General features: G+C 54.0%; 201 protein-coding genes, 6 tRNA genes and 2 pseudogenes (2 of these 209 running past the window's edge). 81 read left to right on the top strand and 128 right to left on the bottom strand.

What is annotated here, in order from left to right:
- The 19 genes from fliO to DOQ08_RS02565 all read right to left on the bottom strand — a co-directional run.
- A protein-coding gene (gene fliO, locus DOQ08_RS02655) for a flagellar biosynthetic protein FliO (RefSeq protein ID WP_264756345.1) crosses the window boundary here: on the bottom strand, window positions 1–293 show its 5' portion. Its footprint begins 112 nt before the window's first position; only the first 293 of its 405 coding nucleotides appear in the window; its start codon is at window positions 291–293; its stop codon lies off the left edge, out of view.
- Window positions 294–336: 43 nt separating this feature from the next.
- Window positions 337–843, bottom strand: a complete 507-nt coding sequence (gene fliN, locus DOQ08_RS02650; RefSeq protein WP_114333340.1) for a flagellar motor switch protein FliN — start codon at window positions 841–843, stop codon at window positions 337–339.
- Window positions 836–1,834: a flagellar motor switch protein FliM gene (gene fliM, locus DOQ08_RS02645; RefSeq protein WP_114333339.1), complete on the bottom strand. Its 999-nt coding sequence runs from the start codon at window positions 1,832–1,834 to the stop codon at window positions 836–838. Before fliM ends, fliN begins: the two co-directional genes overlap by 8 nt.
- A 24-nt stretch (window positions 1,835–1,858) precedes the next feature.
- On the bottom strand, window positions 1,859–2,359 hold the full coding sequence (locus DOQ08_RS02640) for a flagellar basal body-associated FliL family protein (protein ID WP_114333338.1): 501 nt from the start codon (window positions 2,357–2,359) through the stop codon (window positions 1,859–1,861).
- 180 nt (window positions 2,360–2,539) lie between these two features.
- Window positions 2,540–3,706 (bottom strand): flagellar hook-length control protein FliK, encoded by a 1,167-nt coding sequence (locus tag DOQ08_RS02635; protein WP_114333337.1) that lies wholly within the window; start codon window positions 3,704–3,706, stop codon window positions 2,540–2,542.
- 95 nt (window positions 3,707–3,801) lie between these two features.
- Window positions 3,802–4,146 (bottom strand): Hpt domain-containing protein, encoded by a 345-nt coding sequence (locus DOQ08_RS02630; RefSeq protein WP_114333336.1) that lies wholly within the window; start codon window positions 4,144–4,146, stop codon window positions 3,802–3,804.
- 34 nt (window positions 4,147–4,180) lie between these two features.
- Complete coding sequence (locus DOQ08_RS02625; protein ID WP_227537457.1) at window positions 4,181–5,896, bottom strand: ATP-binding SpoIIE family protein phosphatase; 1,716 nt, start codon at window positions 5,894–5,896, stop codon at window positions 4,181–4,183.
- Window positions 5,897–5,906: 10 nt separating this feature from the next.
- On the bottom strand, window positions 5,907–6,212 hold the full coding sequence (locus DOQ08_RS02620) for an STAS domain-containing protein (RefSeq protein ID WP_114333334.1): 306 nt from the start codon (window positions 6,210–6,212) through the stop codon (window positions 5,907–5,909).
- Window positions 6,213–6,351: 139 nt separating this feature from the next.
- The gene (gene fliJ, locus DOQ08_RS02615) at window positions 6,352–6,795 is read right to left on the bottom strand and encodes a flagellar export protein FliJ (RefSeq protein WP_114333333.1); all 444 of its coding nucleotides are present in this window, start codon (window positions 6,793–6,795) and stop codon (window positions 6,352–6,354) included.
- Entirely contained in the window at window positions 6,795–8,186 is a 1,392-nt protein-coding gene (gene fliI, locus DOQ08_RS02610; protein WP_114333332.1) for a flagellar protein export ATPase FliI, read from the bottom strand. Before fliI ends, fliJ begins: the two co-directional genes overlap by 1 nt.
- Complete coding sequence (locus DOQ08_RS02605; RefSeq protein ID WP_114333331.1) at window positions 8,167–9,048, bottom strand: flagellar assembly protein FliH; 882 nt, start codon at window positions 9,046–9,048, stop codon at window positions 8,167–8,169. Before DOQ08_RS02605 ends, fliI begins: the two co-directional genes overlap by 20 nt.
- Window positions 9,048–10,079 carry a flagellar motor switch protein FliG gene (gene fliG, locus DOQ08_RS02600; RefSeq protein ID WP_114333330.1) on the bottom strand — a complete coding sequence of 344 codons (1,032 nt, stop codon included), beginning with the start codon at window positions 10,077–10,079 and terminating at the stop codon, window positions 9,048–9,050. Before fliG ends, DOQ08_RS02605 begins: the two co-directional genes overlap by 1 nt.
- On the bottom strand, window positions 10,072–11,787 hold the full coding sequence (gene fliF, locus DOQ08_RS02595; RefSeq protein WP_114333329.1) for a flagellar basal-body MS-ring/collar protein FliF: 1,716 nt from the start codon (window positions 11,785–11,787) through the stop codon (window positions 10,072–10,074). The genes fliG and fliF overlap by 8 nt, the downstream gene beginning before the upstream one ends.
- A 15-nt stretch (window positions 11,788–11,802) precedes the next feature.
- Window positions 11,803–12,171: a flagellar hook-basal body complex protein FliE gene (gene fliE / locus DOQ08_RS02590; RefSeq protein ID WP_114333328.1), complete on the bottom strand. Its 369-nt coding sequence runs from the start codon at window positions 12,169–12,171 to the stop codon at window positions 11,803–11,805.
- A gap of 242 nt (window positions 12,172–12,413) precedes the next feature.
- A complete protein-coding gene (locus DOQ08_RS02585; RefSeq protein ID WP_114333327.1) occupies window positions 12,414–13,841 on the bottom strand; it encodes a sigma-54-dependent transcriptional regulator in 1,428 nt (475 codons plus the stop codon).
- A 22-nt stretch (window positions 13,842–13,863) separates the two neighbouring features.
- Complete coding sequence (locus tag DOQ08_RS02580) at window positions 13,864–15,102, bottom strand: sensor histidine kinase (RefSeq protein ID WP_114333326.1); 1,239 nt, start codon at window positions 15,100–15,102, stop codon at window positions 13,864–13,866.
- Window positions 15,103–15,309: 207 nt separating this feature from the next.
- On the bottom strand, window positions 15,310–16,758 hold the full coding sequence (locus tag DOQ08_RS02575) for a sigma-54 dependent transcriptional regulator (protein ID WP_114333325.1): 1,449 nt from the start codon (window positions 16,756–16,758) through the stop codon (window positions 15,310–15,312).
- Between the two features lie 106 nt (window positions 16,759–16,864).
- Window positions 16,865–17,194 (bottom strand): SOS cell division inhibitor, encoded by a 330-nt coding sequence (locus DOQ08_RS02570; protein WP_114333884.1) that lies wholly within the window; start codon window positions 17,192–17,194, stop codon window positions 16,865–16,867.
- A 93-nt stretch (window positions 17,195–17,287) separates the two neighbouring features.
- Window positions 17,288–18,646, bottom strand: coding sequence for a DUF1329 domain-containing protein (locus DOQ08_RS02565; protein ID WP_114333324.1), 1,359 nt, complete (start codon window positions 18,644–18,646; stop codon window positions 17,288–17,290).
- Between the two features lie 204 nt (window positions 18,647–18,850).
- Between DOQ08_RS02565 and DOQ08_RS02560 the strand changes: the two genes are divergently transcribed.
- Both DOQ08_RS02560 and DOQ08_RS02555 read left to right on the top strand, forming a co-directional pair.
- Window positions 18,851–19,351 carry a DUF6586 family protein gene (locus tag DOQ08_RS02560; RefSeq protein WP_114333323.1) on the top strand — a complete coding sequence of 167 codons (501 nt, stop codon included), beginning with the start codon at window positions 18,851–18,853 and terminating at the stop codon, window positions 19,349–19,351.
- Between the two features lie 62 nt (window positions 19,352–19,413).
- Window positions 19,414–19,674 carry a hypothetical protein gene (locus DOQ08_RS02555; protein WP_114333322.1) on the top strand — a complete coding sequence of 87 codons (261 nt, stop codon included), beginning with the start codon at window positions 19,414–19,416 and terminating at the stop codon, window positions 19,672–19,674.
- An 8-nt stretch (window positions 19,675–19,682) separates the two neighbouring features.
- On the opposite strand, the gene DOQ08_RS02550 is transcribed toward DOQ08_RS02555, so the two are convergent.
- Window positions 19,683–20,162, bottom strand: a complete 480-nt coding sequence (locus tag DOQ08_RS02550; RefSeq protein ID WP_114333321.1) for a cell division inhibitor SulA — start codon at window positions 20,160–20,162, stop codon at window positions 19,683–19,685.
- A 42-nt stretch (window positions 20,163–20,204) separates the two neighbouring features.
- Complete coding sequence (lexA, locus tag DOQ08_RS02545; protein ID WP_114333320.1) at window positions 20,205–20,813, bottom strand: transcriptional repressor LexA; 609 nt, start codon at window positions 20,811–20,813, stop codon at window positions 20,205–20,207.
- A 170-nt stretch (window positions 20,814–20,983) separates the two neighbouring features.
- Here lexA and DOQ08_RS02540 point away from each other — a divergent pair, with 170 nt between their 5' ends.
- On the top strand, window positions 20,984–21,985 hold the full coding sequence (locus DOQ08_RS02540; protein WP_114333319.1) for an amidoligase family protein: 1,002 nt from the start codon (window positions 20,984–20,986) through the stop codon (window positions 21,983–21,985).
- Window positions 21,978–22,763, top strand: coding sequence for a gamma-glutamyl-gamma-aminobutyrate hydrolase family protein (locus DOQ08_RS02535; protein ID WP_114333318.1), 786 nt, complete (start codon window positions 21,978–21,980; stop codon window positions 22,761–22,763). Before DOQ08_RS02540 ends, DOQ08_RS02535 begins: the two co-directional genes overlap by 8 nt.
- Here DOQ08_RS02535 and DOQ08_RS02530 read toward each other — a convergent pair.
- Window positions 22,745–26,515 carry a translocation/assembly module TamB domain-containing protein gene (locus DOQ08_RS02530; protein ID WP_227537456.1) on the bottom strand — a complete coding sequence of 1,257 codons (3,771 nt, stop codon included), beginning with the start codon at window positions 26,513–26,515 and terminating at the stop codon, window positions 22,745–22,747. The genes DOQ08_RS02535 and DOQ08_RS02530 overlap by 19 nt on opposite strands.
- Window positions 26,512–28,260, bottom strand: a complete 1,749-nt coding sequence (locus DOQ08_RS02525; protein ID WP_114333317.1) for an autotransporter assembly complex protein TamA — start codon at window positions 28,258–28,260, stop codon at window positions 26,512–26,514. The genes DOQ08_RS02530 and DOQ08_RS02525 overlap by 4 nt, the downstream gene beginning before the upstream one ends.
- A 226-nt stretch (window positions 28,261–28,486) precedes the next feature.
- On the opposite strand from DOQ08_RS02525, the gene DOQ08_RS02520 reads away from it, so the two are divergent.
- Entirely contained in the window at window positions 28,487–29,494 is a 1,008-nt protein-coding gene (locus DOQ08_RS02520; RefSeq protein WP_114333316.1) for a hypothetical protein, read from the top strand.
- A gap of 42 nt (window positions 29,495–29,536) precedes the next feature.
- Here DOQ08_RS02520 and DOQ08_RS02515 read toward each other — a convergent pair whose 3' ends face one another.
- Together DOQ08_RS02515 and DOQ08_RS02510 are read right to left on the bottom strand one after the other, a co-directional pair.
- On the bottom strand, window positions 29,537–30,193 hold the full coding sequence (locus DOQ08_RS02515) for a 3-oxoacid CoA-transferase subunit B (protein WP_114333315.1): 657 nt from the start codon (window positions 30,191–30,193) through the stop codon (window positions 29,537–29,539).
- Between the two features lie 37 nt (window positions 30,194–30,230).
- Window positions 30,231–30,929: a CoA transferase subunit A gene (locus DOQ08_RS02510; protein ID WP_114333314.1), complete on the bottom strand. Its 699-nt coding sequence runs from the start codon at window positions 30,927–30,929 to the stop codon at window positions 30,231–30,233.
- Window positions 30,930–31,075: 146 nt separating this feature from the next.
- On the opposite strand from DOQ08_RS02510, the gene DOQ08_RS02505 reads away from it, so the two are divergent.
- From DOQ08_RS02505 to DOQ08_RS02485, 4 genes are all read left to right on the top strand, one after another.
- A complete protein-coding gene (locus DOQ08_RS02505) occupies window positions 31,076–31,972 on the top strand; it encodes a LysR family transcriptional regulator (protein WP_114333313.1) in 897 nt (298 codons plus the stop codon).
- A gap of 338 nt (window positions 31,973–32,310) precedes the next feature.
- Complete coding sequence (locus DOQ08_RS02500; protein ID WP_114333312.1) at window positions 32,311–32,916, top strand: 3'-5' exonuclease; 606 nt, start codon at window positions 32,311–32,313, stop codon at window positions 32,914–32,916.
- Window positions 32,913–33,545 (top strand): metallophosphatase domain-containing protein, encoded by a 633-nt coding sequence (locus DOQ08_RS02495; RefSeq protein ID WP_114333311.1) that lies wholly within the window; start codon window positions 32,913–32,915, stop codon window positions 33,543–33,545. Before DOQ08_RS02500 ends, DOQ08_RS02495 begins: the two co-directional genes overlap by 4 nt.
- A 267-nt stretch (window positions 33,546–33,812) precedes the next feature.
- Window positions 33,813–34,280, top strand: coding sequence for a nucleotidyltransferase domain-containing protein (locus tag DOQ08_RS02485; RefSeq protein ID WP_114333310.1), 468 nt, complete (start codon window positions 33,813–33,815; stop codon window positions 34,278–34,280).
- Window positions 34,281–34,286: 6 nt separating this feature from the next.
- On the opposite strand, the gene DOQ08_RS02480 is transcribed toward DOQ08_RS02485, so the two are convergent.
- Window positions 34,287–34,742, bottom strand: a complete 456-nt coding sequence (locus DOQ08_RS02480; RefSeq protein ID WP_165823591.1) for an antitoxin Xre/MbcA/ParS toxin-binding domain-containing protein — start codon at window positions 34,740–34,742, stop codon at window positions 34,287–34,289.
- Window positions 34,743–34,860: 118 nt separating this feature from the next.
- Complete coding sequence (locus tag DOQ08_RS02475; protein ID WP_114333308.1) at window positions 34,861–35,103, bottom strand: AbrB/MazE/SpoVT family DNA-binding domain-containing protein; 243 nt, start codon at window positions 35,101–35,103, stop codon at window positions 34,861–34,863.
- A 383-nt stretch (window positions 35,104–35,486) separates the two neighbouring features.
- On the opposite strand from DOQ08_RS02475, the gene DOQ08_RS02470 reads away from it, so the two are divergent.
- The 8 genes from DOQ08_RS02470 to DOQ08_RS02435 all read left to right on the top strand — a co-directional run bounded on the left by DOQ08_RS02470 (window position 35,487) and on the right by DOQ08_RS02435 (window position 43,121).
- Complete coding sequence (locus DOQ08_RS02470; RefSeq protein ID WP_114333307.1) at window positions 35,487–35,894, top strand: MbcA/ParS/Xre antitoxin family protein; 408 nt, start codon at window positions 35,487–35,489, stop codon at window positions 35,892–35,894.
- Entirely contained in the window at window positions 35,894–36,595 is a 702-nt protein-coding gene (locus DOQ08_RS02465) for an RES family NAD+ phosphorylase (RefSeq protein WP_114333306.1), read from the top strand. The genes DOQ08_RS02470 and DOQ08_RS02465 overlap by 1 nt, the downstream gene beginning before the upstream one ends.
- 333 nt (window positions 36,596–36,928) lie before the next feature.
- A complete protein-coding gene (locus DOQ08_RS02460; protein ID WP_114333305.1) occupies window positions 36,929–38,032 on the top strand; it encodes a carboxyl transferase domain-containing protein in 1,104 nt (367 codons plus the stop codon).
- The gene (locus tag DOQ08_RS02455) at window positions 38,032–39,546 is read left to right on the top strand and encodes an AMP-binding protein (protein WP_114333304.1); all 1,515 of its coding nucleotides are present in this window, start codon (window positions 38,032–38,034) and stop codon (window positions 39,544–39,546) included. The genes DOQ08_RS02460 and DOQ08_RS02455 overlap by 1 nt, the downstream gene beginning before the upstream one ends.
- A gap of 36 nt (window positions 39,547–39,582) precedes the next feature.
- Entirely contained in the window at window positions 39,583–40,098 is a 516-nt protein-coding gene (locus DOQ08_RS02450) for a TRAP transporter small permease subunit (protein ID WP_114333303.1), read from the top strand.
- A complete protein-coding gene (locus DOQ08_RS02445; protein ID WP_114333302.1) occupies window positions 40,095–41,384 on the top strand; it encodes a TRAP transporter large permease in 1,290 nt (429 codons plus the stop codon). Before DOQ08_RS02450 ends, DOQ08_RS02445 begins: the two co-directional genes overlap by 4 nt.
- A 34-nt stretch (window positions 41,385–41,418) precedes the next feature.
- Window positions 41,419–42,405, top strand: coding sequence for a TRAP transporter substrate-binding protein (locus DOQ08_RS02440; RefSeq protein WP_114333301.1), 987 nt, complete (start codon window positions 41,419–41,421; stop codon window positions 42,403–42,405).
- Between the two features lie 71 nt (window positions 42,406–42,476).
- Entirely contained in the window at window positions 42,477–43,121 is a 645-nt protein-coding gene (locus DOQ08_RS02435; protein ID WP_114333300.1) for a GntR family transcriptional regulator, read from the top strand.
- Between the two features lie 116 nt (window positions 43,122–43,237).
- Here the strand turns inward: DOQ08_RS02435 and DOQ08_RS02430 are convergent, their stop codons facing one another.
- The 18 genes from DOQ08_RS02430 to DOQ08_RS02345 form a co-directional block, all read right to left on the bottom strand.
- Window positions 43,238–44,185 carry a ketopantoate reductase family protein gene (locus DOQ08_RS02430; protein WP_227537455.1) on the bottom strand — a complete coding sequence of 316 codons (948 nt, stop codon included), beginning with the start codon at window positions 44,183–44,185 and terminating at the stop codon, window positions 43,238–43,240.
- Between the two features lie 113 nt (window positions 44,186–44,298).
- Window positions 44,299–44,739 carry a GlcG/HbpS family heme-binding protein gene (locus DOQ08_RS02425; RefSeq protein ID WP_165823588.1) on the bottom strand — a complete coding sequence of 147 codons (441 nt, stop codon included), beginning with the start codon at window positions 44,737–44,739 and terminating at the stop codon, window positions 44,299–44,301.
- Window positions 44,740–44,781: 42 nt separating this feature from the next.
- Complete coding sequence (locus tag DOQ08_RS02420; protein ID WP_114333298.1) at window positions 44,782–45,468, bottom strand: helix-turn-helix transcriptional regulator; 687 nt, start codon at window positions 45,466–45,468, stop codon at window positions 44,782–44,784.
- A gap of 37 nt (window positions 45,469–45,505) precedes the next feature.
- Window positions 45,506–45,697 carry a 4-oxalocrotonate tautomerase gene (locus DOQ08_RS02415; protein ID WP_114333297.1) on the bottom strand — a complete coding sequence of 64 codons (192 nt, stop codon included), beginning with the start codon at window positions 45,695–45,697 and terminating at the stop codon, window positions 45,506–45,508.
- Window positions 45,698–45,706: 9 nt separating this feature from the next.
- Window positions 45,707–46,501 carry a 2-oxo-3-hexenedioate decarboxylase gene (dmpH, locus tag DOQ08_RS02410; protein ID WP_114333296.1) on the bottom strand — a complete coding sequence of 265 codons (795 nt, stop codon included), beginning with the start codon at window positions 46,499–46,501 and terminating at the stop codon, window positions 45,707–45,709.
- Entirely contained in the window at window positions 46,498–47,535 is a 1,038-nt protein-coding gene (gene dmpG, locus DOQ08_RS02405) for a 4-hydroxy-2-oxovalerate aldolase (RefSeq protein ID WP_114333295.1), read from the bottom strand. Before dmpG ends, dmpH begins: the two co-directional genes overlap by 4 nt.
- 13 nt (window positions 47,536–47,548) lie before the next feature.
- Window positions 47,549–48,484, bottom strand: a complete 936-nt coding sequence (locus tag DOQ08_RS02400; RefSeq protein WP_114333294.1) for an acetaldehyde dehydrogenase (acetylating) — start codon at window positions 48,482–48,484, stop codon at window positions 47,549–47,551.
- Between the two features lie 24 nt (window positions 48,485–48,508).
- Window positions 48,509–49,294, bottom strand: a complete 786-nt coding sequence (dmpE, locus tag DOQ08_RS02395) for a 2-oxopent-4-enoate hydratase (RefSeq protein ID WP_114333293.1) — start codon at window positions 49,292–49,294, stop codon at window positions 48,509–48,511.
- Entirely contained in the window at window positions 49,294–50,154 is an 861-nt protein-coding gene (locus DOQ08_RS02390; RefSeq protein ID WP_114333292.1) for an alpha/beta fold hydrolase, read from the bottom strand. The genes dmpE and DOQ08_RS02390 overlap by 1 nt, the downstream gene beginning before the upstream one ends.
- Window positions 50,155–50,161: 7 nt before the next feature.
- Entirely contained in the window at window positions 50,162–51,619 is a 1,458-nt protein-coding gene (locus DOQ08_RS02385) for a 2-hydroxymuconic semialdehyde dehydrogenase (protein ID WP_036202313.1), read from the bottom strand.
- Window positions 51,620–51,665: 46 nt separating this feature from the next.
- Window positions 51,666–52,589, bottom strand: coding sequence for a catechol 2,3-dioxygenase (locus tag DOQ08_RS02380; protein ID WP_094624503.1), 924 nt, complete (start codon window positions 52,587–52,589; stop codon window positions 51,666–51,668).
- 5 nt (window positions 52,590–52,594) lie between these two features.
- Window positions 52,595–52,924, bottom strand: a complete 330-nt coding sequence (locus tag DOQ08_RS02375) for a 2Fe-2S iron-sulfur cluster binding domain-containing protein (RefSeq protein WP_114333291.1) — start codon at window positions 52,922–52,924, stop codon at window positions 52,595–52,597.
- 12 nt (window positions 52,925–52,936) lie between these two features.
- Entirely contained in the window at window positions 52,937–53,998 is a 1,062-nt protein-coding gene (locus DOQ08_RS02370) for an NADH:ubiquinone reductase (Na(+)-transporting) subunit F (RefSeq protein WP_114333290.1), read from the bottom strand.
- A gap of 10 nt (window positions 53,999–54,008) precedes the next feature.
- Window positions 54,009–54,368 (bottom strand): phenol hydroxylase subunit P4, encoded by a 360-nt coding sequence (locus DOQ08_RS02365; protein WP_114333289.1) that lies wholly within the window; start codon window positions 54,366–54,368, stop codon window positions 54,009–54,011.
- 72 nt (window positions 54,369–54,440) lie between these two features.
- Entirely contained in the window at window positions 54,441–55,976 is a 1,536-nt protein-coding gene (locus DOQ08_RS02360) for an aromatic/alkene/methane monooxygenase hydroxylase/oxygenase subunit alpha (protein WP_114333288.1), read from the bottom strand.
- Between the two features lie 14 nt (window positions 55,977–55,990).
- Window positions 55,991–56,260 carry an MmoB/DmpM family protein gene (locus DOQ08_RS02355; protein ID WP_114333287.1) on the bottom strand — a complete coding sequence of 90 codons (270 nt, stop codon included), beginning with the start codon at window positions 56,258–56,260 and terminating at the stop codon, window positions 55,991–55,993.
- Window positions 56,257–57,258, bottom strand: coding sequence for an aromatic/alkene monooxygenase hydroxylase subunit beta (locus DOQ08_RS02350; protein WP_114333286.1), 1,002 nt, complete (start codon window positions 57,256–57,258; stop codon window positions 56,257–56,259). The genes DOQ08_RS02355 and DOQ08_RS02350 overlap by 4 nt, the downstream gene beginning before the upstream one ends.
- Before the next feature lie 52 nt (window positions 57,259–57,310).
- A complete protein-coding gene (locus DOQ08_RS02345) occupies window positions 57,311–57,571 on the bottom strand; it encodes a phenol hydroxylase subunit (protein ID WP_114333285.1) in 261 nt (86 codons plus the stop codon).
- 363 nt (window positions 57,572–57,934) lie between these two features.
- On the opposite strand from DOQ08_RS02345, the gene DOQ08_RS02340 reads away from it, so the two are divergent.
- The 7 genes from DOQ08_RS02340 (at window position 57,935) to DOQ08_RS02310 (ending at window position 68,826) form a co-directional block, all read left to right on the top strand.
- On the top strand, window positions 57,935–59,638 hold the full coding sequence (locus DOQ08_RS02340; RefSeq protein ID WP_114333284.1) for a sigma-54-dependent Fis family transcriptional regulator: 1,704 nt from the start codon (window positions 57,935–57,937) through the stop codon (window positions 59,636–59,638).
- 261 nt (window positions 59,639–59,899) lie between these two features.
- Window positions 59,900–60,892: a WD40/YVTN/BNR-like repeat-containing protein gene (locus DOQ08_RS02335; protein ID WP_114333283.1), complete on the top strand. Its 993-nt coding sequence runs from the start codon at window positions 59,900–59,902 to the stop codon at window positions 60,890–60,892.
- A gap of 11 nt (window positions 60,893–60,903) precedes the next feature.
- Entirely contained in the window at window positions 60,904–63,369 is a 2,466-nt protein-coding gene (locus DOQ08_RS02330) for an efflux RND transporter permease subunit (protein ID WP_114333282.1), read from the top strand.
- Between the two features lie 42 nt (window positions 63,370–63,411).
- Window positions 63,412–65,355 carry a DUF1302 family protein gene (locus DOQ08_RS02325; RefSeq protein WP_114333281.1) on the top strand — a complete coding sequence of 648 codons (1,944 nt, stop codon included), beginning with the start codon at window positions 63,412–63,414 and terminating at the stop codon, window positions 65,353–65,355.
- Between the two features lie 18 nt (window positions 65,356–65,373).
- On the top strand, window positions 65,374–66,705 hold the full coding sequence (locus tag DOQ08_RS02320) for a DUF1329 domain-containing protein (protein WP_114333280.1): 1,332 nt from the start codon (window positions 65,374–65,376) through the stop codon (window positions 66,703–66,705).
- 123 nt (window positions 66,706–66,828) lie between these two features.
- The gene (locus DOQ08_RS02315; RefSeq protein ID WP_114333279.1) at window positions 66,829–67,413 is read left to right on the top strand and encodes an antibiotic biosynthesis monooxygenase; all 585 of its coding nucleotides are present in this window, start codon (window positions 66,829–66,831) and stop codon (window positions 67,411–67,413) included.
- A 24-nt stretch (window positions 67,414–67,437) separates the two neighbouring features.
- Window positions 67,438–68,826 carry an SLC13 family permease gene (locus tag DOQ08_RS02310; protein ID WP_114333278.1) on the top strand — a complete coding sequence of 463 codons (1,389 nt, stop codon included), beginning with the start codon at window positions 67,438–67,440 and terminating at the stop codon, window positions 68,824–68,826.
- A gap of 33 nt (window positions 68,827–68,859) precedes the next feature.
- Here DOQ08_RS02310 and DOQ08_RS02305 read toward each other — a convergent pair whose 3' ends face one another.
- Window positions 68,860–70,794: a tetratricopeptide repeat protein gene (locus DOQ08_RS02305; RefSeq protein ID WP_165823586.1), complete on the bottom strand. Its 1,935-nt coding sequence runs from the start codon at window positions 70,792–70,794 to the stop codon at window positions 68,860–68,862.
- Between the two features lie 343 nt (window positions 70,795–71,137).
- Between DOQ08_RS02305 and DOQ08_RS02300 the strand changes: the two genes are divergently transcribed.
- Complete coding sequence (locus DOQ08_RS02300) at window positions 71,138–72,127, top strand: AraC family transcriptional regulator (RefSeq protein ID WP_114333276.1); 990 nt, start codon at window positions 71,138–71,140, stop codon at window positions 72,125–72,127.
- 33 nt (window positions 72,128–72,160) lie between these two features.
- On the opposite strand, the gene DOQ08_RS02295 is transcribed toward DOQ08_RS02300, so the two are convergent.
- The 7 genes and pseudogenes from DOQ08_RS02295 to DOQ08_RS02270 all read right to left on the bottom strand — a co-directional run bounded on the left by DOQ08_RS02295 (window position 72,161) and on the right by DOQ08_RS02270 (window position 78,117).
- Entirely contained in the window at window positions 72,161–73,159 is a 999-nt protein-coding gene (locus tag DOQ08_RS02295) for a porin (RefSeq protein ID WP_165823584.1), read from the bottom strand.
- A gap of 33 nt (window positions 73,160–73,192) precedes the next feature.
- On the bottom strand, window positions 73,193–74,881 hold the full coding sequence (locus tag DOQ08_RS02290) for an arylsulfatase (protein ID WP_114333274.1): 1,689 nt from the start codon (window positions 74,879–74,881) through the stop codon (window positions 73,193–73,195).
- A gap of 132 nt (window positions 74,882–75,013) precedes the next feature.
- Window positions 75,014–75,320, bottom strand: a pseudogene (locus DOQ08_RS16020) (transposase); the annotation flags it as partial.
- A 27-nt stretch (window positions 75,321–75,347) separates the two neighbouring features.
- Window positions 75,348–76,178, bottom strand: coding sequence for a DODA-type extradiol aromatic ring-opening family dioxygenase (locus DOQ08_RS02285; RefSeq protein ID WP_114333881.1), 831 nt, complete (start codon window positions 76,176–76,178; stop codon window positions 75,348–75,350).
- Entirely contained in the window at window positions 76,175–76,717 is a 543-nt protein-coding gene (locus DOQ08_RS02280) for an NADPH-dependent FMN reductase (RefSeq protein ID WP_114333273.1), read from the bottom strand. Before DOQ08_RS02280 ends, DOQ08_RS02285 begins: the two co-directional genes overlap by 4 nt.
- Window positions 76,718–76,857: 140 nt before the next feature.
- Window positions 76,858–77,652, bottom strand: a complete 795-nt coding sequence (locus DOQ08_RS02275; protein ID WP_114333272.1) for an SDR family NAD(P)-dependent oxidoreductase — start codon at window positions 77,650–77,652, stop codon at window positions 76,858–76,860.
- A gap of 18 nt (window positions 77,653–77,670) precedes the next feature.
- The gene (locus tag DOQ08_RS02270; RefSeq protein ID WP_114333880.1) at window positions 77,671–78,117 is read right to left on the bottom strand and encodes a DoxX family protein; all 447 of its coding nucleotides are present in this window, start codon (window positions 78,115–78,117) and stop codon (window positions 77,671–77,673) included.
- 160 nt (window positions 78,118–78,277) lie between these two features.
- On the opposite strand from DOQ08_RS02270, the gene DOQ08_RS02265 reads away from it, so the two are divergent.
- Window positions 78,278–79,177 (top strand): LysR family transcriptional regulator, encoded by a 900-nt coding sequence (locus DOQ08_RS02265; RefSeq protein WP_114333271.1) that lies wholly within the window; start codon window positions 78,278–78,280, stop codon window positions 79,175–79,177.
- A 51-nt stretch (window positions 79,178–79,228) separates the two neighbouring features.
- Window positions 79,229–79,600, top strand: a pseudogene (locus tag DOQ08_RS02260) (fumarylacetoacetate hydrolase family protein); the annotation flags it as partial.
- A gap of 68 nt (window positions 79,601–79,668) precedes the next feature.
- Here the strand turns inward: DOQ08_RS02260 and DOQ08_RS02255 are convergent.
- Entirely contained in the window at window positions 79,669–80,466 is a 798-nt protein-coding gene (locus DOQ08_RS02255) for an IclR family transcriptional regulator (RefSeq protein ID WP_114333269.1), read from the bottom strand.
- Between the two features lie 224 nt (window positions 80,467–80,690).
- On the opposite strand from DOQ08_RS02255, the gene DOQ08_RS02250 reads away from it, so the two are divergent.
- The 4 genes from DOQ08_RS02250 (at window position 80,691) to DOQ08_RS15925 (ending at window position 87,306) form a co-directional block, all read left to right on the top strand.
- A complete protein-coding gene (locus tag DOQ08_RS02250) occupies window positions 80,691–81,797 on the top strand; it encodes an efflux RND transporter periplasmic adaptor subunit (RefSeq protein WP_165823615.1) in 1,107 nt (368 codons plus the stop codon).
- 12 nt (window positions 81,798–81,809) lie between these two features.
- Window positions 81,810–84,938: an efflux RND transporter permease subunit gene (locus DOQ08_RS02245; protein WP_114333267.1), complete on the top strand. Its 3,129-nt coding sequence runs from the start codon at window positions 81,810–81,812 to the stop codon at window positions 84,936–84,938.
- Entirely contained in the window at window positions 84,935–86,365 is a 1,431-nt protein-coding gene (locus tag DOQ08_RS02240) for an efflux transporter outer membrane subunit (RefSeq protein ID WP_165823582.1), read from the top strand. The genes DOQ08_RS02245 and DOQ08_RS02240 overlap by 4 nt, the downstream gene beginning before the upstream one ends.
- Window positions 86,366–86,577: 212 nt before the next feature.
- Entirely contained in the window at window positions 86,578–87,306 is a 729-nt protein-coding gene (locus tag DOQ08_RS15925) for an RIO2 family protein (RefSeq protein ID WP_133297154.1), read from the top strand.
- A 53-nt stretch (window positions 87,307–87,359) separates the two neighbouring features.
- Here DOQ08_RS15925 and DOQ08_RS02220 read toward each other — a convergent pair whose 3' ends face one another.
- The 4 genes from DOQ08_RS02220 to DOQ08_RS02205 all read right to left on the bottom strand — a co-directional run bounded on the left by DOQ08_RS02220 (window position 87,360) and on the right by DOQ08_RS02205 (window position 90,493).
- Window positions 87,360–87,965: a hypothetical protein gene (locus DOQ08_RS02220; protein ID WP_227537454.1), complete on the bottom strand. Its 606-nt coding sequence runs from the start codon at window positions 87,963–87,965 to the stop codon at window positions 87,360–87,362.
- Window positions 87,952–88,680, bottom strand: a complete 729-nt coding sequence (locus DOQ08_RS02215) for a site-specific integrase (protein ID WP_227537453.1) — start codon at window positions 88,678–88,680, stop codon at window positions 87,952–87,954. Before DOQ08_RS02215 ends, DOQ08_RS02220 begins: the two co-directional genes overlap by 14 nt.
- A gap of 319 nt (window positions 88,681–88,999) precedes the next feature.
- A tRNA-Met gene (locus tag DOQ08_RS02210) sits at window positions 89,000–89,076 on the bottom strand.
- 97 nt (window positions 89,077–89,173) lie between these two features.
- Window positions 89,174–90,493 (bottom strand): acetyl-CoA C-acetyltransferase, encoded by a 1,320-nt coding sequence (locus DOQ08_RS02205; RefSeq protein WP_114333264.1) that lies wholly within the window; start codon window positions 90,491–90,493, stop codon window positions 89,174–89,176.
- A 185-nt stretch (window positions 90,494–90,678) separates the two neighbouring features.
- Between DOQ08_RS02205 and DOQ08_RS02200 the strand changes: the two genes are divergently transcribed.
- Window positions 90,679–92,085: a 3-oxoacyl-ACP reductase gene (locus DOQ08_RS02200; RefSeq protein WP_114333263.1), complete on the top strand. Its 1,407-nt coding sequence runs from the start codon at window positions 90,679–90,681 to the stop codon at window positions 92,083–92,085.
- A gap of 120 nt (window positions 92,086–92,205) precedes the next feature.
- Here DOQ08_RS02200 and DOQ08_RS02195 read toward each other — a convergent pair.
- The 5 genes from DOQ08_RS02195 to DOQ08_RS02175 all read right to left on the bottom strand — a co-directional run bounded on the left by DOQ08_RS02195 (window position 92,206) and on the right by DOQ08_RS02175 (window position 94,700).
- Window positions 92,206–92,281: transfer RNA gene (locus tag DOQ08_RS02195), tRNA-Val, on the bottom strand.
- Between the two features lie 7 nt (window positions 92,282–92,288).
- Window positions 92,289–92,365, bottom strand: a tRNA-Asp gene (locus DOQ08_RS02190).
- 63 nt (window positions 92,366–92,428) lie between these two features.
- A tRNA-Val gene (locus tag DOQ08_RS02185) sits at window positions 92,429–92,504 on the bottom strand.
- A gap of 256 nt (window positions 92,505–92,760) precedes the next feature.
- Entirely contained in the window at window positions 92,761–93,621 is an 861-nt protein-coding gene (locus DOQ08_RS02180) for a DUF2846 domain-containing protein (protein WP_114333262.1), read from the bottom strand.
- A 131-nt stretch (window positions 93,622–93,752) separates the two neighbouring features.
- Window positions 93,753–94,700, bottom strand: a complete 948-nt coding sequence (locus DOQ08_RS02175) for a coiled-coil domain-containing protein (RefSeq protein ID WP_114333261.1) — start codon at window positions 94,698–94,700, stop codon at window positions 93,753–93,755.
- Between the two features lie 175 nt (window positions 94,701–94,875).
- On the opposite strand from DOQ08_RS02175, the gene purE reads away from it, so the two are divergent.
- The 6 genes from purE to DOQ08_RS02145 all read left to right on the top strand — a co-directional run bounded on the left by purE (window position 94,876) and on the right by DOQ08_RS02145 (window position 102,095).
- Window positions 94,876–95,367, top strand: a complete 492-nt coding sequence (gene purE, locus DOQ08_RS02170; RefSeq protein ID WP_114333260.1) for a 5-(carboxyamino)imidazole ribonucleotide mutase — start codon at window positions 94,876–94,878, stop codon at window positions 95,365–95,367.
- Window positions 95,368–95,404: 37 nt separating this feature from the next.
- Entirely contained in the window at window positions 95,405–96,523 is a 1,119-nt protein-coding gene (locus DOQ08_RS02165; RefSeq protein ID WP_114333259.1) for a 5-(carboxyamino)imidazole ribonucleotide synthase, read from the top strand.
- A gap of 71 nt (window positions 96,524–96,594) precedes the next feature.
- Window positions 96,595–97,173 (top strand): superoxide dismutase, encoded by a 579-nt coding sequence (locus DOQ08_RS02160; RefSeq protein ID WP_114333258.1) that lies wholly within the window; start codon window positions 96,595–96,597, stop codon window positions 97,171–97,173.
- Between the two features lie 248 nt (window positions 97,174–97,421).
- Window positions 97,422–99,491, top strand: coding sequence for a putative bifunctional diguanylate cyclase/phosphodiesterase (locus tag DOQ08_RS02155; RefSeq protein WP_114333257.1), 2,070 nt, complete (start codon window positions 97,422–97,424; stop codon window positions 99,489–99,491).
- A 26-nt stretch (window positions 99,492–99,517) separates the two neighbouring features.
- Complete coding sequence (locus DOQ08_RS02150; RefSeq protein WP_406565339.1) at window positions 99,518–100,102, top strand: LemA family protein; 585 nt, start codon at window positions 99,518–99,520, stop codon at window positions 100,100–100,102.
- Between the two features lie 10 nt (window positions 100,103–100,112).
- Window positions 100,113–102,095 (top strand): M48 family metallopeptidase, encoded by a 1,983-nt coding sequence (locus DOQ08_RS02145; protein ID WP_114333255.1) that lies wholly within the window; start codon window positions 100,113–100,115, stop codon window positions 102,093–102,095.
- A gap of 206 nt (window positions 102,096–102,301) precedes the next feature.
- Here the strand turns inward: DOQ08_RS02145 and DOQ08_RS02140 are convergent, their stop codons facing one another.
- The 3 genes from DOQ08_RS02140 to DOQ08_RS02130 are packed head-to-tail and all read right to left on the bottom strand — an operon-like array spanning window position 102,302 to window position 103,699.
- Window positions 102,302–102,703, bottom strand: a complete 402-nt coding sequence (locus DOQ08_RS02140) for a GFA family protein (protein ID WP_114333254.1) — start codon at window positions 102,701–102,703, stop codon at window positions 102,302–102,304.
- 10 nt (window positions 102,704–102,713) lie between these two features.
- Window positions 102,714–103,094 carry a cupin domain-containing protein gene (locus DOQ08_RS02135; protein ID WP_114333253.1) on the bottom strand — a complete coding sequence of 127 codons (381 nt, stop codon included), beginning with the start codon at window positions 103,092–103,094 and terminating at the stop codon, window positions 102,714–102,716.
- A 14-nt stretch (window positions 103,095–103,108) separates the two neighbouring features.
- Window positions 103,109–103,699, bottom strand: a complete 591-nt coding sequence (locus DOQ08_RS02130) for an NAD(P)H-dependent oxidoreductase (RefSeq protein WP_114333252.1) — start codon at window positions 103,697–103,699, stop codon at window positions 103,109–103,111.
- A 120-nt stretch (window positions 103,700–103,819) separates the two neighbouring features.
- Here DOQ08_RS02130 and DOQ08_RS02125 point away from each other — a divergent pair, with 120 nt between their 5' ends.
- Window positions 103,820–104,179 carry a winged helix-turn-helix transcriptional regulator gene (locus DOQ08_RS02125; RefSeq protein ID WP_114333251.1) on the top strand — a complete coding sequence of 120 codons (360 nt, stop codon included), beginning with the start codon at window positions 103,820–103,822 and terminating at the stop codon, window positions 104,177–104,179.
- A 173-nt stretch (window positions 104,180–104,352) separates the two neighbouring features.
- On the opposite strand, the gene gspD is transcribed toward DOQ08_RS02125, so the two are convergent.
- The 4 genes from gspD to DOQ08_RS02105 form a co-directional block, all read right to left on the bottom strand.
- Window positions 104,353–106,302 (bottom strand): type II secretion system secretin GspD, encoded by a 1,950-nt coding sequence (gene gspD / locus DOQ08_RS02120; protein WP_114333250.1) that lies wholly within the window; start codon window positions 106,300–106,302, stop codon window positions 104,353–104,355.
- 32 nt (window positions 106,303–106,334) lie between these two features.
- On the bottom strand, window positions 106,335–107,201 hold the full coding sequence (locus DOQ08_RS02115; RefSeq protein WP_114333249.1) for a type II secretion system protein N: 867 nt from the start codon (window positions 107,199–107,201) through the stop codon (window positions 106,335–106,337).
- A gap of 1 nt (window position 107,202) precedes the next feature.
- Complete coding sequence (gene gspN / locus DOQ08_RS02110) at window positions 107,203–107,994, bottom strand: type II secretion system protein N (RefSeq protein ID WP_114333878.1); 792 nt, start codon at window positions 107,992–107,994, stop codon at window positions 107,203–107,205.
- A gap of 195 nt (window positions 107,995–108,189) precedes the next feature.
- Window positions 108,190–109,698, bottom strand: coding sequence for a flavin-containing monooxygenase (locus DOQ08_RS02105; protein WP_114333248.1), 1,509 nt, complete (start codon window positions 109,696–109,698; stop codon window positions 108,190–108,192).
- A 160-nt stretch (window positions 109,699–109,858) separates the two neighbouring features.
- Here DOQ08_RS02105 and DOQ08_RS02100 point away from each other — a divergent pair, with 160 nt between their 5' ends.
- Window positions 109,859–110,716, top strand: coding sequence for a metal-dependent hydrolase (locus DOQ08_RS02100; RefSeq protein ID WP_206074761.1), 858 nt, complete (start codon window positions 109,859–109,861; stop codon window positions 110,714–110,716).
- Between the two features lie 59 nt (window positions 110,717–110,775).
- On the opposite strand, the gene DOQ08_RS02095 is transcribed toward DOQ08_RS02100, so the two are convergent.
- Window positions 110,776–111,618, bottom strand: a complete 843-nt coding sequence (locus DOQ08_RS02095) for an SDR family NAD(P)-dependent oxidoreductase (protein WP_114333247.1) — start codon at window positions 111,616–111,618, stop codon at window positions 110,776–110,778.
- Window positions 111,619–111,949: 331 nt separating this feature from the next.
- On the opposite strand from DOQ08_RS02095, the gene DOQ08_RS02090 reads away from it, so the two are divergent.
- Complete coding sequence (locus DOQ08_RS02090) at window positions 111,950–113,704, top strand: SDR family oxidoreductase (RefSeq protein WP_114333246.1); 1,755 nt, start codon at window positions 111,950–111,952, stop codon at window positions 113,702–113,704.
- A gap of 19 nt (window positions 113,705–113,723) precedes the next feature.
- Window positions 113,724–114,716 (top strand): metal-dependent hydrolase, encoded by a 993-nt coding sequence (locus DOQ08_RS02085; RefSeq protein ID WP_206074760.1) that lies wholly within the window; start codon window positions 113,724–113,726, stop codon window positions 114,714–114,716.
- An 8-nt stretch (window positions 114,717–114,724) separates the two neighbouring features.
- Here DOQ08_RS02085 and DOQ08_RS02080 read toward each other — a convergent pair whose 3' ends face one another.
- The 4 genes from DOQ08_RS02080 to DOQ08_RS02065 form a co-directional block, all read right to left on the bottom strand.
- Entirely contained in the window at window positions 114,725–115,528 is an 804-nt protein-coding gene (locus DOQ08_RS02080; RefSeq protein ID WP_165823581.1) for a MerR family transcriptional regulator, read from the bottom strand.
- Window positions 115,529–115,716: 188 nt separating this feature from the next.
- Entirely contained in the window at window positions 115,717–117,369 is a 1,653-nt protein-coding gene (gene groL, locus DOQ08_RS02075; protein WP_114333244.1) for a chaperonin GroEL, read from the bottom strand.
- 75 nt (window positions 117,370–117,444) lie between these two features.
- Window positions 117,445–117,732, bottom strand: coding sequence for a co-chaperone GroES (gene groES / locus DOQ08_RS02070; RefSeq protein WP_114333243.1), 288 nt, complete (start codon window positions 117,730–117,732; stop codon window positions 117,445–117,447).
- A gap of 196 nt (window positions 117,733–117,928) precedes the next feature.
- The gene (locus DOQ08_RS02065; protein WP_114333242.1) at window positions 117,929–118,438 is read right to left on the bottom strand and encodes an FxsA family protein; all 510 of its coding nucleotides are present in this window, start codon (window positions 118,436–118,438) and stop codon (window positions 117,929–117,931) included.
- A gap of 129 nt (window positions 118,439–118,567) precedes the next feature.
- Between DOQ08_RS02065 and DOQ08_RS02060 the strand changes: the two genes are divergently transcribed.
- Window positions 118,568–119,329, top strand: coding sequence for an SDR family oxidoreductase (locus tag DOQ08_RS02060; protein ID WP_114333241.1), 762 nt, complete (start codon window positions 118,568–118,570; stop codon window positions 119,327–119,329).
- Window positions 119,330–119,352: 23 nt separating this feature from the next.
- Window positions 119,353–119,676, top strand: coding sequence for an MGMT family protein (locus DOQ08_RS02055; protein ID WP_114333240.1), 324 nt, complete (start codon window positions 119,353–119,355; stop codon window positions 119,674–119,676).
- A gap of 42 nt (window positions 119,677–119,718) precedes the next feature.
- On the opposite strand, the gene DOQ08_RS02050 is transcribed toward DOQ08_RS02055, so the two are convergent.
- Window positions 119,719–121,233 (bottom strand): fumarate hydratase, encoded by a 1,515-nt coding sequence (locus DOQ08_RS02050; protein WP_114333239.1) that lies wholly within the window; start codon window positions 121,231–121,233, stop codon window positions 119,719–119,721.
- Between the two features lie 472 nt (window positions 121,234–121,705).
- On the opposite strand from DOQ08_RS02050, the gene DOQ08_RS02045 reads away from it, so the two are divergent.
- Window positions 121,706–124,471 (top strand): dienelactone hydrolase family protein, encoded by a 2,766-nt coding sequence (locus tag DOQ08_RS02045; protein WP_114333238.1) that lies wholly within the window; start codon window positions 121,706–121,708, stop codon window positions 124,469–124,471.
- 70 nt (window positions 124,472–124,541) lie between these two features.
- Here DOQ08_RS02045 and DOQ08_RS02040 read toward each other — a convergent pair whose 3' ends face one another.
- Window positions 124,542–125,600 (bottom strand): CaiB/BaiF CoA transferase family protein, encoded by a 1,059-nt coding sequence (locus DOQ08_RS02040; protein ID WP_114333237.1) that lies wholly within the window; start codon window positions 125,598–125,600, stop codon window positions 124,542–124,544.
- A 187-nt stretch (window positions 125,601–125,787) separates the two neighbouring features.
- On the opposite strand from DOQ08_RS02040, the gene DOQ08_RS02035 reads away from it, so the two are divergent.
- Complete coding sequence (locus DOQ08_RS02035; protein WP_114333236.1) at window positions 125,788–126,810, top strand: AraC family transcriptional regulator; 1,023 nt, start codon at window positions 125,788–125,790, stop codon at window positions 126,808–126,810.
- A 4-nt stretch (window positions 126,811–126,814) separates the two neighbouring features.
- Here DOQ08_RS02035 and DOQ08_RS02030 read toward each other — a convergent pair whose 3' ends face one another.
- Together DOQ08_RS02030 and rmuC are read right to left on the bottom strand one after the other, a co-directional pair.
- Window positions 126,815–127,693, bottom strand: coding sequence for a hypothetical protein (locus tag DOQ08_RS02030; RefSeq protein ID WP_114333235.1), 879 nt, complete (start codon window positions 127,691–127,693; stop codon window positions 126,815–126,817).
- A gap of 1 nt (window position 127,694) precedes the next feature.
- Entirely contained in the window at window positions 127,695–129,173 is a 1,479-nt protein-coding gene (gene rmuC, locus DOQ08_RS02025) for a DNA recombination protein RmuC (RefSeq protein WP_227537451.1), read from the bottom strand.
- 233 nt (window positions 129,174–129,406) lie between these two features.
- On the opposite strand from rmuC, the gene DOQ08_RS02020 reads away from it, so the two are divergent.
- The 4 genes from DOQ08_RS02020 (at window position 129,407) to DOQ08_RS02005 (ending at window position 133,189) form a co-directional block, all read left to right on the top strand.
- Window positions 129,407–129,784 (top strand): hypothetical protein, encoded by a 378-nt coding sequence (locus DOQ08_RS02020; protein WP_114333234.1) that lies wholly within the window; start codon window positions 129,407–129,409, stop codon window positions 129,782–129,784.
- A gap of 138 nt (window positions 129,785–129,922) precedes the next feature.
- Entirely contained in the window at window positions 129,923–130,726 is an 804-nt protein-coding gene (locus tag DOQ08_RS02015) for an ATP-dependent zinc protease family protein (RefSeq protein WP_114333233.1), read from the top strand.
- Window positions 130,723–132,240, top strand: coding sequence for an inactive transglutaminase family protein (locus DOQ08_RS02010; protein WP_114333232.1), 1,518 nt, complete (start codon window positions 130,723–130,725; stop codon window positions 132,238–132,240). Before DOQ08_RS02015 ends, DOQ08_RS02010 begins: the two co-directional genes overlap by 4 nt.
- 1 nt (window position 132,241) lies before the next feature.
- On the top strand, window positions 132,242–133,189 hold the full coding sequence (locus DOQ08_RS02005) for an alpha-L-glutamate ligase-like protein (RefSeq protein WP_114333231.1): 948 nt from the start codon (window positions 132,242–132,244) through the stop codon (window positions 133,187–133,189).
- A gap of 68 nt (window positions 133,190–133,257) precedes the next feature.
- Here DOQ08_RS02005 and DOQ08_RS02000 read toward each other — a convergent pair whose 3' ends face one another.
- Window positions 133,258–134,850: a BCCT family transporter gene (locus DOQ08_RS02000; RefSeq protein ID WP_114333230.1), complete on the bottom strand. Its 1,593-nt coding sequence runs from the start codon at window positions 134,848–134,850 to the stop codon at window positions 133,258–133,260.
- A 267-nt stretch (window positions 134,851–135,117) separates the two neighbouring features.
- Here DOQ08_RS02000 and DOQ08_RS01995 point away from each other — a divergent pair, with 267 nt between their 5' ends.
- Both DOQ08_RS01995 and DOQ08_RS01990 read left to right on the top strand, forming a co-directional pair.
- Entirely contained in the window at window positions 135,118–136,761 is a 1,644-nt protein-coding gene (locus DOQ08_RS01995) for an FMN-binding glutamate synthase family protein (RefSeq protein ID WP_114333229.1), read from the top strand.
- A gap of 112 nt (window positions 136,762–136,873) precedes the next feature.
- Window positions 136,874–136,950: transfer RNA gene (locus DOQ08_RS01990), tRNA-Pro, on the top strand.
- 55 nt (window positions 136,951–137,005) lie between these two features.
- Here DOQ08_RS01990 and DOQ08_RS01985 read toward each other — a convergent pair.
- Window positions 137,006–137,692: a response regulator gene (locus DOQ08_RS01985; protein WP_114333228.1), complete on the bottom strand. Its 687-nt coding sequence runs from the start codon at window positions 137,690–137,692 to the stop codon at window positions 137,006–137,008.
- Window positions 137,689–139,314 carry a sensor histidine kinase gene (locus DOQ08_RS01980; RefSeq protein ID WP_227537450.1) on the bottom strand — a complete coding sequence of 542 codons (1,626 nt, stop codon included), beginning with the start codon at window positions 139,312–139,314 and terminating at the stop codon, window positions 137,689–137,691. The genes DOQ08_RS01985 and DOQ08_RS01980 overlap by 4 nt, the downstream gene beginning before the upstream one ends.
- 201 nt (window positions 139,315–139,515) lie before the next feature.
- On the opposite strand from DOQ08_RS01980, the gene DOQ08_RS01975 reads away from it, so the two are divergent.
- Genes DOQ08_RS01975 through DOQ08_RS01965 form a run of 3 tightly spaced genes read left to right on the top strand, consistent with a single transcriptional unit; the run spans window position 139,516 to window position 142,462 of the window.
- Entirely contained in the window at window positions 139,516–140,493 is a 978-nt protein-coding gene (locus DOQ08_RS01975) for a Bug family tripartite tricarboxylate transporter substrate binding protein (protein WP_114333226.1), read from the top strand.
- Window positions 140,490–140,936, top strand: a complete 447-nt coding sequence (locus DOQ08_RS01970; RefSeq protein WP_114333225.1) for a tripartite tricarboxylate transporter TctB family protein — start codon at window positions 140,490–140,492, stop codon at window positions 140,934–140,936. The genes DOQ08_RS01975 and DOQ08_RS01970 overlap by 4 nt, the downstream gene beginning before the upstream one ends.
- The gene (locus tag DOQ08_RS01965) at window positions 140,936–142,462 is read left to right on the top strand and encodes a tripartite tricarboxylate transporter permease (protein ID WP_114333224.1); all 1,527 of its coding nucleotides are present in this window, start codon (window positions 140,936–140,938) and stop codon (window positions 142,460–142,462) included. Before DOQ08_RS01970 ends, DOQ08_RS01965 begins: the two co-directional genes overlap by 1 nt.
- Window positions 142,463–142,535: 73 nt before the next feature.
- Here DOQ08_RS01965 and DOQ08_RS01960 read toward each other — a convergent pair whose 3' ends face one another.
- Both DOQ08_RS01960 and putA read right to left on the bottom strand, forming a co-directional pair.
- Window positions 142,536–143,099, bottom strand: a complete 564-nt coding sequence (locus DOQ08_RS01960) for an NADPH-dependent FMN reductase (RefSeq protein WP_114333223.1) — start codon at window positions 143,097–143,099, stop codon at window positions 142,536–142,538.
- Window positions 143,100–143,245: 146 nt separating this feature from the next.
- The gene (gene putA, locus DOQ08_RS01955; RefSeq protein WP_114333222.1) at window positions 143,246–146,872 is read right to left on the bottom strand and encodes a bifunctional proline dehydrogenase/L-glutamate gamma-semialdehyde dehydrogenase PutA; all 3,627 of its coding nucleotides are present in this window, start codon (window positions 146,870–146,872) and stop codon (window positions 143,246–143,248) included.
- A gap of 200 nt (window positions 146,873–147,072) precedes the next feature.
- Here putA and DOQ08_RS01950 point away from each other — a divergent pair, with 200 nt between their 5' ends.
- The 4 genes from DOQ08_RS01950 to DOQ08_RS01935 all read left to right on the top strand — a co-directional run bounded on the left by DOQ08_RS01950 (window position 147,073) and on the right by DOQ08_RS01935 (window position 151,252).
- Entirely contained in the window at window positions 147,073–147,525 is a 453-nt protein-coding gene (locus DOQ08_RS01950; RefSeq protein ID WP_114333221.1) for a winged helix-turn-helix transcriptional regulator, read from the top strand.
- Window positions 147,525–148,655: a CdaR family transcriptional regulator gene (locus tag DOQ08_RS01945; RefSeq protein WP_114333220.1), complete on the top strand. Its 1,131-nt coding sequence runs from the start codon at window positions 147,525–147,527 to the stop codon at window positions 148,653–148,655. The genes DOQ08_RS01950 and DOQ08_RS01945 overlap by 1 nt, the downstream gene beginning before the upstream one ends.
- A gap of 112 nt (window positions 148,656–148,767) precedes the next feature.
- The gene (locus DOQ08_RS01940; protein WP_114333219.1) at window positions 148,768–150,111 is read left to right on the top strand and encodes a GntP family permease; all 1,344 of its coding nucleotides are present in this window, start codon (window positions 148,768–148,770) and stop codon (window positions 150,109–150,111) included.
- Between the two features lies 1 nt (window position 150,112).
- Window positions 150,113–151,252, top strand: coding sequence for a glycerate kinase family protein (locus tag DOQ08_RS01935; protein ID WP_114333218.1), 1,140 nt, complete (start codon window positions 150,113–150,115; stop codon window positions 151,250–151,252).
- A gap of 78 nt (window positions 151,253–151,330) precedes the next feature.
- On the opposite strand, the gene DOQ08_RS01930 is transcribed toward DOQ08_RS01935, so the two are convergent.
- The 21 genes from DOQ08_RS01930 to DOQ08_RS01830 form a co-directional block, all read right to left on the bottom strand.
- Window positions 151,331–151,696: a MerR family transcriptional regulator gene (locus DOQ08_RS01930; protein ID WP_114333217.1), complete on the bottom strand. Its 366-nt coding sequence runs from the start codon at window positions 151,694–151,696 to the stop codon at window positions 151,331–151,333.
- Window positions 151,677–151,979, bottom strand: a complete 303-nt coding sequence (ihfA, locus tag DOQ08_RS01925; protein WP_022989370.1) for an integration host factor subunit alpha — start codon at window positions 151,977–151,979, stop codon at window positions 151,677–151,679. The genes DOQ08_RS01930 and ihfA overlap by 20 nt, the downstream gene beginning before the upstream one ends.
- A gap of 3 nt (window positions 151,980–151,982) precedes the next feature.
- Window positions 151,983–154,355 (bottom strand): phenylalanine--tRNA ligase subunit beta, encoded by a 2,373-nt coding sequence (pheT, locus tag DOQ08_RS01920; protein ID WP_114333216.1) that lies wholly within the window; start codon window positions 154,353–154,355, stop codon window positions 151,983–151,985.
- 72 nt (window positions 154,356–154,427) lie between these two features.
- On the bottom strand, window positions 154,428–155,426 hold the full coding sequence (gene pheS, locus DOQ08_RS01915) for a phenylalanine--tRNA ligase subunit alpha (protein WP_114333215.1): 999 nt from the start codon (window positions 155,424–155,426) through the stop codon (window positions 154,428–154,430).
- A 139-nt stretch (window positions 155,427–155,565) separates the two neighbouring features.
- Window positions 155,566–155,919: a 50S ribosomal protein L20 gene (gene rplT, locus DOQ08_RS01910; RefSeq protein ID WP_114333214.1), complete on the bottom strand. Its 354-nt coding sequence runs from the start codon at window positions 155,917–155,919 to the stop codon at window positions 155,566–155,568.
- 50 nt (window positions 155,920–155,969) lie between these two features.
- Complete coding sequence (gene rpmI, locus DOQ08_RS01905) at window positions 155,970–156,161, bottom strand: 50S ribosomal protein L35 (RefSeq protein WP_007151842.1); 192 nt, start codon at window positions 156,159–156,161, stop codon at window positions 155,970–155,972.
- Between the two features lie 94 nt (window positions 156,162–156,255).
- Window positions 156,256–156,792, bottom strand: a complete 537-nt coding sequence (gene infC, locus DOQ08_RS01900) for a translation initiation factor IF-3 (RefSeq protein WP_114333213.1) — start codon at window positions 156,790–156,792, stop codon at window positions 156,256–156,258.
- Between the two features lie 2 nt (window positions 156,793–156,794).
- Window positions 156,795–158,720 (bottom strand): threonine--tRNA ligase, encoded by a 1,926-nt coding sequence (gene thrS, locus DOQ08_RS01895; RefSeq protein ID WP_114333212.1) that lies wholly within the window; start codon window positions 158,718–158,720, stop codon window positions 156,795–156,797.
- 158 nt (window positions 158,721–158,878) lie between these two features.
- Window positions 158,879–161,479 carry a TRAP transporter permease gene (locus DOQ08_RS01890; protein WP_114333211.1) on the bottom strand — a complete coding sequence of 867 codons (2,601 nt, stop codon included), beginning with the start codon at window positions 161,477–161,479 and terminating at the stop codon, window positions 158,879–158,881.
- A 79-nt stretch (window positions 161,480–161,558) separates the two neighbouring features.
- Window positions 161,559–162,542 carry a TAXI family TRAP transporter solute-binding subunit gene (locus DOQ08_RS01885; RefSeq protein WP_114333210.1) on the bottom strand — a complete coding sequence of 328 codons (984 nt, stop codon included), beginning with the start codon at window positions 162,540–162,542 and terminating at the stop codon, window positions 161,559–161,561.
- A 186-nt stretch (window positions 162,543–162,728) separates the two neighbouring features.
- Window positions 162,729–165,119 (bottom strand): efflux RND transporter permease subunit, encoded by a 2,391-nt coding sequence (locus DOQ08_RS01880; protein ID WP_114333209.1) that lies wholly within the window; start codon window positions 165,117–165,119, stop codon window positions 162,729–162,731.
- A 45-nt stretch (window positions 165,120–165,164) separates the two neighbouring features.
- Window positions 165,165–166,313: a WD40/YVTN/BNR-like repeat-containing protein gene (locus tag DOQ08_RS01875; protein ID WP_114333208.1), complete on the bottom strand. Its 1,149-nt coding sequence runs from the start codon at window positions 166,311–166,313 to the stop codon at window positions 165,165–165,167.
- A gap of 131 nt (window positions 166,314–166,444) precedes the next feature.
- Window positions 166,445–167,833, bottom strand: a complete 1,389-nt coding sequence (locus DOQ08_RS01870) for a DUF1329 domain-containing protein (RefSeq protein ID WP_114333207.1) — start codon at window positions 167,831–167,833, stop codon at window positions 166,445–166,447.
- Window positions 167,834–168,035: 202 nt separating this feature from the next.
- Window positions 168,036–170,678 carry an aminopeptidase N gene (gene pepN, locus DOQ08_RS01865; RefSeq protein WP_114333206.1) on the bottom strand — a complete coding sequence of 881 codons (2,643 nt, stop codon included), beginning with the start codon at window positions 170,676–170,678 and terminating at the stop codon, window positions 168,036–168,038.
- Between the two features lie 31 nt (window positions 170,679–170,709).
- The gene (locus DOQ08_RS01860) at window positions 170,710–171,546 is read right to left on the bottom strand and encodes a DUF2797 domain-containing protein (RefSeq protein ID WP_114333205.1); all 837 of its coding nucleotides are present in this window, start codon (window positions 171,544–171,546) and stop codon (window positions 170,710–170,712) included.
- Complete coding sequence (locus tag DOQ08_RS01855; RefSeq protein ID WP_114333204.1) at window positions 171,543–171,845, bottom strand: YeaC family protein; 303 nt, start codon at window positions 171,843–171,845, stop codon at window positions 171,543–171,545. The genes DOQ08_RS01860 and DOQ08_RS01855 overlap by 4 nt, the downstream gene beginning before the upstream one ends.
- A gap of 145 nt (window positions 171,846–171,990) precedes the next feature.
- A complete protein-coding gene (locus tag DOQ08_RS01850) occupies window positions 171,991–172,680 on the bottom strand; it encodes a rhomboid family intramembrane serine protease (protein WP_406565333.1) in 690 nt (229 codons plus the stop codon).
- Window positions 172,681–172,691: 11 nt separating this feature from the next.
- Window positions 172,692–173,705, bottom strand: coding sequence for a metallophosphoesterase (locus DOQ08_RS01845; protein WP_114333202.1), 1,014 nt, complete (start codon window positions 173,703–173,705; stop codon window positions 172,692–172,694).
- A gap of 2 nt (window positions 173,706–173,707) precedes the next feature.
- Window positions 173,708–174,592 (bottom strand): NAD(+) kinase, encoded by an 885-nt coding sequence (locus tag DOQ08_RS01840; protein WP_114333201.1) that lies wholly within the window; start codon window positions 174,590–174,592, stop codon window positions 173,708–173,710.
- Window positions 174,593–174,705: 113 nt separating this feature from the next.
- On the bottom strand, window positions 174,706–175,926 hold the full coding sequence (locus DOQ08_RS01835) for a DNA repair protein (RefSeq protein WP_114333200.1): 1,221 nt from the start codon (window positions 175,924–175,926) through the stop codon (window positions 174,706–174,708).
- Between the two features lie 133 nt (window positions 175,927–176,059).
- A complete protein-coding gene (locus DOQ08_RS01830) occupies window positions 176,060–178,123 on the bottom strand; it encodes an NADPH-dependent 2,4-dienoyl-CoA reductase (protein ID WP_114333199.1) in 2,064 nt (687 codons plus the stop codon).
- Window positions 178,124–178,267: 144 nt separating this feature from the next.
- Here DOQ08_RS01830 and DOQ08_RS01825 point away from each other — a divergent pair, with 144 nt between their 5' ends.
- Window positions 178,268–179,314 (top strand): AraC family transcriptional regulator, encoded by a 1,047-nt coding sequence (locus tag DOQ08_RS01825; protein WP_114333198.1) that lies wholly within the window; start codon window positions 178,268–178,270, stop codon window positions 179,312–179,314.
- A 28-nt stretch (window positions 179,315–179,342) separates the two neighbouring features.
- Here DOQ08_RS01825 and DOQ08_RS01820 read toward each other — a convergent pair.
- Window positions 179,343–179,419: transfer RNA gene (locus DOQ08_RS01820), tRNA-Asp, on the bottom strand.
- 118 nt (window positions 179,420–179,537) lie between these two features.
- Complete coding sequence (locus DOQ08_RS01815) at window positions 179,538–180,569, bottom strand: AraC family transcriptional regulator (protein WP_114333197.1); 1,032 nt, start codon at window positions 180,567–180,569, stop codon at window positions 179,538–179,540.
- Window positions 180,570–180,823: 254 nt separating this feature from the next.
- Here DOQ08_RS01815 and DOQ08_RS01810 point away from each other — a divergent pair, with 254 nt between their 5' ends.
- On the top strand, window positions 180,824–181,702 hold the full coding sequence (locus DOQ08_RS01810; RefSeq protein ID WP_114333196.1) for a MaoC/PaaZ C-terminal domain-containing protein: 879 nt from the start codon (window positions 180,824–180,826) through the stop codon (window positions 181,700–181,702).
- A gap of 50 nt (window positions 181,703–181,752) precedes the next feature.
- Here DOQ08_RS01810 and DOQ08_RS01805 read toward each other — a convergent pair whose 3' ends face one another.
- The 7 genes from DOQ08_RS01805 to DOQ08_RS01775 all read right to left on the bottom strand — a co-directional run bounded on the left by DOQ08_RS01805 (window position 181,753) and on the right by DOQ08_RS01775 (window position 189,851).
- A complete protein-coding gene (locus DOQ08_RS01805; RefSeq protein WP_114333195.1) occupies window positions 181,753–183,318 on the bottom strand; it encodes an ATP-binding response regulator in 1,566 nt (521 codons plus the stop codon).
- Between the two features lie 52 nt (window positions 183,319–183,370).
- On the bottom strand, window positions 183,371–183,991 hold the full coding sequence (fixJ, locus tag DOQ08_RS01800; RefSeq protein WP_114333194.1) for a response regulator FixJ: 621 nt from the start codon (window positions 183,989–183,991) through the stop codon (window positions 183,371–183,373).
- A gap of 38 nt (window positions 183,992–184,029) precedes the next feature.
- Complete coding sequence (locus tag DOQ08_RS01795; protein ID WP_114333193.1) at window positions 184,030–186,438, bottom strand: Lon protease family protein; 2,409 nt, start codon at window positions 186,436–186,438, stop codon at window positions 184,030–184,032.
- A 104-nt stretch (window positions 186,439–186,542) separates the two neighbouring features.
- A complete protein-coding gene (locus DOQ08_RS01790) occupies window positions 186,543–187,004 on the bottom strand; it encodes a flavodoxin family protein (protein WP_114333192.1) in 462 nt (153 codons plus the stop codon).
- Between the two features lie 22 nt (window positions 187,005–187,026).
- Window positions 187,027–188,076, bottom strand: a complete 1,050-nt coding sequence (recA, locus tag DOQ08_RS01785; protein WP_114333191.1) for a recombinase RecA — start codon at window positions 188,074–188,076, stop codon at window positions 187,027–187,029.
- 165 nt (window positions 188,077–188,241) lie between these two features.
- Complete coding sequence (locus DOQ08_RS01780; protein ID WP_114333190.1) at window positions 188,242–188,742, bottom strand: nicotinamide-nucleotide amidohydrolase family protein; 501 nt, start codon at window positions 188,740–188,742, stop codon at window positions 188,242–188,244.
- A gap of 14 nt (window positions 188,743–188,756) precedes the next feature.
- The gene (locus DOQ08_RS01775) at window positions 188,757–189,851 is read right to left on the bottom strand and encodes an FAD-dependent oxidoreductase (RefSeq protein ID WP_114333189.1); all 1,095 of its coding nucleotides are present in this window, start codon (window positions 189,849–189,851) and stop codon (window positions 188,757–188,759) included.
- Between the two features lie 131 nt (window positions 189,852–189,982).
- Here DOQ08_RS01775 and DOQ08_RS01770 point away from each other — a divergent pair, with 131 nt between their 5' ends.
- The 4 genes from DOQ08_RS01770 (at window position 189,983) to fdxA (ending at window position 194,537) form a co-directional block, all read left to right on the top strand.
- On the top strand, window positions 189,983–190,681 hold the full coding sequence (locus DOQ08_RS01770; RefSeq protein ID WP_227537449.1) for a TIGR04283 family arsenosugar biosynthesis glycosyltransferase: 699 nt from the start codon (window positions 189,983–189,985) through the stop codon (window positions 190,679–190,681).
- Window positions 190,678–191,307: a TIGR04282 family arsenosugar biosynthesis glycosyltransferase gene (locus DOQ08_RS01765; protein ID WP_114333187.1), complete on the top strand. Its 630-nt coding sequence runs from the start codon at window positions 190,678–190,680 to the stop codon at window positions 191,305–191,307. Before DOQ08_RS01770 ends, DOQ08_RS01765 begins: the two co-directional genes overlap by 4 nt.
- Before the next feature lie 102 nt (window positions 191,308–191,409).
- Window positions 191,410–194,052, top strand: coding sequence for a DNA mismatch repair protein MutS (mutS, locus tag DOQ08_RS01760; protein ID WP_114333186.1), 2,643 nt, complete (start codon window positions 191,410–191,412; stop codon window positions 194,050–194,052).
- 161 nt (window positions 194,053–194,213) lie between these two features.
- Window positions 194,214–194,537: a ferredoxin FdxA gene (gene fdxA, locus DOQ08_RS01755; RefSeq protein ID WP_114333185.1), complete on the top strand. Its 324-nt coding sequence runs from the start codon at window positions 194,214–194,216 to the stop codon at window positions 194,535–194,537.
- Between the two features lie 84 nt (window positions 194,538–194,621).
- On the opposite strand, the gene DOQ08_RS01750 is transcribed toward fdxA, so the two are convergent.
- From DOQ08_RS01750 to DOQ08_RS01735, 4 genes are all read right to left on the bottom strand, one after another.
- Window positions 194,622–195,650, bottom strand: a complete 1,029-nt coding sequence (locus DOQ08_RS01750) for a hypothetical protein (protein ID WP_114333874.1) — start codon at window positions 195,648–195,650, stop codon at window positions 194,622–194,624.
- Between the two features lie 17 nt (window positions 195,651–195,667).
- Window positions 195,668–196,618 (bottom strand): DegV family protein, encoded by a 951-nt coding sequence (locus DOQ08_RS01745; RefSeq protein ID WP_114333184.1) that lies wholly within the window; start codon window positions 196,616–196,618, stop codon window positions 195,668–195,670.
- Between the two features lie 192 nt (window positions 196,619–196,810).
- Window positions 196,811–198,187, bottom strand: a complete 1,377-nt coding sequence (locus DOQ08_RS01740; RefSeq protein ID WP_114333183.1) for a solute carrier family 23 protein — start codon at window positions 198,185–198,187, stop codon at window positions 196,811–196,813.
- Window positions 198,188–198,280: 93 nt separating this feature from the next.
- Window positions 198,281–199,909: an acyl-CoA synthetase gene (locus tag DOQ08_RS01735; RefSeq protein WP_114333182.1), complete on the bottom strand. Its 1,629-nt coding sequence runs from the start codon at window positions 199,907–199,909 to the stop codon at window positions 198,281–198,283.
- Between the two features lie 146 nt (window positions 199,910–200,055).
- Between DOQ08_RS01735 and DOQ08_RS01730 the strand changes: the two genes are divergently transcribed.
- Together DOQ08_RS01730 and DOQ08_RS01725 are read left to right on the top strand one after the other, a co-directional pair.
- Window positions 200,056–201,552 carry a sensor histidine kinase gene (locus DOQ08_RS01730; protein WP_114333181.1) on the top strand — a complete coding sequence of 499 codons (1,497 nt, stop codon included), beginning with the start codon at window positions 200,056–200,058 and terminating at the stop codon, window positions 201,550–201,552.
- A complete protein-coding gene (locus DOQ08_RS01725) occupies window positions 201,545–202,195 on the top strand; it encodes a response regulator transcription factor (protein WP_114333180.1) in 651 nt (216 codons plus the stop codon). Before DOQ08_RS01730 ends, DOQ08_RS01725 begins: the two co-directional genes overlap by 8 nt.
- Here DOQ08_RS01725 and DOQ08_RS01720 read toward each other — a convergent pair.
- Entirely contained in the window at window positions 202,188–203,645 is a 1,458-nt protein-coding gene (locus DOQ08_RS01720; protein ID WP_227537448.1) for an aminotransferase-like domain-containing protein, read from the bottom strand. The two genes, DOQ08_RS01725 and DOQ08_RS01720, sit on opposite strands and share 8 nt — an antisense overlap.
- A gap of 168 nt (window positions 203,646–203,813) precedes the next feature.
- Here DOQ08_RS01720 and DOQ08_RS01715 point away from each other — a divergent pair, with 168 nt between their 5' ends.
- Genes DOQ08_RS01715 through DOQ08_RS01705 form a run of 3 tightly spaced genes read left to right on the top strand, consistent with a single transcriptional unit; the run spans window position 203,814 to window position 206,158 of the window.
- Window positions 203,814–204,083: a hypothetical protein gene (locus DOQ08_RS01715; RefSeq protein ID WP_114333178.1), complete on the top strand. Its 270-nt coding sequence runs from the start codon at window positions 203,814–203,816 to the stop codon at window positions 204,081–204,083.
- 32 nt (window positions 204,084–204,115) lie between these two features.
- Window positions 204,116–204,928, top strand: coding sequence for a PhzF family phenazine biosynthesis protein (locus DOQ08_RS01710; RefSeq protein WP_114333873.1), 813 nt, complete (start codon window positions 204,116–204,118; stop codon window positions 204,926–204,928).
- A 39-nt stretch (window positions 204,929–204,967) separates the two neighbouring features.
- On the top strand, window positions 204,968–206,158 hold the full coding sequence (locus DOQ08_RS01705) for a BaiN/RdsA family NAD(P)/FAD-dependent oxidoreductase (protein WP_114333177.1): 1,191 nt from the start codon (window positions 204,968–204,970) through the stop codon (window positions 206,156–206,158).
- Between the two features lie 5 nt (window positions 206,159–206,163).
- On the opposite strand, the gene DOQ08_RS01700 is transcribed toward DOQ08_RS01705, so the two are convergent.
- The 3 genes from DOQ08_RS01700 to DOQ08_RS01690 are packed head-to-tail and all read right to left on the bottom strand — an operon-like array spanning window position 206,164 to window position 210,106.
- Window positions 206,164–207,723 (bottom strand): phospholipase D family protein, encoded by a 1,560-nt coding sequence (locus DOQ08_RS01700; protein ID WP_114333176.1) that lies wholly within the window; start codon window positions 207,721–207,723, stop codon window positions 206,164–206,166.
- A gap of 15 nt (window positions 207,724–207,738) precedes the next feature.
- The gene (locus tag DOQ08_RS01695; protein ID WP_114333175.1) at window positions 207,739–208,590 is read right to left on the bottom strand and encodes a universal stress protein; all 852 of its coding nucleotides are present in this window, start codon (window positions 208,588–208,590) and stop codon (window positions 207,739–207,741) included.
- Between the two features lie 28 nt (window positions 208,591–208,618).
- Complete coding sequence (locus DOQ08_RS01690) at window positions 208,619–210,106, bottom strand: SulP family inorganic anion transporter (protein ID WP_114333174.1); 1,488 nt, start codon at window positions 210,104–210,106, stop codon at window positions 208,619–208,621.
- A 229-nt stretch (window positions 210,107–210,335) separates the two neighbouring features.
- Here DOQ08_RS01690 and DOQ08_RS01685 point away from each other — a divergent pair, with 229 nt between their 5' ends.
- The 3 genes from DOQ08_RS01685 to DOQ08_RS01675 all read left to right on the top strand — a co-directional run bounded on the left by DOQ08_RS01685 (window position 210,336) and on the right by DOQ08_RS01675 (window position 214,102).
- Entirely contained in the window at window positions 210,336–211,616 is a 1,281-nt protein-coding gene (locus tag DOQ08_RS01685) for an MgtC/SapB family protein (protein ID WP_114333173.1), read from the top strand.
- 149 nt (window positions 211,617–211,765) lie between these two features.
- Entirely contained in the window at window positions 211,766–212,548 is a 783-nt protein-coding gene (gene djlA / locus DOQ08_RS01680) for a co-chaperone DjlA (protein ID WP_114333172.1), read from the top strand.
- A 132-nt stretch (window positions 212,549–212,680) separates the two neighbouring features.
- On the top strand, window positions 212,681–214,102 hold the full coding sequence (locus DOQ08_RS01675; protein WP_114333171.1) for an amidase: 1,422 nt from the start codon (window positions 212,681–212,683) through the stop codon (window positions 214,100–214,102).
- Here DOQ08_RS01675 and DOQ08_RS01670 read toward each other — a convergent pair.
- The 3 genes from DOQ08_RS01670 to DOQ08_RS01660 are packed head-to-tail and all read right to left on the bottom strand — an operon-like array spanning window position 214,099 to window position 218,989.
- Window positions 214,099–214,821, bottom strand: a complete 723-nt coding sequence (locus DOQ08_RS01670; RefSeq protein WP_114333170.1) for a pseudouridine synthase — start codon at window positions 214,819–214,821, stop codon at window positions 214,099–214,101. The genes DOQ08_RS01675 and DOQ08_RS01670 overlap by 4 nt on opposite strands.
- Window positions 214,821–217,901, bottom strand: a complete 3,081-nt coding sequence (locus tag DOQ08_RS01665; RefSeq protein ID WP_114333169.1) for an efflux RND transporter permease subunit — start codon at window positions 217,899–217,901, stop codon at window positions 214,821–214,823. The genes DOQ08_RS01670 and DOQ08_RS01665 overlap by 1 nt, the downstream gene beginning before the upstream one ends.
- Window positions 217,902–217,906: 5 nt before the next feature.
- Window positions 217,907–218,989, bottom strand: coding sequence for an efflux RND transporter periplasmic adaptor subunit (locus DOQ08_RS01660; protein ID WP_114333168.1), 1,083 nt, complete (start codon window positions 218,987–218,989; stop codon window positions 217,907–217,909).
- Window positions 218,990–219,321: 332 nt separating this feature from the next.
- Between DOQ08_RS01660 and ilvG the strand changes: the two genes are divergently transcribed.
- The 3 genes from ilvG (at window position 219,322) to ilvD (ending at window position 223,220) form a co-directional block, all read left to right on the top strand.
- Window positions 219,322–221,022: an acetolactate synthase 2 catalytic subunit gene (ilvG, locus tag DOQ08_RS01655; protein ID WP_114333872.1), complete on the top strand. Its 1,701-nt coding sequence runs from the start codon at window positions 219,322–219,324 to the stop codon at window positions 221,020–221,022.
- Window positions 221,019–221,297 carry an ACT domain-containing protein gene (locus DOQ08_RS01650; protein WP_114333167.1) on the top strand — a complete coding sequence of 93 codons (279 nt, stop codon included), beginning with the start codon at window positions 221,019–221,021 and terminating at the stop codon, window positions 221,295–221,297. The genes ilvG and DOQ08_RS01650 overlap by 4 nt, the downstream gene beginning before the upstream one ends.
- Window positions 221,298–221,543: 246 nt before the next feature.
- Window positions 221,544–223,220 (top strand): dihydroxy-acid dehydratase, encoded by a 1,677-nt coding sequence (gene ilvD / locus DOQ08_RS01645; protein WP_114333166.1) that lies wholly within the window; start codon window positions 221,544–221,546, stop codon window positions 223,218–223,220.
- Window positions 223,221–223,269: 49 nt separating this feature from the next.
- On the opposite strand, the gene DOQ08_RS01640 is transcribed toward ilvD, so the two are convergent.
- The 3 genes from DOQ08_RS01640 to DOQ08_RS01630 form a co-directional block, all read right to left on the bottom strand.
- Window positions 223,270–224,448 (bottom strand): thiolase family protein, encoded by a 1,179-nt coding sequence (locus tag DOQ08_RS01640; RefSeq protein ID WP_114333165.1) that lies wholly within the window; start codon window positions 224,446–224,448, stop codon window positions 223,270–223,272.
- Window positions 224,449–224,859: 411 nt separating this feature from the next.
- On the bottom strand, window positions 224,860–226,008 hold the full coding sequence (locus DOQ08_RS01635; protein ID WP_114333164.1) for an acyl-CoA dehydrogenase family protein: 1,149 nt from the start codon (window positions 226,006–226,008) through the stop codon (window positions 224,860–224,862).
- 23 nt (window positions 226,009–226,031) lie between these two features.
- Complete coding sequence (locus tag DOQ08_RS01630) at window positions 226,032–226,793, bottom strand: SDR family NAD(P)-dependent oxidoreductase (RefSeq protein WP_114333163.1); 762 nt, start codon at window positions 226,791–226,793, stop codon at window positions 226,032–226,034.
- A gap of 212 nt (window positions 226,794–227,005) precedes the next feature.
- On the opposite strand from DOQ08_RS01630, the gene DOQ08_RS16135 reads away from it, so the two are divergent.
- The 5 genes from DOQ08_RS16135 to DOQ08_RS01610 form a co-directional block, all read left to right on the top strand.
- Window positions 227,006–227,128, top strand: coding sequence for a hypothetical protein (locus DOQ08_RS16135; protein WP_264756342.1), 123 nt, complete (start codon window positions 227,006–227,008; stop codon window positions 227,126–227,128).
- A 53-nt stretch (window positions 227,129–227,181) separates the two neighbouring features.
- Window positions 227,182–227,838 carry an AMP-binding enzyme gene (locus DOQ08_RS01625; protein WP_227537446.1) on the top strand — a complete coding sequence of 219 codons (657 nt, stop codon included), beginning with the start codon at window positions 227,182–227,184 and terminating at the stop codon, window positions 227,836–227,838.
- 171 nt (window positions 227,839–228,009) lie between these two features.
- Complete coding sequence (locus DOQ08_RS01620) at window positions 228,010–228,462, top strand: MerR family transcriptional regulator (protein WP_114333161.1); 453 nt, start codon at window positions 228,010–228,012, stop codon at window positions 228,460–228,462.
- A gap of 36 nt (window positions 228,463–228,498) precedes the next feature.
- Window positions 228,499–229,665, top strand: coding sequence for an isovaleryl-CoA dehydrogenase (locus DOQ08_RS01615; RefSeq protein WP_114333160.1), 1,167 nt, complete (start codon window positions 228,499–228,501; stop codon window positions 229,663–229,665).
- Window positions 229,666–229,833: 168 nt separating this feature from the next.
- Window positions 229,834–230,686 carry the 5' portion of a carboxyl transferase domain-containing protein gene (locus DOQ08_RS01610; protein WP_114333159.1) on the top strand. The gene runs 755 nt beyond the window's last position, so 853 of the gene's 1,608 nt are visible here — the first part of the coding sequence; its start codon is at window positions 229,834–229,836; its stop codon lies off the right edge, out of view.

The raw sequence follows: 230,686 nt of genomic DNA, 5'->3' as shown, positions 1-230,686 counted from the left end.
TGCAGGGTGCGGATACTGCCCGGGGTAATACCCAGCAAGATCTGTTGTCCGCCGACTTCCACTAACGCTATGCGCTCCCGCGTGCCAATGGCGAGAACGGAAACCACGCGAATCGCGTTATTGTTCATACCCGCCATGCCGGTCATACGCCGAATCAGCCAGGCACACCCATATATGACGGCAATGACAGCAACCAGCCCCAGGCCAAGACTGACAATCATGCCTACGGTATCCGGCGTATTACGTGTGACTTCCTGAACGGGTTCTACGGCCTGTTCGGCCACGGCGGGCACACTGAACAGCACCGGCAGCAGACAACGTAACCAATAAATCACGTTACTTCTGCAACCGTTTGATGCGTTCGCCCGGGCTGATAACGTCAGTCAGCCGGATACCGAACTTTTCGTTTACCATAACCACTTCGCCATGAGCGATGAGGGTGCCGTTCACCAGAACATCCAACGGCTCGCCGGCTAAACGGTCCAACTCGATGACAGAGCCTTGGTTCAGCTGCAACAGGTTGCGAATAGGTATTTGGGTGTTACCCACTTCCATCGAGATGGTGACAGGGATATCGAGAATAACGTCCATATCCGGAGCCCCCGCACCTCCTGAGGAGCCGCCGTCTTCCGAAAACTCTTCCATTGGGGCGGTGCGAACCTGCTGTTCAGCTTCGCCTTCAGACGCACTACCCCCAGCCTCGGCCATAGCCTCCGCCCATGCATCCTCGGTAGATTCCTCGGCTTTCGCATCGCCGGATTCACCCATAGCTGCTTCCCATTCGGCCGCCAGCTTTTCGTCTTCCGTGAGCTCTTTATCGTCTTTTTTGTCGTCGTCAGCCATTGCGTCCCACCTTCAGTTGTTTCTTCACCTTGGGCAACGTCGCCCTTTCATGAATTCGTAGCGCCAACTTACCGTCACGAGTTCCCATGGTTGCTTTGTAAACGGGAACACCGTTGGCCGTTACCGTGAGATGGTCAGCAAGCTCAACAGGAATTACATCACCCGCTTTCAGCTTGGCGAGATCCCGAAGCGAAATTCTGCGCTGACAAACCGTGGTATTAATCGGCACGCTGATGTCTTTGATATCTTCCTGCAAGGCGTTGACCCAACGCTCATCCACATCATCGATATCGCTCTGAACCCCTGCATCCAGTACATCACGAATGGGCTCAATCATGGCGTAAGGCATCGCAAGATGAAGTTCGCCCCCGCCCCCATCCAGTTCGATGTGGAAGGTGCTGACAACCACCACCTCACTGGGGCTGACAATATTGGCCATTGATGGGTTTACTTCAGAACTCATGTAATCGAAGTCAATGTTCAAGACGGCTTGCCAGGCTTCCTTCATATCCGCAAAAACCTGATTCAATACCATCTGCACAATCCGGTTTTCAGTCGGTGTAAACTCCCGCCCTTCTATCTTGGCGTGACGCCCCTCTCCACCGAAGAAGTTATCAACCAGCTTGAACACCAGTTTGGCATCTAATACAAACAATGAGGTGCCACGTAGCGGTCGGACTTTACAGAGGTTGAGACTGGTCGGCACGTACAGCGTATGAACGTATTCACCGAACTTCATGATCTGCACACCGCCGGTTGAAACATCCGCATTACGGCGCAACAAATTGAACAGGCTGATTCGGGTGTATCGGGCAAAACGCTCGTTGATCATTTCGAGCGTTGGCATACGGCCACGGACGATACGATCCTGACTGGCAAGATCGTAATTCTTTACGCCGGTGTCGTCGCTTTCATCATAGGTATCGATATCGCCATCATCCACACCGTGAAGGAGCGCATCGATTTCTTCCTGTGATAATAAATCCTGCATATCTGGTCCTGCCCTGACAATGGCCTACTGCACAACAAAGTTCCGGAACAACACCCGAGCAATAGCAGGTTCGCCCTCTTGCTCCAGCATTTTGTTGACCGCTTCCAGCATTTTCTTAGACAGCGCAACCCGACCTTCCGGCGTCTGCAAATCTGCAAATTGAGTGCTACCCAGCAACATGTTCAATTGATTCAGAATCAACGGCATGTGCTTTTCAGCCCCCTCCAGTGCAGCGGCATCTTTTGCCTCGAACGACAAGTAAATCTGGGCATAGCGCTGTCGGCCTTGCGCTTGCACCGTGGTCCTCAAAGGTTTCTGAATATCGCTGTAAACGCTGGGCTGAAACTCTGGCTCGGCTGGTTCTGATGAACTTTCCTCGACCGCGCTGGCTGTGTCGTCTTTCAGAAACCAGAAGGTGCCGGCGACAGACAGACCAATTGCCAGCAGCGTAATCACCACCACAGTGATGATAAGTTTCATCTTGCCCTTTTTCTCGGGCGCTTGTGCGGTATTGTTTTCTGCCATGATGTCCGCTTTGTCAGATTATCGTCACCCCGAGGTATTCAGGGTGCGTTTTCCAAGATTAATGCAAGGCGCGGGCCAAACAGGCCCTCCTACGTATTCAAACCAGCAGTTTAGCGCCGCGGAGGGGGATGGGCAAAAACGTTTTGAAGGGATCGACTCTCCGGCCTCGGTCAGCGGACGTCAGGCAAAGATATCGACCTCGCCTTTCCAGGCCAGATCGAGATGACCCGATGCAGCGTCCTGCCCCTCAAGCTCAGCGGTGCTCACCCCGCCAGCCCCTTGACGGGAACCATCGCCCTGGTCAGAACTTGCTCCTTGTTCATTCGCCTGGCCACCTGGCTGGTCAGAAACATCGAATTCACTCAAGGCAACGCCCTGCTCCGCCAGCATGTCTCGCAATCGGTTGGAATGAAGTTCCAGCTGTTCACGCACCACCGGGTTCGCTGCGTGCACAGTGACCGCCGCCTGATCATTCTGAACCCTCACCTTGACCTCCATGGGGCCCATATCGGGAGGCGTGAGGTGAATTTCCGCAACTTGCAGGTTTTTAGCGGTAAGCCAACTTAACTTACCCATCACCTTATCACCCCATTCAGCCTGCCCCACCGGGACATCGACCGTCGTGGAATAGCCCCGCAGCGGCACGTTGGCGTCTCCTGCCAGTTTGCCCTGCATCGCCTGCTGAGCCGCACTATCAAGGGCGCCCTGGAATCGGGGCGACGAAAGCATACCGGCCGGATCAACCGGCCGTGCTGTCTCGGTCGTGACATTGGCCGCGAGCAAATCCGAAAATTGATGACTAGAGGTTAATCCACCGGCGCTTGCCCCCTGGCCATTCAGTCCACTCGAAACGAGCGGTTTGCCTGGCAGGGCACCGTTCACCATGGCTAGGTTAACGGTGCCCTCGGTGCTTGTGGTGCTCCCATTGGCCGGCATCAAAGATTGAAGACTGGCAAAGGTAAGAGTTGTAGCAGAGTCTACCTGAACGTGAGACTCAATCAGTGTCGGAGTGTCTGCCGCTTCGTCAGCAGATTGGGGGTCGGGCTTCGTGTTATCACCCGAGGTATTTTTACCTGTTTCGGCCGAAGCTTTGTTGCTGTCGGTTCGATCGTCGGGACGGGTATCTTGAGCCCGTGAGCTATCTTGAGTGCCCTCCGAAGCCTCTTTGCGATCTGCACGCTTTTGCTCCAAACGACGCTTTTCGAGGCGATCTTGTTCGGCACGTGAGACTTGCTCAAAAGGGCTGTCGCCTTTTTCCGAACGTCGACTGTTTGCGACAGTCTTCGGCCCTACAGCATCTTGCTGTGTGCCGGAGGATGGCATTTGGGAAAGAATTGTCTGCTGCATGGCAACCTCTTGCCGCTTTATGTCTCAGGAGCACCCCCGATGGGGCTCACCCTGTAACGTAGCAAAAGCGATGCCAAACCATGGCGTTTCCGATTTTACCGATTGAAGCTCTCAAGCTCCCGGGCCACTTCTTCAAATTCCTGCTCGACCGAAGCCAGCAAATGTTCTGCCCCTTCCAGCCGCCCTTCTTTACCCAATACCTCCAACTCAAAACACAAGTTGCCGAGTTTAGGCGCACCAATATTGATACAGCTGCCTTTCAAGCTATGGGCCGCTTTTCTGAGACGTTCCGAATCACCGGCACTCACCGCCTCTTTCAAGCCGGATATGCGAGTACGCGAATCCGCCAGATACGTTTCGATGAGCACGCCAAACTCATCTTCCATCACGTCTTGCAGTTCCGCCAAGGCCTCTTCATCCAAACGGGGTATGTCGCTCATTATGTGTCCTCGCGGTTGCGTTCAGCATCGTTCATCACTGGCTTGTAATAACACCTTGCGCCGGGAACTCCCAATCATAGACGATTTCAACACAGTTACCCGAACCACAGATGCTGACTTCTTTGGCCAAACGCTTCAAGATTCCCATCCCTCGCCCCGAATACTCATGACCGGAATTCGTTGGGGCGTTCATTGCTTTCTCCTTTGGCTCAAACCCCTGACCGCTGTCTTCGCAGCGAATCCTCAACCTGCCTGCCCTGCCCAAGGGCTCATGATCCAGTGTAAACCGGATGTGGTGCCCTTGCGTCTCTGACAACCGCCGCATTCGCTCTTCATAGTAAAGGCTAAAACCTTCTGCGGATTTTTTCCATTCCGAGGAGAGTTTCAGAACGCCGTGTTCCAACGCGTTACTGTATAACTCCGACAAGAGTGTAAAGACTTCACCGCTGCGTCGCCGCAATCCAGGCACTTCCATACAAATGTGCAAGAGCAACGGCAATGGGTTGAAATCCGCCAAAGCCCGATCGCGAACTTCATAAACACAATGCCAACTGCCCGGACCCGACAGCGCCGATTCGGGAGCCGATTCCGTCACCTCCGAAACAGCACCTTGAGCAATAACTTCCAAACAACACAAGGTCATATCGTCGGCAGGATCCGGATGCCCGGTAAAGGCCTGCAGCCGGGCCATCAAAGCATCAAACGGGTGATCATCAGGGCCAATTTCCGCAAGCACCTGACGGACAGCATTCTCGCCGAGACAATCGCCCTGAGCATCACAAGACTCAGGGAAGCCATCGGTCATCAAAACCACGTAATCTCCGGGTGCCGAAGTAAACAGTTCCATGGTGGAATCGAACCGCTCGGGAGGCTGAACACCCAAGGGCAGGTGCAGGGAGGGAATGGCAAGACGCTCGCCATTCTTGCGAACCAACCAGCCATCCGGCAATCCACCATTCCAGACACGTATTGTCCCCTGCTTGCCATCGGCCTCAAACAACGCCCCACAGCAGAACATGCCTACTGGCAAAATATTGCGCAACTTCTGATTTATTTCCGTAACGAGATCAGCCGCTCCAAATCCCTTTGCTGCCATACCATAAAACACTTCTGCGACAGGCATAGCACCAATGGCGGCAGGCAAACCATGACCGGTGAAATCCCCCAGAAAAATCAACGTACCGCCACCGGGACGTTCGGCAGCAAACAAAACATCGCCGTTAAAAATAGAAAGCGGTGAAGCATGGTAACGAATATTTGGCGCATCCAGGCAGCCAGTGTGCGCAACGTTGTCGAAGACCCGTCGCGCCATACGCTGCTCTGCGAGCATCTGTTCGTTTTGCGTTCGAATTTGATCACGCTGCTGCATTACCGAACGGTGCAGATTGAGCATCCGGCTGTAAGCATTGATTTTGGCTTCGAGAATCACGCGGCTGTAGGGTTTGAGTAAAAAATCGTCGCCCCCGGCTTCCAGACAGTGTGCTTGTTCGCGTTCGCTGGCCAACGAGGTAATGAAAATAACAGGAACAAAGCGTGTGCCCGCCAGTGCTTTAATTCTTCGTGCTGCGTCCATACCGTCCATCGTTGGCATCAACGCATCCAGAAGCACGATGTCAGGCTCGAACTTGATGAATACTGCGACCGCCTCGAGTCCGTCGGAGGCCTCATACACCTGATGGCCCAAACGACGAAGCAGCGTGGCGAGAATCATCCGGTCGCCGTCGCTGTCTTCCGCGATTAAAAGATTCACAATGAAAGCCTCAGCGAATGCTGAAAAGCTGCTCGAAGTTAGAGATAGAAAGGATGCGCCGCACATCGGCATTACAGTTTTCAATCACGACACTGGCAACGTCACCGCCAGCGTGATCTCTCAACAACAGCAACATGCCCAATGCAGAGCTATCTAGGTAGGTCGTGTGTGTCAGATCAACGACGTATTCTTTTACCGGCGCATCACTATGCTCATACGCATCCCGGAACGCCTGATGAGTGCTGAAGTCAAACCGACCCTGCACTTGAATCACTAACACCTGACCGTCATCACTTCGCCGCGTACTTACCGTCATACGCCGTCCTCTGAGAGCTTTCGCTTAACGATCATCGCTACTCCTTATCCGCAACGGGGGGGGGTTATCAGACTAAGAATAGACAAAATTAGTGGAAATGCACTGACGAGTGCGGGCCGAAAAGAGGATTCCCATTGCGTCAGCGCTGACGTCGGGCAAACGCTCGGCCAGCAGCCTCATCAGCCAGCTTTTGTTCTTTTGCGTCCCGGGCCTGATGTTCCTGCTGACGACAGGTTTCGATATACCGCTCCATGCCCCGTTTTCGCTCCCACGCTTGCAACCACTCCAGCCGTCGGGCCTCGAACACCTGCTCCGCTTGCTGGAGCTGACGCTGCTGCTGGGCAATAACCTGATCGAGTTGGCCGATAAAGGCCTGCCACGCCTGCAAGCGTGCCACCGCAACAACGCCTTGCTGGCTCGCCCGGATCTGGTCACGATACTCCTGCTGGTAGCGCTCCAGATTCTCTACTTGCTCTTTGTGTGCTTCGACCTGTTTCCGGGCTTCACCCAAGCGTTCCAGAGCCTCGCTCTCTTTACGCTCTTCCAGTGTGAGCACAACTTCCAGTCGTTTTGACCGCAACATTAGCCATTACCCCGGTCAGCCGCCGCGCCCGGAGCCGGGCTCCTGACTCTGTCTGGCGAGCGCCGCTCTGGCACAACGGCTAAAAGCTGTTCAATGCTTTCAGCCAAAGGCGCGCTTTCGTTGAGCTCCTGCTGGAGAAACTGCCGCATGTTGGCAATGTGCTGGATAGCAAAATCGGTTTCAGGGTCAGAGCCTTTCACGTAGGCGCCAACACTGATGAGGTCTCGGGCTTGCTGGTATCGAGAATAGACCTGTTTGAAACGCTGAGCCCGGGAGAAATGGTCCGGCTGCGTAACTTGCGGCATGACCCGGCTGATGGAGGCCTCAACATCAATGGCTGGATAGTGCCCCTCTTCCGCCAGCCGGCGGGACAAGACAATGTGGCCGTCGAGTATCGCTCTTGCAGCATCGGCAATCGGGTCTTGCTGATCATCGCCCTCGGTCAGTACCGTATAGAAGGCGGTGATGGATCCACCGCCCGGGCGGCCATTACCCGTCCGTTCAACCAATTGGGGCAGTTTCGCGAATACCGACGGCGGGTAGCCTTTGGTCGCCGGAGGCTCGCCCACTGCCAGGGCGATTTCTCGCTGAGCCTGCGCGTACCGGGTTAACGAGTCCATCAGCAGCAATACCCGCTTGCCTTGATCTCGATAATATTCGGCTATTCGAGTGGTCAACATGGCCGCACGCAAGCGCATCAACGGCGAGTCGTCGGCCGGCGACGCCACCACAACGGAGCGCGCCAAGCCTTCCTCGCCCAGAATATCCTCAATAAATTCTTTAACTTCGCGGCCCCGCTCACCAATCAAGCCGACAATCGTGATATCCGCATCCGTAAACCGGGTCATCATGCCCAGCAACATACTTTTACCCACACCGCTACCGGCGAACAGCCCCAATCGCTGGCCTTGGCCGACGGTCAGCAGCGAGTTAATCGCACGAATGCCCACGTCCATCGATTCGCGAACGGGCGCTCGGTGTAATGGGTTAATAATATCTCCGCTCAAAGGCACGCGGGCTTCCGCCTGAAGCGGCCCTTTGCCGTCCAGCGCTTCGCCGGCACCGTTCAGTACCCGGCCCAACATCTGTGGACCTACCGGCACCCGGCTCGCGGAAGAGAGAGGAATCACCCGGGCACCGGGCTTCAGGCCTTCAATAGCGGCAAGGGGCATAAGGTAGACTTTATCTTCTTCGAACCCCACCACCTCGGCTTCAACGCTGCCAGTACCTTCGCCTTCGATCAGACAGCGGTCACCGACGACCATCGGACAGCCGACGCACTCAAGCGTCAGGCCCACCATTCGAGTCAACCGACCGGAAAGCTCTGGCTCGGGTTCTTGCCCGATAGCAGCTTGAAGTTGGTTCAGGCGATCAGCCAGTCGGGAGGTCATCATTATCACCCTGAGCGCCGTGATCAGACTCGGCCTCTGCGGAATCCCCGGTATCACTCAGAAGATCCCTGTGAAAATCGGTCAATTCGCCCATAGAAGCTCCCTCTTGGCTACCCTCCGGTTCGCCCTCGCCGGCCATTTGCTCTTCCAGCATATTCTGAACCGCCCGTTGAAAGCGCTTCTCAACGGTGTAATCAACCAAACTATTTCGGGTTTCCACGCGGCAACCACCAGGCATCAGGCTGTCATCCTGAATGATGGATGGTTTGGCTTCCAGACGTTCAGCAACTTCAGAGACCGGCTCAAAATCGTCCGGATGGATGAACACGCGCACATTATCAGCCGTTGATGGCAGCGATTTGAGTGCTTTTCGGACAACGTTGCGAATCTGGGAGGTGTCGATACTGAGTTCTCGATGAACCACTGCTCTGGCCAATACTGTGGCCAGATTCACCAACGCCGATTCCAGCTCGGCCTCGTGTCGTTCTATCGGGAGCAATAACTCGCCCAGAATCTCATCGAGACGGGCCATCCGGGATTCGTTTTCCTGCTTAATGGCTTCAGTTGCTTGCTGAAGGCCCTGCTCCCGGCCTTCAGTTTCACCGGCCGCCATACCCTCTTGGTGGCCTTCGGTGCGCCCCTGCGCGAAACCTTCCTGATAACCGGCGTCGCGCCCTTCCTGATAACCGTCTGCACGGGCTGCTTCCCGAATCTCCTGAAGATTGGCAGCCGTCAGCGGTTTCACGTCTTCTTCACGGGCAACCTGATTGCCCTGCTCATCCAGCAAAGGCAATTCCCAACGCTCCCAAGCCGTCAGGTTTTCTTTCGGGATAAGCTTGTCGTCCTGATCGGAGTCTTTCATCACATCATTTCTTCACCGGCACCGCCTAGCGATATTTCGCCGGCTTCTGCCATTCTGCGAGCCACAGTGATGATGTCTTTTTGCGCTGCTTCGACTTCACTGACCTTAACCGGCCCTTTGGCCTCAAGGTCATCTTGCAGCAGTTCCGCTGCCCGCTTCGACATATTCGAGAAGATTTTGTCTTTAACAGCGTCATCGGAGCCTTTAAGCGCAACCACCAACACTTCGGATGAAACTTCCCTGAGCAGAGCTTGAATACCCCGGTCGTCCACGTCTTTGAGGTTATCGAACACGAACATAAGATCTTCAATGGTGGTCGCCAGATCAGGATCCATATCTTTTATGGAATCCAGCAAGCTGCCTTCGATCGAGCGATCCATGAAGTTCATGATGTCGGCGGCACGCTTCACGCCACCAATGCGGCTGGCCTGACCGGCTGCACCGCCAGAGAACTGCTTCTCAAGAATGTTATTGAGCTCTTGCAAAGCTTGGGGCTGAATTGTTTCCAGCGACGCTACACGCATCACAACATCCAGCCGTACTTTGGGGTCCAGAGTCGCCAGAATTTCGGCGGACTGATCCGGATCAAGGTAGGAGATAACGATGGCCTGAATCTGCGGGTGCTCATAACGGATGATGTCACCAACAGCTCGAGGCTCCATCCACTTGAGAGTATCCAGCCCGGTGGTGTTGCCTCCAACCAATATCCGGTCAATCAGACTGGCCGCTTTATCTTCGCCCAGCGCCTGAGTCAACATGACTCTGATGTAGTCATCATTGCCCACGCCAAGCCCTGTCTGTCCGCCAACAGCATCGACAAACTGGTTCAACACGAAGGACACTTCGTCTTTCGTGACGTCCTTCATTTGGGCCATAGCCACACCGACACGCTGGACCTCTTTCGGGCCCATGTGTTTAAGGACTTCCGCTGCGTCACTTTCACCCAGCGACATCAGCAAAATCGCAGCTTGCTCAACACGAGAGATTTTACGTTGCGGGGCTTGCCCCTGTGCGGCATTTTGTTCAGTCATCGACGTTCACCCACTGGCGCATAACCTGTGCAACCCGACTGGGATCTTCTGCAATCAGGCCTTTGAGTGCATTCAACTGTCTATCATAACTGTCTGTCGCGCCCGGCAACAGCAGATCATCTTGCGAAGACATGGCGTTTTGCAAAGCCTTGTCACCGTCTAAACCGCCGTAGGAGTCATAACCTTCACTATCCGAACCGAGCCCGCGGTCACGCTGACCACCGCCCGACAACGCTTTCAAGGTTGGCCGCAGCAATCCGAGCACCAAAATCAAGATGACCAGGCCGGCCAAGACTTGCTTCATCAAATCCCAAAACCATGGCTGCTCCCAGAAGCCGGGCTGCTCGAAGGTTACCGTTTCCTCTGGCGCAAACGGGGTATTCATGACCGTCACACTATCGCCCCGCTCTGCGGAGTAACCTACCGCATCACGTACCAGCATGGCCAATCGCTGAAGCTCAGCCTCTGGCCAGGGCTCATAGGTGACTTCTCCGGTTTGGGGGTCAATGACTTTCATATCATCAACCGCTAATGCGACGGTGACCCGCTTCACGGCACCCAGCTCTTGGCGGGTGTAGCTTACGGTACGGTCAATTTCGTAATTCCGAGTAGCCTCTTTACGCACATTAACCGGCGGTGCAATGGGATCACCGTTTTCATCCACTGCAGCGCCCGCCACCTCTGGCACTGTCGCCTCACCCGGCGGCTGGTTCGACAGCGCACCCGGCACGCCAGACATCAGATTACCCGCGCCACGCTGCTCCGTCAGTTCTCGCTCACTGCGGATGGCTTGCTGTTCCGGATTATAAAGCTCTTCTGCCCGCTCGACCGCCGAGAAATCCAGATCTGCTGAAACCTCTGCTCGGTAGCGGCCATCACCCACAATGGGCGAGATCAAAGATGCCACACGACGAGACAAGCGCTCTTCAACGCGGCTGGTGTACTCGTACTGATCTTTCATGCGGTCAGTATCGGCTTTGAGATTGGATTCTTCGCCGGTCAGCAGGTTACCGTTCTGATCAACCACGGTTACTTGATCACGGTTCATCATCGGGATGCTACCCGCAACCAAGTTCACGATGGCGCGGATTTGCTCCTGCTCCGGGCGGCGACCCGCAAAAACTTCGAGGAAGATCGACGCGCTTGGCTCACGAGCATCGCGAATAAACACGGAGCGCTCCGGGATAGCCAGATGGACTCGGGCATTTCGAACCCCACGCATGCTGGCGATGGTTCGGGCCAGCTCGCCTTCCAAACCCCGTCGGTAGCTAATGGTTTCCATAAACTGGGAGGTACCCAGCCCACGCTCTTGGTCGAGCAACTCATAGCCGATGGTTTTCCGGTCGGTGACACCTTCTGCAGCCAACTTGAGCCGGGCGTCGTAAACCTGTTCGGAAGGCACCAGCAATGCGCCGGTGCGAGTGTCCATTTTGTAGTCAATCCCGTTGCTATCCAGAATACTGGTAACATCCTGCGGGTTATAGGCCGACAAATCCCCCACAACCGGCTGATAGTTAGGCTCCTGTGCCCAAAGCACCACGGCAACGCCCAGTGCCACGCTGGCCGCCAGACCAACCATCAGACCAACCTGCCGCAACAGGTTCAGACGATTGAACCCCAGCAGCATGTCGCTGCGGGTTTCAGTTGTACCGGAATCCTGAGAGGCCGGCAGATCGGAGGCGTTGGTTTCTGCAGGTAGGGTTGCCATGCTAGTGCTCCGTTATCAGATCGGCATATTCATGATGTCTTCGTAGGCCCGTACCACCCGGTTTCGCACCTGGGTAAGAGCCTCAAAAGACACAGTCGATTTCTGGGCCGCAATCATCACCCGGGTAATATCGACATTGGGATCGCCCATTTCATAGGCAGTACGCAGTTCATTAGCCTGGCTCTGCACTTCGTTCACGCCGTTGACCGCTTTACCCAGCATATCGTTAAAGCTGGGCACCTCTTTGGTTTCCTGAACCGATCGGGGGCCATCCACCCGGCCACGCACAGACTGATCCTGATCGATACGCTGATTCTGCACCATTTGGGACCGCAGATTCCGAATCTCGGACAGAACATTGTTTATATCGGCACGTTGAACCATTTGACTCTCCCGGCTACCCCGCTGGGGTATCAGTTATTCGCTATATACCGGCTTCAAAGCAAACAGCAGGCCAAGATCAATTTTTGCATGTATTTCATCATGTTAAAGAAAGAAAGAAACAGAGAAGGCGATAACTCGACGGAATTTTGACTATGAGCAGTATCAACGACAAGGGGCAGGCAAAAAAGCGGCACCCGGAAGGGGTGCCTTAAGGAGTCAACACAAAGGAAAGAAAGGCATACTCAGGCCAAGGCAAGCTCAGCATCAAGATCGATACCGGCATCGCGCATCTGGGCTAATTTGTATCGCAAAGTGCGAGGACTGATGCCCAATTGTTCCGCTGCACGATTACGTCGCCCCCCTTCATGCTTGAGAGCCTGAATAATCATTCGAAACTCCTGCTGGCGCAGATCGTCTCCCAGAGAACCAACAGTATCTCCGGCCTCACCCGCCACCTCATGCGAGGAAGCAGACAACTCCGCCGCGGGCACTGATTCGCCCGGATAAACGGCGGTTTGCGACATGTCGGACGCACCGCTTATGCCCATTTCAAGACACAGATCGCCCGCATGAATCACGTTGCCCTGGTGCAGCACCAACGCACGCTGAAGCGCATTGTCCAGCTCCCGGACATTTCCCGGCCAACTGTATGCTGTCATGGCTTTACGAGCATCTTCAGCAAAACTAATGCCCGTCAGCTTCATTTTTCGACAATGCTTTTTCAGAATCGACTTCGCCAACGGCATAATATCCAGCGGCCGCTCACGCAGCGGCTGCCAACGCATCGGGAATACCGTCAAGCGGTAGTACAAATCTTCACGGAATTTGCCTTCACGGACATAGTCACCCAGATCGCGGTTGGTGGTCGCCAGTACGCGCACATCCAAAGGAATGGTCTTACGGCCACCAACGCGCTCTACTTCACGCTCCTGCAGAACCCGCAGCAACTTGGATTGCAGGCCGAGTTCCATTTCCGAAATTTCGTCGAGCAGAAGGGTGCCACCGTTCGCCTGCTCGAACTTACCCGGTGATGTTGCCACCGCGCCAGTAAAGGCACCCTTTTCGTGGCCGAATAAGATCGCTTCCAGCATATTCTCAGGAATGGCCGCACAGTTGATGGCCACAAACGGTTTGTCGGCGCGGGGAGACTGCTCGTGAATAAAGCGCGCCAGCACTTCTTTACCGGTGCCACTTTCACCCGAGATCATCACCGTTGAATCACTGGCCGCGACTTTTGTGGCAAGCTGAAACATGCGCTTACTGACCGGGTCTTCTGCTATCGGCTGGTCACCAGAGGTTTGGCGCACACCACCCACAACTTTGCTTACAGCTTCTACCAACACGTGTGGCTCAAAGGGCTTCACAAGGTAATCAATCGCACCAGACTGCATAGCGGAAACCGCATGGCTTATCTGGCCATATGCGGTAATCAACATCATTGGCAAGCCCGGGTACTGACGCTGCACTTCCCCCAACAGCTCGTGGCCGGACATACCCGGCATATTGACATCGCTGATCACCATATCCACCGGTGTGCGCGCCAAACTTGCGAGCGCCTCTTCTGCATTGGCGGCCTCACAAACCCGATAACGGGCCAGCTCCAGGGTTGTGACCAACGCTTCCCTGAGATCACGGTCATCTTCAACAATAAGAATATGAGCCTTTGCCATGATTGACGCCTCCACCTGTTCTTTAAACCCGGCCGGTCAGTGTTGGTAGCTGCATGCGTGCAACCGCTCCACTTTGACCCGCAGATTGAATCGAAAACTCGCCTCGATGAGCCTTAATCACCGCCTGAACCACCGCCAGCCCCAAGCCCGTACCGTGGGATTTGGTAGTGTAGAACGCTTCCATCATTTTGCGCGCCTGCTCCTGTTCAAAGCCCGGCCCATTATCTTGCACACGAATATTCAGACCGTTGGCCGACGTTGAAAGGTGCAACGTGACCTCGGTAGCACCCGCTTCCAAGCTGTTGTTAACCAGGTTGGTACAGGCACCAACCAACGCGTCTCGGTTGCACATCAGGCTGCGGGCTTCACTAACTTTGTTGATAACCGACACCGACACCCCCGGCTCCAGGCTTAGGCCCTCAACAGCGGCTTCCATGGCGCCAATCAAAATATCAACCGGCAGCTCTTCGGCAAGCCGGGTTTCGCCTCTCGCAAAAATCAACATATCCCTGACTTGATGCTCAAGGTGACTGAGGCGCGACATGAGTTTGCTAGCACAACGTTGACGCATGTCTTCATCAAGATCCGGTTGCCCTAAATGACCACCGTAAAGAATCGCTGCGGAAAGTGGTGTACGAATCTGGTGAGCCAGGGACGCCACCATCTTCCCCATCGCCGACAAGCGCTGAGCGTGGGCCAATTGGGACTGAAGCTGACGGGTTTCGGTGAGATCAGTGAGCAGAATGAGCTGGCCGGGTTGATTCTCCATGGTTCGAATCTCGATACTGACCCGACGACCATCTTTTAATGACACCTCGTGACCATCGTCACTCCGAGGGGCAAAACACCGGTTGATCACATCAATCCAGCGCTCTCCGTCCAGGGGCTCCCCCAAAAGCGCCAGTGCGGCAGGATTGCACTGGCTGACAACACCCCGTGCGTCCAAAACCACCACGCCGGCCGGCAAGGCTTTTAACAGGGTAGACAGACGATCGGCCAACTGCTCTTTCTCTTCCAGCTCTTGCTGGCGCTGTTGCGATTCCTGAGTAAGCTCGCCCGACAATTGATTCACTCGGGATTCGAGCGTTCGATAGGAGTCAGTGATTTGTCGGGACATCTGATTAAACAGTTCCAGCGCCGAACCCACGGCCTCATTGTCCTGCTGAGGAAACAGCGATGTGACTTTATCGTTCGCATCAGCAGCCGCATTCGGAGCTGCTTCAGACTGCGCTGATTCGACGACAAACTGTACCTGACTCATAACTTCCCCCTGAGACCAGCCCCACGGCCAGAACACTCGGATGCATCATTTAGAGTCAGTTAAGCGAAGACTGTGCCAAAACCTTTTTTCTTATATATTTCAGTGAGAAAGGAAAAGCGATAAACAAGATGTGACGGTTTTACGTCATGCCAAGGATACGGCGGCGCCAACGGCATTCAAACCTTTGACGCCCAAAGGAAGGGAGTATCAGGACTCTGCGGCGTCGTCCCGCAGGCCATATTTACGAACTTTTTCAACCAGCGTTGTGCGCCGAATGCGCAATTTCTCTGCGGCCCTGGCCACCACACCCGAGGCTTCATCCAACGCTTGCTGTATAAGCTGACGCTCCAGGCTCGACAGATAATCTTTGAGATCGATGCCGTTAACCGGAAGCAGTGCCGGGGAGTCGAGCCCTACAAGCCCCGGAATGGCAGAAGGCATTCCCGTATCTTCTACCGGGCGATTCTCGTCGTAATCGTCTACGTAACGGAATTTCTTCGGCAGCTCTTGTACCCCGATCACGCCATAAGGATGCATAATCGCAAGCCGCTCTACCAGATTAGCCAATTCCCTGACGTTACCCGGCCAGTCGTGCCGACACAGGCTCATGATCGCCGCTGAGTTCATTCGAAGGGAGCCGCGTTTTTCTTTTTCCATTCTGGAAATCAACTCGTTGATCAACAACGGAAGATCCTCAACGCGATCTCTCAACGCAGGCATTTCGATGGGGAATACATTCAGGCGATAGTACAGGTCTTCCCGGAAGTCGCCAGATTCGATCATATCCTCAAGATTTTTGTGAGTCGCGGCGATGATGCGAACATCAGCCGATTGGGTGCGGTTACTACCGACTCGCTCAAACGTGCGCTCCTGCAGCACCCGTAGAATCTTGACCTGCATATTGAGCGGCATATCGCCGATCTCGTCCAGAAACAGGGTTCCGCCCTCTGCAAGCTCAAAGCGCCCAACACGAGACGTGATCGCACCGGTAAAGGCACCCTTTTCATGACCAAAAAGTTCGCTTTCCAACAATTCGGCGGGAATGGCACCGCAGTTGACCGGAACGAACGGCTTATCCCTGCGCAAGGAGTGATAATGCAGGTTACGGGCAACCACTTCTTTGCCCGTACCTGATTCACCCGTAATCAGAACACTGACGTCTTTATCCGCCACCTGCTCCATCAGCTGCCGAACCTGTTGCACACGCCGGCTGGTACCGACCAAACTGCGGAACAGCTGAACGCCTCGCTGCATGCCCCGGTCCGGAGCTCGGCTATACTGGTCGCGGTAGATCTGAGCGCGATAGAGAGAATCAACGAATTTGGTGTAATTGAGCGGCCATTCCATGTGGGCGATCAAGCGCGATGCATGATCTTCAGGCAATTGTTCCGCATCGAGATCCCCTACCAGCAGAATGGGCAGCCCTCGTGTGGCTTCACATACCGAGGCAATCGCCGCTTTGGCGTTGTGGTCTTCGCCATGAACAAGCGCCACGGATGCCTGGTCTATCTGATCCGCTTCGCCACTTTGCAAAAGCGCCATCGCCTCGTCACCGGCAACAATCTGCTCTTCACCCACAAACTCCAGAATCGTGATCAAATCACGCTGTCTGGCTTCGTCGTTGCTGAGCACCAGCACTTTATTATTTTGAGGCATTCACGAAGATCTCTGTCGAAGGATTTGAGCCGTATTTAAGACTGTCTTCGGCCCGGAGTCAATTTTATGACACTTGTTCCGATTCTTATCGGAACGCAACCAGAAGTCACTTGGAGCGGTTGGTGGAAATGTTGGCGTAAGTAGCCGCTGCATTCCGATTTTGATTCACCCCCTGCAACGATTCCCGAGCCTCATCTCTCGCCTTGGTAGCACCTTGCCCCGCCACCTCGACAAACCGGTTAAGCGCTTCCAATCGCTGTTTGACCGGCGCAGGCGATATGAGGCCTTGCTCCATTGCTTCCATTAACGGAGCAACAGCGGGTTTCACCTGCTGGTTAAGAACAACCAACGCCTCCCAATCTTCCGCGTTTAGTGCCGCTTCAAGCTGTTCTTGCAAAGAATCAAGATCTGCCAGGAGAACATCTGGATTAGCCACCACCGGGTCACCTCTTAGAGTTGATGCAAATGAGATCTGGCGAAGCCAGTGACACAGCCGCTACCCGACCGGGTAACGGCTTGGGGTAACAACTTACCGGCGGGCCGCGCGACGGGCAGCAGAAGCCGTAAATTCGTTTCGACGATACCCTGGTGAAAAATCGTAAGCCGGGTAGCCATCATCCAGACCATCAATGTAATAACGTTGAGCTTTAAGATCGTACGTCATTTCCATAGTAGTCCAGAACACGGGCTGACTGTAATAGCTAATGTTGTGGGCCTCAGAAACCCGCCACAGCTCCCCTTTGTCGTCGTATTCCTCTGAAGCCAGAATCTGCCAGCTATCCTCGTCGATGTAGAACACGCGGCGAGCGTAGATGTGCTGGATACCGGTGCGCCGCTTCGCTTCGACCACCCACACCCGATGCAACTCATAGCGGGCTAACTGCTGGTTAATATGGTTTGCGCGAATCACATCATCCGGGCGAACATCGTCATCGTGCAATTTGTAGGCGTTATAGGGCACGAACAGTTCTCGCTTGCCCTTCAGCTCCCAGTCGTACTGATTCGGGGCACCGTTATACATGTCTTTCTGATCCACTGACCGCAACGACGAAGAGTTGGGCAGGTCTGTTTCATACGCCAGATTTGGCGATCGACGCAAACGGCGAGAACCGGAATCATAGCGCCACGCCAAACGAGGTGAGCGCACCTGATCAAGCGTCTCGTGCACGAGAGTAATGGTGCCGGCTAACGTACTGGGTGCGAGGGTGTCGGTTTTAAGAAAGAAGATTTTGTTGTCGATATCGGCAAGATCCGCTCCGGGACGACTGTACGCAAAATAATAATCGTACTGGTTAACCACCGGGTTGAACGAGCCGTCTTTCTGCGGCGTGGCGGAGCCACTTCGGAATGAAACTTCTTCTCCCCGATAACGGAGGATGTGATTCCAAATCACTTCCAAACCGTTTTTCGGAATCGGGAAGGGACTGGTCATAATGGTATTTCGGACACCATTGCCGTTATCAAGCAGTTCGGCACTCAAAGCATTTTCGTAAGATTTTTGATAAACCTCTTCCGGAAATGCTGCCGTTCGGCGCGTCTCATAGACCGGCATAAAAAAATTCGGGCCATACTGCTCAAGCATTTTGATATGGCCATCCGTGAGCTTATCCCGGTACAAATCCAGATTATCCCGGGTCACGACGAATAACGGTTCATCCCCGGGAAAAGGATTTACTTCAACGTCACCCTTTTTCCAATTTGCTGGAGGTGTTGCCAAACCGCCCTGCCAGGCCGGAATAGTGCCGGCATCGTTAGCAGCTCTGACTGCGCCTACGGGTGTTAACTCACTCTTTAAACGCTTCGCTTCCTCTGGGGCCACCTTGGCCCACGCGGAACCAGACATACTTAACGCAGCTATAGTGACCGCTGCTAACAATCGGTTGCGCATTCCTTATTCTCCAACAATGATCTTTTGAGCATCTGCACGCTGCTCCAAGTGGCCCTTTTTGCCAAATTCAAACGATCGTTTCAAGAAGTTCTTTGTAGTTTCTTGTGTCTAAGCACAAACCACGAATGGAAGAAATGCCTGCTTAAAAATGATACACTGGGCGGCTAACTTTGAAGGATCGGCTTAATCCAGCACGGGTCAACTATGGCATCTCAATGGTACTCACTGACTTCCCAGAAACTGTATTTGGCGAAGATTTTACTTGAACAGCTGGAGCAACCCATTGAGCAAGCTCAAATTAACCCCAAAAGCACGATATTGAATGAAGCAGTGATTCAGGGCGTTATTGAGCTAATGCTGCGAGCCCGAGGCACCTTGGTGGTGATGATTGCACAGCACCATCAACAAAAAATCTCGGAACCTCTGCCTCTTGAAGAGCTAAAAACCAGAATCCCCTACGAAACTCAAGATCTCGAGGATCTGGACATGCTACAGAGCTCTCCGACCAGCTGGTGGAATCATCTTGCAGAACTTGAGAAAACGCTGAAACAGCCGCCAACACCCAAAAAAACCGTGTCTGCTGACAACATCATTGCGGTTTCGGTAGAGGATGTTGCGGATCGCTCAGCCAAGGGCCTGCAAAACACCCTGACCGCCATGACTAATTTTGCCCGAGCCGTAGAAGACAGACATAACGAGTGGTAATCACCTCCCCTGAACCACTACCACGACACACGAACAAATTGCACCAAGCAAAGGTCTGAAGAATGTCACCATCGTTTTTTGAAATCGTTGAATTACCTAACGGCGACTATGCTTTACGCCGCGTTGATGACGATGCCGCACCGCTGGTTCGCATTTCTTTCTCCCCCGAAGCGAAGGAAATGATGGCGGACCGAGACATGAGCATCGCAAAAGCGATGATTGCGGCAGGCATCGAAGCCACCGGAACTATCTCTGAAGAAGTTGACTGGGGCGACGAGGAAGGCGACTTTGGAGACGCCCAGCCTAACTACACACTCCACTAACGGTTACATCACCGCTGGCGCAGCACCACTCCGTGGCTATTACCTTTCGCAGAAGCTTTCTGAAGCGACTCAAAGGCAGAACGCGCCAGCTTGTTAGTCCACAGTACAACCGCATGGCAAGTACCCGCGCCAAGAGCCAACTCCGCTAACTGTTGCGCCGGGATTTCAGGCGTTGAACGCAGCACCAGAATCTCACCTGTCACAATGCCATGCGTGTTTTGCCATTTCCCTACCAATGAGTGAGGCGGGTCTATCCAGGCCAACCAACGCTTTTCCTGATTCAGTTGGGTCAGCATCGGCAACAGCAACTGAAAGTTCTCGACCTGACCTTCCGGCAGTATGATCTCGGTAACGTTTCCCCCAAAATCGACCTGCCCGGAGGTCGAGCGCCGCGTTTCAGGTCGGCGGTAGCGCGATGAAGCTGCCTGCGCAGAAATCATAGCCGCGGGTTGAAACGCCATATTATGATTGAAGCTCAACTGTTCCATCACTCACCTACCTGCGTTGTTCGCATATCTAATTGTCGGCTATCAGTGCAATTCCGAGCGCCGGATGACACCAACACCCAGCCCTTCAATGAAGAGCTCCTGCTCTGCCAGATCCACCTCAATAGGGCTGAACTCTTCGTTTTCTGCAATCAACCACACTTTATTGCCTTCCTTACGGAACCGCTTAACGGTGACCTCGTCGCCCACTCGAGCGATAACGATCTGACCATTTTGAACATCCTGAGTCCGGTGGACCGCCAGCAAGTCACCGTCCAGAATACCGATATCTTTCATACTCATTCCTCGCACACGCAGCAGATAATCCGCCTTCGGTGAAAAGAAGTTCGGCTGCAGCGCGCAATGATCTTCCACATGTTCCTGGGCCAGTATCGGACTACCTGCCGCAACCTGACCGATAACCGGCAACCCCAAATCCGGCTCGGCTTCTGGCAGCCGTATACCGCGGCTGGCCCCGGGCACCATTTCGATCGCACCCTTCCGCGCCAAAGCTCTCAAATGCTCTTCAGCGGCATTCGCGGAACGAAAACCCAGCTCAGCCGCAATCTCGGCGCGGGTTGGCGGATAGCCAGTCTCATCAAGATAACGCCGGATAATATCCAGTACTTGGGACTGCCTGGCGGTTAATTTCATGTTGGAAGACTCCAGATAATGATGACTGGTTGTTTATACAGTGATTCGACTATATACAGTGTTTTATCCAGTGTAAAGTCTGTTACCTATCATTTGTGGCCAGTAACGCGAAACGACATACGGCTGTGTTATGGTGACCTCCAAAGTCTTCAAAGGAACCTCGACATACTATGAGCTCTTCAAAACTTGGCAATATGCCCGTTAACACACGCACTACTGATGGAAACGAACGTAAGGTCGGTGTGGAAATCGAGCTATCCGGGCTCAGTTATGATGCACTTATAGAACATGCCAGTCGGTTGCTTGGCGGTAAGCCCGAACTCCAGTCCCGATATGTCACAAGCATCAAAACCGACGATGGTGATTACACGATCGAGCTGGATTCCGACCCGATCAAAGATCTGAATCTGGCTGACGAAGGGCTACCCAGCTCTATTCGCGAGCTGGCCTCTCATGCGATGGATGCAATCGATTTCGCTGCCGAGAAAATTGTACCCCTGGAAATTGTTGGCCCGCCCCTACCGTTGTCCAAGCTGCACATCATGGAAACACTCGTGGATGAACTCCGCGACCTGGGCGCCCTAGGAAGCCGTGAAGCGCTCTACTTTGCCTTTGGCCTGCAGCTAAATCCGGAATTGCCAGACCTGGAACCCGGCACCATTGTGCGCTACCTGCAGGCATTCGCCGCATTGTATGAGTGGCTGAAATCGCGACACCAAATCGATATTAGTCGTAAGTTCACCACCTATATCGAACCCTGGAGCACGAAGTACACAGAGAAGCTGATGCAGGATACCTACGCGCCTGACCTTCGCGGTTTGATGACAGACTATCTTGACAGCAACCCGACCCGTAACCGCGCTCTGGATCTACTGCCGCTGTTTGCACATCTCGACGCGGACTACCTTGCCGAATTTGTACAAGACCCCCGCATCAAGAGCCGTCCTACCCTGCATTACCGGTTGCCCGACTGTGACATCGACAACCCGAACTGGCATTTCTCCAGCGTTTGGAACGATTGGGTGGTACTTGAGAAGTTAGCCAACAACGCACAGGATCTGGCGGAACTGCGCAAGAAATACCGGGAAGCTCAAGAGTTGAGTTTTCACAACCTGACCCATTCCTGGACCGACACCACTCAGCAATGGCTCCAAGAACACGGTTATGTCTAACACGGAAACTGAAACAGACATTCCGGGGCTAACGATTGGTATCAGCGGCCCCGCCCGACGAAGTCTAGCCCAAAGGCTTATCAGCCTTGGCTTGCGGCTGTCGGGCGCACGCACCCACTACATTCGCCCCGGCTCACGGATCAACGTTGCGCTGCTGGACGGGTTGGTGCTTTCCGGCGGCACCCACGTTCACCCGGAACGGTACGGCCAACAGCCTCAGGTAACGGCCAGATACAACCCGAAAAGAGATGACACCGACTATCGATTACTGGAACAGGCCGAGGCTATCGGCATTCCGGTGCTCGGTATTTGCCGGGGTGCGCAGTTCATCAATATTTTCCACGGTGGGTCCCTGTGCCAAAACGTAACGCCTCTTCGGGTGAATACCCGGCACCGACCTTTGCTGCTCCCACTGCAAACCGTGAGACTCGTATCGGGGAGCCGGCTAGCGGAATTGATGCCGAGCCGGAGAATAGGCGCCAATCGCATTCACAGCCAAGCCATCAAGCAACTCGGCCGAGGCCTTCGGGTTACAGCGGTGGACAATGACTTGTTTGTTCAAGCCATCGAAAGTACCGGCAAACAATGGCTAATGGGCGTGCAATGGCACCCGGAATATTTGCTCTATCATGCCGGTCACCGGCGTATTTTTCGTCGATTTGTTCAAGCAGCTTGCGAACGAAAACTCCAGCGCCTTGACAACGAGAGTGCCCACTGGAACGACGAGGCGCAGCGTCTCATTAAACGGGACAATGATCATCAAAAATCCCGGGTGTAGAAAATGTCTAATGAAGCGGCCAACCCACTGGCCGCTTCCAAATAGAAGTACCGACCAAGATCGTAGCGCAAAGCAACGGTGGTAATGGGCTCGAAAATACCAACGCCGTAGCGAATACTCAGCTCATCGGTGATGTAGCCGCTCGCGACCACAGATGCCGTTTCCCCGGACCCTTCCGCTTCAAGCATCAGGTTTTTAATCCCCAACTCATCGCCGATACTTTGCGTCAGCTCGTTGGTCTGGGTCAGGCCCAGAGAAATAGCCGCCGCACTCATCTGGCCTTCATCTCCCCGCCCTTGCGGTGGCCGGCCTAAGATCACATACGACAAAGCATCGCTTTGGGGCATGGAGGGTTCGGAAAACACTTCTGTTTCCGGCTCGCTGATCGGCCCGCTGAGCCGTATTCCGGCAACCACCGTATCGACCTCTCGCACGGCCTCGATATCCAGATAGGGCTCCGTCAGCGCACCTACGAATACAACTCGCGCCCTGCGCAAATTGAGATCCTGACCGTAAGCTTCGTAACGGCCATTGACCAATCGCAGAGCGCCGCGGGTATCCATGTCGTTGCCGATGCGCAGCGTTCCTTTCAGATTCCCGGTCAAACCAAATGCGTCTAATGTCACTTCGTCTTCACCGACCACCACGACCACGTCCATGAGCATCTTGCGAATTGCGGGTTCTTCCGCCTCTACACCGACAATCACTTCATCGCTTGATACCGATACGGCCGATTCAGGCAATGCCTGAACTTCAATTCGCCCGCGAGGCACTTCGACGCGCCCCGATACCGACAACTCACCAGTCCGAAAACGAATATCAATATCCGGCCCCACTTCCACCGACGCATAAGGTTCGAAATGTACCGGCAGCCTTTCACCTTTTACATTCAAGTTCAGCTCGGGCTCACCTCGCCAATCCAGAGTGCCAGAGAGCTGACCCTCGCTGCGGTCATTACTCTGCCAACGCCCGCTAATGTTCGCGTTGTAGCCTAAAAGTTCCAGCGCCAGAACCACATCCTCCATGGGAAGCGGCAGATCCGGGTCCTGGAAGCGTCCACCGGTGAGCGCAAGTTCCCCGGTAACGGCAGGTTTCAGCAAGGGGCCTTGTAACCTGCCTTCACCATTAACCTGCCCCGCTACCTCGTCGATATCCGAAAACGCCGAAATAAAGGCAAGGTCGAGTTCCTTCAGAGAAAAGGTCCCTTCGACTGAGCGGTCTTCCGATAGGGGGTCTACAGACAACTTCGTTGAGAACTGGCCCAGTTCGGGGCCTTTCAATGCCATCGACAGCGCGGCCAGTTCGGGTTTAAGTGTCGCGTTCAAAGTCAGCTGTTGATGCCCCAGCTTTTCCCAATCATCCAAAACCAGAAACTCAAAGGTGCCCTCACCCGCATCAACCTCAACCCGACCGTCTGGCCCCGCATCGGTCATTGCGACTTCGATATTAGCGTTCAAAAGCGCCTTCCATCGGAAGGTATCCGGTAACAGGGGCCCTAAGGCAAGCGCTGGGAATTGGTTGATTCGGTAGGCAATGGCCGGGTTCGGCCAAAGCTGCTGATCCTCGGCACACACCGAGCTGTCCTGCCATCGCCAGCAGTGCTGCCCAAGCTTCAGCACCCCTTGTTTGCTGTAAGAGAGGTCTGTTCTTTGATCCAGCGCCCAGAGATGCCCTGGCGCAGGAACGTTTATTTCGCCGCGCGTTATGGCCCCGCTCCAACTGGTAAAGGCTTCCCCCAATCCTCCGGCTAGTTCCATCAACAACGATACGTCTGGGTGTTTTGCCTCAAACGAAAGCTGATGCTTGTCCCTCGTGCCTTGGGCGGAGATATTCACTTCGTCCAAAACCTGGTCAGCCGCTTTAATTGCCCGTGCAACGATGTTCGCATCCAGCACCTCACCGGCACCCAGACTGGCCAGAATGTCTAACCGGCCAATCTGTGCGTCGTCCTGCCACGCCAACTGTTCTCCATTCAGGCGTATTTGTCCTTGAGGATCCTCCAGGGAACCCCGCGCGCTCAATGTACCGGACAAGTCTCCCCGAAGGCCGGGCACAATCAGCTCAGGCTTGGGGAGTGCAACGGTTAAGTCTGCCCCTATTCCTGTGCCGTAATGACCACTGCCTGTAACCTCGTTTTCGGCAACCGATACCAACAAATCCCGTAGCGTCCAGTTAGAGCCGTCGCTACTCAACTTACCTTTGGCTTTTGCTGGCTGCTGTTGCCATTTACCAGCAAGATCCCAATCGGCCGACATCAAGGGCAACCCGCTATCTTGCAGCTGGCCCTGACTGTTCACTTTGCCATTCAGGTTCGCTTCCAAAACAGGCAGCCAGTATCCCGGGTTGAAAGCGTTTAACTCAAGCGCAGCCTGCCAGGACAGCGGCCCGGAAAAGCCCAGGTTTGCCTGCCCCGTCAGCCCCCCAGCGCCTGTTGTCATTTCCAGATGGTGGACCGTTAATTCGTCGGTATCGCCTTCCATACTGGCCACCAGATCCGCTGAACCTTGAGGACCTTTCACGCTTGCCTCTAGATCGGCTTGATAGCTTCCTCCACGATAACTGGCTTGCCCCTGCAGGGTTTGCAAGACCACGGGAGGCGCAGCGACATCGGGCAATAAACCAAACCAAGGAAAAGCATCCAGATTAATGTCGGCGTTGGCCTGTAATCCGTCTTTCCAAGAGACATTACCGGACGCATTAAAGGTGCCGGGCTCCTGTCTCTCTGTAACGGCGGGCCCGGTAAGAGAAAGTTCCAGATCGGAAGCGGCCTCTGTGGTTACCAATCCACCCAAGCCAACCTGAATATCGCCGGTTGTACCGGGAACCACAGCCCGGGCCTCGGTCTGGAAACCATTCGCCAAGGAGCCCGCCAAACTCAACGCAAGATCTTTTAATAACAGGGTGGGCGGAAGTGTGTGATGGGCCATGAAGGCCGGCGAAGTAATTTTTAGTTGTGCCGGTAAGCGCTCGTCGAGTGGCTCTGTGCTGCCTTGTAATTTGGCTTCCAGATAACCGGCACTTTGGCCATCGATTCTCAACTCGCGCACACTGCCGGTGAGATTCAAATCAATCAACCAGTTCTCACCCGACGGCGGCGGCAAATCTACCGTTACATTGAGATCCAACGGCCAATCTCTGCGCATTTCCGCCCAACCACTTGCGTTGACGCGAAGATCACCAAGAACATAGGAGGCTTGATCGATATTCAGGCTAGCCCCGGAACCACTCGTTTTTAACTCAACACGGTCCCAGATTCGGCTATCGTTAACCGTCAATTCACCCAACGCCACATCTTTGACCTCCACCGCCAATGGCAGAGTGATGTCCGGAAGGCTTATGCCGTCGCTGGCTTGTTTTTCCGAGTCTGCCGGTTGCACAGTGACATCGATACGACTGGCCTTCAGAGTCTCCAGACACACCGTCAACTCGAACAGACAGCTTGGCGACCAGTCCACTTCCGGTGATTGAACAACCACCCCCACGCCATAGCCTTGCCATTCAAGGCGCTCCGCCTGCCATTGCCCCAACAGCGAACCGTAAGCCGCTTCCGTTTTCAGGCCTGGAATTTTCTCCAGCGTCCAGGCGGTTCCTTTGGCGGTATTGAGGGCTACCAGAACAAGGCCAAACAAAATCAACGGCAACAGTACAATCGCCGCAAGAACAATCAACAGCCAGAACCACCACCGGCGCCGAGGTGTTTCTTTGGCCATTTCATGCTTCGAGTTATCGGTTGTTTCCGGCTGATCACTCACAATTCAGGCCCCATTGAAAAGTGAATCCGCCATTCGCCACCAAGGGATTCGTTCAACCCTTCCGCAATATCGAGACGTAAAGGCCCAACCGGGCTAACCCACCGAATCCCTACCCCCACACCCGTGGCTAACGGATCAAAGACATCGTCCACCGCGTTACCTTCATCGATGAAGGCGGCAAGCCGCCAGTTCTTCGTGAATTCATACTGGTATTCGGCGCTCCCGACTATCAGGTAACGCCCACCCACCACATCACCGTCACTATTTTTTGGTGACAACGACTCGTAAGCGTAGCCACGAACCGATTGGTCACCACCGGCAAAGAAGCGCAAAGACGGCGGAACGTCATCAAAGTTATTCGTCGCTACGCCACCAAAATTAAACCGGGCCAAAAAACGGTGCTTGTCCGCTAAGGTATATAGGCCGCGGGCCAGAAAATTTACGTGCAAAATATCGGCATCCGACAGCGCTGCCCGATGCGCCCCGGTCACATCTACTTGCAAGCGGTAACCTTGGGACGGGTCCAGAGGAGAATTGGAGTGCAACTTCGAATAACCGACACTGGGCAGCAACAAACTCGACGTATTCTGTGTTTCCTCGCCTATGGTGTATCGCTCACCTTCCCATCGTAAGCCCAGAATTTGCATCCAACCGGTATCAAGCTGATGTCGCCACTGTTGGCCCAGAGTTAATCGTTCGGAGGCAACGTCTTCAATTTCTTCGCGTTGGTAACCGGTGCTCAAACGAATGGAGTCTGTCATCGGTGGATCCAGCGGTAGTTCATACCAACCGGAAATGCTCTGACGCAATTCCGACACTTCGGTATCCATCCCGCGCCGATGCCCCATGGGATTTATATAATGTTCACGCCAGCTACCGCGGAACCGCGGCCCCACGTCGGTTGAAAAGCCCACACCGGCTGAAATTGAACGCGGATCTCGCGGCGTCAGCCCGATATTGATAGGAATAACCCGATCTTTCGCATCACTGGGCGAAGCGTCCAAATCCACCCCTGAAAAATAACCACTGTTAGAGAGATCTGCGCTCAGTTTGGCAACCTTGCCGGCATGAAATGGCTCGCCGGGCTCAAACGTCACAAACTGCTCAAGCAGCCTCTGCTCGAAACCATGCCCTTCCAGAAAGGTGACTTCGCCAAGACGGTAACGCTCGCCGGACTCAAAACTTAGATTGATATCTGCAATCTTTTCCGCCGGATCGACCCTTAGCTCCCGAGCCTCATACTTACCATCAAAGTACCCCAAGCGCCGGGCTCTGTTATTGATACTGCTTCGAAGATTGTCGTATTCCCCATGATTCAGCACATCGCCCACCCTAGGCCGCTCGGGCAGTTCGTCTACAAACTCGGCATCGTTCGCCCCGGGCCCGTGGATATCGACATTGCGCTGGCGAACCCTAACCGGCGTTCCAGGTTCTACGGTGAGCTTCAGCTCCGCCAGCCCGACATCCCCGTCGGTCACTTCCCAGGTGATTTGCGGGTTGTAGTATCCCAGTGCCCGGAGGGCTTCTTTGATCTGACCTTTCGCTGTGGGTGCATACCGGCGCAGACCATCCGCTGTGCGCCCTTCAACCTCTCCCAAAAAAATACGCGCATTGTCTTCCAGAGCGTCGTGATCGCCCTTTACCTGCACCTCAACCTGATTTGCAAACACCAGTGAGGGCATGCATAGCATGAGCAACGCTGTCGTTTTTATAGCCGTCTCTTTTGATAAGAAAGGTGGCAACATACGGTGTACCGGCATCCCAACCAGATTGTTTTATGAAACGTGGAGTTAGACCTCGGAGTTTACCGGTCCCCCCACTCACGTGCTATGCCTGTTCCACCAAATAAACCGAGTTTACGCCGGCATTTGAGCTTTGCCAGGCGCTGTCATAAAGTCGTGCCTGAGGTGAAAATAGGCTACCCTGTCATAGACTTATGACTGGTTCCCGCTTCACCCACAGGTAACGAGAATGCTCAGGATCAACCGTGAAAACCTGAAATCCAGCCATCAGATGATCTGGCTCCTCATTGACTTTGCCATGCTGGGACTGCTGATCGTCAACCTGGCATTCATTATCTGGGATTCCATCTATGACTTCGTTGCCGTGCAGAACCTGCTGAAAGATTACCTGCCGGCCGTACAGTCTGCCTACCACCCTATTCATGAACGGTTCATCTTCTACGATATGATCTTCGTGTCGATCTTCCTGAGTGAATTCGTCATCCGGTGGGGCTACTCCATTAAAGCGAAGATCTACGACCGCTGGTACTTCTACCCGTTCATTCACTGGTACGACCTGCTGGGCTGTATCCCGATTGGCAGCTTTCGTTTTCTGCGGGTGCTACGGATTATTTCCATCGCCTACCGGCTTCAGCAATACAAGATCATTGATTTCACCAATACCCGCATCTATACGTTCTTTGCGTTTTATTTCGACGCGTTTATGGAAGAGCTCTCGGACCGAATTGTTATCAAGGTGCTGACCGGCGTCCAGCACGAGATTCAACAAGGCTCGCCGCTATTCGACCGAATCCAGAACGACATTCTATACCCTCGAAAAGCCATGCTCGCAGACTGGTTGTCTGACCGAGTCGCGAATGCCGCGGAGCAAGGCTATATGCCAAACCGGGGCGCATTGCGCGCCTATCTGGAAGACCGGGTTGACCATGCGTTAAAACAAAATCTTGAGCTGTCCCGGCTCAAATATCTGCCAGTGGTCGGGCCGACCATTCAGGACACGTTGGAAAATGCTGTAGGGGATATCGTCGCCAATGTCATCCACCAGATACTTGAAGATCTGGCGTCGTCTTCCAATCACGCTTTTATTGAGGACATCGTAAACGCCCTGCTACCTGATCCGAGCTCGACGGAAGAAGAAGACAGCGATCAAGAGGCTTTGATTTCGCTGATCAATGAAATAATCGATGCGATAAAGGGGCAGGTTCGTGTGAAGCATTGGCGGAAGAACCTGCCGTAGGAGCAGGTTCAAACCGACCATGAAAAGCTAGCTTACGGCAGCTTATACTGCCATTTCTGGAACATAATCAGGAATAACAAGCGGCCCGGCGGTCTTTTCTGCTATTTCTTCAACAGAAACGCCCGGTGCCCGCTCTTTCAATATAAAGGTACCGTTTTCGATTTCCAGGTACGCCAAATCAGTCAGAACTCTTTTAATGCAGCCCGCCCCTGTCAAAGGCAGCTCGCACTTGCTCAACAGTTTGGATTCGCCGGTTTTCGAGGCATGCGTCATTGTGACAATGATGTTTTCTGCGCCTGCAACCAGATCCATCGCACCGCCCATTCCTTTGACCAATTTACCCGGTACCATCCACGATGCGATGTTGCCTTGCGCATCCACTTCAAAAGCACCCAGCACCGTCAAATCAATGTGCCCACCGCGGATCATTGCAAAGGATTCTGCCGAATCGACAATCGATGCCCCAGTACGCGCGGTTACGGTTTGCTTGCCGGCATTGATCATATCGGCATCGATCTCTTCTTCGGTAGGAAATGCGCCCATGCCAAGCAGTCCATTCTCCGACTGCAGCATCACCGATATATCGTCTGGCACATAGTTGGCCACCAGGGTAGGAATACCGATGCCAAGATTGACATAGAAACCATCTTTCAGTTCGCAGGCAACACGCTTTGCCATCTGCTCTCGTGATAAAGCCATGTGATTCTCCCGAATTTGAATTAGTTGTTTTCCGTTATCAGGCCCTGATGGTGCGCTGCTCAATTCGTTTCTCAAAAGTGCCGCAAATCAGGCGATCAACATATATGCCTGGCGTATGTATCTCTGCCGGATCCAGCTCGCCCGCCTCTACGATCTCTTCCACTTCAACAACGGTGATCTTTCCGGCCGTGGCCATCAGCGGATTGAAGTTCTTGGCCGTATGTCGATAGATGACGTTGCCATAGGTGTCCGCTTTCCAGCCTTTCACGATGGCAATATCGCCGGTGATCGCCTGCTCCAGAACGTAGTTTCGGCCATCGAATTCACGCACTTCTTTGCCTTCTGCGACTTGCGTGCCATATCCGGTTGCTGTGTAAAAGGCAGGAATACCTGCACCACCAGCGCGCACACGCTCCGCGAGATTGCCTTGGGGAGTCAATTCAACCTCTAACTCGCCGTTTAATAGCTGCTGCTCGAACAGTTTGTTCTCGCCCACGTAAGACGCAATCATTCGGCTAATCTGGCGGTCTTCCAACAACAAGCCCAAACCGAAACCATCCACGCCACAGTTATTGGAGACCACGGTCAGGTCGCGATTACCTCGGCGCTTGATCTCGGCGATCAAATTTTCCGGGATGCCACACAAACCAAAGCCACCGGCCAGAATGGTCATGCCATCTGCCAAGCCTTCCAAAGCCTCCTCGTAAGAAGACACGCGCTTATCGAATCCAGCCATTTGAACCTCGTTGTTTCTTGTTGATGAAAAACCATTATTGCGAACAGGGTTTATTTATTTAATCGAATTTTTCGAAGCAATTATTTCGAAATCCGAAACAATCCTGCAGTAGAATGCTGTCTACACATACCACATAGTAGAGCCCGATGAACGTTAAACAACTTCGATCATTTCTTGCGGTGGCCGAAACCCTCAGTTTCGTCATCGCCAGTGAAAGGCTGCATACATCACAGTCGGCTTTGAGCATGGCCATCAAAGGCCTTGAGGAAAGTTTGGGCGGAAAGGTGTTCGTAAGAACCACTCGCTCGGTGCAGTTGACACCCGAAGGCGAGTCGTTACTGCCGCTAGCAAGGAAGCTACTTGCTGACTGGGATTCCGTTCACCACGAACTGCAGCAGCGCTTTTCTCTTGGAATTGGCAAAGTGAGCGTTGCCGCTATGCCATCCTTTGCGATTAATGTGCTACCAAATGCCCTGAAGCAGTTTCGGGCCTTACATCCGAAGATTTCAGTGCAGGTGCACGATGTCATTAATGAAGACGTGATCGATATGGTTCAGATCGGTCAAGTAGAGCTTGGAATTGGCTTCAAGCCCTACCCTGCATCGCTGGCATTCGAACCACTTTTTAATGATCAATTTGTGGCAATTGTCCCGCCCGGAACCCTATCTGAACGCGAAGATCGCGTAGAGTGGGAAGCACTTCTGGAACATGCGTTTATCTCTCTGCAGAAACCATCGGCGGTGCAAGCCTACCTTGAAGACAGCCTACGAGACCGCAATCTGGTTCTGAAAACGGAACTTGAAGCGCATCAACTATCCACGGTAGGCAAGATGGTCGCCACCGGCTTGGGGGTTAGCGTTGTGCCAGCGCTATGCGCCCCACAAATGAAAGCTTTGGGGGCGAAGATTTTGAAGTTGCAAGACTTCCCTATTGAGAAACCGGTAGGGCTCATCTGGCATCGTGAACGTGAACAGTCAGCGGCCACTCGTGCGCTTTACGATGTTCTGAGAACAGTTCGACCGCTGGATAATCAGCACGATTGACAAAGCACAAAGTGGAAACTAATTTCAAACTAGAATTTTAACGGGATGCTGAAGCCTTAGTTGCAATGGGAACAACGTGGCCATCAATGTTACTGCCGCCGAACTTTGCTCACCGCTGTTCCCGAGTACACTTGCGAGGCTGCTAGAAGAATACGGTGTACCGGGCAACTGTTGGAGTTGGAGCTGGAGCTGGAGCTGGAGCTGGAGCTATTGGAGGATGGCATCGTCGGAAACCTCGAACGCTGCCTGCACAACCCCGGACACAATGATTGTAACCACCCCCTACAATCGGTACATCCGCTTTTTGAGATTCCAAACCGAGTACCCGGACAAGAAAAATGCGTGATAAATCGATCCTAGTAGTCGACCTCGAGGCAACCTGCTGGGGAAGCCAAACAACCCCTGATGGCGAGGGCCAAGGTATCCACAACATGGAGATCATCGAACTCGGTTGTGCTCTTGCGACTCGACAAGGGGAGCTCCTGGACACCCAATCGTTTCTCGTTAGGCCAATCCGGAATCCTGCACTGAGCAGCTTTTGCACCGAGTTGACCGGCATCACCCAGTCAATGGCTGATGCTTCGCCCACACTGCCCGAGGCGGTTAAAGCCATGAATAGCTGGCTAGGTGATTTATCAGACGATTTCATCTGGTGCAGCTGGGGTAACTATGACCGCTTGCACCTGGAAGCCCAAAGCCTGCTGGACGGGGCGCAGCCCGCTATTCTGGCTCGCCCTCACCTGAACCTGAAACGAATTTGGCGACGCACCACCGGCCAAAAGAAAAAGAACGGTCTGGCCAGCGCTTTGGCTTTTCATGATCTCGCCTTTGAGGGCAGCCACCATCGGGGCGTGGATGATGCTCGGAACATTGTTCGTTTGCTGCCGTATATGGAATGGTCATTAGAGTCCGAGTTACTGACATCACCGGAGAGGACGGTATGAAATTAGTCTGTATTTCAGATACCCATAGCCTACACCGTCGTATTCCGGATATTCCCGATGGAGACGTGCTGATCCATGCCGGTGACAGCCTAGGCCAGGGCACACTGGAAAATATCGAAGACCTCAATGACTGGCTCGGAACGCTGCCGCACCGGCACAAAATTGTAATTGCCGGCAACCACGACTGGGCTTTCCAGGAAACTCCGGAATTAGCACATCAGGCACTGACGAATGCCATTTACCTGGAAGACAGCGGCGTCGAGATTCAGGGTGTTCGATTCTGGGGGTCGCCCTGGACACCCACCTTTATGGATTGGGCGTTTATGCTGGAGCGTGGACAGCAGTTGCATCAGAAATGGCGACTCATTCCGGACAATACTGATGTGCTGATCACCCACGGACCACCAAAAGGCATTGGTGATGAGGCAAACCTCGGATTCAAATGCCAGAATGTTGGCTGCATTGATTTGCTTGATCGAATTCAGAAACTCTCACTCAAAGCGCACATTTTCGGCCATATCCATGAAGGCTACGGGGAATACCTGCGGGGGCAAACGAAGCTGGTTAACGCCAGTACCTGCACCGCACGGTATGAGCCGCGGAACGCGCCGATTGTGGTGGAAATTTGAGGTGGTCAAATTTGACCGGAGAGCCGGAATGACAGTAGAAGACTTGATAACTGAAAGCCCTACCGCCTGAGATGCCCGTGCTAGTCGAGGGCTACGAAACCGGGTTTGATGATATTGTTGACCTCACACACGAACAAGTGGTCCGGTATCGGCATGCTCAGGAGTGGGATGGCGAATACCAGGCGCCAGATAGGTTCTCCAATCCAGAAACCGTAGCGCTGAAGGCCGCTGTGATCCGGGGGCGTAGAGGCTCCCGAAGGTAAAGTGATGAAGGAAAAAAAATCTTACAGCTTGAGTGACTTGGTGGCCCAGTGTGACCCCAACGCGCCCATGCCAGAAGAGCTTCGAGACTGGGATCAAGCTACGCCGGTTGGCCTCGAACGAGTTGTTATGGGTGACCAAGTGGATATTCGGGAGGCGGTACTCGTCTTTCGCGAAAAACTGTTGGGCAGATTTGATGCGGTTGAACTGATTCTGTTTGGTAGCCGGGCCCGTGGTGATTATCACGACGAAAGCGATGCCGATGTCGCGGTGATTTTGGCCGGACAGTCCGGAGATCTCGTGGACACTAAGCTGGCGATGGCAAGGCTAGCTTTTGATGTGCTCGCTGAAACCGGCGTTTTGATTCAGGCCTTGCCGGTCTGGGAGCGTGAATGGGTCAACCCGAAGGTTTACTCCAATCCGGAGCTGCTTCATAACGTCGCTCAAGACGGTATTGTGCTTTGGCGCGCTTGATTGCTGTCACGATGGAATGCCGTGCTGTATCCGCCCGATTAAGGTCTCAACTTCGTGAGCCCCCCTTTCAGTTTCAGCGTGCTGGAGCGGAGTTTTACTTCCGAGTACATAAACCGGTTTATTCAACCACTCAAGTGCAGAATCAGCATCACCGTGAAACAGGGTGTGGATGAGTGCATAGAGCCGCACGTATCGGTAAACCCGATAAGCCTCGTCGCTATTCAGAACCCCTGACCGCTTGCGTCGATAGAAGGTAGAGCGCGATATTTTCAGAAGTTTTAACGTGTCTTTACAGTCGGTTTTGAGACAGCCTGCAAGCCCATAAACAACACCAGCGGGCACTTGGCCAGACTCAATCAATTCCGCAGTAGAGAAAGCTTTAAGCTCTACTCCCCCCGTAGAACCCATCAGTTCATAGAAAGCCAGGTCGGCATTCCGCGAGAGAGTGTCTTCGTTTGTCATCACCATGGTCCTCAGGATATAACAAGAGCTTGTGCATTTATCTCGGTACCTCTACCCAAGGATCTCCGGATTTCAGCCAGCCCCACATGGCCTTTGGCTTTTTCGTCATCGAGGACCATTATTCCCGGCCTTTCCTTGGTTGTTCTCGGTCCTCCATAAAGTCTTCTGTCACACCCTCGTCGGAGTTAAAAAAAACATCCCAGACTTGATCCGTCGGCCGAGCATAATCCTGAACGGAACCTTCTTGGCGCTCCAGCGGGTTTAGTTCTTGGGGCAGTGGCTGCGCCAGTTCATCAGCGTGAGACGCATGAGCATCCAGGCCTTCCAAGAGTTCTTTTTCTGTTGGGCGGTTAATTGTCATGGTGGCGCGCTCCGTATTTAGTTCCAAGCAATACAGATACGTTCAATAGTACTCCCAGAACGGCGTTAGGAGCTAACACCGGACCGGTTGGGTTGGGTTGGGTTGGGTTGGGTGTTATCGCCCAGAGCCACATTATAAAATCATCATCTGGTAGATGATGGTTTAAATAAATTAGGACGAATTGAGACTAGCAATCAATTATGACCGTGCCGAGAATCGCCGAGACGATGCTGTCTCAATGCTCAGACAAGTCCAGACAGAGATCTAGTTAAGACAGATGCCTCTCGGAAAGGAACAGCCCTTCCTCGTCTCTTTGTAGACATTTCGATGAATTTTGTCCACAATGAGACAGATTGAAATATTTATCTCTACGGAGATCGAGCATGAATACATCTGATTTCAGCACACACAAGCACGCCGACCTGAAGCGCATGGGTTCTGCGGGTCTGAAAGCGGTTTTGAATATCCTTGAAAAATGGGGATGCTCCGCAGAACAGTCCATGGCTATTCTTCGCTTGCCCAAGGCGACGTTCTACAAGTATCGGAATGATCCTTCCCAGGCTCGCCTTGATCGTGACCAGCTGACCCGCTTGAGCTATCTACTGAACATGCACCAGGCGCTACGGATCGTGTTTGAGAACCGAGATAACGTTTATGGTTTCATGAACAAAAAAAACCATAACCCCTATTTCCACGGCCGCACTCCACTGGAAGTGATCGAGAGTGGAGATTTTGGAGCGCTGTACGAGACGTATAAGCGGATTGATACCCTTCGAGGAGGGCTCTGGTAATGGGGGGCAGCCTGCCAGTTACATCGTTGACTCATCAAAAGGCGTACAGGCTGATCAATTCTAAATTGCCAACCATCGATCTTTTTGAGGATGTCGCCAGCGCCGAGGATTTCGAGGATCTGTACGAACTGCAGGCCCTTACCAACCCTCGCCTGTCATCCGAAGTCGGCAATCTGGATTATCTGGATGTTGCGGAAGTTCCGTGGGGCATTCCGGGCTGTTCCTATGCCGTGGCTGCGTTTACACATATTGCGCCGGACGGAAGCCGTTTCAGCGATGGTGAATACGGCGTGCTGTATATGGCCGACGAAATGGAAACGGCCATTCAAGAAGTTGCTTACCACCAAGGGAAGTATATCGCCAATATTGAAGATCTGGCCTTTGACCGACTCGTGTTCCGTGGGCTGGCCTGCACATTTTCAAGCTCAACCATTCACGATGCGACCACCCTGCCCCTGTCCGATGGCATATACGACTCGGATAACTATGCAGAATCACACATGCTGGGTAGAAAGCTTCGGAAAGACGGCTCCGATGGACTGGTCTATTGGTCAGTAAGAGCCCCGGGCAAAACCTGCTGGGGACTATTCACGCCAAGAGGTGTCGAATCCATTGTACAGACGGCTCACTACGAGTTCGTGATCGATGGTCGCAAGATTATCGACATCTGTAAAATCACTTCTCGGGAAACCCAGTTTTAGCGTTAGAAGCTAACACCTGATTGGTCAGACTTGACGGTCATCGCGGATATCGGCTTACTTCCCATCAGCCTTAGCTAACTTTTCTCTGCCAGCCTTCGTCCCTTTACGATCTCATTGTTGGTTTGAATGGGCACAATCTTAAGTGCGCTGTTCAACTAATCTCCGGCGGCCTTTTAAGGCTTTCCTCATCCACAAAAGACAGAAAAATCTGATCATTTATCCCCCCTACTTCCGCAGCCCAGCTGCACCCACCAACTTAGACTAAAGTCCAATATAAACAGATGGGGCACCAGTGGTCTCATTTGGTATACCAAATAAGAAAAAGGAAATACCATGAATCTCATGCAACAGTTTGCTGGTGAGCATTTCGTCCGTCAGGATTCGCTGGCACCTCACCTTGAGGGCACCGAGCTTTCCATCACCACTTGGTCCGCACGCTTCCTTGAGCAGCCTGTCGTCCTTGTGCAGTCTGAAGAGACTTCCAACAAAGGCGCCCTCGGCACTGTCGAGATTGACCTGATCTGTTCCGCTTTCGCCTACGCCGCTGAAAAGGGTTTGCCGGTGGTTCTCTACTTGAACTCTTCTGGTGCACAGCTCAACGAGGGTGATGGGATCCAGGCCTCGTTCCGTAAGCTTTTGAATGCTGCACTTGCCTTCCGCTCCGAAGGACACCGCATTGTGGTGTTAATGGGTAAGAACGTTTTTGGTGGCGCCAGCTTGCTGGCGATGAGCGGACACACGCGCATTTATAGCGAAGCCACCCGCGTTTCTATGACGGGCCCCCGGGTTATGGAGGGGCAGCCAGAAAATCAACCCCTCGACATCCGCGCGATAATTGCCGCAGAAAACCGTACTCGAAACGATGCTTTCGGCGTGTGGGCTGAGAGCCTAGATGACGTTAAGGCGCACCTACATCGTGCGCTTTCACACGAGGACTCCGCCCATGGCGGCGCAGAACTGGTGAAAGCGTCGGAGCTGCCCTTTGATTCCTCTCGAGTAAAGGAGGATCAATCCGGCATTAACTGCACTGGTACTCAGCCGCCCCAAATCAACGACTTGCTGGCACTCATCTTGGCTGTAGCCAAATGGGACCACTCGGATGAGTTAGCGCTTACCTATGAGTGGTCATGCCACAGCCTCGATGCCGCTGACGAAAACGCCTACCAAAGCTATTGGCTCTTTGCACTGTCTGAGGCCATTTACCGCAAGCAAAAAGATGGTTTCCAGATCACCTGCCACTTTGCCAAGGACGTCTCGGGGGGGCTCTACATAGCTCTCGCTGCCGCGGCAACAGAAGTCACGGCGGCCCCGGGTGTAGGTGTACAGGCTTTACCGTATGGAATCGTGGACCAAATCGTCACATCGGCAACGGCCCAGAAAAAAGAAATTGAGCTCATTGAGCTGGAAATAATTGATCGAATCGAAGGACCTCAATAATGAACAAGAACTTCTTTAACCGAATCCTGGAATCCGCCATTCAAGCCGGTGCAAAGCCTTTCCTAGAGGGCCCGTCCGGGGAGGAGTATTCCTACAACGACCTGCTGGAAATCACCGCAAAGTTTGCCGAAAACCTTCGACAGCTTGGAGTACAGCCTGGTGACCGGGTTGCCGCCCAGATCCATAAAAGCCCACAAGGATTCTTCCTGTACCTGGCCACGTTAAGGGCCGGGGCCATCTTTGTACCTTTAAACACCGCCTACAAAGCCCGGGAAATCGAGTATTTCCTGAGTGACAGCAAGCCTGCGGTATTTTTCTGCTCCGAGGTCAGCGCCAAGGAGAACCAGGAAGCGATTGAGGCCCATGTTAAGTTTGGCTCAGCGCTCTTTGACGAGGCTGGCCATTGCGCTCTGCTGTCCGCCGAGGTGGCTTGTGAGCCTAATGCAGCGGCAGTGGAGCGAGCCGGCTCCGATGTCGCCATCATTATTTACACCTCGGGAACAACCGGCCAGCCCAAGGGCGCGATGCTCACCCACGACAACCTCGCGTCGAACGGTCAGTCATTGACAGAAGGCTGGAAGTTTACGTCCTCCGACGTACTGCTTCATGCTCTGCCCATATTCCACGCCCATGGTTTGTTTATCTCGACCCACTGCGTACTTCTCTCGCAGAGCAAAGTGATCTTTCTAGAGAAGTTCGATGCCGGAGTGGTGCTGGAAAAGCTGCCTGAAAGTACCGTGATGATGGGTGTTCCCACCTTCTATACGCGCCTGTTAGCGGACCCCGATTTTAATAAAGATGTAACCCGCTCTGTTCGCCTGTTCATCTCCGGCTCTGCACCACTGCTTGAGGAATCCAGCCAGCAGTTCCTGGAGCGGACCGGCCACGTGATCCTCGAGCGCTATGGCATGACCGAATCCGCCATCATCACCAGCAACCCTTACGACAAAGAGCGCAAAATTGGCTCAGTTGGCTTGCCGATCGAAGGCGTTGAAGTCCGAGTGACGGCTGAGGATGGGTCCGCCGCAAAGATTGGCGAAGTGGGCGGCATTGAGATCAAAGGCCCGGCAGTGATGAAGGGTTACTGGAACAAGCCCGAAAAAACCGCCGAAGAGTTCACCGGTGATGGCTGGTTTAAAACCGGTGACCTGGGACGGCTGGACGACGAGGGTTACCTCTTCATTGTCGGCCGCGGGAAGGATCTAGTCATCTCAGGTGGGTACAACGTGTACCCCAAGGAAGTGGAATTGGTTATCGACACCGCGCCGGGTGTGAAAGAATCGGCCGTTATCGGCGTCTCCCATCCAGACTTTGGCGAAGCCGTTGTCGCCGTGGTGGTGTTGGATGCCCCTTCCGAGCAGATCTCTGACAAAGTCATTAGCCTCTGCAAAGAAAATCTTGCCAGTTACAAGGTGCCAAAAGCCGTGAAGGTAGTTGACGAGTTGCCTCGCAACGCCATGGGCAAAGTTGTTAAGGCCCAGCTGAGGACGGACAACGCCAAACTCTTTAAGTGATGCCTCCGTCAACACGCGAACAATAATGAGGTTTTTATGATTATAAGAACAATAGATAAAGTAGTAGGCAGGGTTGGTGACTTAAGTTTCCATCTCTCCCTGCTGGTGACGGTCTTCCTTGTCGTGGCTATCATCTGGGAAGTGGTCAACCGTTTTTTGTTCGGTACCTCTTCTGTCTGGGTGTCAGAGGTTTCCGGCTACCTCGTAGCATCTATCCTGTTCCTTGCCGCTGGAAGGGTCTACCGAGAGGGTGGCCATGTGAGCATGTCGATTTTTATCGACATGCTCACCGGCGCACCTAAATTTGCCTTGCTGGCACTGATTGATGTTTTGGTCCTAGGCTTAGCACTGGTGGTCGGCTACGCCACGTACGACATGGCACTGCTGTCGTACCAGCTCAATTGGCGGTCATCTACCACGCTGGCAATGCCTCTGTTTATTCCCCAAATGTTCATGCCAATTGGCGCTGCCGTCCTGGCCCTCGAAGCTATCAGGCTACTCGTTCGTAACATCTGCGGCGTTTGCCGAACAATGCAAGGAGCACAGGCATGATGGTCCTGATTGTTATCGCATCGCTACTGATCTTGCTCGCGCTGGGCACGCCAGTCGCATTCTCATTGGGAATTTCAGCGTTGCTGGGCATCGTTTATGTCGGAGGTTTTAGTGCTTCGTTTGCGGTGTCTGACATCATCTGGGGAACCGTCTCCGAGTTCGTTCTGGTTGCGATTCCGTTGTTTGTATTGATGAGCGAGATCATCAACAGTTCGGGCGTCGGCAAGGACCTTTTCCGGAGTGTAGACAAGTGGTTTGGCTGGCTGCCAGGAGGACTGGCCATCAGCGCCATCGTTGCCGGAGCCATCTTTGGCGCCGTCAGCGGAACCGCTGTCGGTGTTGCGGCGGTGATCGGTAGCGTAGCTATTCCCGAGATGATGAAGCGTAACTACAGCAACGAGATGTCTTCGGGCACGGTAGCTGCGTCCAGTGGCTTGGGCATGATCATCCCGCCAAGCCTGCCGTTGATCATGTACGGCGTTGTTACCGAAACCTCGATTGCGGACCTGTTCTCAGGCGCTCTGATACCCGGAATCGTCATCGTACTGATGATGTGTGCGTACGTCGCATTTGTCTTACTGAAGGAGCGCAAAAAACCGGGTTTCGTGCGTGTCGATTCGACCGCTGACGAGCGTAAGGATTTGAGCTTTGGCAAATCGCTAGCCCTTGCCGGTCCTGTTATCTTTCTTATCGTTGTGGTGATTGGCAGTATCTATAACGGCATTGCTACCCCCACAGAGGCAGCCGCTATCGGGGTGTTCGGTGCCCTCGTGATCTCAGCGATGAAAGGCTCACTGTCCCTTAAAACCCTCTCGGAGGCTCTGGTTAAATCCACCAAGACCAACTGCATGCTGCTGGCTATCCTTGCCTTCGCCATGGTCTTCAGCTATGCCCTCAGCAATGCCCAGGTACCCCAGCAAGTTGCGGAAATGGTTATCTCGGCGGAACTCAATAAGTGGACCTTCTTCATCATCGTGATGGTGATGCTGTTCTTCCTGGGCATGCTGCTCGATGCCATCTCCCTGGTGATCATTGCCGTGCCGATTATCTTCCCGGCGATGCTTGCCTACGGCTTTGACCCCATCTGGTTGGGTGTCGTGATCATGGTGAACATGTGCTTTGCCGTGATAACGCCGCCAGTCGGCCTATGCCTTTACGTTGTACGAGATAGTGTTGCCGGGCTCACCTTATCCCAGGTTATCCGAGGCACCATCCCGTTCATCGTTCTGTACGCTGCAGCGATCGTCGTTCTATCGATGTTCCCTTCGCTGACAGCCCTTTATTAAGCGATCGATCTACAAAAACAATGAGGATTAACTGATGACTCTAGGTAAATTTTTCTCACTCCTGCTGCTGGCTTCGGCCATCTCTGTCTCGGCTAACGCGAAAGAAGTTATTCGACTAGGCCACTATTTCCCGACAGAAGACTTCCGCGGAAAAACGGCCCAGTACTTTGCGGATTCCCTGGATTCCAAGACTTTTGATGTGAAGGTCTTTCCTTCGGAGTCCCTTGTTAAAGGCCGAGACGGATTTATGGCCACTGCCAGAGGCACGGTGGATGTCTACAGCCTGTTTGGCGGCTACGCAGTGGGCAGTGTGGATCTAATGCGGATCTTCACCGTCCCGTTCCCGCCGAAGTCGATGAGCGATGCCAAGCTTCTGGAGTTTGCCAACGACCCGCGTGTGCTCGAAACCCTGGGAAAGCAGTTTGAAAGATCACAGGTCAAACTGCTGGGCTTCATCAATTCCTCTGGCGATACCACTGTGTTCATGTCCGACCATGTTAAGGGCCTTGAAGGCTTCTCTGGCAAGCGGATTCGGGGTGTGGGCGGATACACAGATCCTGCCCTACAAGACCTTGATGCCTCTGTCGTCTTTATGAGTGCGGCTGAGCAGTTCCTGCAACTACAAACCGGCGGCGTTGATGGCGTAATCACCACCAACTCTTCCTATGCTAACCTGGGCTTGTCTGAAGTTGCCCCGGCACGGCTGGACCGCTCCATTGTCCGTACGCCCTACGCTCTGGTGATGAACCTGCGCAAATGGAATCGTTTGGATGAGTCTGAACGCCAGGCAATTCGGGAAGCTGTTCAAAAGACCATCAAGTGGTCTGCAGACAACTTTGCGGAAGAATCGAAGCGCCTCGCTGACCTAGTTGAAGAGCAGTCCACGGCTGTGATCAAGCTTGAGGGTGAAGACGAACAACGTGTTAACGCACTGTCGGCAAAATACCTGAGCGAGTTTTCCAAATCCTACGGTAAAGATGCGGACCTGTTGGTAAAGGTCTTTAACGAATACAATAAGTAACCACCACTCTCGATGCCCCTTGGTCTTTTGCCCAAGGGGCATTTTTTCGCTAATGGAGAAGGGAGCTTTCTTTGGACAGGGATCAAATACAAAAAATCTTGGAAGAGCGACTTCTGGATCGTTTCTATGTTTCCGGTGACCGGCTTAACGAACGAACCCTGGCAGCGGAGTTTGGAGTGTCGCGAACCCCGATTAGGGAGGTTTTGGCACGCCTGCAGAGCGATGGGTTGGTCGAATACCGAGAACGAAGAGGGGTGTTCGTAAAAAAGGTTAGTCTAAGCTATGTGCTGTCCCTATTGGAGCTTCTTGCTGTATTAGAATCATCCTGTGCAAGGCTGGCTGCACGCTCTGGCAGTGTTGAAGACAAACACAAACTCCTAGCTTTAGCAAAACTCACTATCGAGGGTGCCGAAACAGGTGTGGAGAAATACTCAGAATCAAACAAGCAGTTTCACGAATTGATGTACCACATGACGGGTAACGATGAATTAGTGAACACGGTATTCAATGCACGAAGAAAAGTAGCCCCATATCGTCGACAGATTCACCGAGTTGCCGGGATGACCTCCGAATCTGCGCATGAACACGTCTCGATTGCGGAGGCGATCATGCAAAGGAATGAAAAACTGGCGGCAGATTTGATGTTCCATCATCTGGACATGAGCCGCAGTGAATTCACGCCTTTTATTGCCTCGTTAGGCAAGGTTTTTTCTTGAATTTGGATCCCAGTGTTTTCGTTTTCTTGCCTGATCGGCCTTTCGATCCAGTCTAACCATTCTGCGTATTTGACGGAGGTTGTTTGTAATCCCCCCAGAAAATAAGCAAGCGTTTATTAAAGGCCGTGATTCAGCAAGGCACATACCAGTCTTGTATAAGGTGCTTCCACTCCCATGGACTCACACCGCCTGAGAACAGCACCAGCGATGCTATCCAGCTCCAATGGATGCCCCTTTTCTCTGTCGACCAGCATGGACGTTTTGATAGCATTAAAGCTACTGATCAGATCAAACATTTCTTCCAAATCCTCGCGGGTAAGATCCACACCATCAGCTTTCGCGGCATCCAATGTTTCATTCATCATCCCAACGACAACGTGTCGGAATTCAGGGTGGTGCGTGAGGCTTCGGGTATCTAGGCGGGTGAGAGCCGAGAGTGGATTAACACCGTTATTAATCAACAACTTTCGCCACAGCTCATACCGGATATTGTCACTTACACCAGTAGGAATTCCAGCTGCATTAAATTCTCGGCTCAGTTGATCAACAACCTGGGAGCGGGGATCGTTCATCTCCTTCAAGGGCCAAGCGCCCATGACAATTTCAGCTGCACCTTCAGCCACAACATGCCCTGGCTTCAGAATGTGTCCCCCGATACGAACAGCCAATCCACCTATTACGCGCTCTTCGCCTATGATTTCGGCAATCAGCGGCTCGTTGTCGACCCCATTCTGAAGAGACAACACTGGTGTTTTAGCTGCTTGTAGCCATTCGGCGAGCTCAGCGAATACCTCTTTGGTTGCTGTGGATTTTAGTGAAACAATCACTACGTCAAAGTCACGGGCCTGGCAGCTATCGACGAGTTCTTTATGGGAGTAGGCCGGTAAGGAGTGTCGAAAAGTTTGTCGACTTGCATAGTCGACAACAAGCCCGTTCAGTTTTAATGCGTTTAAGTGTTCACCTCTGGCTGTCAGAGTCACCTCGTGTCCGGCCTCGGCCAGTTTTGCCGCGTAATAACCGCCAATTCCACCAGCACCAACCATCAGGATTTTTAAATGCACCATAGAAACCTAGGCTCCAAACATTTCTTTTATTGGACATGACGACCAGCAACAAAACTAAATGAGAGAAGTCCCATTATGTCAGACACCCTTCGCCACCATCCGATCCGGGTCGATTATAGAGATGACAACTTCTCACATCGATCCGCTACAGCCTTTGCACAATATTGATCCTGCTCTTCACTCCCCCCGGATACCCCAACCCCTCCTACCAACACCTCGTTGATATACAGAGGAACACCCCCTCCGACTAAAGTGAAATCAGCGGTTTTCGTCAGTCCGTCACGGACACGCGGCTCTGCGCTTTCGAGCAGTGCTTCCAACTCAATGGTTTCTGCGCTCATTCCAACAGCGGTGATTGCTTTTTTTTGGGCTAGCTCCGAAGACACCAAAAAAGCGCCCTGCATCCGAACGAACGCTTGCAAGGTGCCTGACCTGTCAACGATAGCAATTGCGGCCTCAAATCCCGCCTCCTGGGCATTCGATACAGCCAGATCCAAAAGTTGGAGCGTTGCGTTTTCCGTCATGGCTAAAGTGGTGCGATAAAATTTCTGCATTCTAACGGATCCCATAAATGCCTACTCTACTTGCAAAATGATTTACTTCATCCAACCAAATCCGGATAGAGTCTGGGTCACTTTATTCATACCAGTGCTGAACATTCTTTGTGGAAACTGCGAACCTCCGAGGGTGAATGCTGCATTCAGAAGACAGATTGTCGGATCGTCCAAACGAATAGATGGAGCGGCGTGGTTTGGCTCTCCGTTAAAGGACATCGCTTCCCCCCAACGTTGATCATCAACCCACGCATTAAGCATCTCCCGCAAATGTCTGTTATCTAGAGATGCTAGTTCATCCCCCGTGCGGTCGGTTTTATCATCGAGACAGATCAAAAGAACACCTTCATCCCTGAGAACTTCGAGACATTTCCCCACCTTGCGATACTCGATTTCACTCATCCCAGTGTTGAGTTCCAGCTCAGATATACTCTCCGGCTTCTTCGCCAACAACACCTCTAAGAGTTTGTCTCTAGTTTGGCCTGTGCGAGCCTTCACTTCCGGTACAAAACCTTGATCTTTAAGCAAACCACACATCGTCTCAGCGTTAACACCTGAACCTTTCATAGGCACAACCCTGGGAACAACGATGCGCTGATTGGTACTAATCAGAACAACACTTTTATAACTGCGTCCCCATACCATTCTTGCCGGCCCGGAAACTAAATGATCGTTTAGATCCAGGCTCTCTGAATTGCAGGTCACAAATAGCACCGGAAGTTTGGACACTTCTCTCCTCCTTTTAACGCTTCTACGCCAAGGGGGCTTAACGCCCCCGTTTCCGAGCTGATTCCCCGGCAATGCCAAAATGCTGCTTCGGCATTTCGTTAATAATCACCCGCACGCTTTCAACCGGCGCATCGAGTGAGCGTACGATGGCGTCGGTCACTTCGTGAATCAGCGCTTCCTTTTGCTCGTCGGTCCGGCCTTCCAGAATGTTGATTTGTGCAATCGGCATAGAACCCCCTTACTCAAACCGAGCAGTGACCGTTCCTATGCCTTGATAGCGAACGCTAATGTTGTCTCCAGCTTCCACCGCAATTGCCGCTGTGATTCCGCCGGTCATAATAAAAGTACCGGCCGGAATGTGTTCACCGCGCTCAGCCAGTAGGTTAGCAAGCATGGCAACGCTAGACGCCGGATGGCCCAGCACCGCAGCACCAGCGCCCACGTCTACCACTTCACCGTTCTTTTCCACCACCACTCCTAGGGTTTTAAGGTCTAGATCGGCCAAGTTCGCCATAGTGCCGCCAGTTATGAAACGGCTGGAAGAGGCGTTGTCAGCCACCACACTCACCAAGTCGAACTTGAAGTTCTCGTAGCGAGAATCGATCACTTCCACCGCCGGGATCACGAAGTCTGTGGCCGCCAACACGTCCCCGATATGGCAGCCCGGTCCATGTAGTGGCTCTTTAGTCACAAAGGCGATCTCGGCTTCGATCTTGGGATGAATCAGTTCCTTAGTATTGACCACACCACCATCCGGCACGCTGAAGTAGTCAGCCAGGAAACCATAGATGGGGGTTTCAACGCCCATCTGGGCCATCTTGGCCCAAGAGGTAAGGCCCATCTTCATGCCAACAATTTTGTTGCCGCGGGCTTCTTTACGACGACGGATTTCCCACTGCACGTCGTAGGCGTCTTCAAAGGTCATGTCCGGATAATCATTGGTGACCTTGGTGATATCGCGGGCGTTCAATTCGGCGTTTTCTACGTGCTCGGCCAGGGCCAGCACCTGGTCATTGTTTAGTGTCTTACTCATGCTTTTTGCTCCTCTTGCGCCTTCAGCAGATCCAGCGCCACGTCCACGATCATGTCTTCCTGGCCACCCACCATCCGGCGTTTGCCCAATTCAACGAGAATATCCACAGTCTTCAGGCCATACTTCTGCGCCGCCACTTCGGAATGGCGCAGGAAGCTGGAGTACACCCCGGCATAGCCCAGCGCCAGGGTTTCACGGTCTACCCGTACCGGGCGATCCTGCAGCGGGCGCACGATATCGTCGGCGGCATCCATCAACGCTCGCACATCGGTGCCATGCGCCCACCCCATCTTGTCGAAGGCGGCAATGCAGACTTCCAGCGGCGCATTACCGGCGCCCGCACCCATGCCGGAGAGGCTGGCGTCGATGCGGTCACAGCCTTCTTCCACTGCCACGATGGAGTTGGCCACACCCAGCGCCAGGTTGTGGTGGGCGTGGATACCAGTCTGGGTTTCCGGTTTGAGAACGTCTTTCAGGGCACGGAAGCGGTCCCGGATGTCGTTCATGTTCATGGCACCGCCGGAGTCCACCACGTACAGGCAGGTCGCGCCGTAGTCTTCCATCAGCTTGGCTTGCTCGGCCAGGCCCTGCGGAGTTTGCATGTGACTCATCATCAAAAAGCCCACGGTGTCCATCCCCAGCTTGCGGGCGTGTTCGATGTGCTGTCTGGAGACATCCGCCTCAGTGCAGTGAGTCGCGACACGCACGATGCGGGCACCGGCGCTGTAGGCGTTGTCCAAATCGTGGACGGTGCCAATGCCGGGCAGCAGCAAGGTGGCGATCTGTGAGTGTTCCACCACTTCGGCCACCGCTTCGATCCACTCCAGGTCGGTGTGGGCACCAAAGCCGTAGTTGAAGCTGGAGCCTTGCAGGCCGTCGCCGTGGGCAACTTCGATGGAGTCCACCTTGGCCTTGTCCAGAGCGCGGGCGATGTCCTGCACGTTCTTGATGCTGTACTGATGACGAATGGCGTGGCTGCCGTCTCGCAGGGTCACGTCGGAGATGTAGAGTTTTTTACCGGGATTAAAGGTCATGGTTCGGTCCTCCTCAGTTGACCAACGATTCGGCGATGCGCTCGGCGGTACCGAGGGCGGCGGAGGTCATGATGTCCAGGTTGCCGGCGTAGGCCGGCAGGTAATGGGCAGCGCCTTCCACTTCCAGGAAGATGGAGGTTTTCAGGCCACTGAAGCGGCCCAGGCCCGGCACGTTCATGGGCTGGTCTTCAGGAATTACGTCGAACTGGACTTTCTGCTTGAGGCGGTAGCCCGGTACGTAGGAGGACACAGCTTGCACCATTTCTTCAACGGAGGCTTCCACTTCCGCCTGGTCAGCCGCGTCAGACAACACGTAAACGGTATCGCGCATCAGCAAGGGCGGCTCGGCCGGGTTTAGAATGATGATGGCCTTGCCCTTCTGGGCCCCACCGACCACTTCGATGGCCTTGGAGGTGGTTTCGGTGAACTCGTCGATGTTGGCGCGGGTGCCCGGGCCGGCAGACTTACTGGAAATCGATGCCACAATTTCGGCGTAGTGCACCTTGGCCACGCGAGACACGGCGGCCACCATCGGGATGGTGGCCTGGCCACCGCAGGTGACCATGTTCACGTTACCTTCGCTCAGGTTCTGCTCCAGGTTCACCACCGGCACGCAGTAGGGGCCAATGGCCGCGGGGGTCAGGTCGACAATCTTGATGTTTTCTTTGTGGCCACGCAGAAACACTTCGTTGTGCATGTGCGCGCCGGCAGAGGTGGCGTCAAATACGATGTCGATGTCGGCAAATTCCGGCATCTTCACCAGGCCGTCCACGCCTTCGTGGGTGGTGGCCACGCCCATGCGCTGGGCACGGGCCAGGCCGTCGGATTCCGGGTCGATACCGACCATGGCGCCCATTTCGATGTGCTTGCCGTTACGCAAAATCTTGATCATCAGGTCGGTACCGATGTTGCCCGAGCCGATGATGGCGGCTTTGATTTTCTTGTTCATAATCTTGTCCTCATTTGGTCCGGGTCAGACAAAGCGCACAGATGCGCTGCCAAGCCCGCCAATATCCACACGCATGGTGTCACCGGCTTTCACCGGCTCCAGCGGTACCAAGGAGCCTGACAGGATGACTTCACCTGCTTTCAGGGGAATACCAAACTCGCCCAGGGTGTTGGCTAGCCAGGCCACGCAGTTGACCGGGGAGCTCAGTGCAGCTGCGCCGGCACCCGTGCTGATGATGGAACCGTTCTTTTCCACCACCATGCCGCAAGTCACCAGGTCAACATCCCGAGGGGAGACCGCGTTGTCACCCAGCACAAACAAACCGCAGGAAGCGTTATCAGCGATGGTGTCCTGAATGGCGATCTTCCAGTCCTGAATGCGTGAATCGACGATCTCGAAACACGGCATTACGCATTCGGTGGCCGCCAGCACGTCGGCATTGGTCACGCCGGGGCCGGCCAGGTCTTTCTTCAGGATGAAGGCAATCTCTCCCTCAGCCCTTGGCGCAATCAGCCGGTCGCTGATGGGCACGGCTTCTCCACTGTTAAACACCATGTCGTCGGTCAGGTAACCGAAATCGGGCTGGTGTACATTCAGCATGTTCATCACCGCCTTGCTGGTGACGCCGATCTTTTTGCCAATTACCCGGGCACCGGCTTGCTGCCGGCGCTCAAGCATGCGCAGGGAGATGTGGTAGGCATCCTCGATGCTGATGTCTTCGCCACGGCTGGTCAGCGGGGAGACTGCTTCCCGCTTGACCATGGCTTCGTAGAGTTCGTCGCCGAACTGCTGGATTTTTTGCTTATCCATTATTTGTCTCCGGCAGCGGCTTGATCCGCTTCGTTCAGGAAATCGTCAACCAGACGGGCAAACCGTGAGGCGTGTTCAATCTGTGTCCAGTGACCGCAGCGGCCGAACACATGCAACTGGGCACGATCAATCAGTTCAGCCAACTTATATGAGGCTTCCAGGGGAATCACTTCGTCTTCGCGACCGTGGATAATCAGGGTTTCGTGCTGAAGGGCACGGATGTCATCCTCGTTGCTTGCCAGGTTGTCGACCCAGCGCTGGCGCGGGGCCGGAAACATGGCGGCAAAGGATTCCTGAAAGCCGGGGCGAACGCTTGCCTGGTAACGCATTTCTGCCAGTTCGTCGGTCAACAGCCCCTTGTTGAAGGCAAATACATCCATCAACCGGCGCATGGTTTCCAGCGAGGGCTGGTAACCCCAGACTTCATCCAGGCCTTTGGTGATCGGAAAGCTGACCCCGGCAGAGCCCATCAGCACCAGACGGCGAACGCGCTCTGGATGCTCGATGGCCAACGACAATGCCAGACCACCCCCGAAGGAGTTGCCCACCAGATCGACCTGATCAAGCCCCAGCTCGTCCATAACACCGATGGCGTGTTTTACCCAACGCTCACGGTTATAGATCTTGTCTTCCGGGCGCTCGCTGTAACCAAAGCCGAGCATGTCTGGCGCAACCACACGGCGGTGTTTGGCCAGCTCGGGAATCACCAGGCGCCAGTTGGCCCAGGCGGTTACCCCGGGGCCGGAACCGTGAATCATCATCAAGGGGAAACCACCTTCGCCGTGATCGTGCACATTGGTCCGGTAGCCGGCCGCGGTGATCTCACGCCCGATTTCAGGTCTGTCTACAGGTACGTTCATGGCTACCTCACAGTTTGATACAGATGTTTTTGGTTTCAGTGTAGAACTCCAGACCATGCACGCCGCCCTCACGACCAATCCCTGATTGTTTGGCGCCGCCGAAGGATGTGCGCAGATCACGCAGGAACCAGGAGTTCACCCACGCCAGACCAACTTCCATCTGTTCCGCCACGCGGAGAGCCCGGGCAGAATTTTCTGTCCAGATGGCGCAGGCAAGACCGTAGCTGGTGTCATTGGCCAACTCGATGGCTTCTTCTTCGGTGTCGAACGGACGGATGTGACAGCACGGACCAAAAATTTCCTCGCGGATAACACGGGCGTCTTCAGGCAGGCCGGTCCAGATGGTCGGTTCAATCCAGGCGCCATCGTTCAGCTCTGCGCCCATGTCGGGAATGCCACCACCAATCTCGACGGTTGCACCCTCTTCGCGAGCCAAGTCGTAATAGCTTTTAACTTTGTCACGATGCTCCAAGCTGACCAGCGGCCCGAAATTCGCATCGGGATCTTCTGGTCGGCCCAGTTTCAGCTTGGCCACCTCTTCTTTCATACGGGCGAGAAACTGGTCAAATATCGAACGCTCCACATAGACCCGCTCGGTGCCCAAACAAACCTGACCACAGTTGACAAACGCGGAGCGCATCGTGCCCTCCACGGCTTTTTCGAGATCGCAGTCGGCGAACACAAGGCCAGGGTTTTTTCCGCCGCACTCCATGGAAACATTACGAAGGCCCACTGCGGCGGCTTTCATAATGATCTCACCGGTACGGGTTTCACCGGTGAAGGTGATCGCATCCACTAATGGATGAGACGTCAGGAAAGCACCCGCAGAGTCAGGGCCAAAACCGTGCACCACATTAAACACACCTGGTGGCACACCACACTCGTTCATGACCTCACCCAGCAAAGTGGCCGTAGCAGGTGTTTCTTCCGACGGTTTAACAACAACCGTGTTACCACAGGCCAGCGCAGGGCCCACCTTGAAGGTCATCAACAACAGGGGAAGGTTCCATGGAGACACCACGGCAATAACGCCTTTTGGCGTCCGATGGCCTACGTTTACAGCGCCCGTGCCATCCGGGGTATCCATTCGGAAGCCTTCAGTCGGATGATTCATACTGTCAGCAAATTCTTTAAAGTTGGCTGCGCCACGGGGGATGTCGATATGGCTGGCCATTGAGCGCGGTTTGCCCGTGTCCAGGCACTCTGCGGCCAGGAATTCGTCGAAACGCTCATTAATGCGGTCTGCGATCTTGTTCAACATGGCGGCACGCTGGTTTTGGGTCAGCTTGCTCCACGGGCCCTTAAGCGCGGCTTTAGCGGCACGAACGGCAGCATCGACTTCCGCCTCACCGGCCTCGTGAACCTGGCCGATCAGGCTATTGTCCACGGGCGATCGATTTTCAAATGTTTTGCCACTGGCCGAAGCCACGTACTCGCCGTTAATAAAATGTTTGAACTCTTTCATGGCTGCCTAGTCCTGTTAAATTGAATCACGTTCGGCCTGTTCCTAATCAGGTCAACACGGTCAGGAAGCGTTCGTTCAGCACGCGATCGTGGTAGAAAATCGCCTTACCGAGGTCTTCTGCCTTCCAGGTAATGGGTTTGTGATCCGGATAGTGATAGTCGCCGCCACAGAACACTTCGTTGCGGTTTCCGGACGGGTCAAAGAAATAGATGGTCTGGCCGTGGGTCAGCCCGTGACGGGTTGGGCCGATATCAATCGAGGTATCGGTCATGGAGATCAGATCGGCAGACCGCAGCACAGCTTCCCAGGTATCCAGGAAGAAGGAGGCGTGATGAAACTTGCCTTTCTCTTCGTGGTGGATGAAGGCCACATCGTGTTCCTTCATGGAGACGGTCAGGAACTGCGCTACGCGAGTGCCTTCGGGGTCCAGAACCTGTTCCGCCAAGTAAAAGCCCAGCACGTTGACGAAGATGTCATACACGGCGGCCAATTCCGGGCCGTAGAACAAGACATGATCAAAACGCACCGCCTTCATGCCCTGCAGGCCGCGAGGCCAGGCTTCCGGATTAACGCTGGACACACCCCACTTTCCGGTATATTTCTTATCAGCATAAAGTTCAAAGGCATGACCGGAGGGCACAGTGAAGCGAACGCGGCGACCGCAATCTTTCAACTCTTCCGCCGGTACTTGCTCAACCTCAACACCGTAATCGACAAGGTCTTTTTCAAGCTGGTTCAGGGCAGCTTCGTCCACCACCTTGAAGCCCATAAAGTCACAGCCCGGCTCATCGGCTTCGCGCAGAACCACAGAGAACTTGTCCACTTCGCTCCAGGCCTTCAGATAAACACGCCCCTGGTCGTCACGATCGGTTTCGATCAAACCCAACAGGTCTGTGTAGTGTTTGACGGCTTCGCCCATATCGAGAACCCGGATCTGAACGTGGCCGGGACGCATTACACCTTTTTTCATGACAGTTACCTCAACGTTTTTGTTGTTGTTTGCTTCGCAAGTGCCGCCTCCGGCAGAAGCACACACTCGATGGTCAAGTCGGTCAGCGGGTAGATCCGGCAAGCCAGGACCTCCCCTTTTTCAACGGCTTCTGGAGGGGCATGCACCTTGCTCATCTTGCCGCACTCGAAATCGCCCTCCAGAACCCGGATCTTGCAAAAGCCGCAGCCACCACCCCGGCAGCCCACGGGCACGCACTTCATACCCAGCTGTTCCATAGCCTTGAGCACGCTCTGGCCTTCCTGGCAGATAATGTGGTCACCCGTTGTGCGGTTGAACACCTGGAACTCGGCCATACCGCCTCCCGGTCAGATCTTCTTGAACAGGGCTGAACGCTGAGTGTCTTCCGCACCGTCGGCCGCTGTCAGGAATTTCTCCATGAAAATGTCCCGCTCGAACAACCGGCCTTGCATCAGGGCGGTGATCGCTGCATCGATCATCGGAGGCGGTCCACATAGGTAGGCTTTGTTGCCGGCAAATCGGCCATCAAAGTGTGCCTTGGCAGCTTCGTGCACATAGCCCTGGAATCCGCTCCAGTCGGCATCACCGTCGGACTGGCTCAACGCAGGTACATAGGTGAAATTGTCGTGGTCACGATCCAGTGCTTCAAACAGTTCGCGGTTGTAGAGCTCTGCGAGGTTGCGGGCGCCCTGGAACAACACGATCTTGCGTTCGTCGTTCTGCTCCAGCAGGTCGAGAATCATCGATTGCGGACTGGAAAGCCCTGAACCACCCGCGATGAAGATCAGATCACCAGGCTGGGAACTGCGCACAAAGAACTGCCCATAGGGGCCGGACAGGTTCAGTTCATCGCCTGCTTTCAGCTGCTCGTGGATGTAGGTGGTTGCAGCGCCCCCTTCAACCAGGCGAATGTGCAGCTCCACTTCATCGGGCTTGCCTGGCGGGTTAGCGAGTGAGAACGCGCGGGCACCCTCAACTCCGGGCACTTCGATGTTGATGTACTGGCCGGCCTGGAAGGTCATCGGGCGGTCCAGTTTCAGGTGCAGACCCTTGATGGTGGGCGACAGGTCAACAATATCCGTTACTGTCGCTACGTAATCCTCCACCGGGTAGCCCTCGAAGTCCGGGTCGACATCGATATCGGCTTCGATGGTCACGTCGCTTTCCACTGTGGCGCAGCAGGCCAGCACCTTGCCTTCGCCTCGCTCCACGTCCATCAGGGCAAACGGTGAGGCGTCGCCAATCTCGACGTCGCCCTCAAGCACCTGCACCTTGCAGGTAGCACAGGTGCCGTGACCGCATGCAAACGGCAACCAGACGCCCTGGCGGAGCGCCGCCGCGAGGATGGTCTGGCCTTCCTCCACTTCGATCTGCTCGCCAATGGGTTCGATAGTTACGGTATGGCTCATAGCACTACCCTCAGTATCCGACGCCAGCCATGCCTTTGAGGTCAGGTGTTGTGACCGTCAGCATGCTTTTGTGATCAATGCCGTTATCTATCAGGCTGGCATCCGCATCCGGGGTAAACGGCTCATCGTTCAACAGCCATTCGGCATTCAGGAAATCCGCCTTGCTAGAATCCGGGTGCGCCGCAGTTGCCGGCTTGAGAATTTCTTCAATCACGGCACGGAAGGTCATGTCCGGCTGCACCAACAACGCAAACGGCGCGCAGAACATCAGGTGATCAGGCCAGTAGACATACAACAGCTGCATGCCGTTAAAGTTCTCGACCTTGTCTTTGGGCTCGAATTTGTAGTCGTATAAAGCGTTTACACTCATGATGGTCACCTTGTTGTTTTTGTGGGTGGTTCGCCCGGCGCCAGTGGCTACCGGGCGACTCCCGGGTCAGTATCAGGCGGCGTCCTGGTTCTCATCAGCAGGCTTTTCGCCCTTGATGGACATCCAGCGCTTGTGGTCCGGCGAACCGAGGTACTCGAAATTGTCCTCGCCGATGTTGATGTGGTAGTACTTCTGCACCACGGTCTCGACATCTGCGCCTTCGCAGTTACCCTGATAGATCTGATGCACCGGCAGCCAGGCCTGCACGTATTTTTCCGGCTCGTGCTTGAAGATGTCGCAGCAGGCTTCGGAGCAGAAATGGTAACGCTCGCCTTCATGAACCAACTGACGATGGCTCAACTTGGTAGGCGCGCCCATTTCGGTGAACAGGTTCGGTACCTGGCACACCTGGCACAGTTGCGGCAGGGTGTTGTTGTAGAAGCGACGGCCAGCGGCGGCCTCTTTCGCCAGGTACTCGTAGCGCGGACGGTAGTACTTGTCGAAAGTGTCCGGGTACTTTTCAGACATCCAATCCATTTCTTCCTTCTCTGGAACCCAGGTATGGAAGTTGGTGGCATGGCTATACTGGTAGAAAGTGGTCCACAGCTGGTGGCTCAGGTGATGTTTGGCATCGTTGGCCACGTCCTGATATTTGGGAGGACGAATGCCATAACGCTCAAGATCTTTGAACAGCGCGCCACCGTTCTGCTCGTAGTACACCTCCCAAGCCTCAGACCAGGACATGACTTTGTTCGGCAGCATGTAGTCCATCATCATGCTGACCAGGCTGAGCAGGCGGAAACCACGCCAAAACCACTTGTCGATCCAGCGCTGAATGATGGGGACATTGTCTTCGTGTTGCTCGAGGATGAACTTGATCACCTCAAGGCCCAAGGTCATGTGGCGTGCTTCGTCTGACTGGGCAGAGAAGCCGAAGGTCACGGTGGCCATGTCGCCGTTGTATGCGGCGCCCGACATAAACGGAACGAACAAGAGGTTAGTCAGCACATACTCGAACGAGAACGAAATGGCGGTCAGGAATTCGAACGGACCAGCGGTGCGGGCATCGTCAAAGAACGACTTGGGCACCGACAGGAACCACACCCGGTCGTGCATGTGCGCAGCATCATGCAGGCCGTTAAAGTGCTTGTTGTAATGACTCATGGCGTGTTGCTGGGTCTGCGAATGACGCAACTCGTCAATCGACTGCATCTGACAAGCCACCCGCGCACCAGTACCACTGAACTGACGACCTGCCTTGGCATATCCCTGGAAGGCCCCATGTTCCAACGGAGATACGCCACTGAGGAACAGCTTCAGGGCGTTGACGTAGCGAGCGTCTGAAATGTTCTGGTGGCCATTATTCTGGGCAAACGCATCAAAAATGGCGTACAGCTTCTTCTCTTTTTCCGCCTGATACTTCCAGTAAGAATCCATGGTCAGACGGAATGGGTCTTCCCACTGAGACCAATCGGTAATCTTGATACCTTCAAAGTCCTCGTCCGGAAAAATGTCTTCTTTTTTCTGGTAGGTAGGCTCCCAACCCATGTCGCGGGTCAGATACTGGTATTTGTCTTTGAGATTCAATTTCTTGTTTTGAACAGCCATGATGATTCTCCCAATTATTTCCACTCAAGAATAAAATGGTCATCGTCCTCATCGACATTGCCGCCGATGCTGATGACATTTACGAGCATTTCCTGAACATCCCAATCGCGCCCCAGCTTTTCTTCCATCGTTTCCCGATTCATCACCAGGCGCTTCTCAGCCTGGATCCGGATCATCGCAGGATGGTGCTGTATTTCCGCATGAGGGTTATCGTCCATAACCGCTTCGGCGAGATAGCGAGAGTCGTCGTTGTCCTGAAATACAATGAATACCAACTGGCTCATGCTGAGACTCCCCTACTCTGCAGTCCGAATTTCTTCAGGCGGGTAGAAAGCTCCGCCCGGGCTTCATCCAGAGCGTCAATACCCACCGAGGCTTCTGCCAGTGGTTGGAGAGCGCTATAGACCTGCGGCTCCCACTGATCGATCCACGTCTGGAGCAGTTTGCAATTGGCTTCGCTCTCACCGGCGACGGCTTTGATCATGGCGTTGGTCCAGCGAAGGGATTCTTTGTACCAGTCGCGCATGAACTCGGTGAGCATGGAAACGTCTTCCGCACCCTGAGTCGCAAGCCAGGCATCCATCTTGTGGTACACCAGGGTGTACATCAGTCCATCCAACAGAATGTTCTGAACCAGGGTCAGTTCGAACCAGTCATCAACGACCAGGGTGTCCTCCACGAGTTTACGCATGGGCTGCCACAGCTCGTCATCCATCCAGTATCCTTTGGACTCGTCCAGTCCCTTACCGGTACTACCGTCAATCATCAGAGCAATGCGAGACAGGTACTGACCAATGCCCAGACGATCCATCGCGGCGTAGATGTGCATCTGGGAAACGGTGGTGGCTACAGCGTCACCCGCGATCTTGCTGTTGTTCATGTTGGCGCCCAGTTCAACATGACGAAGAGGCACCAGCAGGCGCAGCAGTTGCTTCTGAGTCTCTTCCGGCAGGCGCGTCAACAAGTTGCGCTTGTCGCAAAAACCAAAGCTGGTCTCGGCTGACTCCTGCATTTTGGCCCGGTTGCCTACGTAGGCGCCGTAGTAGAACTGGCGGGGATCGGACACCGCGTACCAGTCGTCCATGCGGATGGCGGTTCGGCGATCATCATTGAGCTCGTATCGGGAATCCCATTGGGGGCGATAGTGGAAGTTGGTTTTCGCCTCCAGGTCGTAGCTCGCTTCCTGATAGCGAGTTGCCGGCTTGTCGCCAAACCGGCGCGCAATATGGCTGTAGGTGTGACGAATGGGCTCCACCGAGGTGGTTTTGATTTCGATACTCATATCAACCTTTCCGTTTTGTTTTTGTGGATCAGATTGTGGGTGTTGCTAGTATTCAGTAACGTTGGCCGCGCTCTCCGAAGCGCCACTTCATCATGTCCTCGTCGATCTCGCGGATCATTTCCGAATCCATGTGGACTACGTTGTTGTGCTTGCAGAAAATTTCGAAGGCTTCTTTGGGTAGCACCAGTTCAACGAACAGCTCCGGATGACCAATGGCAAAGTCAAATTCCACGAATTTGTCACCGGGCTGACTGCGGACTCGGATATAGCGAGCCATTTCGTCAAAGGTTTTCGCTTCAGATGCGTTAGTCATGAATTGCCCCGTTTGTGTTTGTGGTCGGCTAATGAAGCATGAGCAACGCCTATGCCAGCTTTATCCAACGCTAGAACAAAAAGATTACAAGCCATTGCTTTTAAACAATTTATTTTTAACTTATTGCGCGGAATGAACAATGAGGGACACAACGAAGACCTGATTGAGGCTCTGGCATTATTTACCAAATAATGAAAACCGACTGGCATTTAAGCAAATGATCGAGGGATGAGCAGTCTCAATTTCAAGGACACTTTTTTACCATTTGGTTGATTTTTGACATTGATCAGGTGTTAGATAGCTAACCTGAGAGCTCATTCTGAGCCACTCCCCGCCCACAATAACTAAAAGGGGTCTCCAGCCATGGCTGTTAGTTATAAACCTCAGCTTCATTACTCTGATTTCAAAGATCTGACGGAGCAGATTCACTTTCACAGCACCGAAGGAAAAATTTGGTTTGGAGAGCAACGCATGCTGCTCATGAACCTGACCTCACTCGCCGCCTTTCGACGCGAAATTGTGAATAGCATGGGAATAGAACGAGCCAAGGGTTTTTTCTTAAGACTTGGCTACCTTTCTGGCCTAAAAGATGCCGAACTAGCCAGAAAGCTGAGGCCGCATTGCAGTGAAATCGATATTTTTCTAGCGGGGCCTCAACTTCACTCCCTTAAAGGTATGGTAAAAGTCGTTCCGCTCGAGATAGACCTTGATCAAGAAACTGGCGATTTCTACGGTCGCTTCGAATGGATTGACTCTTGGGAAGTAGAAATCTGCCAAACTGAACTAGGACAGATGAATGAGCCCGCATGCTGGGTTCTTCTGGGTTATGCATGCGCATACACGTCGTCCTTTATGGGCAGGGAAATCATCTTTAGAGAAGTCAGTTGTCGTGGTTGTGGAGACGAAACCTGCATGATCGAGGGGAAGCCTGCAGAGCAATGGCACGATGCTGCGGAATTTTCACGCTACTTCAAAGCCGACCCCATCATTGAGGAGCTCTACGATCTGCAGGAGCAACTCACATCTCTTCGCAGTACGCTGCAACGTCAACAGGGGCAGTATTACGGCATAGGTCAGTCCTCCTCCTACAACAAGGTTTGCAAAATGATCGACAAGGCAGCACAGGGCAAGGTCTCCGTGCTGTTGCTTGGCGAGACAGGCGTCGGAAAAGAAGTTATTGCGAAAAGCGTGCATCTGAGAAGCGAAAGGGCAGATGGACCTTTTGTTGCCGTGAATTGCGCCGCTATCCCACCAGATCTAATAGAGGCGGAGCTCTTTGGCGTTGAAAAAGGAGCCTACACGGGCGCCAATCAATCGCGGGAGGGGCGATTCGAGCGGGCAGATGGAGGAACAATATTTCTGGACGAAGTTATTGAGCTCACCCCAAGAGCACAAGCCACGCTACTCAGAGTGCTGCAGGAGGGGGAACTGGAACGCGTAGGTGACAACCGTACCCGAAAGGTAAACGTGCGCGTAATTGCAGCAACTAACGAAAGCCTCGAGAAAGCCGTCGACGACAGTCGTTTTCGAGCAGACCTCTTTTATCGATTGAACGTCTTCCCTGTGAATATTCCACCGCTACGGGAGAGACTGGAGGACCTGCCATTACTTGCCAGTCACTTTTTAGCGAAGTTTCACGCTCAGTATGAAAAAAAGACGCTAGGCCTCTCAGACAAAGCCCTTGAACTTTGCATGCAATACCACTGGCCCGGAAACATCCGAGAACTGGAGAACGTGATTGAACGCGGAGTTATTCTTACCGACAACAATGAAAGCATTAGCCAAGACGCACTCTTCGTAACGCCTCCGCCGGTTGCAGAACAGACCCCAGCTGAGCATATCGACGTTCAAGGCAATATGAGAGCAGCTGGCGCCCACAGCACCGGCAGCTGGTCGGACTATATTATTGAAGAGGGAATCAGCCTCGATCAGGTTGAAGAAACTCTGATGAAACAGGCGATGGAGCAAGCTAATCAGAACGTCTCCAAGGCAGCCCGTTTGCTGGGACTGACGAGACCAGCTCTGGCCTACCGTCTCAAGAAATCAGGCATCCATACGGAGAGTTGAGAAAATTTTGATCAGCTCAATTGGCGATAAGGACTTCGCCTCTCCAACCACCTAATCAAATAAGCAATACGTTTTTTGACTTAATCATTTGATTAAAATCAAACCCTCCTAAAATCCTCGTCAACACTAAACGAACACATAAAACTCCTGATTTTTCTGCGAAGTTTCAACACACTAAAACTCAATAAATAAAATGGCACAAGCATTGCTGAATCACTGTCAGTCGCTTTACTTCACAAAAACAAAGACGGTGACGAAACAATGCAAGAAGCTCCTATTCGCGCTTTGCGCGCCTCCGCCGTTGCACTGGTGTTTACTAGCGCCACGACACTATTGCTGACAGGATGCGAAGCCCCGCTCAACCTTGAAGCGGTCAGAAGCATTGAGAATCAGCCCACCAAAAGAACCGATTTCTACCAGGCCATGGCCAGCAACCGGAACACTATTGTTGTTGCTGGCAACGATGGCGTTCTTCTCTCCAGCAGTGATCAAGGGAAGAGCTGGGAACGGCATCCTGAAATCACCGGGAACAGCTTCCTGTCGATTACATCGTGTCCTGATCAAAGCTTCATTGCGCTTAGCTTTGACAATAACCTGTGGCATGGCGATGCGTCCGCCCAAAACTGGGTAAAAAATGCCCTCCCCAGCCAGGAGCAGATGATGACTGTTGCCTGCTCGCCTGATGGCAAGTGGGTGACTGCAGGAAGCTTCACAACGGTTCAGCACAGTGCAGACCAGGGCGAATCATGGAGCGAGGCTTCCCTTTACGAAGATGCCATCATCAATAACCTCCAGTTCATCAACCAAGATCAGGCTATTGCAACTGGTGAATACGGGCTTGTTCTGAAGAGCGAAGATGGTGGTGAGAATTGGGATATTGCCGGGAATGCCCCTGACGAATTCTACATTCACACCAGTTACTTCAAGGACGCCGATAACGGTTGGATAGGCGGCCTTAACGGCTTCATCTACCAGACCAACGACGGCGGTCAGAACTGGGAACAGATGTCGACAGCAACCAATGCTCCGATCTTCGGTTTCATAGCTGGAGACACCAGCCTTTATGCGTTGGCAGACAACGCCACTGTACTGCAACTGCAGCAGGATACCTGGAACAAGATCTCCGAATCCGAACAGCCGCTCTACCTCAGGGCCGGGCTGGCTCTGCCTGACCAGCGTCTTCTCGTAGCCGGAGGCCGAGGCCTGCTATTCGACATTAAACCCCAAACGGCCCTTGCCGCCAGCACAGACTGAGGTAACTGACCATGTCCAAACTGCATCGCTTCACGCACCTGATGCACCTGCTGGAAGTGTGGATATTCAACAACCCACGCAAGGTGCTCTCACTGATTGCTATTCTGACCCTGGTTTTCGCCCTGCGAATTCCCGGTTTGAAAATCTTTACCGACTTTGCTGACCTGCTGCCCCAACAACACCCCTACATTGAACTGCACAACTCCATAAAAGACAGTTTCGGTGGTGCTAATGTTTTGGTGGTAGGGGTTGAGTTTGAAGAAGGCGACATTTTCACGAATGAAAATCTCGCTCGCATCGATCGAATTACTCAGGCCGTCGATAGCCTGCCGGGTGTAAACCACAACCTGGTATCCAGTGTCACCCATCGAAACTCCCGAAAAGTATGGCTCACCGAAGTAGGTAGTATTAACTCCGAGCCCTACTACGACTCCACTCGCGGCCTGTATTCCTCCGAAGAACTGGAATCCATGCGCGCTGATGTTGCCGCAAACCCGCGGGTCTATGGGCCTCTCGTGTCACCCGACTTGAAGATGGCGCTGGTCAAAGCGCAGCTGATCGAAGGCAAACTCGATTATGAAACAACGTTTGCCCAACTCCAGGAACTGCGAGCTGAAGAGGCGTCGGAAGGCGTTACCATCTATGCCACAGGCCAGCCGGTATTAGTGGGTTGGGCCTACACCTATATGGATCAGATCCTGCAAATTTTTGTGTTCACTGTGCTCGCCATGCTAGCGCTGCTCATCTTCCACTTCCGTAAAGCGTACGGTGTGCTCATCCCCCTAGGCGGCGTTCTTGTCTCCACAATATGGGGGCTTGGGATTATCAGCTTCCTGGGTTACAACCTTGACCCTCTCGGCCTGGTAATCCCCTTTTTGATTGCTGCGCGAGCCATGAGCCACGGGGTTCAGCTGGTTGAGCGCTATTATGCCGAAACCCAGGAACTGGGTAACGGCCCGAAAGCTGCCAAGGCAACCTTTGACAGCCTGTTCCGTCCAGGATCGCTAGGGGTGGTGTCTGACGCCATCGGTCTATCCCTTATCGCCATTGGCTCTATCCCTCTCAACACCCACCTTGGCATCTATGCCTCCTTGTGGGCCATCACCGTGGTATTCACCGTTCTGGTAGGTGTACCACTGCTGCTCTCCATCCTGCCAACACCCAAGAACCCGAAAATCCGGGAAACGGTGTTGCGCCATATTGGTAGCACCAGTTCGCGCATGGTCACCAAACCGGGTTCTGCCCGAGTCATCCTGGCCGTAGGCGCCATTGCGATGCTCGGCGGACTCTTGGCCGCATCCAATGTCCAGATTGGCGACTCCGAGCCCGGTTCTCCAATTCTCTACCCGGACCATGACTACAACGTCTCGTCCCGGATCGTGAACGAGCGTTTCCCTGGATCAGAAGAACTTTATATCGTTGCTGAAACCGATGAAAAAGGAGGGCTGAAACGCCCGGAGGTACTGACAGCGTTGGCCGACCTTCAGGCCCATATGCTGACTGACCCGGAAGTAGGTGGCACCAAGGGACTGCCAGACCTGGTCAAGCAGGTAAACCGTCTGATGCACAACGACGACCCCCGCTGGTTCCAGATTCCCCATGATGCAGGTTACGTGGGCGGTTTGATGTTTACCTACATGGCGTCCAGCCCGATCCCCGGAGCTCTGGATGAGTTCAACGATACCGACGACCGCGTTGCCAACCTGGTTTTCTACTACAAAGATCGCCAGGGCGAAACCATTCGCCGCGCCATTCACATGGCAAAGGAATGGATTGCAGAGAATGGCGATAGCGTAGAAGGACTGACCATTCGGCTGGCCGGGGGCACCCTGGGCGTAGCGGCCGCAATGAACGAATCAGCATTCGAGACCAATGTAATCGTTCTGCCGCTTGTATTCCTGCTGATCTTCGCTTTCGTCATGCTGTTCTACACCTCATGGCACGCCGGCCTCATGATGTTGATGGCTATGCTGTTTGCCACCACCCTGACCTACGCTTATATGGGCCTGAACAGCCTGAGTATCGACATCAACACGGTGCCGGTAATCGCCGTGGGCATAGGTGTCGGTATTGATTACTCCATCTACATGATGGATCGCATCCGGGAAGAAATGGCCAAGTTTCAGAACCTCCGGGAAGCTGTGCAGCGTTCTATTTCTACAACCGGCATGGCCATCAGCTTTACCGCACTGACACTGATGGCAGGAATCATCATGTGGGTGATCTTCTCTGACCTGCGTTTCCAGTCCGATGCCGCGTTATTGCTGTGCGTAATGATCATCATCAACGGTCTTGCCGCAATGCTTCTGGTGCCCTCATGGGTGTTGGTCTTCAAGCCACGCTTTATCACCGACGTCTACGCAGATGAAGACGGCATTCTGCATTCCGAACACAGAAAACCGAAATCAACTCCGACTACTGCTCCCGCCAGGAAGCAGAAAGACGGATTTGTGCCAGGAGAACCGTACCGGGCGTGACTCCGGTACGAAACTCCAAAAAACCTGTAACGAGGACAAGCCATGCAAATAAAAACAAAAGGCCTGAGGTTATGGTGCTGCACCCTTGCGGGTGGTGCCAGCCTGGCGCTGACTCCAATGACCACAACCGTAGCGGCAGAAGATACCCGTGTTAACGGTTACGTTGAGAACGCCACTTACGGCCGCGAGGGCGTTGGGCTGTCAAAATTCCGCAACACTCTACAGCTTGAGCTGGAAAAGAAAGCCGGTGATGTCGGCATATTCAGCAACGTAAGCTTCAATGCCACTCTGAGGGGAAGTTATGACGGAGTGTATGACTTAAATGACGATGAGTATGGGCGCAATGCCGGCGGGCCCGTTCAGCTACAAGATCAGGCCCAAGGCACTGTTCCCCACGGAAGTGGTGTGGGCAGTCCCGCGAGCGCCATTCCTTTGCCCCCAGGCAACACCTTCGGGTTTGATACGAGCCGCAACCCAAATGAAGGCATGGTGGTGCTTGGGGAGCATCTGCACGGGCAAGACAATGGCGTCGCCTTTGGCGTTCCGGTGCGCCCCTGCGACAAAGATGATCGTGGCTGCATAGACGGTTATCTGGACAAAGACTCCAACGACTTGAGGTATCAAGAATTCAACGACCGCGCGGACTTCATCCGAGAACTCTATGCCGACTTTGATTACAACTTCGATAACGGCAACATCCTCAGTACACGACTGGGTAAACAGCAGGTCATATGGGGAAGAACGGATCTGTTTCGGGTACTAGACGTGATCAATCCCGTTGATTACTCACGCAACAACATATACGACGAACTGGAGGATATCCGCATCCCCATGTGGATGTTGCGTGCGGACTATCGAATGGGGCCAACCGAAGTCTTTGATGGCCTGGCCTTCGATGATTTGAACTTCCAGGTGGTTTGGAATTTCGATAAATTCCGACCGCATGACATCGGCCAGTGCGGACAGCCAAACGTTATTCTCGATGCAGGCTGCTTCTTTCGGGGAATGAATAACCTTTGGGAAAATGGTGGCACAGTCGCAAACTTTGCCGGCGCCACACCGAATGGTGGCCTTGCTACGGATTTCGGCCCAGGGCAGATTGGCATCAGAAAGGCGCACATGCCGAGCTGGAGCCTGTCAAATACCCAACTAGGCCTCAAGCTCGAAGGAGTTTATGGCGATCTTGGCTTTTCTCTTAACGCTCTGACTTATCGCTCCCAGTTACCCTCTCTTAGAGGCGGTATTCCTGCAACCAATGCGTTCACTGGTGAGACCGGCGTATGGCCGAGCCTGATCGCTTTCGACATCCACTTCCCGCGTGTGAATCTCGTTGGTGGCTCTCTGGATTATTACTCTCAGGGAATTGACACGGTATTCCGCGTAGAAACGGCTTACACCTCGGGTGAGGAATTTGCCAATACCCTTCGCAAAGAGCTCTATTCAGAATCAGATGTACTCCGTTACGTAATCGGCGCGGACAAAAACATCTTCATCCCGGCCCTGAACGAAAGTCAGGCATTCCTGTTCTCCGGACAGATTTTCGGCCAGCATATTCTGGACCACGAACGTGAGCAAAGAACCTACGGCGAAGCTGGCATCCCAGATTATGAGCACAACTGGACCGCTACCTTATTGATACAAGGGTTCTACATGAATGGTCGCCTGACTCCGAAAATCATTACAGCCCACGACTTCCGCGCTCAAGCCACCGCTATGGCACCTTCAGTTGACTGGCTGGTTAACGACAATTTCAAGCTGACTTTGGGCGGAAACTTCAAAGTGGGCAACGGTGCCCGTGAATTCGACGATTGTCGCTCCTGTAATCCTTGGGATCCGTTCACCCAAACACCGGGCGTTACGGGCCAACAACCAGGAGAGTCTGCCGGTCTAGGAAGTTATGAGCCTCTCGGTCGCTTCAAGTCCGGCCCAATTGGCATGGCTCAAAAAGAAGACGAAATCCAGCTGACTGCCCGTTACAGCTTCTGATAACAAGAGGATAAAAACATGAAACCAACAACAAAACCGACAATACTGTCACAGTGCCTCGCAGCTGGTCTTGCTGCTGGCATGTTTGCCACTCAGGTGCAGGCAAGCGAGGATGTTATTCAGAACTCCTTCTTTCCCTACGAAAATGAAGTTCCGAGCCATGAGGGCCTCAACGTTGGCATGACCATCGACCAATCCAATGTGGCCCAGTTCAAGGATGTCATCGACCCTGCCTTCTACACCTTTATCGAAAATGGCTGGACATCGATCACCGTAGGCGATACCACTTCTTTTGGCCTGAATGAAGGCTACGTAAATGCCACTCGTGATTCTCTGGGTAAGGTATCCCTGGGCGACCAGGTCGGTGAGATCAACGGATGGCAGGCTGGCAGACCATTCCCTGAGGAACCGGATGAAAGTGACCCCCGGGCCGGTGAAAAGCTCGCGTGGAACTATAAATATGGCTACAACTGGGGTGATAGTGCTGCCATTTATCCGTTCTACTGGAAGTATCGGGATATGGATTCCGGCAAGGTGGAACGTACCATCAAGTTCAATTTCCATTTCCTGAACTTCAAGGGCCGAGTGAACCAGGAACCAGTACCAGAGATTACGCCAAACCCGTCTGACCTGTTCCGCGCTATCTACGTGCAAGCTTTGGATCCGGCTGATGTTCGCAACACCCAGCTGTTGATCCACCGCGCTTCCGACGACCTCAAGCGGGACAATTCATGGCTGTATCTGGGCTTCCAGCGTCGTGTACGCCGTCTGGCTACCGGTCAGGTTACCGATGCGTTCCTGGGTTCCGATCTGATGATCGAGGACTTTGAAGGTTATAACGGTCGCATTTCAGACATGAACTGGACCTATAAAGGGACCCGTCAAATGCTGATGCCCTTCTATAACCACAATGACATGAAGCTCGATACAGAGACTCACCAGGATGACGATGGCTACGAGGTTGTTGCCTTTGGTGGCCAGGGTGGTTGTTTCCCTGAAATTACCTGGCAGCTGCGTAAGGTTTACGAAGTAGAGGCTGTTCCTGTTGATGAAAGTCACCCATTGCAAAAAAGGGTGCACTACATGGACGCCCAGACCTTCACAATCCCGCGCACGGTTTCCTATGACCGTAAAGGTAGCTTGTGGAAGACCTTCACGATCGGCCAAGCACATCCAGACCACCATCTGCCGAAGAATAAAGGCACCGGGGTCTCCATCGATGACGCATTCAGCATGATTGATGTTCAAGCCAGCCATTGCACCACCGGTCAGTTCAAGGGCCAAGTAGACCCAGAGCTGTCCAAACCACAAATGTTTAACGTGCAGCACATGCGCGCAACAGGTAGTTGATCTGCGAGCCGTTGCTGCTCTCCTTTGGGCCCGCAGTGCGGGCCCCTTTTTAATTTCAGAGCAGGCAAAAGAGATCACGGCATGAGCCTCTCCCGGGCTTGTGCACCTTACGGAGAATGTATCATGACAAAGACGGTCAACCAGACCTCCAACCATCCGATCACTGTCGTGATTTCACGTCGGGTTAGGAAAGGCGAGGAGTTCGCATTCGAGCAACTCAGCAGCCAAATGACCGAAAGAGCAGCCCACTTTCCGGGTTACCTCGGAGCTGCCATGTTCCGGCCGTCCTCACCGGATGATCCAGAATACCGGATTATATTCAAGTTTAGGGATCGAGAAACTCTGACCGCCTGGGAAGAGTCTCCGGAAAGAGCTGAGCTCCTTGAACAACTTGAAGCTTTGCTGGCAAAACCCAGTGAGCGTGAAGTGACTTCAGGAATCATCACCTGGTTTACCCTGCCCGGACAGAACCCGGTTAAACCGCCTCCCAAGTGGAAAATGACCATAGTCAGCTGGCTGGCGTTGTATCCTGCGGTTACGCTCGTTTTCGTGCTATTCGGTGACCTGCTGGCCCAGATCCCGCTGCTGCTGCGCACCATGGCAGTTACCATCGTAGTCATGTTGCTGATGAGCTATGTGCTGATGCCACGGATGACACGATGGTTTGCCTTCTGGCTGTTCCCGAAAAAGAACCAGGACGTTCGTTAACGGCGATAAGGATCTTATCCGGCAATGACAAAGCTGCCTGTTAACCGGTCTCAGTGGCTTGCGCTGGCCCTGATCACTTTATTATCTGCAGCGTTGCTCTTCAGCCCGGTAGCGGGTTGGTTTGAAGGCCCGCAACGTCTATCGGCTTTACTGGTAATGGCCGGGCTTGTACTGTTCGCCACCGGCGCCATTCCGGAGTTTGTCTCGGCCCTGCTGGTGCTGACCCTGGCCATGCTGCTGTCGTTGGCCCCGGCTGAGGTGGTGTTTTCCGGCCTCACCTCGACTGCCTGCTGGCTGATTGTTTCCGGGCTGGTGATCGGCATTGCCATCTCGGAAACCGGTCTGGCCCAACGGGTGTCCGACCTGTTTACCCGGCACCTGGATACCAGCTATACCCGGTTGATCGCCGGCATCGTGGTGATCGGCATTCTGCTGGGCTTTGTCATGCCCTCCTCGGTGGGGCGCATTGTTCTGTTTATCCCCATAGCGCTGACCATCGCCCACAGCTGTGGTTTTGAGCCTGGCAGCAATGGCCAGAAAGCCGTCGGGCTGGCGGCGGCCTTCGGCAGCCATCTGCCCACCTTTGCCATTCTGCCCGCCAATGTGCCAAACATGATCATGATCGGCTCTGCCGAGAAGATTCATGGCTGGAGCCCGATGTTCGGGGAATACCTGTTGCTGCACTTTCCGGTGCTGGGCATCCTCAAGGCCATCCTACTGGTGGTTGTGCTGGTGCGGTTGTACCCGGACAACCCAAAGCCGGTTCCGCAAGCAGGATCAAGCCGGCCTTTCAATTTCACGGAATCGCGGCTGATGGTAATACTTCTGGTGACCCTCGGGTTCTGGCTGACCGACACCTGGCACCAGATCTCGGCGGCGTGGATTGGCCTGGCGGCAGCGACCCTGCTGCTGATGCCCGGTGTTGGCATGATCTCTACACAGAGCTTCAACCAGAAAGTGAACATCAGCTCGATTCTGGTGGTGGCCGGCCTGCTGGGCATTGCCGGGCTGATCAACCATCAGAACATCAGCGGTATTCTGGGCGGCCACCTGCTGGGCTGGCTGCCATTGGAGCCGGGGCGGGATTTTGCCAACTTCCTTACCTTGTCACTCACGGCGACCGCGACCGGGATGGTCACCACCCTGGCGGGCATTCCGGCAACGCTCACCCCCCTGGCTGGCCTCATGAGCGAAATGACCGGCTTCAGCCTGGAAGCGGTGCTGATGACTCAGGTTCTGGGCTTCTCCACCATCATTTTTACCTACCAGTCCGTGCCCCTGATGATGGCCATGCCCCTGGCCGGCATTCCCATGCGCCATGCCGCCAGGTTGTGCCTGATCCTGGCCGCCCTCACCATCGTGATTTTGTTTCCACTGGATTACCTGTGGTGGAAATGGCTGGGGTGGATCTGAGGCAACTGTTAAGCGCCCCAGCCCTGGCGGCCACTAAAGGTGGTTCATCAATGCCCGTAATTGGACGTTATCGGGATATCGTTGCAGCATAGTCCGGATCACTTCCCGGGCTTTTTCCTTCTGTTCCAGCTGGAACAGCGCAACTGCGTATCGGTAGCCGAATAACCACTGGTCGGGAGCAAGACTATGGGCCCGACCGAGGTCCGCGAGCGCCGCTGGGTAATCTCTCAGCCCAATTCTGATTAGCCCCCTCAGATGAATCAGTTGTGGATCGTCAGGGCTATGTTGCAAAGTGTCGTCAATCGCTCTGATAGCCTCAAGATTTCGGTGCCCTGAACGCAAAATATCAGTAAGCAGTATGGTGGCGGGTACGTAGCCAGGATCTTTGCGCAGCGCCCGTTTCAACAGTTGCTCCGCCTTGTAAACATAATTCCCGGCCAACAGGTAACGGGCTTTGAGCACACTACCAGCCGGCAAGTCAGACTGCATAGCCAGGTAATTCTCATATTCCTGCCGAACTCCCTCCCAACGCTTGGCATCAGGGATAACGCCGGACCACACAATGGATTCAAATGCTGCAAGCCTGACCGCCAGGGAGTCGTCGTCCAGACCACGTTCAGCCAGACCCCTGAGCTGACTCATGTCACCGTATCGGATCACTCTAAAGGCACTTTCGCGAATCACCGCATGATCATTTTCTGCCAGACCTGCAACAAGCTCCCTATGTCGGATAAGAAGAGCTTCCCCATGCTGTTCCAGTAATGTTGCCCGTCGAATGGCGGGCACATGATCATTGCTCAGGTAATCCAACACCTCTGAGAGATTTCTCTGCTGTACATGATGCCAAGTATCTGGCTGGTATAGATCCGGATACCAGCTCTCAACGGTTTCGATAGACCAGGCCCGATCCTGGTCCGTGTGGCATCCAAGACATACGTCTGGACTGCCGGTATCTACAGACACATCAGGCCTGGGTACCATAAAGCTGTGTTCTCGACGATTATCGATTTTCATAAAGGTGGCTTCCGGCATATGACAACTGACACACTCCGCACCTTCGCTGCCTCTTCGATGATGGTGATGATCAGGCGTCTCGTAATCACCAGCGTTATGGCACTGAGCGCACACCCCGTTACCTTCAACTTTTAACTTGCCAGTGTGTGGGTTATGGCAGTCAGTACAAACAACACCTGCCTGGAACATCTTGCTTTGCTCAAACGAGCCCACCACAAATACTTCTTCCCTCACTCGCCCATCTGAATAATAAAGCGGCTCGTCAAGCCGACTGAGACTATATTGGTCGTGCAACCTACCGCTACCTGCATCGGTCAGCGCAGTTCGCAAAGAATGACACTTGCCGCAGGTATTCACTTGTTGAGACTCTCGCTCAGGCCGTTTTAATCTTGGCGGGCGCTTTCCTTCACTAACCAGCCAGGCGCCGACAGCGGCGAGCTCTACCCCTGCTGACATAGATTGTCCTTTACGCTTGGCAGTGGCGTGATCCTGAGCTTCGTTATGACAGGCCCCACAACTTACTGACCGATGTTCAAAACGAGTACGATAGGTGTCAGTTTCGGGGTCATAGTTACGTTCCAGACCGGTAGAATGGCAATCCGCACACTGGTTGTTCCAGTTTTGGTAGATGCCGGTCCAATGCATCGCATCGCCAGGGCGGTTGTGCCCCGGCTCATCCAACCTGAACCAGCGCTGGCCACCGTCAGACTTGTCTCGTGCATCCCAGGCAATGTTGAACGCCTGCAAACGACCATCACCAGTATCAATCAGGTACTGCTGTAAGGGGTAAATTCCGAAGGTATAACGGACGGCCCATTCTCGCTCCTCGCTCCCCTGTCGGGTATGAATTAGGAACGTTCCGCCATTGTTCCGAAATTGCACAACAATATCTGAATCCTCATATCGAGCGCCGAAAAAATCTCCCTCTACAGTTTCCGGGCCGGGCTCTGCCATAGCGAGCGCGTGGCGAGATTGGGCCCACGCAGAGACCTCCCTTTCATGGCAACCCAAGCAATCTGAAGGGGTGGCCTGGATTTTCCCAGCGGCAACCACGAGCAAACATACAGCTAAGAATCCCCACCATCGCTTGATCATATCGTTCAATTCCGTGTTATTTATGCTCTCATTTCACCAGATCATAAAGTCAACTACGCAAGACAACCTGCCCGTGAACTTCACCAAACCAAGGCTTGCAAAGGCTGGCCCAACTTTTAGGATGTGGCCTGCCCTTTGCTTGATTTATGATAGAGATCGCCAAGATTCACAAGGCTGAACTGACAAAAACAACGACTCCGCCATGAATGAGAAACTGGTTCCATTCCGACACCACGTAGGTGTACGCTCGCCCGATTTCGAGGAGGCAAAAGCGTTTATTAACGCCCACATCGAAGACCGCGAGGTTGCGCCGCTGTCTCGCAGCGGCCGAGCAGAAAATTTGCTGACTCTGCAACCGCTGGGCAGCAGTTTGCTGTTCGGCGCCATGTGGTCCGAGAAAGTTCACATTCAGTCAGAAACCCAGCAGACCTTTCACGCGGTTTTGGTGTTATCCGGCAACATCTATTGTAAATCCCTGGATACCGACGTACCGGCCGACAGCCTGGTGTTGACAGCACCGGGCAAGCAGGCAGATCTGGTCTGGGAAAAAGGCACCCGGGCGGTGGTGATGAACCTGGCGCGCCAGAAACTGATCGATACCCTGGGTGTCCCGGACCTAAGCTTTCTTCGGGAAACCAACGCCTTTATCCCCGGTCATCATCAAGACGCCCTGGTGTTGAGAAACGCCATTAACTGCCTGGCGCAACAACACGAAATCTGTCAGGGGCGGATCGACCCGGCCGTTCAGGCGCAATGGGAGGGGTTGCTGCTGTCCCAGTTTGCCAACCAGTTGCACCGGGAAGGTTTGGACAACCCCTCGATTCTTCCTGGCCGGATTCGCCTGGCAACGGAATGGATACTGGCCCATATTCGCGACCCCATCTCAGTATGCGACCTGCTTCGGGTCACCGGCGCCAGCCGGCGATCGCTGGAATCCGGTTTCCGCACCTACCTCCACACCACACCGGCAAAGTATGTTCTGTGCCACAAACTCAAAGGCGTTCGAGAATTACTCAGAAGCAGCCCCGACATCAATATCGGCGACGCGGCCTTTTCGTATGGATTCAACCACCTTAGTCACTTTACCCGCCAATATCAGGAAGCCTTTGGCGAACTGCCCTCAGAAACTTTGCGCCAATGCCGAGCATCAAGGGTTGTCATCAGTAAAAAGGCCCGGCTCGATTCGGTCTAATTCCAAATTTTACCGGGCAAGACGCTTTCAGAGTCAGAAGGTTAAGTTGAAGCCGATGGCATAGTTGCTGGGCCGATTGTCGTACTGGCCGGTTTCAGCCCAGACTTTCAATTGCGATGCCACCCGTTGTTCCACCTTGAGGGTGTACACAGATTCGTCAGCAGCACTGTCGTCGTGGTCTTTCTCTTTGTAGCCCACAGCTACGCCAGCGCCCTTTTTAGTGATGTACTGGGCTGAGACACCGTATGAATCAAAATCAGCCTTACCTTCGGCATCCAGAGGGTACGGAGAGTTTCGGTTATTTTCCCAGACGGCACCCAAAGCCACTCCACCGAATTGATAACTCAGCCCCACAGCAGAGATCTGGTAATCATCTGTCGCAAACGGTGGCAACTGTTCCTGCTTCAACACTGTTGTGCCAATCGCGAAGCCCAGATTTTCGCCTTTATGTACCAGCCGCACTGCCCTGCCATCCACATCCTGGTCGTTGCCGTCATTCAGTGTGATTGCTGCAAAAACCAATTTGGTCTTCATAAACCAGGGGGTGTGGTAAGCAAAAGTACCTGAAGTTCGGTCCGGCTGAGCGAAGATACCATCCGAACGAGGATCTGCTCGGGAGATGTTGTACTCATAGTGATTGATCGCCCCATAAATATCAGACCATTGACCACTGGTGCCCCTTGGCGCGGCAACAAACATACCGTAGCGTGTAGGAAGCCAGAACTTCGCTTCTTTCACATGCACATCCGCTTCTCCATCGCGGCCAGTAGTAGGATCATCTGCACTGTTGGCAGCGGCTGCAAGGTCTACCTCCACGGCGTAGTTCAGATTAAGGCCCTTATCAATTTCGGCTTTACCTTGCAGCCCAAGCTCCAATTCAAAGGCCTCTGCTTCCGCATCTTGGCTTTCAATCTTGAGCGCACCTGCATTGAGTTGTCCATACACGTCGGGCTTTTCCAGCTCAAGCGCAAATGCCGGGCTGGTGACTGCTGCGGAAACCGCAGCAGTCAGTAGTGTCTGTTTCAGTTTCATGGCATATCTCCTGCTCGCAAACATGGGATCGGCTTATTCAACGCACTTGCCGTAAAGGCAGGTAGTGAAGCTGTATCCAACTTTCCTCATGTCTGCAGGATTTGCCACAATCACACCATTACGCTTGATGTACTTGTCCCACTCAGCCAATAACTGGTTAAGTTTTTCAGGCTCCTTGCTCGCAAGATCGTTGGTTTCAGCCGGGTCTTCCGCCAGGTTAAACAATTGCCACTCTCCGGGACCGTAGGGCTCTTCCAAAAGGCGTATCTTCCAATCCCCCATACGAACCGCCGAGCGACCAAAGAGTTCCCAACCAACCACACGGTTCTCCGGTGCATTACCGTTCAATCCTGGAAGCATGGAGACGCCTTGAATCTCGAATACTTGACGGCCGTTGTAGGGGCTGCTCGGTACGTCAATACCAGCCAGCTCAAGGAACGTGGGCATGATATCCATCACGTGGAAGAACTGATGGTTGATCTCGCCTTGAGCATCGTCACCAGGCAGGCTCAAAATCGCCGGCACCAGCAGACCACCTTGGCTAGGGTATCCCTTCCACATGGGCCACGGCGTAGCACTCACTTGCCCCCATTGTGCGCCGTACCAAATGTACGAGTCCGGACGGCCCATATTCTCGAAGCTGTTGTTGTACTCAGAGGCGATCCATTCTTTGTTTCGGGGGAGCACTTCCGGGCTATTAGCATCTGCACCGTTATCAGACATGAACATGACTACGGTATTGTCGAGCTTGCCGGACTTTTCCAGATGGGCCATAACCCGTCCGATGTTCTCGTCCATGTTGTCCACCATGGCGGCGTATATTTCCATCTTGCGAGCTTCGATCTTGCGCTGCTCATCGGTCAGTTCATCCCAGGATGGCAACTGATCAAAGGGAACATTTGCAGCCAGTTTGTGACCAATCAGCCCCATTTCTTTCATCGTGCCGAGGCGCTGCTGACGAATGGCTTCATAACCCTCGTCATAACGGCCCTCGTATTTTTTGATGTAGGAATCGGGAGCGTGGAGCGGCCAGTGGGGTGCCGTGAAAGCCAACACATGGAAAAAGGGTTTATCGCCGGCAGCGTCAACGTATTCGATAGCCTTATCGGCATAGAAATCGGACGAGAAGAAGCCCTTGGGTACCTCCACCTGCTTTCCGTTCTCCAAGTAGATGGCCTTTGGATCGACACCGATAATAGCCCGGCCATCATCAAAGTGGCTGGCGCCGCCTTGTACCAACACCCAGGATTCATCAAAGCCTCGGGCAGCGGGGCTCAGCTCTTCCGTACGGCCAAGATGCCATTTCCCCGTAGTAGAGGTGTGGTAACCGTTATCCCGCAATACCTCAGGCAAAGTCACCACCAGATCATTCAGGTGGCCCTCATATCCCGGCTTTCCTTTCTGCTCGGGAGTCAGCAGCTCAGCCATGTTGCCGGTGCCGGCGCGGTGATTGTCGGTACCAGAAAACAGCATCGAGCGGGTCGGAGAACATGTGGGAGCGGTGTGGAAGTTCGTCATCCGAATGCCTTCATTGGCCAGGGCATCCAGGCTGGGAGTTTCGATCTCCCCCCCATAAGCACCGATGTCTGAGTATCCCAGGTCATCAGCAATAATTAACAGGAAGTTGGGTTTCCCATCCTGATTGGCGGAAGCCAGCGCAGACGCTGCCATCAACCCCAGGGCCAGCCCCAACCGACGAAGCCGTGTATTGTTTTTGTTCATACTATGCTCTCAGTCAGTTCGTTGTTGTGCCACCAGTGTGTGGTCAACTTTATTCTGCTGAGGACTTGCGGGTAGGGGTTATCCCGTATGCGCAGAGGTTGTCATAAACGCGCAACAAAGTGGGTATCTATGGTCATGAATCTCTCTGATGCGTGACAGTAAGTGATGATTCGCCTTTGCACTAGCGGATTCAGGGCGAGATACCCAAGCGTAATAACCGCTGGCCGACACCTTCAGGCATCGACACATAAGAGGAATTGGGAAATGACGTGACAACGTTGAATCGCCTGCTTCCTCATCCGCTTCTCCGCACCATCGAGATGCAGGTTAGGATTAATACCAACCTCCCAGCAATCTGGCGACAACTCACACCGGGCTGAAGAGTTAAAGCGATGGCTTCGCGTTTGAACTCTGGGCTATATTTTCCGCATTTGAACATGAGCACTCCTTTGGTAAAGGGTTCTGTTCACCCAAAACGATACCCTGAAAGCTGTGTTTTGAGGACCTGTTCCGAGAAGACCTTTTGGCCAACATCCAGGCCGGCGGCACCAGCAGCTACCATCAGTGGCATCAGGTGTTCGTCACCGCCTGGCGGATGGCATTGACGAGCATAGGGTGCGCTGACCCAGTCGCGCAGTGCTGTCTGGCGATGGCCGGGATCGGCCGCAACAACCTGGGTGAGCCAGTCATCGAAAGCCTCCGAGAGAGGTGTAAACCTTGCATCTCCATAGCCTCGCATGTTGTGGAAACTCATGCCACTACCAATGATCAGTACTCCATCTTCACGCAGCGGCTGCAGGGCTTCCCCGGCGGCCAAGTGCGCCGCTGGGTCGAGACCCTCTTGCAGAGACAATTGGACCACGGGAATATCGGCATCGGGGAACATCAGCTTCAGCGGAATAAACATACCGTGGTCAAATCCACGCTGGCTATCCTGATGGCTGGTCAGTCCCGCCTCAGATAACAGGCTGGAAACCCGCTCAGCCAGTGCCGGCGCACCGGGAGCTGGATACGTGAGCTCGTAGGTATGCTTGGGGAACCCGTAGTAGTCGAAAATCAGCTCGGGTTGTGCGCCCGCTGTTACGCTGAACCCCGGCGCCAGCCAGTGCGCAGAAATCAGCAGAATGGCACGAGGGCGGGACGGCAAAGACGCCGCCACTCCCTTCAGAAAAGCAGCCATACCGTCCCAGGCGTCGGCCGGATTCCAGTCCATAAAAAAACAGGGCCCTGCACCGTGGGGAATGAATATGACCGGCTGAATAATGTGCTCGGTGAGCGTTGCGGTGGAGTGCGTCATTGGCTGGCCACCCATTGGGTATAGCCCCTCATATACTTCTGCAGAAAATCCCGGGTAGCCTCATCAACCAGGCGGCCTTTCTCATCAAAAGCGGTATGCGCGGAAACCAAGGCGAAATCCGGAGCCAGATAGACAGGTGTCAGAGTCGCCGCAAGAACGTCACGCAGATGAACCTGGGCTCGGGCCCCGCCAAGAGTGCTCATCGAACTGCTCATTACGCCGGTGGGCTTGCCGCACATCACTGAATTGAACGCTGGTCGCGAGGCCCAGTCGATGGCATTTTTCAGCACGCCCGAAACACTGTAATTGTATTCCGGGGTAGCGATCAGCATGCCGTCAGCGTCGGCGATGGCATCCAGCAACGCCTGCACGGGTGCCGGCTTGGTGTCACCATCCAGATCGCCGTTGTAAAGCGGTATATCAGCAAGATCAAACACGTCGATCGATGTGCCTTGATCCACAAACTCGGCAACCGTTCTCAGTAGTTGGGTATTGAGGGAATCCTTACGCAAACTGCCGCTAATGGCCAATATCTTCATATTACTTTCTCCTGAAAATCAGTTCTGATCATATGTTTGTCGCTGTGATAACAGCCGGTTCATCAGGCGTTTCGAATTCTGTGTTTGAACCTGTGCGCTGGATGTCCGCATTGCTCCATACCCTTGTAGATGCTTGCCCGTCAGGAAATGCTCTCAACAATACCGCCTTCAACACGTAGCGCTGCACCGGTGGTGGCGCTGGCTTGGGTTGAAGCCGCATAAACACAAAGGTTCGCGACCTCCTCTGGCGTGGCGAAGCGCTTGAGCAATGTCGAGGGGCGATTTTCCTCCAGGAACACCCCTTCCATCTGTTCCGCCGTAACGCCACGTTCCTTTGCCAGCTCTGCCATCACTGCCTGTGCACCTTCGGTGCGGGTCGGCCCTGGCAAAATCGTGTTGACGGTCACACCACTGCCGGCCAGTACTTTGGCAAGACCGCGCGAAACACCCTGCAACGCAGCCTTGCTGACACCGTAATGCACCATCTCGGCGGGGATGTTGAGGGCCGACTCACTGGAAATGAACTGGATACGACCCCAACCGCGGGCCTGCATGCCTTTCGCGTAGTGTCGGGCCAGACGCACGCCGCTCATCACATTAACCTGAAAGATCTCTTCCCAGGCCGCATCGTCGATTTCGAAGAACGGACGCCCCCCATAGATACCCAGGTTGTTCACCAGAACATCGACCTCTGGCAAAGCCTCAATGACCGCTTTACAGCCGTAGTCGGTGCTCGCATCGGCCACGATTCCGCTGGCATCGTCACGACCGCTGGCCTGCTTGATGTGTGTTACCGCTTTATCCACGCCTGCCTGGTCACGACCGACCACGGTGACCTGAGCACCGGCGTTGGCCAGCCCTGTGGCTATCGCGAGCCCAATACCTGCCGTTGAGCCAGTGACCAGAGCCTGTTTTCCAGAAAGTTCGATTTTCATAAATAATCTCCTACTGTCTTAAAAACGCTTCAGTAGCACGTTATCCAGTGCGAATCGTCCAGCGCCCTGAACAGTGAGAGCCAGAGTGACCGCAAACAGGGTCAGGGCATACTCGTAACCGTTGTTGGACATGAACAGGCCATGACCGATATGTACGGAGAAGATGGCGACCAGCATGGTAAAGGCCGCAACCAGCGCAGCCGGACGAGTCAGCAAACCCACCACCAGCGCAAGACCACCGAAAAACTCGGCACTGCCAGCCAGCAATGCCATCAGGTAGCCCGGCTCCAGGCCGATGCTCGCCATCCATTGCCCGGTTCCTTCGAGACCATAACCCCCGAACCAGCCAAAGAGTTTCTGAGCGCCGTGGGCGGCCAGGGCCAGCCCGACCGGTATTCGCAGGATCAGCGAGGCATAACCCCCGTTGGAGTTGAATAATGTCTGTGAAAATTTGGAGTTCTTCATAGCCATCTCGAATTTTGATCAGTTGATTAATCCCGAAGCCACGCTCCAGATGATGAAACCACTTTACTATCACCAGATTGACAGACTAAGATGGAAATCGTTGCTTTATTATCAATGTGCTGTTGATAGTTTTTGACAGTCACAGATACAGGACAAACCGATGGACCGTATCGATGCTATGCGCACCTTCGTCACGGTGGTGAACGAAGGCACCTTCATCCGCGCTGCCGACCGACTAGAAATGTCCCCGCAGCTGGTTAGCAAATACGTTTCCCGGCTTGAGCAACATTTGGGTGTGCGCCTGCTCAACCGCACCACTCGCAGAATCCACCTGACCGAGGCAGGAACGAACTATCACCAGAGAGCTCAACAGGTGCTGGCTGACATCGATGACATGGAGAACCAGGTTGGAGACCTGCAAACCCAGGCTCAGGGCCTGCTCCGGATCAGTGCGCCCGTATCCTTCGCCATCCGCCACATGGCGCCATTGCTGAGCGAGTTCCAGAAGGCCCATCCGGGCGTAGGGATCGATTTGCAGCTGAACGACCGCAAGGTCGAGGTCGTCGAGGAAGGGTTCGATATAGTGCTGCGGATCGGCCACCTGAAAAGCTCCTCGCTGATTGCCAAGCGAATTGCACCGATACGACTGGTGATGTGTGCGTCGCCTGCCTACCTGAAACAATACGGCACCCCCCAGCGCCCGGAAGATCTCAGGGGCCACCGTTACCTGCGCTATAGCTACATGGAGCCGGACGCCAGCCAGCCCGCGTACCACTGGCTGCAAAGCAAGAGTCAAGACGGCATCAGCGACATGATAAGCAACAACGGAGATGTGCTGATCAAAGCCGCCATCGCAGGCGCAGGCATTGCTTTGCAGCCCACATTTATTTCAGGCTCGGCAATCAAGGAGGGAAAGCTGCAGGTAATCCTCTCGGAGTATGAACCCGAGCCCATGGCGCTCTACGCGTTGTATGCGCACCGGCAACTACTGGCGAGCAAGGTTCGAAGTTTTATCGACTTTATTGATGGCTATTTTGGCGATCCGCCATACTGGGACTGAACTCCCAGGCACTAACCAATCATACCCACCGACCCTGCGAAGTGACCCGTTATAGAGGCGTGTGATACTGTTGCCGACAATGCCTACAGCGGACTGTTCGTTCTGGGGGGACCGGTGCGCCGCCTGGAAGGGCTGGTCCTGATCAACTGCTCCATATCCATGACCCGTAATGGCGAACTGGCATCCGAGGGCAATGGGTCGGCCTGCCTGGGCCATCCGCTCAACGCCTTAGCCTGGCTGGCTGGCTGGCTGGCCCGCACGATGGCACGCTTTGGCGACCCGATGAAAGCCGGTGATGTGGTACTCAGTGGCGCCCTGGGGCCCATGGTGCCAGTGGAAGCCGGTGACCTGTTCATAGCGACCATTGAACATATAGGAACAATTTCTACTCATTTTGAGTCGAAGGCCCTCACCTTACTGTGAGGGAAGTTCTGGTTCTCCTCACCCAGCGACTTTTGCGCTTTGACATGAAAATTTTGGGGATCAAAGGCTCAAGTATGTCTGGGCTCTCCGTAGCTCTGACCAATTTTGGCTTCCACCTCCATCTTGAACGCTTTCAGCGGCTCCAAGTACTCCTGTTTGCGGATAAGCGCACGGCCGGCTGGAGCTACGACCGCCACGGCGAACTTACCGAAATAGGTATCCAAAGAAACGGCATACGAGGCAAGGCCCGCCATATACTCCTCGTAATCTTCTGCAAATCCTGCGCTGCGAATTTTCCTGAGGTCCCCCATAAGCGCCTCTCTTTTGGGTGCGGCTGAGTTGTCTGTTGCGAGGGTTTTGTCCAGTATTTTTGCGACCGCATCGTCCGTCATGATAGCCAGCAGAGCTTTCCCGACAGAGGTAGAGTGAAACGGCACATGCATCCTCCCCATCGACGGTACCACGCGCAATTCCTGCTCCGAAACCACACGCTCAAGCACCTGAACCTGGTAGTGCTCAACACCGCAAAACACCACAGTTTCACCCACTTCATGACAAAGATCCGCCAGCAATGGGCGAACCACTGAAATAACATCAATGCGCGTGTGGTACAGCAGCCGTCCCAGCTCAGGGCCAAGTCTGTGGCCACCTTGGCTCCCGACCATTTCTACGAAACCCTCTGTTTGAAGCGCCGCAACAATACGCTGGATCGTAGACCTTGGCAGCCCAACCGCTTTGGCAATTTCTGCGAGGCTCAGACCTTCGGGATGATCGCCCAGTTCTCGCAATATTGCGGCTGCGCGAGCGATCACCTGTATCCCCCCGTGTCGACTTTCGATCTGACCACCCTGTTGTGTCGCTTTCATTAACCTCTGCGTCTCCCGTTTTTCATTAGCCCGTTATTACGCTTGCACCACTGCGCAGTGTCAAGTAGCAGACCAAACAGCAAAGCCAGCGCAGTATAAACCGAAATTGCCACTGTACCACCATGCGGTTACAATGCCGCCTATCAGTACACTCACACAAAAGCCACTCGGGGACTAAATACGTGAATCCAAAAACCTCAACAGCGAGTATCGGCACGCTCGTCATGCTGCTTGTTACCGCGCTCATTGTCACCGGTTGCAGTGACCAGCCATCACAACAGCAACAAGCCGAACGGCCCTCACCCCAGGTCGGCATTTACAATGTCACTGAACAGCCCCTGGCGCTGACGTCCGAGTTGCCCGGCCGAACCCGGGCCTGGCGCACCGCGGAAGTCCGGCCACAGGTCAATGGCATTATTGAGGAGCGCCTGTTTACCGAGGGATCCGTGGTGGAAGAAGGCGCGGTTCTATACCGCATTGACGATGCCCTCTACCAGGCCACCCTGGCCCGCGCCAACGCCAGCTTGGTGAACGCCCGCAATCTGGCCAGCCGCTATGAGAACCTGCTGGGCAGCCGTGCAATCAGTCGCCAGCAATACGACGATGCCCTCGCCAGCCTGCGCAGTGCCGAAGCGGAATACGAATCTGCCCGCATCAACCAGGCTTATACTGACGTCAAAGCCCCGATCACCGGTAAAATCAGCCGATCCCGGGTAAGCGAAGGTGCGCTGGTCACCAACGGCCAAGCGCAGGAACTGGCGACGATCACCCAGCTTGACCCGATCTACGTGGACATTGTTCAGCCTGTTACCAAGTTGCTGGACCTGCAACACGCCATTGAAACGGGGCTGATCGAGGCGGATGAGCACGACAACATTGACGTGTCTCTGATGCTGGAAAACGGCCAGGCATACCCCCATTCCGGGGTACTCAAATTCTCCGAAGTGGTGGTTGATGAGGGCACCGGTTCGGTGACGCTGCGCGCCGAATTCCCCAACCCTGACGACAAGTTGTTGCCGGGCATGTTTGTGCGCGCATTGGTGACCGAAGGCGTACGCCAGAATGCCATTCTGGTGCCTCAGCAAGCGATAACCCGCGACACCCGTGGCGTGCCGGCGGTTTGGGTTGTCGGCGACGACAACACTGTTCAGCGTCGCAACCTGGAACTCGCCGGTACGTTTGGCAATACCTGGCTGGTTAACAGTGGTCTGGCTGCCGGTGAGGACGTGGTGGTTGAAGGTTTGCAGCGGCTGGCGCCGGGTATTCCGGTAGCGGCCTCCCCTGCCGAAAATCTCGCCATTAAAACCGACCTTCGCGCCAGCGCACAGTAAGGAGCCGCCTGTATGCCCCATTTCTTTATTGAGCGCCCCATTTTTGCGTGGGTGATCGCGCTGCTGCTGATGCTGGGTGGCGGTCTGGCCATCAAAAGTCTCCCCGTCAACCAGTTTCCGGATGTTGCACCACCGGCCATCGCGCTATCCGTTACCTACCCGGGTGCCTCGGCGCAAACGATTCAGGACACCGTGGTCCAGGTCATTGAGCAGCAGCTGAACGGGCTGGATGGACTGCGTTACATCTCCTCCGAGAGCAACTCGGATGGCAGCATGCAGATCATCGCGACCTTCGAACAGGGTACCGATCCGGACATTGCCCAGGTGCAGGTGCAGAACAAACTGCAGCTGGCCAACCCGCTGTTGCCTGAAGAAGTGCAACGCCAGGGCATTCGGGTGTCGAAGTTCAAGATCAACTTCATGATGGTGGTTGCGCTGGTGAGTGAGACCGGTGAGTACAATCAGGGCGATCTTGCCGACTACATCGTGTCGAACATACAAGATCCGATTGCCCGCACCCAGGGTGTGGGCGACTTCCTGCTGTTCGGCTCCCAGTACGCCATGCGCTTGTGGCTGGACCCGGAAAAGCTGAACAGCTATCAGCTTACCCCGCAAGACGTCATCAACGCGGTGCGCGCCCAGAACGTCCAGGTCTCGGCCGGTCAGCTGGGTGGACTACCCACCACCGACGGTGTGCAACTGCAGGCCACGGTGATCGGCAAGCAGCGCATGAAAACCCCCGAAGAGTTCGAAAACATTCTGCTGAAGGTCAACTCCGATGGCTCCCAGGTACGCCTGAGCAACGTCGCGGATATCAGTCTGGGTAACGAAAACTACGCCATTACCGGCAAACACAACGGCAAGCCGGCCGCCGGTATGGCCCTGCGTCTCGCCACCGGGGCCAACCAACTGGAAACCGCCACCCGGGTCAAGGATACCCTCACGGAACTGGAAGCCTTCCTGCCTGAAGGCATGAAGATTGTATTTCCCTATGACACCACGCCAGTGGTTACGGCGTCCATCGAAACCGTGGTGATGACGCTGGTCGAAGCCATCGTGCTGGTGTTCCTGGTGATGTTTCTGTTTCTGCAGAGCTGGCGTGCGACCCTGATCCCCACCCTGGCGGTGCCGGTCGTGTTGCTGGCGACCTTCGGTGTGCTGTTTGCATTCGGCTTTACCATCAACGTGATGACCATGTTCGCCATGGTGTTGGCCATCGGCCTGCTGGTCGACGATGCCATTGTGGTGGTGGAGAACGTGGAACGGCTGATGGAAGAAGAAGGCTTGTCGCCGAAAGAGGCCGCCAAGAAATCCATGGACCAGATTTCCGGCGCCCTGCTGGGCATCGGTCTGGTGATATCCGCGGTGTTCCTGCCCATGGCCTTCTTTGGCGGCTCCACCGGGGTGATCTACCGCCAGTTCTCGGTCACCATTATTTCTGCCATGTCGTTCTCGGTGCTGATCGCCTTCATTCTGACCCCCGCCCTGTGCGCCACCATGCTCAAGCCGCATACACAGCATGAGAAGAAAGGGTTCTTTGGCTGGTTTAACCGTACCTTTAACCGCAACGCCGACCGTTACAAAAACGGCGTGAGTTACATCATTGGCCGCAAAATCCGCTTTATGGGTGTGTACTTGCTGTTGGTGGCGGGCGTTGGCTTCCTGTACACCAGTCTGCCCACATCCTTCCTGCCAGATGAAGATCAGGGGGTGATGATCGTGATGGTGCAACTGCCAACCAATGCCACCGCTGAGCGCACGGAGGCCGTACTGGATGAAGCGCAAAACTATCTGCTGGAGCAGGAATCCGAGGTCGTGAGCAGCGTCATGGCGGTGCAGGGTTTCAACTTTGCCGGCCGTGGCCAGAATTCGGGCATTCTATTTGTGGACTTGAAGCCCTTCGCCGACCGGAAAGAATTTGCCAAGAGTGTGTTCCTGCTGGCTGAACGGGCCGGTGGCCGTTTTGCCCAGATCAAGGACGCCATCGTGTTCCCGATTGTGCCGCCGGCCCTGCTGGAGCTGGGTAACGCCACCGGCTTTGATCTCTATCTGAAGGACAATGCTTCGCTCGGCCACGAGGGCCTGATGACCGCCATGGGGCAATTCCTTGAAGCGGCCAATGCCGCCCCTGAACTGGTGATGGTGCGCCATAATGGCCTGCCGGATGAGCCTCAATACCAGGTAATCATTGACGACGAAAAGGCCCGATTGCTGCAGGTATCCATTGCCGACATTAACGCCACCATGTCTGCGGCCTGGGGTTCCAGTTACGTTAACGATTTCTTGCACAATGGCCGGGTCAAGAAAGTGTATGTACAGGGTACCCAGGAGTCCCGCCTGGCGCCGGAAGACTTTGACAAATGGTTCGTACGCAACGCCCAGGGCGAAATGGTGCCATTTGCCGCCTTCGCCACCGGCGAGTGGATCTTTGGTTCACCACGCCTGCAGCGTTACCAGGGTTTGCCGGCCGTGCAGATCCAGGGCGCCCCGGCTCCGGGCTACGCCACCGGCGATGCCATGGCGGTGCTGGAACGGTTAGCGCAGGAACTGCCGCCGGGGATCGGTCTGGAATACACGGGCCTGTCTTTCGAGGAAAAACAGGCTGGCAGCCAGTCTATGCAGCTCTACCTGATATCGATTCTGGTGGTGTTCCTGTGTCTGGCGGCCCTCTATGAAAGCTGGTCCATTCCGTTTGCGGTGATCATGCTGGTGCCTCTGGGGGTACTGGGTGCCGTGCTAGCCACTCTGGCCCGAGGCTTTTCGAACGATGTGTTCTTCCAGGTGGGCATGCTGACCACCATGGGGCTGGCGGCGAAAAACGCCATCCTGATCGTGGAGTTCGCCCGCCAGCTGTATGAAGAGGAAGGCAAGCCGCTGCTGCAAGCCACCGCAGAAGCCGCCCGCCTGCGGTTACGGCCGATCATTATGACCTCGCTGGCGTTCATCTTTGGCGTTCTGCCCATGGCCCTTGCCAGTGGAGCCTCCAGCGCCAGCCAGCACGCCATAGGTACGGCGGTGGTCGGTGGTACTCTGGCGGCGACTATTCTGGCGATTTACTTTGTGCCGCTGTTCTATGTGTTTGTTACCGGTCTGGTGGCCCGCAAACACAACACAGCGAGAGTAAAAGGTGTGACCCCATGAACAAGCTGAATCGAGTTATTCTGGCGGCTACGTGTGCCAGCCTGCTTGCCGCCTGCTCAACGGCCCCGCAGTATCAGCAGCCATCGCCAGCGGTGCCCGAGGAGTGGCGGGCGACCGATGATGGAGATGGAGATGGAGATGGGGCCGGTGCCGAGCTGACGCGGGCAGGCACCGACCTGCAGTGGCGGGATTTTTTTACCGATACCGGTTTGCAACAATTGATTGCCGCTACGCTGGAACACAATCAGGATCTGCGCACAGCTGCCCTGAGCGTCGAGGTGCTGCGCGCCAGGTATCAGATAGAGCGCTCTGCACTGTACCCGAACCTCGCCATTAATGGCGGCAGCACGCGCCAACGACTGCCCGCAGACCTGTCCCCTTCCGGCAGTGCGGCAACTTCGGGACGTTACGATGCAGCCGTGGGCTTGAGCACCTATGAAGTCGACTTTTTTGGCAGGGTTCGCAACCTTTCGGCGGCGGCTCTTGAGACCTATCTGGCGACCGAGTACGCACAACGGAGCTTGCAAACGTCGTTGATCAGTGAAGTGTCGACGACCTACCTGTCCTGGCTCACGAACCGGGATCAGCTGGAGCTGGCCGAGGCAACGCTCGCCAGTTATGAAGAAAACCTCAATCTGATCAGGCAGCGGTTTGAAGGCGATGTTGCTTCGTCTCTGGACGTGACCCAGGCCCAGACACTGGTTCACCAGGCCAGAACTCAGGTCGCACGTTTCGATCGGTTGGTAAAGCAGGAACTCAACGCACTGGCTTTCTTTACCGGTCACAATCTGCCTTCGACTATCACGGAGTCGAGAAGCTCCATCCCGATAGCCATGGGCCCGATTGAAACAGGCTTGCCATCAAGCCTGCTTACCCGCCGGTCAGACATCCTGGAAGCAGAACACAAACTACGGGCAGCCTATGCAGATATTGGCGCTGCCCGAGCGGCATTCTTCCCCAGCATTACGCTAACCGCCAATGCCGGGGTCGCAAGCAGTGAGCTGTCCGGTTTGTTTGAGGGCGGCAGCGGCGCGTGGCTGTTCGCCCCGCAAATCAATCTGCCCATTTTCACCGGTGGTCGGTTAAAGGCGGGGTTGGAAGTGGCAGAAACCACGCGCGACATTCGCGTGGCTGAGTACCAGAAGACCGTCCAACAGGCATTTCGTGAGGTCGCCGACAGCCTCGCCGCGCGCGAAACCTACAAGATTCAAGTGGATGCGCAGCAGGCCTTGGTCGACGCAAACAGGGAATACTTTGAGTTGGCCCAAAACCGTTACAACGCGGGCGTAGACAACTATTTGACGGTACTGGATGCCCAGCGCCAGTACTTCAGCGCCCGACAACAATTGCTGTCTGACCGCTTCAACCAGCTTGCTGCCGAAATCAGCCTGTTCCGCGCTCTCGGAGGGGGCAGCCATCAATCCTGATCGGTACCGGAGCCTTCGCCCAACTTTGGTTGCGGCATGAACCCGGTCAATAGTGCGCCCCGATCACCGGGGCGACGCGGCCCACTGCCAGGTGCAATTAGTTCGAATCACTCGGCCAGGGTCAGAGCAGTGATTAAACCCTGGATCCGATACCACTATGCAGAACGGCTGCATCGGGATATTGCAGACAGCAATATGAGGAGGTCAGAACCGTGACCACAAGAGAACGCCTTTACCGGCTCAGATGGGGGCAGGCCCTGGTAGAAAAGGAAACCCACCCTGCAGGTGCAAGAGTGATCAAGGACTATAGCAAATGTGGTTTTCCCGGAGCATTAATATACGGGCGACTGGTCCCGAAACGAGAGTATCATGCACTCCACAGTCTCTCGGGTCTGGAAGGCATCCCTGAGCACGCAAGACTCCAGAACCCCTACACCATCAGTTACCGTTACATAGAGGGGCTCCCCCTCCGCCAGGCCGGTGGCAAGTCGCCGCTGCCCCGAACGTTTTTCACCGACCTGTGGGAGCTGGCGGGAGAGATACACCGCCGTGGTTTTGTGCATCTGGATCTGGGCAACAGTGGCAACATTCTGGTCCGCGACGATGCCAGCCCTGCCATCATCGACTTCGCCTCCTGCACCTCCACCCGCCACTTTCCCCGCCGGCTGCGGCGCGCTCTTGAGAAGCGTGACCGGCTCGGCCTGTTAAAACTTCGGCTCAGATACTCACCGGAGACCATGCCTCCAGTGATGGCTGACTACTTCAATCGGCACTATCACAAACATCTGGCGACACCGACCAAACTTTACAAGGAAACTCGACGCTGCCTTAACTCACGTGGTTTACAGGGCGAATGTGGGCGAGTCCGTCGCATCTGGATTATCATCTGTGTTGCGGTATCCATCGCGACTGCCATCGGGGTATCGCCGGTGGTGGCATAAGAAAGGCTTGAAAGGCTTTACGGTGCTAAAACTTAGTCCCAGACACTAACCACTCATTCCCACCGATAACCGTAAAGCCCACCAGACCAATGGCATCCACCACCAGAAATAGCTGATGAAGGTGCGGCATAAAGCGGGCGATCAAGATCGAGCCGAGCTGTCGCTGTTGGGCGCCCTTTAGCATCACAGGTATAGGTTTTGCCAATGTCATGAAGGAGCCCAGCCACGAAGCCCAGTTCTTGTAGCGGTCGAGGCATCTGGGGTTCATTGATTTGAACCATGCTCAAAACACCTTTGGCCACCTCCAGCGAATGAACCAACAACCCGCCGGGGCAGAAGGTGCGCGGTAATGTTTGCAGTGCTGGCAGCTGGACCACATCGGCTTGATACGGCCGCCGAATGTCCGTCAATAGAATCGAACCTTCCTCAGGGCCGATACACACCTGTCCTTTAACCGCCACCAGTTCCATATGGCCTAGCCCCTCTGGGATCGAAACCGAACCCAAAACTGCCAGCACCACGTAGTCTGTCGAGCAACTACTCAGACGCAGTTTGAGGCAGGGAATACCCTCATCATCAATTGCGGCCACACGTCCTGTGAGGCGGTAGGTGCCTTTGAAAGTTTCCCGCAGAATCGGACGAAGTTCATTCAACTTCATGGCACACCTCCTCTTTAGTGGTTACACGATTTCGGATCAGTCGTTCGAACGCGCTGCCATCCATACGAGTTACATTCGGGATATAGCGCGAATACACTTTGAACAACATTGCCGTCGACGAATGGCCTAACACCCGGGCAACCCACTCTGGGTTTTCGCCCGAAGCCAGCAGAAGCGTGGCCGCCGTGTGTCGGGTCTGATAAGGCCGCCTTTTCTGCAGTTTCAGGAGCTCCAGGAGCGGATACCAAACCCGCTTGGTCACGCTGTTATGATCCAGCGGTTTGCCTTCACGATTGCAGAACACAAACTTGCTTAGCTTGCCAGTTGCCTCGTATTGAGTTTTCAGAGCGTCGTAGACAGGGCCAAACATGGGGATCTCACGCTGAGATCCGTCCGTTTTGGTGTACTCAGTCTCACCATTAATCAGTGTTTCCCTTACAAGGATCTCCTGCCGTTCAAAGTCCACGTGCTCCCATTTCAAGCCATCGATCTCTCCCGTACGCACCCCGGTGTAGAACCGTAACTGGTAATAGATACGATAATCCTCGCGGACGTATTTACAGATACGCTCGGCCGCCTCAGTCATAATCATTCGAAGAATGGTCATGTGGCTGTTGATGGTTTTGGGTGCCATCAGGCCGCTGGCACCCCTGCCCTTACGCTTGGCCATTTTTGTACGGGCAGCCAGGATGCTGGCCTTCGTGACCTCTCCCACGCGCTTATCCTTAAACGCGGGCTTTAGTGCGAAGTTGGCGAGCTTCTAGAATTTCAGGAAGACGACGAGTAATTGGTCAGTTAACAAATACCAGTCGGGCACACTGAGGAATGTAAGAGGGTGAGCGGAAGTTTAGTCTTCGATGAGGCGATAATCCGCTCGTGCCTGAAAATGACTTACGGTCGTTTCGACCTGAGCAACAAGCTATCCGGGCTAAGCGCTTGGCACATATGTGTCACATATACGTCACAGAGATTTTCTGCCATCCCAAACGCAAAAAAGCCAGATCAGTAAGCTACTGATCTGGCTTTCTCTTAAATGGTAGCGGGGGCTGGATTCGAACCAACGACCTTCGGGTTATGAGCCCGACGAGCTACCAGACTGCTCCACCCCGCATCAAACTGGTTGTTAACCAAGTCGCCTTGATCAACGTGGCGCGAATAATACGAGGTGAAGCGCCTTATGTCAAAGGGAATTACAACATTCTGGAAATTTAGCGCTCCAGAATAGCCGTAACACCCTGACCACCGGCCGCACAGATGGAAATCAAGCCGCGCCCGCTCCCCTTCTCTTCCAGCAACTTCGCCAGTGTCGAGACAATGCGCCCACCGGTGGCTGCAAACGGGTGGCCGGTTGCCAGGCTGGAGCCTTTCACGTTCATCTTCGAACGGTCGATGCTGCCCAGCGGCTTGTCCAGGCCGAGGCGCTCTTTACAGAACGCGGGATCTTCCCAAGCTTTCAGCGTTGACAGAACCTGAGCGGCAAAGGCCTCGTGTATTTCGTAGAAATCGAAGTCCTGAAGCGTCAGGCCAGCCTTTTCCAGCATACGCGGAACGGCGTAAGCAGGCGCCATCAACAGGCCTTCTTTCTTATCAACGAAATCAACCGCAGCCACTTCCGAGAAAGTCAGCCACGCCCGAACTTCCAGACCATTTTCTTTGGCCCACTCTTCACTGGCCAGCAACACACAAGAGGCACCGTCGGTCAGCGCGGTACTGTTGGCGGCCGTCATGGTGCCGTTTTCACGATCAAAGCAGGGCTTCAGTGTGGCCAGCTTTTCGAGCGTGGTATCCGGACGCAGGATGTTGTCTTTTTCCAAGCCCGCCAGCGGCGTGATCAAATCGTCAAAGAACCCTTCTTCGTAGGCTTTCGCCAGCTTCTGATGGCTCTCGTAAGCCAGCTGATCCTGATCTTCCCGCGCGATATTCCACTCTTTGGCGGTAATCTGGCAGTGATCACCCATGGACAGCCCAGTACGCGGCTCACCATTGGTCGGAATTTCCGGAGCTAGGTGGCTTGGGCGGAAACGGCTCAGGATCTTCAGGCGCTCTTTGTTGGTTTTCGCACGGTTTAGATCCAGCAGGATCTCACGCAAACCCTCGCCCACACCAATCGGCGCGTCAGAGGTGGTATCTGTGCCGCCAGCAACGCCGCACTCGATTTGCCCCAGGGCAATCTTGTTGGCGACCAAAATCGCAGCCTCAAGGCCGGTGCCACACGCTTGCTGAATGTCATAGGCCGAGGTTTCAGGCGCCAGACCAGAACTGAGAACCGCTTCACGAGTCAGGTTGAAATCGCGGGAGTGCTTAATCACCGCCCCGGCAACCACCTCACCCAACCGCTTACCTTGCAGATTGTAACGATCAACCAGGCCACGCAAGCTAGAGGTCAGCATTTCCTGATTGCTGACTTTGCTGTACGCCGTGTTGGAGCGTGCGAACGGCGTACGGTTACCACCGATAACCGCTACGCGGCGGATACCGTTACCCGGTTTCGCTGCTTTGGATTTGGTGCTTTTCTGAGCCTGTGCCATATCAAAATGTCCTGTATCGCAATGAAGAATCGAATAATTTGACGTTAGACTGAAGTCTATCGATAAACCGGCGCGTCTCATTGGCAAGTCTGACAACACCAACACTGGCTTCAGTCAATCCAATAGGCTGAGGAATCCTTACCCTTTATGGCATTCTTTGCAAAACGCCCGAATAGGAAGCATTTATGTCTGACCTCTATCTCAAGCTCGTCAACACCCCTGTCGGCAAGTCTGCCGCTCAGTCGCTCGGCCTACCCTCGCCCAACCCACTGAAACGCCTGAAGCGTGTCGATCAGCCTTATATTGAAGGCGATGTATTGGTGGGCGCCGGTTCTGGCGCTAAAGCTGTCGCAACAGTGGGCGCCACATTGGGCGCAAGCCCGGCCAATGTATTTCACGCCACTGGCCTGGACACCTTGGACGAATCCTCTAAAGTAGGCAACAAAGCCGAAGCACTGGATGTGACCGTTGAACTGAACGGTAAATTCTCCGCTCTGGTGTTTGACGCAACCGGCCTGAAAACACCGCAGGAACTGCGTGCGCTGTACGATTTCTTCCACCCGACCATCCGTAAACTGGCCGCCAACGGCCGGATCCTGGTGATCGGTCAAGACCCGCAAACCTGCCGCAAAGCGCCCCAGGCCGCCGCGCAGCAGTCGCTTGAAGGCTTTGTAAGAGCCATGGGCAAAGAGATCGGTAAAAAGGGCGCCACCGCTAACCTGATTTGGATGGCACCCAACGCCGAAAACCAGCTGGATTCCAGCGTACGCTTCTTCCTGTCGCCTCGCTCAGCTTATGTTTCTGGCCAGTTTGTTCGCATCGGAAAAGCCGACACCGCAAAAGCCACCAACCCAGTTGCTCCACTGGCCGGCAAAGTCGCCCTGGTCACTGGCGCGTCTCGCGGCATCGGTGCCTCAATTGCCGAAACCTTGTCTCGTGATGGAGCAACTGTCATTGGCCTGGACATTCCACAGGCGCTGGAAGATCTGAAAACCGTAACCGACGCGATCAAAGGCAAAGCTCTGGCCTGCGACATCACCGATGAAAAAGCGCCGAAGCTGATCGCAGATTTCATTGCCAAAGAAACCGGTGGCGTAGACTTCGTGGTACACAATGCGGGCATCACCCGCGACAAGACTCTTGGCAACATGCCGGAGCATTTCTGGGACATGACCATTGCGGTCAACCTGACTGCGGAAGAACTGATCGATGAAGAACTGATGCACCGCAGCCTGCTGAACGAGAACGGCCGCATTGTGTGCATCTCGTCCATCAGCGGCATTGCCGGCAACTTCGGACAAACCAACTACTCCTGCGCAAAAAGCGGTGTGATCGGGTACGTTGAGGCCATGGCCAAGCAGCTGAAGGATGGCATCACCATCAACGCCATCGCGCCCGGCTTTATTGAGACTCAGATGACAGCCGCCATGCCGTTCACCATCCGTGAAGCCGGCCGTCGCATGAACAGCTTGTCGCAAGGTGGCCAGCCGATCGATGTGGCCGAAGCCATCGCCTGGTACTGCAACCCGGCCTCTGCGGGCGTTACAGGCAACGTTGTGCGGGTTTGTGGTCAATCTTTGATTGGCAAGTAAGCGCCGATAGGCATTTCAAAGCCGGGCGACGAAAGTCTTCCGGCTTTTTTGTTCCTGTAACGAAAGTTTTTTGAACGCAAAAAAAAAGCAGATCCGATTGGATCTGCTTTTCTTCAAATCTGGTGGGTGGTACTGGGATCGAACCAGTGACCCTCGCCTTGTAAGGGCGATGCTCTCCCAGCTGAGCTAACCACCCGAAAAAGTGGCGGAGCGGACGGGACTCGAACCCGCGACCCCCGGCGTGACAGGCCGGTATTCTAACCAACTGAACTACCGCTCCGCATGACTCAACCCATTAGGCTAAATCGGGTGCCAGAAACTCGTCTGGCTTGCTGCTTAAAAGTGGTGGGTGGTACTGGGATCGAACCAGTGACCCTCGCCTTGTAAGGGCGATGCTCTCCCAGCTGAGCTAACCACCCACTTCGAGGCTTTACTGTTCTTCAAGCCTTAAGCAGTCACTTGTGCGCTTTTGGCGCTTGCTGATTCAGCGTTGCTGTCTCAACCAAGTGAGATGCGCATTTTAAGCATTTCTTCGGCGGTGTCAAACGTTTTCCCGAAAAAATCTAAAGTTTTTTGAAACACCGCTGCAACCGGACATTTATTGACCAAAAACAGAGACTTGAACCCAATGGGCGCAACGCAATGACTTGCCACCCGAGTGCAATAACTTAACCCTTAAAAAATCCACCAGCCGCCAGAAGACTCAGCTTCCTTGCGGCGCTCGCGCTCTTGCTCAAGCTGTGCGTACTGCTGCTCAAGCTCTTGCAGCCTTCGATCGCTTTCAAGAGGCACCGTCGGACCTCCACCAAACGGCCAGTACCATGGGGCCGATTGGTACTTACCCTGCGCTTTCAACCGCTCAATCTCCAGCTCCCGCTCCTCTTCAAGAGCCGCCTTGCGCTTTTCATAATCGTCATCCTGATTTTTCTCAACGATTGACTCAGCGGCGTGATTCGGAGCCAACAGATCGCTGTTCAGGAACAGCGTGGAAACGATCTCGCGCGGCTTCATCGCATAGCTTCGGGTCACTAACTGCAAGTCTCCGGAAGCCAACGGATCATCAGGATCTAATTCTGGGTGACGCTCATCCGGTTCCGTGAGTTCGTTATAGCGCAGATAATAAATCTGACCCGACTCAACATTCAGCGTGGCATCGGCTATCAAGCTCAAACTGAATGAGCCCAACCCCTCCAGCCCCAGCAGTGGCCGGCGCATAGCGATGTGCCGTTCACCGGGCGCCACCTCAAGCCAGGTAAAACTGTTATTTCGGATATTGAAGTAATGATGGTCATCAATATAAACGCTGGGTGCTTCAATTTCGTCGCCCGCCCATTCAGAGTCGGTTCGATAGAAATAAAGCAGCGCGTTGTTCTGGTCCCACTCATCGGTATCGATGTGCACGAAGTTATGTCCCGACACCGGGTGCAGAAAGCCACCGACACTCTTACCGATAGATTGGTATACCGTACAACCGGACAACGCCACCACACAGCAGAGCATGGCGACGCTCTTAACGAAAGGCACTCGGATTCTCATTGTTTTACACTCTTCATCCCTTTTCGAGTTGCCTGATCATATCAACTGCCACCCAAGAGAAATGAGAGCTACCGCAAGGGATGAATACAAACCGTTACATTCACCCCTTGCGCCCTATCGACTCGCCGAGGTTACTGCCTTGCGGCTCCGGATCGAAGCTGGTTCACCTCCTCGGACAGACGAACCAACCGGGATGTTAGCTGCGCCCTTGAGGCATCAATAGACGCGACCGCTTGCTTCAACTCCGATAGCTGGGCCTTCAATGCTCGAACCTCTCGACCATCGACTTGGGACCCGACTTTCTTTTCCAATGTCGCGATCCGCGCCTCCAGGCCGTCAATACCCAGTTTCTGCTCTTGCTCAAAACGCTTAAGACGACGTTCAACCAGCGGCTCAACCCCGTCTATTTTTTGCCCAACAGCAGCAAGCTGTTCTTCGGCGGCTCTATCTGCCTGCTCAAGAGCCGCAACCGCGCTCTTCAGACGCTCTGACACCTGAGCCACATCCCCAACAAGCCCGGTGCGAACTTTTTCCAGACGCGCGTCAACGTCAGAAACGGACTTCTCTGCACCCGCCAACTGTTTTTCAAGGCTGACAATTTTTTGCTGCTGCTCGTTCAGCCGCTGCTTATTCTTTTCGTTCGCAATCACCCAAAGCTTGCGAATCTCGCTATCGGCTGAATCCAGGCGCTTTTCATTGCTGGCGATCTGCTGCTCTAGCCGAGCCCCTCGCTCCTGCAAGGATTCTCCGGTTTCGGACAGCTCACCTTCAAAGCGCGCCAGCGCCAGATTACTTTGCCGCGCCCAGTAGTCAGCATCCTGCAGCTGACTTTCGAGAACCTGAATACGCTGCTCCTGCAGGTACCAACCAGCCCCGGCCGCTACCGCCACAATCACCAACAGGCCCCAAACCAACGCGCCTCCACCCGCTCGCCCGCTATCTTTGGGAGGCTTTGGCGACTTCGGCGGCTCTGTCGGTTTCTCCGGCTTTGCTCTCGGTTTTACCTGTTCTCTTGGCTCGGCACCGCCAAAGGGTTCATCAGCTCGCAGCTCATCGTCATCGGGACGAATGGGTTCCATTACAACTCCTGAATACTAAGGGTTTAATAAATAAGATTAGATAATACGCTCGCCAATCAAAACGTTAAAATGAATAACCATACAGGTGCCTTGTACAACAGCCTCCTCTATCTTGCATGGCGGGGGGGCAATCCATACAATGGCCGGCTTTCCAATTATCACAGGACTGTTGCTTATGCAGCCGCTTGTAGGCCTTATCATGGGCTCAAAATCCGATTGGCCCACCATGGAACACGCAGCCGACATGCTCGACAAACTCGGTGTGCCCTATGAAACACGAGTTGTCTCCGCCCACCGCACACCTGATCTTTTGTTTGACTACGCCAAAACGGCATCAGATCGTGGGTTGAAGGCCATTATCGCAGGCGCAGGCGGTGCCGCTCACCTTCCGGGCATGGTTGCATCTCAAACCTCCCTGCCCGTGCTGGGTGTGCCGGTTCAGTCCAAAGCCCTGAACGGCCTGGACTCGCTGCTCTCGATCGTACAAATGCCCGGCGGCATCGCGGTTGGCACCCTCGCCATTGGCAAAGCTGGCGCGACTAACGCAGGTTTGTTGGCGGCCCAGATTATCGGCACCTTTGACGACAAGGTGCGCAAAGCGGTTGACGAATTCAGGGCAACTCAAACACAGACTGTGCTGGACAACCCTGATCCCAGCGATCAGTAATGCCCACTCCAAAACCTTAAAAGGCAGGAGCGTTCGAATGAAAATCGGTGTACTAGGAGCTGGCCAACTAGGGCGCATGCTGGCGCTTGCCGGATACCCGCTAGCCAAAGACTTTGTCTTTTACGACATGTCGGGAAGCCCCAGTGCTGGCCTTGGCGAGACCATCGTAGACCGGAACGGAGAACAGCTGGACAACTTTCTTTCTAAAGTTGACCGCGTCACCTACGAATTCGAACACTTACCGGTGGATGTTGCCGAAAAGCTGGCACAGCACAAACCGGTACACCCCTGCCCCCGCGCGCTGCAGGTGTGTCAAAACCGGGAAGCCGAAAAAACCTTGTTCGGCCAGCTCGGCATTCCCACACCCGAATGGAAAACCGCTGACAGTGCGGAATCATTAAAAGCTGCAGCCGAAGCCCTCGGCTGCCCAGTGGTTGCCAAGTCCATCACCGAAGGTTATGACGGCAAAGGCCAGGCGGTACTTAAAAGCCCGGAAGAAGCCGAAGCTGCTTGGGCATCCATCGGCCACCCACGGGTTATTGTCGAAAAGTTCGTCAACTTCAGCCGTGAAGTATCGCTGATTGCCGTGCGTTCGGAAGATGGCGATGTCGCCTTCTATCCGATAGCCGAGAACACACACCACGAAGGCATTCTGCGTTACTCCATTGCACCTGCACCCGGGCTACCCGCCCATGTTCAGCAAGACGCCGAGCGCTACATCAAAGCACTGCTCAACGAATTAGAGTACGTGGGCGTGCTCACACTGGAGCTGTTCGAAACAGAAAACGGCTTGGTTGCCAATGAAATGGCACCCCGGGTTCATAATTCTGGCCACTGGACCATTGAAGGTGCTATGACAAGCCAGTTCGAGAACCATATTCGAGCGGTCAGCGGCCACGCACTCGGCAACGTCGAAGCTCGTGGACTGAGCTGCATGATCAACATCATCGGCGAGCATGGCGACATCGAGCGCATTCTCGAGTTACCCTATGCGCACGTCCACTTGTACAACAAGGGCGAACGCGCCGGGCGCAAGCTTGGCCACATCAACATTCTGGCGGACAGCTATGAAGAACTGGTCTGGCGCGTGAAAAACTGCGCCCAGTTCCTACCGGGCAGTCCCGATTTTACGTGCAGTCTCACAGCAAAGGCTTGAATTAAAACAATTCGCCCCTATATTGCTTGTACGCACACTCACAAACAAAGAGAGACAGGGAGAACGACCTCATGGCATTTGAACTTCCCGCATTGCCTTACGAAAAGAACGCACTGGAACCGCACATGTCCCAGGAAACTCTTGAGTTCCATTACGGCAAGCATCACCAGACATACGTAACCAAGCTGAACGGCCTGGTTGACGGTACGGACAATGCTGATAAGTCTCTGGAAGAGATCATCAAGAGCGCCAGCGGCCCTCTGTTCAACAACGCTGCCCAAGTGTGGAACCACACTTTCTTCTGGAACTGCCTGACGCCTAACGGCGGCGGCGAGCCAACTGGCGCAGCGAAAGAAGCCATCGAAAAAGCGTTTGGCTCTTTCGATAACTTCAAGAAAGAATTCAACGACAAAGCCGCCAACAACTTCGGTTCTGGCTGGACTTGGTTGGTTAAAAAGGCCGACGGCAGTGTTGAGATCGTCAACACCAGCAACGCCGAAACGCCGCTGACTGGCGCAGACATGCCAGTTCTGACTGTCGACGTTTGGGAACACGCCTACTACATCGACTACCGCAACAGCCGTCCGAACTACCTGGAAGGTTTCTGGAAGCTGGTTAACTGGGATTTCGTGAACGAAAACCTGGCCTAATACCGCATTCCGGACTAACAGCGAATAAAACCTCGCTGTGAAACGAAGAACGCCCGCTTGGAACATCTAAGCGGGCGTTTCTGTTTTTGACATAGTTCAAAGTGCAACAAAACGATACACGCGTTTTCAGGACATAACACAAATTTCAGGCATACTCGGTGGCACTACGATCATCACCGTCCATACTGACGTGTGAAATGCTTTCTAACGCGACCCCAGGCCCTTTTAGCCCAGACAAATGAGCTGCAATGATCCGCACACGAAAAACGCTTGAAGCCGAAAACCATCTGGGTTTCAGAATCCTGGGGTGGGTGCTGGCTGTTGCGTTAATCGCAGGGCTTGCGCTAAGCACCGTACAGGTTGTGCTGGATGCACAGAGGGTGTCATCAGAACTTGAGCGTCAGGCAGAAGAAACGCTTGCGATGGTGTATGACGCAGCCACTCAAGCCGTCTTCAGCATTGACGAGACGCTGGGGCAACAGGTTGTTGACGGTCTATTTGCCTTAGAAGCCATTAATTTTGCGCGCATTTCGCACCTCGATGGCAATGTGCTCAGCAGCCGAAGGCGCGCTCCAAGCAAGCTGGGCTTTCGCCCCATTACCGACCTTATTTTCGGCAAAGTGTGGGTCTATCGGGAAGTTTTAAAACGTCATGATAATCCGAGCGAGCCATACGGCTACCTTGAGATTCATCTGGACACCGCACACGATGCCAACACTTGGCTGATGCGGGCACTCACAACCTTCACCTCGGGTCTTGTGATCGCTTTAATTCTTGGGCTTGCGCTGTTCATACTCTTCAATTGGCTTTTGGCGGGGCCCCTGCTGCGTATTGTGCACGCCCTGAAAAAGGTCAATCCCGATTACCCGGATGAACACCTACTCTCGGTCCCCAAGGGGCACGAAAAAAACGAGCTTGGGCTTTGGGTCAACGCAACCAACAACTTGCTTGTTGCGATTGCAGAGAGCCAGCAAAAGCATCGTGAGGCCGAAGATCGGGTTAATGAACTGGCACGCATTGATACGCTAACCGGCCTTCCCAGCCGAGATGCTTTTCTGGAAGACCTGCAAAATATCATCGAAGCCTCCAAAGCCAAGGGCAACTCATTCTCTCTGATGGTGTGCGGCATTGATGATTTTAAATCGGTGAACGAGCAATGCGGTTTTCGTACCGGTGACCTGATACTGAAAACCGTCGCCAACCGATTAAGCGCAAACTTCCGGCCAGACCGCTTCACGCTCGCTCGTTTAGGCAGCGATCAGTTTGTTATTGTCGAGAAAAAGCTCAGAGACAACTTTCACGCGGCAGAAACGGCAGAGAAACTCTTGTCCATTGTGGGCACCCCTGTTGAAGCCGGCAGTCATCGCATCTCTATGACATCCACTCTGGGCATCTCGATCTTCCCGAACGATGCCTGCGAAGCAGACCGCTTGTTGCAAAGCGCCGAACAGACGATGGCGCTCGCGAAACTAAACAACCACACCCGTTTTCAGTTTTACGTTGCCAGCATCGATCAGGAAATTCGCGACCGTAAACAGATGGAAAAAGACCTGACTCACGCCATCGAAAATCAGGAATTCCATATTGTTTACCAACCCCAGATTAACCTGGAAACCAAACGCATTATTGGGGCTGAGGCCCTGTTACGGTGGGTGCATCCTGAACACGGTTTTGTAGCACCGGACAAATTCATTCCCATCGCTGAAACCAGCGGCCATATCGTCAGCATTGGAAAATGGGTGCTGGAACAAGCCTGCAAACAGGTTGCACAGTGGGCGGCTGCCGGCTCCCACCTGCGAATCGCGGTGAACCTGTCGGCTGTCCAATTACGGCAAAACTCCATTGTGGAAGATATTCTGGCCTGCATCGCCAAGTACCAAATTCCGCCAGGCCGGTTGGAACTGGAAATCACGGAAACCAGTTTCATGACCAACATCACCGATGCGGTCGCCAAACTCCATCAATTGCACCGCGCCGGGATCAGCATTGCCGTAGATGACTTTGGCACCGGCTATTCATCGCTGACCTACCTTAAAAAGATGCCGGTTCAGCACCTGAAAATCGACAAGCAATTTATTCAGGATCTTCTGGTCAACGAAGAAGACACACGGATCGCCAACACCATTATCGATCTGGGCCGAAGCCTCAACCTGACCGTCATTGCGGAAGGTGTGGAAACGGAAGAGCAAGAGCACTACCTCACGCAACGCGGCTGCAAACTCGCACAGGGATATTTTTTCAGCAAGCCTCTGTTACCGGATGATTTTGAGAAATTTGTAAAGACTTTCCACGCCAACATCGTGGAAAATAACGCTTAAATACAGCTCGAGGGTTAAGCATGGGAATGACAACAGTCATAGGCCTTGTTGTTATCGCGGTTGTCGTGATTTATCTGGTTTTTATCTACAACAATCTGGTCTCACTGCGCAATCAGTTCAAAAACGGCTTTGCTCAGATAGACGTACAACTGCAACGTCGGCACGACCTCATTCCCAACTTGGTCGAAGCGGCTAAGGGCTACCTAGACCACGAGAAGTCTACGCTTACGCAGGTCATGGAGGCGCGCAACAATGCCGTTAGCGCTCAGAAAGACGCCGCCAAAGATCCCGCCGATAATACCAAGATGCAGAGGCTGGGCAGCGCAGAAAACCTGCTCACCAAGGCACTGGCCAACTTCTACGCCGTTTCCGAGAACTACCCGGAACTGAAAGCCAACGAAACCATTCAGCAGTTGATGGAAGAGTTGTCCAGTACCGAAAACCGGGTCGCCTTCGCACGCCAAGCTTACAACGACGGTGTGATGACCTATAACATCTTCCGCGAAAAGTTCCCCAACAACATCATCGCCGGTATGTTCGCGTTTAAAGAAACCGCCCAACTTCAACTGGAATCCCCCGAAGCCCGTCAGGCCCCGAAAGTCAGTTTCTGAGGCCTGATTCATGGCAACACCCGGTTTCTTTCAGCGCCAGGCCAATGCCCGGCGCAACACGAGCCTTCTGGTTGTTTTGTTTCTGACAGCCGTCGTGCTCATCACACTGGCGGTATGCCTGGTCGGCTACCTCGTTACCCGCAGTGAAAGCTCCCCCCTCCCCTTTCATCATTGGCTTTTATCGTCGCACGGCATGACCACGGCTGCGGCCGTCGTAATCTTGATCGGAATTGGTTCGTTGGTCCGTTGGGCGGATCTGGCCGGAGGCGGCTCACGCGTTGCGAAAATGGTCGGGGCACGGCTGATCGATCCGGATACCCGCGATCCCGACGAACGCAAGCTGCGTAACATTGTCGAAGAAATGGCAATTGCCAGTGGCGTGTCTGTGCCCGAACTTTACGTGATGGACGGTGAAACCAGCATCAACGCATTTGTGGCGGGTTACAGCCCGGGTGAAGCCGTGATGGTGGTCACCAAAGGGGCTCTGTCGCAACTCGACAGGGACGAACTGCAAGGCGTGGTGGGCCACGAGTTCAGCCACATTCTAAATGGTGACATGCGCCTTAACGTACGGCTGATTGCCATTCTTGCGGGCATCCTGATGATCGGCCAAATTGGCCAGTTCCTCCTGCGAGCGGGCTTCTACGGCAGCGCCACACGTAGCCGAAACAGCGACAATCGCGCGCAATTCGCCATGGGCGTTCTGGGCCTGGTTCTGATGATTATCGGCTACGTAGGCGTTTTCTTCGGCCGCCTGATTCAAGCGGCAGTGTCACGCCAACGGGAAATGCTGGCAGACGCGTCTTCGGTACAGTTCACCCGAAATCCGGAAGGCATTGGCGGTGCATTGTTCAAAATTGGCATGGCCAGCGCGTACCTCGACACCACCAGCCACGCCAGCGACATGAACCATATGTGCTTTGGTGAGTCTGCCCGCATGAAATTCAGCTCGCTGCTGGCTTCACATCCGCCCGTCAATGAACGCATCAACGCCATACAACCCGGATTATTAGCGCGGCTTCGAAGCCGTTTGAGAGATACCGAGCCGAGTGCCAGGCTACAAACAAACACCCCGCAGCCCGAGGCAGTTCAATTCGCCGATCTGGCCAATCAAGTTGCAGGCCCTGCACATGGCACACCGGGTGCCCGACTCTCTCCGTTACGGTCATCCTTCATCGAAACCGCGCCGCAGCCAGCCACCCAGCTGTCCACTCGGGTGGGCACCGTTACGCCACAAAGCGAAGCCTTTGCCGCCGACCTCTTGCAGCAACTGCCGGCCACTTTTCGAAACCTGCTCTACACCCGGGCCGGCGCTATCCAGCTGTGTTACGGCTTGCTGACGTACCACCTCCCCGTTAACGAACGCGAGCGCTGTTTAGCACTTTTGCCCGAACACACGCTGATGGGGGAACAGCAGGACATACTGGCCAAGCTGCACCCCACTCTTGAAACGCTGGGTGAAGCCGCCCGATTCCCGATTCTCGAATTGGCAATGCCGGCACTCAGAAAGTTAGATGCCGACGAACGCCGCCTACTCCTGAGCAACGTCCAAAAACTGGTCGCTGCCGATAATCGGCTGAGCCTATTCGAACTGGCATTGAACACCTTCCTGAACCGGCACCTGGCTCCCAACGCAGAACAGGCGGTGCCGGTAAGGCACAGGAACTATCGCTCGGTAAGGGCTGACATTGAATGTGTTGTCGGGCTATTCGCCCGCGCTGGCTCCCATTCCCAGAAAGAGGCAGCCAAACTCTACCAGGAAGCCATCGCAGGCTTCTTCTCTCAGCCAAACCAGCCTCCGGCTTCAACAGTCTCTGTCAAAGAGCTACAGGCCGCTCTAGCCTCTCTGAGCCGATTGTCGCCCTTATTGAAGCCCGGCATCATCGATGCGTGCGGTCACTGCATTGCGCATGACGGCAAGGTGGAGGTTCGGGAATACGAATTGATGAGGCTGGTAGCCGATCAACTGGATTGCCCTATGCCGCCACTGTAAGTGTTCGGGAAACCATAAGCGGCGCTGTTTCGACATTTTATAACCATGTAGGCACACCCTGAGGGCTACTGATAGGTTTGCCATTAAACAAAAGCGAACATTCAGGGCTTGAAAGGCAGCGTGGGATCCAGGCTGCCTGTGTGCGATTCGGAAGGCTATTCTCTAACCGAACTTTGACCCATCACCAGTGGCTGGAATAGCCCTTGTCATCGCTTCGGCAGCGAATCATCAATGTTTATGATTCGGCGGTCGTAGAAAAAATGACTGCTGGGCTGGTAGCTCTCCGGAAGGGTGTGGTCGTGAGTTTTCAGAACCAACAGTTGTGAGACCAGCTTCCAGCCCATGGCGTTGGTGTTGTACAGCACCTCGCCGCAATCAGAGCAAAACACCCGCGTCATGCGTTTGGTGGGGTGCTGAAAGAATTTCACCGATTCCGCTCCCTGGGTAACCTCTACCTGCTCTGACTCCCACGCCAGAACGGAGTGATAGGGCACCTGAAGCAGGTCCCGGCAGTCTTCGCAGTGGCAGTACCCATGCACCTTCGGGGCTCCGGTCATGGTGACTCCCACCGCGCCGCAATCGCAGTGGACGGAGTGTTTCTCTGTCATGACGTTGTCCTCACGGTTTGTCTTCCACAATAATCGCGATCACGCTGTCATCTCCGACGTTGGTTACCCGATGGGGCCAGGCCTGATGCCACATCACATGGCCGTCTGGGACTTTTGCTTCCAAGGTGTCGCCATTAAGCGATTCAATGCTTAATTGGCCGCCCTTTTGGAAGTAGACGGTCTCATTGTGGTGCCGATGCATGGCGTCGGATTCACCGGGCCCCAGCACCATTTTTAGCACTAGAACCTGATCGTTTTCCTTTAGCACGGTGTAAAAGTCAGGAGACGTGACATGGGCAGCCTGATGAGGCTCTTCCTCTGCCGTGACAACACCGGTCATCGATACCAGCATCCCTAAAAGCAGCAGTCTTGAATGTGTTCTGAGTGACATCATCGGCTCCTGAATTATCCCGGAATGTGGGTGTCGAGGTGCTTGGAAAAGCGTTGGAAGTCGTCTTCCACTTGGGGGTTTTTCATCACGTCGTAGCAGGCGAAGGTTTCCAGCGGTTCCATCGCAAAGAAACGGAAGTTCATGTGCATGGGGAACAGTAGGTCATCCACGCTTTTGCCTTGGAACAGGTATTCGTTCGGATCGTCGAACGATTCTTTTGGCGCGTTGAAAGTCAGTGAGATCAGGTACTTTGTGCCTGCCAGGGTGCCGCCGGAGCCGTAGTTCGCCTTGGGCGCTTCTTCCGTGCGACCATCTCCATTGCACAGAGCGCCACCCATGCCGGCGGTGTACACCTCATCCATGTATTTCTTGAAGGTCCAAGGTACGCCCATCCAGTTTACCGGGGTCTGCAAAAGCACGATGTCCGCCCATTGGTGGTTTTCCAGTTCCTGGTCCACGTCCCAACCTTTATCCACCTCCACGATTCGAGTTTGATGACCTTTAGCGGTTAGCAGTTCGTCGGCCATCTGCACCAGGGTGCCATTCAGTTTGCCCTCAGCGAACGGATAGTGATGATGGGCATTGATGATAAGAACGTTGCTCATGAGCGTCTCCGATTTTTCAGTTTGTGAGTAACTTATCCATTACTGGTATACTATGGTTACCTGTAATGACGAATCAATTAGTATACTTTTAGTAACCTTCTAATTTTTTAGGGTGAGATCATGGGAAGCCATGTGGAAACAGACGCTCAAGGCCGAAAAACGGCCATCAATGTTTGCCTAGAACCCTGCTCCATTGAGCGGGGCATGCGAGTCATCGGCGGCAAGTGGACCGGGTCTATCATCTTTCATCTCAAAGATGGGCCGGTGCGCTTCAATGACTTGGCTCGCATGCTGGGCGGAGCTAGCAAGAAAATGATTGATCAACGGCTGAAGGAGCTGGAAGCGCGACAGATGGTAGTTAGGAAAGTAATCAACGACCGGCCAGTGGCGGTAACTTACGAGTTGACCGACTTCGGGCGTAGTGCATTGAAGATTCTTGATGAATTGCGGGTGTGGTCAGAACAGAACGACATTCAGTAATGGGTCTTAAAAAACCTAAAGGAGTACTTTGTTTCGAATGTTCGCTTTGCGACCAAAACGGCCAACCTCAACATCTTGAAGCCAACCCCGAACACGAAAAAGGCCAGCTCCCGGCACGGCTCGCAAGCCTTCAAGTGTGCCGGGAACTGGCCCCTTTCTTACCGGATCAGCGTTTAATAGCGACGCCCATCAAACAGCATTTCCACCGCAGGTTCGGCATCGGGCTCCGGTAAGCCCAATTTCTCTCGGACCTCCAGATTCACATCCCACAGGCGGTTGAACTTCTGCAGAGTCGCTGCTGCCGCATCTTGCTTTCCAAGCATGATGGTCGGGCGTAGGAACACCAGCAAATTGCGCTTCACGCGAGTTTCACTCTCAGACGAGAACAAACGGCCCAGATACGGAATGTCGCCCAACAGCGGCACCTTACTCTTGTTGACCTGATAGTCGTCTTTGATCAACCCGCCCAGTACAACGGTTTCGCCGTCGTCTGCCAGTACCGTGGTTTTGATCTCCCGCTTATTGGTAATCAAATCGGAGGCTCCGGCTACTGTCGTCGCCGAAATATCCTCGGTTGTCTGTTCAACCACCATGCGTACTAAGCCGTCTGCACTGATGGTCGGAGTCACCTTCAGTGACAGGCCCACGTCTCGGCGTTCTATGGTGGTAAACGGGTTGGTTGTGCCATCGCCGGTGACGGTAGATTGCCCGGTACGGAACGGCACGTTCTGGCCCACGATGATTTCTGATTCCTGGTTATCGAGAGTAATGATACTCGGCGTAGACAACAGGTTTGCCGCCGACGCTGAGGACAATGCCTGAATCAGCACCCCCCACGTAATTCCGTTCTCGTCACGGTTGCCCGCACCAATGGTGACACCCGAACCCAGTTGCGGCACCACGTCGCCAACCAACGCCCCAATCACAGAATTCAAGCCAACCATGCCCGAACCGCTGGTCAGGTTAGTGCCCAGTACTGGCAGAGCCGACGCGGATTCGTCGCCAGCGGCCAGTTGCACACCTAGCTGGTCGCCCAGCTCATCACTGATCTCAACAATCGCCGCCTCGATCATCACCTGAGCACGGCGAACATCCAATTGAGAAACGATCTGTTCCGCTTCTTGCATCAAGGAAGGGTCGCCGCGAACCACCAAGGCGTTCAAACCTTCATCTGCGAAAACAGCAAAGTTGTTGTTCGGGTTTCCTGCACTGCCACCGGTACCGCCAGAGCCTCCACTTTCCTTAATGGCTTCGCCCATGACTCCTTTGAGTATTTCAGTCAGGGTTTTCGCATCGGCGTGGCGCAGGCGGATCACCTTCGTAGTACCGCCACTTGCGGAAGGTTGGTCCAGCTTGCGAATCAGCACACGCATCTTTTCACGGAAGACTTCGTCACCGCGTAGGATCAGGCGATTGCTACGTTCGTCGGCGGTCACGTTGTACTTTTTGGCGACATTATCGTTGCCCGCACGACCCAATTCACTCGGTGCCAATTCCTGCAGCAACTTCACCATGTCGCCAACCCAAGCCTCCCGCAACTGGATAACTTCTACCTCCGAACGGGAAGGACTGTCGAGTTCACGAACGATCTGTTCAATGCGCTGAATGTTGGAAGAGTGATCACTAACGATCAAAGCATTGGCCGCCGCTACGCCGGCCAGGTGCCCGTATTTAGCCACCAATGGACGAAGAATCGGCACCAGCTCCAGGGCGTTGGCGTTATCAATCTGGATAACCCGGGTAATCAGCTGTTCGGAGGGCGTTGTATTGAATCGATCCAGTATTTCAGCGGATTGTTTGGCATCCACCTGCTGCACCACTTTTACAACCTCTTCACCTGGAATGGCGGTAAAGCCGTGCACGTTCAGAACCGCCAGAAAGAGATCGTAAATTTCGTCTTTGTTCATCGGTGCGCTCGAAAGCACCGTGACTTTACCTTTAACCCGCGGGTCCACCACAAAACTGTAGCCTGTGATGTCGGCAACTTGCGTTACGAAGGCCCTGATATCTGCTTCCTTGAGATTCAGCCTCCAGGTTTCCTCCTGCGCCTGTGCCACGGCCATTAACGGCAGCAGAAGAACAAATAAGAGAGCCCTGAGGATGTTTGTTTTATGGTTATACATCTGGCGGTTTCGTCCTGTATTGAATTACCCGATCAGTTGCGCCATTGCTCGGGAATGGCATAGCTGACCGTAAGTAGACTTCCGTTACGTTCTATTTCTATATCCAGCCGTGGCTGGCTGCGCCATTCGTCAAACAACGCTTTATCCTGTTCAAAATCGCCCAATCGCTGGCCATTCAATGCAGTGATTACGTCACCGGGCTTCAGGTTAACGGCGTTCAGCATGGCATTCGAGCCATCGTACACGTATCCGGATTGGCCGTTGTCGCCTGCCAGGCTCAACCCATAAGCCCGGAGCGCTGCGGCGCCCTGAGTATCAAGCTGAGCCTTGGCGCTGGCCAGAAATCCATCGGGAGAACCGGCGGGCGGAGATTCTTCCTCCGGCGTTTCTGCCACAATCCCGTCAACACCGAGTACCTCTTCAAAGGCCAGCGATTCGTATCGCCCACCTCGCCTGATTAAAATCCGCGTTGGCTCAACTTCGGCCAGCTCCGCGTTACCCGGCAGCCTATCGCCTACTCGGTAGTATTCCGTTTCTCCATTGCTTCCGGCAACTATAGCACCGGAGTCTTCCGGGCGCTGCCCTATCAGCACACCTTCCAAACGCAACCGCAGGCCGGTTTCAGGGGCTGTCTTTCGAATAACATCCGCTACACCGGCCTGAGACTCAGACCGGCCAAACAATTCATAGCCAGCTATTGGCGCCAAACCCTTACCCTGCAAGCCACCCTGTGCATCCGATACTTGCCCATACAATTCAGGCACAGGCCGCTCTGGCCAGGTATACAACCAGGCAATCCGGGCAAGCTCCACCCCCAAATACATGACCAAGGCGACGAGCAGTATATTCGCCAATGCTCGAGACACCCGCTCTTGCGATTTCACGGACAATACTGACACGTTACAAACCTCCCGGCAGAAGAGGTTGCTTAACCCGGAAAACCACATCACCTGGGCGACTGTTCTCAGACCAAGGCTGTTGTGCCAAATCAACCATGCGCTTGTACACGCGAATTTCCATCATGCCGTTCCAGAGAATACTTGCATCCGCCGCAGGCCCGTCACCGCCCTGCTCCGAAACATCCAAAGCGACACCGCCATCTACGGTATCCAAACTGGCCTGCATTGGCGGGAACTGAGCCTGCCCGGTTTGGTTTCCCATTGGCCAGGTGACCATGCCACCATCCCAACGCCCTATGCCTTCGGCGTGTTGCAACCGTTCATTAGCCCAACGCAGGTTCAAATGGTCAATGGCCACCTTGCCCTCTATCATCGCCCCACCGCTTTGGCGGATCAGATCTTTAAATTCTGCAACGGTCACAACGCCGTCGGCCTCTACTTCAAATTTGCCTGACCAACCGCCAATGGCAACGCCTTGCAATCGGGATTGCGAGGAAGAAACTGTGAATGCGACCGGAAGGGTCAAGTCCGTAAGCGAGGGCCAATCCAGTTGCCACTGAAGCCGTGCGGGAAACCCCGCTAACTGCACGTTCGCTGCGCCACCCCACAGACTACCGGACACTTGACGAATTTGTACCTGAGGCGGAAGGTCGATCTGGCCGGACACCTGATGCCAGGCCCAGCCAATCGGCATCCGAATAACAAGCGTCACCGCAAAGACAAACAGCCCAAGTAGCAACAGCAAGATGAACTTGCCGGGGCGAAAAAAAGCTTTTGGGGTATCTTCACTCATTGCATCGTGCACATTTGTAAGCCGGTTGCCGAGTCTAACAAACACAATTGCCAAGCGCATGATTAAAGCAACAAAAAACCCCGCGTGGATGTGATCCAGCGCGGGGTTTTCTATACAAACCAAAAAAGAGCAAAAAACTGAACTTTGTTATGCGTCAATTCTCGCGAGCAGAAACGATTACCCCCAGCCCGAATTTCAGGAAAATTTGAGGCCTACCGGGCCCAGCAAGGCGGCTATTGTCTTTTTCTTCGGACTTGCTTTTGCGAACCTCAACCCGGGCTCGCTGCCCTTTGAAAAACGAATCACCGCAGTGTCGTGCAAATAACTTTGTATGACCTTCCACGGGCCGCTATTACCTTGCCTCGGCAACAAATGCCTGGCCCTCGCCACATACCCCGACTGCAAGTCTAGAAACGGCGCATCAGAGTATTCATCGCACCGGGCTTCGGGGACGCAGTAAGGGATTCCTTGTTTATCCATATAGTTGATCAGGCGACAGCAATACTCAGCTATCAGATCGGCTTTTAACGTCCAGGATGAGTTGGTATATCCAAACGTCATAGAGAAATTCGGCATGCCGCTGACCAAGGAGCCTTTATAGATCAGACATTCACCGATATTCACAGGTTGTCCATCGACGACAGGCGTGACCCCTCCGAATATTTTCATATCCAATCCAGTCGCTGTAACAACCATGTCGGCTTGCAGCACCTTACCGGATTTCAGTCGAATCCCTTGCTCGGTAAAGCTGTCGATATGATCAGTAACCACAGAAGCTTGTTTTTGCTTCAACGCTTTGAATAAATCGCCATTGGGTACCGCGCACAACCTTTCATCCCACGGATTATAGTGAGGTGAGAAATGAGTCATGTCGAAATCGCTGCCTAGCTGGCGCTTGGCGGCCATTAGCAGAAGTCGTCTCACCGCCTTGGGCCTCTGTTTGGAAAGCCGGTAAACGCCAAGCTGGACAGCAACGTTTCTTGCCCGAGCCAATTTATAGACCAGCTTCTCAGGCAAGACCTTTCGCAAGCCAATAGAAATATGATCTTTCTCCGGGACAGCAGCCACGTAGCTAGGCGACCGCTGTAACATCGTGACATGTTCCGCTTGGCCACTCATCGCAGGCAATAAGGTTACGGCCGTGGCTCCACTCCCAATAATGACGACCCTTTTATCTTTGTACTGAATGTCATCCGTCCATTTCTGGGGATGAACAACCTCCCCCTTAAACTTTTCAATGCCCGGAAACTCAGGCGTATAACCCGCCTCGTAGTTATAGTAACCCGTACAACCCATCAAAAAATTGCACGTAAAAACATGCTCTTCGTTGCTATCGTTCAGAATGGCAATAACTTTCCATTGCGCTTGCGCACTATTCCACTCGACACGAACAACCTGCATTCCATAGGTGATTTGCTCAGTGATGCCGTATTCGCGAGCGGTCTCCTTTATATAGTTCAGGATCGAAGCGCCGTCGGCAATGCTCTTCTCACTTGTCCATGGTTTAAAGCTATAGCCCAGCGTGAACATGTCGGAGTCTGACCGGATACCTGGATAGCGAAACAGATCCCAAGTGCCGCCCATAGACGATCGACTTTCCAAGATCGCGAATGTCTTTTGGGGGCAATTTCTTCTCAGATGAGCAGCTGCCCCTATCCCAGACAAGCCGGCCCCTATGATCAATACATCAACGTGCTTACTCATATTATCTCCGCGCCAACTGGCCCATTACAGAATTACCCTCCGCAGCCATCACTTCAGCCAGAGGGAACAGAAACTGTAGATAATGCTACACTGACCAATGTAACGTTGTACAGGTGATTAATTGGTGCACATAAAAAATCAACGCCATTTGGAGGCTAATATGAGTCAGCCAAACAAGAACACACCGATGTTAATGCCAACAAGACGCGATATTCAGTTCGCCTTGGACCCAAAGATTATTAGTGAGTGGCACTATTCTGGCGGCCCGGTTTTCACGACGTTCCTCAATATTTTTTCAACCATTCTTCCTGTCGGTGAGCGATTCTTTATCGATAGCGTTCGAGCCTATCGGGACAAAATTGAAGACCCTGAGTTAAAAAAAGCCGTCACAGCCTTTATTGGTCAAGAGGCGATGCATGGTCGTGAACATGAGGAGTACAATTCCGCGTTCTTAGCCAAAACACCGGCTGCCAGAACGTTTGAATGGGGAGTGACCAAACTGCTGAAAAGCGCGACCAAACATGCACCCAAATCTTTCGGACTTTCATCGACGATCGCTCTGGAACATTTTACGGCCCTGTTGGCAGACGGAGTGTTATCCGATCCACTTGTCACAGAAGGCGCGGATCCGCAATATGCCGCTTTGTGGCGCTGGCACGCTCTTGAAGAAACCGAGCACAAAGCCGTTGCTTATGACGTTTGGGATGTCGTCATGGGGAAAGGCGCAGGAGCCTACCTAGGCCGAAGTGCCGGCTTCGTTACGGCGACCGTGATTTTTTGGGGGTTAACGATTCCTGCGTTTATTGCTGCATTGCGCAATGAGGGGCAAATCACCAACTGGGACGGCTGGAGGAACTTTTTCAGATACACGATGGGAGATATTGGATTACTGCGCCGTCAAATCGGCAATTATCTGGATTACTTTCGACCCGACTTTCACCCGTGGGATCACGACAACCGCGAGTATCTGGAGCAAATAGATCAATTTCTTACTGACCAGGAAGGCTTAGCCGCCTAATTATGAAATACTGGAACGCGGACGGTAACCTCTACTTTCCGCGTTCTTCTTCAACGTTGCTATTTCGCGGTGAAAGCCAGCGACTTTTCCACCAAGGCTTGATACGAAGCCGGTAACGCTCTCGCCATAACGTCCAACAGCTTGGCATCAGGCCCTATCAGTATTCTGCGCTGGTTCTTCTTTACACCGTTCAAAATGACTGACGCCGCTTTCTCGGGCGTGGTTATGAAAAGACTCTCGAACTGATCGCGCATCTCCTCAGCGCTGGCTTGCTTGGCAATACTCTCCACGCTTTTGTTCATTCGCGCATTTTTGGCGATGTTGGTTTTAATACCGCCTGGATGGACGCAGCTCGCTGACACCCTCCCTTTTTCCAGATCCAGCTCTTGTCTAAGCGATTCCGTAAATCCCCTCACTGCAAACTTTGAAGTGTTGTAAGCGCTTTGTGTGGGCTGCGAGAACAAGCCAAACACACTTGAAATATTTACCACATGCCCTTCTTCACCCGACGACTTTATATAGGGCAAGAAAGCCTTGGTACCATATATCACGCCCCACAAATTAATATTCAGGATCCATTCATAATCTTCCAACGGGGTTTCTTCAACGGTACCACCCATCGCCACACCGGCATTGTTAAAAATCAGATTTACCTTACCGTGATAATCAACAACGTTGTCGGCCCACCTTTTCATCGCCGCATGATCAGACACATCCAGTACGTCATGACACACTTTGACATCGAACTGTTTCAGCTCAGATACCGTTTTCTTCAACCCGACGGAGTCCACATCACTCAACGCGAGGTGGCATCCTTCCTTGGCAAGGGCTATAGCAAGGGCTTGTCCAATACCAGACGCCGCTCCAGTGACGGCCGCCACTTTATTTTGCAAACTTTTCATTGAGAAAATCTCCGATAATTATGAATTAGACTGATTTTGGAGGGGGACGTAAGCACATCGAGCGGCCCACATCCTCACAAGAAAACCTCAACATCTTAGACATCGAACAGTGTAACATAGAATGGTGACTAAATTAGTCAAACACCATGCCTTCTACCTACAAGTGACTTGCCCCCAAGTCATCCGGCCAACACCACCTTTACCGGAACAGCGCCCGTCAAGGCGCTACGCGCCATGCCTACCGCAACCATCTAAAAATCCCATGCCTATTGATCAACCCACCACTTATTGTTACATTCTACAATGTATCAATAAATGAAGAGTTCAAAGCATGAACGAAAGCAGCCAATTCATCGAGAACAAAGGGCTTCGCCTCCATGTCCGCGAGTGGAACAGAAATGCCGATACGACCATCGTACTTGTCCACGGCTATCCCGATTGCAGCCATATTTGGGACGCCACAATAAGCGAGCTTGCTAAACGCTTCCATGTCGCCGTGTACGATGTTCGCGGTGCGGGGAAATCCGACGCCCCCCACCGCACCAAGAACTATACCCTGGAGCATCTAACCGATGATTTTCGTGCCGTTCTCAGCGCAGTTAGCCCCGAAAAGCCTGTGCATCTTGTTGGCCATGACTGGGGCTCAATACAAGGCTGGGAGTTTGCCACTCACCCCAACCTTCAAGAGCGCATAAAGTCATACACCTCAATTTCAGGCCCCAGCCTGGACCACGTTGGCCATTGGTTAAAACAAGGCCTAAAAAGCGGAAAACCAGCCCAAATTAACAAAATAGCCAAACAAATTGCTCACTCATGGTACATCGCTGCGTTTCACCTTCCCGTTTTGGCCCCCACGTTATGGAAATCGGGATTGGATAAACTTTGGCCTCGCTTGCTCCAGCACGTTGAAGGTATTGAAGAATGCCCGCCTTTTGACAGTCAGCGGAAAGATGGCGCGATGGGAGTTCACCTGTACCGCGCCAACGTAATCCCGCGAATCACCTCGCCACAAGAGAAGTCCACACAACTTCCCGTACAACTTCTTGTTCCAAAACGAGACAAATTTGTAACCCCAATGCTATTTGAAGACTTGCATAAGTGGGTTCCGCGTCTTTGGTGCGAAGAAATCAATGGCGGACACTGGATACAGGTTAGCCATCCGGAGGTTGTAGCGAATCGTCTTTGTCGCTTTGTTGATTTCATTGAATCCGGCGCAGCCGATAGCGATGCCCCATCCGGACTGGATCGCCACCGCGTTCAAGGAACGCGAAAAGTATTCAGCGGTAAACTGGCGGTTGTGACCGGAGCAGGAAATGGCATTGGACGAGAGACACTGCTCGAGCTCGCTAAAGCGGGCGCAGATGTCATCGCAATCGACATTGACACTGATGCCGCTGCGCGCACCGCTGAACTCGCAGGCCTTCTCGGTGCTCGAGCAACGAGCTATACCATGGACGTAGGAATCGCCGGTAGCTGGGATAAACTCGCACGCGAGCTAGCCAAAAAAGAACAAGTCCCCGATATTCTGATCAACAATGCCGGCATCGGGATGGCAGGCCCCTTTTTGCAAACCAGCCGCGCAGACTGGAGACGGATTCTCAATGTGAACCTCTGGTCTGTCATTTACGGCTCTCAGCTCTTCGGAAAACAAATGGCCGAAGCGCAAAACGATGGCGTTATTATCAACGTCTCGTCTGCAGCAGCGTTCTCACCTAACCGATCCATGAGCGCCTATTCCACCACCAAAGCCGCGGTTCGCATGCTTTCTGACTGTATGCGAGCCGATCTTGCCCATCACAGCGTCAGAGTCATCACTGTATGCCCGGGCATTGTGAACAGCGGAATTACTGATCGGACACGATTTGTGGGCAAAAGCTCCGAAGCTGAAAACGAAGACCGAAACCGGGCATCGAAGTTGTATGCCCGTCGAAACCTCAGCCCCGCTGCCGTCTCCTCCAGCATCATTAAGGCATTGATAAATGACCAAGATGAGGTGCTGGTTGGCCCGGAAGCATACGGCCTGAACCTCATCGGGCGGGCCTCTCCGTCACTGAGCCGCTGGCTGGCAAAGCTAGAGCTCGCTTAACAACAACAGGAGATTAAGAATGACAACAATGACGGTTTCAAAAGCCAGCAGGACAAACTGGCCGCGCCTCCAAAAGCAGAAAAAAGGCTCTTCAAGCCCGCATTCTCTTATTCCGCGTCGTGTGGAATTCAACTGGGCAGACACGCCGCTGGAATGGATTCCCGGGCAACCGTTTGCGAGCCACTTCATTAATCAAATCAATATGATCCTACCCGCTGGAGAATATTGGTTTTGCCGGCTTTTTAACAAGGCCCTTCCACACATCACCGATGAGAAACTCCGAGAGGACGTAAAAGCCTTTATCCGACAGGAAGCCATGCATGCACGCGCTCATGGCGGTGCCGTCGAGGAATACTTGCAAAACCACAACATAGAAACGGCCCGAAATACTGATTTCATGGATAGCCTGTTCAAGGTGGCTCTGGCCGACAACCCGTTTGGACAAAAAATTCCCAAACGATTAGAACGGAACTGGCTGGTATTTCGCTTAGGTTTAGTCGCAGCCATCGAACACATGACGTGCGTTCTTGGCATGTACGCGCTAGAAAACAAAGCGTGGGACAATGCCGGTGCGGATGAGGTGCTTCTCGATCTGTTGCGGTGGCATGGCGCTGAAGAGGTCGAACACCGCTGTGTGGCCTTTGATTTATATCAGCACCTTGGCGGCAGCTACGTATCTCGCTCCTATTTGGCGCTGATTACCTTCCCTCTTATTTTCGGATTGTGGGTCGACGGTGCAGCACATCTGATGAAACAGGACTCACGCTTCGCCAAAAAACGACCCAGCATTTTCCGACCGTGGATTTGGCGTGAATGGATTCGCACTGCGAAAACAGGCCATCTGCCAGGTTTGACCTGGCTGACCCTGAAAGAACTATCCTTTCTGTCACCGCTTTATAACCCCTCTAACGAAGGATCAACAGAACTGGCCTTGAATTATCTAAACGGCTCACCAGCCTATCTCGCCACACAGAAGCCTGAAGCAAAGGCCATCGCCGAATCTGCCACGTAAAGACAGACTCATGATTGCTCCTCTTGCATGTTTTCTATTACAGCCGAGAGGCGATCGCCTAAGAAATTGCGTAGAGAGCGATTAAGAGCAAGCTCTGCTTCAGCCCGAATGGTCTGATGTGCGAGCGGGCGAAGCTGCCAGATCAATTGAGAAAGCTCGCGAATAGTCTCAGAGGGCGGCAGCTCGTCCCCAAATTCGTCGAAGCGGGCCACGGCAATTTTAACCAAACCGTCGGCTGCACGCTGCACATTGCCTCGTAAAAGACGTAAGAGATCAAGTATTTCTTCAAAGGGCATCCCCAGCTTGATCAACTGAGCACCCGCTTCAATGAGTCTCGGGCTCGGAGCGACAAACTTAGTGCGCTTGCGCTCTATCAAGCCCAACTTTACCGCCTCATCTATCATGCTCTTGCTACTACTATTGAGACCAAACATTTTAACGAGGTCCGCAAGACTATACTCTCGGGGCGCTTCGGTTGAAAAAGCAAGCGCGATCGCTTTCTCCAAGCCCAAGATGTCCTCTAGGTTTCGTCCGTCGGTCCATGCAGCGAGCAACTCGCGGATATTATCAATGGAATACCCACGATCTAGCAGGTTATTAATAATATCGAGTCGAGCGGCATGCGAGTCAAAGTAAACGCCCAAACGCCCGCGCTTTTCAGGAGACTCGAGAATCCCTCGGTCTTGGTAAGCTCGGATGTTACGCACAGTGGTACTGCAGCGGCGCGCGAGGTCGTCGATTGTGTACTCGCCATCGGCCAACTGGCTTTTGCTCGTTTTTCGTCCGCGACGATTGCTGGTGGGATTATTCATAGCCCGCATTATATAACAGGCATGTTCCTTGGCAACTAACATCCCTGAGGTTATCGATCCTTTAGTACGCGGTAACGCGTCTACTATGACCTCGGCGGAGTTCTGGCCCGCCAACAAAAAACCCCGAAAGCCAGAGACCTTCGGGGTTTTCGAACGCGATGGACGCGAGCGAATGAGTTACATGATGCTTACATCATGCCGCCCATTCCACCCATTCCACCCATGCCGCCCATGTCTGGCATACCACCGCCAGCACCTTCTTCAGCCGGCTCGTCAGCAACCATCGCCTCAGTGGTGATGATCAAAGACGCTACAGATGCAGCAGCCTGCAAGGAAGAACGGGTAACTTTAGCTGGGTCAAGAATACCCATTTCCAGCATGTCGCCGTATTCTTCAGTTGCTGCGTTGTAACCGAAGGCCTTGTCACCTTCACGAACCTTCGCAACCACTACAGAAGATTCACCGCCTGCGTTGAATACAATCTGACGCAGAGGCGCTTCCATAGCGCGGCGCAGAATGTTCACACCGGCTTTCTGCTCTTCGTTGATCGCGTCAACGTTATCCAGAGCTGCGATAGCGCGAATCAGAGTGACACCACCACCTGCAACGATGCCTTCTTCAACGGCAGCGCGGGTCGAGTGCAGTGCGTCTTCAACACGGGCTTTCTTCTCTTTCATTTCAACTTCAGAGCCAGCACCGATCTTGATAACCGCAACACCGCCAGCCAGCTTGGCTACGCGCTCTTGCAGCTTCTCTTTGTCGTAATCGGAAGAGCTGTCTTCGATCTGCTTACGGATCTGCTCAACACGGGCTTCGATGTCAGCCTGAGCACCAGCGCCATCGATGATGGTGGTGTTCTCTTTAGTGACGTTCACACGCTTAGCGGTGCCGAGGTCATCCAAAGTGGTGTTCTCAAGAGTCAGACCCACTTCTTCGGAAATCACAGTACCGCCAGTCAGAATAGCGATGTCCTGCAGCATTTCCTTACGACGGTCACCAAAGCCAGGCGCTTTAACCGCGTTCACTTTCACGATACCGCGCATGTTGTTCACTACCAGAGTGGCCAACGCTTCGCCTTCGATATCTTCGGCGATGATTTGCAGCGGCTTACCCGCTTTCGCAACAGCTTCCAGTACTGGCAGCAGTTCGCGGATGTTGGAGATCTTCTTGTCTACCAACAGGATAAACGGGTCGTCCAGCTCTGCAGACATGTTGTCCTGGTTGTTGATGAAGTACGGGCTCAGGAAACCACGGTCGAACTGCATACCTTCAACCACGTCCAGCTCGTCTTCCAGACCACGGCCCTCTTCAACGGTGATCACGCCTTCTTTACCAACACGCTCCATTGCGTCTGCAATGATACGGCCGATCGTTTCGTCGCCGTTGGCAGAGATGGTACCTACCTGAGCGATGTTGCGGCTGTCGTCGCAAGGAGTCGCCATTTCACGGATCGCTTTAACGGCTTCAGCAGTCGCCTTGTCGATGCCGCGCTTCAGGTCCATCGGGTTCATGCCAGCAGTGACGGCTTTGATGCCTTCGCTAACAATTGCCTGAGCCAGAACGGTTGCAGTAGTGGTACCGTCACCGGCAGTTTCGTTGGCCTGGGAAGCAACTTCCTTAACCATCTGCGCGCCCATGTTCTCGAACTTGTCTTTCAGCTCGATCTCTTTCGCAACAGATACACCGTCTTTGGTTACGGTCGGAGCACCGAAAGACTTTTCCAGAACCACGTTACGGCCTTTGGGGCCCAGGGTAACCTTCACGGCGTCAGCCAGAATGTTTACACCTTTTACCATGCGCTTGCGGGCGCTATCACCAAACTGAACTTCTTTTGCTGCCATGTCTCTAATTCCTGTTCGTTAAACCGAAATTTGATCGATCGGATAAATGTTCGTTCGTGCGTATCGCTTAGGCGATCACTCAAGCACGCCGTAGATATCGTTCTCGCTCATGATGAGCAGCTCTTCACCGTCTACCTTCACGGTATTGCCGGCGTACTGGCCGAAAACAACGGTGTCACCCACTTTGACTGCCAATGAACGAGTTTCGCCATTTTCGAGAATGCGGCCGTTGCCCACAGCGATTACTTCACCCTGAGACGGCTTCTCTTTCGCGTTACCCGGCAGCACGATGCCACCTGCAGTTTTCTCTTCTTCTTCCTTACGGCGCACAACAACACGGTCGTGTAGCGGACGAATCTTCATTGCTCGGTTTCTCCAATAGTCAGATTAATGTGGCAATGACAATTGCTTGTTAAAAAATGTCTGGTCGGGACACCCCAACCTGACAAACTGCCCGGTCTCCAAACATCTGATAGTCAGAGCTTTTCGACCCGCGGCGAATCTGTGCAACTTAAATGGGGCTGCCTGAAACGTTTTCAACACCCCCAACGAAAAATTTTTACTTTTTTTCCAGCCTGTCCCGGTCAGATTCCGTCTGGTCCTGATACTCGCCTTCGATGATGTCGCCGCCGGCATCACGATCGAATGGACGCTGCGGCCCGAAGGGCCCCGAACCAAAACCGCCAGCCTGAAAATGAAAGCTTCGGCTTTGCCCTGCAACCACCATCCGCTTCATCGCCTGACCGGCGAGCCAGTGCCGTGTTCCCGGCAGCAAGCAAAAGAAGCCAAAGGCATCGGTAATAAAGCCCGGCGTAAGCAGCATGGCACCGCCCACCGCCAAAATCAGACCTTCCGCTACTTCTTTCGCCGGCAGCTCACCGCTATTGAGACGCTGGTTCGCCCTCAACAAGGTCTGCAGGCCCTGCTTACGGAGCAGCCAGGCACCAATAATGGCCGTTAAAAATACCAACGCAATGGTATTTAGAGCACCAATCATGCCCCCTACTTTGATGAGCACCACCAGTTCGGCAACGGGCATAACAATAAAAAGAAACAGAAAAACCGGCATATTGGCCTCGAGATCGTGAATGTGTGTTCGGCAACGTCTGGTATACTCCGCGCCATACAAATAATGACTCAAAGCCACGGGCACACAGTTAATTCTTACCATCACTGAGAAACTAACTAAGGGCAAACTATGAAACTTCAAGACTCCGTAATCGCAATTACCGGCGGCGGCCAGGGCCTGGGCCGTGCAATGGCCGAATACCTGGCGGCAAAAGGCGCCAAACTGGCGCTGATCGACCTGATGGAAGACAAGCTGGCCGAATCGGTTGAAGCCTGCAAAGCAGCCGGCGTTGAAGCCAAAGCCTACGTCTGCAACGTGGCCAAAGAAGAAGATGTTGAGAATACATTTAAAGCGATCGTTGACGACTTCGGCCAGCTCAACGGCCTGATCAACAACGCCGGCATCCTGCGCGACGGCCTGATGGTTAAATACAAAGACGGCAAGCTTGAGAAGCGTATGGAGCTGAGCCAGTGGCAGTCGGTTATCGACGTCAACCTCACCGGCGTTTTCCTGTGTGGCCGTGAAGCCGCTACCCGTATGATCGAAAACGGCGACAAAGGCGCGATCATCAACATCGCCTCTATTTCTCGTGCGGGCAACATGGGTCAGAGCAACTACTCTGCCGCCAAAGCCGGCGTGTCTGCACTGGTCCCGGTTTGGGCGAAAGAGCTGGCTCGTTACGGCATTCGCTGCATGGGCATCGCGCCAGGTTTCATCGAAACCGAAATGACCGCCTCCATGAAGCCGGAAGCACTGGAAAAAATGACCGCAGGCATCCCGCTCAAGCGTATGGGCAAGCCTGAAGAAATCGCTTCAGCTGCCGCGTTCATCTTCGAGAACGATTATGTGTCTGGTCGTATGATCGAAGTAGACGGCGCACTTCGCCTCTAGTCTGCGAAACAGCGGAGTTCTACGTGGACGAGTTTGAAAACGAACCCACCAAAGAACAAAAAATCTGGCAGGTAGTGGCCGCAATCCCTCCGGGGAACGTGGCCAGCTACGGTCAGGTTGCCGCGATGGCGGGCCTTGGTCGCCAAGCCCGCTTTGTTGGCCAGGCACTGGGCAAATTGCCCGCCGGCCACAGCATCCCCTGGCACCGAGTACTCCGGAGCAACGGCCAAATTGCTTTTCCTGAAGGTACCGAAACCCGTCAACTGCAAACTGAAAAGCTGCGATTGGAAGGGGTAGAAGTAAACAAAGGAAAGGTGTCTATGAAAAGGTTTCAGTGGCAACCCTGAACCATCGCTCAGGGCCGCACTGATTAAAGCAGAAAACTCAGATTACACAGCCTTGGCTGCGATAATCTTCTCTTGCCACTCGACCGGGCCGGTCTGGTGCACAGAGCTACCACGAGAATCGACTGCCACGGTTACCGGCATGTCTTCCACTTCAAACTCGTAGATCGCTTCCATTCCCAACTCTTCGAAGGCCACCACTTCAGCACCCTTGATAGCTTTGGAAACGAGATAAGCCGCACCACCCACAGCCATCAGATACACCGCACCGTGCTTCTTGATAGCGTCGATGGCAACCTGTCCGCGTTCGGCTTTACCGATCATTCCGGTCAAACCGGTTTTCTCCAGCATGGTGTCAGTGAACTTGTCCATACGGGTGGCGGTGGTGGGGCCAGCCGGGCCAACCACTTCTTCGCCCACAGGATCAACCGGGCCAACGTAATAGATGAAGCGGCCTTTCAGATCCACCGGCAGCTCTTCACCGCGCTCGATCATATCAACCATCTTCTTGTGCGCGGCATCACGGCCGGTCAGCATCTTGCCAGACAGCAGAACCGTTTCACCCGGCTGCCAGTCTTTTACGTCTTCCGGCGTAACGGTATCCAGGTTCACGCGGCGAACGTTCTCACCCACTTCCCAGGTAATTTCCGGCCAGTCGTCCAGGCTCGGCGGCGTTTGCAGAGACGGGCCAGTGCCATCCAGCGTGAAGTGCGCGTGACGAGTCGCCGCACAGTTCGGAATGATTGCTACCGGCTTGTTGGCGGCGTGAGTCGGGTAATCTTTTACCTTCACATCCAGAACCGTGGTCAAACCACCCAGGCCCTGAGCACCAATACCCAAATCGTTCACTTTCTCGAACAACTCAAGACGCAGCTCTTCGGCACGGTTAGAGGCACCGCGCTCTTGCAGCTCGTGAATGTCGATGGGGTCCAGCAGAGATTCTTTCGCCAGTTCCATGGCCTTTTCAGCGGTACCACCAATACCAATACCCAGCATGCCAGGCGGACACCAGCCAGCACCCATCTGCGGAATCATTTTCAGAACCCACTCTACAACCGAGTCAGACGGGTTCAGCATGGCAAACTTGGACTTGGCCTCAGAACCGCCGCCTTTCGCTGCCACGTGAACTTCGACGGTGTTACCCGGAACCATCTTGTAGTGAATGATGGCGGGGGTGTTGTCTTTGGTGTTCTGGCGCTTGCCGTCCGGATCAGCCAATACGGATGCACGCAGTACGTTGTCCGGATGGGTGTAGGCGCGGCGAACACCTTCGTTGATTACGTCGTCCAGCGCCATGTCGCACTCGAACTTCACATCCATACCGATGTTCACGAACACGGTCACGATACCGGTGTCCTGACAGATCGGGCGGTGGCCTTGGGCACACATACGGGAGTTGATCAGAATCTGGGCCATGGCGTCTTTCGCCGCCTGAGACTCTTCCCTCTTGTAGGCCTCGTACACGCCCTGAATGAAATCCTTCGGGTGGTAATAGGAAATAAACTGCAGCGCGTCAGCTACGCTTTCGATCAGGTCGTCCTGGCGGATTACGGTGGTCATAGTCGCCTCATCAGCTTTCTGATTATGGAAGTGCGCAGAACCGCCAAAGTGGCCCTGCTTATAAAGGAAGCGAGAGTTTACCAGAAATTTCGACACGCGAGGGATGCGACAGAAGGCGAAACAATCTATGACCTTGCTAGCGAGAATTTATGGAACATTCTGGGCATTTTCGAAACAATTTGTTAAATCCCGCAACTGCAGCGCCCCTTAACTCGACAAACCCTTAAAGGGGCTCTATTTTTCAAAGAGGCTACTCCAACTGTGCGAGGAAGGAGTTGCAACGCAGAATCACACTTTTGGCTGATCAACACTTGCCAAGGTGTCGCTATAGTCGATGCTACAGAAATTGGCTTAACGCGCTGGCTAGGATTTCAGACAAATAAGCAGAACAGGCAAAAGAGCGGAATTCAGGGGCCGACCGGTTCCGTCTAAGCCGGATATAACGATACAACAACAGGAAAAGGTTCCACCCATGTTCAAGAAAACTCTAATAAGTCTTGCCGTGGCTTCTACCCTAGGGTTAACGGGCTGCTTTGACAGTGGCAGCAATGACAAAAACGCTAACCCGAGCCCGAAATACAAAGATTCTTCTATTGACGGGAAGACTTGGCCGATTTTTAATCCCGCGACTAAGCAACTTCCAACACCTAACGACATTCTCTTCGCTCAAGAACTTGCAGCCGACGGCACCATGGCGGGATCTAGCGATAACGCTGTTACGATCGGTTTAGACGCTCTAGACGGCGCTTCGACAGTCGCTCAGTTCGATATCAAGCTGTCTGGGACCATCAAAAAAGACTCAGTGGACGGCCGAGTTCTTATTGAACAAGATGGAAGCCTTATCCCTAATCCGACGCAGAACGTTTTTCTCTTAGGGTTAGACTTCCCTGGTGGCGATGCACTTCTGAATAACTCAGATCATTACATGAAGCTCGCAGATGCGAACGGCATCACTCTGCCGGAAGGCGTGATTCTTCCCGGAGAAACCCCAACTTTTGATCTAGGAATTTTGCTGAAGACAGCTCAGGAGTTGAAAGCAGCACTTGCCAATCCCGATACTCCGGACGCCGCCAAGCCTACACTCGGCGCCCAACTCATGGACATCGGCAAACAACTGCAAGAGAAAGCGATGGAGTATCGCGTAGAGGTTATTAGCCTCGACGGCGGAACCGACAATGCACTGAGAATTACACCTCTTCAGCCTCTAGATCCCAAAAAGAAATATCTGGTTGTTGTCACTAACGAGATTGTTGACTATGACGGAGACCCGCTCATTAACGACCCGGTATACAACAACATTTCTACGGCCGAAAGCCCAGCTGATCTGATCAGTCAGCAGCTCGCTCCGCTAATTCCTGCTATCAACAGCTGGGAACAACTGGCAGGCGGTTATTTTGAGAATGTAACGAACACCGTGCGCAAGCAGGTTGGCCTCCCTGCACTTGGCAATGACAGCATTTCTCTAGCATTAACTTTTACAACTGGCGGAACCACTGACGTTCTGGAAACCGCTGCAGCACCAGCACAATTCTTTTACCGGAACGGGCTAACACAAACTCGCCAAGGCGCAATATTGCAGACGTTGGTTAGCAATTTGGACAGCTGGAGCGAGCTTTCTCCAACTGAACAGTACACCCGCCTTAAGACTGCAGCAGAAACGGCAGTTGGACAAGCTGAAGCGGCAAGTCCATCACTAGCACAAATTGCAGCCGGGACTGCAGCGCAACTCAACTTACCGAGTCTAGGAGTTAGCAGCCCAGCACCAAGCACCATTTCAGTGTTCCCTGGGCGCATACCTGCACAAGCAGCACTGGGGCAAAGTGCTAAGCCCACAGATATCCTAGTAGGGGGTATTACACTGCCTTACTATCTAAGCATCCCAACAGAATCCAACCCTGAAGCTATCAACGCCCCATGGGTCGCGTCGAGCAAGCTTGGCGATGAAATCGACTCTACCGGCGCAACCCCCCCCTCGGACAAAGTGACATATAAGTACCCCTTTGCTGAAAAGCAGGGAGACGTAAGTGTCCCATTAATGCTTTCTGTGCCAGATGAGAATAAGTGCGAAGCCGCCAAACCGTGGAACGTTGTAATTTACCAGCACGGTATTTTTGGAAACCGCTCTCATAGCCTAGCTCTTGGCAACCAACTGGCAGACAACTGTTTCGTAACTGTAGCAATGGACCTGCCACACCATGGCATTGCGCCAACACTAGCTACTGGCGGTGTCGACCCATCTCTCGCATTTGGTGCTGATAAAGCTCTAGACCCTAGCACGGGTAAGATCGTAGACAGTCCGCTTCCGGTCAACGAAAGACACTTCGGCTGGGGCCAGAAGAATGGTACGCCTGTACGCATGACGTACTCCCTCGATGCAGACCAAGCCGTCGGCTCATCAGGTCAGTTTTTCCTAAATCTCAGCAATTTACCCGTTGCTAGGGACAACCTACGCCAAGCGGTGGTCGACCTGCTCAATCTTAATGCCAGCCTTCCTAGCCTAAATGGCCTCGATCTTGATGATAACGGCACCGCCGGAGACGACATCGACGTAGGAGGCGACAGCAAGCTATTCTTCGCCGGACACTCTCTAGGTGGCATTGTTGGCACAACCTTTGTTTCCGTCGCAAATGGAGCGGCGCAAGTTGAAACTCTTGGTAATACTAGTATCAACGAAATCACAGCAGCAGCTCTAATCACACCGGGAGCCGGGGTTGCCAAGCTGTTAGAGAACTCACCAAGCATCAGCCCGACTGTCTTAGGCCAACTAGCGAAAGCTGGCCTTACTCAGGGCAGCCGAGAACTCGAGCTATTCCTCAATGTAGCCCAAGCATCTATAGATAGCGCAGAACCGCTTAACTTTGCTGCATCTCTAGCTTCCACCACTCCCGTATACATAAATGAAGTGTACGGCAATGGTACCGACATCAAAACTAAGGATCAGACAGTCCCTGTTGCCGCGGATAAATCATACGGCGAAGCACTCAATAGCATTGAAGGCTACACAGCGCCACTCGGCCTTGCGAAACCTGCCCCACTTGCGGGAACCGAGCCACTGATCTACGCGCTAGAAGATTCAGGCGCAACGTCAGGGCAAACGGTTGAAGTGAAGCGCCTTGCTTCGGGCAACCACTCAACGGTGGTGACGGCTCAGCCACTGAGTGCATTTGCGGAAATCGCAAATGATGTGATCACGTTCTTCGGAACGCAAGCTCAACAACAGGACCAAGGGCCGCAATAACTGTAAATGTAACGTTAAAGACAAAAAAGGAGGGGTAACCCTCCTTTTTTGTCGCTTTTAGGTAGTACGATTAAGCGTACCTTATAGCCAGCCCCATCTGCCTCTGCCCCACACCATCCCCCCGATCTTTCTCAACAACCATTCCACGTGCGACCATCTGAGGATGCTCCGCCGCCTCCTCAATCGTCAGCACGGGCTCCACACAAGCATCCACCTCAGCAAAAATCTCGCGCCATTCCGCAAAGGTTTTTTCAGCTACTTTTTGCTTTATGGCTTTCTTTAATGCCTGCTGCTGTTCCGGGTTCTGGCTAAGAGCAAAACTCTTCATCTCGGGGATTTCCAGGGCATCGCACAAGCGCGCCGAGAATTGTGGCTCCAGGCTTCCCACAGATAACCAACGGCCATCACTGGTCTGGTAGTAGTCGTAGAAGGTGCCGCCATTGAGCATGCCACTCTCAGGCTTCTGGGTCTGGCCGCCTGCTATGGCTGCGGCGCCCGCCATGGCGTTCATGGCGAAGGCGGCATCCGTCATGCTGATATCCACGAAAGCGCCCTCACCGGTCTGCTGGCGGCGGATAACGGCTGCCAGAATGCCCATCACCGCGTGGTGGGAGCCGCCAGCCACGTCGGCGATCTGAATACCCATAGGCGGTGGCCCGCTGTCGGCTCGACCACAGTGGCTGGCGACACCAGAGATGGCAAGGTAGTTGATGTCGTGGCCGGCGCGGTCTTTGTAGGGGCCGGTTTGGCCGTAGCCGGTAATAGCGCAATAGATCAACTTGGGATTAATCGCCTTGAGAGTTTCGTAACCGATTCCGAGTCGGTCCATTACACCGGGGCGGAATTGCTCCACCACCACGTCGTACTCTTTTACCAGCTCTTTAATCCTGTCTGCGCTGCCTTCTTGCTTAAGGTTAAGTTCTAAGGTTTGCTTTCCGCGCCCCAAGTAGGAATACGCTGTGCTGAATTTGCCATCAAACGGCGGTATCACTTTCACCAAGTCCACTCTATCCGGCGCTTCTACCCGAAGCACTTCAGCGCCCATATCCGCCAACATCATGGTGGCGTAGGGCCCAGGCAATAGCGTGCTGAAATCGAGGACTTTCAGTTCTTTGAGCGGGGCTGTCACGGCAATCTCCTGTCGTTTTGTTAGTCGTTATTAGTCGATGATCTCATGCTGCCGGTTTTTCCGGCCTCGGCCAACTACCCCTTTGGCCAATCCCATTGGCAAAATCTTCCATCTTTGCAGTCATTCAAGCGGTTGCATTGTCTTACGGTGTACTTATGATGAATGGCGTCTCACAAAAGGTTCGTTTATGTCTGCCCTTACAGTTTCCAAACACTTTGTTGAAGCATCTCTCACAGGCGTGGAACGCTTGGGTTTCAATGTTCGCGAGATGTTGCTTGAAGCCGGGATTTCACCAGACCTTCTACGTATCGAAAAAGCCCGGGTGAACAACGACCAATTCAGCCGTTTGATGCAAGTGATCTGGACCAGAACCGGAGACGAGTTTATGGGCCTAGGGCCAAGGCGGGCCCGAACAGGCACCTTTGCGACCATGTGTGAGTTGGCCATCAACTGCCAGACTTTAGAAGAGGTATTGCGGCAAACGTACGAGTTTTCCCGCCTATTCGAACCCATGGCTGGCATGAAGCTTGAGGTTCACGAAAACAGTGCGCGGCTGGTGTCGATAATTGAAGGTGAATACTGCGACCCGGACCATTTCCTTCAGGAGAGCCTACCGGTGATCTGGCACCGGCTGGTGAGTTGGCTGATCGGGCAACCTGTGGAGTTGGAAAAAGCCGAATTCCATTACCCAAAGCCTGAACATGGTGATGAATTAAGGCACATCTTCCGTTGCCCACTGGCGTTCGAATCAGACTGCACAGCCCTCACCTTCAACAAACGCTTTCTGTCGGCTCCGGTGATTCGCGACAAGCCCGAGATGCGCCAATTCCTGAAAACTTCGCCGGCGGATTTGTTATCCCGCCCTGACGAAAGCAACACCTGGACAGGCCGCATTCGTGGTTTGATTGGCCGGGACTTTTCCAAACCCATGCCGGATTTTGACTGGATAGCCCAAGAACTGCACACCAGCCCACAGACCTTGAGACGTCGATTGAAGCAGGAAAATACGTCGTTTCAGGAGATTAAAGATTTACTGCGAAGGGATATGGCCATCTATTACCTGAGCCATCAAGACTTGCCGATCAACGACATTGCCGAGCGGGTGGGCTTTACCGAACCGTCCACCTTTCACCGTGCATTCAAGAAGTGGACGGGTGTTACCCCGGGCGCCTGGCGTGATGGCGAACGGGGCAATCTGGCTATGACCTAAGCGGTCAGTTGCCGGCACTACCCTGCTGAAGGTTGCGAATGAGGCGCCCCAAGGTTTGGGCAATTTCACTCACCTTCGATTGATTAGGTGCAAGCTGGAACAATCGCGAACCGTCCCGAGGATCGTATATCCAGCAAGCGCCAACCACAGCCTGGCAGTCCCAGCGAGGTTGAGGATTCACACCGTAAACCGGTAGCGGGCTGGTTTTTCGCACCAGAGTACCGTCGATTTCCCGCCGTACCTGCTGGATTGTGAGTTCACTGCCATTAATCGTCACACGATATTGAATATCCGCCGGCCGGTCCAAACGCACAACGGCTTTGTCTTTGCGCCACCCGTTAGCATCCAACAAGGCATTCAGGTGAATGGTCAGTGCTTCCCGGTCGGTTTTGGCCAGATACAACTTACGCAAGGTGTCCAGGTTTTCACCACCGGCAGGTTCAATCACTGCCACTGGCTCTCGGGCGTTCACTTTACCTTCAACCAACGCACGGGCACTGGCTTTGCTTTGCTTTTCAATATCCGTAATCAATGTCAGCGACTGTTGATAGTGCTTACCTTCCGCTCCGACCCGGCTAACGTACCCTTCAAGCGCAGAGCGCGCTTCATTGAAGTGTTTGGCTTGCAACATGGCTCGGCCACGGTAATACAGGTATTCCGCGGGCTTTTCGGCTTTCATGGTCTGAAGACGGTTCAGGTATTCACCCGCCTCACTCCATCGCTCTGCGCTGACGGCCTCTTCTGTGGCCAGCATAAGCCTGCGTACTTCGTGCTCCGGCTCCAGTGCCTGCGCTTGCCCCGTGCACAATAACGTTGAAGACAACACCAATCCAGCAAGCCATGAACGGGCCACCGGCGTACACCGCTTTCGTGTTAACAACATACTACTGCTCCTGATGACTCTCGGTGTCGCTTGAATACAGGTCTGCTGACTCTGGTTCACGGCGCGATTCGGGTTCTTCCACACGCTCGGCATCGTCAGTATCGACTTCGGCTTGCTCCACAATACTTTTCGGCAGTTCCTTTTTCACCCGAACACCCAACTCCACAAACCGGTTAGCCTGCGAGATTAGATTACCACGGCCTCGGGTCAGGGTATTCATCGCATTATCATACGTACCCTGTGCCGTATGCAGTTGGCTACCAAGCCTTTCCATGGCCTCCACGAAGACTCTAAGCTTGTCGTACACAGCGCCCGCGCGTTCGGCAATGCGGCGCGCATTCTGGCTTTGCCGCTCATAACGCCAGATATTTTCAATCGTGCGCAAGGTCGCCAACAGCGTGGTTGGCGTTACCACAATAATCTTTCTCTCGAATGCTTCAGCGAACAAGTTATCATCTTGCTGAAAAGCGGCCACAAAGGCCGGCTCGATGGGCATGAACAGAAGCACGAAATCAGGCGAATGCAATCCATTGAGCTGGCTGTAATCCTTCTCGCTCAGGGTGCGAATATGATTCCTGACCGCTTCAACGTGTTGCTTCAGAGCATGCTCTCGAGCTTCATCATCCTCGGCAATCACCCACTCCTGGTAGGCCACCAGAGACACCTTTGAATCAACCACCAGGTTACGCTGATCTGGCAGATGCACGATGACATCCGGACGCAACAGCTGATTATCGTTATCTCTATAGCTGCCCTGGGTTTCGTACTCGATACCTTTGCGCAAGCCAGAACGTTCCAGCACCCGCTCGAGGATCAATTCGCCCCAGTTACCCTGCACCTTTTTATCGCCTTTCAGCGCTTTAGTCAGATTAGCGGCTTCTTCGGTAATCTGCCGGTTCAGATCCTGCAGTGATTTGATTTCGCTGCGCAGGGCTTGGCGATCTCGGGTTTCGGTGGTGTAAACATCTTCCACCCGCTTGCGGAAATCCTGAAGCTGATCCCGGAACGGATTCAGCAAAGAGTCCAAACTGGTTTTCGATTGCTGACTGAAGCGCTCGCTTTTCTGGTCGAAGATCCGGTTCGCCAGATTTTCGAATTCCTGCTTGAGACTGTCCCGGTTCTTTTCCAACAGTTCCAGTTTTTCGTTGGCGGCCCGGCGTTCTTTGTCCAGCGTAACCTGTTGTTCACGCAGATCAGCCTTCAGAGCCGCAACCTGATCCCGCCAGCTTTCTACGGCGCGCTCCAGTTTATCTGCACGCTCCTGCTTTTCCGCGATGGCCGCTTCCAGATACTGAACCGTCTGCTCATGGAGCGCTTGTGCTTGGTGAGCCGCATTCAACCGGGAGGTTCTGTTCACCAACAGGCCAAGCAGGCCGCAGCAAGCGCCCAGCAGAACCGCAACTCCTCCCAATATCATCGCTGGGTTAGCTGTACTGAATTGAGCGAATCCCTCTACCACTGGCGGCAACTCCTGCAACATGCATCGGGTGAATCCAGGCGGCCATAAACCGCCAAAGCCTCACAGTCTAACCCAGAGATCTGTTTTTTGGGGAAATTGGAAAAGCACCTCAGTCACAGCCTCGACTGCTTGGCATTTAACGCAATTCACTGAAGTCGCTCTAGACGTAGCATGTAAATTAATCTAAAAAGAATGAAACTGCCGTTCACTTTTTGATGGCAAACCAGCCAAATGCTCACCTTCAGGACAAGAGCATGTTAAAAGAACTCTGGAGAAAACTGGGCTCGGAATTCCTGCAAGCCGACGAGCCTGCAGAAGGAGCCTGCTGGGCGCAATGGGCTGGGCAGCGCAGCGGTGCCAAGATGCTGCCTCACATAACCCATACGGGTGAATTTCATCTGGAACGGCTAAACCAGTTGTTGCGTGACCGCTACGATCACGCCTTTGTGGCACCGGAAAACCCCGCAGTAAGTGACGAAACGCTCAAAGAAGTCATCAGCTATGCCTCCCGGATTCAAGACCAGGACATCCAGCGTGAACTGCTCCTATTCTATCTGAATTGTTCACCAGTGATTCAAGAATACTTGCGATCCGAAACCACCCTAGGAACGGGTTCATTTCTTGGCAAATAAGCCGGCGCCTTAACCATCTGTAAAGGCGCTGGACATGCAGCTTGTAGTATACTTCTCCCCCTAATCGACAACACAATGAAGGCTCATCGGCACAAACTCCACGGCCGATAAATTGAGCAGCCACTTCAGGGGATATTCATGGGTGACAGGTTCTTCAAACCTCGACCACTATTAGCGTTCGGCATGACAGCACTGTTCTTTACTTTGTCCGGATGCACGGCGGACCAATATTTTATGGTCCCCAAGGAAGGGGTCGATGACATTCGTGCGTCGCTAAACAAACAGCGAGCTACGATGGTGACAATGGAAAACAACGCCGGAGTTCGCCAAGAACAGCTACTCGGCCACCAGAAGCAATCCACACAAACCATTCTGGATGCTATCGCTACGCAAGTTGAAAAGCCCGTCTGTCCGCCCACGGTCCAACGAAGCTGCCCCCCGGTTCCCAAAGACACCGGCCGGGCTGATCGCCTGAAGGGCAAGGTTGTGGTGGGAGAAGTCGAGAAACTGTTCCTTGCAGATGCTAAGACGGTATACACCGCGCGGATTGACAGCGGCGCGGAAACTTCCTCGATACACACCCGAAATGTAAAGCGCTTTGAGCGTGATGGCGGCAACTGGGTGCGATTTGAAGTACCGGTTCCCGGCAGCTCCGGTGAAGAGTGGGTCACTCTGGAAAAAGAAATCTCGCGCCGCGTCAAAATTATCCAGTCCGCCGCAGATGAAGCGGAGCGACGAGTGGTTGTTGAGCTTCAGTTTGCCATTGGCGATCACGAGCAAGTTGCCGAATTTACACTTGCCGATCGTACCAATCTAACCTACGAAGTATTAATTGGTCGTAACGTATTACGCGACGTCATGTTGATTGATGTCGGCAAAGAGTTCGCTACCGAACTCCCTAAAAGCTACCTCAAAAAAGCCCCAAAGGGAGATGACGCATGACCGTGAGGTCCCGGATTCCATTTTATGTTGCCGTTTTTCTGCTTATTACCGCAGGGCTATCTGTGGCAACGTGGCGTCACTTCGAAATGGGCATCCCCTGGATGACCGGCGAACAGCAACCGGTGTGGATGGTTGAAGCCCGTGTGGACTTCCAAGGCTACGGCGAATCAGCTCAGGTTAACTTGCATGTACCGCAACAACCTCCCGGGTTTCGCATTTTAACCGAGCAGGCGGCCTCGCCCGGATACGGTTTTTCTATACTTGAGAACAACGGCAGCCGACGCGCCGAGTGGACCAAACGCGAAGTAACCGGCCCACAAACCCTTTATTTCAAAACACAGTTCGTGCCTGATGAATCAATCGTTCAGCAGCCGCCTAAACGCCCGCCCCAACCCCAAACGGTATTTTGGGAAGAACCTCAGGCAACTGCCGTTCGAGAACTGCTTAACCAGGCAACGGAACGTTCCAGTTCCCCGGAGAGCCTGACCCGGGAACTGATCACCCTTATGCAGCCAGACAACCGCACTCAGAATTCCACCATGCTGGTCTCTGATGAAAACTACCTGCAGATTCTGGTTAGAATGCTGAATCATGCCGGTATCGCGGCTCGCACGGCGGATGCTCTGAAGCTTGAAGATGCACGCCGGCGCCAACATCTGGTTCCTTTCATACAAATATACGATGGCGAACGGTGGCTAACGTTTGATCCGCGTACCGCAGAACAGGGTGTCCCGGAGAACCTTCTGCTGTGGCGCCAAGGCTCTGAATCCTTACTGGACGTAGTGGGAGGCGACAACTCTCAAGTTAGCTTTTCCATGCTTCGCCAGACCATCCCGGCCCTACAGTTAGCTGCACGTGAAGCAGCTTCCAATGGCCTGAGCGCTCTCAGCTTTTACCAGCTTCCCATTGAAGAACAGAGCATGTTCAGAATGCTACTGTTACTGCCGATTGGCGCATTAATGGTCGCGTTCATGCGCATGGTCATTGGCGTGCGCACTTCCGGCACCTTTATGCCAGTGTTGATCGCCGTGGCCTTTGTGCAAACCACATTGGTGCCGGGGCTTATTGCTTTCCTGTCTGTGGTTGCCATCGGCCTGCTGCTCAGGGGCTATCTCTCAAGTCTTAACCTGCTGCTTGTTTCCCGAATCTCGGCCCTGATCATATTGGTGATCTTCATCACCGCCGGGTTGAGCATTGTCGGGTACCAGATGGGCTTCAACACCGGCATGACCGTTACCTTCTTCCCCACGGTCATCATCGCCTGGACCATCGAACGCATGTCGATCCTCTGGGAAGAAGAAGGCCCCCGAGAAGTTGCCGTGCAAGGCGCCGGCAGTTTGTTTGTTGCGATTTGTGCGTACCTGGCCATGAGCAGACCGCTGGCAGGCCATTTGACGTTCAACTTCCCTGAACTGCACCTGGTGATTCTGGGGCTGATTTTGCTGATGGGCCAATACACCGGCTACAAACTCAGCGAACTTCGTCGCTTTACCCCGATGAAGGCCTACGATTGATATGGACTGGATCTCCCCACGCAGGCTAAACCGAATCGGGATGCTGAACATGAACCGGCGCAATGTGGATTACATTGCCCGGTACAATGATCGGTCGTCGTATCCCCTGGTCGATAACAAGCTAAAGACTAAGCTCGCCGTTGGTGAGTACGACGTAAAAACACCCAAACTTCTTCAGGTGGTTCGCCAGCAACACGAAATCTCCCACTTCCGCGAAATGGCTGAAGACCTCTCTGGCTTTGCCATCAAACCGGCCAAAGGCTCTGGCGGGAAAGGGATCACGGTGATCACAGGGCGAGATGGCGACGACTTCATTAAGGCCTCGGGGGCGAGAATCCCTGTGGCCATGCTGGAGCGGCACCTGACCAACATACTGGCTGGGCTCTATTCCCTGGCCGGCACGCCCGATGTGGCGATTGTGGAGGACTTAGTAGAGTCCTCTCCCGCGCTGGCCAAGTATTCGTTCCAAGGCGTGCCAGACATTCGCATTATCGTGTTTCAGGGTTATCCGGTTATGGCCATGCTGAGGCTAGCCACCAAAGCCTCCGACGGCAAAGCGAATCTGCACCAAGGCGCAGTCGGTGTGGGGCTGGATCTTGGCACAGGCCGAAGCCTGAACGCCGTTCAGTTTAACCGCCCGATTACGCTCCACCCGGACACCGGGCTGGCTCTCGAGAACATTCAGATTGAGTCTTGGGAGAATATGCTGGAAATGGCCGCCCGCTGTTATGAAGCGACCGGCTTGGGCTATATGGGTGTGGATTTGGTGGTCGATGCCCACCAAGGCCCCTTGTTGCTGGAACTGAATGCCCGCCCCGGCCTGGCGATTCAAATGGCAAACGGCTGTGGTTTGATGCCGCGCCTGAAAGCCATCGAAGGATTAAAACGCCCTCATTTCAGCCCGCGTGAACGTGCACAGTTTGCGATGAAAAGCTTCAGCCGACTGTAATAAACTTTCTTTCAGCCATAAAAAAACGGAGCCAATTTTAGCTCCGTTTTTTATGTTTACTCAGTCGATCAGAGCAGTTCGCCCCGCTGAATCAGCAGTTTCCGCTCTTGGGAAAGCCCCTTCAGCAAGCCCCACGTCATGATCAGCAAGATCAAGGTAAACGGTAAGCCAGCACTGATCGCCACCGCTTGAATGGCCCCGAGTGCATCATCACCGCCACCGAAAATCAGCGCAGCCGCAATGGCGCCCTCCATAACAACCCAGAACACACGCTGAGCTGTCGGTGCATCGGTTTTACCGCCAGCCGTGATGCTGTCGATAACCAGAGAACCGGAATCCGATGAGGTCACAAAGAACACCAACACCAGAATGATACCCACGAAGGAGATAATGCCGGTCAGCGGCAGGCCTTCAAACATCTGGAAGGTCGCCAGCGACACATCCGTAAGGCCTTTGTCTGCAAGTACACCCACGCCATTCTGAATCTGCTCCAGCGCAGTACCACCAAAGCCACTCATCCAAACGGTTGTAATAACAGTCGGAATGATCAGAACCGCAGTGACGAATTCACGCACCGTACGGCCTTTGGAAACCCGCGCGATAAACATACCTACGAACGGTGACCAGGAAATCCACCACGCCCAGTAGAAGACAGTCCAACCCTGCATCCAGGCGGAATCTTCACGGCCAAACGGGTTGCTCAGCGGCACCACGTTGGTCACGTAAGACGACGACGTAATCCAAATAGTTTCCAGAATGGTCATGGTCGGACCGGCAAATACAATAAAAGCCAGCAATACCGCTGCGGTGATCATGTTGATGTTACTCAACACCTTCACACCACCATCCAGACCACGCAGAACCGACATCAATGCCAGAGCCGTTACGCCCACAATAATGGCCATCTGAACGTTTGTGCCCGCACCCACATCAAACAGATAGTTCAGGCCTGAAGCGGCCTGCTGCGCACCAAAACCCAAAGACGTCGCCAAACCAAAAATGGTCGCCACAACCGCCAGCACATCAATAATGTGCCCCGGCCAGCCCCACACTCTGTCTTTCAGCAGAGGGAAGAAGGCAGAACGAATGGTCAACGGCATGTTCTTGTTAAACGCGAAGAATGCCAACGACAGAGCGACGATCGCATAGATGGCCCAAGGGTGCAGGCCCCAATGGTACATTGTAGAACCCATGGCCAGCTCACGAGCGGCTTCGGTGTTGGCCTCAACATTAAACGGCGTTTCATACCACCCGGTGTAATACGCCACCGGCTCAGCAACGGCCCAGAACATAAGGCCGATACCCATGCCGGCTGCGAACAACATGGCAAACCATGAAATCCGGGTAAACTCCGGCTTTGCATCCTGCCCACCAAGACGAATCTTACCCACTGGCATGAAGATAAGCGCAAGGCTCACTATCACGAAGATGTTGGCGCTTAGCAGGAAGAACCAGTCAAAACTGGCGATAATTCCCCACTTTGCTCCATCGAGTGTTTCCTTGGCCAAAGCCGGAAACATGAGAGTTCCTATGACAAACAGCACTACAACGACTGCAGTAACCGGGAACACCCAGTTGTGCAGGTCCAGACCAAACGGATTGATATTATCCTGGCCTGCAACGTAGTCCGTTTGATATTCGTCTTTCACTACCTCGCCCACGTGGAGCCTCCTGGTTTTGGTGTGATGTCTGAAAGATGTATGGAGAACAGGTCATTCCCACCCGCTCTAAAAGATTACAAGCGCGTTATCCTATTACTTTGACCTCAAAACATCAAAGTGAGCCTTGTGTCGCGTCCTTCCACAGAATTATAGACCACAGAAAAAACAACGGAGCTCTATTCCCATATATTTTCAGCAGCTTGGCGACCTTAGACCACTCTGGCATATACTTGGTGCATTAACACTTCAAAGCCCCTAGAGGTATTCATGGTAAAAACGACGACCTTCCCCTTCCGTTATTCCGCTTACGCCATCAGCATCGCCGGGTTGGTCATCTCACTCCCAATTGCGTTATGGGCTGGTACCGGGTTCATTTTTCCGGTCATTTTTGCCGTGCTGACTGGCATTGGCACTCGGGATCTTTTGCAACGAAAACGAACGGTTAGCCGCAACTACCCGATCATGGCCAACTTTCGGTATCTGCTCGAATCCATAGGGCCTGAAATTCGCCAGTACTTTATCCAATCGGATACAGACGAGCAGCCCTTTTCCCGCGAGCAACGCACCATCGTTTACCAGCGGGCCAAAGGTGTTCTCGACAAGCGCCCTTTCGGCTCGCAGCTGTCGATGTATGAGGAAGGTTTTGAATGGATGAACCACTCCTTAACCCCCACAAAACTGGCCAATAGCGACTTCCGGGTAGTGATCGGCAAGAACTGTAAAAAACCCTACAGCGCCAGCGTGTTCAACATCTCGGCCATGAGCTTTGGCTCGCTCTCTGCCAACGCCATACTCAGCCTGAACGCCGGCGCAAAGAAAGGCGGGTTCTACCATGACACTGGTGAGGGCTCCATTTCCCGTTACCACAAAGAGCCCGGCGGAGATCTGGTCTGGGAGATTGGCTCAGGCTATTTTGGCTGCCGCAATCCGGATGGCACATTCAGCCCAGAGAAGTTTCAGGAGAATGCCCGCCTAGACCAGGTAAAAATGATAGAGGTCAAACTATCTCAAGGCGCAAAGCCGGGGCACGGAGGCATTCTGCCCGCCGAAAAAGTCACGGCTGAAATTGCCGAAGCTCGCGGCGTGCCAATGGGTGAAGACTGTGTGTCCCCTTCCAGCCACTCGGCGTTTTCCACGCCCATTGAACTGATTGAGTTCATTGATCAACTGCGGGAGCTTTCCGGCGGCAAACCGGTCGGGTTCAAGCTGGCCATTGGGCACCCATGGGAGTGGTTTGCCATTGTCAAAGCCATGCTGAAAACCGGCAAAAAACCGGACTTCATCGTGGTGGATGGTGGCGAGGGCGGCACGGGCGCAGCTCCCCTCGAGTTTATTAATCGAATTGGCATGCCTCTGACCGAGGCGCTACTACTGGTGCACAACACTCTGGTTGGTGCCAACCTTCGTGACGACATCGCCATTGGCGCCGCCGGAAAAATCACCTCAGCCTTCAACATTGCCCGCACGCTGGCCATGGGTGCCGATTGGTGTAACGCGGCCCGCGGATACATGTTTGCCCTTGGCTGCATTCAGGCCCTGAATTGTCATACCGGGCGCTGCCCCTCTGGCGTAGCCACCCAAGACCCCCGCCGAGGCAACAAACTGGACGTGCCATTGAAAAGCGAGCGAGTGTACAACTTCCACTGCAAGACTCTGGAAGCTCTTCAGAACTTGCTAGAAGCCTCCGGCCTGAACCATCCCTCAGAGTTGGGCCCGGAACACATTGTGCGCCGGGTATCGAAAACCGAAGTCCACACTTATCTGGATCTCTTCCACTTTCTGGAGCCCGGCATATTACTGGAGGGCGAAACCGGCCTCGCCGTATTCGATAAGTACTGGAAGTGCGCGCAACCGAACACCTTTGAGCCACCGGAATTCATCCTGAAACTCAGAGAAACCAAATTACGCTGATTGTTCTGAAGAAAGTCGCCGGTCACCTGTTTATTTTTATTTGGGGCTGGCGTATACTTCGCTCCCGCTAAGCCACTGAGATAAACCTCTTTTCTTGGCGGCGAGCAGTTTACGGGGCGTAGCGCAGCTTGGTAGCGCACTTGCATGGGGTGCAAGGGGTCGTAGGTTCAAATCCTACCGTCCCGACCAGAATTCCCTACTCAAAGCCTGGATCGAAAGATCCGGGCTTTGTTGTTTCTAGCGGTTACTCCACAATCTGGTAACGCCGTTCCGGCCGACCAACACTGCCATAGGTCACTTCAGCCGACAGTTTTCCTTCTCCAACCATGAATTCGAGGTAGCGCCGCGCGGTCGTCCGTGAAGCACCAATCGCATTACCCACTGCCTCAGCACTCCACGGTTCGCCATCACCGATCACATCCTGAATTTTTTCAAGCGTTAGAGCGTCTATGCCTTTAGGCAACCGACCACTTGGAGGTTGGGAGTCGTCTTCACTTGGGCGCGGGATTAACGCATCCACCTCATTTTGCGCCAGCTGATTCAGCCCGGACAAATGCTCAAGCCGGACGCGGAACCGGCTAACGGCCTCCTCCAGGCGTTCGAACACGAGAGGTTTTAGAATGTAGTCGCATACTCCGCCTCGCAAAGCGCTGCGCAAGGTATCCACTTCTTTTGCTGCGGCAATCAGAATGACATCGCTGCTGCTGTCTTGCGCTCTGAGCTCTCTCAATAAATCCAAGCCACTACCATCCGGGAAATAGACATCCAACAGGATCAAGTCCGGGGCTAACACATCCACAAGATCACGAGCATCCGCCAACGTATGGGCGATCCCGCAAAGCTCAACGTGATCTAACCGTTCGACAAATCTGCGCTGGATCTCGGCAATCTGGCGATCATCTTCAGCGATCAATATACGAATCGTATTCAATGGGCGCTCCTGGGTTCCGGAATCTTCGGTAAATATAACGTGAAACGACTACCACCCGCAGGCAGGCTTTCAACGGTAATCGAACCGCCCCAACGATCAAGAAACTGCTTCACCAGATACAGCCCATAGCCGTGCTCTTTGCCCGAATCGGCCTTGCTGGTTACACCCTTCTCGAAAATCCGGTCACGTTCGCGCGAACTAATCCCGACGCCTTGATCGTCCACCTCAAAGATAAGCTCGTGGCCAAGATCTGTCATTGAGAGGGTTACACATCCACCCTCGCCGGCATGCTGGCGAGTTGCTTCCAACGCATTGTCGATCAGGTTGCCCAACACACTCACCAACTGATCTCTGGGCAAGGCATCTGGTATATCGCTCATCTGACTGCCTGCATCTATGTCGAGGTGCAAACCCATCTCTCGGGCCCGGTTGTATTTACCCAATAAACACCCGGCAATAACCGGATCCGGCACCGCCTCCAACAACAGATGGATCAGGCTCTGGTGATCGCTGGTTTCACGACCAATCAAACTCAAGGCATCGTCATGGGCACCGATTTGTATCAGGCCGGCAATGGTGTGCAGCTTGTTGGAATACTCATGGGTTTGGCTCCGCAAGGTGTCCGCATACTGCTGTATGCGTGTTAGCTGTTGGCTGACCTGGTCCAGCTCGTCGCGTAACCGAAAACTGGCCACCACGCCAATGACATCGTCACCTTGCCGAACCGGAAGCCGGTTAACGACCATTTGCCGGTCTCTGAGCCAAACTTCCCGGTCAAAATCCGGAATACCGGTCTTCAGCACAGAGAGCAGATCACTGTCGGGCAGAACCTCATGAATCGGCCGGCCAACCAGCGAGGTGCCGGTATCGAAACCCAAGGTTTCAAGGGCCGCTCGGTTAACCGTTGTGATGATGCCTTCGCGGTTAACGGCAATAATACCCTCCCGAACCGATTGCAATGTGGCATTGCGTTCCTCGAACAAGCGGGCAATTTCTTCCGGCTCCAATCCAAAAATCTCGCGCTTGAATCGCCCCGCAATCACCACCGCGATCAAGAGGCTGACCATCAGCATTAATCCCACTAAACCATAAAAGATAAACTTGTAACGCTGAATGGTATTCCCAACCTGAGCAACGCTGTAACCAACTGAAACGATACCGATAATTTCGCCGGTTTCAGGAAGGAATACTGGCGCTTTGCCGCGCACGGTATCCCCCAAATTCCCTACGGCTCGAGACACGTAACCGCGCCCGTTCTTCAGAGCTTCTGCGCCATCATCTCCGTCATCATCCGCCATCGAGTGTCCGATTCGATCCGGCGAAGGATGCGCGAGCCTGATCGCCTGGTGGTCCCCGATCACAATAAAAAGAGCTTCATTCGTGGCCGCCATTGCGGACGCCAGGCCGTTCAGAGTCTCGGAATCGCGCTGCTGTATCCCTGAGATAACCGATGGTGTAGCGGCAACCGTCTTCGCAACCATCAAAGCACGGTGCCCAATTTCGCTGTACAGGGATTCACTAAGGTAATAGCCCGCCACACCGCCAATCAATGCGGTCTGCAAGGCGCTAACCAGCACCAGCGTGAGGATCATTCGGGTTTTTAGTTTGGTTTTTCTTGCCACAGCTTAATCAGATCTTGTTGTCATTTAGCAGTGAGGTTAAAGCACCAGACTTCTTTTTGCCCGTGAACTTTATGAACTTAATGGGCTTTAGTTTTTTTAAAGGCAATACGCCCACAAACTTTTTAGCAAGATGACCGGCTTTTAATCTACATGCAGAGCTCCGCCGGAGTGCCTACAACAACAAGCGAAGGATAACGATTCATGTTTATCAAACGAACCCTGAGTTTCGCAGCTGCAGCCGTCTTCAGCATGTCAGCTATGGCCTGGCAGCCTTCCGGTAAAGTTGAATGCCTGGCACCCGCTGATCCGGGCGGCGGCTGGGACTTTACCTGCCGCAGTGTTGGCAACGTGATGCAGTCGCTCAAGCTGGTCGACGGCACCGTACAAACAATCAACATGGCCGGTGCCGGTGGCGGTGTTGCCTATGCGCACACGGTCAGCAAACGAAGCAAAGACGACAAACTTATCGTCGCGGCTTCTACGGCAACCACCACACGCTTGGCGCAAAAACAATTCCCCGGTCTGGATGCCGATATGGTGAAGTGGGTCGGTGCGCTGGGCGCGGATTACGGCATCATTGCCGTAGGCAAGAACTCCCCCTACAAAACCCTGAACGACCTGTTTGAAGCCAGCAAAGCCAACCCGCGAGCCGTAAAGTTTTCCGGTGGCAGTGCCCGTGGCGGATGGGACCACCTGAAAGTTCTGATTGCCGCGAAAGCAGCCGGTGTCGAGAACCTGCCGTCTATTCCGTATCTGTCTTATAACAACGGTGGCGAAGCCATGACCCAAGTGGTGGGTGGCCAGGTTGATGCTTTTACCGGCGACATCTCGGAGGCGACCGGCTTTATGGAGTCCGGCGACTTGCGAGTACTCGCAGTGCTGTCAGAAGAACGCCTGCCAGGTGAATTCAGCAACATCCCTACTGCCCGCGAACAAGGTATCGATGCCTTGGGGCCAAACTGGCGCGGCTTTTACATGCCCAAGGGAGCCAGCGAAGAAGCCAAGCAATACTGGGTCGAAGCCATCGATACCCTGTACGCCAGCGATGAATGGAAAGAAGTCATGAAGAGCAACGGCCTGATTCCCTTCCATCCGGATGCAGACAAGTTTGAAAACTTCGTTCATCAACAGGTGCAGGAAATCAACGACCTGTCCCGCGAAATCGGGCTGATGAAATGAGTGGATTAAATGATCGCGTACTCGGCCTGGGCCTATTGGTCCTGGCCGTTGCCTACGGCTGGGTGGCGCAGCAATGGCCCGAGCCGTTTGGAGGCTCCCATGGCATGGGGCCCGAAACCTTCCCGACGATTTTGTCGGTCATTCTGATCATTGGCAGCCTTTACTTGATGGTAAAACCGGATCAGGACACTCCGTGGCCGTGGGGCAAAACCGCTCTGGAACTTCTGTTCTCAGTAATCGTTCTGGTGATCTACGCCTTACTTCTCGAGCCTTTGGGATTCGTTATCTCCACAACTCTGACCGTTGGTGCTTTGAGTTGGCGTATGGGAGCAGCACCGCGCAGCGCCTTTCTGACCGGTCTGATCAGTGCCGTGGTGGTCTACGGTTTGTTTAACTACGGCTTGTCACTGAGCTTGCCGGCCGGCCTGCTGGAGTTCAACTAATGGAAACTCTCGGTTTTTTGATAGACGGGTTTGCGGTAGCTCTCACCCCGTATAACCTGATGTACGCGCTGTTCGGCGCCTTTGTCGGAACTCTGATTGGCTGCTTGCCCGGACTCGGCCCGGCCAATGGCGTCGCCATTCTGATCCCATTGGCATTCACACTGGGCTTGCCTCCGGAAACGTCCATGATTTTGCTGACCTCCGTGTATGCAGGAGCCATGTACGGGGGACGGATTTCCTCAATCCTGTTGAACATCCCGGGCGATGAACCCGCGATGATGACGTGCCTAGACGGCTACCCAATGGCACAGAAAGGCCGGGCGGCCGATGCGTTGGCCATCTCAGCCATTGCGTCGTTTTCCGGCGGACTGATCGGCACCATCGGATTGATTATGTTGGCACCGGTGCTGGCGAAGTTTGCCCTGACCTTCGGCCCGGCGGAGTACTTTGCTCTGTTCGTGCTGGCATTTGCCACACTGGGCGGTATCACCGGCAAAAACCCGATGAAAACCGTTATCGCAGCTGCGTTGGGCATTATGATCTCCACCGTTGGTATCGATATTTCTACCGGCACCCAGCGCTATACCTTTGGCGTTCTGGAGCTTTACGAAGGTATTGATTTCATCTTGGCCATCGTAGGTCTGTTTGCGATCTCCGAGCTGCTGTTTTTCGTGGAATCGCGCCTTGGTAGCGGCCACAAAAAGGTGAATGTGGGCAAACTGACGTTGTCATTCAAAGAGCTGATCAGCACCATCCCCTCTCAGCTTCGTGGCGGCGTTCTGGGCTTCATCGCCGGCGTACTGCCCGGTGCAGGCGCTTCGCTAGGTAGTTTTATCAGCTACACCCTGGAAAAGCGGGCGGTGGGCAAGAAAGGTAACTTCGGAAGCGGCGACATTCGCGGCGTTGTCGCCCCGGAAGCCGGCAACAACGGCGCAGCGTCGGGTGCCTTGGTACCGATGCTGACGCTTGGAGTCCCCGGCAGCGGCACCACTGCGGTGCTTCTGGCGATGCTGATTTCCCTCAACATCACACCTGGCCCGCTGATGTTCACTCAGAATGCGGACATTGTTTGGGGCGTTATTGCGGCGCTATTGATCGGTAACGTATTGCTGCTGTTGCTCAACGTTCCGATGATTGGGGTGTTTGTCAGGTTGCTGTCGATTCCACCGATGTTTCTGCTTCCAATCGTTACAATGGTTGCGTTCGTGGGCATCTACTCCATCAGCAATAGCACCTTCGATCTTTACTTTATGGTGGCGTTCGGGGTGGCGGGATATTTCCTGCGTAAGCTGGAGATACCTCTGGTTCCGATCATTCTCGGCTTGCTTCTAGGGCCCGAAATGGAGAAAAACCTGGGGCATGCCCTGATTCTGTCGGACGGCGACTGGAGCACGCTCTGGAGCAGCCCGCTGGCTTTAGGGCTTTGGGTGGTTGCAGGATTGGGGCTGGCACTGCCGGTGATCGTTGGCCCGCTTCTGAGACGGCGCATGAAGTCGGCGATGACTGAAAACCCGGTTAGCGACTAGTTAACGCAGCCTTGCCGCTTTCATTAACCATAAAAAAACCGGGCTGCTGCCCGGTTTTTTAGCTTGAAGCTTCTTAGCGCATCGTTTTCAACGCTTGCGCCCACTTCGCCAGCTCTTCCAGCATGACGTTCGCAGATTGCGTGTGCACATCTTCCGCTTGGAACTTGCGGTTCTCGTCCAGCTTTTCCCACGGCATCTGAACCATAACCCCCTCAGTCATTGGCATCATTTTCACCGTGGTCACCAGTTGTTTGGCCGTTTGTGCGGAACGAAGGCCGCCAGAAACACCGCCGTAACTTACAAAGGCACAAGGCTTGTAATTCCATTCGTTGAACAGGTAGTTCACCGCATTAATGAAAGACGGTGGCGGGCAGAAGTTGTATTCCGGAATCACGAACACAAAGGCATCGGCTTTGGAGACACTCTGGGACCATGCTTTTGTATGGTCGTGCTCGTACTTCTGCATGCGCGGGTGATTGGGTTCGTTGTAAACCGGCAGATCAAAATCCGCCAGATCAACCAACTCACTTTCGAAACCACCCTGCTCGATTGCAACGGTGTTGAACCACTCCGCAACGGATGAGCCGATACGGCCAGGGCGCGTGCTACAAATAATCGTCTGAAGCTTGAGAGACATAACCATCCTTCCTTTTTACTTCAATAATTCAGTTTGTAGGACCACTATAAACAGAGCGTTAATCGAATAAAAACGAAGAAAATTGCAGCATCTATTCAATTTTCCTGAATAGATGCTGCGCTTGGAGAGGATTGCGTTGAAGGAGCTTATTCGGCTGAGGCAATCAGGCTGGCGTTACCGCCGGCTGCCGTGGTGTCGATGCACAGGTGACGTTCGATAACGTAACGCTGATCCAGCGTGTGCTCGGTGATCACCGGCAACAAAGCGCCATCCCGCACTGCAAGCGCTTCGCGATACTGCTTCAGCAGCGGTTTTTCCGCAACGCTAACAACGGCTTCGTAGCCATCAAGCTGAGTCAGTGCCTCTGGCTCCAGCAGGCCATCACAGGCGACAACAGGAAGCCCGGCATGGACAGCCCGTGCCAGCGCTTTTTCAGCACCCGGAGCCACAACCACGACCTTGTTACCCTGCGACAAAGCCACCCCGGCCTGTTCGACTGCCGTGTCTGTATCAGGCCCCAAGCACAAGACTACGCCCCGAGCGTGGCAAGACAGGTGGTTCTGTTCACCGGTGGGCCCAGGCATTTCTTCATACCCGAGATCCAACGGTGCCGGAACCTCGCCAAAGAAGGGGCTCAGAGCCTGCTGGCGACCTTCTGCCGCAGGTACATCCAGCTTGGCCAACTGATCAATCAGCTTTTGCACCTTACGAGCGCCAACGGCTTTTCCCTCTCCCGCTGGTTTCTCAACAACATCGCCCTTGATAAAGCGACGCACGTACTGCGGGCCACCCGCTTTCGGGCCGGTTCCAGACAGGCCTTCACCACCAAACGGCTGAGAGCCGACAATGGCACCGATCTGGTTACGGTTCACGTAAGTGTTACCGACTTTGATTCGGCTGGCGATGTGCTCGATACGGCGATCCACCCGGCTATGAATGCCGAAGGTCAGGCCGTAGCCTTTGGCGTTCACCGCATCCACCACCTTGTCGATATCTTTGGCTTCGAAGGTCGCAACATGCAGAACCGGACCGAAGATTTCTTCTTCCATTTCCTCGATTCCGCTAACTTGCAGAACCGCAGGCGACACAAACATGCCTTTTTCCGGAACTCGCAGCTTCTTGAGCAATTTGCCCTGCTGTTCGAACTTTTTGCAGTGGTCATTGATCTTCTTGCGCGATTCCTCGTCAATCACAGGCCCGACATCGGTCGAAAGCTCCCACGGATCGCCAATACCCAGCTCTTCCATCGCGCCATAAAGCATCTCCAGCAACCCCTCGGCGATGTCTTTCTGCACGTAAAGCATGCGCAAAGCGGAACAGCGCTGGCCGGCACTCTGGAACGAGGAGGCCAGAACGTCGCGCACCACCTGTTCCGGCAAGGCAGTGGAATCTACGATCATAGCGTTCATACCACCGGTTTCAGCCACCAGTGGCGCATCCGGAGCCATGTTCTTGGTCATCGCCTTATTGATCAGCTTGGCCGTATCGGTACCGCCGGTGAAGCAAACCCCTTCAATACGCGAATCCGATGTCAGTGCGGCACCCACCGTGCCACCATCACCCGGCAACAACTGGATCGCCTCTTTCGGAATTCCGGCCTCATGCATCAACTCAACCGCCCGCACCGCCAGTAATGAGGTCTGCTCAGCGGGCTTGGCCACCACAGTGTTACCGGCTGCGAGGTTGGCCAGAATCTGGCCGGTGAAGATGGCCAGCGGGAAGTTCCAGGGCGAGATACAGCAAATCACGCCACGGGCCTGCCCGGCATCCTTATAACGAATGCCCTCGTTGGCATAGAACATGGCGAAGTCTACCGCTTCACGAATCTCGGCCACCGCATCGAACAGGGACTTACCCGCTTCCCGGGTGGTCAGGGCGAATAGCTCGTGCACGTTTTCTTCGTACAGATCACCCACCTTACGGATCAGCTCAGCGCGCTTTTCCGCAGGCACGGCCGCCCAGTCCTTAAATCCATTACGCGCAGCTTCTACAGCCGCATCGACGTCTGCCTCAGAGGCATAGGTAATCTGACCCACCACATCGTCCAGATCGGCCGGGTTGCGAACATCCACCAGCTCACCACCCTTAGGTGCTGCGACCGTCAAGGGTCCGCCTTGCCACTGGTGCGTTTTGTACTTTCCGCGCCCTTCATTTAGCTCGGCCACCGTCACGGGGTCGGTCAAATCCCAGCCCTTCGAGTTGCGGCGCTGCTCGCCAAAGATGTCTGCCGGTTTGACAATCATCTGGCTGGAAACATCCCGCCCCAGCGCATTCACGGTATCGATAGGATCTTTGGCGATTTCTTCCGGTGTAATACTGGTATCGACAATCTGGTTCACAAAGGAGCTGTTCGCGCCGTTTTCCAGCAAGCGGCGAACCAGGTAGGCCAGCAGGTCTTTGTGAGCCCCCACCGGTGCATAAATCCGGCACGGCACTTTGCTTTCTTTCAGCACCTGATCGTGCAGAGACTCGCCCATGCCATGCAGACGCTGGAATTCAAACTTGTCACGCCCCAGATCTTTGGCCAACTCCAGAACCGCGGATACGGAATGGGCGTTGTGAGTGGCGAACTGCGGGTAGATACGATCGGTCATGCCGAGCAGCTGTGTCGTACAAGACAAGTAGGACACATCACTGCAGGCTTTGCGGGTAAACACAGGGAAGCCCTCAAGCCCCATGACCTGAGCGCGTTTGATTTCCGCATCCCAGTAGGCACCTTTCACCAAACGCACCATGATACGGCGGTTGTGCTTCTCGGCCAGCGCATACAACCAATCCAGAGTCTGGGAAGCACGCTTGGCAAAGGCCTGAACGACCACACCAAAGCCGTCCCATCCGTCTAGCGCCGGATCAGCGAAAATCGCTTCGATCACATCCAGAGAAAGATCCAGACGATCTTGCTCTTCCGCATCGATATTGAAGCCCATATTGGCGGCAGCGGCTTTTTTGGCCAGCTCGAGTGCCCGCGGCACCAATTCGTTCATCACGCGCTCTTTCTGTCCGTACTCATAACGAGCCAACAGTGCCGAAAGCTTGACGGAAATACCCGGGTTGGTACGGACATCGCCTTCACAGCGCTTGCTGATGCTATCGATGGCCGTTGCGTAAGCACGGAAATAGCGTTCGGCATCGGCGTCAGTGCGCGCGGCTTCACCCAACATATCGTAAGAGTAGGTGTAGCCCTGCTCTTCCATTTCCTGACCATTTTCCTGAGCTTCTTCGATGTCTCTGCCCAGAACAAACTGACGGCCCATCTCTTTCATGGCCTGCCCGGCGGCCACTCGCACTACAGGCTCGCCCAAGCGCTTGACCAAGTGTCGCAGCGTATCGCCAACGCTCTGGCGCTCTGAATCCTTAAGCAGGTTACTGGTCATCAACAAAGCCAGCGTGGCGGAGTTAATCAAACCGGATTTGGCTTTACCAACGTGGGCACCCCAGTTACCGGAGGTAATTTTGTCTTCGATCAGATCCTGAATGGTGAAGTTATCGGGAACCCGAAGTAGCGCCTCCGCCAGGCACATCAGCGCTACGCCTTCTTTGGTAGTCAACCCGTATTCAGCCAGGAACTTTTCCATGATGGTGGGTTTGGCGTTATCACGCACATCGCGCACCAGCTCTGCCGCTCGGGAAGAAATCGCTTGGCGGGTTTCATCAGACAGCTGAGCCTGCTCAATCAGTCGGTGAATCACCTCATACTCGTCCGCCAGATAGTTATTGCGAAGCGCCTGACGAATTTCGTGGAGCTCTTTTACCGCGGATTGCTGCAAACTCATGGTTATGCCTCCTGATTATTGGAATACTGACCGCATTGTAGCCAAGTCGGTATATTCTATTTTCCTATTAGACGCATTTATCCGGTCTTATTTCCTTTAATCTACCTTCTATAATTATCAAAAAAACCGCATTTACATTAAAATTAGGAAAACCGACTTATAGAACCCTATTTCAATCTCACACCACAAGGATAGCAGCCATGTCGGATCTCGACAGGATCGACCTTGCCATCATTCGAGAACTGCAGAACAACGGGCGCATTACCGTTACTGATCTCGCGTCCAAGGTGGGCCTATCCAAAACGCCTTGCCAGATACGCATGCGCCGGCTCGAAGAGCAAGGTTACATCACGGGCTATTCGGCGATGGTGAACCAGACAAAACTGGGACACTCCCACGTCGCTTTTGCCCAAGTGACTCTCAGCGATACCTCCAGTAAAGCGTTGGTTGCATTCAACGATGCCGTTAAAAAGATTTCCGCTGTGGAGCAATGTCACATGATGGCCGCCAATTTTGACTATCTGCTGAAGATCCGTACGCGAAATATGGCTGAGTATCGACAGGTTCTGGGAGAGCAAATATCCAACTTGCCCCACGTCCTGCAAACCAGCACCTTTGTTGTCATGGAAAACGTCAAGGACCGGGGGCTTTAATGACAACGCTGGACCAAGCCACCGCTCAGCGCATCGTTGATCGTGCGATGCCCGTGATTGGCCATTCCGTCAACGTGATGACGCCCGACGGTATCATCATCGCGTCTGGTGACTCCCTGCGAGTGGGCGCCATACATCAGGCGGCACGGCAAGTGGCCGAAACTTGCGCACCGGTGGTAATTACAGAACAGGAAGCCTGCCGATACACTGGTACTCGGGCGGGCGTTAATTTGCCGGTTGAAGTGGGAGGGAAGATTGTAGCTGTTGTCGGTATCTCGGGATCACCAGACAAAGTGCTGCCTTTTGCAGATCTGGTACGGGTTACCGCTGAGCTGATACTGGAACAAGCCTCGTTAATGGAGGTCAGTCGCCAGCGCCGGCATCAAATCGAAAACACCCTGCTGGCATTATTGAATGGCGAGCCGGTTTCGGAGCATTGGCTGAAGCAACTCTCGATTGATCTCAGCAAACCCCGGATTGCCGTGGTAATCGAAGCCAATTTGCCCCACCTGCCTTGGTTAACCGATACCGCGCCGTTGGCTCGAGATTTGGAGCGTGTTGAGCCCGATGCCCTGGTCATTCAAACGCCGGATCAGAAAATCGTTTTCTTTTTTGTGGAAAAATCGCCTCAGGATGCATTGAGCGCCGCACTGGTTCGGCTACCGGACAGCCTGAACGCTTCCGTGTCTGCCGCCACGGGCGCAGCGTTCAGTAATAACTTGAAAGCCTGCTACGAGTCAGCCCAAGCGGCCTTACAAGCTGCCAAACAACGCTTTCAAACACCCATCCGCGCTCACTACGAGGAATTTCCGCTGGCCACACTGTGGCGAAGCTTGCAGCCAGGCTGGCAACAAGACCAACTCTCTCTGGAACTTCGCCCTCTTCTCAATCACGCCCGCAGCGATCAGTACCTCAAAACTCTTCGCACGTTTATAGCTGCCGACGGGGATATCCAACGATGCGCCGAGCAACTTCATTTGCACCGAAATTCTGTTCGTTATCGCCTGAAAGGCATTGAGTCGCTAACGGGTTGGTCGCCGTTCCGGCTAGAGGATCTTATGTTTCTTTATTTGGCACTGGAATCCAACCTGAAACCTGTGCAATTGCACAAAAGTACCGAGCAAAAATAAATCAATTCTATTCTTTCGCATAACGAATTCTTGTCAATCTGCTCTTACACTTAGCACCAAATAACTGACCACAGAGTCGGTACTACACACGGGTTGATTCTGGAGATTTCCAATGCATCTGGTGCTGATCTTGGTCGCGGTCATAATTTTCATTGTGTTCGCCACCAGCCGTTTAAAACTGAACCCTTTTATTACCCTGCTGCTGGCCTCATTTCTGGCAGCGTTTGCCTTTGGCCTTCCATTGGCCGACATCGAAAAAACCATTCGGGCCGGCTTTGGCAACATTCTGGGCTATATTGGCTTGGTGATCGTTCTTGGCACCATCATTGGAGTGATTCTTGAGCGCACGGGTGCGGCCATCGTGATGGCCGAGAGCGTGGTTAAATGGCTGGGCCAGAAGTTCCCGACGCTCACCATGTCGATTGTCGGCTTTATTGTCGCCATTCCTGTCTTTTGCGATTCTGGCTACGTCATCCTGAACAGCCTTAAACGCTCTATGGCCAGAACGCTCAACGCATCCCCTGTAGCCATGACTGTTGCCCTGTCTACCGGCCTGTTTGCAACTCATACGCTGGTCCCTCCGACCCCTGGCCCTATCGCCGCAGCAGGCAACCTGGGGCTAGAAAACAACCTGGGCATGGTCATCGGCATCGGCCTTGTCTTCGCCATCATCGCCGCCTTTGCCGGGCTGTTCTGGGCATCTCGCTGCAAGGACCTACCCAGCACCGAACTCGAGCAAGCGGAAGAGGCTTTCGAAGAAGCCCGAGAACACTATGGCGAGCTGCCATCGGCGACCAAAGCGTTCGCCCCCATCTTCGTCCCCATTTTGTTGATTTGCATAGGCTCTGTTGCCAACTACCCGACTGCGCCGCTGGGTGACGGGATGGTTTATGACATTCTAAACTTCCTCGGCAAGCCGTTGAACGCTCTTCTCATCGGCCTTGGATTTGCTCTTTCCTTACTGCAAGGCAGAAACAAGTTTGAAGAGTTTGGCCGCCATACCAGCAAAGGCCTGGAAGTGGCCGCACCCATTATTCTGATTACCGGTGCGGGTGGCGCATTCGGCGCGGTTCTGGCTGCGACACCCTTGGGTAGCTATCTGGGTGACACCCTTTCCACTCTGGGCTTAGGTGTGATTATGCCGTTTATTGTTGCGGCAGCCCTTAAATCGGCTCAGGGCTCGTCCACCGTTGCCCTGGTAACCGCGTCTGCGCTGGTTACCCCTCTGCTGCCCCAACTGGGGCTGGATTCCGACCTAGGCCGAGTGCTCACCGTCATGGCCGTGGGCGCAGGGGCTATGACGGTATCTCATGCCAACGACAGTTACTTCTGGGTGGTGTCCCAGTTCAGCAAAATGAACGTTGCGACTGCCTATAAGTCGCACACCGCCGCAACCTTGGTGATGGGGTTGGTGACCATCGCCTGCGTATGGCTGACCTCATTGGTGGCGCTGTAACATGCGCATTGTCATTGCGCCTGATTCCTTCAAGGAGTGCCTGGCAGCCGATCAGGTTGCCAGCGCGCTCGCCCGTGGCTGGGCAAAAGCAGCGCCCCGAGACGAGATCATCGAAGTGCCTCTGGCAGATGGCGGGGAAGGTACAACGGTTGCGCTGACCGAGGCCCTTCAAGGTGAACTGCATTCGGTGACCGTCACCGGGCCAATGGGAGAACCCGTTGTCGCCCGCTACGGTCTGGCAAACAACAGTGATACGGCCATCATTGAAGTCGCTGAAGGAAGTGGCCTGCACTGTGTTCCGCCTGATGAGCGAAATGCATTATCCGCTTCAAGCTACGGTACCGGCGAATTAATGCTGGAAGCACTGGCACACAAGCCGAAAGTGCTGATCATGGGCCTGGGCGGCAGTGCGACAACGGACGGCGGTGCCGGCATTCTGCAAGCACTCGGGGCAAAACTCCTCGACAAGGAAGGAAACAGCATTCCCGCCGGCGGCATTGGCTTGGGCAAACTCGCCAGCCTGGATTTGCAGCCGGCTCTTGATGCCCTCGGAAATACCCGCTTGGTCGTGGCCTGCGACGTCAACAATCCGTTGACCGGCCCTAACGGCGCTGCTGTTGTGTTCGGCCCCCAAAAAGGCGCGAGCATTCAGCAACTCATTAAACTTGACGCTAATCTGGCTCACTTCGCCCGGTTGGCCAAAAAGCAGGGCTGGGATATATCCAGCTTCCCGGGTAGCGGCGCTGCCGGTGGCATCGGCGGGATGGTCGCGGGCATTCTGGGCGCGCAATTGCGCCCGGGTATCGAGCTTGTGATGGAAACCGTCGAGCTGGAAAGCCACATCAAGACCGCGGACCTGGTGATCACCGCCGAAGGCGCCATAGACAACCAAAGCGCTTACGGCAAAACCCCCGCCGGTGTGGCCTTGATGGCAAAGAAATACGGGGTACCGGTTGTGGGCTTTGCCGGCATGCTGGGCCAGGACTTCTCTGCACTACAGACTCAGGGCCTCACGGCAGCTTTTTCAATAACCCGGGGCCCCATGGAACTCCAGAGTGCCTACGCCCAAGCTGAGGCCAACCTGGAACAGTGCGCAGAACAACTCGCCCGACTCACCCACGCGCTGAGCAAGGGCGATTAACCACGACTAAAACGCAAAAAACCGAGACGTTTTCGCGTCTCGGTCTTTTCGTAATTACCGGTTTTGGTCCGTTACCGATTATCGGGCTGGAGCATTCAACACATCCAACACTTCTTCAAGTTCGGTAATCATTTGCCGGATCAATTGCTTGTACTGAGAGGTATCGTCTTTCACCTCAGAGCTGCTCAGCTTTTGCTTGGCACCACCGATAGTGTAGCCCTGATCGTACAGCAAACTGCGAATCTGGCGAATGGTAATAACATCAGCCCGCTGGTAATAACGACGGTTACCCCGGCGTTTAACCGGCGAGAGCTGTGGGAACTCTTGCTCCCAATACCTTAGTACGTGCGCTTTAACGGCACACAGCTCCGCAACCTCACCAATCGTGAAATAGCGTTTCCCCGGAATAACGGGAAGCTCGTTGTTATGACTCGGTTCCAGCATACGTTTCTACTTTTTGTTTCAGTTTTTGGCCGGGCCTGAAGGTAACGACGCGTCGGGCGCTGATCGGGATTTCTTCACCCGTCTTGGGGTTACGCCCGGGGCGCTGTTTCTTGTCACGGAGGTCAAAGTTGCCGAACCCCGACAACTTGACCTGTTCGTTGTGACTGAGTGCACCTCTGATTTCATCGAAGAAAGCTTCTACCATTTCTTTGGCTTCCCGCTTGTTCAAGCCCAACTCTTCGTACAAGCGCTCCGCCATATCCGCTTTCGTCAAAGCCGCCATCCGTCAACTCCTCAGTGTTGCCCCCAGCTCTTCTTTAAGGGAATCGATCACCCCGTTGAAGAGCGTATGCACTTCGTCTTCATTCAACGTGCGTTCAGGATGCTGCCAGAACAGGCTCAGGGCCAAACTGCGATTTCCCTCACCTAGGCTTTCGCCTTCATAGACATCAAACACACGCATATCTGTCAGGTGTTCGCCGGCTTGCTTTCGAGCTATTTCTTCTACCTGAGCGAACGACACATCGCTTCCGATAATGATAGCCAAATCTCTTCGAACTTCCGGGAATTTCGAAACATCTTTGAAATTAGGCACATATCCGGTAACGATCGAATTCAAGAATAGCTCAAACATCAGAATCGTGCCATTAAGTTCAAGGTTTTTCTGCACTTGAGGGTGCAAAGTTCCCAACCAGCCGACACTTTCGCCGTCCCGCAACAGTTCTGCCGTTTGCCCGGGGTGCAACGCCGGGTGTTGGCTCGCCCTGAATTGAACCTGGATACCAAGCACCTGGAACAGGCTTTCAAGCTCGCCCTTCACATCGAAGAAATCGGATGCACGGCGGCCGTTGGTCCAGTTTTCCGGTGTCTGATTGCCGACCACAATACCGGCTAGCATTGGCTGCTGGTCGATGCTGTCACCGTCCTTGACGAAGCGAAGACCGGTCTCGAACAAACGAATGCGTGGCTGCTGACGGTTCTGGTTGTACTGCACTGTCTTCAGCAAGCCACTCCACAGCGTGGTACGCATAACAGACAGATCCGCGGAAATCGGATTCGCCAACGCGATACCTTCCCGTTCGGGATCAATCAACTGCTGAACTTTCGGGTCCACGAAGCTATAGGTAATGGCTTCTTGGTAGCCCTGAGCCACAAAGAAATTACGAACCGCTGATAGTGGGCGAACCGCTTCTTCACGAACGCTCAAACCCAACGAACCCGTAGGCTCGGTTACCGGAAGGTTGTTGTAGCCATAGATACGCCCAACTTCTTCTATCAAATCTTCTTCGATTGAAATGTCCGGGCGGAAGCTGGGAACGCTGATGCGCCAGCCGTCCTTGAGAAGCTTCTCTACACGCAGACCGAGGCGAGACAGAATTTCCTCAACGGTGGTGCGGTCAATCGCCAAGCCCAGAACGTTGGCCAGACGCTTTTCGCGGAGGTCAACGGTTTTAGCTTTGGGCAGATCTTCCCAGCTGACCACCTCAACAATCTCACCCGGTTCACCGCCAACGATGTCCATCAGCAGACGGGTTGCACGCTCCATCGCTTCACGAGCCAACTCATAGTCAACGCCGCGCTCGAAGCGGTGAGACGCATCGGTGTGCAGACCGTAGTGGCGGGCCTTACCAGCCAGGGAAACCGGCTCGAAATAGGCAGCCTCCAAGACCAGATCTTGAGTCTTTTCATTCACGCCTGAGTGCTCACCGCCCATCACACCAGCAATCGCGATCGGCTTGTCGTGATCGGCGATCACCAAGGTTTCTGCGGTCAGTTCCACTTCCTGGCCGTCCAGCAAAACCAGCTTTTCGCCGGCTTTCGCCATACGAACCACGATGCCACCGGAAATCTCCGCCCGGTCAAAAGCATGCAGAGGCTGACCAAGCTCGAGCATGACATAGTTAGTCACATCAACAGCGGCATCGATGGAGCGAATGCCGGAACGACGCAGTTTTTCCTGCATCCACAGCGGTGTTTCCGCCTTCAGATTCACGTTCCGCAGAACACGGCCCAGATAACGAGGGCAGGCTTCCGGCGCTTCGATACGGATTGCCGGCACCTCAGAGTGAACGGCCTCGACCGGCTCAATCTCCGGAGCATCTACCACCAAACTGTTCAATACACCCACTTCCCGCGCCAGACCTTTGATAGAAAGGCAGTCGCTGCGGTTCGGCGTTAAGTCCACATCAATCGCGATGTCGTTCAGCTTGAGGTAATCAACCATGCTCTGGCCAACCGGAGCATCGTCAGGCAATTCCATCAAGCCATCGTGGCTTTCTGACAGAGCCAATTCGGATTCGGAACACAGCATGCCTTGGGAGGGCTGGCCACGCAGTTTGGCTTTCTTGATTTTGAAGTTGCCGGGTAGGACTGCACCCACCTCAGCGAAAGGCACTTTTAGCCCTTCACGTACGTTCGGCGCACCACACACTACCTGTACGGTCTCTTCGCCATTGCTAACTTGGCAAACGCGCAGTTTGTCGGCATCCGGATGGGCCTCAACAGAGAGCACCTCGCCAACGACCACGCCGGAAAACTCACCAGCCACCGGCTCAAAGCCGTCCACTTCCAGACCTGCCATGGTGATCTGGTCCATCAATGCCTGGGAATCTATGCTCGGATTAACCCACTCTCGCAGCCACTGTTCACTGAATTTCATCGTTCTAGCCTTGTCCTGATGCCATTTATGCGGTTGATTCGTCGACTTGCTTGCGCCCTTAAGCCCTCAGGCTTAACGGAACTGGCGCAAGAAACGCAGGTCGTTTTCGAAGAACATGCGCAAATCTTTCACGCCGTAGCGGAGCATGGCCAAGCGCTCAACGCCCAGACCAAATGCGAAACCGCGATATTCTTCGGCATCAATGCCGCAATGCTCGAACACTTTCGGGTGCACCATTCCGCATCCCATCACTTCCAACCACTTAATGCTGCCATCGGCTTCCCGGCCCCACTCGATATCAACCTCTGCAGAAGGTTCGGTGAACGGGAAGTAGGATGGACGGAAGCGAACTTTCAAATCACGCTCGAAGAACACCCGCAGGAACTCTTCCACGGTGCTCTTGAGATCAGCAAAGCTCACGTTCTTTTCGATCAGCAGGCCTTCGACCTGATGAAACATCGGCGTGTGCGTCATATCCGAATCACAGCGGTATACGCGTCCCGGGCAGATCATACGAAACGGAGGTTTACCCGCTTCCATGGTACGGATCTGAACCGGCGATGTATGAGTACGCAGCAAAGTGCCCGGATTAAAATAAAAGGTATCGTGCATGGCACGAGCCGGGTGATGACCCGGAATATTGAGGGCTTCGAAGTTATGGTAGTCGTCTTCGATTTCCGGCCCCTGCTCTACGCTGTAACCGGCGCGAGCAAAAATTTCTTCAATACGCTGCAGTGTGCGGGTCACCGGGTGCAAACCACCCAGATCCTGCCCACGGCCAGGTAAGGTCACATCAATGGATTCGCTGGCCAGCTTTGCCTCGATGGCAGCCTTTTCAAGATCAGAACGACGAGCGTTAATGGCTTGCTCAACCTGCCCTTTGGCCTCGTTGATTTTCTGGCCGGCTGCAGGGCGTTCCTCTGCAGAAAGTTTACCCAGAGTTTTCGCTTGCTGAGTAATCGAGCCTTTCTTACCGAGGTACTCTACGCGAATTTGATCAAGCGCCTGCAGGTTGTCTGCTGCTTCGACTGCACTCAATCCGTCCTGAACCAACTGTTCAAGGTTTTCCATTGACCCTGCTCCAAACCTGAAATGAGGTAGGTTAAAACAAAAATAGGGGAAGAGCGTGCCCTTCCCCTATTCAGAAGGCGCCGTCATGCAATCATGAGGCGCCCTGATCGATCAGTAATCGATGAAAGAGCTTAAGCGATCACAGGGATGCTTTGGCCTTCTCAACGATAACAGCAAAAGTTTGCTGCTCGTTCATGGCCAGGTCAGCCAGAACCTTACGGTCGATCTCAACATTCGCTTTCTTCAGACCAGCGATCAGACGGCTGTAAGACAGACCGTTTGCGCGAGCACCAGCGTTGATACGAGCGATCCACAGAGCGCGGAAAGCACGCTTACGGTTACGACGGTCACGGTATGCGTATTGACCAGCTTTGATAACCGCCTGCTTGGCAACGCGGAATACACGACTACGTGCTCCGTAGTAACCCTTGGCCTGCTTGAGAATCTTCTTATGACGACGACGTGCTACCACGCCACGTTTTACACGAGCCATACTATTATCCTTCTACCTTAATATACTTGATCAAGAAGTTAGCGGCTGAATCAGCACGCCGTCATGCGCTTGATTGAAGCCACATCGGACTTGGCAATCAGCTTGGTGCCACGCAGCTGACGCTTACGCTTAGGGCTCTTCTTGGTCAGGATGTGACTGGTGAAGGACTGCTTGTGCTTGAAGCCAGTGGCGGTTTTCTTGAACCGCTTGGTAGCTCCACTCTTAGTTTTCATCTTAGGCATTTTTTAAAACTCCGCATTCTATTTTAGGAAAAACACTTGTGCCCCTGAACGACAAATCCCCCGCTAATGCGGGGGACCCATCATGGGATCAGGTTCACTTCTTTTTGCGGGGAGCCACAATCATGGTCATCTGCCGGCCTTCCATCTTCGGCCGCATCTCTACCGTTGCAAGCTCTTCAACATCTGTTTCGATTCGGTTCATGAGCTTCATACCAATTTCTTGGTGTGCCATCTCACGGCCCCGGAAACGGATAGTGATCTTGCCGCGGTCCCCGGCTTCAAGGAAACGTACCAGGTTGCGTAGTTTTACCTGATAATCCCCTTCTTCAGTTCCTGGACGGAACTTAAGCTCTTTGACCTGCGTCTGCTTCTGCTTTTTCTTGGCAGCTGCTTTCGCTTTCTTCTCTTCGAAGATTTTCTTACCGTAGTCCATTATTTTACAGACGATCGGATCGGAATCCGTAACCTGTACCAGATCGAGAGTCGCTTCCTCCGCCATGCGAAGAGCTTCCTCAATTGGAACCACCCCAACCTGATTGCCTTCGGCATCGATCAGGCGGACTTCAGTTGCGTCAATATTCTCATTGATAGGCGCTTTTGGAGTACGCCCCCGATTCGCTCGCTGTTTAATAATTAGATCTCCGTTTTAGTTTTGCCTTTGCGTTGAATGTCATCAGCCAACAGCTGTTCAAACGCTTCAAGCGATAGGGTCCCTAAATCTTCACCTTTACGGGTACGCACGGCAACCGCATTGTTTTCGATTTCTTTGTCGCCTACGACGACAAGATAGGGAACCTTGTTAAGAGTATGCTCGCGGATTTTAAAGCCGATCTTCTCGTTTCTCAAGTCAGCATTTACCCGATATCCCAAAGAATCCCATTTTTTGGCCAAATTCTGACAGTAATCACGCTGATTATCGGTGATATTCAGGACCGCAATCTGTGTTGGAGCCAGCCAGGTGGGGAATGCACCTTCGTATTCTTCTATCAGTATACCGATAAATCGTTCAAAAGACCCGAGAACGGCACGATGCAGCATAACCGGTGTTTTCCGCTCGGAATTATCGGCTACGTACTGGGCGCCCAAACGACCCGGCATTGAGAAATCTACCTGAATCGTACCGCACTGCCATACACGGCCAATACAGTCTTTCAGAGAGAACTCGATTTTGGGACCGTAAAACGCACCTTCGCCTGGCAACAACTCCCAGTCAACACCGGCGCGGTTCAAAGCTTCTTCCAACGCGGCCTCGGACTTGTCCCAAACTTCATCAGACCCAACACGCTTTTCCGGGCGAGTTGATAGTTTATACAGGATTTCAGAGAAGCCGAAATCTTCATAAACTTCGTGCAGCAGGTGAATAAACGCTGACACTTCTTCCTGAATCGCATCCTCTTCACAGAAAATGTGCGCATCGTCCTGAGTAAAGCCACGAACCCGCATCAAACCGTGCAGCGCGCCCGACGCTTCGTTTCGGTGACAAGAGCCAAACTCCGCCAGTCGCAGCGGCAGATCCTTGTAGCTCTTCAGGCCTTGGTTGAACACCTGCACGTGGCACGGGCAGTTCATGGGCTTGATCGCGTAATCGTGCTTCTCGGATTCGGTGGTAAACATGGCGTCCGAGAACTTGTCCCAGTGCCCGGATTTTTCCCAAAGCGTACGGGAAACCACCTGAGGCGTTTTAATTTCCTGATACCCGTGATTACGCAGCTTGCCGCGCATGTACTGCTCGATTTCCTGATACAGCGACCAGCCATCCGGGTGCCAGAACACCATACCCGGAGACTCTTCTTGCATGTGGAACAACTTCAGCTTTTTACCGATCTTGCGGTGATCACGCTTTTCAGCCTCTTCCAGACGGTTCAGGTACGCCTTGAGCTCTTTCTTGTTGCCCCAAGCTGTGCCGTAAACGCGCTGCAGCTGCTCGTTGTTGTGATCGCCACGCCAGAAGGCACCGGCCACTTTGGTCAGCTTGAACGCTTTCAGTTTGCCCGTGCTTGGCACGTGAGGCCCGCGACAAAGATCGATAAATTCGCCCTGGCGGTAGAATGACAGGTCTTCCTCACCCGGGATATCCTGGATGATCTGGACCTTATACTCCTCACCCATGTCTTCAAACAGTTTGATCGCATCTTCACGAGACATGACTGAACGGGAAACGGGAAGATCCTGCTTGGCCAGCTCTTCCATGCGCTTTTCGATCCGCGCCAAGTCTTCGTTGGTAAACGGACGGTCGTATTTGAAATCGTAGTAGAAACCATTATCTACCACAGGCCCGATGGTCACCTGCGCTTCCGGGAACAATTCTTTGACCGCCATCGCCAGCAAGTGAGCGGTAGAGTGACGAACCACTTCCACGCCGTCTTCATCTCGCTCCGTTACGATCGCCAGTTCAGAATCGTTTTCGATCAAATAACTGGTATCCACGAGCTGACCATCCACTTTGCCTGCCAGGGCGGCCTTAGCCAATCCTGCGCCGATATCAGCGGCAACGTCGTGAACGGTAACGGGTTCTGCAAAACTGCGATGACTGCCATCTGGCAGGGTAATGACGGGCATGGAGCTCTCCTGATGGTTTCTCAGCGGTGATCTATACCAAAGATCACATGGTTGTCAGCCTCCGCGACACAAACCGCGGGCCGATTTGAGGGCGAGTTTAACAGAAAAAAGCCCGGCAACAATGCCGGGCTTCTACTAACACCAACCTACCCTTGAATTTAAGCAGGCTGTGTCTGAGCCTCTTCTTTGGCCTTTCGCCTGAGTTGGCCGTAAGCAACAAAGCCGAGTAACAGCAGCGCCGGAATGAACACCAGTTCCCTTGGCGGTCGGTCCAGTTTTGCCTGGACCGCTTCAATGGTCCAGCCAAACTGAATGCCTGCTTTCTCAGCTGGGCTCCCGAAGTTCACAAAGTCTACGGCTAATGCACCATCAAGCTCCGATACTTCCAGCCCGGCTGCGGCCAACCGCTCCGCACCGGTTTCGCCCGCTGGCATATCGAGTTGCACATAGGTGGTTACATCACTGCCATCGAGAGACATACCAGACACTCTGAACACAACTTCTTCGTCTTTCGGCGCCGTTTCAACGTACTCCATAATCGCTGCGCCCCGCACTTCTTCGTGGGGCGGATAGACCATATCCCAGAAGAAACCCGGGCGGAACAGCGCGAAGGTGATCAGCAACAGCGCGATCGTCTCCCACCAACGGGTGCGAGTGAACCAGAAGCCTTGCGTGGCTGCCGAGAACACCAGCATTGCCGTGACCGCACTGGCTATGGTGACCAACAGATCAAACCAGCCCGTCAGCCCGATCAACAACAACTGCGTATTGAAAATGAACATGAATGGTAAGATCGCGGTACGAATGTCGTAGGTGAAGCCCTGAACACCCGTGCGTATTGGATCTGCTCCGGATATCGCGGCCGCCGCATAGGCGGCCAACCCCACGGGCGGCGTATCATCCGCCAGTATCCCGAAGTAGAACACGAACAGATGCACCGCAATAAGCGGCACCAACAAGCCATTCTGTGCGCCCAAGGTGACAATAACCGGTGCCATCAAGGTAGATACGACGATGTAGTTAGCCGTAGTTGGCAACCCCATCCCCAACACCAGGCTGATGACTGCCGTGAACATGAGCATCAACAACAGATTGCCGCCAGACAAGAACTCCACGAACTGGGTCATTACCAGCCCGATACCCGTTAGCGTAACCGTACCCACTACGATACCGGCTGTAGCCGTTGCCACGCCGATGCCGACCATGTTCCGGCCGCCTGTGGCGAGGGAGTGGAAAAGATCAGAAATACCGCCAACAAACTCGCCTATCAGACCGCCGTGTTTACGGAAAAAAGCCTTCAACGGGCGCTGGGTAACGACGATGAAGACCATAAACAAGGTTGCCCAGAAAGCGGATAGCTGCGGTGAAAAACGTTCAACCGTCAAACACCAAACCAGAACCACCACCGGCAGCAGATAATACAACCCGGTTTTGACCGTTGGCCCCACCTCTGGAAGCTCGCCCATTTCTTTCTCAGGGTCATCCACTTCGAGCTCGGGAAACTTGGTGGCGTATCCAACCAGGGCGATATAAGAAAGCAGCAGCGCACTGCCGAGCACCCATATCGCTGCGGAGCCCAGGTATTCCTTGGTCCAACCGATACCGTAGTAAACAACGGCCGTGAGGGCGAACAGTCCGAGGAGCACCACCACCCAGTTCAGCATGCGTTGTGCCAGGGTTGGCCGATTCAATCGCTCAATGCCCTGCATGTTTAGTTTGCAGGCCTCAAGATGAACGATGTAGACCAACGCCACATAGGAAATAAGCGCAGGCAGAATGGCGTGCTTGATCACTTCCAGGTAGGAAATGCCGACGTACTCCACCATCAGAAACGCTGCCGCACCCATGATTGGCGGCGTTAACTGGCCATTGGTCGATGCAGCCACTTCAACAGCGCCTGCTTTGGTGGCCGGAAAGCCAACACGTTTCATCAACGGAATCGTAAACGTACCCGTCGTCACCACGTTGGCGATCGATGAACCGGAGATAACACCACTAAGACCACTGGAAACCACCGCAGCCTTAGCGGGGCCGCCCTTCATGTGGCCGAGCATGGCGTAGGCGACTTTTATAAAATAATTTCCTGCGCCCGCGCGCTCCAACAAAGCGCCAAAGAGCACAAACAGGAACACGAAACTAGTGGATACACCCAAGGCGACACCAAAAACGCCTTCGGTTCCCAACCATTGATGGGATGCCAGCTTATTGAGACTCACACCTTTGTGAGAGATTACGTCCGGCATGTAGGGACCGGCCAGTGAGTAACCAATAAACACTGCTGCCACAACCGTTAGCGGGAGCCCTAGCGCCCGACGGGTTGCCTCCAACAGCAAAACCAAACCACCTAACGCAACCCATAAATCCTGAGTAATCGGCGCTCCTGGGCGCTGAGCGAGCTGGTCATAGAAAACATAAAGATACGATGCTGCTGCAGCCGCAGCGGCCGCTAGAATCCAATCGTAGATGGGCACTTTAGTGTCGTGCACACCTTTAATCATCGGAAACGCTGAAAACGCGAGGAATACGGCAAACGCCAAATGGATCGAACGCGCTTCTGTGGAGTTGAAGATGCCGAAATTCAGAATAAACGGAAGTGGTGATGCAATCCAAAGCTGAAACAAAGACCAGCACACTGGAATAATGAAGAGGATTGCAGCCGCAGGCCCGACAAGCGCCCTGCCCCCGGTTTCCGTCTGTAATACCTGTTCGACTTTGGCAGCATCCACACTCGTGCCGGAACCGGAGTCATTCTTTGTCATTGAATGTACCTGTGATGTGTAGATAACTTGATGGGAAACTCAGGGCGAGCCAAGCTCGCCCTGATGCGTGCACAGCCTGTTAGTCGATCAGGCCGGCTTCACGGTAGTACTTAGCGGCACCTGGGTGCAGAGGCGCACTCAGAGCATCAGCAACCATTTCTTCTTTCTTCAGGTTGCCAAACGCAGGGTGCAGACGCTTGAAGCTGTCAAAGTTCTCGAATACGGCTTTAACAACGGCGTAAACAACATCGTCGGGAACGTCTGTGGACGAAACGAACGTTGCCGCCACACCAAAGGTGGTTACGTCTTCATCGGTTCCACGATACATGCCACCCGGGATGGTCGCTTGACGGTAGTACGGGTTGTCAGCAATCAGCTTCTGGCTGGCCTTGTTGTCTACGTTTACAACAACACTGTCACAAGACGTGGTGGCTTCCTTGATAGCACCAGAGGGGTGGCCAACGGTGTAGAAGAACGCGTCGATATTGCCATCACACAAAGCTTGTGATTGCTCGGCAGCCTTAATTTCAGCAGCCAGGGAGAACTTGTCCATACCCCAACCCATGGCATCCATCAGAACTTCGGCCGTTGCACGCTGGCCAGAGCCCGGATTACCTACGGAAACACGCTTGCCTGCCAGATCTTCGAAGTTCTTGATACCGGAACCTTTGCTGGCAATTACGGTAAACGGCTCTGGGTGTAGTGAGAAAACCGCACGGAGCTTCTCGTCTTTGCCTGCATCTTCAAACTGGCTGGTTCCGTTGTAGGCGTGGTACTGCCAGTCCGACTGGGCCACCGCCAAGTCCAGCTCGCCCGCACGGATCGCGTTCAGGTTGTATACCGAACCACCGGTACTCTCCACCGAACAGCGGATACCATGCTCTTTGCGGTCCATGTTGACCAAGCGACAGATTGCACCGCCGGCCGGGTAATAAACACCTGTTACGCCACCGGTACCGATCGTCACAAAACGCTGGTCCTGGGCTGAAACAGAAGTGGATGCGGCGCCAAGGCTGACGGCGGCAGCTACGGCCATTGCGGACGCTTTAAGTTTCAGTGTCATGTGTGCTCTTCCCTTATCTAGTTCATTATTGTCACTCGCCCACTCAGTCCATGGGCAAATCTTTCGCTCAAATTAAAACATAGAACACTTATGCCGATAAAGAAAGAAACAAGTACTGAGCTAAACAGCTGAACGGAAAACAAAAAAGCCCGCAAATGCGGGCTTTTTCATAGCTTCTGACGGTTATCAGGACTTGGCCGCAGCCCTTGCTTTGGCCAGCATCTTATCTGGCCGCAACAGGAACCTCGCCAACGCTGGCAACAGCCAGATTGCCCCGACCATGTTCCATAGGAACATGAAGAACAACAAGAAGCCCATATCCGCCTGGAATTTGATGGGTGAGAAGATCCAGGTCACCACACCAAGCCCCAAGGTTACACCGGTAAAGATAACCGCTTTACCTGTGGAACGCAGAGTTTCGTAGTAAGCCTCTTGCAGGGGCTTTCCTTCCAGAAGGAAGTGCTCCAGCTTGCTGTAGATATAGATACCGTAGTCGACACCGATCCCCACACCCAGCGCAATAACCGGCAAGGTTGCTACTTTAATACCAATGCCAGACATCGCCATGATGGCTTCGCACAGAATCGAAGTTAGCCCCAATGGAATCACGATACAGGCTACCGCACGTAACGAGCGGAAGGTCAGGAAGCACAGCAAGCTGACCACGCTGTATACCAACAGCAGCATGATGTCCTTAGCGCCCGAAATAACTTCGTTGGTAGCCGCTTCGATCCCCGCATTACCGGCTGCCAGCAAGAACGTATGCTCTTCATTACTATTCGCCTGAGCGAACGCTTCCGTTCTTTCGATAACGGTTTGCAGAGTCTCTGCTTTGTGGTCTTCCAGGAACACCAATACCGGAGTCAGATCACAACGTGTGTTGATCAGGCCCGAAGGTGCATCACGGATCGACGCGTTAATAATGGTCTGGTTACGAGAAATCTCGAACCATTTCCAGTTACCTTCGTTCAGTGCCTTGGTGACCAGTTTGGACACATCCGCCAGCGACACCGAACCCTGAACGCCCGGCGTGTTCTGCAATTCCCATTGCAGGCTATCCATCGCCCGAAGCACGCTGTACTGAGTACACTGCTCTTCAGGCGTTTTCACCATGACAACCAACACATCGGCACTGGTGGAATAATTGTTGATGATGAAGGCGTTATCTTTGTTGTAACGCGAGTCTGCCCGCAGTTCTGGCGCCCCTTGATCAAGGTCACCAACTTTCAGATCTTGCTTGTAGTACATACCCAAGCCAAGACCGATTACTGCAATCAACAACGAAATAGGCGCAACGCCAGGATGAGAGAAGTAAGACATGATTCGCCACTTGCGATCCTGCTTCTCACCATGATTCTGAACGTGACGCACACCACCTTTGGAAATGCCGATGTAAGACATGATCAAAACATGCAACACCAGGTTCGTCACGATCACGAACGCAACACCCAAGCCAGCAGCCACCGCCAGATCACGGATAACGTCAATCTCGATGAACACCAGCGTCAGGAAGCCCATGGCGTCAGAAATCAATGCCAGCATGCCCGGAATGTAGAGGGCACGGAAAGCCAAACGGGCTGACGTAACCGCGTCAAAGCCTTTGGCCGATTCGACCGCCATTGCGTTTACGATTTGAACGCCGTGACTGATACCGATGGCAAACACCAAGAAGGGAACCAGAACGGAGTATGGGTCCAACCCGTACCCGAGAAGTTTCAACGCACCCAGCTGCCAAAACACCGCAATGATCGAGGTAAACACCGGCACCAAAGTTCCGGCGATACAGCGCGAGTACCAGAACAGCAACAGGGTGGTCAGCAGAATGGTAATACCGGCAAACCAGGCGATTGAACCGATACCTTCGATCAAGTCACCCACTTTCTTGGCAAAACCAACAATGTGAATGCTGATTTCCGGATTCTGACTCTCGTACTTGCTGCGAATCTTTTCTTCTAACTGGCGAGAAAACTCAGCGTAATCCAGCGCTTCACCGGTTTCCGGGTTCTTTTCGTACAACGGCGCGTAAACCACCGTTGACTGGAAGTTATCGGATATCAGACGACCGACTTCGTTCGAGCGCAAAACGTTCTGACGTAACTTTTCGAGGCTTTCCCGCGATCCGTCGTAGTTATCCGGAATAACGGTACCGCCCTGGAAACCTTGTTCGGTCACTTCCACCCAGCGAACGTTAGATGTCCACAAGGATTTCAGGCCCGAACGATCCACACCGTTGAGATAAAACATCTCATCAGTGATTTGTTTCAGGGTTTCCATGTACTCGGGATCAAAAATATCACCGTCTTCAACCGCTACGGCAATACGGACGAAGTTGCCCAGGTTTTCCAGGTCGTCCCGGTGATCGAGCATGTTGATGATGTACGGATGCTCGAGCGGAATCATCCGCTCAAAGCTGGCATCCGGCTGAATCTTGGCAGCGTTGTAGCCCAGAAACACAGTCAGCACGAGAAACCCGAGCAAGATCAATGCTCGGTTATTAAAAATCAAACGCTCAAGAAACGGTTCCGCTTTTGGCGTTGTCAGGTAATGATCACCCCTGTCATGCATCGGGTCAGACATTAATAAGCCCTCTATCCTTTATTCCGTTGATGCCACACCAGGGCGTTATTTAAGGTTCTTGCCGCGAGAATCGGTGAACTTCACACCACCCTCGCCAACCAGCAAAAGATTGGTCCCGGACAGTGGAACTGCCCCCATGACACTTCCCCGATCATTACGGAAATATGCACGGAAGCTCTCGCCGCCATTGGCGCTCATCAAAACAGCACCACCGTTACCCACCAGCGTAATGCGACCATCTTCTGTCACCAGCGCATTGTTCAACGTGGTATTTCCTTCGTTCGGAACGATGGTCCAGCTACGCCCTAAATCACTTGAAAAAATTGTGGTTCCCCGCAGACCGAATGCCAGTATTTCATTGACACTACCGGTGCCGGTAACGCCGAACAGTGAGCCCGGATAGGGGCTTTCGCGCTTTTGCCAGGTTTCACCGTTATCGACTGAAACGTGAATCTGACCGGCCTCACCCACAAGCACCAGCGCACCACCGGCAATTTGATCAATGCCGTTGTAATGGAAATTCTGCGCGTTATCGATGTACGGCGACCAGTCTTGCCACGATTCGCCACCGTCTTGAGTACGCAGAATCATGCCGTAAGCACCCACTGCAAAACCGTGCTGGTCGTTCTCGAACCACACATCGAGCAATGGGTTAACCGGCCCGACTTCCAGATCGGATTCTGCGTTTTCGAGCGCAAAAACCAAGTCGTCCAATGCCCATTCAAGATCGTCTTTCTGATCTTCGGGTGCCTGGGCAATGACCTCTTCCATTTCCTCAATCTGCTCTTTTTTGCTTTCGATGGCCAAAGCCGCAGCCTTTAGCCCATCAAACTGCAAAGTCCAGTTCTCTCCCGCATCCGAAGAGTGCAGCAATACACCGCTGTGCCCAACAGCCCAGCCATGATTGTCGGAGCCAAAGTCCAGAGCTGTCAGCGTTACCGAAACCGGCACCTCGGCCTGAGCCCAACTTTCCCCTTCGTTGTCGGAATAAATAATATGACCACGCTCGCCAACCGCAACAATTCGATCACCCGCGCGGGTAACATCATTCAGCAACGACTCGGGGGCCAATTGTGTATCCCGCGCAGGAATATCAATGATATCTGGGAGCGCAGACGCAGAGGGAGTTGCCAATGCCAGGGAGAGGCCCAGACAAGCAGAACCCAGTGTCGCGCACTTGAACCTATTAGCCATTCAGATTGCCTTTACGTTGATTAAATCATGAAACGGTTGCCGCAGATGCCGCAAACAAACCGGCAGCACTGTGCTGCCGGTTCTGGTTATTCTTTTAAAACAACGGCAAGCCTGCGCCCGCCGCCATCGATTTACCGCACGCTGCGTCTACGCAGAGAAGACGGCGAGAAATAGCGTTTATTCGGAATATCGTCAGTGAATACACGGGTATTCGGCTCTTCGGTGTCCAGGCCAAGAACGTGATATCGACGGGCCTGCAGATCGTGATAAACATCAAGCACCGTCCACACGCCGGGCAATTCGTAGTAGTTCTTCAGAATCCCCATTGTGACACGCCACAGGTTGCCTCGACCGTCGTATTGGTCAAGCAGCGCTGTATTCCAGCTGTCGGCGTCAACATAGAATCGGCGCTTGCCGTAAATGTGGCGCTCACCGTCCTTCAAGGTTGCTTCAACCACGTGCACTCGATGCAGTTCCCATCGGGTAAGATCCGGATTCAGGTGAGTGATTCCCAGGATTTCGGAGTACGGCGTGCCTTTTTCGCCAATCCGGTAGTTGTTGTAAGGTATGTAAATCTCTTTCAGACCTTCGTACTTCCAGTTGTAACGGTCCATCGCACCATTAAAGATATCGGTGTCATCAGCCGTTCGCAGGTTATCGGCAGCAGCGATGGGTGAATCGTACCCAAGGTTGGGGGCACGACGAACACGACGCTGGCCGGCGTTATAACCCCACCCGTTACGGGGACTCACAATCTGGTTAAGGGTTTCATGAACCAGAATAGCACCACCCGCCAGTCGTGGTGGCGACTGCGTGAAGGACAGGTAGTAGAAAATCACATTATCGAGATCTTTTTCACTGCCTTCGGGGTTATAGAAGTTCACGAACGCTTCTTGCTGTGACGTTACCAGCGTGTAGTCACCGTTGGTTTGCACCGCCACTTCACTGCTGCGGCGGGTGACGTTAATACCACGCCAGCGCACGAGGTGGTTCCAGATAACTTGCCAGGCTTTTTCTTCATTCGAGCCATGCAAAATCGGGAAAGGGTAACCGCCATAGGCGCCTTTCAGGCCTTCCGCTTCGCCCACAATCCGAGCGTTGGTGGCATTCTTCTTTATATTTTCCTCGACCCAGTCGGGTACTGCATGAGTTCGGCGAGACTGGTATACCGGAATTCGGAAGGTAGTTGGGTAAGTTTCCAACATAGCCTTAACGCCATCAGACAAATGTTCGCTGTATTGCTCCATGTTGGACGCATTAATCTCGAACAGAACTTTGTCATCCGGGAATGGATCAATGTGGTGTTGCCCACTGCCTTCATAACCGGCAGGTGGCTCTGTTAACCCTCCGGTCCAGGCAGGAATCGTTCCGGCTTCGTTGCCAGCTTTTATGGATCCGAACGGTGTGAGGTCATTACCAAGGCGTGCGGCCTGGCTTGAAGAGACGGCGGCAGTAGCCGACGACGCAACAAATGACAAAGCCAGCAGCCCGCCGAGCCATACATTCTTCTTATATTTCATTGTGTAACCTTAAAGTCGTCTGAAAGCCTCTAACGGGCCGTCTTGTTATTGTCTGATACTACTCAAACTTTCTTTCAGGTTAGCCGATTGAGCAACAAAGTCTATCGACCAAAAGTGCGATTTTGTATCTGCAAGTATCCGCCACCGTTGGCTCCACCCTCTACACGGAGCCAACGGCGTCTAGGTTCCATTTACTTCTGAATCAATCCGCCAGGCTTTTCAGAACCACTTCATAAACATCACGCGAAAGCTCGTTTTTGTTGCGCACATGTTCCAAAGCAGCCTTCATCTGTTGCCCATACTGAGGCGCATACTTCTTCCAGCGTGTCAGCGGTGAAATCAGCCGGGCAGCAATCTGAGGATTGCTGTCGTCTAGCCTGCAAACCTGATCCGCCAGGAACTGATACCCGCTGCCATCGGCTTTGTGGAACCCGGCCAAATTCTGACCGGCAAATGCCCCAATCACTGATCGAACCTTGTTGGGATTCTTCCAATCAAATGCAGAGTGCTGAAGAAGCGCTTTAATCTGGGGCAGTTGACCAGCCTGATGGCTCGCGGCCTGCACAGAGAACCACATTTCAACCACCTGCGGATCATCCCGGAACTGGTCGTAGAAATCGGCCAATGTCTTTTCCCGCTCGTCGACAAAGTCAGAGTTCACGAGCGCGCGCAAAGCACCCAGACGATCCGTCATGTTGTCGGCTGTTTGGTACTGGTCGAGCGCAAAGGCCAAGCCCTCAACATCTTTAATGTGCAACAACCAAGCGAGCGCAGTATTGCGAAGACTACGATGCGCAATCGCGTCCGGTGTCAGCTGATAGTCGCCTTGAGCCAGGCTGCGCCGATAACACGCCACCAACTCTTCCCGCAGAGATGTTGCCAGATGAGTCAGCACACGCTCGCGCGCCTCGTGGATCGCCGGCACATCGGCCTGGTCCGCCAACTCGACCAAATAAGCCTCTGAAGGCAGCAAAAGCATTTTCGCCACCAACGCCTGATCCAGTGACGTATCGTTCAGCAGGCTTCGGTAAGCCTCGACCAATCTCGAATCGATCTCTGCGTCACCTGACGCCTCCATCAAAGACTGGATAACATCAACGGCCAAACGCTGCCCCGCATCCCACCGGTTAAACCCGTCAGGATCATGGCTCATCAAGAACAGTAGCTGCTCACGGGTCCACGGATACTGCACGCGAACCGGTGCAGAAAAGTTCCGCAACAAAGACGGCACCGGCCGATCCGACAGACCGTAAAATTCAAAGCTGTGCTCGGCATCCGTCAATTCCAGCACACGTTCTTCCGGACCGTTCTGTTCGTCAGCCGTCAAATTCAACGGCAACGGCTGCCCTGTTTGGTCGAGCAAGCCAAGCGCAAACGGGATGTGCTGCGGCTTTTTGCCCGACTGGCCCGGCGTATCCGGAATACTCTGACGAATGTTCAGGCGATACACGCCAGACTGTTTGTCATACTCGTCGGAAACCGTGACCACCGGCGTACCCGCTTGCTCGTACCACAGCCGGAACTGACTCAAATCGCGCCCGGAAGCATCTTCCATGGCCCGAACAAAGTCATCAGTGGTAACCGCTTGGCCATCATGGCGTTCAAAGTAAAGGTCACTGCCTTTACGGAACAATTCATCACCCAGCAGGTTATGGATCATCCGCACCACTTCGGCACCCTTTTCATAAATGGTCAGGGTGTAGAAGTTAGAAATTTCCATATAGGAAGCCGGACGAACCGGATGCGCCATAGGGCCTGCGTCTTCGGCGAACTGTGCAGTGCGCAGGAGCGTGGCATCTTCGATGCGCTTAACCGTTGGCGACCCCATGTCCGCAGAGAACTGGGCATCCCGGAAGACCGTAAAACCTTCTTTCAGACTTAGCTGGAACCAGTCTCGGCAGGTGACCCGGTTGCCGGACCAGTTATGGAAATATTCGTGGGCAACGATGGCTTCGATACGCTGGAACGACGCATCGGTTGCTGTTTCCTGACTGGCCAACACGCAGGACGAATTAAAGATATTCAGCCCTTTGTTTTCCATCGCGCCCATATTGAAGTCATCGACCGCCACGATCATGAAGATATCCAGATCGTATTCGCGGCCATACACTTCTTCATCCCAACGCATGGAGCGCTTCAAAGCATCCATCGCGAAATCGCACTTGGCGGAATTGCGGGGTTCGACATACATACGCAAATCGATGCTTCGACCGGAGCAGGTTGTGAAAGTGTCTTTCTTTTCAACCAGGTCACCGGCAACCAGAGCAAACAAGTATGCCGGTTTCGGGAACGGATCTTCCCAGGTCACAAAATGGCGACCGCCTTCAAGCTCCCCTTGTTCGATCGGGTTGCCGTTAGAAAGCAGAATCGGGTAATCCGCCTTGTCTGCTTCCACCCGGGTGCGGAATACTGCCATTACATCCGGACGGTCCGGATAATAAGTAATGCACCGGAACCCCTCGGCTTCGCATTGAGTGCAGAACATCCCGGAGGATTTGTACAAGCCTTCGAGGCGGGTGTTGTTCTGGGGCTCTATCCAAGTCACCACATTGAGTTCAAACTGAGCCGGCACGGTATGGACAACCAGCTTGTCGCCCTGCTCCTCGTAGGCATCACCCGCCAGCTGTGAGCCGTCCAATGTAACGGACTCCAACTTCAAGCTGTCGCCATTCAGTTCCAGAGGCGCATCCGCCTGACTGCTCTCGGGATTTTTCCGCACGGTCATCGTGCTATGCACCCGGGCACCGTCTTCAAACAGTTCGAAGCGCAAATCCACATGATCAACCAAATACGCGGGAACCTGGTATTCGTTCAGGTAAATGGTTTGCGGCTGATTGGTTCGCATTCATACTCTCCAAACAAAATACGTGGCAGGCTCAGTCGAGAACCCGGAACCGGACTTCATAACCGGTAAACTTTCGAATATTGATCACCCCGGTATCGAGCATCAGGTACTGGCCTTTGATGCCTTCCAGCAGCCCTTCGACTTCCGGCGTTTTATCCAGATTATGGGTTTTGACTTTCGCCGGCCAGACTTGTACCGGATAACCCAACCCAAGTGAGGCCTCGTCCACAATTCGCAGACTGTCTTGGCCGTGCTGGCGCGTTAGTTCGTCAAGATCGTCTCTCACTAAAGCCAGTATGCGTTGACGCTCCTCGACAAGATCCAGTTCGGGTACGTCGCCCTTTAACATCGCTCGCCAGTTAGTGCGGTCGGCGACATGACTCTTACACGCGACTTCCGCCAACCCTGCCAGATAACGGCTAGACACACGCAGCATCGGAATGGCATCGACCGCGCCCTGATCAATCCAGCGCGTGGGCACTTGAGTGCCTCGGGTGATGCCGACTTTCAGTCCGCTGGAATTGGCCAGATACACCACGTGCTCAACCATGCAGTTGGCTTCGCCCCACTCCGGCTCGCGGCAGGTGCCTAAATGAAAATGGCACTTTTCAGGGCTCATGATGCAGCTGTCGCAGGCGGCAAGCTTACGGAAGCAGGGGTAACAAAAGCCCTGATTGAAACTCTTCTTGGTGGTGCGATCACAGTTGATACATCGAATCACACCTTCAAAATCCAATCGGAGCTTTTTTCCGATCAGGTCGTTCATGGGGACACGGGTGTCGCCCACCGCCAAGGTATAAGCCACCGGGTTGCCTGCCTCGGCCGGCATTTTACGAAGGCGCCCGGTCACATCGATGGAGTCAGTCAAACCTTAACCTCAACAAATTGATCCGGATCTATATCGTTACTCTGCTCTTGGCGATCCTTCCGAAACTGCACCGAGGGGTCGCAAGCCGTGCCAGCCTTTTCGCCTCGGTCTAAATACCCCACCCGCTCTTCTTCCGGAATGTTGTGCTTGTTCTCATAGTAAATGACCGCCTCGAGACAAATCGCGCGCTGCTCACGAGAAATGGCTCGGCCATCTGGCCACTTACCCAACTCAATGGCCTGCTTGAGGTTGCGGTATATGGTCGGATCCAGCCGCTCAATCAGTTCGTCGTAGGTCATGACCCACCTCTTGAAAATAGGTTCGTAAAAAAAACGGCAAATCCGTTTGACAAACGCAAATGATAACGATTATTATTTTCAAACCAAATGACACTGGTCGTATCATTTGGTCTCTCTCATCAGGAGCTATTAGCTCTTTTCAGCCTCACCTTTGGGTGGGGCTTTTTTTATGGGGAGGCATGACCAGCGCCATCGCCAGCCCTCCAAGAAACCCGCCTAAATGCGCCTCGTTCGCCATCCGGCCCAGCCCGACCCATTCAGGAATCGGCGTAAAACCGATGACCATCCATACCAACGCAAAAGTCACCAACGCAGGCGGAAACTGAAATCTTGGTTGCCGCTGCTGACTCAACCAGCAATAGCCCATAACCCCATAAACAACCCCGGATAAGCCGCCAAACAAGGGGCCGGATACAAGATACTGCAATACATTGGAAGCAAGGCTGGTGACGACAAACAAAGCGATCAGGCGCGCTTTGCCGTCTATCCATTCAATCTGACTACCGAGAAACCAAAGCATCACGGCATTAAAAATCAGATGGGTCCAACTGAAATGCAGAAAATCCGGCGTGATCAAACGCCAGATTTCACCGCCTGCCAAGGTTGCCAACAACGCGTCCAGCCGGCCTTGTAGTGTATCGAAAACATGCCAAGGCACTATTCGGGGATCTACAGCGGTCATTTTTACCGCCAAGGCATTTTGTCCCATGCCCGTCAGCCAAACCATGATTAACGCAAACACAAGCACTGCAACAATTAACGGCGCATGTCTCGGCCCCGGCTGCCAGCGGCCATCCGGAGTCACTGGGGAAGAAATCTGGTTATCCAAACTCACCTCTCTGAGGATTAACGCGCGACACTGTCTTCGCTGATGGGGTAATCCGTTTCATCCGGACGACTGACGTCCACCCAAACAAACTTATCTTTAGACAAGACTTTTTCATCGTCCATTCGGTATGCCACCATCCTGCCGTACTTCACAGCACTGTAATCAATACAGGCCACATTGTGTTTCAGGGGCGCGGGTTCACTGTCCATCCAGTAATGACCAACGAAAACCGGGGGAGCATCTGCGGGATAGGTAATCAACTGGGCCCGTTCCTCTGGCCTCAGTTCCATTGCTGCAACTTCCGGTGGCAGGGGGTCTGGCTGAAACACAACATCTGCGTAGGTTCGGGGATTGTCAGCCCAGAATTTAGTACGGAAAAACTCTCGCGTATATCCATCCCGTCCCGTTATTTTCACACCTTCCGGCAGGCGAAGATCGGTTCCGCGCAGCAACGTGTCCATAACTTGGCCAGCAAACGACTCAATCGCAGCCGACGCATGCAGGAAATCCTCATCAATACACGCACCCCCCTGATTCTCGCGGAACTGGTCTATCAACGATTGGTCCCAGCAGGCGTGAACGGCACGAAAGCCCTCCTCCTCGATAAACAGTGGAATGGTGTAAAACCACTCCAGAAACTCATTCCACTCATGTGGATAAGCATCAAACTGCTCAAGCGTTTCTTTGATCAAGCGGTCATGGCGAGGGTTGTGTTCACGCAGGAATTGCTTACCGCTACCCGGACGGGCGCGTGTGCAATAACCCAGCGCATTGTACTCGTGATTTCCCATAACGATACGGGCCGAGCCTCGCTCGACCATATCCCGAACCAAATGCAGCGATTCGCGAATTCTAGGGCCACGGTCAATGATGTCACCGATGAAAATCGCCTGCCGGCGCGGGTGCTGGTATACGCCATTCTGTTTGCGATACCCCATTTGCTCCAGCAATTGCTCAAGCGTGTTTGCGCACCCGTGCACATCACCAATGATGTCGTAACCACGACTTGCTACTTTGTTTGCTCTCACCATGATCAACTCGCTGCTATCTCGCTTGCCCACCCCAACTTGTCACGGCAGGTGGCGTAGAAATTGTGATCGGTCGGGTGAATAAGACGGATCTTGAATGGCTTTTTGGTGATTCGAATAATATCGCCGGGGGCACACGCAATGTTCATCTGGCCATCAAAACTGACTTGCGGATAGGTTTCATTAGTTTCACCGATCACCAGTTTAATCTCGCTCTTGCCATCGACGACGATCGGGCGGCTGCTCAAGGTATGGGGAAACATGGGAACCAATACAACAGCATCCAGCTTGGGGTGCATGATCGGGCCGCCTGCAGACAAAGAGTACGCCGTGGACCCCGTTGGCGTTGCAACGATCAGCCCGTCAGAACGCTGGCTATAGACAAAATGGCCGTCAATATACAAATCAAAACCGATCATCCGGGTCGATTTACCGGGATGGAGCACCACATCGTTCAGTGCTGACCCAAATCCCAGCGGCTGGCCGTTTCGTTCCACGTAACCATCCAGCAGGAAACGCGATTCTTCCATGTAGTCGCCCGCCAGAACCTGGGCCAGACGTTCTTCGAGATCCACCGGGGAAATATCGGTGAGAAATCCCAAACGGCCTCGATTCACACCGAGAATAGGCACTTTAGATTTCGCCAACTCCCGGGCCGCACCTAACAAGCTGCCGTCACCACCGACCACGATGACAAGATCACAGATTTCTCCCAACAATTTCTTGCTGGCAACCTGAAGACTGTGGCCCGGAATCATGGTGGCCGTATCTTCTTCGATAATGACCTGATAGTTATTGGCGGTCAGGTATTGCTTGAGCTGACGCAGCGACTCAACCACTTTCACGCTGCCCATGCGACCGATGATGCCGATATTCCTGAATTGATCCATGAAGTATCCCGTGGTGCCTATATGAGACAGGTGCAGCGACTTGCTGCCCTGAACTTTAACGTCGTTAGGGACAGTTTAACGAAACTGGCGCAGATACTAAAAAAAGTTCGATGTCAGTGCTTATGGGCGTCGCAACGATCGTCGATTCCCGCCTTGAATTCAGCCGGCTGGGTGACTCTCACAATAGGCTGGCTGCAGCGCTTTCCTGCTTCATTCGTGCTGACACACACCGGGCTCTCATAGTGTTCCAACCATTCTTTATAGGCTGACTCATTCATACCACAACGCGCAGCGGCGTACGCCAACGGATTCTTGAAATACTCACCAATATCGGCCGTTGGCAAAGTGATATGCCCCACCCCGTGATGATAGGCCACCAGGAATACCGAATGGTCATGGAGCTTTTCAAGCAACGAATCCTCTAACGGCTTTCGGTTTTTAAGCTCGTCGTTCTCCTGCTCCAGAGCATCAATGGCCTCATCGCGGAGCTGCAACTCGCGCTCTTTGCGCTCCAGTTGTTCCCGCAGCAATACCTGCTCCGCACTGGCTTTATCGTTAGATTCGGATTCTGTTGCCGCCATGCTTTGCTGCATAGACAAATACTGCTCATTGCGCTCTGCCAACCGTTGCTTCAGCTGCTCGTTGGTATGCCGCATGCGCTCGTGTTGTTGCTCGAGCTCCGCAAACTCCGACCGGAGCGCCTGCATTTCAAGTCGATGCTCTCGCTGTAAATCACCCAAGACCTCCCGGTGCACACTTTGAAGGGTTTTGATACGCAATCGATGCTCGCGAAGCAATTGAGCAATGCGGGCCCGCTCTTGAGACTCGTCACCTTGATCTTCAGCGGGGGTGTTCAGAATCGGAATGTGTTGCTCGACGCTTTCAACTTTTTGAAACCGCAGCGTATTAGCCTGAACCGATTTACGAATGGCGTGAAAATGACTGTTACCCGGCGTCATATCCGGGTCCCAGAGGAAGTCTTTAATGGTGGTATCAGGAGTCTGGCTTCGGCACACCAAACGGATCGCACCACCACCTAGATCCGGCCCTTTCGATCCTTGTTCTGCCAGCGCCTCAATGGGCAGATTCCATCGTCTATCGGCCTGCCCTTCTTCATCAAACCAAATTTTGAAGAACACAAGAGCCGCAACCGTCAGGTCCGGGTTCAGATTGACCAATACCGCGCGCACGTCAGTTTCAGCGAGATCCGACAGACCTACATAACCATCCAGAAACGCGCCGAACTCCGACAAACGCATTTGACGTGCAACGTCTACTCCATCCATGAAAAAAACTGCCGAGAGGGACTCGGCAGCTTGGCTGGCAATAACCATTAACCTTCTCCGTGCTTCGGGAACTCGATTACAAGGCGCCTTAGTAGGCGCCAAGACTCCAAATTGAGCGGTCTTTAGTACAGTCTAGCTAGACCTATCCCGAAACACAGAGAAAAACTGCAACGTTTTGTGATCAGATTTCAGCGGCCAACCGGCTACCCTGATCGATCGCTCGCTTGGCATCCAGTTCTGCAGCCACATCCGCACCACCGATCAGATGCACCGGCAATCCAGCAGCTTCCAACCCGGCCTGCAACTCGCGCAGTGGGTCCTGGCCGGCGCAGATAATCACCGTATCCACCGGCAACACCTTATCTTCACCTTTCTCGGCACCCTTCGGGGTCACAGTAATGTGCAGTCCTTCGTCATCGATCTTGCGATAGCTCACCCCTGGTATCATCTGGACATTCCGGTTTTTCAGGGACGTGCGATGAATCCAGCCGGTGGTCTTGCCGAGGTTCTTTCCAACCTTGGAGACTTTCCGCTGCAGGAGGTAAACCTCACGGGCCGGTGCCGGAACTTCAGCCTGTACACCTTTAATACCTCCGCGGTGCTCAACGGTCAGATCCACGCCCCACTCTTTCATAAAGTGCTCGGTATTCAAGGACGGCGACTCGCCTTCGTGGACAATAAACTCGGATACGTCGAAGCCAATGCCACCGGCACCGATGACGGCAACCTTCTGACCGACAGGCTTACGCTTCAGAATGGCATCCAGGTAACCGATCACTTTCGGGTGGTCGATACCTTCGATGTCAGGTGTACGTGGCTTAACACCGGTCGCCAGAACCACCTCATCAAATCCGCCCGCTTTCAAATCTGCTTCAGAAACACGGGTATTCAGGCGTACATCGACTCCGTGCTTATCGAGCATGACACGGAAATAGCGCAACGTTTCGTAGAATTCTTCCTTGCCCGGTATAAGCTTAGCCACGTTGAACTGACCGCCGATCTCGCTGGCATCATCAAACAGGGTCACCTTGTGGCCACGCTCCGCCGCTACGGTGGCAAAAGCAAGCCCCGCAGGCCCCGCACCGACAACAGCTATCGATTTAGGCTTCATGGTTTGCACGTAAACCAATTTGGTTTCGTTACAGGCTCTCGGGTTAACCAGGCAGGATGTCTCCTTGCCGCTGAAGGTGTGATCCAAACAGGCCTGGTTACAGCCGATGCAGGTGTTGATCTCTTCCGCACGGTCTTCGGCCGCCTTGAGCACCAACTCGGCATCCGCCAAAAATGGACGGGCCATAGAAACCATATCGGCATCTCCTTCCGCCAGAACCTTCTCGGCCACGTCTGGCATATTGATGCGGTTGGTGGTTACCAGCGGAATGCTCACTTCTTTCTTCATGCGTGCCGTCACCTTGGTGAAGGCCGCTCGCGGAACGGATGTGGCAATGGTTGGAACACGCGCTTCGTGCCAGCCAATACCCGTATTGATGATGGTCGCGCCCGCTTTTTCGATTTCTTTAGCAAGATGAACCACTTCTTCCCAGGTGCTGCCATCTTCAATCAGATCAAGCATCGACAGACGATAGATAATAATAAAGTTCTCACCCACCCGCTCACGAACGCGGCGCACAATCTCGATTGGTAGACGAATGCGATTCTCATAACTGCCACCCCAACGATCGGTGCGGTGGTTGGTATGCGACACAATGAACTGGTTGATGAAGTAGCCTTCTGAACCCATGATCTCGACGCCGTCATATCCGGCACGCTGGGCCAAGGCCGCACAGTTTACATAATCTTCGATTTGCCCCTGGATGCCCTCTTCATCAAGCTCTTTGGGCTTGAACGGGTTAATAGGGGCTTGAATGGCAGAGGGCGCTACCAGAGCCGGAGAGTAGGCATAGCGGCCGGCATGAAGAATCTGCATGCAGATCTTGCCATCGGCCTCATGGACAGCCTGAGTAATCACCTTATGTGAATCAGACTCTTCCTCATTCGTCATTTTCGCGGCGTGCTGGAATACCGCGCCTTCAGCGTTCGGCCCGATACCGCCAGTAACGATAAGCCCGACCCCGCCGCGCGCTCGCTCGGCGTAGAATGTCGCAAGGCGCTCGATGCCTTCTTGCGACTCCTCCAGCCCGGTGTGCATCGAACCCATCAAGGCCCGATTGCGCAAGGTGGTAAAACCAAGATCCAGAGGCTCCAGAAGATGCGGGTATTTGCTGGCACCAGGGCTTTTGGTCATCGATGTGCTCCTCATCATATGTCTTATCAGGCCGGGGAAGTCTCCCCGCTTATGTTATGGCGATTACATTACCCAGCCGACCGCCCACCAACAATATCCTGAAACTACATTTGACTATCTTTAGATAACATCAATAATAAAGCCATGACCCTACAAACACGCCCCAAAGCCACAAACGCCTTAGGCGACATCAGCCTTCTCTACGTATCGGTAATGCTACGGGCCATTGAAGCGGAAGGTGGCGCAACCGAAAAACTCAAAACTCAATTTCACCTGAGCGATTCGGCGCTTGCCTCACCGGACTCTCGAATCAGCATCCCGCGTTACATGAGACTGGGGCATGCCGGAATCTCCCTGACAGGCAATCGCGCACTCGGGTTAAGAATGGGCGCCTTGACCCGCCCTGCAGACACCGGACTGGCCGGGCTCGCCGCTGAAACAGCCCACTCAGTGGGCCAGGCATTGTCAACGCTTATCCGGTACTCACTACTTACCAGCGAGAACTCCCGAGGCGAGCCGTCGCTTGATAAAACCGGTCGGCTTGCGCGCTTTCATTCCATCGCCCCCTACAATCAATACAACTATTTTGTTGTCGATTCGATTCTGGCCGCTTGGGTACAACTCGCCCGCCACATGACCGGTCGCTACGATGTCCTCGAAAGAGTTCGCATCGAATATCCATCGATCGGTCAGGACGAATTGTTTGAAAGCTGGTTCCGCTGCCCGGTCGAATTTAGCGCCACGGAAAACTCGATTCAGCTGAAAGAAAGTGTGTGGCACCACCCCCCCGCACAAGCCCATCCAGCAATGCACAACAAGCTGACCCAGTGGTGCGAGGACGAACTCAGGGAGATACGACAAGGCTGGAGTGTGGCCGACCGCGTACAGCGGCTATTAACGCCGCTGCTCAGAGGGGAGACCCCTACCTTGGAGACATTAGCAGCCAAACTGGGCACTACGCCCTGGACACTGCAACGGCAGCTAAGCTCAGAAGGAACCGGGTTCAGGCAACTGCTGGATAAAACAAGGAAACAACTGGCGCAGGACTATATCCGGGAAACCAATGCGTCGCTTTCTGAAATTGCATGGCTACTGGGCTTTGCCAACCCGCCAGCATTCCACAAAGCCTATCAACGCTGGTACGGAATCAGTCCGGGCGAAAGCCGGAAAGCGATACGTCAGGGAACTTGAATCAGAAAAAACGAGAAGAGAAGAAAAATGGCGGAGCGGACGGGACTCGAACCCGCGACCCCCGGCGTGACAGGCCGGTATTCTAACCAACTGAACTACCGCTCCGCGCGGGCTGTCTTTGCAAGCGGTGATTGCTTGCTGACAACGAGGCGGAATTATATAGACCCCGACCGCTATGTCAACGCTTTCTCGAAACTTTTTTCATTTTTCTCTAAATTGATCATTAAGCAGTCACTTCTGTGACATCTTTGCTTTGAGCCGTCTTGCGATACTCGATCGGCGTCATGTTGGACCAGCGCTTGAACGCCCGGTAAAACGTGCTCGGCTCGGAAAATCCGGTCAGATAAACGATCTCGTCGATTGACTCGTCCGTTGTTGCCAGTAACTGCCTGGCAAGCCGGTAACGGAAATCCGCCAGCACCTGATTAAAGCTGGTTTCAGCCTCGGTCAAGCGGGTACGAAGCGTGCGAGGCTTGATATCCAACCGCTCAGCGACGGAATCCAGCGTTACTTCACCACTGTCGAGCAACTCAGCCACGATACGCTCCACAGCGCCAACGATATCCTTCTTTTCGAGTCGCGCAACCTGCTCGCTGGCAAAGCGCTCATGCAACGCCAACAACTCGGGCTCTGCATGTGGCGACGCATACGACAGCACTTCAACCGGAAAATACAGTCGGTTTTCCTCAGCACCAAACACCACGTCACAGCCCAGAACTTCTTTTACATGTTCAATGCCGCGATCGCGATCGTGCTCAAACTCAATGCGGGACGGATGAAAGCGGTCGCCAGTGATTGACTTGAAAAAGGTAACCAGCCCCTGCACAAAGCATTCATTGAAATGTTTCAGCCGGCGCACTTCTTCTGAGGCCGCATCCAACACCATGCAGGCTTCGTTCCCTTCGATCAGAAAGGCGGTGTTTGCCGCGTCGCTAAGTAAGCGCTGATAGTTTTGAGCTCGGCGAAGGCCTTCGCCAAAGGTAGGACTACTTAAAAACAAATACTCAAGAACCTGCCCTTTGTAGGGTGGCAATGCGGCCCCTAAATGCAATCCGATGTCCGGATCTTCCGATTCATCTTCGACCGCCTGCCAGAAATACAGCTGCGCACTGTGGGGTGTTCGAAGCTGTTCGGTGTATACATAACTTTCATCTACGCCCAATCGACTAAAAACCGCGTCGGTATCGATACCTTTCCTTTTCATCGCTTCGTAGATCAAGCGCAACATCACACCCGCATCACGTAATTCCTGCATAGTTTCCCTTGTATCCCGCGTTTTTATAGTTAACAGCGATATCCTTGGCCCACTGGACAAAGCCCCAAGCATGCCTGGTCAATGCCCGTTGTCATGGGGTTTGACAGACTTCCTCGCAGCCGCGACTTAGGCCAATGGCTAATATCATATCAGGCCATAGAAGGTTAGTTGAACTAAATCACAAAAATAACCTAAACAATGCAACTAACTGTCATTCACACTACGACGACAACCCGGCAACGGAGAAAGTCTCAATGCCAGAATCGACTATTTACCGCAACAAGACCCCTAATCTGCTTCCACTTTTTGGCCGGGCGCTCCTTCCTAAACAGCAGAAACCGAGCGAAAACACACACATCCCAAAACTTCAGGCTGAAGTCGTCGGTATTGCCACCGACACCGATTCGTTGCCCAACTACCGCAAAGTATGCGGCTTCAAGGCGGGGTCTCAATTGCCGGCCACCTGGCCCCACATTCTGGCCTTTCCTCTGCATTTGAAGCTACTGACCGACCCCAAGTTTCCCCTGCCCTTGCTTGGGCTGGTACACATTCGCAACAGCATCACTCAATATCGCCCCATTATGACCGGCGAAAATCTGGATATTCGCGTAACACTGGGAAACCAACAGCGAACGGACAAAGGCATTGAGTTTGATTTGGTGACCGAAGCCCGCTCTGCCGGCGCTCTCATCTGGGAAGAAACCAGCACTAACCTCTTCCGCATGGCACGCCCTAAAACTACTGAATCCAAACCGGAATCAACACGCAAAAAGCCGGAAACCTTGCCGTTTACCGAACTGATGACCGCCCCGGAAAATATCGGCAGACAGTACGCAAAGGTTGCTGGCGACCAAAACCCGATTCATCTTTACGCATTGACCGCAAAAGCCTTCGGATTCCCCAGAGCGATCGCACACGGGATGTGGAGCAAGGCACATGCACTTGCGCAGCTGGAACAGAGAGACGATTGGAAGGAAGGCGCCTTCACCATCACGTGCCAGTTTAAAACCCCGCTACTGCTTCCAGGAACGGCACAACTTAACTGGCAGGAAGGCCACGATGGCTGGGACTATCAGGTTCTGAACTCAAAAGGCACGGCACCGCATCTGAGCGGCCGTGTAGACTGGCTCTGAGGGAGCCAGAAGAACAAAAAGACTGCCTGACCAATCAGGCAGTCTTTTTTTTACTCGGCAGTGCAAGCATCGTCACCCGCGCCTGCGACGGGAAGCGTGAAGTAAAAGCAGGCTCCTACTCCATCAGGTCGCTCGTAGCCTATCTCCCCGCCCTGCGCCTGTATCAACGAGCGGCAGGTTGCCAAACCGATACCCATACCGTCCTCTTTCGTGGTGAAGAAAGGGTGAAACAGCTTATCTTCCGCCTCTTCAGCAACACCCACGCCGTGGTCCCGAACCTGCACGCGTACGCATTTCTCGCCACAGCGACGAGCCGTGACCTCGACGGGCGCTGAGGAGCCGGCGGCTCGAGTCGCCTCCAGAGCATTTCGAATGAAGTTCAGGGCCACCTGCTGCACCTGCACCGGGTCCGCAACCACATCCGGCAAGTCATCCTCGACAACCACCTCAATTCCGCCTTCGTTGTTGCGCATATCCACTTCCGCAAACTGGCGGGTATCTTCAAGCAGCGTGGGCACCGCCAGCTTTTCTTTTCCGGTCGCCGGTTTTTTCATAAACCGGCGAATGCGACGGATGATCTCGCTGGCCCGGTGGGACTGCGCCTCAATCTTCCCCATGGTTTCGTTCAGCAAGGAGAGATCCGGGTTCTCCTTAGCCATCACTCGTCCTGAAACCCGCGCGTAATTCGAAATGGCCGTCAAAGGCTGATTAACCTCGTGCGCAAACCCCGCCGCCATTTCACCCATGGTGGTCAAACGCGAGGTGTGGGCCAGCTGATCCCTTTGCTCTTGAACAAGAGCGCGCGCTTCTTCCAAAGCGCGCTCGTTGTTGAGTTCGACGGTAATATCACGGAACACCACTACCGCCCCATGCAACTCGTCATTGTCCAGTTTAGGGGTTGCCCGATACTCTGCAGGGAAAGCGCCGCCATCAACCCGTTGCAACTGGATATTGCGCTGATGCTCTGCCACGCCCTGGCGACAGGTACCCATCACAGGCAGGCATATATCACTGTCGGACGCGGTGGCAAAATGCAGGTCAAAGAAGTTTTTCCCGATGAGATCTTCCACAGGACAGTTCACGATCAGCGCAGCAGCCTGATTCGCAAACTCGATGACGCCATTCTCATCCAGCCCGTAAATACCTTCGCTGATGGAATTAAGGATACGGGCCTGGTCGCTGACCAGCTCACGATTGCGGGCCTGAAGCTCTCTCTCAAGCCGAATGACTTTGGCGTGGGTGTCCACGCGCGCAATCACTTCCTGCGACTGGAACGGCTTGGAAATATAATCGGCACCGCCCAGCGAAAACCCTTTCACTTTGGAAGACAGGTCATCTAGGGCTGACAGAAAAACCACGGCGCAGTCGGAGGTGACCGGATCGTCCTTAAGGCGCTTACACACCTCGTAGCCATCCATTTCCGGCATCATAATATCCAGCAGAATAACTTCAGGGCGGTGACGGTGTGCGAGATCCAAGGCTTTCGCGCCTTCATTGGCAATCAGCAATCGATACCCTTTGTCTTTCAGGGTCTCGTAAAGAACCTTCAGGTTCTGCGGATTATCATCCACCAACAGAACCGTCACCTCTGAGTTTTCACTGGCAATTGCAGTCATAGTCAACCTAATCGGTTATAAAGATTCTGGCATGATGACCATACCAGCCCGATCAGTCGATAAGGTCCTTTACGGACAGCACCATGCGCACAAGGTGTGCGAGGGAATGCGTTCCCATCTTGTGCATGACCCGCGAACGATGAATTTCAACGGTGCGCTGGCTGATTTCCAGTTCAATGGCGATGACTTTGTTTGCCTGGCCGGCAATCATCCGGTCCATGATTTCGGTTTCTCTCGGAGTCAGGCTTTTCACTCGGCGAACGATCTCGAGACGCTCACCCAAGGTCTTGCGCTGCTCCCGATCCTGTTCAAGGGCCGCTTCGATCTTTTCCAGAAGCGCCTCTTCCCGATAGGGCTTCTGAATGAAGTCCACTGCACCTTCTTTCATGGCATCAACCGCCATAGGTACATCACCATGCCCTGTCACGAAGATGATCGGCAAGATGGAGTGCTTTTCGTTGAGCTTTTTCTGCAACTCCATGCCATCCATACCGGGCATCCGGATATCCAGCACAATGCAGCCTGCCATCTCTTCTGAATAATCTTTCAGGAAAGCGCCTGCATTTTCGTAGGTTTTCACCGGCTTGCTGTCGGATTTAAGCAACAATGCCAACGAATCACGGACGGCTTCATCGTCCTCTACTACGTACACAGTCTGCGGGGTATCAGTCATGAAAGTTCACTCTCCTGTCCGTTTTTTTATAGGGCCACTCAGTGAATGGAAGGATCTTTTTGATCGTCCCGAGCGTGCTCCTGGCGTTCATGTTCACGCATTTTTTCTAATCGTTGCTGGATAATGCCAAAAACGCTCTGCTTAGGGTACCTGCCTTTGCTATCGGCTTTACCTGCCGGCTTGCCCAACAACAGTGTAATCGCCTCTTCTACGCGGGCAACCGGGTGCACTGAAAACTTACCAGCCTTAGCGGCTTGAAGCACTTCACTATCCAACATCAGGTTCTGTACGTTGGTGTGGGGGATAATCACTCCCTGGGTACCGGTTAGGCCACTTTTCAGCTCACAAGTAGTAAAGAAACCTTCGATTTTTTCGTTCACACCACCAATGGGCTGAACCTCTCCAAACTGGTTGACCGAACCCGTAATCGCCAAATCCTGACGTACAGGCACCTCCGACAAAGCGGAGATCAACGCAACCAGCTCAGCCAACGAAGCACTGTCACCATCCACCTCTCCATAGTTCTGCTCGAAGGTCAGACTGGCAGACAAGTGCATCGGATCGTTCATGGCAAAATGCGAGGCCAGCCATGAACTGAGGATCATCACCCCCTTGGAATGGATGTTTCCACCCAACTTCACATCACGCTCGATGTCGATGATTTCACCGTCACCATAGTAGCAAGAAGCGGTAACCCGGTTGGATAATCCGAATTCGAAGCCGCCCGTCGATAACACGGACAAAGCGTTCACCTGCCCTACACAGGTACCGGTGGTGCTCACCAGCGTTGTCCCGTCCCGAATGGAATCGTAAAAATGATCACGAATTCGGCTATCTCGATAACGAGCACTTTCGAGCGCCCGGGTCACGTGTACGTCGCTAATCAACCGAGCGCCCGCCTGTCGCGCCCAGAAATCGGACTCTCTGAGAAGGTTGGCAATATCAGCGGCGTGTAAGGACAGGCGGTCTTGATGTTCTGCTCTGCGCGCACTGTACTCTATGATTCGGGCCACCGCTTTCGTGTTGCAGTGCAACAGTTTTTTCTCTACCGCCAGGCTGGCAATAAACTTGGCGTACTGCACCTGACTGTCGATGGTGCGATGCATTTCGTTTTCAAAGTCTGCTGTCACCCGGAACAGCTCTGCAAACTCAGGATCGTATTCCTGAAGCAGCATCCAAGTTTCCCGATCCCCGAATAGAACAATTTTTACGTCCAGAGGAACCGCCTCCGGCTCAACAGAGATAGTGCCAGATAGGGTTAACTCCCGCTCGAGGGAATTAATTTCAATGGTATGAGACCGAAGCGCTCGCTTCAAAGCATCCCAAACAAATGGTTGCTCCAGCACCTTTTCGGCGTCCATCAGCAGGTACCCACCGTTGGCACGGTGCAGGCTGCCCGGCCTAATCAACGAGAAATCCGTGAACACGGTACCCTTGTAAGTTACGTTCTCTACGTAACCGAACAGGCTGTGATAGGTCGGATTCTCTTCTACCACCACTGGGACTTCGTTGTTGGTTTGATGAACCAGCAAGTTAATCAGGTAACGACGGGGCGCCTTTCTATCCAACGAAGCATAGGCCATTGCCGCCTGCTCTTCGCCGTCTTCCAGAAAAATATCGAGATTTTCAGCCAGGTCTTTGCGTACGGCTTTCAGGTATGCGACCACATCCGAATACTTTTCATACTTGGCTTCCAATTCATCTAACTGATGCCCGGAGATACCTTCAAGCGTTTCCTGATTTAAAGCCTGCTGTTTTTCAGCGTACTCCATTTCCCAGTCGGCCAATTTTCGAAGTGCTTGCCGGAGCTTCTTCTCCAGCTTGTTAATGACTTCTTCAAATTTGTCCCGCTGAGCATCCGTTAAATCTTTAAAGCTTTCCGGCGTATGGGGCTGATCTCCGTTCATGGCAACCAACCGGTATCCACCCGGTGTCGTTACGGTCAGGCTAACCTTTTTGCGCCGAGCTTGTGCAGCCACCTTCTCCAACTCGTCTTCCTGCATTTTGACGTAGTCGTTTTTCAGGCTTTCAGCTCTTTCCAGAAAACCGTCCCCCTCGAACGTCTGGGGGATCATTTTGACCAAACGGGACATCAATTTGTCCATGTCCTGTTTCAGTTGATGCCCCATGCCCGCAGGTAACTTCAGCAGCTTTGGATTTCTGGGTTCATCGAAATTGGCGACATAGCACCAGTCGTGGATCTGCTGCTTTGAATCGGTGTGGTGCTCCAGGTAGCGCAGCATCATCGTGCGCTTACCCAAACCGTTTCGGCCAACCGCGTACACGTTGTACCCACCGTGAGGCATGGCTAACGCAAAGCGAACGGCTTCTTCCGCTCGGTTTTGGCCGACGATCTCGGCCAGCGGCTCCAATTGCCGGGTAGTTTTAAATGGCAGGTCTTTCAGAATACAAGCTTTGTACAACTGGTGCAGCGGCAATGACTTCAAGTTTGGTACCCGTCGAGGTCGATTTCAAATGGTAAAAACAACCTTGCATTGTAGTGCTTGCGCTGCTGACTGTCGCCTATCACTTCCGGTTTTAGCGAATTGAATTAAACCAAACCAGCATCCAGACTAGCGGCCACGTACATACCCAACTCTTCGCACTGTTCGACAAATTCTTCTTTATACTCGCCGCGGCAGGTCAGAGGCTCTTTAATCAGCTTCCAACGCAATCCGGTAGTAATACTTTCAATCGCCCGGCGCGTACCCGTGCCATCATGGCCGGCACGAACGTAAAAAGCGAAAGGGAGACCTTGTGTCTCTTCAAGACAGGGGTAATAACTTCGATCAAAGAAGTCTTTGAGGGCGCCCGACATATAGCCGAGGTTTTCGGTGGTACCGAGGATGATGGCATCACAGGCCAACACATCCTCGGGACCGGCTTCCAGCGGTGCTTTCACAACCACTTCCACCGATTCAATATCCGGATGGCGGGCGCCGCTTTCAACAGCGTCCCGCAACCGCAAAGTGTTTGGAGATGGGGCATGGGCTACTATGAGCAGTCGCTTCATAACTCACCTCCTAACGGTGCAATTAAAGCAATTCGCCGTTTGCCTCAGCCGGTACGGCTTCTGCCTCGTCTTTTTTCTTCACAGGCTTTGGCATCAGCTTATCACGAACTTTGGCTTCGATTTCCTGAGCCACATCCAAATGCTCTTCCAGATACTTACACGCATTTGCTTTGCCCTGACCAATCTTGTCGCCGTTATAGGCGTACCACGCACCGGCCTTATCCACAAAGCCTTCTTTTACGCCCATATCAAGCACTTCGGCCATGTGGTAGATGCCTTTACCGTACATGATCTGGAACTCGGCCTGTCTGAATGGCGGAGACACCTTGTTTTTAACAACCTTAACGCGGGTTTCGTTGCCCACCACTTCGTCACCGTCTTTGACCGCACCAATACGACGAATATCCAGACGTACAGACGAGTAAAACTTCAGTGCGTTACCGCCGGTGGTGGTTTCTGGCGAACCGAACATGACACCGATCTTCATTCGAATCTGGTTGATAAACACCATCAGACAGTTGGCATGTTTGACGTTACCGGTCAGCTTACGCAGCGCTTGAGACATCAAACGAGCCTGAAGGCCAACGTGGCTGTCGCCCATCTCGCCTTCAATTTCCGCCTTGGGTGTCAGGGCCGCTACCGAGTCCACAATAATCACGTCGATGGCGTTGGAACGCACCAGCATGTCGGCAATTTCCAGCGCTTGCTCACCGGTATCAGGCTGCGAGACCAGCAGGTCGTCCACGTTAACGCCCAGCTTCTCAGCGTAGATCGGGTCAAGTGCGTGTTCGGCATCGATAAACGCACAGGTTTTACCCTGCTTCTGTGCTTCGGCGATAACCTGCAGGGTCAAGGTGGTTTTACCCGAGCTTTCTGGGCCGTAAATCTCAACAATCCGGCCGTATGGCAAGCCACCTATACCCAAAGCGACATCAAGCCCCAGGGAGCCGGTAGATACCGCAGGAATGGCTTCGCGGGGCTGGTCGCCCATTTTCATCACGGCACCTTTGCCGAACTGGCGCTCAATCTGGCCAAGTGCTGCGCTGAGTGCTTTCTTGCGGTTGTCTTCCATTATTGCCCACCTTGTTTACCTGAACGGCTGACCCTCACAATGGTTGTGGTCAGCACCGATATTCAAAAGAAAACACCGGAGGCTCTCCAGTGCTTTTCCTGTATATTTGAACAGTATTAAAACATAAGCGTTGGCAGAGACCAACCCCCGCCAAAGCGAAAAACATCACAGCTTGCGAAGAAACTCCGTAACCCCTTGCAGGACATACAAAACCGCCTGGCGCCGCACCTGATCACGGTCGCCATCAAAGCACCTCACGCTGCTTTCGGTAGGTTCGCCCCGGGCTCCCCACGCAAACCAGACAGTACCTACAGGCTTTTCCTCGCTTCCGCCCCCCGGGCCGGCGATGCCACTGATGGCTACCGCAACATCAACGCCTGCTGCTTTTATCGCTCCGGCAACCATTTGGCGAACCACGATTTCGCTCACGGCACCGTGAACTTCCAGAGCCGTCGCTTCTACGCCAAGAATCGCCTTTTTGGCTTCGTTACTGTAGGTCACCAGCCCCGCCATTACATACGACGATGAGCCCGCCCTATCGGTCAGTACCTTGGCTACCCAACCACCGGTGCAACTCTCGGCAGTCGCTATCGTTCGGCCTTGTTTTTCCAGCAATACGGCCAACTCATTGCCCGCGCGCTCAAGCGCCTGATCAGATGCCTGCATGGCTTAATCTCCCGTTAGAAACCTTCCACAAACCCACGGTCAATTTTGTCTTTCAAACGCCAGACCCACCTTCCGGAGAACGCGAGCGGACCGTAACTTCCTATCGCAAATTTATCCCCACAGGAAAGAAGGTACAGCGTATGAGGACGCGGCTGAAAAGCCACAAACTCACTCGCTTCTGTTGCTGCCCGTAAATTGGCCGCCAGCACCGGGGCTGCACGAACCGCATGGACACCAGAACGACTTAATGCCTGATCCAGTCGACTGCAAACGTCTCCCGCTGCAAACACTCGCGGATGGGACAGGCTTTGCTGATACTCATTCACCAACACAAAACCTTGCGTGTCTAAGGCCAAGCCGCTCGTTTTCAGAAAAGGGAAGGCCTCTGAGCCAGTTACGGCTATAACCAGATCCGGGCTCAGACTCGCGCCGTCAGTCAGGGTTAAGTGTCGGCCCGCCGCTTCCCCACGCTGCTCAATCACCTCTACTCCCAACTGCACCAACTTCCGGCGGGCCAATTTACGTATGCGCGGACGAAAGTCCGGCAAAAGTCCCTGCTTACCGGTTACCAAGCTCAACCGGCGCTGCGCCCCAGTTCCACTCGGCATGGCATGAGCCACCGCCATCGCCAACTCGGCACCCGCTGCACCACCGCCTACCAGCACCCAATGCAACGCCTGCCCATCCGCCCGCTCATAACGCTGCGACCAACGCTGCTGAAACTGCTCCAAGGGTTTAACGCTGAGTATCGAACCGGTGTACCCCCGCAGGCTCTCAAGATTGGTTTGTGCGCCGATGTCGATTGAAAGCCAGTCATAATCCAGTGACTCGCCACCTGCCAGCCGAATCTGCCGATTATCCGCTTGAATATCCACCACGCTATCGAGCACGATTTTGGCTCCAGCCGCAAGAGCCAGCGATTGTGCGTCAACCCGGCATTGATCAACGGAGTAATGCCCAGCAAGCCACCCGGGAATCATGCCCGAGTAGTATTGCCATGCTGAGGGCGTGACCAACACCAATTCCACGTCTTTCAGAGGCGAATTCGACCACTGCTTCAAGACGAGCAAATGTGAATGCCCTGCCCCCATTAAAACCAGTCGTTTCATGGCGTCTCCGCGGCTTGCCTGCGACGCGGCGCGAACAATGGTATTCTCAAGTTCGATTCCATCTGGTTAGATAACAAGGTTCTCGTTTAAGTCCCGCCGATCACCCACATGTTACGGAGCACATGATTTACGTGCCAGGCACTCCCGCGGTTCAACCTAAGCTCTCTATCATCGTACCAGTGCTGAACGAAGCGAAGGTATTAACCGATTTATTAACGCATTTAACGCACTGGCAGCAACGGGGCGCGGAAGTAGTCATCGTCGACGGCGGCAGCACAGATCAAACCACAACGATGGCTCACAGTGCCGGCTTCGACGTCATAACCACTGCAGCCAGCCGTGCTCACCAGATGAACGCCGGAGCACTCGCTTGTCATGCACCGCATCTACTCTTCCTGCATGCCGACACAAGGCTTCCGGCGAATGCCGATACCATTCTGGCTCGCACATTTAATGCGACCGGTTCGATATGGGGGCGCTTTGATGTGATGATTCAGGGGCACTCGAAAATGTTGCCGGTTGTTGCAACCCTCATGAACTGGCGCTCGAGACTCAGTGGCATTGCCACCGGTGACCAAGCCTTGTTCATGACCCGGGAACTCTTTAACAAAGTCGGCGGCTTTCCGGAACAACCGCTGATGGAAGATGTCGAGATCAGCAAGCGATTAAAAAACATCTGCCCGCCGGTTTGCCTGCGAGAGAAAGTCATTACCTCTGGCCGACGATGGGATGACCGGGGAAGCTGGCGAACCATCTGGCTCATGTGGCAACTTCGGTGGGCATATTGGCGGGGTGAGCCTGCCCACAAAATAGCAGAGCGTTATCGATGAAACCTATTCGAATCATCATTATGGCCAAGGAACCCCGACCCGGGAGAGCCAAAACCCGACTGATACCGGCCTTGGGCGAGCGTGAAGCCGCGGCTCTGGCAGACCGGCTTTTTCACCGAGCCGTTCAGCAAGCTTTGGCCGCCAATCTGGGGCCGGTTGAACTGCACATCACACCGGATCCGAAAGCACGGTACTGGCGCGAACTGACCAGCGCCGAACACTGCGAACTGTTCTCGCAAGTGTCAGGCGATCTGGGTAGCCGCATGGCTGCTGCGGCTCGAAACGGTCTCGAGCAAGGCGCCGCGGTAATGGTCATGGGCACCGATTGCCCGGATCTGGATGCCAGGCAGCTCAAAGTGATGGCGCGGTCGCTGCAAACCCATGACTGCTGCCTATGCCCGGTCACGGACGGCGGCTATGCGCTGATTGGCTTAAAACGGGTTTCCGACACCCTGTTTACCGATGTCCCATGGAGCACTTCGCAAGTTGCTCCCATCACAAGAGACAGGATCAAAGCATTAGGCTGGACATGCTATGAAAGTGAATACTTGAACGATGTAGACGAACCAGAAGATCTGGCCCGACTTGCTAAAACCTACCCCGAGCTGTTTTCGCCGAAAGACTAAACGTCGTTTAATCGGAATCACCAAGAAAGGCTCTTCGAGCCCATCGCGGCTCGTGGTAACATCCCACCCTTTTATACGATTGCCCCCAGTTACCGAGGACATATGACGGCATCCGCGAAGAACCCGGCCAAGCAGGAATCTCCCAAGCACACCCCAATGATGCAGCAGTACCTCAAAATCAAAGGTGAACACCCGAATGAGATGGTGTTTTACCGTATGGGGGACTTCTACGAGCTGTTTTACGACGATGCCAAGAAAGCTGCCGAGCTTCTGGATATCACCCTGACAGCCCGAGGCCAATCTGGGGGCAACCCCATTCCGATGGCAGGCGTGCCGTTTCACGCAGCGGAAGGCTACATCGCGCGCATGGTCCGCGCAGGTCAATCCATTGCCATTGCCGAACAAATCGGTGACCCAGCCACCAGCAAAGGCCCGGTTGAGCGCAAGGTTGTCCGCATTGTCACCCCCGGCACACTAAGCGACGAAGCCTTTCTGGAAGATCGCAGAGACAACCTTCTAGCAGCCATATACAGCCACAAAGAGCAGTTCGGTTTTGCCTCACTGGATATTTCCAGCGGCCGATTTGCGGTGTCCGAGCTGGATAGCCTCGAAGCCCTGCAAGGAGAACTCCAACGTCTTCGCCCCGCGGAAATCCTGATCAGCGAAGACTTCCCCTACAGCGAGATTCTCGAAGGCTATACCGGCGTGCGCCGACAAGGCCCGTGGCTGTTCGAAATGGACACGGCACACCGCATTATCACCCAGCAGTTGCAGGTAAAAGATCTGACCGGGTTTGGCTGCGAAGACCTGCACCTCGCCGTGTGTGCCGCGGGCTGCCTGTTGCAGTACGCACGGGAGACCCAGCGCACCGCCCTGCCCCACATTCGCAAGCTGACCCGTGAACGTCGGGAAGAAGCGGTGATTCTGGATGCGGCCAGCCGCCGTAATCTGGAAATCGACACCAACTTAATGGGCGGTCACCAGTACACCCTCGCCTGGGTTATGGACCGCACCGCAACCCCCATGGGCGCCCGAGAACTGCGCCGCTGGCTGAATCGTCCCTTGAGGGACATTCATGTGGTACGCCAGCGCCAGCAAGCAGTGACGGCATTAATCGACGGCTTCCATTACGAACCGACCCACGACCTGCTCAAGCGCGTAGGCGACATCGAGCGCATTCTCGCTCGGGTGGCCCTGCGATCCGCACGCCCTCGGGATTTGGCCCGTCTTCGGGATGCCTTTCAGGCTCTGCCGGACCTTCAGGAAACCCTGAAAGCCGTGCAATCAGAGCATGTTGCACACCTTGCAAACACCGTCAGCGAGTACCCGGAACTGGCGTACTTGCTTGAACACGCCATCATCGAGAACCCTCCCGTGGTGATTCGTGATGGCGGCGTGATTCGTGAAGGCTTTGATGCTGAACTGGATGAACTGCGTAACATCAGCGAAAACGCCGGCCAATACTTGCTCGACGTAGAAACCCGGGAGCGGGAGCGCACCGGCATCAGCACTCTGAAAGTGGGTTACAACCGGGTACACGGGTATTACATCGAAATCAGTCGAGCCCAGTCGGACCAAGCCCCGGTGGATTACATCCGCCGTCAAACCCTGAAAAATGCCGAGCGTTTCATCACCCCGGAACTGAAAGAGTTCGAGGACAAGGCACTCAGCGCCAAGAGTCGTGCACTGGCTCGGGAAAAGGGCTTGTATGACGAAGTACTGGAAGCGGTAGCCGAACAATTAGCGCCGCTGCAGGATGCAGCCCAGGCATTGGCCGAGCTGGACGTACTCAGCAATTTTGCCGAACGCGCCACCAGCCTGCGCTTCACTGCACCAGAATTTACTGAAGAGCCCGGTTTTACCGTTGAAGAGGGTCGCCACCCGGTGGTTGAGCAGCTGCTGGACGAGCCCTTTGTACCGAACAACCTGCTGATCGACGACAAACGGCGCATGCTGGTCATCACCGGCCCGAACATGGGCGGTAAGTCGACTTACATGCGCCAAGCTGCACTGATCGCTCTGCTCGCTTATACGGGCAGCTTCGTACCGGCAGACCGAGCGGTATTAGGGCCGGTGGATCGAATTTTCACCCGCATGGGCTCCTCTGACGACATCGCCGGTGGCCGTTCTACCTTCATGGTAGAGATGACCGAAACCGCCAACATCCTCCACAACGCAACCGAGCACAGCCTGGTGTTGATGGACGAAGTCGGCCGGGGTACCAGTACCTTTGATGGCCTCTCGCTGGCCTGGGCAACAGCTGAGCATCTGGCGAAAGAAATTCGATGCTACACACTGTTTGCGACTCATTACTTTGAGCTCACTCAGTTAGCGGAAGATTTGGAGCACGCCGTCAACGTGCACCTGACCGCTACCGAGCACGATGACAGCATTGTGTTCCTGCACAACGTCCACGACGGGCCGGCAAGCCAGAGTTACGGCCTTCAGGTAGCTAAGCTAGCCGGCGTGCCCCAAGACGTCATTCAACACGCGAAAGCTCAACTGGCACACTTGGAAGGCAGTGCTGGCCCGGCGGCCGAGTTGCCAAAAACCGAGTCTGCGCCCGCCCAAGCCTCGGCGCCGCCGCCAAGCACCGCGGAACACAGCGCGTTCCAGAGCGACATGTTCGCAAGCATGGGGCCCAGCGACGTTGAGCGCGCTTTGGAAAAGCTGGATATTGATGGTTTAAGTCCCAGAGACGCGCTAAACCAGCTGTATGAACTTCAAGCTTTGTTGAGAAACTAGCGGGAATAACCGTTAACTTGACCTGAGTAATAAGGTTATAGCGGTCTGAGGCTTGCGGCTGAGAGGGGCGCTCCCTACAATATCGCGCATAAATTAAGAATGGGGCCGATTTAATTGAGCTCCTGATGAGACTGTTTGTTCTACGAACCAGGGATCCGACTATGGCGTTTATCGTTACTGATAACTGCATCAAGTGCAAATACACCGACTGCGTAGAAGTCTGTCCGGTAGACTGCTTCTACGAAGGCCCCAACTTTCTGGTTATCGATCCGGACGAGTGCATTGACTGCGCTCTGTGCGAACCAGAGTGTCCGGCAGAAGCCATCTTCTCGGAAGACGAACTGCCTGCTGGTCAGGAAGCCTTCGTAGAGATCAACGCCGATCTCGCGGGCACTTGGCCGAACATCACAGAAAAGAAAGATCCTCTGCCAGATGCAGAAGAATGGGACGGCAAACCAGACAAGCTTCAGTATCTGGAGCGCTGATCTCAGCCGGTTCTCCACAAAAAAGGCCGGAAGATTTATGTCTTCCGGCCTTTTTTGTGGCTGATGCCCCGTCCTGAATAAGGTTTACTCTGCCAATAATTTCTTAGCTGCGGATGAACGATAGAACGCGCCCAGCCGTCTTCTCAGCAAAGCTTCCAGATAGCCTTCTTCCCGCAAAACATCCACCACAGGCAACGCCAACTCCTTGAGTTCTGTCACGATCACTTCGCGGGTAACACCCAAGTCTTGCAGCAGATCCATAACCGGCACACCGCCATACTTTTCATAAAGATGGTCAACCACCGCCCTTGCACACCCCTCGAAATAAGGCGTTTTCCGGAAATTCAGCCAAAATTCATAACCCAGTACGACAAATTCCTGAAGCCGAACATCTCCCATGCCTTCGTTCAGCTCGGCGATGGTGGTTCCTTCTAGCGACACCCAAGCCGCCATCACGCTATCCCGAAGCTCGTCATCAGTCAGGGCTTTCTGCAAAAATTGCTCGCTTCGGGTAATCAACCCCGGCAGGCTGTCCGACAACCAAGCCTTAATACGCCGCTCGAAGGTTTCATCCAAGCCCGGCACCGCCTTGTTGGCGACCTTTTTGCCAAGCTTCATCATGGAACCCACTCCCGGCACCGAACGGGTCAGCAGGTTGTCCTCATACAGGTAATTCACCAAGCCGTGGTACACCACATTGGAGACCAGCTCTTGATAAACCGGGTGCGCCATAATTTCGGCAATGAAGCGTTCGCGCTGCTGCCGAAGCTCCAAGGCTTCCTCAACGAAAGCGGCAGCCTGTTCCCGCGACAGTATTTCACCCAGGGTCGTCTCGGCCTGCACCGGCGCATTGGTCACTTTCGCCGCCATTTCACCCGCCAGCTCAGGAATGCCTGCATCCAACTCCATGTTCACGACGATGCGCTGAATCACCCCCATGACCTGCTCCGCGCTGACCAGCTGCTCTAACCTGATGGTGTTGGCGTGGTCAAGCAGCTCATCCAACTCGGTTTCCAGAAACTTAGTCAGCTTGGCACCTTTGAGAGCCGACAACTCGTGCTTTACATGCGCCTCAAAGAGTTTATCGGTTAAGCTAGCGGTAGATTTCGTCATAGAAGTGCTGTCCATTGTTACTGGTAATCCTGGAATTCATGGGGTTCGGCTGCCAGGCTCAAACATATGCTTCCAGGGCCCACATAAATCGAGCTGGTGATGCCCATTTGCGACAGCAACAACTCTACATTGTTGCGTTCACAGGTTTCACGAAGGAGATCCAGCCCCGGTAAAGCTTCGATTTCATCCCAGCTTAACCCGCAAGACAGGCTCACATAGGGTGTCAGTAATCCTGCTTCAACACGACTGGCGGCGTAACTCATAACTCGCTCTACAGCGATATCGAAGTTAAAGGTTTTCGCCACCGGCTTTCCTTCCACCCCTTGCCCGAAAATCACCGGTGTCAGATTCAAGGCCTTACCCAAAAATGCAGCCACAGCCGAGACACTTTTATCGCCTCGACGTCGAGCACGTTCACGAATGTAATGAATATCTCGTGGAATAACGCAGGTAAAGATGTTGTCGGAAAACGTTTCAACTTCGTACTTTAAGGCATTCTTTGAGACTTTCTGCTTAATCAGCTTAAGCGTATGAGCCGCTAACAGCCCTTGCCCCGCAAAAATCTGCTTACTATCAATGACCCTCATCGAAAACTTGCCGGCTCGACCGGAGGCCTTGCGGGCCACTTCGTAGTTCGCCATGACCGTATGCATGGCATCACTGGCATTCTGATAAATCTGGCTGCGGCTACGGGTGACGGTCTCACAGATGGCGATATCGTATTCAGGGACGATCTTTTCGATAAACAAATCGTGTATTTGTTCAACAGAAAAAGCTTCTGTTTCGGCATGGTGCCCTTTTTCCAACAGACCACTCTGATAAAACTGTTGAGTAAGCACGGGATCGTGAGTATCTATGTAGGTTTCGCCATTGATAATAGCGGTGACCGGCAGGATAAAAAGGCCATGCTTGGTGGCAAATTCGTGGGGCAAATCACATGCCGAATCAACAATTAGGCCTACGCGCATATTACACACCTCCAGATTCAGATGGCCTTAAACCGGCACACCTTTTCTTATCATTATTTTGCAGGGCGTTAGTGTCACACACGTATTAAAACATTGCAGCCGCCAGAAGGGGCCAAATAAAAAAAGGGAGGCACTAAGGCCTCCCAAGGACACACAGGGGTTGATGTCGCCGCTGCAACAACGGCGTCAGGTTCAGTGTTCTTCGGCGGTTTCGGCACCGGGCGCTTCGGGGTCCGATGTAAAGCTTAACAGCCGCGTTCGCTCGATCAGGAAATACAGTACCGCACCGGTCGCCAGCCCCCAGCCTGCGCCGTACACCGCAAGCACTACGCCCATGGTGCCGGCAATGCCTCGCTCGGTGTTGTTCTCCAGCTGCTCAAGGCCAACCATCAAACAGATGTAACCGGTCAGCAGCAGGGTTAACGATAGAGCAATTGGCAACACTGGCTGGAAGAAGCTCACCAACGGCAGCACGAACAGCGCAATGAAACCGGTGATCCAGAAGGTACCGCCACCACTGTAAATAGAATCCATCGCGTTGCGGCCGTACTTATAACGCTCAGCCATGGTGGCGGTAACTGCCGTCCAGATTGGGCCAGCCAAACCAGGATATGGTGCGAAAAAGGCATGGCCACCGTTACGCAGCGCGGTCACAAGGTGAGCCCGGTCGATGCTGTTATCGATGTCTTCATCTTTACGCAAATGATCCACCCGGCTCATCAGCGACTGCCCCACCACGATGTCGCCAAATGCGATAACGTAAGCGATCACCGCCGTCGGAATGGCGTACAAGAACACGTTCATATCCGGAAAGCCCACGGTAAACGGCAGGTAATTCCATAGCTGGTCAAACGCTGGCTTAGTAATCCCCCACTGCACGTCCGGCACATCGTATTCACCGGTGGCGAAGCCAACCAGAATAGCGACAACCATACCCGGCACCATTCCGTAGTTAGCGATCTTGCGCGCCAGCACATTCTTATCGACAAAGCCTTTGAACGATACAGAGAACATCAGGTATAGACACACCAGACCACCCACAATCAGTGAGATTGGCGTATTCGCCAGTCGTCCACCCGCTTCGATTTCGCCCATCAGAGCCGCAATACCCGCACCAATAATGATGCCCCCTTTCATGGAACGGGGAATCCATTCAACCAGCTTGCTGCCCAGGCGGGTTACGCCCAAAATCAGAAAGATCAAAAACACCAGGAACTGCAATGCAAACAACGCCTGAATGGCTTCAGGGCCTGGTTCGTAATCCGACAGGAACAACAACACCACAGGGATACCCGGGGTAATCCAGCCCGGAACCAGCGGAACACCCAACAACGCAGGCAGCATAAAGCCGATGCCACAGATGACCACGTAGGCCAGCGCAACCTCGTAAGGGACACCCAGATATTTTTCAAGTAGAGGAATCATGGCAAGGCTGACCACAAACATGATCAAAGCCTGCACCATCTCCGCAAATTCCCACCGATAGTGGACAAACGGAAGTCGGATTTTAAAAGGGCCGGCTGGCCAATACGGCTGCTCTTCGCCGTTCTTTCTCTTTAATAGTTGCATTACTGTACCTCCAGGCACGCTCAAGCGGCGGCCAGTCAATGTTGTTTTTGTGTTGAGGTTTGGCTGCGCCGTACAGCGCAGCCTATGGCCTAATCAGTTCAGCTCTTTGGCTTGATCGCGAAGCACGAACTTCTGGATTTTACCGGTCGAGGTCTTAGGGAGATCCGTAAAGACGACAGTCTTGGGCACTTTGAACCGAGCCAGGTGCTCGCGACAGAAGGCAATGATATCTTCCTCAGACACATCACCCGCTTCTGGCTTCAGGGTGACGAAGGCACAAGGCGTTTCACCCCATTTTTCGTCTGGCCGCGCAACAACGGCGGCTTCCATGATGGCAGGGTGGCGGTACAGTGTGTCTTCCACCTCGATGGTGGAAATATTCTCACCACCGGAAATGATGATGTCCTTCAGGCGATCCTTGATTTCCAGATAGCCGTCTTCGTGCCATACTGCCAAGTCGCCGGTATGGAACCATCCGCCACGGAAGGCTTCTTCCGTCGCTGTCGGGTTCTTCAGGTAGCCTTTCATCACGGTGTTACCGCGCAGGAAGATTTCACCGATGGTTTTGCCGTCTTTGGGTACCGGCTCCATGGTGTTGGGATCTCCCACCATAGTTCCGCCCATGGTGTGGTAACGCACACCTTGGCGAGCTTTCAGCTTGGCACGCTCATCAAGCGGCAGCTCATCCCATTCGGATTTCCAGGCACAGACGGTGACCGGGCCGTACACTTCAGTCAGGCCGTATACGTGCGTGACCTGGATACCGAGCTCTTCGATAGCTCCGATTACCTGAGCGGGGGGCGCCGCACCGGCAGTCATGGACTTCACTTCATGATCGATACCGGCCTTGGCTTCAGGCGAGGCGTTCAGCAGTGCGTTCAACACAATCGGTGCACCGCACATGTGGGTAACCTGGTGATCGCGAATCAGCTGAAGAATCTTTTCCGGATCTACCCGGCGCAAGCAAACATGGGTACCGGCCATTGCGGTGATGGTCCACGGGAAACACCAACCGTTGCAATGGAACATTGGCAGCGTCCAGAGGTATACAGGGTGCATACCCATAGACCAAACCGCCTGATTACCCAACGCGTTAACGTATGCACCACGATGATGATAAACCACGCCTTTGGGGTTACCGGTGGTACCGGAGGTGTAATTGAGCGAGATAGCGTCCCATTCGTCCGCAGGAAAGCTCCACTGAAATTCGGGGTCTCCTTCCTTCAGAAGCGCTTCGTAATCCAGATCACTAACCTGCACACCCTCGCCATACTCGGGGTCATCCACGTCGATCACCAGCGGCTTGTCTTTCAATCCACTAACGGCATCTTTGATGACCTGACCGAACTCGCGGTCCGCAATTACGACTTTCGCTTCGCCGTGCTCCAGCATGAAACCAATCGCGTCAGCATCCAACCGAACGTTAAGGGTGTTCAACACAGCACCGATCATCGGCACGGCAAAATGACACTCCACCATTGCCGGGATATTCGGCAACATGACTGCGACCGTATCGCCCCGATGAATGCCACGCCCCTTCAGGGCTGAGGCCAAACGACGGCAGCGACTGTAAGTTTCTGCCCAGTTCCGTCGAATAGCGCCATGAATGATGGCAGGATAATTCGGGTAAACGCTGGCTGTGCGTTCGATGAAATCAATGGGGGATTGGACCGCGTAATTCGCGTCCCGAGGCGCAAGGCCTTCATCAAAGATCGAAGTCATGTGTGTGGTCCTCATATTCTGGCGTTATTTTTATCTCGTCTACGGCGAAAAGGTTAGACTGGTTATTCTTTCTATTAGTCAAATGGTAGATTACAGAATCATTACTAGAAACTCTACCATCGTATTATAGGGTATATTCTATAGCTATGAGTAGCTCCGCAACCCAAAAGGGCTTCGTGCAATTGCTCTCTCAAGATCCGAGCCCATCTCTCATTGTAGATGCTCTGGGAAAAGTGCTTGCATCCAATCCGGCGGCACAATCTCTCCGGCCCGAAAATTCGGAAAGCTACGGGGAGGTTTTACCCGTCAATGCCGAGGCACTTATCAACTCGGCACTAAAGCAAGAACGAACAATCGACAAGGTTGAGTCCAGAATAGGCAATGTTATTTTGCTTTGGTGTTTCATTCCGGACACAGACACCCAGCAGGTTCTGATTCGTGGCCGGGATGCCACTACAGACATACGCACTCAAGAAGAAGCCACCCGTTCAAACCGTCTTTACCGGCTCATCACGGAAAACACCACCGATCTGATTTCGCGGCACGCCCCGGACGGCCAGTTTATTGATGCAACGCCTGCATCGTGGCGCTTGCTGGGCTATTGGCCGGAAGAGTTACGGGGCCAACGACTGCAAGACATTTTTACCGGACAGCAAACGGATGCGTTATTCGCAGAAACCCGGCAGAAACTTCGGGACGATGGCTACGCCACAATGACTCTGGAGATCACCCATAAAAACGGTGCCCGACGATGGCTGGAGATTGCCAGCCGTGCCATTCGGGAAACCTACACGGGCGCAGTAGTAGAAGTAATCAGCGTGTCCCGGGATATCACCGCACGGATTGAATCCGAGGAACAAAACCGCCTGTTAGCCGACGAACTGGCTCACACTGCGCGACTGGCCACCCTTGGTGAATTGGCTTCAAGCATTGCCCATGAGATGAATCAACCTCTGGCATCCATCGTGAACTTCGCCAGCGCCAGCCAACGGTTTCTGAAAAATCGCGAACAGCATCCGGAGCAATTATCAAAAGTGGATGATGGCCTCCAAAAAATCATCCACCATGCAAACCGAGCGTCTGAGGTGATCAAGCGACTCCGTGCGTTCTTGCGAAAAGGTAAAAAAAGCATGGGTCCGGTGGCCCTCAATACGGTGATTTCCGAAGTCACCCGCCTATGCCAATGGGAAGCTGACAAACACGGCGTCAAGATATCCAAACAACTTGCCAATGAAGCTCCGGTGGTCACCGCCGACCCCATTCTGCTGGAGCAGGTGCTGATCAACCTGATTCGAAATGGCATTGAAGCGAATGTTGACGCTAGCCGCATCAGGCATGGTACCGAACCGTCAAAAATTCTGGTCAGCACGCTCATCAACAATCAAAATGAAACCCTCATCGTGGTAACTGACGAAGGCCCTGGTCTCGATGAAGAAGGGGTACGGCAGATGTTCCAGCCGTTTTATACCAGCAAGCCCAAAGGGCTTGGCTTGGGGCTTTCCATGAGCCGTTCTATTATTGAGGGCTTTGGCGGATTTCTGGATGCCTCACCCGCAGAGACTGGCGGACTGTCACTGATCTGCCGTTTTCCGAACACTCACAGCACCAACGCAACACACAACCCGGAGCCTTTAGATGCCTGATATCGCTTCTTCTACAACCAACACCGTGTACGTCGTAGACGATGATGCAGGCATGCTGGAATCCACTCAGTGGCTACTTGAATCCGTAGGGCTTGAGGTGAAAGCGTACAGTGATGGCCGACAGTTCCTGAACGACGTGAACGATAGCCGCCCGGACTGCGTAGTGCTGGATATCCGTATGCCCGGGCTTGGTGGCCTGAATGTTCAGGAAGAGCTACAAAAACGCGACATTGATGTTCCGATTATCTTTGTTTCGGGACACGCAGACGTTCCCATCGTTGTTCGGGCTTTCAAATCCGGCGCGTTCGACTTTATCGAGAAGCCTTTCAATGAGCAGCTGCTGCTGGACAGCATTCAACAAGCGATGCAGACCCCGAACACACCAAAGAATGAAGTCACCGTCAGCCACCATGCAGAAGCGCTCATCAGCACCCTCACCCGCCGCGAGCGAGATGTCTTCCTGCCGCTGGCGCAGGGCTACACCAGTCGGGAAATTGCCGAACAGCTTGGGGTCAGCGTGAAAACCATCGACCTGTATCGTGCACGGGTGATGAAACGCCTTGGCGCCGACAGGCTGCCAGACGTAACGGGTATCGCCATCGCGGCCGGACTGTTGAATCCGGAAGATTTACGGGCTAGCTAGCCCGGTTCGATGCGTCATGGGCAAGCGCACCTAAACGTATAACCGCGGTTTCGATACGGTCAGTCCATGGGTTTGCAGCGTTCAACCGAAGGCAGTTTTCAAACTTATTTGTTGTTGAAAACATTAACCCGGGGGCGACGTTTATGCCTTCTTGGCGAGCTCGCTGATACACCTCGGTGCCCGAGATGCAGTCTGGCATCTGAATCCATAGCACAAAACCGCCAGAGGGTTTACTCACGGCTGTGCCTGCCGGAAACGATAGGGCTACTGCCGAACGAAGCCGCTCTATGACTTCCCCATAGTTCTGGCGCGCTTGGCGCAGATATCGATCGTAGCCGCCCTGCTCAAGAAAATGAGCCATCGCTAATTGAGGCAAGCTCGAAGTGGCTAAATTGACAAAATACTTGTGTTGCCGAACACCAGCCATATAGCGCCCGGGAATCATCCACCCCAAGCGAAGACCAGGCGACACTGTCTTAGAAAATGAACTGCAATAAATAACATTACCAGAGCGATCAAAGGCTTTTGCCGGGCGCGGTCGCTCACCGGTGTGGTAGAGGTCGCCATAGATGTCGTCCTCGATCAATGGCACGCCAGCAGCATCCAGCATGGAGACAAGCTGCAGCTTGCGTTCGTCGCTCATTCTGGCACCCATAGGATTACTGTGGTTGGGCACCACCACACACGCTTTCAGGGGCCACTGCTCTAGCGCTAACTGCAACCCTTCGAGACTCATACCTTCTGATGGGTGAGCCGGAATTTCGATAACACGCAATCCGACCACGTCTAAAGCCTGCAAAATACCCGGAAACGATGGAGACTCCACTGCAACAATATCTCCGGCATGTGTCACCGCTCGAAGCGCCAGAATAATGGCTTCCTGAGCGCCGTTTGTTGCCAACACATCATCCGGGGCCACAGGCACTCCGATGGTAGCCATGCGCTGAGCAATCTGACGCCGGAAACACGCTTTTCCCGGAAAGGCATAATCCAAAGTTTCCAGCCCCCTTCGGGCTGCCCAGATCGTACTTTGCTGTATTTGCCGGACAGGCAGGAAGTCCGGGTGAGGAACGGCAGATGCCAGCGGCACCATCTGCTTTTTCTCATCTGCACATAAATCCAAAGCCATTTCCCGCGCCGAAACAGGCACCGGGCGTGTGCGCTGGTCAGGCATGCTCGGCTCGGGTACATCGTGGCTTGGCAGGCGAACAAAATAGCCACTTCGTTCCCGGGCCTGAAGAAAACCTCGAGCTTCCAGTGTTTGGTGGGCTTGCAACACGGTCGAAATACTCACGCCAAACTGACGGCTAAGCACTCTGACTCCAGGCAAGCGATCACCCGCCCGATAAACGCCGTCGTTGATCAGTGCCTGTAGTTGGTCAGCTACTTGATTATAAAGCGCCCCCATGACTGCCCCCCGCCCGATGGATTGCTGCGTTATATCGATCATTGGATCAGAAGATCTGACATAACCGACAGTACAGATTCACCAATTTCATGCAGCACAGATAACACTCACGAAAAACTGTACCGGTTCATTAACAACTTAACTGAATCTGTTCCGCAACCCCATCCCCACAGACAATAAAAGTCGATTCACCGAAGATGGAGTTTCAGGATGAGCAACACAGTTACACGACAACCTCGATCGTTCGAGACGGACTATCCACGGATTCGCCGAAACCGCAAGGACGTGCTTGGCCTTGCGGAAACGAGCAATATTGAATGCATCAACCTACTACAGGATTGCCAAAAGCTTGCCCGCAAAGGTTTTCGTGTGACCCAACAGGGCCCCGAGCACTGGATCATTCGGGGCAATAAACCACTACCTGAGATCCATTGCTACAGTGAATCAGAGGTGCACCGGTTCACGGTGAACAACGGATGAAAGAATCAAATTTCAATTTGACAGGGCAAACCATGAAAACTCCGATCTACCAGATTGATGCCTTTACCAACAAACTGTTCGCGGGTAACCCGGCTGCAGTCATGCCGCTTGAGCGCTGGCTGCCAGATTCGGTATTGCAGGCCCTTGCTGAAGAAAACAACCTCTCGGAAACAGCATTTTTGGTACCTACCCCGGAATTGGAAGGTGCCGATTTTCACATTCGATGGTTTACACCCACAGCGGAAGTACCTTTGTGCGGCCATGCAACACAAGCGGCGGCCTGGGTGGTCTTTAATAAGCAGAAATGGCCCTTCGAAAAAGTGTTTTTTCAGTCTAAGTCCGGATTGCTGTCTGTTTCCCGAAGACCCGATGACTCTCTGGAGCTAGACTTTCCAAACCTGGAATACGAGCCCTGTCCCACCCCGGAATTGATTAAAACCGCAATGCCAGAAGCACCCAGCAAAGCATTCTTTGTTCCCAACGACACCAATTACCTGATTGTGATGGCTTCAGAGGCAGAGGTTCGGGCGGCCGCCCCGGATCTTCAGCAACTCATCCAGTTAGGCAATCAAGGATTGATCGTAACAGCTGCCGGTAATGAGTGTGATTTTGTCAGCCGTTATTTTGCTCCCGGTGTGGGCATCGACGAAGACCCTGTTACCGGTTCCATTCATAGCGTGCTAACGCCTTACTGGGCCAAACAATTGGGCAAAAACGTCTTAACCGCCCGACAACTCTCTAAACGCGGGGGCGATCTGCAGTGCGAACTTCGGGGCGACCGTGTGGCAATCTCCGGCCACGCCGTCTTCTTTATGGAAGGCTCCATACAGCTGCCCCGAGACTGATATACTGCCCGCCGGTTTTTAATCAGTGGCAGGCAGGCAATGGCAGCATCTTCATCACACTACGACGTTATCATCATCGGCGCAGGCGCCGCCGGGTTGATGTGTGCGGCCACTGCCGGCTATCGCGGTCGCAAGGTGTTGGTGGTAGACCATGCCAACAAGCCCGGCAAGAAGATTCTGATGTCGGGCGGCGGCCGGTGTAACTTCACCAATCTGAACAGTACGCCGGCAAACTTTCTTTCCGACAACCCGCATTACTGTATTTCCGCACTGAAGCGCTACACTCCGCAGGATTTTTTGGAGCTGGTGGATCGCCACGGCGTGGAGCATGAAGAAAAAGCGCCGGGACAACTGTTTTGCAAGACCAGCGCGAAAGACATTCTCAACGTGTTGCTGACAGAATGCGAATGGGCGGGGGCGGAAATCCGCATGGCCACTTCGATCACGCAGGTCCAAGCCTCTGGCGCCGGCTACAAACTTAAAACCAGTTCGGGTGCTCTGAGCTGCGAATCGCTGGTGATCGCCTGCGGCGGCCTCTCCATTCCCACCATGGGCGCGACCGGGTTCGGTTACGAGCTGGCCAAGCAGTTTGGATTGAGCGTTCTGCCCACTCGTGCCGGCTTGGTGCCCTTTACTTTGCATCCTGAGCTGAAGCAGCAGCTGGCACCCTTATCGGGGGTTAGTTGCCCGGTTGAAGCCCGTTGCCACAATCAGTATTTCAAAGAGCCGATGTTGGTCACCCATCGTGGCCTTAGCGGGCCGTCGATGCTACAGGTATCCAGTTATTGGCAACCCGGCGATGAGGTTCATATCAACCTGCTGCCGGCTCAAAAGATCCAGGAAGATCTGTTTGCTCTACGAAAGAGCAAACCTCAATCAACCATCGCCCAGTATCTGAACCAACACCTGCCGAAGCGCTTCGCCCAAGCATTCAACGAACTTCAGGGATGGAGCCGCCCACTACAGGAATACCGAAACCTCGAACTCGAGCAAGTTGCTGACACGTTAGGAAACTGGTCGGTAAAACCCGCAGGCACAGAGGGTTACAGAACCGCCGAAGTCACTTTAGGCGGTGTAGACACCCGTCAGTTATCTTCAAAAACCATGGCAGTGCTGGAACAACCCAACCTATACTTTATTGGCGAAGTCGTAGACGTGACTGGGCACTTGGGCGGACATAATTTTCAATGGGCCTGGGCATCAGGCGTGGCCGCGGGGAATGCGGCCTAAGCCACTTACAGATACTTTTCCAGCGGCAACCAGGACAAAAACCGGGATTTCGCGCGGCGCCAGAACCCCACATCCGGTTCGTGATCAACCTGCTGATCTGACGACTGCCACATCAGATCACCACTCTCGTCCAAGGTTACATGCCAACTGTTTTCCGGCGTCATAGAATAACGGATATCATCAGCAACGGCCTTGGCCAGCTCAGGGCTCTGAATAATGAGCACCGTTTCCCCGTTCAGGTAAATGGATCGAAGATTCACGTTGAGGGAGCCCACGAACAAGGTGCTTTGGTCAAAGACGACAGCTTTCGAATGCAGGCTGACGGCGCCGTTAATACAGGCCGCTTCATTGCCAACCCACTCTTTACAGCCTTTTGCGTCCGGGCGAAGTTCGTACAGATCGATGCCGCTTTCGAGCATTTCTTCACGCCACCGGACGTAGGCTGAATGATTGGTCACCAAATCATTCGATGCCAGCGAGTTAGTAATCGCTAGTATCGAAAGCCCCGGTTTCACCACCTCGCGTATCTCTTTGAGCTGATCATCAGCCAATACAAAATAGGCCGACTCTACCAGAATTTCTGTTTCGGCCTCCGCAACCAACTCATACAACGCCTTCGCTGTAAGCTTAGGCGTATCAGTGGGGGCTTCCGGGTCTTTCGGCGGCACGTCATACACCAGCCTGGCCGGCGCTTGAGTCAAGCCGGCAAACCGATTCTCCAGAAACGTTTCCGCTGCTTCACGCCCTTGAGGTGGCATCGTTTTAAATGCCTGGGCTTGGGCCGTTTCGTTGATCAAACGTAAACGCGCACTGGCTGCCAGTTCCGGAGCCTGAGGCTGGTAAATCTGTTCGAGCGGATACGACCACTGGCTATTCCAGTAGGCTTCAAAGTTGTCGGTCATATCACCAACGAGAGGGCCTAACGCCATTACGTCCCGGTCCCGAAAATTCAGCGCAGGATGCTCATCGAAATATTCGTCACCGATATTTCGTCCCCCGGCAACACCTGCGTAGCCATCCACCACAAAGGTTTTGTTGTGCATACGCCGGTTGATACGATCAAAATCGAGGAGCAGTGATAGAAAACGGCCAACGCCGCTGCGCGAGCGAGCCGGATTGAAAATGCGAACGCGAATATGGGGGTGACCGTTCAATACGGCGAACAAAGATTCCTTACCGGCCACATTAATGTCATCCAACAGCAACCGGACATTGATGCCACGCTCTGCCGCTGCAACCAAACGGCCTGCAAGATAGCGCCCTGAGCTGTCGTCATTCCAAATATAGTATTGGGCATCAATAGACTGTCTGGCAGACTCGATAAGTGCCGCACGCACAGTGAGCGCATCGCGGCCGGTATTGAGCAACAGGAACCCTGTATCCGGCAGATCAGCGGATAAGTGCTGTTTCGCCTGCTCCGTAAAGAAAGAGTCAGGTGCCAACCCTTTTGCCAGGGCTGGATCATGCTCAACCGGTTGTAACGCAGAAGCACACCCTGCCAACACCCCGAACAGCAGCCACAAACCCAGCGACTTGATGAGTGACGTCTGCAGCTTGCGGGGCATGGCGAAGTTCCCTGATTAGCGAAGAATAACCAAAGGCTTGGTTGCGGATTTCAGCATCGTGGTTGTCGTACTGCCCACCAAGAACTGTCGAATGCGAGAATGGCCGTACGCGCCCATCACCAGCATATCAATGCACTGTTCTTCCTGATACGCATGCAATGTAGGCTCTACATCGCCCTGACGAATCGCCAGAGTAATCTCCACATCCAGCCCGGACAGCATGCTTTCAGCTTTCTTCAGCTGCTCCCAGTTTTCAGCGGTATCGGCACCCACCATCACCAAATGCAATGGAATGCCACGCAAAACCGGACTAGCCGCCAACATCTCCACACCTTTGAACGCGGTTGCGCTACCGTCAAACGCCAGCATGGCCGTTTTCGGTTCGGAGTACTCGTCCGGAACCAATAGAATCGGGCGTTCTACGCTGCGAATCACGGTTTCCAGCTGGCTGCCGATGTGCAGATTACTGTCGGAACTGCTCTCACCGTGCAACCCCATCACAAACAAACGAGTGTCTTTTTCCAGAGCAACGAGGGATTCCGCAAGGTTGCCATGCCGCTGGCGCTTAACAACTTCGCTTGTACCTGAGGCATGGACGCGAATTTCCGCCTCATCCAGCATGTGATGCCCATGCTCGAGCGCCAACTTGGAGCGCTTACGATCCAGCTCTGCCAGTTCGGTCAACAGCTGCTCACGACTCCCCAAGCCAATATTACCCGCCAGATCCGGCTCGGACGGATAACGTTCGTCATCCAGCACGTGCAGCAGCATCAGCGGCGCTTCCATGTGTCGGCTTGCCCAGGCTGAGTAATCGCACACAGCGTGCACAGCTCTGGAGCCGTCAATACAGGCTACTACTCTTAACATGTCTGTCTCGCCTTGGTCAGAATTCTGTTTAGTGCCCCATAAGCTGGTCTACAGCTTCAGGCTTATCGTGTACACCGAACCGGTCGACAATGGTCGCACTGGCTTCGTTCAAGCCAATCACCTCGACATCAGCCCCTTCCCGGCGGAATTTGATCACGGCCTTATCGAGGGCACCCACCGCTGTGATATCCCAAAAATGGGCTCGACTGAGATCAATCACAACATTATCAACCGCTTCTTTGAAGTCAAAGGAAGCAGTGAACTTTTCTGACGAACTGAAGAATACCTGCCCGGTAACGGTATAACGGCGGGTATTGGTTGTCTCGTCCAATTCAGACGTCACAGCCATGTAATGGCCGACTTTGTTGGCGAAGAACAAAGAGGCCAACAGCACGCCCGCCAGCACTCCAAATGCCAGGTTATGGGTAGCAACCACAACCACGACCGTCACCCCCATTACGATATTAGTCGAAAGCGGATGATCCTTCAGATCCCTGATGGAGGCCCAACTGAAGGTACCGATAGACACCATGATCATAACGGCCACCAGCGCCGCCATCGGAATCTGCACCAGCCACTCATCAAGCACCAACACCATCACCAGCAAAAACACGCCTGCCGTCAGTGTCGACAACCGGCCACGACCGCCCGATTTAATGTTGATAACAGACTGCCCGATCATGGCACAACCGGCCATACCACCCAGCAGGCCGGAGCCAATGTTAGCAATACCCTGCCCTTTACACTCCCGGTTACGGTCACTCGTGGTATCTGTCAAATCGTCTACGATGGTTGCCGTCATCATGGACTCCAGCAAACCCACCACGGCCAAACCGGCCGAGTACGGCAGAATAATCATCAGTGTTTCGAGGTTAAACGGTACATCGGGCCACAGGAAAATCGGCAAGGTATCCGGCAGTTCGCCCATATCGCCCACCGTGCGGATGTCCAGGTTCAGGAACATCGCCACTGCAGTCATGGAGATTATGCACACCAGGGGAGATGGAATCAGCTTGCCCACTTTCGGCACGTACGGGAATAGATAAATAATACCCAGCCCGGTCGCGGTCATGGCATAGACGTGCCAGGTCACGTTGGTCAGCTCGGGCAGCTGTGCCATGAAGATCAGGATCGCCAAGGCATTCACAAAACCGGTCACCACTGAGCGCGACACAAAGCGCATCAAACTCCCCAGTTTGAGGTAACCCGCCGCTATCTGGAACACACCCGTTAACAGTGTGGCGGCTAACAAGTACTGCAGGCCATGATCTTTGACCAAGGTCACCATCAGCAACGCCATAGCGCCGGTCGCGGCCGAAATCATACCGGGGCGACCACCGACGAAGGCTATAATAACGGCAATACAGAACGACGCGTAAAGCCCGATTTTCGGGTCCACACCGGCAATGATCGAGAAGGCGATGGCTTCAGGAATCAAAGCCAAAGCCACCACAATGCCGGACAGCAAGTCGCCTCGAATGTTCGAGAGCCAGTCTTGTTTGAAAGAGTTCACCATGGTTGGGGATATCCAGTTACACAGAAAAAAGAAACAGTCACATGCGCAGCGAAAACAGCGCGGCGAAAACCTAGGGAAGGCGGATTACTAAAGATTTTGGGGCGCGAATGGTATCAGAATCCGCTCAAAAAAGTAACAAACGGCACAACCACGCGCGTCAAAGGTGACCCACCCTCGGGTAATTGCCTAAAATGGTATGAAACTACGTGTTATCGAATGGAACCCCCACATGGATGAATTAGCGAGCCAGTTTATTGCCTCCAACCAGACGGCTATCCACCTTGCGCTGGCCTTGCTGCTTGGAGCGATCGTGGGCTTGGAACGAGGCTGGGGAGCGCGAGAACAGAAGGCCGGCGAGCGTATTGCTGGCATCCGAACTTTCTCACTGATTGGTTTTCTTGGAGGCCTCTCAGCGGTACTGTCCACCGAAATCAACGCCTGGGCATTCCCTGCCCTTCTCTTTTGTGTCACAGCAATCGGTTTGGTCGCCTACAGGGAACGACTGAAACACGTTCAGAACTTCAGCATTACCGGCCTGATCGGCATGTTACTGACTTTCTGTTTCGGGGCCGTCGCCGTGGCCGTCGATCCAGTCATTGCCATTGCATCAGCAGTCATCACTGCCCTCATCCTGGACAACAAACAAGAAATTCATAACTGGGTAAGAAAACTGCAAGCTCATGAACTGGATGCGGCCCTTAAACTGCTGCTCATTTCCGTTGTAATGCTGCCACTGCTGCCTAACGAGCGATTGGGGCCGGGAGGCGTGCTGAACCCACGGGAAATATGGTGGATGGTGGTCATGATTGCCTCCATATCCTTCGTTGGCTATTTCGCAATGCGAGTTGCAGGCACCCGAAAAGGAATTCTGTTCACCAGTCTATTTGCCGGGCTAAGTTCATCCACAGCCCTGACTTTGCACTTTGCCCGTCAATCCAAACAAGCTCCGGAGCTGAACCCCCAGTTTGCAGCCGGCATTCTTATTGCCTGCGGCACGATGTTCCCGCGAATTCTGGTGTATTGCCTGATCATCAACCCCGCGCTATTGCCGCAACTAACGTGGCCTGTACTGCTTATGACAGCACTATTGTATGGCCCTGCTTTTTACATCTGGCGAAAGCACACCACCGACGAATCCATCAGCCAACCGCACCTCACTCAGAACCCGTTGAATCTGGCATCGGCGTTGGTCTTCGGCGTATTACTGACGGCAATCTTACTACTGGGCGAATTTCTTAAAGAAGCGTTCGGCGATGCTGGCATTTACGCGTTGGCAGCCACGTCGGGGGTGGCCGATGTCGATGCCATCACGCTCTCACTTACCCGCATGTCTAACAATGGTCTGGGGATGGAAGCTGCGGTTTTGGGAATCGTCGTTGCCGCGTCGGTGAATAATCTGGTGAAGTCGGGCATTGCATGGGCCATTGGCAATCGCAACATCGGCATGCTGGTTGCCGGCCCCATGATTCTTTCACTCGCGGCAGGGTTTGTCGCAGCCTGGCTACAGTAATGCCTAAAGGCCATCCTCAAGACCATGCAAAGCACACAGGTTTCACGTTCCATGTCTGGTAAAGCTCACGCAAATGAAAGCCTGTTCATGAAGCCAAGCTAAAAAACCCGTATATTTCAGCTATTGATAACGACTTCAAGGAAACCCGAATGCTGTTCGCAATGATTTTTGGTGGCCTGATCGGTTACGCCTTTGGCCGCTTTCCGGGCTTTTTGGTTGGCGCTGCCATCGGCGCGTTTTTGTTTCAGCGTTTGAAAAGCAAACTGATCGGCGGCCTGCAGAACATTCAGCAGAATTTCATAGAATCGGCATTCTCTGTCATGGGCGCCCTGTGCAAAGCGGACGGCGTTGTCAGCCGTGATGAAATTCAGATGGCCGAAACCATGTTTGTACGTTTCCGCCTGAATGAAGAGCAAAAGGCCATCGCCAAAGCAGCGTTTAACCGCGGCAAGCAACAGGATTTCGATCTGGATGCCACGCTACAAAGCTTCCTTGCGGCGTCAGGGCGACAACCGGCGCTGCTGCAGATGTTCCTTCAGATTCAAGTATCTGCCATCGCCGCTGATGGTCAGGTGCACCCCGCTGAACATGAAATGCTGCTCCGTATTGCCAGAGGTTTGGGGCTGCCTGAAAGCCAAGTGGACCAGCTCGAGGCCATGTTACGAGGCGCTCATGCTGGCCAGTCCGGCAGCAGATCAAACTATTCTACCGGCCAGCAACTGGATGATGCGTATAAAGTTCTCGGAGTTTCGCCAAGCGCTTTGGATGCGGAAATCAAACGGGCTTATCGCAAGCTGATGAGCGAGAACCACCCGGACAAACTCGCCGGCAAGGGCTTACCCGAAAGTATGCGCGAGATGGCGGAAGAGCGTACCCGGGAAATCAGTCACGCCTACGACGTGATCAAAGAGGCCCGAAAAACAGCGTCTTGAGCCGAAAATGCCGCATGTTCCACAAAATTCGGCAACCGCGTTTTTTACCGTGACGACATACCCAAAATGATATGACGTCACGTTTCCAGCTGAGTTATGGTCACGGTCCGTCAAACACGTTTGGAGTACTGAATGGACCACAAGCAACTCACCCACTTTCACTGTTTTCAAGATGATGCACTGGGCTCTTCTGACGCAACAGAACTTGCGAAAAGAATTCGCCAGGGCGAGGTATCTGCGGTCGAAGTAACGAAAGCGGCAATTGCTCGGTCCAAACAAGCTCAAATCGCGCTCAATGGCGTCGCCACCGAGAACTATGAATCGGCACTCAGGCATGCCCAAACAGTAGATCCCAAGCAATCCCCGTTTGCTGGCGTTCCCACTTTTATCAAAGACAACCTGGACGTAAAAGATCTACCCAGTGGCCACGGGTCTGAAGCCGTTCCACTCCGGCCAGCCAAGACCACAAGCCCATTTGTCGAACAGATGCTGGCCCAAGGCTATGTATGCTTGGGCAAAAGCACGCTGCCGGAATTCGGCTTCAATGCCTCGACCGAGTACCCCAATGGTGACGCCACCCGAAACCCCTGGAACCTGGATTACTCCTGTGGTGCTTCCTCCGGCGGAGCAGCAGCCATGGTCGCGGCAGGCGTAGTCCCTATTGCCCACGCGAACGACGGCGGCGGCTCGATCCGTATTCCAGCCGCATGCTGTGGCCTTATTGGCCTTAAACCCACCCGAGGCCGTGTGGTGTTGAACGATTCGGCGAAGAGTGTACCCGTGGACATCGTCAGCGATGGTGTGGTTACCCGTTCAGTAAGGGACACCGCCGGCTTTTTATCCCATGCCGAGCAATATTTCTACAATCAGAAACTGCCGAAAGTCGGGCTCGTTCAAGGCCCCGGTGATAAACGCTTGCGAATTGGCCTGGTGTTAGATTCCATCAACGGCCACCCTACTGACGATGAAACCCGTCAAACCGTTGAGAAAACGGCCAAATTGCTGGAAAAAGCGGGGCACAACGTTGAGCTAATGACAGTACCGGTAGCCGACACGTTCCCGAACGATTTCGCCTTGTATTGGGGCTTGCTGGCATTTGGCCTAAGGCTCAAAGGGCGCAACATGCTGCATCCCGATTTTGATAAGCGAAAAGTCACCAGTTTAACCAAGGGTCTGGACCGCCGTACCCGCAAACAACTGTGGCGACTGCCCGGTGCCATTTGGCGCCTGAAACGGTCTTGGCACGACTATGCCCGCGAGATGGCCGATTACGATGCGGTATTAACTCCGGTACTTGGCCACACCACTCCGAAGCTTGGCCATTTGAGCCCAAACGTACCCTTTGACACGCTGTTTGAGCGCTTGAACGCCTACTCGAACTTTACCCCTTTAGCCAACGCCACTGGTGCACCGGCTATTTCGGTCCCCATGGGCATGACCGACAACAACTTACCCATTTCGGTACAGTTCATGGCCAAACATGGTGACGAACGCACTTTGTTGGAACTGGCCTACACACTGGAAGCCGAGCACGGCTTTCCGAGACTGGGCTAAACCTCCGGAAAAATAGTCAGTACGTCCTGAAAGCTCTGCTCCGGCGGCGCTTTCAGGATAAGCTCTTCCCCCGTCACCGGATGCTGAATTCGTAGTTCCGTAGCCGCCAGCAGCAACCGCCCCTGCCCGAACCGCTCTGCAAAGTAACGGTTATGCCGCCCTCTGCCGTGATTGGCATCCCCGATGATTGGGTGGTGAATATGCTTCATATGCCGGCGCAGCTGATGCTTCCTTCCTGTTTTCGGATAGAGCTCTACCAGGCTATAACGGCTGGTGGGGTAACGCTCAATTTCGACGGGCAGCTCGGTAGTTGCCAGTCTTCGGTAATGGGTTAACGCCTCCCGTATCGGCTGTTCCTGCCCTTTCAAGCGCCGATCTTCCGGTTCGTCTTTCAGCGGGTGATCAATCACACCGGTTTCCGGCGCCCAGCCTCTAACCACCGCCAAATAAGTTTTGGACACCTCACCCGCCATCATTGCCTGCCCCAATATTCTCGCTGTGTCTGGATCACGAGCGAACAGCAACACGCCCGACGTGGGCCGGTCCAGCCGATGAATCGGATACACATGCTGTCCACCGTTCAATTCCCGGGCGTACTGCAATGCGAATTCGGTTTCGTGCTTGTCGATGGGGCTACGGTGAACCAACAGGCCCGAGGGCTTGTGCACCGCCAAAAGCCATTGATCCCGATAAAGCTCCTCGAGAAGGTTCGTCCGCATTACTCGCCACCTCGGCGCACTAGCGATCGAAAGCGCTGACCGGCCTTTTCACCTAACACCAGCAACGCAGGAGTTAGCAGCAAGGTAAGCAAGGTGGCGAAGGCCAAACCGCCCGCGATAGCACTCGACAGCTGAGTCCACCACTGGGTAGACGGCGCCCCCAATCCTAGCGACGGCTCCAACAAGTTCACGTTAACACCCAGCACCATGGGCATCAGCCCGAGAATTGTGGTGGTAGCGGTTAACAACACCGGGCGGAAACGCAGGCAGCCGGTTTCAAGTGCCGCCTCAAACGCTTCTTTACCCTCTTGTTTCATCTGGTTGTAGGTATCGATCAGAATAATGTTGTTGTTCACCACGATACCCGCCAACGCAATGATGCCCATACCTACCATCACGATGCCGAACGACTGGCCATTCAGGAGTAGACCGAGCAAGACACCGGCGGTTGATAGCACAATGGCTGAAAGGATCAGCAAGGTCTGGTACATGGAATTAAACTGGGTTAGCAGGATAAGCACCATCATGCCAATTGCCACCAGAAAAGCACTCATCAGGAAGGTGGAGGCTTGCTGCTGATCTTCATTTTCACCTCCGAAGCGTAGCGTGACGCCTTCGGGTGGTTCCGGCATTTGGTCCTGTAAAGCCTTCAGCAACTCATCCATGCGTCGGCCCGGTGCCACGTCGGATTTGATCGTGATGGTTCGCTGACCGTCCACTCGGACAATGCTTCCAGTTTTGTCACCTGGCTCCAGAGTCACGAATTGAGACAACGGCACTTGCCCACGAGGGGTATTGATCGTTTGTCTCTGCAGGTGTTCAAGTTCACGCCAGTTATTCGGTACCCGCACCGCAATATCCACTTCATCCCGAACATCCTCGGGCCGATAAGTCGCCAGAACCATGCCGTTGGTCACCAGCCGCACGGCGCTGCCGATGCTCAGCACATCGGTACCGAAACGCGCAGCCGCCTCGCGATCGACCTGCAGGCGCCATTCAATGCCCGGCAAGCTGCGGTCGTCTTCGATATCGACAAAGCCGCCAATGCTCTGCATGGCCTGTTCAATCTCATCAACGTAGTCATCAAGCTGCTCGGTATCCAAACTGCTGACCAATAACTCAATCGGTTTACCGTCTGCGGGGCCACCTTCCTGTTTTCGAAACTCCAGTTCAATGCCAGGAATACCTGAGGTACGTTCGCGGAAGTCTTCCAATATTTCTGTGGCCGGCCGGCGTGTGTACCAGTCGGTGAACTGAAACTGCAAAACACCAATAACATCCGGCGCCATATTGTTGCCGGTGGCCAGCATAGAACGGGCATATAAGGCTTTGACTTCCGGCATGTGCTGCAAATGGCTTTCCACTTCACGAACAATGGCATCCCGTTCCCAGACCGACAAATCCCCACGAGCCCGCACCTGAACCTGGGCCGAATCAGGCTCTACACTCGGGAAAAACTCGACACCGTAGTTGAAGCGCCCATAGGCGGCATAAATCAAAATAATGAGCACCAAGGCTCCGAGCAGAGTCAGGCCGGGGCGCTGCAGAATGTTGCCCAAGGTGTTTCGGTAGGCTTTCATAATCCTACCTTCAACCGCATCTTCATGAACGCGCCGGCCACCACTGACACCACCCATAACGGGCAGGAAAACAAGAGCCATCGCCAGTGAGGCTACCAGGCAGATCAGCACAGTCATCGGCAGAAACTTCATGAACTCGCCCACCACACCGGGCCAAAACAGCAGGGGCACAAACACCGCTAGCGTGGTGGCGGTTGACGCGATCACGGGCCACGCCATTCGGGAGGCGGCTTCTACCCATGCGGTCTTTACCGGCTGGCCATCGGTCAGGTTACGATCCGCCAGTTCCGACACCACAATGGCACCATCTACCAACATTCCGGCCACCAGAATCAGACTGAACAACACCACGATGTTGAGCGTTAAACCCATACTCCAGATCACCAGAATGCCAGTGAGAAATGCCCCGGGGATGGTTAGCCCAACCAACAGAGCCGAGCGCGCGCCCATGGCCCCGATCACAACAATGAGCACCAGAACAATCGCGGTCACCACGTTGTTTAGCAAGTCAGAAAGAATGTCCTGAACCTCTTCCGACTGGTCCATGATGTAGCGAATCTCGAGCGCTTCCGGCAGCTGAGGTTTCACTTGTTCAACCAACGAACGGACCTTATCGATGGTGGCAATAATGTTTGCCCCGGATCGTTTCGACACCTCCAGCACCAAAGCCGGTTCGTTGTTGATGCGCGCAAACCCGGTTGGATCTTTAAATGTCCGCTGCAACATAGCGACATCACCGAAGGTAACGACCGTGTCGCCATCCACTTTGATGGGCATCGACATAACGTCTTCAATCGATTCAATGACACCCGGCACCTTCAAGGACATGCGGCCATTTCCGGTGTCCAGTGAACCCGCGGCTACCAGCCGGTTGTTTCGGCTCACCATCGACGCTAATTCATTGAAATCAATGCCATAGCTCTCCAGTACCTGCGGATCCACAACGATTTCCAAAAGGTCTTCCCGGTCGCCGCCTATTTCCACTTCCAATACTTCCGGGACTGCTTCTATAGCATCCTGAAAACGCCGGGCTATCGTGATCAATTCACGTTCGGATAAAGGGCCAGACAGGCCAATGGAAAGTACCGGAAACAGCGAGATGTTGATTTCGTGAACTCGAGGTTCATCAGCTTCTTGTGGCAGCTTGCTACGGGCAGTATCGACTTTCTCCCGCACATCCTGCAAAGCTTTATCGGCATCAAAACCGGCATCGAATTCCAGCATGACTGATGCATGGCCTTCAGACGCGTTGCCCCGCATCTCCTTGATACCTTCAAGGGAGCGCAGCTCTTGTTCCATGGGGCGAACGAGCAACCGCTCGGCGTCTTCCGGACTGATCCCGTCCAGAGTCATCGCGACGTAGATCATGGGAATCGCAATATCAGGGCTCGATTCCTTGGGAATCACTTGATAAGCGACCATTCCGCCAATCAGGAGAAACAAAAAAGCCAGCAACGTAGTGCGGCTTCGGTCCATGGCTGTGGCAATAAGGGCTCTCACAATTATCAGCCCCGCTTATCGGTACGATCAATCGGGCGCACAACCTCTCCGGCCACAACGAACCCTGCACCGCGAGTGATTAGATATATTTCGTCAGGTAGGCCGGTTACCCATGCACCGTTGGTGGAAATACTGAGCAATTTGACGGTTTCAAACACCACCTTGTTGTTGGAATTAACATATTTCACGCCGGGACGGCCGTCATCATTGAGGCTCAGATACGCAGGGGAGATAAACATCGCCTTCTGCTCGGGCAACCGAACATTGAGCGTTGCGGTGCCGCCCGCGGCGCGTTTACGTTCCGGGTTTTCTACCACCACTTCTACGGCGAAACTGCGGGTGGCGGTATCCGCCGCACTTGCGACAAAGCTAACAACACCCGCTAAGCGGGTGTCATCAAGCAAAATAACTTCCACTGCCTGGCCTGGCTGAACGTCTTTCACGGTTTGCTGCGGAACCCGGCCCGTGGCTTTCAAGCGATCAACCTGAACCAGTTCCAGCAGCGGGGTGCCCACTTTAACCAACGTTCCGGGGTCTACTTCCCGGCGGTTCACCACGCCTTCAAACGGAGCGACGGGCGTCAGGTGCTGCAGAGTAAGCTGAGCTGCAGTCATTTCAGCCCGAGCGGCCGCAAGCTCACTCTCAAGGCTCAGAATTTCTTTCTCCGCCACCAGATTGCGGGTTTTGAGCTTACGGGCTGCAGACAAATCCGCTTCCAGCTTACGAATGCGGGCCTGCCAGCTGGCCACCACCGAGTCGCGGCCATCAGTGGACAGTGTCAACAGTGTCTCACCCGCTTTGACGTGCTGCCCCAACTCAACCTGCAATTGTTCAACCGTACCTTCCGTGCGGGCGCTTACCATCACTGTCTGCCAAGGCTCAACCTGCCCTTGTAACTTTATCGAAGGCTGGTACAGCTCTGCTTTCAGCAGTTCAACCTCTACCTGAGTGGGCGCTTTTTCCGACTGTTCAGGTTCTTGTGGTGCGTCATCGCTGGCTACTTTGACCTCGCCTGTAGCCATCCAGACGATCAAAACCACCACCACCAGAACCGATAGCCCCAGAGAACCCCACTTTGCTTTCGTCATATTTCGCTCGCCGTTCTAATTGTTCTTGGTTGCTATAGAAAGTTGGACCTGTTTCAAATATTCACAACAAATGGTTGCAACCGGTTTTAAACGTGCGGTAGATTCTACACATATTGTTCAACTCTATTCAGAGCAGACTGTCGATTTTATGAACTTCACTGCAGTTATCGTCCTAGTAAAGCTAATCCTGGTGGTCGTGGTACCGTCCGGGGGCTTTTGCGTGGACAAGCAGGTGAAATAGCGACAACCTGACACAGACACCAGAAACCCCCGGCACCGAAAGGTCCCGGGGGTTTCTTTTTATGCGGCAAAAGAAAAGGGAAAAAACGACCATGAACGGCGCACAGCACATTCTTGACGCGTTTCACCGCCACAGCATCAATACTGTATTCGGCTATCCGGGCGGCTGCATTATGCCGCTCTACGATGCGCTGGTAGACGATGTCGGCGTGGAGCACGTGCTGTGCCGCCATGAGCAGGCCTGTGCTTTGGCGGCCGACGGGTTTGCCCGCGCCAGTGGCAACCTCGGCGTTTGCATTGCCACCTCCGGCCCCGGCGCCACCAACCTGATTACCGGTGTTGCCAATGCGTACATGGATTCCATTCCCATGCTGGTGATCACGGGCCAGGTACCCTCCCCCCTGATCGGTACCGATGCTTTCCAGGAAACCGACATTCTTGGCATGACCTTAGGCATCGTTAAACACAGTTATCTGATAGACGACGCAGAAACGTTGCCGGCCATTATGGAAGAGGCCATAACTCTGGCCCAAAGTGGTCGCCCCGGGCCGGTATGGATTGATATTCCGAAGAACATTCTGCTTGCAGACGTTGCGGCCCCTGCTGCAACAAAAGCAGATGCACCAGAAAGCCACTGCCCGGATGTTACCGAGGCGCTGGCCATGTTGCGATCTGCAAAGCGCCCCCTGCTTTACAGTGGCGGCGGAGTTTCTTTGGCGCAGGCAGAAGACAACTTCCGGCAATTTGCTCAGGCCTCCGGTATGCCTTCGGTTGTTACTCTGAAAGGCATTGGTAACGCAGGCAAAGGCAACCCTCACAACTTAGGCATGCTGGGTATGCACGGTTCTCGTGCGGCGAACAAAGCAGTTGATGAGTGCGATCTGTTGCTCGTGATCGGTGCTCGCCTGGATGACCGGGCTACCGGCAAGCTGGACGGCTTCGCCCCTAATGCGCGAATGATTCATATCGACGCGGATGCGGCTGAGATCAACAAACTTCGGCCGGCAGATCTGGCGCTGCGAGGCGACCTTAATCAAGTTCTCGAAGCCTTCACCACAGCGTTGAGTTCAGAGCCTTTGTCGATTGGAAACTGGCAAAAGCAGTGCAAAACCTGGCACACCACGGGCGGTTTTCAGGCTGCAGATAACGAAGAGTCACTGGCACCTATCGCTGGCCCGGCCTTTATCCGCCAGCTATCAAAAATTGCGCCGGATGACACCGTTATTGCTTGCGATGTTGGCCAGCATCAGATGTGGGTGGCCCAGCATTACGAGTTTGACCACCCACGCCACCACCTGACCAGCGGTGGGTTGGGCACCATGGGCTTTGGTTTGCCAGCCGCTATCGGGGCACAGTTTGCCGACCGCAACAGCACGGTTATTAACGTGACCGGCGATGGATCCTTCATGATGAACGCGCAGGAGTTGGCCACCATTCGCCGTTATAACCTGCCGCTGAAATTGATCATTATGGATAACCAGTGTCTAGGCATGGTTCGCCAGCAGCAGGAACTTTTCTACAACAACCGGGAGAGCCATATCAATTTGGATGACAACCCGGATTTCGTAGCCATGGCTCGGGCCTTTGATATCCCAGCGCTGCACATTGAGCGCACAGATCAGATTCGCCGCGGCATTGAAGCCATTCTGGCGTATGACGGGCCAATGTTATTGCACGTTGCCATCAGTCGTGAGGAGAACGTTTGGCCGATCGTGAAACCCGGTGGCAGCAACAAAGAGATGATTGATGAAACCCGGCGCACCAGCGCGTCTACTAAGGAGCAGGTAGCATGAGTCCGCAAGCAGAGTGTTCTACACCCAGCTATAACTTGAATTGTCGTATGCATATGGAGGCGGCGGCGCTTGAGCGGTTGTGTCAGGTGGTTCGGGTGCGTGGGTTTCGGATTTCTGAGATGTCGATGAGCTCGGGGAGCGAGCATTTGGATATTGCGTTGACGCTGGAGGGTTCCCGGCCGATTGCTATGCTTAAGGCTCAGTTGGAGAAGTTGCATACGGTGGCGGAGGTTTTGGTTCAGCCTCAGAGTGCTGTTCGGTCGGCTTTAGGTTGAGTTTGGGTGTTTTCGGCTTCTAGCCTTTTGGTTTGGGGGCGGGTTTGCGGGGTGTGGAGTCATTTTCTTCTGGGAAAAATAACTCGCTTCGCTCAGACATCTTTTTCCCTGTCAGAAAATGACTCCGCACCCCGCTACCGGCGAACCTTTTGGGGATAGGCCGTGGTGGACGGTTGCACTTCATTGCTATGTGGTGTTCTCTGGGGCTACGATTTTTTCGATCAACAACTTATTAAAGGTGGTTTCATGGCTACGGATAAACGTCGTCGCTATTCTGCACCGGTGGTAGATGGCATTAATAAGTCTGCCAGCCGAGCTATGTTGCGGGCAGTGGGTTTCGAGGATGCGGATTTCCGGAAGCCTCAAGTCGGGATTGCTTCCACCTGGAGTAATCTGACGCCTTGTAATATGCACATTGACAGGCTGGCTCGTGAGGCTGCCAAGGGTGCGGATAAAGCCGGTGGCAAAAGCCTGATTTTTAATACCATCACGGTTTCCGATGGGATCGCCAACGGGACGGAGGGCATGAAGTATTCTCTGGTTTCCCGGGAAGTGATTGCGGATTCCATTGAGACGGTGGCCGGTTGTGAAGGGTTTGACGGGCTGGTGGCGATTGGCGGGTGTGATAAGAACATGCCCGGTTGTTTGATGGGGTTGGCGCGGTTGAACCGGCCGTCGGTGTTTGTCTATGGCGGGACGATTCAGCCGGGTGAGAATCACACCGACATTATTTCGGTGTTTGAAGCCGTGGGTGCGCACGCTCAGGGCAAGATGGATTTAATTGAAGTGAAGCAAATCGAGGAGACGGCGATTCCCGGGGCCGGTTCCTGTGGTGGTATGTATACGGCGAATACCATGGCTTCTGCAATTGAGGCGATGGGCATGAGTTTGCCGGGCAGTTCAGCCCAGAACGCGGTGTCTAATAACAAACTGGCCGATTGCGAAGCGGCCGGTGAGGCGGTGCTGAAACTGCTGGATGCTGACATTAAACCGTCTGACATCATGACGCGCGAAGCCTTCGAAAATGCCATCACGGTTGTTATTACGCTGGGCGGTTCCACCAATGCGGTGCTGCACTTGCTGGGTATGGCGAGTACCGTCGGTGTTGAGTTGTCTTTAGACGACTTTGTCCGGATTGGTAAAACCGTTCCTGTGCTTGCAGACCTTCGCCCGTCCGGGCATTACATGATGTCTGAGCTGGTAGCGATTGGCGGTATTCAGCCGCTCATGAAGATGCTACTGGATCGCGGCATGTTGCACGGCGACTGCATGACGGTGACGGGTAAAACACTGGCTGAAAATCTGGCCGGCGTAACGCCCTACCCCGAAGATCAGCAGATCATCCGGGCCTTCGAGAATCCGATTAAAGCTGACAGCCATTTGCGCATCCTGTACGGCAATCTGGCGCCGGAAGGTTCGGTTGCCAAAATCACTGGCAAGGAAGGTACACACTTCTCAGGCCGCGCGCGGGTATTTCATTCCGAAGAGGAAGCGCAAGAGCGCATTCTGGACGGCAGCGTGGTGGCCGGAGATGTGCTGGTGATCCGTTACGAAGGCCCCAAAGGCGGGCCGGGTATGCGCGAAATGCTAAGCCCCACTTCAGCCATTATGGGCCGCGGTTTGGGCAGTGATGTGGCGTTGATTACGGATGGCCGTTTTTCTGGCGGCAGTCACGGTTTCGTCGTCGGGCATATCACCCCGGAAGCCGCTGTGGGTGGCCCAATCGCCTTGGTCGAAGAAGGCGACACCATCACCATTGATGCGGTGAACAACACCATTGTTCTGGAGATTTCGGAAGAAGAAATGGAGAAACGGCGCAAAGCCTGGAAGTCGCCCGAACCCAGAGTGACTCGCGGCGTATTGGCTAAATACGCTCGGACGGTGAGTTCAGCGTCTACCGGTGCAGTCACTGACCTGCCGTAACCCTGCACGGCTAAATGGCCGGACGTGTCCTGCGTCCGGCCACGCTGCTTTAAATGAGTTCAACCGCTACCGCGGTACCTTCTCCCCCACCAATACAGAGCGATGCCACACCTCGTTTGAGACCACGCTGTTTCAGTGCGTTGATCAAGGTGATCAGGATACGGGAACCGGATGAACCGATCGGATGCCCCAGTGCACAGGCGCCACCGTGAACGTTGACCTTTTCGGCCGGCAGCTTTAGCTCATTGATCGCCGCAAGCGTAACCACCGCAAAGGCTTCGTTGATTTCGAACAGATCAACGTCGTCCACGGTCCAACCCGCTTTCGCTAGCACCTTTTCGATGGAACCAATGGGAGCCAAGGTAAACTCCGCTGGCAACCGAGCGTGAGTGGCATGAGCAACAATTCGCGCTTGAGGCGTTAGCCCGCGAGCTTCCGCTTCAGCGGCAGAAGCCAGCACCAGTGCAGACGCACCATCACTGATAGAGCTGGAGTTAGCAGCCGTTACCGAACCGTCTTTAGCGAACGCAGGCTTCAGGTGCGGAATCTTCTCGGGCTTGGCGTTACCGGGTTGTTCATCAGTATCAACTTCAGTGTCACCGCCGCGGCCAGAGACGGTAACCGGCGTAATCTCATCGCGAAACCAACCATTCTCAATTGCAGCCAACGCCTTCTGCAATGACCCGATCGCAAACTCGTCCATGTCTTGGCGAGTGATGTTGAACTTATCGGCCGTGCGCTGGGCGAATACGCCCATCAGCCCACCTTCATAGGCATCTTCGAGGCCATCCAGAAACATGCTATCCATCACCTGACCATGCCCCATACGCATGCCCGCGCGGGCCTTGGGCAGCAGATACGGTGCCTGACTCATGTTTTCCATGCCGCCCGCAATCATGATGTTGTTGGTGCCGGCTTTAATTTGGTCATGGGCCATAATGACGGCCTGCATGCCAGAGCCGCACATTTTGTTGATGGTGGTGCAGCCAGAGCTGTCGGGGATGCCCGAGGCACGGGAAGCCTGGCGCGCAGGGGCCTGCCCCAGCCCACCCGGCAGCACACAGCCCATGATCACTTCCTGAATATCGGCCGGCTGCAATCCAGACCGTTCAATAGCCGCCTTGATGGAGATAGCGCCCAGTTCCGGGGAACGTACAGAGCTCAAAGAGCCCATCATGCCGCCCATCGGTGTTCGGGCAGAGCCTGCTATTACGACATCGTTGTTCATGGGTATTGTTCTCCTTATGTAATGGACAAAATTCGGCTAACAAAATCTGGTTATTAACCTGTACGCTTTTCAACAGGGCCGTTTTCCGCTCCCAGACTTCCCGTTGTGCGGGCGGGCTTGCGCGCTGGCCTTTTCATTTTTTTTTGAAAAAGAACTCGCTTCGCTCAGACATCATTTTCTGGCAAAAAATGAAAAGACCACCCCGCGCCGACGGGCATTGGCGGGTTCACCGGGAAAACTTCCTATACCCGTGCTGCCCGTCGGTAGGGGGGTGTGGGGTGTTTTTCTGGCAGGGAAAAAGATGTCGGAGCGAAGCGAGTTATTTTTCCCAGAAGAAAAACACCCCATACCCCGCGTACCCGCCCGCACACATCAAAGGCTAGGAGCCCAAACCAGACACACAGAACGCTATCAGCGCCCAAGCACCGAACGGGCAATGATCTCTTTCATTACCTCAGATGTGCCGCCATAAATACGCTGCACCCGAGCATCAATGAAATTCCGGGAAATCGGATACTCAGTGGTGTAACCGTAACCGCCGAACAACTGCAAACAACCATCAGCCACACGACACTGCATCTCCGTGGCACTGTACTTGGCCATAGAGGCGGTCGGCGCATCGAGATCGCCAGCCTCGTACTGGCGAATGCACTGGTCTACGAACGCCTTGTTGATGCGGTAGTCGGTTTCCATCCGGGCGATTTCGAAACGGGTGTTCTGAAGCTGGCTGAGCTTCTGGCCGAACAGTTCCCGCTCCTGAGTGTATTGGATGGTCATATCCAACGAACCTCGGGCTGCAGCAACGCCCAAAGCGCCGATCACCAAGCGCTCACGGGGCAACTCACGCATCAGGTAGATAAAGCCCTGCCCTTCTTCGCCCAGCAACGCCGAGGCGGGAATGCGCATGTCGGAGAAAAACAACTCGGAGGTGTCGCCCGAATGCTGGCCAATTTTGTCGATGTTTTGGCCACAGCTGAACCCGGGTAGAGACGTATCAACCAAAAACAGACTGATACCCTTAGCACCCGCGCTGGGGTCGGTTTTCGCCGCGACGATCACCATGTTCGCATGCTGACCGTTCGTAATGAACGTCTTGGAGCCGTTGAGAATGTAATCATCGCCATCTTTAACCGCATTGGCCCGCATGGCTTGCAAGTCGCTGCCCGCGCCCGGTTCGGTCATGGCGATGGCACCGACGGCCTCGCCGGACACCATCTTGGGTAGCCATTGCTGCTTTTGCTCATCGTTGCCGATATGAGACAGGTACGGCGCTACGATGTCAGAATGCACCATCACGTTGGTGGAAAGCGCTCCAAACCCCATGCGCGCCAGCTCTTCGCCGACGACCACTGAATATTGGAAGGGTGCGCCGCAACCGCCGCAGTCTTCGGGCACGTCAACACACAACATGCCGGCTTCGCCCAGGGTATTCCAAAGCTCCCGGGGCACAATGCCTTCCTTTTCCCAGGCTTCGTAATGCGGCGCAACTTCGGTTTCCAGCGCTTTGATGACCGAGTCCCGGAACAGGTTCAGCTCTTCTTGATCAACAGGGTTCGTCATACTTGTCACCTGTGGTTGTTGTTTTATCGTGGTGCCATGCGCAAAGCGCAGTCCAACCGCACGACTTCGCCGTTCAGCAACGGGTTTCGTACCATCTGATCGACCATCATGCCGAACTCTTCCGGCTTACCAAGGCGTTTCGGGAACGGCAGAGTCGCCGCCAAGCTATCCTGAACTTCTTGCGGCATGCCCGCCAGCATTGGCGTCAAGAACAAGCCCGGTGCAATGGTGTTCACACGCACACCTTCCCGCGCCAGTTCGCGTGCGGATTGCAGCGTCAACGCCACCACGCCGCCTTTGGAGGCACTGTAGGCAGCCTGTCCAATCTGACCTTCGTAAGCCGCAACAGACGCGGTGTTAATGATTACACCCCGCTCACCATCTTCGTTAGGCTCACGCTGCGCCATATCGGCCGCGGCCAAGCGAAGAATGTTGAAGGTGCCAATCAAGTTGATCTGAATGACACGGCTAAAGTTTTCCAGCGGCATCACGCCTTCTCGGCCCAGAATCTTTTCAGCAGGACCAATACCGGCGCAGTTGATTGCAACACCGCAGGGGCCGTGGGCTTCACGGGCCGCGGTGACTGCCGCCTCTGCGCTGTCCGCGGAGGACACATCGCAGTTCAGAAAAATGCCACCAATCTCGGCAGCCACTTTTTCACCCTGCTCTTTGTTCACATCCAGAATGGCGACTTTGCAGCCCGCCGCTGCCAGTGCACGGGCCGCGCCTTCGCCCAATCCAGATGCGCCACCGGTGACGATAGCCGGAACGTTTTTGAATTCCATAACCTGCTTTCCTGTTTATTTTGTTTAGTCACGTTGCGCCCTGGGCATCGAAACACTCGGGACACGCTTGCCTTTAAGTTTACGTTAACGTAAACATTAACCCGAATCCAGCGCCGGAAACAACTCCCGCTTTAGTCCTAACACAACCAATAACGTAAGGAGCTGGAATGACTTTTCTCGCAGAAACAACAATAAACAAACAGAGGTGGAACATGGATGACTCCGTAAACGTATTGCCCCGAACAGCCAAAGCACCAACCATCGAGCGCTCCGCAACACCATTGGTGATGCCATCGAGCGCTCAGCTGCCTGCCACCGAGATAAAACCGCCCTAGCGTTCGCAGATCGTCAGTGGAGCTACGCCGGTCTTGAAGCCGCCAGCAACCGTGTGGCACATCAACTGTTGGCTCAAAACAACTGCTACGGCCAAAGTGAAATCGCCCCACTGGCAACCGTCCTGCTGCCTCATGAACACACCGAATGTCCCCCTTTTGCAGGGCGGCCATTACAAACCGTCCGGACCCAGATCGTAGACCCGGTAACAGGACAGGAGTGCCAGCCTGGAGAACAAGGCGAGATTGTCCATCGCTCACCCCAACTGATGGTTGGTTACTGGGGTAAACCCGAAGCCACGGCAGAAGCCTTTAAAGATGGCTGGTTCCATTCGGGCGACCTCGGCTACCAGGACGATGCGGGCTATATCTACATCGTCGATCGCATCAAAGACGTGGTGAACACCGGCGGCGTATTGGTGGCGAGCCGAGATGTTGAAGAAGCCTTATATCAACACCCATCGGTTGCCGAAGTCGCGGTTATTGGTGTTCCCGACGAAAAATGGATCGAAGCCATCTGTGCTATCACGGTGCTGAGAGAGGGCCACCCGCGCGATCCGGACGCATTGATGACGCACGCAAAGAGCCAGCTGGCCGGTTTCAAAATCCCCAAGCACATTCATTTTGTTGACGAATTACCCAAGAACAGCGCAGGCAAACTGCTCAAGCGTAAACTAAGAGAGCAGTTTCTGAATCCATCCAGCGAAGCCTGAACCATCCGTGGCACCCAACAATGGGTGCCACCTTCTCACCCCGCCCCACCAAATCGCGTACAATCCATAATAATCAATATCTTACACCTAAAATCCGGCATTGACCCAAGATCACACTTTACGTTAACGTAAACTTCAACTAACCTAAGAAAAAATTGTACGAGAATCACCATGAGCGAGAAACGAACCTTCAGCATCAGCGAACTCTCCCAAGAGTTCGACATCACCACCCGGAGCATCCGCTTCTACGAAGACCAAGGCTTGCTGAAGCCTTCACGGCGCGGCCAGACTCGCATCTTCAGCACCAAAGACCGGGTTCGCTTGAAACTGATCCTACGGGGCAAGCGCATGGGATTTTCTCTGGGTCAAACCAAAGAGCTGTTTGACCTCTGGGACGAAACCATCACGGGCAACGAGAAGCAGTTGCTGAAAATGCTGGAGATCCTGGCCGACCGGCGAGCGCATCTGGAACAACAAAAAGCCGACCTCGCCATGGCCGAAATGGAAATGGACAATGCAGAAACCAGGTGCCGAGAGGCACTTGCAGACGTTCAGAAAAAGAAAGAAGCCCACGATCAGGGCGAACAAGTACTTAAGGACGCTGCCGCCGATAGCGGCAGATAACCGAAACCCAATATCAAAACAAAAAGGTAGCCGACCATGAAGTCACAATACTCAGAGCTGAATTTCGGCCTTGGCGAAACTCTCGACATGCTACGCGAGCAGATTAACAGCTTCGCCGCGTCTGAAATTGCACCCCGGGCCGAGGAAATCGACCGCAACAACGAATTCCCCATGGATCTGTGGCGGAAAATGGGCGACATGGGCTTGCTGGGTATTACCGTCAAAGAAGAATACGGCGGCTCCGACATGGGCTACCTGGCGCACGTCATCGCAATGGAAGAAATCAGCCGCGCGTCCGCCTCTGTGGGCTTGTCCTACGGTGCCCACTCCAACCTGTGCGTGAACCAGATTCACCGCAACGGCACCGAAGAACAAAAACAGAAATACCTGCCGAAGCTCGTCAGCGGTGAGCACGTTGGCGCCCTGGCCATGTCCGAGCCCAACGCCGGCTCCGATGTCATCTCCATGAAGCTCCACGCCCGGGACGAAGGCGACCACTACGTCCTCAACGGCAACAAAATGTGGATCACCAACGGCCCGGACGCAAGCACCTACGTCATCTACGCCAAAACCGATCCAAAAGGCGGCTCGAAAGGTGTCACGGCCTTTATCGTAGAACGCGACTACCCCGGCTTCAGCCGCCACCAAAAACTCGACAAACTCGGCATGCGCGGCTCCAACACCTGTGAACTCGTTTTCGAGGACTGCAAGGTTCCGAAAGAAAACGTACTCGGCGGTGTAGGCAATGGTGCCAAAGTATTGATGAGCGGCCTCGACTACGAACGCCTGGTACTGTCCGGCGGCCCTCTGGGCATCATGCAAGCCGCCCTGGACGTAACCGTGCCTTACATCCGCGAGCGCAAACAGTTCGGCCAGGCCATCGGCGAGTTTGAACTGGTACAAGGCAAAGTTGCCGACATGTACACCTGGATGAACAGCGCGAAATCCTACGTTTACATGGTTGCCATGTCTGCCGACCGCGGAGAAACCACCCGCAAAGACGCCGCCGGCGCCATCCTTTACTCCGCTGAAATGGCCACCAAACTGGCACTGGATGCCATCCAGCTGCTCGGCGGCAACGGCTACATCAACGAATACCCCACTGGCCGCCTACTTCGCGATGCCAAGCTCTATGAAATCGGTGCGGGTACGTCTGAAATTCGCCGGATGCTAATCGGCAGAGAACTCTTCCTGAACAATTAAAGCGAAGAGCCCCAGCTTCCAATGTATGACAAGGGGCTGGAGGGGCGGCGTTCCGAAAATGTCGTAGGCCATGGATGGCCGAAGAGAAGCGCACACGGACGTGCTTGTAGCGGTTTTCGGAACGCCGCCCCTCCAGCCCCGCGCCCCCAACGCGAGGGACCACGACAAATGACAATTCTCCAAAACAAAATAAATCCAAGATCGGACGAATTCCTGGCCAACCAAGAGGCCATGCAGCAAGCCGTCGCCGACCTCCGGGAAAAAGCCGAAAAAATCCACCAAGGTGGTGGCCCTACCTACCAAAAACGCCACACCGACCGAGGCAAACTCCTGCCCCGCGAGCGCATCAACCGCCTGTTGGACGACGGCTCGCCATTCCTGGAAATCGGCCAGTTTGCCGCCTACAACGTCTACGACGAAGAAGTCCCCGCCGCAGGCGTTGTTGCAGGCATCGGACGCGTATCCGGCACCGAATGCATGATCATCGCCAACGACGCCACCGTCAAAGGCGGCAGCTACTACCCGCTAACCGTCAAAAAACACCTGCGGGCACAAGAAATCGCCATGGAAAACCGCCTGCCCTGCATCTACCTGGTAGATTCCGGCGGCGCCAACCTGCCAAGGCAAGACGAAGTCTTCCCGGACCGCGACCATTTCGGCCGCATCTTCTACAACCAGGCCAGAATGTCCGCCGACGACATTCCCCAGATTGCCGTTGTTATGGGCCTGTGCACCGCAGGCGGCGCCTACGTGCCCGCCATGGCCGACGAATCCATCATCGTACGCAATCAAGGCACCATCTTTCTGGCCGGCCCACCACTGGTGAAAGCTGCCACCGGTGAAGTCGTCAGCGCCGAAGACCTCGGCGGAGCCGACGTCCACTGCAAAATCTCCGGTGTTGCCGACCACTACGCGGAAAACGATGCCCACGCACTGGAAATCGCGCGCCGCTGCGTTGCTAACCTGAACCGCCGCAAGCCTGTGCCGGTTGAGGTGCAAAAGCCCAAAGCACCGCTGTACG

Source organism: Marinobacter litoralis, assembly GCF_003336705.1.
Lineage (GTDB): Bacteria > Pseudomonadota > Gammaproteobacteria > Pseudomonadales > Oleiphilaceae > Marinobacter > Marinobacter litoralis.
Note: the sequence above shows the minus strand (reverse complement) of the source record. Positions and strands in the feature narration are given on the sequence as shown.

Excerpts from the sequence above, each read along its gene's own strand:
- DOQ08_RS02355 (WP_114333287.1), bottom strand. The coding sequence starts at position 56,260 with ATGAGCCAGTTGGTATTCATTGTATTTCAGGACAACGACGACTCTCGC.
- lexA (WP_114333320.1), bottom strand. The coding sequence starts at position 20,813 with ATGAAATTAACCGCCAGGCAGTCCCAAGTACTGGATATTATCCGGCGT.
- dmpG (WP_114333295.1), bottom strand. The coding sequence starts at position 47,535 with ATGACCTTTAATCCCGGTAAAAAACTCTACATCTCCGACGTGACCCTG.
- DOQ08_RS02310 (WP_114333278.1), top strand. The coding sequence starts at position 67,438 with ATGACAAAGCTGCCTGTTAACCGGTCTCAGTGGCTTGCGCTGGCCCTG.
- DOQ08_RS02130 (WP_114333252.1), bottom strand. The coding sequence starts at position 103,699 with ATGAGCAACGTTCTTATCATCAATGCCCATCATCACTATCCGTTCGCT.
- mutS (WP_114333186.1), top strand. The coding sequence starts at position 191,410 with ATGACGGCATCCGCGAAGAACCCGGCCAAGCAGGAATCTCCCAAGCAC.
- DOQ08_RS02090 (WP_114333246.1), top strand. The coding sequence starts at position 111,950 with ATGAACGAAAGCAGCCAATTCATCGAGAACAAAGGGCTTCGCCTCCAT.
- DOQ08_RS02500 (WP_114333312.1), top strand. The coding sequence starts at position 32,311 with ATGCGTGATAAATCGATCCTAGTAGTCGACCTCGAGGCAACCTGCTGG.
- DOQ08_RS01810 (WP_114333196.1), top strand. The coding sequence starts at position 180,824 with ATGCCAGAATCGACTATTTACCGCAACAAGACCCCTAATCTGCTTCCA.
- DOQ08_RS02255 (WP_114333269.1), bottom strand. The coding sequence starts at position 80,466 with ATGAAAGCGACACAACAGGGTGGTCAGATCGAAAGTCGACACGGGGGG.
- DOQ08_RS01765 (WP_114333187.1), top strand. The coding sequence starts at position 190,678 with ATGAAACCTATTCGAATCATCATTATGGCCAAGGAACCCCGACCCGGG.
- DOQ08_RS02020 (WP_114333234.1), top strand. The coding sequence starts at position 129,407 with ATGTTAAAAGAACTCTGGAGAAAACTGGGCTCGGAATTCCTGCAAGCC.
- DOQ08_RS02470 (WP_114333307.1), top strand. The coding sequence starts at position 35,487 with ATGAATACATCTGATTTCAGCACACACAAGCACGCCGACCTGAAGCGC.
- DOQ08_RS16135 (WP_264756342.1), top strand. The coding sequence starts at position 227,006 with ATGGATGACTCCGTAAACGTATTGCCCCGAACAGCCAAAGCACCAACC.
- DOQ08_RS01950 (WP_114333221.1), top strand. The coding sequence starts at position 147,073 with ATGTCGGATCTCGACAGGATCGACCTTGCCATCATTCGAGAACTGCAG.
- ilvG (WP_114333872.1), top strand. The coding sequence starts at position 219,322 with ATGAACGGCGCACAGCACATTCTTGACGCGTTTCACCGCCACAGCATC.
- DOQ08_RS02065 (WP_114333242.1), bottom strand. The coding sequence starts at position 118,438 with ATGCCGGTTTTTCTGTTTCTTTTTATTGTTATGCCCGTTGCCGAACTG.
- DOQ08_RS01890 (WP_114333211.1), bottom strand. The coding sequence starts at position 161,479 with ATGACAAAGAATGACTCCGGTTCCGGCACGAGTGTGGATGCTGCCAAA.
- DOQ08_RS02335 (WP_114333283.1), top strand. The coding sequence starts at position 59,900 with ATGCAAGAAGCTCCTATTCGCGCTTTGCGCGCCTCCGCCGTTGCACTG.
- DOQ08_RS02205 (WP_114333264.1), bottom strand. The coding sequence starts at position 90,493 with ATGGCACAGGCTCAGAAAAGCACCAAATCCAAAGCAGCGAAACCGGGT.
- DOQ08_RS01715 (WP_114333178.1), top strand. The coding sequence starts at position 203,814 with ATGAGCAACACAGTTACACGACAACCTCGATCGTTCGAGACGGACTAT.
- DOQ08_RS02605 (WP_114333331.1), bottom strand. The coding sequence starts at position 9,048 with ATGAAAGACTCCGATCAGGACGACAAGCTTATCCCGAAAGAAAACCTG.
- DOQ08_RS02550 (WP_114333321.1), bottom strand. The coding sequence starts at position 20,162 with ATGGAACAGTTGAGCTTCAATCATAATATGGCGTTTCAACCCGCGGCT.
- DOQ08_RS02620 (WP_114333334.1), bottom strand. The coding sequence starts at position 6,212 with ATGACGGTAAGTACGCGGCGAAGTGATGACGGTCAGGTGTTAGTGATT.
- DOQ08_RS01790 (WP_114333192.1), bottom strand. The coding sequence starts at position 187,004 with ATGAAGCGACTGCTCATAGTAGCCCATGCCCCATCTCCAAACACTTTG.
- DOQ08_RS02525 (WP_114333317.1), bottom strand. The coding sequence starts at position 28,260 with ATGTTGCCACCTTTCTTATCAAAAGAGACGGCTATAAAAACGACAGCG.
- DOQ08_RS02585 (WP_114333327.1), bottom strand. The coding sequence starts at position 13,841 with ATGGCAAAGGCTCATATTCTTATTGTTGAAGATGACCGTGATCTCAGG.
- DOQ08_RS01710 (WP_114333873.1), top strand. The coding sequence starts at position 204,116 with ATGAAAACTCCGATCTACCAGATTGATGCCTTTACCAACAAACTGTTC.
- DOQ08_RS01885 (WP_114333210.1), bottom strand. The coding sequence starts at position 162,542 with ATGACACTGAAACTTAAAGCGTCCGCAATGGCCGTAGCTGCCGCCGTC.
- rplT (WP_114333214.1), bottom strand. The coding sequence starts at position 155,919 with ATGGCTCGTGTAAAACGTGGCGTGGTAGCACGTCGTCGTCATAAGAAG.
- fliJ (WP_114333333.1), bottom strand. The coding sequence starts at position 6,795 with ATGTTGCGGTCAAAACGACTGGAAGTTGTGCTCACACTGGAAGAGCGT.
- DOQ08_RS01695 (WP_114333175.1), bottom strand. The coding sequence starts at position 208,590 with ATGTTAAGAGTAGTAGCCTGTATTGACGGCTCCAGAGCTGTGCACGCT.
- DOQ08_RS02505 (WP_114333313.1), top strand. The coding sequence starts at position 31,076 with ATGAACGTTAAACAACTTCGATCATTTCTTGCGGTGGCCGAAACCCTC.
- DOQ08_RS02365 (WP_114333289.1), bottom strand. The coding sequence starts at position 54,368 with ATGAGTGTAAACGCTTTATACGACTACAAATTCGAGCCCAAAGACAAG.
- ilvD (WP_114333166.1), top strand. The coding sequence starts at position 221,544 with ATGGCTACGGATAAACGTCGTCGCTATTCTGCACCGGTGGTAGATGGC.
- gspN (WP_114333878.1), bottom strand. The coding sequence starts at position 107,994 with ATGAGTGAAGATACCCCAAAAGCTTTTTTTCGCCCCGGCAAGTTCATC.
- DOQ08_RS02445 (WP_114333302.1), top strand. The coding sequence starts at position 40,095 with ATGATGGTCCTGATTGTTATCGCATCGCTACTGATCTTGCTCGCGCTG.
- fliN (WP_114333340.1), bottom strand. The coding sequence starts at position 843 with ATGGCTGACGACGACAAAAAAGACGATAAAGAGCTCACGGAAGACGAA.
- DOQ08_RS02635 (WP_114333337.1), bottom strand. The coding sequence starts at position 3,706 with ATGCAGCAGACAATTCTTTCCCAAATGCCATCCTCCGGCACACAGCAA.
- DOQ08_RS02005 (WP_114333231.1), top strand. The coding sequence starts at position 132,242 with ATGGACTGGATCTCCCCACGCAGGCTAAACCGAATCGGGATGCTGAAC.
- DOQ08_RS02245 (WP_114333267.1), top strand. The coding sequence starts at position 81,810 with ATGCCCCATTTCTTTATTGAGCGCCCCATTTTTGCGTGGGTGATCGCG.
- DOQ08_RS02030 (WP_114333235.1), bottom strand. The coding sequence starts at position 127,693 with ATGTTGTTAACACGAAAGCGGTGTACGCCGGTGGCCCGTTCATGGCTT.
- DOQ08_RS01725 (WP_114333180.1), top strand. The coding sequence starts at position 201,545 with ATGCCTGATATCGCTTCTTCTACAACCAACACCGTGTACGTCGTAGAC.
- DOQ08_RS01735 (WP_114333182.1), bottom strand. The coding sequence starts at position 199,909 with ATGACTTCGATCTTTGATGAAGGCCTTGCGCCTCGGGACGCGAATTAC.
- DOQ08_RS02370 (WP_114333290.1), bottom strand. The coding sequence starts at position 53,998 with ATGAGCCATACCGTAACTATCGAACCCATTGGCGAGCAGATCGAAGTG.
- DOQ08_RS02555 (WP_114333322.1), top strand. The coding sequence starts at position 19,414 with ATGTCACCATCGTTTTTTGAAATCGTTGAATTACCTAACGGCGACTAT.
- DOQ08_RS02085 (WP_206074760.1), top strand. The coding sequence starts at position 113,724 with ATGACAACAATGACGGTTTCAAAAGCCAGCAGGACAAACTGGCCGCGC.
- DOQ08_RS02045 (WP_114333238.1), top strand. The coding sequence starts at position 121,706 with ATGTTCAAGAAAACTCTAATAAGTCTTGCCGTGGCTTCTACCCTAGGG.
- DOQ08_RS02575 (WP_114333325.1), bottom strand. The coding sequence starts at position 16,758 with ATGCCTCAAAATAATAAAGTGCTGGTGCTCAGCAACGACGAAGCCAGA.
- DOQ08_RS01840 (WP_114333201.1), bottom strand. The coding sequence starts at position 174,592 with ATGGATCAATTCAGGAATATCGGCATCATCGGTCGCATGGGCAGCGTG.
- DOQ08_RS01995 (WP_114333229.1), top strand. The coding sequence starts at position 135,118 with ATGGTAAAAACGACGACCTTCCCCTTCCGTTATTCCGCTTACGCCATC.
- fliG (WP_114333330.1), bottom strand. The coding sequence starts at position 10,079 with ATGACTGAACAAAATGCCGCACAGGGGCAAGCCCCGCAACGTAAAATC.
- fixJ (WP_114333194.1), bottom strand. The coding sequence starts at position 183,991 with ATGACTGATACCCCGCAGACTGTGTACGTAGTAGAGGACGATGAAGCC.
- DOQ08_RS02460 (WP_114333305.1), top strand. The coding sequence starts at position 36,929 with ATGAATCTCATGCAACAGTTTGCTGGTGAGCATTTCGTCCGTCAGGAT.
- DOQ08_RS02285 (WP_114333881.1), bottom strand. The coding sequence starts at position 76,178 with ATGACGCACTCCACCGCAACGCTCACCGAGCACATTATTCAGCCGGTC.
- DOQ08_RS01825 (WP_114333198.1), top strand. The coding sequence starts at position 178,268 with ATGACCCTACAAACACGCCCCAAAGCCACAAACGCCTTAGGCGACATC.
- DOQ08_RS02315 (WP_114333279.1), top strand. The coding sequence starts at position 66,829 with ATGACAAAGACGGTCAACCAGACCTCCAACCATCCGATCACTGTCGTG.
- DOQ08_RS01830 (WP_114333199.1), bottom strand. The coding sequence starts at position 178,123 with ATGACCAAAAGCCCTGGTGCCAGCAAATACCCGCATCTTCTGGAGCCT.
- DOQ08_RS01775 (WP_114333189.1), bottom strand. The coding sequence starts at position 189,851 with ATGAAACGACTGGTTTTAATGGGGGCAGGGCATTCACATTTGCTCGTC.
- DOQ08_RS01960 (WP_114333223.1), bottom strand. The coding sequence starts at position 143,099 with ATGTCTCTCAAGCTTCAGACGATTATTTGTAGCACGCGCCCTGGCCGT.
- DOQ08_RS02145 (WP_114333255.1), top strand. The coding sequence starts at position 100,113 with ATGGCAACACCCGGTTTCTTTCAGCGCCAGGCCAATGCCCGGCGCAAC.
- DOQ08_RS02520 (WP_114333316.1), top strand. The coding sequence starts at position 28,487 with ATGCTCAGGATCAACCGTGAAAACCTGAAATCCAGCCATCAGATGATC.
- DOQ08_RS02105 (WP_114333248.1), bottom strand. The coding sequence starts at position 109,698 with ATGAGTAAGCACGTTGATGTATTGATCATAGGGGCCGGCTTGTCTGGG.
- DOQ08_RS01815 (WP_114333197.1), bottom strand. The coding sequence starts at position 180,569 with ATGCAGGAATTACGTGATGCGGGTGTGATGTTGCGCTTGATCTACGAA.
- DOQ08_RS02350 (WP_114333286.1), bottom strand. The coding sequence starts at position 57,258 with ATGAGTATCGAAATCAAAACCACCTCGGTGGAGCCCATTCGTCACACC.
- DOQ08_RS02415 (WP_114333297.1), bottom strand. The coding sequence starts at position 45,697 with ATGCCGATTGCACAAATCAACATTCTGGAAGGCCGGACCGACGAGCAA.
- DOQ08_RS01945 (WP_114333220.1), top strand. The coding sequence starts at position 147,525 with ATGACAACGCTGGACCAAGCCACCGCTCAGCGCATCGTTGATCGTGCG.
- groES (WP_114333243.1), bottom strand. The coding sequence starts at position 117,732 with ATGAAGATTCGTCCGCTACACGACCGTGTTGTTGTGCGCCGTAAGGAA.
- DOQ08_RS01720 (WP_227537448.1), bottom strand. The coding sequence starts at position 203,645 with ATGATCGATATAACGCAGCAATCCATCGGGCGGGGGGCAGTCATGGGG.
- DOQ08_RS02465 (WP_114333306.1), top strand. The coding sequence starts at position 35,894 with ATGGGGGGCAGCCTGCCAGTTACATCGTTGACTCATCAAAAGGCGTAC.
- groL (WP_114333244.1), bottom strand. The coding sequence starts at position 117,369 with ATGGCAGCAAAAGAAGTTCAGTTTGGTGATAGCGCCCGCAAGCGCATG.
- DOQ08_RS02495 (WP_114333311.1), top strand. The coding sequence starts at position 32,913 with ATGAAATTAGTCTGTATTTCAGATACCCATAGCCTACACCGTCGTATT.
- purE (WP_114333260.1), top strand. The coding sequence starts at position 94,876 with ATGCAGCCGCTTGTAGGCCTTATCATGGGCTCAAAATCCGATTGGCCC.
- DOQ08_RS02270 (WP_114333880.1), bottom strand. The coding sequence starts at position 78,117 with ATGAAGAACTCCAAATTTTCACAGACATTATTCAACTCCAACGGGGGT.
- DOQ08_RS02375 (WP_114333291.1), bottom strand. The coding sequence starts at position 52,924 with ATGGCCGAGTTCCAGGTGTTCAACCGCACAACGGGTGACCACATTATC.
- fliI (WP_114333332.1), bottom strand. The coding sequence starts at position 8,186 with ATGACCTCCCGACTGGCTGATCGCCTGAACCAACTTCAAGCTGCTATC.
- DOQ08_RS02265 (WP_114333271.1), top strand. The coding sequence starts at position 78,278 with ATGGACCGTATCGATGCTATGCGCACCTTCGTCACGGTGGTGAACGAA.
- DOQ08_RS02380 (WP_094624503.1), bottom strand. The coding sequence starts at position 52,589 with ATGAAAAAAGGTGTAATGCGTCCCGGCCACGTTCAGATCCGGGTTCTC.
- DOQ08_RS02360 (WP_114333288.1), bottom strand. The coding sequence starts at position 55,976 with ATGGCTGTTCAAAACAAGAAATTGAATCTCAAAGACAAATACCAGTAT.
- DOQ08_RS02240 (WP_165823582.1), top strand. The coding sequence starts at position 84,935 with ATGAACAAGCTGAATCGAGTTATTCTGGCGGCTACGTGTGCCAGCCTG.
- putA (WP_114333222.1), bottom strand. The coding sequence starts at position 146,872 with ATGAGTTTGCAGCAATCCGCGGTAAAAGAGCTCCACGAAATTCGTCAG.
- DOQ08_RS02320 (WP_114333280.1), top strand. The coding sequence starts at position 65,374 with ATGAAACCAACAACAAAACCGACAATACTGTCACAGTGCCTCGCAGCT.
- DOQ08_RS01930 (WP_114333217.1), bottom strand. The coding sequence starts at position 151,696 with ATGCTGGAACCGAGTCATAACAACGAGCTTCCCGTTATTCCGGGGAAA.
- ihfA (WP_022989370.1), bottom strand. The coding sequence starts at position 151,979 with ATGGCGGCTTTGACGAAAGCGGATATGGCGGAGCGCTTGTACGAAGAG.
- DOQ08_RS02295 (WP_165823584.1), bottom strand. The coding sequence starts at position 73,159 with ATGAAACTGAAACAGACACTACTGACTGCTGCGGTTTCCGCAGCAGTC.
- DOQ08_RS02100 (WP_206074761.1), top strand. The coding sequence starts at position 109,859 with ATGAGTCAGCCAAACAAGAACACACCGATGTTAATGCCAACAAGACGC.
- DOQ08_RS02275 (WP_114333272.1), bottom strand. The coding sequence starts at position 77,652 with ATGAAAATCGAACTTTCTGGAAAACAGGCTCTGGTCACTGGCTCAACG.
- DOQ08_RS01780 (WP_114333190.1), bottom strand. The coding sequence starts at position 188,742 with ATGCAGGCATCTGATCAGGCGCTTGAGCGCGCGGGCAATGAGTTGGCC.
- DOQ08_RS02165 (WP_114333259.1), top strand. The coding sequence starts at position 95,405 with ATGAAAATCGGTGTACTAGGAGCTGGCCAACTAGGGCGCATGCTGGCG.
- DOQ08_RS02340 (WP_114333284.1), top strand. The coding sequence starts at position 57,935 with ATGGCTGTTAGTTATAAACCTCAGCTTCATTACTCTGATTTCAAAGAT.
- DOQ08_RS02160 (WP_114333258.1), top strand. The coding sequence starts at position 96,595 with ATGGCATTTGAACTTCCCGCATTGCCTTACGAAAAGAACGCACTGGAA.
- DOQ08_RS01685 (WP_114333173.1), top strand. The coding sequence starts at position 210,336 with ATGGATGAATTAGCGAGCCAGTTTATTGCCTCCAACCAGACGGCTATC.
- DOQ08_RS02140 (WP_114333254.1), bottom strand. The coding sequence starts at position 102,703 with ATGACAGAGAAACACTCCGTCCACTGCGATTGCGGCGCGGTGGGAGTC.
- DOQ08_RS02015 (WP_114333233.1), top strand. The coding sequence starts at position 129,923 with ATGGGTGACAGGTTCTTCAAACCTCGACCACTATTAGCGTTCGGCATG.
- rmuC (WP_227537451.1), bottom strand. The coding sequence starts at position 129,173 with ATGTTGCAGGAGTTGCCGCCAGTGGTAGAGGGATTCGCTCAATTCAGT.
- DOQ08_RS01630 (WP_114333163.1), bottom strand. The coding sequence starts at position 226,793 with ATGGAATTCAAAAACGTTCCGGCTATCGTCACCGGTGGCGCATCTGGA.
- DOQ08_RS01660 (WP_114333168.1), bottom strand. The coding sequence starts at position 218,989 with ATGACGAAAGCAAAGTGGGGTTCTCTGGGGCTATCGGTTCTGGTGGTG.
- DOQ08_RS01705 (WP_114333177.1), top strand. The coding sequence starts at position 204,968 with ATGGCAGCATCTTCATCACACTACGACGTTATCATCATCGGCGCAGGC.
- thrS (WP_114333212.1), bottom strand. The coding sequence starts at position 158,720 with ATGCCCGTCATTACCCTGCCAGATGGCAGTCATCGCAGTTTTGCAGAA.
- DOQ08_RS01700 (WP_114333176.1), bottom strand. The coding sequence starts at position 207,723 with ATGCCCCGCAAGCTGCAGACGTCACTCATCAAGTCGCTGGGTTTGTGG.
- DOQ08_RS02035 (WP_114333236.1), top strand. The coding sequence starts at position 125,788 with ATGTCTGCCCTTACAGTTTCCAAACACTTTGTTGAAGCATCTCTCACA.
- DOQ08_RS02200 (WP_114333263.1), top strand. The coding sequence starts at position 90,679 with ATGTCTGACCTCTATCTCAAGCTCGTCAACACCCCTGTCGGCAAGTCT.
- pheS (WP_114333215.1), bottom strand. The coding sequence starts at position 155,426 with ATGGAAAACCTTGAACAGTTGGTTCAGGACGGATTGAGTGCAGTCGAA.
- dmpH (WP_114333296.1), bottom strand. The coding sequence starts at position 46,501 with ATGAGTAAGACACTAAACAATGACCAGGTGCTGGCCCTGGCCGAGCAC.
- DOQ08_RS01675 (WP_114333171.1), top strand. The coding sequence starts at position 212,681 with ATGGACCACAAGCAACTCACCCACTTTCACTGTTTTCAAGATGATGCA.
- DOQ08_RS01935 (WP_114333218.1), top strand. The coding sequence starts at position 150,113 with ATGCGCATTGTCATTGCGCCTGATTCCTTCAAGGAGTGCCTGGCAGCC.
- DOQ08_RS01870 (WP_114333207.1), bottom strand. The coding sequence starts at position 167,833 with ATGAAATATAAGAAGAATGTATGGCTCGGCGGGCTGCTGGCTTTGTCA.
- DOQ08_RS01965 (WP_114333224.1), top strand. The coding sequence starts at position 140,936 with ATGGAAACTCTCGGTTTTTTGATAGACGGGTTTGCGGTAGCTCTCACC.
- DOQ08_RS02580 (WP_114333326.1), bottom strand. The coding sequence starts at position 15,102 with ATGAGTCAGGTACAGTTTGTCGTCGAATCAGCGCAGTCTGAAGCAGCT.
- DOQ08_RS02560 (WP_114333323.1), top strand. The coding sequence starts at position 18,851 with ATGGCATCTCAATGGTACTCACTGACTTCCCAGAAACTGTATTTGGCG.
- DOQ08_RS02450 (WP_114333303.1), top strand. The coding sequence starts at position 39,583 with ATGATTATAAGAACAATAGATAAAGTAGTAGGCAGGGTTGGTGACTTA.
- pepN (WP_114333206.1), bottom strand. The coding sequence starts at position 170,678 with ATGCGAACCAATCAGCCGCAAACCATTTACCTGAACGAATACCAGGTT.
- DOQ08_RS02630 (WP_114333336.1), bottom strand. The coding sequence starts at position 4,146 with ATGAGCGACATACCCCGTTTGGATGAAGAGGCCTTGGCGGAACTGCAA.
- fdxA (WP_114333185.1), top strand. The coding sequence starts at position 194,214 with ATGGCGTTTATCGTTACTGATAACTGCATCAAGTGCAAATACACCGAC.
- DOQ08_RS02175 (WP_114333261.1), bottom strand. The coding sequence starts at position 94,700 with ATGGAACCCATTCGTCCCGATGACGATGAGCTGCGAGCTGATGAACCC.
- DOQ08_RS02250 (WP_165823615.1), top strand. The coding sequence starts at position 80,691 with ATGCTGCTTGTTACCGCGCTCATTGTCACCGGTTGCAGTGACCAGCCA.
- fliM (WP_114333339.1), bottom strand. The coding sequence starts at position 1,834 with ATGCAGGATTTATTATCACAGGAAGAAATCGATGCGCTCCTTCACGGT.
- DOQ08_RS02010 (WP_114333232.1), top strand. The coding sequence starts at position 130,723 with ATGACCGTGAGGTCCCGGATTCCATTTTATGTTGCCGTTTTTCTGCTT.
- DOQ08_RS01640 (WP_114333165.1), bottom strand. The coding sequence starts at position 224,448 with ATGAACAACGATGTCGTAATAGCAGGCTCTGCCCGAACACCGATGGGC.
- DOQ08_RS02300 (WP_114333276.1), top strand. The coding sequence starts at position 71,138 with ATGAATGAGAAACTGGTTCCATTCCGACACCACGTAGGTGTACGCTCG.
- pheT (WP_114333216.1), bottom strand. The coding sequence starts at position 154,355 with ATGAAATTCAGTGAACAGTGGCTGCGAGAGTGGGTTAATCCGAGCATA.
- DOQ08_RS01740 (WP_114333183.1), bottom strand. The coding sequence starts at position 198,187 with ATGCAACTATTAAAGAGAAAGAACGGCGAAGAGCAGCCGTATTGGCCA.
- DOQ08_RS02480 (WP_165823591.1), bottom strand. The coding sequence starts at position 34,742 with ATGACAAACGAAGACACTCTCTCGCGGAATGCCGACCTGGCTTTCTAT.
- DOQ08_RS02180 (WP_114333262.1), bottom strand. The coding sequence starts at position 93,621 with ATGAGAATCCGAGTGCCTTTCGTTAAGAGCGTCGCCATGCTCTGCTGT.
- DOQ08_RS02440 (WP_114333301.1), top strand. The coding sequence starts at position 41,419 with ATGACTCTAGGTAAATTTTTCTCACTCCTGCTGCTGGCTTCGGCCATC.
- DOQ08_RS02510 (WP_114333314.1), bottom strand. The coding sequence starts at position 30,929 with ATGGCTGGATTCGATAAGCGCGTGTCTTCTTACGAGGAGGCTTTGGAA.
- DOQ08_RS01855 (WP_114333204.1), bottom strand. The coding sequence starts at position 171,845 with ATGACCTACGACGAACTGATTGAGCGGCTGGATCCGACCATATACCGC.
- DOQ08_RS01805 (WP_114333195.1), bottom strand. The coding sequence starts at position 183,318 with ATGACTGCAATTGCCAGTGAAAACTCAGAGGTGACGGTTCTGTTGGTG.
- DOQ08_RS01730 (WP_114333181.1), top strand. The coding sequence starts at position 200,056 with ATGAGTAGCTCCGCAACCCAAAAGGGCTTCGTGCAATTGCTCTCTCAA.
- DOQ08_RS02390 (WP_114333292.1), bottom strand. The coding sequence starts at position 50,154 with ATGAACGTACCTGTAGACAGACCTGAAATCGGGCGTGAGATCACCGCG.
- DOQ08_RS02080 (WP_165823581.1), bottom strand. The coding sequence starts at position 115,528 with ATGAATAATCCCACCAGCAATCGTCGCGGACGAAAAACGAGCAAAAGC.
- DOQ08_RS01880 (WP_114333209.1), bottom strand. The coding sequence starts at position 165,119 with ATGTCTGACCCGATGCATGACAGGGGTGATCATTACCTGACAACGCCA.
- djlA (WP_114333172.1), top strand. The coding sequence starts at position 211,766 with ATGCTGTTCGCAATGATTTTTGGTGGCCTGATCGGTTACGCCTTTGGC.
- DOQ08_RS02290 (WP_114333274.1), bottom strand. The coding sequence starts at position 74,881 with ATGAACAAAAACAATACACGGCTTCGTCGGTTGGGGCTGGCCCTGGGG.
- DOQ08_RS01970 (WP_114333225.1), top strand. The coding sequence starts at position 140,490 with ATGAGTGGATTAAATGATCGCGTACTCGGCCTGGGCCTATTGGTCCTG.
- DOQ08_RS01750 (WP_114333874.1), bottom strand. The coding sequence starts at position 195,650 with ATGACGAAATCTACCGCTAGCTTAACCGATAAACTCTTTGAGGCGCAT.
- DOQ08_RS01940 (WP_114333219.1), top strand. The coding sequence starts at position 148,768 with ATGCATCTGGTGCTGATCTTGGTCGCGGTCATAATTTTCATTGTGTTC.
- gspD (WP_114333250.1), bottom strand. The coding sequence starts at position 106,302 with ATGTATAACCATAAAACAAACATCCTCAGGGCTCTCTTATTTGTTCTT.
- DOQ08_RS02060 (WP_114333241.1), top strand. The coding sequence starts at position 118,568 with ATGAAACTTCAAGACTCCGTAATCGCAATTACCGGCGGCGGCCAGGGC.
- fliE (WP_114333328.1), bottom strand. The coding sequence starts at position 12,171 with ATGGTTCAACGTGCCGATATAAACAATGTTCTGTCCGAGATTCGGAAT.
- DOQ08_RS02455 (WP_114333304.1), top strand. The coding sequence starts at position 38,032 with ATGAACAAGAACTTCTTTAACCGAATCCTGGAATCCGCCATTCAAGCC.
- DOQ08_RS01650 (WP_114333167.1), top strand. The coding sequence starts at position 221,019 with ATGAGTCCGCAAGCAGAGTGTTCTACACCCAGCTATAACTTGAATTGT.
- DOQ08_RS02425 (WP_165823588.1), bottom strand. The coding sequence starts at position 44,739 with ATGCAGAAATTTTATCGCACCACTTTAGCCATGACGGAAAACGCAACG.
- DOQ08_RS01690 (WP_114333174.1), bottom strand. The coding sequence starts at position 210,106 with ATGGTGAACTCTTTCAAACAAGACTGGCTCTCGAACATTCGAGGCGAC.
- DOQ08_RS02385 (WP_036202313.1), bottom strand. The coding sequence starts at position 51,619 with ATGAAAGAGTTCAAACATTTTATTAACGGCGAGTACGTGGCTTCGGCC.
- DOQ08_RS01615 (WP_114333160.1), top strand. The coding sequence starts at position 228,499 with ATGAAGTCACAATACTCAGAGCTGAATTTCGGCCTTGGCGAAACTCTC.
- DOQ08_RS01745 (WP_114333184.1), bottom strand. The coding sequence starts at position 196,618 with ATGCGCGTAGGCCTAATTGTTGATTCGGCATGTGATTTGCCCCACGAA.
- DOQ08_RS02220 (WP_227537454.1), bottom strand. The coding sequence starts at position 87,965 with ATGAAGTTGAATGAACTTCGTCCGATTCTGCGGGAAACTTTCAAAGGC.
- DOQ08_RS01620 (WP_114333161.1), top strand. The coding sequence starts at position 228,010 with ATGAGCGAGAAACGAACCTTCAGCATCAGCGAACTCTCCCAAGAGTTC.
- DOQ08_RS02540 (WP_114333319.1), top strand. The coding sequence starts at position 20,984 with ATGAGCTCTTCAAAACTTGGCAATATGCCCGTTAACACACGCACTACT.
- DOQ08_RS02125 (WP_114333251.1), top strand. The coding sequence starts at position 103,820 with ATGGGAAGCCATGTGGAAACAGACGCTCAAGGCCGAAAAACGGCCATC.
- DOQ08_RS02565 (WP_114333324.1), bottom strand. The coding sequence starts at position 18,646 with ATGCGCAACCGATTGTTAGCAGCGGTCACTATAGCTGCGTTAAGTATG.
- DOQ08_RS02135 (WP_114333253.1), bottom strand. The coding sequence starts at position 103,094 with ATGTCACTCAGAACACATTCAAGACTGCTGCTTTTAGGGATGCTGGTA.
- DOQ08_RS02640 (WP_114333338.1), bottom strand. The coding sequence starts at position 2,359 with ATGGCAGAAAACAATACCGCACAAGCGCCCGAGAAAAAGGGCAAGATG.
- DOQ08_RS02475 (WP_114333308.1), bottom strand. The coding sequence starts at position 35,103 with ATGACAATTAACCGCCCAACAGAAAAAGAACTCTTGGAAGGCCTGGAT.
- DOQ08_RS01845 (WP_114333202.1), bottom strand. The coding sequence starts at position 173,705 with ATGGTGAGAGCAAACAAAGTAGCAAGTCGTGGTTACGACATCATTGGT.
- DOQ08_RS02515 (WP_114333315.1), bottom strand. The coding sequence starts at position 30,193 with ATGGCTTTATCACGAGAGCAGATGGCAAAGCGTGTTGCCTGCGAACTG.
- DOQ08_RS02330 (WP_114333282.1), top strand. The coding sequence starts at position 60,904 with ATGTCCAAACTGCATCGCTTCACGCACCTGATGCACCTGCTGGAAGTG.
- DOQ08_RS02155 (WP_114333257.1), top strand. The coding sequence starts at position 97,422 with ATGATCCGCACACGAAAAACGCTTGAAGCCGAAAACCATCTGGGTTTC.
- DOQ08_RS02345 (WP_114333285.1), bottom strand. The coding sequence starts at position 57,571 with ATGACTAACGCATCTGAAGCGAAAACCTTTGACGAAATGGCTCGCTAT.
- DOQ08_RS02485 (WP_114333310.1), top strand. The coding sequence starts at position 33,813 with ATGAAGGAAAAAAAATCTTACAGCTTGAGTGACTTGGTGGCCCAGTGT.
- dmpE (WP_114333293.1), bottom strand. The coding sequence starts at position 49,294 with ATGGATAAGCAAAAAATCCAGCAGTTCGGCGACGAACTCTACGAAGCC.
- DOQ08_RS02050 (WP_114333239.1), bottom strand. The coding sequence starts at position 121,233 with ATGACCACCGTAATCCGCCAGGACGACCTGATCGAAAGCGTAGCTGAC.
- DOQ08_RS01975 (WP_114333226.1), top strand. The coding sequence starts at position 139,516 with ATGTTTATCAAACGAACCCTGAGTTTCGCAGCTGCAGCCGTCTTCAGC.
- DOQ08_RS01670 (WP_114333170.1), bottom strand. The coding sequence starts at position 214,821 with ATGCGGACGAACCTTCTCGAGGAGCTTTATCGGGATCAATGGCTTTTG.
- DOQ08_RS02095 (WP_114333247.1), bottom strand. The coding sequence starts at position 111,618 with ATGAAAAGTTTGCAAAATAAAGTGGCGGCCGTCACTGGAGCGGCGTCT.
- fliF (WP_114333329.1), bottom strand. The coding sequence starts at position 11,787 with ATGGCAACCCTACCTGCAGAAACCAACGCCTCCGATCTGCCGGCCTCT.
- DOQ08_RS02280 (WP_114333273.1), bottom strand. The coding sequence starts at position 76,717 with ATGAAGATATTGGCCATTAGCGGCAGTTTGCGTAAGGATTCCCTCAAT.
- DOQ08_RS02150 (WP_406565339.1), top strand. The coding sequence starts at position 99,518 with ATGACAACAGTCATAGGCCTTGTTGTTATCGCGGTTGTCGTGATTTAT.
- rpmI (WP_007151842.1), bottom strand. The coding sequence starts at position 156,161 with ATGCCTAAGATGAAAACTAAGAGTGGAGCTACCAAGCGGTTCAAGAAA.
- DOQ08_RS01875 (WP_114333208.1), bottom strand. The coding sequence starts at position 166,313 with ATGGCTAATAGGTTCAAGTGCGCGACACTGGGTTCTGCTTGTCTGGGC.
- DOQ08_RS02305 (WP_165823586.1), bottom strand. The coding sequence starts at position 70,794 with ATGGCAGAGCCCGGCCCGGAAACTGTAGAGGGAGATTTTTTCGGCGCT.
- DOQ08_RS02535 (WP_114333318.1), top strand. The coding sequence starts at position 21,978 with ATGTCTAACACGGAAACTGAAACAGACATTCCGGGGCTAACGATTGGT.
- DOQ08_RS02430 (WP_227537455.1), bottom strand. The coding sequence starts at position 44,185 with ATGGTGCATTTAAAAATCCTGATGGTTGGTGCTGGTGGAATTGGCGGT.
- DOQ08_RS01635 (WP_114333164.1), bottom strand. The coding sequence starts at position 226,008 with ATGACGAACCCTGTTGATCAAGAAGAGCTGAACCTGTTCCGGGACTCG.
- DOQ08_RS02325 (WP_114333281.1), top strand. The coding sequence starts at position 63,412 with ATGCAAATAAAAACAAAAGGCCTGAGGTTATGGTGCTGCACCCTTGCG.
- DOQ08_RS02400 (WP_114333294.1), bottom strand. The coding sequence starts at position 48,484 with ATGAACAAGAAAATCAAAGCCGCCATCATCGGCTCGGGCAACATCGGT.
- DOQ08_RS01835 (WP_114333200.1), bottom strand. The coding sequence starts at position 175,926 with ATGGTTATTGCCAGCCAAGCTGCCGAGTCCCTCTCGGCAGTTTTTTTC.
- recA (WP_114333191.1), bottom strand. The coding sequence starts at position 188,076 with ATGGAAGACAACCGCAAGAAAGCACTCAGCGCAGCACTTGGCCAGATT.